198 protein-coding genes, 1 tRNA gene, 3 pseudogenes and 1 riboswitch (2 of these 203 only partly in view) are annotated in these 228,204 nt (G+C 72.1%); of the genes and pseudogenes, 72 read left to right on the forward strand and 130 right to left on the reverse strand.

Annotation, left to right across the window (positions count from 1 at the left end):
- Window positions 1-167, forward strand: partial view of a helix-turn-helix transcriptional regulator gene (locus tag SCK26_RS11595; RefSeq protein WP_318201214.1) — the 3' portion only. The gene continues 655 nt to the left of window position 1, outside the view; only the last 167 of its 822 coding nucleotides appear in the window; its start codon lies off the left edge, out of view; the stop codon is at window positions 165-167.
- Window positions 164-403: a DUF397 domain-containing protein gene (locus SCK26_RS11600; protein WP_318201215.1), complete on the forward strand. Its 240-nt coding sequence runs from the start codon at window positions 164-166 to the stop codon at window positions 401-403. The genes SCK26_RS11595 and SCK26_RS11600 overlap by 4 nt, the downstream gene beginning before the upstream one ends.
- 3 nt (window positions 404-406) lie before the next feature.
- Here SCK26_RS11600 and SCK26_RS11605 read toward each other — a convergent pair whose 3' ends face one another.
- On the reverse strand, window positions 407-1,777 hold the full coding sequence (locus SCK26_RS11605; protein ID WP_318201216.1) for a hypothetical protein: 1,371 nt from the start codon (window positions 1,775-1,777) through the stop codon (window positions 407-409).
- Between the two features lie 44 nt (window positions 1,778-1,821).
- Window positions 1,822-4,839 (reverse strand): glycoside hydrolase family 3 protein, encoded by a 3,018-nt coding sequence (locus tag SCK26_RS11610; RefSeq protein ID WP_318201217.1) that lies wholly within the window; start codon window positions 4,837-4,839, stop codon window positions 1,822-1,824.
- A 144-nt stretch (window positions 4,840-4,983) separates the two neighbouring features.
- Between SCK26_RS11610 and SCK26_RS11615 the strand changes: the two genes are divergently transcribed.
- Genes SCK26_RS11615 through SCK26_RS11625 form a run of 3 tightly spaced genes read left to right on the forward strand, consistent with a single transcriptional unit; the run spans window position 4,984 to window position 8,010 of the window.
- Entirely contained in the window at window positions 4,984-6,849 is a 1,866-nt protein-coding gene (locus SCK26_RS11615; RefSeq protein WP_318201218.1) for a ricin-type beta-trefoil lectin domain protein, read from the forward strand.
- Between the two features lie 26 nt (window positions 6,850-6,875).
- A complete protein-coding gene (locus tag SCK26_RS11620; RefSeq protein ID WP_318201219.1) occupies window positions 6,876-7,346 on the forward strand; it encodes a hypothetical protein in 471 nt (156 codons plus the stop codon).
- Window positions 7,347-7,401: 55 nt separating this feature from the next.
- Window positions 7,402-8,010, forward strand: a complete 609-nt coding sequence (locus SCK26_RS11625; protein WP_318201220.1) for a GOLPH3/VPS74 family protein — start codon at window positions 7,402-7,404, stop codon at window positions 8,008-8,010.
- Window positions 8,011-8,023: 13 nt separating this feature from the next.
- On the opposite strand, the gene cimA is transcribed toward SCK26_RS11625, so the two are convergent.
- The 12 genes from cimA to SCK26_RS11685 form a co-directional block, all read right to left on the reverse strand.
- Complete coding sequence (gene cimA / locus SCK26_RS11630; RefSeq protein WP_318201221.1) at window positions 8,024-9,634, reverse strand: citramalate synthase; 1,611 nt, start codon at window positions 9,632-9,634, stop codon at window positions 8,024-8,026.
- 285 nt (window positions 9,635-9,919) lie between these two features.
- Entirely contained in the window at window positions 9,920-11,242 is a 1,323-nt protein-coding gene (locus tag SCK26_RS11635) for an MFS transporter (protein WP_318201222.1), read from the reverse strand.
- A 121-nt stretch (window positions 11,243-11,363) separates the two neighbouring features.
- Window positions 11,364-11,969 (reverse strand): TetR/AcrR family transcriptional regulator, encoded by a 606-nt coding sequence (locus SCK26_RS11640; protein WP_318201223.1) that lies wholly within the window; start codon window positions 11,967-11,969, stop codon window positions 11,364-11,366.
- Window positions 11,970-11,987: 18 nt separating this feature from the next.
- A complete protein-coding gene (locus tag SCK26_RS11645; RefSeq protein WP_318201224.1) occupies window positions 11,988-13,028 on the reverse strand; it encodes an agmatine deiminase family protein in 1,041 nt (346 codons plus the stop codon).
- Between the two features lie 11 nt (window positions 13,029-13,039).
- On the reverse strand, window positions 13,040-14,764 hold the full coding sequence (locus SCK26_RS11650; protein ID WP_318201225.1) for an urease subunit alpha: 1,725 nt from the start codon (window positions 14,762-14,764) through the stop codon (window positions 13,040-13,042).
- Window positions 14,761-15,459 (reverse strand): urease subunit gamma, encoded by a 699-nt coding sequence (ureA, locus tag SCK26_RS11655; protein ID WP_318201226.1) that lies wholly within the window; start codon window positions 15,457-15,459, stop codon window positions 14,761-14,763. The genes SCK26_RS11650 and ureA overlap by 4 nt, the downstream gene beginning before the upstream one ends.
- Window positions 15,460-15,691: 232 nt before the next feature.
- Window positions 15,692-16,780, reverse strand: a complete 1,089-nt coding sequence (locus SCK26_RS11660) for a branched-chain amino acid aminotransferase (protein WP_318201227.1) — start codon at window positions 16,778-16,780, stop codon at window positions 15,692-15,694.
- A gap of 241 nt (window positions 16,781-17,021) precedes the next feature.
- Entirely contained in the window at window positions 17,022-18,065 is a 1,044-nt protein-coding gene (locus SCK26_RS11665; RefSeq protein ID WP_318201228.1) for a 3-isopropylmalate dehydrogenase, read from the reverse strand.
- 93 nt (window positions 18,066-18,158) lie between these two features.
- On the reverse strand, window positions 18,159-18,290 hold the full coding sequence (locus SCK26_RS11670; protein ID WP_086025501.1) for a hypothetical protein: 132 nt from the start codon (window positions 18,288-18,290) through the stop codon (window positions 18,159-18,161).
- Between the two features lie 258 nt (window positions 18,291-18,548).
- Complete coding sequence (locus SCK26_RS11675) at window positions 18,549-19,088, reverse strand: GNAT family N-acetyltransferase (protein ID WP_318201229.1); 540 nt, start codon at window positions 19,086-19,088, stop codon at window positions 18,549-18,551.
- Between the two features lie 87 nt (window positions 19,089-19,175).
- On the reverse strand, window positions 19,176-20,807 hold the full coding sequence (gene pruA / locus SCK26_RS11680) for an L-glutamate gamma-semialdehyde dehydrogenase (protein ID WP_318201230.1): 1,632 nt from the start codon (window positions 20,805-20,807) through the stop codon (window positions 19,176-19,178).
- A gap of 39 nt (window positions 20,808-20,846) precedes the next feature.
- Window positions 20,847-21,773, reverse strand: coding sequence for a proline dehydrogenase family protein (locus tag SCK26_RS11685; RefSeq protein WP_318201231.1), 927 nt, complete (start codon window positions 21,771-21,773; stop codon window positions 20,847-20,849).
- A gap of 164 nt (window positions 21,774-21,937) precedes the next feature.
- On the opposite strand from SCK26_RS11685, the pseudogene SCK26_RS11690 reads away from it, so the two are divergent.
- Window positions 21,938-23,223 (forward strand): annotated as a pseudogene (locus SCK26_RS11690) (PucR family transcriptional regulator).
- Window positions 23,224-23,627: 404 nt separating this feature from the next.
- On the opposite strand, the gene SCK26_RS11695 reads toward SCK26_RS11690, so the two are convergent.
- A complete protein-coding gene (locus SCK26_RS11695; protein ID WP_318201232.1) occupies window positions 23,628-24,212 on the reverse strand; it encodes a TetR/AcrR family transcriptional regulator in 585 nt (194 codons plus the stop codon).
- A 96-nt stretch (window positions 24,213-24,308) separates the two neighbouring features.
- On the opposite strand from SCK26_RS11695, the gene SCK26_RS11700 reads away from it, so the two are divergent.
- Window positions 24,309-25,838, forward strand: coding sequence for an MFS transporter (locus SCK26_RS11700; RefSeq protein WP_318201233.1), 1,530 nt, complete (start codon window positions 24,309-24,311; stop codon window positions 25,836-25,838).
- Window positions 25,839-25,902: 64 nt separating this feature from the next.
- Here the strand turns inward: SCK26_RS11700 and serA are convergent, their stop codons facing one another.
- The 6 genes from serA to SCK26_RS11730 all read right to left on the reverse strand — a co-directional run bounded on the left by serA (window position 25,903) and on the right by SCK26_RS11730 (window position 35,937).
- The gene (serA, locus tag SCK26_RS11705; protein ID WP_318201234.1) at window positions 25,903-27,492 is read right to left on the reverse strand and encodes a phosphoglycerate dehydrogenase; all 1,590 of its coding nucleotides are present in this window, start codon (window positions 27,490-27,492) and stop codon (window positions 25,903-25,905) included.
- A 250-nt stretch (window positions 27,493-27,742) separates the two neighbouring features.
- Window positions 27,743-28,741 (reverse strand): ketol-acid reductoisomerase, encoded by a 999-nt coding sequence (ilvC, locus tag SCK26_RS11710; protein WP_318201235.1) that lies wholly within the window; start codon window positions 28,739-28,741, stop codon window positions 27,743-27,745.
- Between the two features lie 116 nt (window positions 28,742-28,857).
- Complete coding sequence (gene ilvN, locus SCK26_RS11715) at window positions 28,858-29,382, reverse strand: acetolactate synthase small subunit (RefSeq protein ID WP_318201236.1); 525 nt, start codon at window positions 29,380-29,382, stop codon at window positions 28,858-28,860.
- A gap of 29 nt (window positions 29,383-29,411) precedes the next feature.
- Window positions 29,412-31,262, reverse strand: coding sequence for an acetolactate synthase large subunit (locus SCK26_RS11720; RefSeq protein ID WP_318201237.1), 1,851 nt, complete (start codon window positions 31,260-31,262; stop codon window positions 29,412-29,414).
- A gap of 244 nt (window positions 31,263-31,506) precedes the next feature.
- A complete protein-coding gene (locus SCK26_RS11725; protein ID WP_318201238.1) occupies window positions 31,507-34,575 on the reverse strand; it encodes a putative bifunctional diguanylate cyclase/phosphodiesterase in 3,069 nt (1,022 codons plus the stop codon).
- Window positions 34,576-34,959: 384 nt separating this feature from the next.
- The gene (locus tag SCK26_RS11730) at window positions 34,960-35,937 is read right to left on the reverse strand and encodes a 2-hydroxyacid dehydrogenase (protein WP_318201239.1); all 978 of its coding nucleotides are present in this window, start codon (window positions 35,935-35,937) and stop codon (window positions 34,960-34,962) included.
- Between the two features lie 75 nt (window positions 35,938-36,012).
- On the opposite strand from SCK26_RS11730, the gene SCK26_RS11735 reads away from it, so the two are divergent.
- Both SCK26_RS11735 and SCK26_RS11740 read left to right on the forward strand, forming a co-directional pair.
- The gene (locus tag SCK26_RS11735) at window positions 36,013-37,011 is read left to right on the forward strand and encodes an aldo/keto reductase (RefSeq protein ID WP_318205982.1); all 999 of its coding nucleotides are present in this window, start codon (window positions 36,013-36,015) and stop codon (window positions 37,009-37,011) included.
- A 288-nt stretch (window positions 37,012-37,299) separates the two neighbouring features.
- Window positions 37,300-38,403 carry a PQQ-dependent sugar dehydrogenase gene (locus SCK26_RS11740; RefSeq protein ID WP_318205983.1) on the forward strand — a complete coding sequence of 368 codons (1,104 nt, stop codon included), beginning with the start codon at window positions 37,300-37,302 and terminating at the stop codon, window positions 38,401-38,403.
- A gap of 81 nt (window positions 38,404-38,484) precedes the next feature.
- Here SCK26_RS11740 and SCK26_RS11745 read toward each other — a convergent pair whose 3' ends face one another.
- The 6 genes from SCK26_RS11745 to SCK26_RS11770 all read right to left on the reverse strand — a co-directional run bounded on the left by SCK26_RS11745 (window position 38,485) and on the right by SCK26_RS11770 (window position 43,956).
- Window positions 38,485-38,685, reverse strand: a complete 201-nt coding sequence (locus SCK26_RS11745) for a DUF6191 domain-containing protein (RefSeq protein WP_318201240.1) — start codon at window positions 38,683-38,685, stop codon at window positions 38,485-38,487.
- 38 nt (window positions 38,686-38,723) lie between these two features.
- Window positions 38,724-41,765, reverse strand: coding sequence for a helix-turn-helix transcriptional regulator (locus SCK26_RS11750; protein ID WP_318201241.1), 3,042 nt, complete (start codon window positions 41,763-41,765; stop codon window positions 38,724-38,726).
- Window positions 41,766-41,920: 155 nt separating this feature from the next.
- Window positions 41,921-42,109, reverse strand: a complete 189-nt coding sequence (locus SCK26_RS11755; RefSeq protein ID WP_318201242.1) for a hypothetical protein — start codon at window positions 42,107-42,109, stop codon at window positions 41,921-41,923.
- Between the two features lie 197 nt (window positions 42,110-42,306).
- Complete coding sequence (locus SCK26_RS11760) at window positions 42,307-42,900, reverse strand: hypothetical protein (RefSeq protein WP_318201243.1); 594 nt, start codon at window positions 42,898-42,900, stop codon at window positions 42,307-42,309.
- 55 nt (window positions 42,901-42,955) lie between these two features.
- Entirely contained in the window at window positions 42,956-43,531 is a 576-nt protein-coding gene (locus tag SCK26_RS11765) for a GNAT family protein (RefSeq protein WP_318201244.1), read from the reverse strand.
- A gap of 59 nt (window positions 43,532-43,590) precedes the next feature.
- Complete coding sequence (locus SCK26_RS11770; protein ID WP_318201245.1) at window positions 43,591-43,956, reverse strand: hypothetical protein; 366 nt, start codon at window positions 43,954-43,956, stop codon at window positions 43,591-43,593.
- Window positions 43,957-44,031: 75 nt separating this feature from the next.
- Between SCK26_RS11770 and SCK26_RS11775 the strand changes: the two genes are divergently transcribed.
- A complete protein-coding gene (locus SCK26_RS11775) occupies window positions 44,032-44,826 on the forward strand; it encodes an SAM-dependent methyltransferase (RefSeq protein ID WP_318201246.1) in 795 nt (264 codons plus the stop codon).
- A 143-nt stretch (window positions 44,827-44,969) separates the two neighbouring features.
- Here the strand turns inward: SCK26_RS11775 and gatB are convergent, their stop codons facing one another.
- The 10 genes from gatB to SCK26_RS11825 form a co-directional block, all read right to left on the reverse strand.
- The gene (gatB, locus tag SCK26_RS11780; RefSeq protein WP_318201247.1) at window positions 44,970-46,484 is read right to left on the reverse strand and encodes an Asp-tRNA(Asn)/Glu-tRNA(Gln) amidotransferase subunit GatB; all 1,515 of its coding nucleotides are present in this window, start codon (window positions 46,482-46,484) and stop codon (window positions 44,970-44,972) included.
- Between the two features lie 15 nt (window positions 46,485-46,499).
- Window positions 46,500-46,739: a hypothetical protein gene (locus SCK26_RS11785; RefSeq protein WP_318201248.1), complete on the reverse strand. Its 240-nt coding sequence runs from the start codon at window positions 46,737-46,739 to the stop codon at window positions 46,500-46,502.
- Window positions 46,736-48,235 carry an Asp-tRNA(Asn)/Glu-tRNA(Gln) amidotransferase subunit GatA gene (gene gatA / locus SCK26_RS11790; RefSeq protein WP_318201249.1) on the reverse strand — a complete coding sequence of 500 codons (1,500 nt, stop codon included), beginning with the start codon at window positions 48,233-48,235 and terminating at the stop codon, window positions 46,736-46,738. Before gatA ends, SCK26_RS11785 begins: the two co-directional genes overlap by 4 nt.
- A 5-nt stretch (window positions 48,236-48,240) precedes the next feature.
- Complete coding sequence (gatC, locus tag SCK26_RS11795; RefSeq protein WP_004925108.1) at window positions 48,241-48,537, reverse strand: Asp-tRNA(Asn)/Glu-tRNA(Gln) amidotransferase subunit GatC; 297 nt, start codon at window positions 48,535-48,537, stop codon at window positions 48,241-48,243.
- Window positions 48,538-48,629: 92 nt separating this feature from the next.
- Window positions 48,630-49,124, reverse strand: coding sequence for a cupin domain-containing protein (locus SCK26_RS11800; RefSeq protein ID WP_318201250.1), 495 nt, complete (start codon window positions 49,122-49,124; stop codon window positions 48,630-48,632).
- A gap of 250 nt (window positions 49,125-49,374) precedes the next feature.
- The gene (locus SCK26_RS11805; RefSeq protein WP_318201251.1) at window positions 49,375-51,651 is read right to left on the reverse strand and encodes a bifunctional diguanylate cyclase/phosphodiesterase; all 2,277 of its coding nucleotides are present in this window, start codon (window positions 51,649-51,651) and stop codon (window positions 49,375-49,377) included.
- 259 nt (window positions 51,652-51,910) lie between these two features.
- Window positions 51,911-54,106: an NAD-dependent DNA ligase LigA gene (gene ligA, locus SCK26_RS11810; RefSeq protein ID WP_318201252.1), complete on the reverse strand. Its 2,196-nt coding sequence runs from the start codon at window positions 54,104-54,106 to the stop codon at window positions 51,911-51,913.
- Window positions 54,107-54,120: 14 nt separating this feature from the next.
- Window positions 54,121-55,128, reverse strand: a complete 1,008-nt coding sequence (locus tag SCK26_RS11815; RefSeq protein ID WP_318201253.1) for a methionine synthase — start codon at window positions 55,126-55,128, stop codon at window positions 54,121-54,123.
- A gap of 31 nt (window positions 55,129-55,159) precedes the next feature.
- Entirely contained in the window at window positions 55,160-55,849 is a 690-nt protein-coding gene (locus SCK26_RS11820) for an SDR family oxidoreductase (RefSeq protein ID WP_318201254.1), read from the reverse strand.
- Between the two features lie 15 nt (window positions 55,850-55,864).
- On the reverse strand, window positions 55,865-56,404 hold the full coding sequence (locus SCK26_RS11825; RefSeq protein ID WP_318201255.1) for a TIGR00730 family Rossman fold protein: 540 nt from the start codon (window positions 56,402-56,404) through the stop codon (window positions 55,865-55,867).
- Between the two features lie 65 nt (window positions 56,405-56,469).
- Here SCK26_RS11825 and SCK26_RS11830 point away from each other — a divergent pair, with 65 nt between their 5' ends.
- Window positions 56,470-56,793 carry a DUF427 domain-containing protein gene (locus tag SCK26_RS11830; protein WP_318201256.1) on the forward strand — a complete coding sequence of 108 codons (324 nt, stop codon included), beginning with the start codon at window positions 56,470-56,472 and terminating at the stop codon, window positions 56,791-56,793.
- 63 nt (window positions 56,794-56,856) lie between these two features.
- The gene (locus SCK26_RS11835; RefSeq protein ID WP_318201257.1) at window positions 56,857-57,636 is read left to right on the forward strand and encodes an alpha/beta hydrolase; all 780 of its coding nucleotides are present in this window, start codon (window positions 56,857-56,859) and stop codon (window positions 57,634-57,636) included.
- Between the two features lie 12 nt (window positions 57,637-57,648).
- Here SCK26_RS11835 and mnmA read toward each other — a convergent pair whose 3' ends face one another.
- On the reverse strand, window positions 57,649-58,776 hold the full coding sequence (gene mnmA, locus SCK26_RS11840) for a tRNA 2-thiouridine(34) synthase MnmA (protein ID WP_318201258.1): 1,128 nt from the start codon (window positions 58,774-58,776) through the stop codon (window positions 57,649-57,651).
- Window positions 58,777-58,836: 60 nt separating this feature from the next.
- Between mnmA and SCK26_RS11845 the strand changes: the two genes are divergently transcribed.
- Complete coding sequence (locus SCK26_RS11845) at window positions 58,837-59,541, forward strand: N-acetylmuramoyl-L-alanine amidase (protein WP_318201259.1); 705 nt, start codon at window positions 58,837-58,839, stop codon at window positions 59,539-59,541.
- On the opposite strand, the gene SCK26_RS11850 is transcribed toward SCK26_RS11845, so the two are convergent.
- The 3 genes from SCK26_RS11850 to SCK26_RS11860 form a co-directional block, all read right to left on the reverse strand.
- Window positions 59,534-60,703 (reverse strand): cysteine desulfurase family protein, encoded by a 1,170-nt coding sequence (locus SCK26_RS11850; RefSeq protein ID WP_318201260.1) that lies wholly within the window; start codon window positions 60,701-60,703, stop codon window positions 59,534-59,536. The two genes, SCK26_RS11845 and SCK26_RS11850, sit on opposite strands and share 8 nt — an antisense overlap.
- A gap of 139 nt (window positions 60,704-60,842) precedes the next feature.
- Window positions 60,843-61,124, reverse strand: coding sequence for a DUF4190 domain-containing protein (locus SCK26_RS11855; protein WP_318201261.1), 282 nt, complete (start codon window positions 61,122-61,124; stop codon window positions 60,843-60,845).
- Between the two features lie 37 nt (window positions 61,125-61,161).
- Entirely contained in the window at window positions 61,162-61,326 is a 165-nt protein-coding gene (locus SCK26_RS11860) for a hypothetical protein (RefSeq protein ID WP_318201262.1), read from the reverse strand.
- Window positions 61,327-61,471: 145 nt separating this feature from the next.
- Between SCK26_RS11860 and SCK26_RS11865 the strand changes: the two genes are divergently transcribed.
- On the forward strand, window positions 61,472-62,098 hold the full coding sequence (locus SCK26_RS11865) for a TetR family transcriptional regulator (protein ID WP_318201263.1): 627 nt from the start codon (window positions 61,472-61,474) through the stop codon (window positions 62,096-62,098).
- 340 nt (window positions 62,099-62,438) lie between these two features.
- Here the strand turns inward: SCK26_RS11865 and SCK26_RS11870 are convergent, their stop codons facing one another.
- A complete protein-coding gene (locus SCK26_RS11870; RefSeq protein WP_318201264.1) occupies window positions 62,439-63,299 on the reverse strand; it encodes a thioesterase family protein in 861 nt (286 codons plus the stop codon).
- Window positions 63,300-63,454: 155 nt separating this feature from the next.
- Between SCK26_RS11870 and SCK26_RS11875 the strand changes: the two genes are divergently transcribed.
- On the forward strand, window positions 63,455-64,705 hold the full coding sequence (locus SCK26_RS11875; protein WP_318201265.1) for an alpha/beta hydrolase: 1,251 nt from the start codon (window positions 63,455-63,457) through the stop codon (window positions 64,703-64,705).
- On the opposite strand, the gene SCK26_RS11880 is transcribed toward SCK26_RS11875, so the two are convergent.
- The 10 genes from SCK26_RS11880 to SCK26_RS11925 form a co-directional block, all read right to left on the reverse strand.
- The gene (locus tag SCK26_RS11880) at window positions 64,614-65,273 is read right to left on the reverse strand and encodes a trimeric intracellular cation channel family protein (protein ID WP_318201266.1); all 660 of its coding nucleotides are present in this window, start codon (window positions 65,271-65,273) and stop codon (window positions 64,614-64,616) included. The genes SCK26_RS11875 and SCK26_RS11880 overlap by 92 nt on opposite strands.
- A gap of 46 nt (window positions 65,274-65,319) precedes the next feature.
- Complete coding sequence (locus tag SCK26_RS11885; protein ID WP_318201267.1) at window positions 65,320-66,711, reverse strand: M1 family metallopeptidase; 1,392 nt, start codon at window positions 66,709-66,711, stop codon at window positions 65,320-65,322.
- A gap of 98 nt (window positions 66,712-66,809) precedes the next feature.
- Window positions 66,810-68,414 carry a dipeptide ABC transporter ATP-binding protein gene (locus SCK26_RS11890; protein ID WP_318201268.1) on the reverse strand — a complete coding sequence of 535 codons (1,605 nt, stop codon included), beginning with the start codon at window positions 68,412-68,414 and terminating at the stop codon, window positions 66,810-66,812.
- Window positions 68,411-69,502 carry an ABC transporter ATP-binding protein gene (locus SCK26_RS11895; RefSeq protein WP_318201269.1) on the reverse strand — a complete coding sequence of 364 codons (1,092 nt, stop codon included), beginning with the start codon at window positions 69,500-69,502 and terminating at the stop codon, window positions 68,411-68,413. Before SCK26_RS11895 ends, SCK26_RS11890 begins: the two co-directional genes overlap by 4 nt.
- Window positions 69,499-70,506: an ABC transporter permease gene (locus SCK26_RS11900; protein WP_318201270.1), complete on the reverse strand. Its 1,008-nt coding sequence runs from the start codon at window positions 70,504-70,506 to the stop codon at window positions 69,499-69,501. The genes SCK26_RS11895 and SCK26_RS11900 overlap by 4 nt, the downstream gene beginning before the upstream one ends.
- 72 nt (window positions 70,507-70,578) lie before the next feature.
- Entirely contained in the window at window positions 70,579-72,351 is a 1,773-nt protein-coding gene (locus SCK26_RS11905; protein WP_318201271.1) for an ABC transporter substrate-binding protein, read from the reverse strand.
- 34 nt (window positions 72,352-72,385) lie between these two features.
- On the reverse strand, window positions 72,386-73,384 hold the full coding sequence (locus SCK26_RS11910) for an ABC transporter permease (protein ID WP_318201272.1): 999 nt from the start codon (window positions 73,382-73,384) through the stop codon (window positions 72,386-72,388).
- 351 nt (window positions 73,385-73,735) lie between these two features.
- Complete coding sequence (locus SCK26_RS11915) at window positions 73,736-74,524, reverse strand: enhanced serine sensitivity protein SseB C-terminal domain-containing protein (RefSeq protein WP_412080846.1); 789 nt, start codon at window positions 74,522-74,524, stop codon at window positions 73,736-73,738.
- A gap of 196 nt (window positions 74,525-74,720) precedes the next feature.
- Entirely contained in the window at window positions 74,721-75,500 is a 780-nt protein-coding gene (locus SCK26_RS11920) for an enhanced serine sensitivity protein SseB (RefSeq protein WP_318201274.1), read from the reverse strand.
- Between the two features lie 66 nt (window positions 75,501-75,566).
- Window positions 75,567-76,235, reverse strand: a complete 669-nt coding sequence (locus SCK26_RS11925) for an AAA family ATPase (protein ID WP_318201275.1) — start codon at window positions 76,233-76,235, stop codon at window positions 75,567-75,569.
- A 178-nt stretch (window positions 76,236-76,413) separates the two neighbouring features.
- Window positions 76,414-76,518, forward strand: a riboswitch (glycine riboswitch).
- 157 nt (window positions 76,519-76,675) lie between these two features.
- Here SCK26_RS11925 and gcvT point away from each other — a divergent pair.
- From gcvT to SCK26_RS11965, 8 genes are all read left to right on the forward strand, one after another.
- Window positions 76,676-77,794: a glycine cleavage system aminomethyltransferase GcvT gene (gcvT, locus tag SCK26_RS11930; protein ID WP_318201276.1), complete on the forward strand. Its 1,119-nt coding sequence runs from the start codon at window positions 76,676-76,678 to the stop codon at window positions 77,792-77,794.
- Window positions 77,795-77,931: 137 nt separating this feature from the next.
- On the forward strand, window positions 77,932-78,309 hold the full coding sequence (gcvH, locus tag SCK26_RS11935) for a glycine cleavage system protein GcvH (protein ID WP_318201277.1): 378 nt from the start codon (window positions 77,932-77,934) through the stop codon (window positions 78,307-78,309).
- Window positions 78,310-78,323: 14 nt separating this feature from the next.
- Window positions 78,324-79,589 carry a serine hydroxymethyltransferase gene (gene glyA / locus SCK26_RS11940; protein WP_318201278.1) on the forward strand — a complete coding sequence of 422 codons (1,266 nt, stop codon included), beginning with the start codon at window positions 78,324-78,326 and terminating at the stop codon, window positions 79,587-79,589.
- 104 nt (window positions 79,590-79,693) lie between these two features.
- A complete protein-coding gene (locus tag SCK26_RS11945) occupies window positions 79,694-81,061 on the forward strand; it encodes an L-serine ammonia-lyase (RefSeq protein ID WP_318201279.1) in 1,368 nt (455 codons plus the stop codon).
- 70 nt (window positions 81,062-81,131) lie between these two features.
- Window positions 81,132-81,539, forward strand: coding sequence for a hypothetical protein (locus tag SCK26_RS11950; protein ID WP_318201280.1), 408 nt, complete (start codon window positions 81,132-81,134; stop codon window positions 81,537-81,539).
- Complete coding sequence (locus SCK26_RS11955) at window positions 81,526-82,677, forward strand: hypothetical protein (RefSeq protein WP_318201281.1); 1,152 nt, start codon at window positions 81,526-81,528, stop codon at window positions 82,675-82,677. The genes SCK26_RS11950 and SCK26_RS11955 overlap by 14 nt, the downstream gene beginning before the upstream one ends.
- Before the next feature lie 53 nt (window positions 82,678-82,730).
- A complete protein-coding gene (locus SCK26_RS11960) occupies window positions 82,731-83,762 on the forward strand; it encodes a phosphatidylinositol-specific phospholipase C domain-containing protein (RefSeq protein WP_318201282.1) in 1,032 nt (343 codons plus the stop codon).
- A gap of 37 nt (window positions 83,763-83,799) precedes the next feature.
- The gene (locus SCK26_RS11965) at window positions 83,800-84,354 is read left to right on the forward strand and encodes a glycoside hydrolase family 25 protein (RefSeq protein ID WP_318201283.1); all 555 of its coding nucleotides are present in this window, start codon (window positions 83,800-83,802) and stop codon (window positions 84,352-84,354) included.
- Window positions 84,355-84,374: 20 nt separating this feature from the next.
- Here SCK26_RS11965 and SCK26_RS11970 read toward each other — a convergent pair whose 3' ends face one another.
- A complete protein-coding gene (locus SCK26_RS11970; RefSeq protein ID WP_318201284.1) occupies window positions 84,375-85,070 on the reverse strand; it encodes an NADPH-dependent F420 reductase in 696 nt (231 codons plus the stop codon).
- 95 nt (window positions 85,071-85,165) lie between these two features.
- Window positions 85,166-86,158 (reverse strand): zinc-dependent alcohol dehydrogenase family protein, encoded by a 993-nt coding sequence (locus tag SCK26_RS11975; protein WP_318201285.1) that lies wholly within the window; start codon window positions 86,156-86,158, stop codon window positions 85,166-85,168.
- 104 nt (window positions 86,159-86,262) lie between these two features.
- Here SCK26_RS11975 and SCK26_RS11980 point away from each other — a divergent pair, with 104 nt between their 5' ends.
- On the forward strand, window positions 86,263-87,183 hold the full coding sequence (locus SCK26_RS11980; RefSeq protein ID WP_318201286.1) for an AraC family transcriptional regulator: 921 nt from the start codon (window positions 86,263-86,265) through the stop codon (window positions 87,181-87,183).
- A 19-nt stretch (window positions 87,184-87,202) separates the two neighbouring features.
- Here SCK26_RS11980 and SCK26_RS11985 read toward each other — a convergent pair whose 3' ends face one another.
- Complete coding sequence (locus SCK26_RS11985; protein ID WP_318201287.1) at window positions 87,203-87,907, reverse strand: FadR/GntR family transcriptional regulator; 705 nt, start codon at window positions 87,905-87,907, stop codon at window positions 87,203-87,205.
- A 206-nt stretch (window positions 87,908-88,113) separates the two neighbouring features.
- On the opposite strand from SCK26_RS11985, the gene SCK26_RS11990 reads away from it, so the two are divergent.
- Complete coding sequence (locus SCK26_RS11990) at window positions 88,114-89,799, forward strand: 2-isopropylmalate synthase (protein ID WP_318201288.1); 1,686 nt, start codon at window positions 88,114-88,116, stop codon at window positions 89,797-89,799.
- Window positions 89,796-90,584, forward strand: coding sequence for an ABC transporter ATP-binding protein (locus SCK26_RS11995; RefSeq protein ID WP_318201289.1), 789 nt, complete (start codon window positions 89,796-89,798; stop codon window positions 90,582-90,584). The genes SCK26_RS11990 and SCK26_RS11995 overlap by 4 nt, the downstream gene beginning before the upstream one ends.
- A gap of 60 nt (window positions 90,585-90,644) precedes the next feature.
- Here SCK26_RS11995 and SCK26_RS12000 read toward each other — a convergent pair whose 3' ends face one another.
- On the reverse strand, window positions 90,645-90,857 hold the full coding sequence (locus SCK26_RS12000; RefSeq protein ID WP_318205984.1) for an EF-hand domain-containing protein: 213 nt from the start codon (window positions 90,855-90,857) through the stop codon (window positions 90,645-90,647).
- Window positions 90,858-91,090: 233 nt separating this feature from the next.
- On the opposite strand from SCK26_RS12000, the gene SCK26_RS12005 reads away from it, so the two are divergent.
- Window positions 91,091-91,744 (forward strand): GNAT family N-acetyltransferase, encoded by a 654-nt coding sequence (locus SCK26_RS12005; protein WP_318201290.1) that lies wholly within the window; start codon window positions 91,091-91,093, stop codon window positions 91,742-91,744.
- Here SCK26_RS12005 and SCK26_RS12010 read toward each other — a convergent pair.
- From SCK26_RS12010 to SCK26_RS12035, 6 genes are all read right to left on the reverse strand, one after another.
- Window positions 91,711-92,898, reverse strand: a complete 1,188-nt coding sequence (locus tag SCK26_RS12010) for a YncE family protein (RefSeq protein WP_318201291.1) — start codon at window positions 92,896-92,898, stop codon at window positions 91,711-91,713. The two genes, SCK26_RS12005 and SCK26_RS12010, sit on opposite strands and share 34 nt — an antisense overlap.
- A complete protein-coding gene (locus SCK26_RS12015; RefSeq protein WP_318201292.1) occupies window positions 92,898-93,689 on the reverse strand; it encodes a polysaccharide deacetylase family protein in 792 nt (263 codons plus the stop codon). The genes SCK26_RS12010 and SCK26_RS12015 overlap by 1 nt, the downstream gene beginning before the upstream one ends.
- Window positions 93,690-93,767: 78 nt before the next feature.
- Window positions 93,768-94,271, reverse strand: coding sequence for an ATP-binding protein (locus tag SCK26_RS12020; protein ID WP_318201293.1), 504 nt, complete (start codon window positions 94,269-94,271; stop codon window positions 93,768-93,770).
- Between the two features lie 320 nt (window positions 94,272-94,591).
- Window positions 94,592-95,359, reverse strand: a complete 768-nt coding sequence (locus SCK26_RS12025) for an enoyl-CoA hydratase/isomerase family protein (protein WP_318201294.1) — start codon at window positions 95,357-95,359, stop codon at window positions 94,592-94,594.
- Between the two features lie 80 nt (window positions 95,360-95,439).
- Entirely contained in the window at window positions 95,440-96,669 is a 1,230-nt protein-coding gene (locus tag SCK26_RS12030; RefSeq protein ID WP_412080733.1) for a L,D-transpeptidase, read from the reverse strand.
- A gap of 184 nt (window positions 96,670-96,853) precedes the next feature.
- Window positions 96,854-98,077, reverse strand: a complete 1,224-nt coding sequence (locus SCK26_RS12035) for a L,D-transpeptidase (RefSeq protein ID WP_318201295.1) — start codon at window positions 98,075-98,077, stop codon at window positions 96,854-96,856.
- A 236-nt stretch (window positions 98,078-98,313) separates the two neighbouring features.
- Here SCK26_RS12035 and glgX point away from each other — a divergent pair, with 236 nt between their 5' ends.
- From glgX to SCK26_RS12080, 9 genes and pseudogenes are all read left to right on the forward strand, one after another.
- A complete protein-coding gene (glgX, locus tag SCK26_RS12040) occupies window positions 98,314-100,557 on the forward strand; it encodes a glycogen debranching protein GlgX (protein WP_318201296.1) in 2,244 nt (747 codons plus the stop codon).
- Window positions 100,558-100,886: 329 nt separating this feature from the next.
- A complete protein-coding gene (locus tag SCK26_RS12045) occupies window positions 100,887-101,393 on the forward strand; it encodes a SigE family RNA polymerase sigma factor (protein ID WP_318201297.1) in 507 nt (168 codons plus the stop codon).
- A 9-nt stretch (window positions 101,394-101,402) separates the two neighbouring features.
- Window positions 101,403-101,858 carry a hypothetical protein gene (locus SCK26_RS12050; RefSeq protein ID WP_318201298.1) on the forward strand — a complete coding sequence of 152 codons (456 nt, stop codon included), beginning with the start codon at window positions 101,403-101,405 and terminating at the stop codon, window positions 101,856-101,858.
- 125 nt (window positions 101,859-101,983) lie between these two features.
- Window positions 101,984-102,730, forward strand: a pseudogene (locus tag SCK26_RS12055) (dolichyl-phosphate beta-glucosyltransferase); the annotation flags it as partial.
- 20 nt (window positions 102,731-102,750) lie between these two features.
- Window positions 102,751-103,989, forward strand: coding sequence for a glycosyltransferase family 39 protein (locus tag SCK26_RS12060; protein WP_318201299.1), 1,239 nt, complete (start codon window positions 102,751-102,753; stop codon window positions 103,987-103,989).
- A gap of 60 nt (window positions 103,990-104,049) precedes the next feature.
- Window positions 104,050-104,145: a putative leader peptide gene (locus tag SCK26_RS12065; RefSeq protein ID WP_318201300.1), complete on the forward strand. Its 96-nt coding sequence runs from the start codon at window positions 104,050-104,052 to the stop codon at window positions 104,143-104,145.
- 82 nt (window positions 104,146-104,227) lie between these two features.
- The gene (locus tag SCK26_RS12070; RefSeq protein ID WP_318201301.1) at window positions 104,228-105,640 is read left to right on the forward strand and encodes a sulfatase; all 1,413 of its coding nucleotides are present in this window, start codon (window positions 104,228-104,230) and stop codon (window positions 105,638-105,640) included.
- 88 nt (window positions 105,641-105,728) lie between these two features.
- The gene (locus tag SCK26_RS12075; RefSeq protein WP_318201302.1) at window positions 105,729-107,105 is read left to right on the forward strand and encodes a JmjC domain-containing protein; all 1,377 of its coding nucleotides are present in this window, start codon (window positions 105,729-105,731) and stop codon (window positions 107,103-107,105) included.
- Between the two features lie 4 nt (window positions 107,106-107,109).
- Complete coding sequence (locus tag SCK26_RS12080; protein ID WP_318201303.1) at window positions 107,110-107,670, forward strand: GNAT family protein; 561 nt, start codon at window positions 107,110-107,112, stop codon at window positions 107,668-107,670.
- On the opposite strand, the gene SCK26_RS12085 is transcribed toward SCK26_RS12080, so the two are convergent.
- The 9 genes from SCK26_RS12085 to SCK26_RS12125 form a co-directional block, all read right to left on the reverse strand.
- Window positions 107,603-108,907 (reverse strand): MFS transporter, encoded by a 1,305-nt coding sequence (locus SCK26_RS12085; protein ID WP_318201304.1) that lies wholly within the window; start codon window positions 108,905-108,907, stop codon window positions 107,603-107,605. The genes SCK26_RS12080 and SCK26_RS12085 overlap by 68 nt on opposite strands.
- A 57-nt stretch (window positions 108,908-108,964) precedes the next feature.
- The gene (locus SCK26_RS12090; protein WP_318201305.1) at window positions 108,965-109,747 is read right to left on the reverse strand and encodes a TfuA-like protein; all 783 of its coding nucleotides are present in this window, start codon (window positions 109,745-109,747) and stop codon (window positions 108,965-108,967) included.
- Window positions 109,719-110,975, reverse strand: a complete 1,257-nt coding sequence (locus SCK26_RS12095; protein WP_318201306.1) for a YcaO-like family protein — start codon at window positions 110,973-110,975, stop codon at window positions 109,719-109,721. Before SCK26_RS12095 ends, SCK26_RS12090 begins: the two co-directional genes overlap by 29 nt.
- On the reverse strand, window positions 110,968-114,111 hold the full coding sequence (locus SCK26_RS12100; RefSeq protein ID WP_318201307.1) for a carbamoyltransferase C-terminal domain-containing protein: 3,144 nt from the start codon (window positions 114,109-114,111) through the stop codon (window positions 110,968-110,970). Before SCK26_RS12100 ends, SCK26_RS12095 begins: the two co-directional genes overlap by 8 nt.
- Window positions 114,108-115,007, reverse strand: a complete 900-nt coding sequence (locus SCK26_RS12105) for a DUF692 family multinuclear iron-containing protein (protein ID WP_318201308.1) — start codon at window positions 115,005-115,007, stop codon at window positions 114,108-114,110. Before SCK26_RS12105 ends, SCK26_RS12100 begins: the two co-directional genes overlap by 4 nt.
- Window positions 115,008-115,018: 11 nt before the next feature.
- Window positions 115,019-115,768 carry a hypothetical protein gene (locus tag SCK26_RS12110; RefSeq protein ID WP_318201309.1) on the reverse strand — a complete coding sequence of 250 codons (750 nt, stop codon included), beginning with the start codon at window positions 115,766-115,768 and terminating at the stop codon, window positions 115,019-115,021.
- A 78-nt stretch (window positions 115,769-115,846) separates the two neighbouring features.
- Window positions 115,847-116,032: a hypothetical protein gene (locus SCK26_RS12115; RefSeq protein ID WP_030791666.1), complete on the reverse strand. Its 186-nt coding sequence runs from the start codon at window positions 116,030-116,032 to the stop codon at window positions 115,847-115,849.
- A gap of 333 nt (window positions 116,033-116,365) precedes the next feature.
- Window positions 116,366-118,321: an ABC transporter ATP-binding protein gene (locus tag SCK26_RS12120; protein ID WP_318201310.1), complete on the reverse strand. Its 1,956-nt coding sequence runs from the start codon at window positions 118,319-118,321 to the stop codon at window positions 116,366-116,368.
- A complete protein-coding gene (locus SCK26_RS12125) occupies window positions 118,318-120,252 on the reverse strand; it encodes an ABC transporter ATP-binding protein (RefSeq protein ID WP_318201311.1) in 1,935 nt (644 codons plus the stop codon). Before SCK26_RS12125 ends, SCK26_RS12120 begins: the two co-directional genes overlap by 4 nt.
- Window positions 120,253-120,623: 371 nt before the next feature.
- On the opposite strand from SCK26_RS12125, the gene SCK26_RS12130 reads away from it, so the two are divergent.
- From SCK26_RS12130 to SCK26_RS12140, 3 genes are all read left to right on the forward strand, one after another.
- Window positions 120,624-122,678 carry a M4 family metallopeptidase gene (locus tag SCK26_RS12130; protein ID WP_318201312.1) on the forward strand — a complete coding sequence of 685 codons (2,055 nt, stop codon included), beginning with the start codon at window positions 120,624-120,626 and terminating at the stop codon, window positions 122,676-122,678.
- A 250-nt stretch (window positions 122,679-122,928) separates the two neighbouring features.
- Window positions 122,929-124,581, forward strand: a complete 1,653-nt coding sequence (locus tag SCK26_RS12135; protein WP_318201313.1) for a M4 family metallopeptidase — start codon at window positions 122,929-122,931, stop codon at window positions 124,579-124,581.
- A gap of 75 nt (window positions 124,582-124,656) precedes the next feature.
- On the forward strand, window positions 124,657-125,178 hold the full coding sequence (locus tag SCK26_RS12140; protein ID WP_318201314.1) for a DUF1990 domain-containing protein: 522 nt from the start codon (window positions 124,657-124,659) through the stop codon (window positions 125,176-125,178).
- Between the two features lie 123 nt (window positions 125,179-125,301).
- Here the strand turns inward: SCK26_RS12140 and SCK26_RS12145 are convergent, their stop codons facing one another.
- Complete coding sequence (locus SCK26_RS12145; RefSeq protein ID WP_318201315.1) at window positions 125,302-127,920, reverse strand: glycosyltransferase family 1 protein; 2,619 nt, start codon at window positions 127,918-127,920, stop codon at window positions 125,302-125,304.
- Window positions 127,921-128,254: 334 nt separating this feature from the next.
- On the opposite strand from SCK26_RS12145, the gene SCK26_RS12150 reads away from it, so the two are divergent.
- The 4 genes from SCK26_RS12150 (at window position 128,255) to glgB (ending at window position 135,956) form a co-directional block, all read left to right on the forward strand.
- Window positions 128,255-130,396: an alpha-1,4-glucan--maltose-1-phosphate maltosyltransferase gene (locus SCK26_RS12150; protein ID WP_318201316.1), complete on the forward strand. Its 2,142-nt coding sequence runs from the start codon at window positions 128,255-128,257 to the stop codon at window positions 130,394-130,396.
- Window positions 130,393-132,093, forward strand: coding sequence for a maltose alpha-D-glucosyltransferase (gene treS / locus SCK26_RS12155; protein WP_318201317.1), 1,701 nt, complete (start codon window positions 130,393-130,395; stop codon window positions 132,091-132,093). Before SCK26_RS12150 ends, treS begins: the two co-directional genes overlap by 4 nt.
- A 90-nt stretch (window positions 132,094-132,183) precedes the next feature.
- Window positions 132,184-133,569 carry a maltokinase N-terminal cap-like domain-containing protein gene (locus tag SCK26_RS12160; protein WP_318201318.1) on the forward strand — a complete coding sequence of 462 codons (1,386 nt, stop codon included), beginning with the start codon at window positions 132,184-132,186 and terminating at the stop codon, window positions 133,567-133,569.
- Window positions 133,570-133,709: 140 nt separating this feature from the next.
- The gene (gene glgB / locus SCK26_RS12165; RefSeq protein ID WP_412080847.1) at window positions 133,710-135,956 is read left to right on the forward strand and encodes a 1,4-alpha-glucan branching enzyme; all 2,247 of its coding nucleotides are present in this window, start codon (window positions 133,710-133,712) and stop codon (window positions 135,954-135,956) included.
- Here the strand turns inward: glgB and SCK26_RS12170 are convergent.
- From SCK26_RS12170 to SCK26_RS12185, 4 genes are all read right to left on the reverse strand, one after another.
- Window positions 135,931-138,234: an AAA family ATPase gene (locus SCK26_RS12170; RefSeq protein ID WP_318201320.1), complete on the reverse strand. Its 2,304-nt coding sequence runs from the start codon at window positions 138,232-138,234 to the stop codon at window positions 135,931-135,933. The two genes, glgB and SCK26_RS12170, sit on opposite strands and share 26 nt — an antisense overlap.
- Window positions 138,235-138,355: 121 nt before the next feature.
- Window positions 138,356-138,688 (reverse strand): thioredoxin, encoded by a 333-nt coding sequence (trxA, locus tag SCK26_RS12175; RefSeq protein ID WP_318201321.1) that lies wholly within the window; start codon window positions 138,686-138,688, stop codon window positions 138,356-138,358.
- Complete coding sequence (locus SCK26_RS12180; RefSeq protein ID WP_318201322.1) at window positions 138,685-139,113, reverse strand: MerR family transcriptional regulator; 429 nt, start codon at window positions 139,111-139,113, stop codon at window positions 138,685-138,687. The genes trxA and SCK26_RS12180 overlap by 4 nt, the downstream gene beginning before the upstream one ends.
- 91 nt (window positions 139,114-139,204) lie before the next feature.
- Window positions 139,205-140,878 (reverse strand): MFS transporter, encoded by a 1,674-nt coding sequence (locus SCK26_RS12185; protein WP_318201323.1) that lies wholly within the window; start codon window positions 140,876-140,878, stop codon window positions 139,205-139,207.
- Window positions 140,879-141,005: 127 nt separating this feature from the next.
- On the opposite strand from SCK26_RS12185, the gene SCK26_RS12190 reads away from it, so the two are divergent.
- Window positions 141,006-141,620 carry a TetR/AcrR family transcriptional regulator gene (locus SCK26_RS12190; RefSeq protein ID WP_318201324.1) on the forward strand — a complete coding sequence of 205 codons (615 nt, stop codon included), beginning with the start codon at window positions 141,006-141,008 and terminating at the stop codon, window positions 141,618-141,620.
- A gap of 91 nt (window positions 141,621-141,711) precedes the next feature.
- Here the strand turns inward: SCK26_RS12190 and SCK26_RS12195 are convergent, their stop codons facing one another.
- A complete protein-coding gene (locus SCK26_RS12195; RefSeq protein ID WP_318201325.1) occupies window positions 141,712-143,091 on the reverse strand; it encodes a cation:dicarboxylate symporter family transporter in 1,380 nt (459 codons plus the stop codon).
- Window positions 143,092-143,244: 153 nt separating this feature from the next.
- On the opposite strand from SCK26_RS12195, the gene SCK26_RS12200 reads away from it, so the two are divergent.
- The 6 genes from SCK26_RS12200 to SCK26_RS12225 all read left to right on the forward strand — a co-directional run bounded on the left by SCK26_RS12200 (window position 143,245) and on the right by SCK26_RS12225 (window position 149,579).
- Window positions 143,245-144,879, forward strand: coding sequence for a sensor histidine kinase (locus SCK26_RS12200; protein WP_318201326.1), 1,635 nt, complete (start codon window positions 143,245-143,247; stop codon window positions 144,877-144,879).
- On the forward strand, window positions 144,876-145,568 hold the full coding sequence (locus SCK26_RS12205; protein WP_318201327.1) for a response regulator: 693 nt from the start codon (window positions 144,876-144,878) through the stop codon (window positions 145,566-145,568). Before SCK26_RS12200 ends, SCK26_RS12205 begins: the two co-directional genes overlap by 4 nt.
- A 117-nt stretch (window positions 145,569-145,685) precedes the next feature.
- Window positions 145,686-147,059, forward strand: a complete 1,374-nt coding sequence (locus tag SCK26_RS12210; RefSeq protein ID WP_318201328.1) for an extracellular solute-binding protein — start codon at window positions 145,686-145,688, stop codon at window positions 147,057-147,059.
- Window positions 147,056-147,919 carry a sugar ABC transporter permease gene (locus tag SCK26_RS12215; protein WP_318201329.1) on the forward strand — a complete coding sequence of 288 codons (864 nt, stop codon included), beginning with the start codon at window positions 147,056-147,058 and terminating at the stop codon, window positions 147,917-147,919. The genes SCK26_RS12210 and SCK26_RS12215 overlap by 4 nt, the downstream gene beginning before the upstream one ends.
- On the forward strand, window positions 147,919-148,746 hold the full coding sequence (locus tag SCK26_RS12220; protein ID WP_318201330.1) for a carbohydrate ABC transporter permease: 828 nt from the start codon (window positions 147,919-147,921) through the stop codon (window positions 148,744-148,746). Before SCK26_RS12215 ends, SCK26_RS12220 begins: the two co-directional genes overlap by 1 nt.
- Before the next feature lie 125 nt (window positions 148,747-148,871).
- A complete protein-coding gene (locus tag SCK26_RS12225; RefSeq protein ID WP_318201331.1) occupies window positions 148,872-149,579 on the forward strand; it encodes a helix-turn-helix transcriptional regulator in 708 nt (235 codons plus the stop codon).
- Window positions 149,580-149,601: 22 nt separating this feature from the next.
- On the opposite strand, the gene SCK26_RS12230 is transcribed toward SCK26_RS12225, so the two are convergent.
- A complete protein-coding gene (locus SCK26_RS12230) occupies window positions 149,602-150,627 on the reverse strand; it encodes an ATP-dependent 6-phosphofructokinase (protein WP_318201332.1) in 1,026 nt (341 codons plus the stop codon).
- A 193-nt stretch (window positions 150,628-150,820) separates the two neighbouring features.
- Here SCK26_RS12230 and pta point away from each other — a divergent pair, with 193 nt between their 5' ends.
- The 3 genes from pta to pyk all read left to right on the forward strand — a co-directional run bounded on the left by pta (window position 150,821) and on the right by pyk (window position 155,643).
- A complete protein-coding gene (pta, locus tag SCK26_RS12235) occupies window positions 150,821-152,923 on the forward strand; it encodes a phosphate acetyltransferase (protein WP_318201333.1) in 2,103 nt (700 codons plus the stop codon).
- Window positions 152,920-154,131 (forward strand): acetate kinase, encoded by a 1,212-nt coding sequence (locus SCK26_RS12240; RefSeq protein WP_318201334.1) that lies wholly within the window; start codon window positions 152,920-152,922, stop codon window positions 154,129-154,131. Before pta ends, SCK26_RS12240 begins: the two co-directional genes overlap by 4 nt.
- Before the next feature lie 84 nt (window positions 154,132-154,215).
- The gene (gene pyk / locus SCK26_RS12245) at window positions 154,216-155,643 is read left to right on the forward strand and encodes a pyruvate kinase (RefSeq protein WP_318201335.1); all 1,428 of its coding nucleotides are present in this window, start codon (window positions 154,216-154,218) and stop codon (window positions 155,641-155,643) included.
- Between the two features lie 90 nt (window positions 155,644-155,733).
- On the opposite strand, the gene SCK26_RS12250 is transcribed toward pyk, so the two are convergent.
- The 4 genes from SCK26_RS12250 to SCK26_RS12265 form a co-directional block, all read right to left on the reverse strand.
- Window positions 155,734-157,242, reverse strand: coding sequence for a hypothetical protein (locus SCK26_RS12250; protein WP_412080734.1), 1,509 nt, complete (start codon window positions 157,240-157,242; stop codon window positions 155,734-155,736).
- Window positions 157,232-157,786 carry a DUF6114 domain-containing protein gene (locus SCK26_RS12255; protein WP_318201337.1) on the reverse strand — a complete coding sequence of 185 codons (555 nt, stop codon included), beginning with the start codon at window positions 157,784-157,786 and terminating at the stop codon, window positions 157,232-157,234. The genes SCK26_RS12250 and SCK26_RS12255 overlap by 11 nt, the downstream gene beginning before the upstream one ends.
- Window positions 157,787-157,902: 116 nt before the next feature.
- The gene (locus SCK26_RS12260) at window positions 157,903-158,562 is read right to left on the reverse strand and encodes a DUF6230 family protein (RefSeq protein WP_318201338.1); all 660 of its coding nucleotides are present in this window, start codon (window positions 158,560-158,562) and stop codon (window positions 157,903-157,905) included.
- A gap of 625 nt (window positions 158,563-159,187) precedes the next feature.
- The gene (locus SCK26_RS12265; protein WP_318201339.1) at window positions 159,188-160,159 is read right to left on the reverse strand and encodes a tetratricopeptide repeat protein; all 972 of its coding nucleotides are present in this window, start codon (window positions 160,157-160,159) and stop codon (window positions 159,188-159,190) included.
- Between the two features lie 208 nt (window positions 160,160-160,367).
- On the opposite strand from SCK26_RS12265, the gene SCK26_RS12270 reads away from it, so the two are divergent.
- A complete protein-coding gene (locus SCK26_RS12270; protein WP_318201340.1) occupies window positions 160,368-160,994 on the forward strand; it encodes a TetR/AcrR family transcriptional regulator in 627 nt (208 codons plus the stop codon).
- 70 nt (window positions 160,995-161,064) lie between these two features.
- On the opposite strand, the gene SCK26_RS12275 is transcribed toward SCK26_RS12270, so the two are convergent.
- The 8 genes from SCK26_RS12275 to SCK26_RS12310 form a co-directional block, all read right to left on the reverse strand.
- On the reverse strand, window positions 161,065-162,765 hold the full coding sequence (locus SCK26_RS12275) for a methylmalonyl-CoA mutase (protein ID WP_318201341.1): 1,701 nt from the start codon (window positions 162,763-162,765) through the stop codon (window positions 161,065-161,067).
- Window positions 162,766-162,839: 74 nt separating this feature from the next.
- Window positions 162,840-163,178, reverse strand: a complete 339-nt coding sequence (locus tag SCK26_RS12280) for a DUF3817 domain-containing protein (RefSeq protein WP_318201342.1) — start codon at window positions 163,176-163,178, stop codon at window positions 162,840-162,842.
- A gap of 43 nt (window positions 163,179-163,221) precedes the next feature.
- A complete protein-coding gene (locus SCK26_RS12285) occupies window positions 163,222-163,731 on the reverse strand; it encodes a MarR family transcriptional regulator (RefSeq protein ID WP_318201343.1) in 510 nt (169 codons plus the stop codon).
- Between the two features lie 659 nt (window positions 163,732-164,390).
- A complete protein-coding gene (locus SCK26_RS12290) occupies window positions 164,391-165,038 on the reverse strand; it encodes a TetR/AcrR family transcriptional regulator (protein WP_318201344.1) in 648 nt (215 codons plus the stop codon).
- Window positions 165,035-165,715 (reverse strand): DUF4166 domain-containing protein, encoded by a 681-nt coding sequence (locus SCK26_RS12295; protein WP_318201345.1) that lies wholly within the window; start codon window positions 165,713-165,715, stop codon window positions 165,035-165,037. Before SCK26_RS12295 ends, SCK26_RS12290 begins: the two co-directional genes overlap by 4 nt.
- A gap of 43 nt (window positions 165,716-165,758) precedes the next feature.
- Complete coding sequence (locus tag SCK26_RS12300; protein ID WP_318205986.1) at window positions 165,759-166,511, reverse strand: hypothetical protein; 753 nt, start codon at window positions 166,509-166,511, stop codon at window positions 165,759-165,761.
- A 143-nt stretch (window positions 166,512-166,654) separates the two neighbouring features.
- Window positions 166,655-166,948, reverse strand: a complete 294-nt coding sequence (locus SCK26_RS12305) for an MTH1187 family thiamine-binding protein (RefSeq protein ID WP_318201346.1) — start codon at window positions 166,946-166,948, stop codon at window positions 166,655-166,657.
- Window positions 166,945-167,289 carry a DUF3817 domain-containing protein gene (locus SCK26_RS12310; protein WP_318201347.1) on the reverse strand — a complete coding sequence of 115 codons (345 nt, stop codon included), beginning with the start codon at window positions 167,287-167,289 and terminating at the stop codon, window positions 166,945-166,947. Before SCK26_RS12310 ends, SCK26_RS12305 begins: the two co-directional genes overlap by 4 nt.
- 228 nt (window positions 167,290-167,517) lie before the next feature.
- On the opposite strand from SCK26_RS12310, the gene SCK26_RS12315 reads away from it, so the two are divergent.
- From SCK26_RS12315 to SCK26_RS12330, 4 genes are all read left to right on the forward strand, one after another.
- Window positions 167,518-168,150: an AIM24 family protein gene (locus SCK26_RS12315; RefSeq protein WP_318205987.1), complete on the forward strand. Its 633-nt coding sequence runs from the start codon at window positions 167,518-167,520 to the stop codon at window positions 168,148-168,150.
- The gene (locus SCK26_RS12320; RefSeq protein WP_318201348.1) at window positions 168,150-168,800 is read left to right on the forward strand and encodes an AIM24 family protein; all 651 of its coding nucleotides are present in this window, start codon (window positions 168,150-168,152) and stop codon (window positions 168,798-168,800) included. Before SCK26_RS12315 ends, SCK26_RS12320 begins: the two co-directional genes overlap by 1 nt.
- Window positions 168,797-169,606: an AIM24 family protein gene (locus tag SCK26_RS12325; RefSeq protein ID WP_318201349.1), complete on the forward strand. Its 810-nt coding sequence runs from the start codon at window positions 168,797-168,799 to the stop codon at window positions 169,604-169,606. Before SCK26_RS12320 ends, SCK26_RS12325 begins: the two co-directional genes overlap by 4 nt.
- A gap of 92 nt (window positions 169,607-169,698) precedes the next feature.
- Window positions 169,699-170,175 carry a MarR family winged helix-turn-helix transcriptional regulator gene (locus SCK26_RS12330; RefSeq protein WP_318201350.1) on the forward strand — a complete coding sequence of 159 codons (477 nt, stop codon included), beginning with the start codon at window positions 169,699-169,701 and terminating at the stop codon, window positions 170,173-170,175.
- Window positions 170,176-170,450: 275 nt separating this feature from the next.
- Here SCK26_RS12330 and SCK26_RS12335 read toward each other — a convergent pair whose 3' ends face one another.
- The 3 genes from SCK26_RS12335 to SCK26_RS12345 form a co-directional block, all read right to left on the reverse strand.
- Entirely contained in the window at window positions 170,451-171,680 is a 1,230-nt protein-coding gene (locus tag SCK26_RS12335; protein WP_318201351.1) for an MFS transporter, read from the reverse strand.
- A 146-nt stretch (window positions 171,681-171,826) separates the two neighbouring features.
- The gene (meaB, locus tag SCK26_RS12340; protein ID WP_318201352.1) at window positions 171,827-172,783 is read right to left on the reverse strand and encodes a methylmalonyl Co-A mutase-associated GTPase MeaB; all 957 of its coding nucleotides are present in this window, start codon (window positions 172,781-172,783) and stop codon (window positions 171,827-171,829) included.
- Window positions 172,784-172,832: 49 nt separating this feature from the next.
- Window positions 172,833-174,032, reverse strand: a complete 1,200-nt coding sequence (locus SCK26_RS12345) for an acetyl-CoA C-acetyltransferase (protein ID WP_318201353.1) — start codon at window positions 174,030-174,032, stop codon at window positions 172,833-172,835.
- Window positions 174,033-174,181: 149 nt separating this feature from the next.
- Here SCK26_RS12345 and mce point away from each other — a divergent pair, with 149 nt between their 5' ends.
- The 5 genes from mce to SCK26_RS12370 all read left to right on the forward strand — a co-directional run bounded on the left by mce (window position 174,182) and on the right by SCK26_RS12370 (window position 182,782).
- A complete protein-coding gene (mce, locus tag SCK26_RS12350) occupies window positions 174,182-174,622 on the forward strand; it encodes a methylmalonyl-CoA epimerase (protein ID WP_030790098.1) in 441 nt (146 codons plus the stop codon).
- A 227-nt stretch (window positions 174,623-174,849) separates the two neighbouring features.
- On the forward strand, window positions 174,850-179,037 hold the full coding sequence (gene scy, locus SCK26_RS12355) for a polarized growth protein Scy (RefSeq protein ID WP_318201354.1): 4,188 nt from the start codon (window positions 174,850-174,852) through the stop codon (window positions 179,035-179,037).
- 187 nt (window positions 179,038-179,224) lie between these two features.
- The gene (locus SCK26_RS12360; RefSeq protein WP_318201355.1) at window positions 179,225-180,160 is read left to right on the forward strand and encodes a cellulose-binding protein; all 936 of its coding nucleotides are present in this window, start codon (window positions 179,225-179,227) and stop codon (window positions 180,158-180,160) included.
- A gap of 215 nt (window positions 180,161-180,375) precedes the next feature.
- The gene (locus tag SCK26_RS12365) at window positions 180,376-181,713 is read left to right on the forward strand and encodes an ABC transporter ATP-binding protein (protein WP_318201356.1); all 1,338 of its coding nucleotides are present in this window, start codon (window positions 180,376-180,378) and stop codon (window positions 181,711-181,713) included.
- Between the two features lie 181 nt (window positions 181,714-181,894).
- Complete coding sequence (locus SCK26_RS12370; protein WP_318201357.1) at window positions 181,895-182,782, forward strand: ABC transporter permease; 888 nt, start codon at window positions 181,895-181,897, stop codon at window positions 182,780-182,782.
- Window positions 182,783-182,791: 9 nt separating this feature from the next.
- On the opposite strand, the gene SCK26_RS12375 is transcribed toward SCK26_RS12370, so the two are convergent.
- Window positions 182,792-183,124, reverse strand: coding sequence for an ATP/GTP-binding protein (locus tag SCK26_RS12375; protein WP_318201358.1), 333 nt, complete (start codon window positions 183,122-183,124; stop codon window positions 182,792-182,794).
- A gap of 222 nt (window positions 183,125-183,346) precedes the next feature.
- On the opposite strand from SCK26_RS12375, the gene SCK26_RS12380 reads away from it, so the two are divergent.
- Window positions 183,347-184,375 carry an LLM class flavin-dependent oxidoreductase gene (locus SCK26_RS12380; RefSeq protein WP_318201359.1) on the forward strand — a complete coding sequence of 343 codons (1,029 nt, stop codon included), beginning with the start codon at window positions 183,347-183,349 and terminating at the stop codon, window positions 184,373-184,375.
- Window positions 184,376-184,508: 133 nt separating this feature from the next.
- Here the strand turns inward: SCK26_RS12380 and SCK26_RS12385 are convergent, their stop codons facing one another.
- Complete coding sequence (locus tag SCK26_RS12385; protein ID WP_189891712.1) at window positions 184,509-184,901, reverse strand: SCO5389 family protein; 393 nt, start codon at window positions 184,899-184,901, stop codon at window positions 184,509-184,511.
- 276 nt (window positions 184,902-185,177) lie between these two features.
- Between SCK26_RS12385 and nucS the strand changes: the two genes are divergently transcribed.
- On the forward strand, window positions 185,178-185,849 hold the full coding sequence (gene nucS / locus SCK26_RS12390; protein WP_318201360.1) for an endonuclease NucS: 672 nt from the start codon (window positions 185,178-185,180) through the stop codon (window positions 185,847-185,849).
- A 124-nt stretch (window positions 185,850-185,973) separates the two neighbouring features.
- On the opposite strand, the gene SCK26_RS12395 is transcribed toward nucS, so the two are convergent.
- The 4 genes from SCK26_RS12395 to SCK26_RS12410 form a co-directional block, all read right to left on the reverse strand.
- A complete protein-coding gene (locus tag SCK26_RS12395; protein WP_318201361.1) occupies window positions 185,974-188,637 on the reverse strand; it encodes an ATP-binding protein in 2,664 nt (887 codons plus the stop codon).
- Between the two features lie 299 nt (window positions 188,638-188,936).
- Window positions 188,937-189,260 carry an STAS domain-containing protein gene (locus SCK26_RS12400; RefSeq protein WP_318201362.1) on the reverse strand — a complete coding sequence of 108 codons (324 nt, stop codon included), beginning with the start codon at window positions 189,258-189,260 and terminating at the stop codon, window positions 188,937-188,939.
- A gap of 157 nt (window positions 189,261-189,417) precedes the next feature.
- Window positions 189,418-190,266 carry a 3-hydroxyacyl-CoA dehydrogenase family protein gene (locus SCK26_RS12405; RefSeq protein ID WP_318201363.1) on the reverse strand — a complete coding sequence of 283 codons (849 nt, stop codon included), beginning with the start codon at window positions 190,264-190,266 and terminating at the stop codon, window positions 189,418-189,420.
- Window positions 190,267-190,389: 123 nt separating this feature from the next.
- On the reverse strand, window positions 190,390-191,031 hold the full coding sequence (locus SCK26_RS12410; RefSeq protein WP_318201364.1) for a helix-turn-helix domain-containing protein: 642 nt from the start codon (window positions 191,029-191,031) through the stop codon (window positions 190,390-190,392).
- An 80-nt stretch (window positions 191,032-191,111) separates the two neighbouring features.
- On the opposite strand from SCK26_RS12410, the gene SCK26_RS12415 reads away from it, so the two are divergent.
- From SCK26_RS12415 to SCK26_RS12425, 3 genes are read left to right on the forward strand one after another with little or no spacing between them, the layout of a single operon-like run.
- On the forward strand, window positions 191,112-191,897 hold the full coding sequence (locus SCK26_RS12415) for an ABC transporter ATP-binding protein (RefSeq protein WP_318201365.1): 786 nt from the start codon (window positions 191,112-191,114) through the stop codon (window positions 191,895-191,897).
- Window positions 191,898-191,911: 14 nt separating this feature from the next.
- Window positions 191,912-192,661 (forward strand): ABC transporter permease, encoded by a 750-nt coding sequence (locus SCK26_RS12420; RefSeq protein ID WP_318201366.1) that lies wholly within the window; start codon window positions 191,912-191,914, stop codon window positions 192,659-192,661.
- Between the two features lie 13 nt (window positions 192,662-192,674).
- Window positions 192,675-193,247: a cob(I)yrinic acid a,c-diamide adenosyltransferase gene (locus SCK26_RS12425; protein ID WP_318201367.1), complete on the forward strand. Its 573-nt coding sequence runs from the start codon at window positions 192,675-192,677 to the stop codon at window positions 193,245-193,247.
- Here SCK26_RS12425 and SCK26_RS12430 read toward each other — a convergent pair.
- Window positions 193,244-193,789 carry a hypothetical protein gene (locus SCK26_RS12430; protein ID WP_318201368.1) on the reverse strand — a complete coding sequence of 182 codons (546 nt, stop codon included), beginning with the start codon at window positions 193,787-193,789 and terminating at the stop codon, window positions 193,244-193,246. The genes SCK26_RS12425 and SCK26_RS12430 overlap by 4 nt on opposite strands.
- 151 nt (window positions 193,790-193,940) lie before the next feature.
- Here SCK26_RS12430 and SCK26_RS12435 point away from each other — a divergent pair, with 151 nt between their 5' ends.
- The 3 genes from SCK26_RS12435 to SCK26_RS12445 all read left to right on the forward strand — a co-directional run bounded on the left by SCK26_RS12435 (window position 193,941) and on the right by SCK26_RS12445 (window position 197,715).
- Window positions 193,941-195,113, forward strand: a complete 1,173-nt coding sequence (locus SCK26_RS12435) for a sensor histidine kinase (RefSeq protein WP_318201369.1) — start codon at window positions 193,941-193,943, stop codon at window positions 195,111-195,113.
- Window positions 195,110-195,757: a response regulator transcription factor gene (locus tag SCK26_RS12440; RefSeq protein WP_318201370.1), complete on the forward strand. Its 648-nt coding sequence runs from the start codon at window positions 195,110-195,112 to the stop codon at window positions 195,755-195,757. The genes SCK26_RS12435 and SCK26_RS12440 overlap by 4 nt, the downstream gene beginning before the upstream one ends.
- A gap of 137 nt (window positions 195,758-195,894) precedes the next feature.
- Window positions 195,895-197,715 carry a glycoside hydrolase family 18 chitinase gene (locus SCK26_RS12445; RefSeq protein WP_318201371.1) on the forward strand — a complete coding sequence of 607 codons (1,821 nt, stop codon included), beginning with the start codon at window positions 195,895-195,897 and terminating at the stop codon, window positions 197,713-197,715.
- A 21-nt stretch (window positions 197,716-197,736) separates the two neighbouring features.
- On the opposite strand, the gene SCK26_RS12450 is transcribed toward SCK26_RS12445, so the two are convergent.
- The 25 genes and pseudogenes from SCK26_RS12450 to SCK26_RS12570 all read right to left on the reverse strand — a co-directional run.
- The gene (locus SCK26_RS12450; protein WP_318201372.1) at window positions 197,737-198,183 is read right to left on the reverse strand and encodes a DUF2550 domain-containing protein; all 447 of its coding nucleotides are present in this window, start codon (window positions 198,181-198,183) and stop codon (window positions 197,737-197,739) included.
- A 154-nt stretch (window positions 198,184-198,337) separates the two neighbouring features.
- The gene (locus SCK26_RS12455) at window positions 198,338-198,712 is read right to left on the reverse strand and encodes a F0F1 ATP synthase subunit epsilon (RefSeq protein ID WP_030610105.1); all 375 of its coding nucleotides are present in this window, start codon (window positions 198,710-198,712) and stop codon (window positions 198,338-198,340) included.
- 110 nt (window positions 198,713-198,822) lie between these two features.
- Entirely contained in the window at window positions 198,823-200,259 is a 1,437-nt protein-coding gene (gene atpD / locus SCK26_RS12460) for a F0F1 ATP synthase subunit beta (RefSeq protein ID WP_318201373.1), read from the reverse strand.
- A complete protein-coding gene (locus tag SCK26_RS12465) occupies window positions 200,259-201,176 on the reverse strand; it encodes a F0F1 ATP synthase subunit gamma (RefSeq protein WP_318201374.1) in 918 nt (305 codons plus the stop codon). The genes atpD and SCK26_RS12465 overlap by 1 nt, the downstream gene beginning before the upstream one ends.
- A 21-nt stretch (window positions 201,177-201,197) precedes the next feature.
- Window positions 201,198-202,787 carry a F0F1 ATP synthase subunit alpha gene (gene atpA, locus SCK26_RS12470; RefSeq protein WP_318201375.1) on the reverse strand — a complete coding sequence of 530 codons (1,590 nt, stop codon included), beginning with the start codon at window positions 202,785-202,787 and terminating at the stop codon, window positions 201,198-201,200.
- Between the two features lie 150 nt (window positions 202,788-202,937).
- Window positions 202,938-203,753 (reverse strand): F0F1 ATP synthase subunit delta, encoded by an 816-nt coding sequence (locus SCK26_RS12475; protein ID WP_318201376.1) that lies wholly within the window; start codon window positions 203,751-203,753, stop codon window positions 202,938-202,940.
- Window positions 203,750-204,298, reverse strand: a complete 549-nt coding sequence (locus SCK26_RS12480) for a F0F1 ATP synthase subunit B (RefSeq protein WP_318201377.1) — start codon at window positions 204,296-204,298, stop codon at window positions 203,750-203,752. Before SCK26_RS12480 ends, SCK26_RS12475 begins: the two co-directional genes overlap by 4 nt.
- Before the next feature lie 41 nt (window positions 204,299-204,339).
- Window positions 204,340-204,582, reverse strand: a complete 243-nt coding sequence (locus tag SCK26_RS12485; RefSeq protein WP_086697884.1) for a F0F1 ATP synthase subunit C — start codon at window positions 204,580-204,582, stop codon at window positions 204,340-204,342.
- Between the two features lie 80 nt (window positions 204,583-204,662).
- On the reverse strand, window positions 204,663-205,433 hold the full coding sequence (gene atpB / locus SCK26_RS12490; protein WP_318205988.1) for a F0F1 ATP synthase subunit A: 771 nt from the start codon (window positions 205,431-205,433) through the stop codon (window positions 204,663-204,665).
- Between the two features lie 273 nt (window positions 205,434-205,706).
- Window positions 205,707-206,144, reverse strand: coding sequence for a hypothetical protein (locus tag SCK26_RS12495; RefSeq protein WP_318201378.1), 438 nt, complete (start codon window positions 206,142-206,144; stop codon window positions 205,707-205,709).
- A gap of 303 nt (window positions 206,145-206,447) precedes the next feature.
- The gene (locus SCK26_RS12500; RefSeq protein WP_318201379.1) at window positions 206,448-207,797 is read right to left on the reverse strand and encodes an MraY family glycosyltransferase; all 1,350 of its coding nucleotides are present in this window, start codon (window positions 207,795-207,797) and stop codon (window positions 206,448-206,450) included.
- Window positions 207,798-207,958: 161 nt separating this feature from the next.
- The gene (glyA, locus tag SCK26_RS12505; protein ID WP_318201380.1) at window positions 207,959-209,197 is read right to left on the reverse strand and encodes a serine hydroxymethyltransferase; all 1,239 of its coding nucleotides are present in this window, start codon (window positions 209,195-209,197) and stop codon (window positions 207,959-207,961) included.
- Between the two features lie 73 nt (window positions 209,198-209,270).
- A complete protein-coding gene (locus tag SCK26_RS12510) occupies window positions 209,271-209,948 on the reverse strand; it encodes a protein-tyrosine-phosphatase (protein ID WP_318201381.1) in 678 nt (225 codons plus the stop codon).
- Window positions 209,945-210,592, reverse strand: coding sequence for an L-threonylcarbamoyladenylate synthase (locus tag SCK26_RS12515; protein WP_318201382.1), 648 nt, complete (start codon window positions 210,590-210,592; stop codon window positions 209,945-209,947). The genes SCK26_RS12510 and SCK26_RS12515 overlap by 4 nt, the downstream gene beginning before the upstream one ends.
- Before the next feature lie 52 nt (window positions 210,593-210,644).
- A complete protein-coding gene (gene prmC, locus SCK26_RS12520; RefSeq protein ID WP_318201383.1) occupies window positions 210,645-211,490 on the reverse strand; it encodes a peptide chain release factor N(5)-glutamine methyltransferase in 846 nt (281 codons plus the stop codon).
- A 35-nt stretch (window positions 211,491-211,525) separates the two neighbouring features.
- Entirely contained in the window at window positions 211,526-212,593 is a 1,068-nt protein-coding gene (gene prfA / locus SCK26_RS12525) for a peptide chain release factor 1 (RefSeq protein ID WP_318201384.1), read from the reverse strand.
- A gap of 109 nt (window positions 212,594-212,702) precedes the next feature.
- Window positions 212,703-212,924: a 50S ribosomal protein L31 gene (gene rpmE, locus SCK26_RS12530; RefSeq protein WP_196459309.1), complete on the reverse strand. Its 222-nt coding sequence runs from the start codon at window positions 212,922-212,924 to the stop codon at window positions 212,703-212,705.
- A 148-nt stretch (window positions 212,925-213,072) separates the two neighbouring features.
- The gene (locus SCK26_RS12535; protein WP_318201385.1) at window positions 213,073-214,203 is read right to left on the reverse strand and encodes an LCP family protein; all 1,131 of its coding nucleotides are present in this window, start codon (window positions 214,201-214,203) and stop codon (window positions 213,073-213,075) included.
- Window positions 214,204-214,562: 359 nt separating this feature from the next.
- Window positions 214,563-216,569 (reverse strand): transcription termination factor Rho, encoded by a 2,007-nt coding sequence (gene rho / locus SCK26_RS12540; RefSeq protein WP_318201386.1) that lies wholly within the window; start codon window positions 216,567-216,569, stop codon window positions 214,563-214,565.
- A 417-nt stretch (window positions 216,570-216,986) separates the two neighbouring features.
- The gene (gene thrB, locus SCK26_RS12545; RefSeq protein WP_318201387.1) at window positions 216,987-217,904 is read right to left on the reverse strand and encodes a homoserine kinase; all 918 of its coding nucleotides are present in this window, start codon (window positions 217,902-217,904) and stop codon (window positions 216,987-216,989) included.
- Between the two features lie 274 nt (window positions 217,905-218,178).
- The gene (gene thrC, locus SCK26_RS12550) at window positions 218,179-219,237 is read right to left on the reverse strand and encodes a threonine synthase (RefSeq protein ID WP_318201388.1); all 1,059 of its coding nucleotides are present in this window, start codon (window positions 219,235-219,237) and stop codon (window positions 218,179-218,181) included.
- Window positions 219,238-219,243: 6 nt separating this feature from the next.
- On the reverse strand, window positions 219,244-220,536 hold the full coding sequence (locus tag SCK26_RS12555) for a homoserine dehydrogenase (RefSeq protein ID WP_318201389.1): 1,293 nt from the start codon (window positions 220,534-220,536) through the stop codon (window positions 219,244-219,246).
- A gap of 153 nt (window positions 220,537-220,689) precedes the next feature.
- Window positions 220,690-222,081, reverse strand: coding sequence for a diaminopimelate decarboxylase (gene lysA, locus SCK26_RS12560; RefSeq protein WP_318201390.1), 1,392 nt, complete (start codon window positions 222,079-222,081; stop codon window positions 220,690-220,692).
- Between the two features lie 53 nt (window positions 222,082-222,134).
- Complete coding sequence (gene nrtL, locus SCK26_RS12565) at window positions 222,135-223,115, reverse strand: ArgS-related anticodon-binding protein NrtL (protein WP_318201391.1); 981 nt, start codon at window positions 223,113-223,115, stop codon at window positions 222,135-222,137.
- Window positions 223,116-223,777: 662 nt separating this feature from the next.
- Window positions 223,778-224,242: pseudogene (locus SCK26_RS12570) on the reverse strand (response regulator); the annotation flags it as partial.
- 165 nt (window positions 224,243-224,407) lie between these two features.
- Between SCK26_RS12570 and SCK26_RS12575 the strand changes: the two are divergent.
- Window positions 224,408-224,479: transfer RNA gene (locus tag SCK26_RS12575), tRNA-Arg, on the forward strand.
- A gap of 211 nt (window positions 224,480-224,690) precedes the next feature.
- Here SCK26_RS12575 and SCK26_RS12580 read toward each other — a convergent pair.
- The 5 genes from SCK26_RS12580 to SCK26_RS12600 all read right to left on the reverse strand — a co-directional run.
- The gene (locus SCK26_RS12580) at window positions 224,691-225,035 is read right to left on the reverse strand and encodes a hypothetical protein (protein WP_318201392.1); all 345 of its coding nucleotides are present in this window, start codon (window positions 225,033-225,035) and stop codon (window positions 224,691-224,693) included.
- Window positions 225,036-225,066: 31 nt separating this feature from the next.
- Window positions 225,067-226,440 (reverse strand): tyrosine-type recombinase/integrase, encoded by a 1,374-nt coding sequence (locus SCK26_RS12585; protein ID WP_318201393.1) that lies wholly within the window; start codon window positions 226,438-226,440, stop codon window positions 225,067-225,069.
- Entirely contained in the window at window positions 226,437-226,607 is a 171-nt protein-coding gene (locus SCK26_RS12590; protein ID WP_030939262.1) for a helix-turn-helix transcriptional regulator, read from the reverse strand. The genes SCK26_RS12585 and SCK26_RS12590 overlap by 4 nt, the downstream gene beginning before the upstream one ends.
- A complete protein-coding gene (locus SCK26_RS12595) occupies window positions 226,607-227,980 on the reverse strand; it encodes a replication initiator (RefSeq protein WP_318201394.1) in 1,374 nt (457 codons plus the stop codon). Before SCK26_RS12595 ends, SCK26_RS12590 begins: the two co-directional genes overlap by 1 nt.
- A 91-nt stretch (window positions 227,981-228,071) precedes the next feature.
- Window positions 228,072-228,204, reverse strand: the 3' portion of a protein-coding gene (locus SCK26_RS12600; protein WP_318201395.1) for a SpdD-like protein. 164 nt of this gene lie beyond the right edge of the window; the window shows 133 of its 297 coding nt (coding positions 165-297); its start codon lies off the right edge, out of view; its stop codon occupies window positions 228,072-228,074.

The following is a 228,204-nucleotide window of genomic DNA, read 5'->3' on the forward strand; positions in this document are numbered from 1 at the left end:
CCGAGTACGAGCGCCTGGTCTACCTGGAGGTTCAGCGCGCCAGTTTTCTCGTTGATGATCCCAACGAGGTCAGCGATTACCACCTCCAGTATGGAATGCTGCGGTCCCAGGCCCTCCCACCCGACAAGAGCGTGGGCCTGCTGAAAGGACTGCTAGGAGAGTCATGAACACCGCAGCGGCACTCGCATGGTTCAAGTCCAGCTACAGCGGCAGTCAGGGCGGCGACTGCGTCGAACTTGCCTACACCTGGCGCAAGTCCAGCTACAGCAGCAACGAAGGCGGCAACTGCGTAGAGGTGGCCTCCCACCCCGCCGCCATCCACATCCGCGACTCCAAGGCCCCCACCGGCCCCACGCTCACCCTCTCCCCCGCCACCTGGAGCGACTTCCTCAAGGGCGTCTAGCCCTCAGAAGTTGCCTCCGCCGCCGAAGTCCCCGCCGCCTCCACCGAAGTCCCCACCGCCTCCGTCGAAGCCGCCCCCGTCGCCGAAGCCACCGCCGAAGTCGCCGGGATCGAAGTCCGTGCCGGAGACGTCCCCGCCCTCGTAGCCGCCCGCGCCGAAGTCGCCGTACCCGGCTCCGTAGTCCGCGGCGTAGGAGGGTGTCGCCATCATGCCGCCCAGCATGGTGCCGACGAGGAGGCCGGGCAGCAGGCCGCCGCCGAAGTAGCCGCCCGCCCAGGGACCGTAGGCGGGGCCCGCGTCCCAGTACGGGCGGCGGCCGTAGTCGGTGTCGACCTCGCGGATCACCGGGTCGCGGCCGTCGGCCAGACGGGTGGCGTCGGCCGCGCAGACCGGGACCTGGCGCGGGGCGCCGCCGGGCGGGGTCCAGGTGGCGTCGGTGGTGGACGGGCCGTGGCGGGGGTCGAAGAAGCACGGCGGGCGGCGCTCCGGGAGCGGGCGGCCCTCGCGGCGGGCGGCGAGGGTGGCCAGGGAGAAGCGGCCGTTCTCCAGCGCCTCGGTGACCCCGCGCACGTCCTCCGGGCGCTCCGCCATGGCCATGCGCTGTTTCGCGGTGTCGTAGGCGTCGAGCGCGTGCTCGTAGTCCGCGCGCATGGCGTCGTCGGCGCCGGGTGCCGCGGGCTGGAAGTCCAGGCGGTCCAGTTCCTCGCCGAACGCGGTGATGTCCTCGTCCACGACCACCCGCAGCCGGTCCAGCGCGGCCCGCTGCTCGTCCTCGCGGCGCCGCCGGTTGCGCCGGACCAGTGTGTACGCGCCCGCGCCGGCGGCCACCAGGACGGCGGCCGTCGCGATCAGGGCCGTACCGGACACGGCGCCGTCGGCCGTGCCGCCCCAGCTCCTGGGAGCGTGGCCGCCCATGTTGATCAGGGCGCGGTCGGTGAAGTCGGCCAGCTGGGTCCTCGCGTCCTCGCCCTGGACGCTGCGGACGAGGTTCTGCCGGGCCGTGGGCGACATGACGGAGGAGTCGGCGCGGGCGTCGAAGCGGTCGCCGAGGCGGACGCCGTACAGGCCGGTGATCCCGGTCGCCGCGCGCAGGTCGGCGAAGAGGCCCGCGGTGGGGTAGCCGGCCGGGAGGACCGCGATGAACAGGGGCCGGTCCGCGCGTTTGATCCGGGCGGCGAGTGCCTCGGCGGTCTGGGCGGAGAGCTGGTCCCGGGCGGCCGGGTCGACGTAGACCGGACTCGCGCGCAGGGCCCGGGCGATCTCGGAGACGCCGGTGTCCGCTCTGGCCCCGGGTGCGAACGTGGTCGTCAGCACCAGGACCAGCACGGCCAGCAGCAGTGCGGGGAGGCTTCGGTTCCGCGGCACGGCTTTCATACCTCGAAACTACCCGAAGCCTCCCCAATCAGGGCATCCGGTGGTCAGGCCGCCCGGTAGGCCTGCGCGAGCTTCTCCACCGCCTTTCCGTACCGGCCGGTCAGCAGCAGGTGGTCCGCGTCGGCGAAGGGCTTGGAGACCGCCTGGGTGAGGCGGCCGGCCGCCTTCTGCTGGACCAGGAGGCGGGCCCGGGTCACCAGCGCGCGTCCGGCCTTGTCGTCTCCGTGCCGCTCGGCCGCCGCGGCCCTGGTGGCGAGGGCGCGCAAGGTGGACGTGCCGCCCTGCGGGGCCTCGGCGAGCGTGGTCAGGCCCCAGCCGTACGGGAACTGCGGGTCGTAGGCCGAGTCGCCCACGTTGATCGGGAGCTGGGCCTCGGACTTCGGCCAGCTGACCGGGAGCTGTCCGGTGAAGGGGCGCTTGCCGTAGAGCACGTCGGCGACGCCGTCGCCCTCGGTGCCGGGCAGCCAGGAGGCCACCAGGGCGTCGATCTCGCCGAGCTGGTCGTCGATGAGCTGAGGCCGGCCGGAGACGATCAGCACCGCGCACTTCATGGCCGCGCAGACCTTGTCCACGGCGGCCCGGTCGGCGGCCGACAGCCTGAGGTCGTGGCCGTTGTTGCCGACGTCGCCGACGCCCTCGGCGTACGGGGTCTCGCCGACGACGACCACGCCGACGTCGTGGCCGGCCAGCGGCGCGGACGCGTCCTTGGAGTAGGTGACCCGGCCGCCCGCCTTCCGCAGGCCCTCCAGGACGGTCGTGCCGGGCACGATGTCGCCGGAGGCGCCCTGCCAGGTGACGGTCCAGCCGCCGGTCTGGTTGCCGATGTCGTCGGCGTTGGACCCGGCGACGTACACCTTCTCGCTCTTCTTCAGCGGCAGCAGCCCGCCCGTGTTCTTCAGCAGCACCTGCGACTCGGCGGCGGCCCGGCGGGCGACCTTCCGGTGTTCCGCGGAGCCGATGGCGGCGGCCCCGGAGGTGTCGGCGTAGGGATGCTCGAACAGGCCGAGCTTGAACTTCTCGGTGAGGATGCGGGAGACGGCGTCGTCGATCCGCTTGCCGGTGACCCGGCCCGCCCTGGCCTCGTCGACGAGCGTGGTGCTGAACTCCTTGTAGGAGTACGGCACCATCATCATGTCGACGCCCGCGTTCACCGCCGTGCGCACCCGGGTGGGCTGGTCGCCGGGGAGCTGGTCGACGGCGTTGTAGTCGCTGATCACGAAGCCGTCGAAGCCCATCCGGTCCTTGAGCACGCCGTTGATCATGTCGCCGCGGGCGTGCATCTTCACCGCGCCCTTGCCGTCGCCGGTGATGTCCAGCGAGGAGTACGACGGCATGACCGTGCCGACGCCCCGGTCGACGGCCTCCTGGTACGGCGCCAGGTGGATGTCCTCGAGCTGCTCGCGGGTGACCGTGGTGACGCCCTGGTCGATGGTGTACGAGCCGGTGGCCGAGGAGCCGTAGGCGGTGCCGCCGTCGGCGGCGAAGTGCTTGGCCGAGGCGAGCACCTTGTCGGCGCGCCTCAGGTCCCGGCCGTCGGCGCGGCCCTGGAGGCCCTGGATCACCGTCTCCATGGACTCGACCAGGGCCGGGTCCTCGCCGTAGGACTCGTAGGCGCGGCCCCAGCGTTCGTCGCGGCTCACGCACAGGCAGGGCGCGAAGTCCCAGGGGACGCCGGTCGCGCGGACCTCGGCGGCGGTCACCGCGCCGGTCTGCCGGGCGAGCCGCGGATCGCGGGAGGCGCCGATGCCGATGTTGTGCGGCAGGATCGTGGCGCCGACGAGGTTGTTGTGGCCGTGGACCGCGTCGACGCCGTAGACCAGCGGGATCTGGAGGCGGGTGGCCCGGGTCCGCAGCTGGAAGGCGTCGATCATCTTCGCCCATGCCTCGGGCGTGTTGGGCGTGGGCGTGGAGCCGCCGCCGGACAGCAGCGAGCCGAGGGCGTAGGCGGTGATGTCGGCGCCCTGGCCCACGCCGCCGCGCTCGGCCTGGGTCATCTGGCCGGCCTTCTCCGCCAGCGACATCCGGCCGAGCAGGTCGGCGACCCGCTCGCGGATCGGCAGCCTGGCGTTCAGGTACGGCAGCCCGTGCGCGTCGACCACGACCTGAGGATTCTCGGCGGGCGCCTTGGCGCCGGTGACCGTGAGCTTGAGCGGGATGGTCTCAGCGGGTTCGGCCGCGCGGTCGCGACGGGTGGGCACCTCGATGGTCCGGGTGGCGCCGGAGGCGGTGCCGGCGGGGAAGGTGAGGGTGCCGGAGACGGGCGTGTAGTCGGCGCCGGAGGTCGCGGTGCCGCCGGCCGTGGTGTAGGCGACGGTGACGGGGTCGGCGAGAGGTGCCTCGCCGGTGGTGGCGACGGTGACCTTCACCTTCGCCGTGCCGCCCTCCTTGACGGGGTGGACCGGCGCGTCGGTGGTGACGGTGGCGCGCAGGGCCGGGTCCGCGGTGCCGTACAGCTCCACGCCGTCCATGGCGAAGTCGCCCTTGGCGCCCGGCGGAAGAGTGACGGAGTAGCCCCACATGTCCTTCAGGCCGAGGACGTGGTCGATGCCGCCGACGGGCTGGTAGTCGGTGCGGTAGACGAAGTCGGTGAAGGGGAGTTCGACCTGCTTCCAGCCGGTGAAGTCGTCGGTGAAGGAGGCCGTCCAGAGTTCGGAGGCCTCGCCGTGGGCGCCGCCGTCCTTGATCTCCAGGGTGATCTTCCGGCCGTTGTTCCGGCCGTCCCACCAGAAGCGGATGCCCCGGTGCGCGGACCAGTCGTGGGCGGGAGCGGTGGCGGCGTAGTCGTGGGTGAAGCCGCCGTAGCCGCTGATGTCGTAGGTGCCGGTCAGGACCTTGGCGCCTTCCGGGGCGTCGGCGCGGTCGGCCAGGCGCAGGGCGGGCGGGTCGTCGCCGTCGCCGCCCCAGGTGAAGAGGCCCTCGGCGGGTTGGGCGGCGAAGGGCACCTCGCCCTCGAAGCGGTCGACGGTGGTGGGGGCCGGCCCGTCGGCGGCCCGGGCGGTGGCCGCCCAGGGCAGCAGACCGGCCAGGAGCGTGGCGGAGGCGAGCAGGGCGGTTCTACGCATGGACCTTCCCTTGACTCTCACGGTGCACTCGTGGACTCTCTTGGTTCACTCAGGGCTTAGCTCACGCCGTGAGTTAACTAGGGCCTCACATCCCCGTCAAGACGACCCGTCATCCGTCGAACCCTGAAGGAAGGGCGACGCACCATGAGGAGAACCCCCCGCGCGGTCCGGCTGCTGCTGGCCGGACTGCTCTCCGCCGCCGGATACGGCGTGGCCGCGGTCCCCGCGCACGCGGCCGGCGAGCAGGTCACCGCCTGGCTCACCACCACCGACGACGCCGCCGGCCGGCACGTCGTACGCGGCCTGGCGCCGCAGACCCCGTTCGCCTTCCAGTCCGGCACGGGCGGGAGCGGTGAGAACATCACCGTGGACGAGAACACCCGCTACCAGACCTTCACCGGCGGCGGCGCGTCCTTCACCGACACCGCCGCCTGGCTGATGAACGGCAGCGGGGCGCTGTCGCAGACGGCCAGGGACGCGGCCATGCGCAAGCTGTTCTCGCCGACCGACGGCATCGGCCTGTCCTTCCTGCGCAACCCGATGGGCGCCTCGGACCTGGCCCGCTACGGCTACACCTACGACGACGTGCCCGCCGGGCAGAGCGACCCGTCGCTGGCGAAGTTCTCCATAGCGCACGACCTGGCGGACGTGGTCCCGCTGACGAAGCAGGCACTCCAGCTGAACCCGTCCCTGACCGTGATGGCCTCGCCGTGGACGGCACCGGCGTGGATGAAGGACAGCGGCTCGCTCAACGGCGGCTGGCTGAAGGCCGAGGACTACGGCGCGTACGCCTCGTACTTCGTGAAGTACCTCCAGGCGTACCAGGCGCAGGGCGTCGACGTGCGGTACGTCACCGCGCAGAACGAACCGACCTGCTGTTCCGGCTATCCGTCGATGAGCTGGAACGCGAGCGGCCTCGCCTACTTCACGAAGAACGAGCTGCTGCCCAGGCTCCAGGCGGCGGGCCTGACCACCAAGGTGCTGGCGCACGACTGGAACTGGGACGTCTACGACTCCTACGCGGCCCAGACCGTGGACGACCCGGCCGTCCGCAGCCACCCCAACTTCGGCGGGATCGCCTGGCACGGCTACGGCGGTGACATCGCCAAGCAGACCGCCGTGCACGACCGGTACCCGGCGCTGGACGCCTTCGGCACCGAGCACTCCGGAGGCACCTGGATCGCGAACCAGCAGCGCGAGGACATGTCCGACATCATCGGCTACACGCGCAACTGGGCGAAGTCGGTGACCAAGTGGTCGCTGGCCGTGGACCAGAACATGGGCCCGCACAACGGCGGTTGCGGCACCTGCACCGGGCTGGTCACCGTGCACAACGGCGACGGCGCGAGCGGCACCGTGGACTACACCGTCGAGTACTACGACATGGGCCACCTGACCAAGTTCGTCCGCCCCGGCGCCCAGCGCATCGCCTCCACCGCGTCCACCGCCGTGCCGAACGTGGCCTGGCGCAACCCGGACGGCAGCAAGGCGCTGATCGCGTACAACGACTCCTCGTCGGCGAAGACGCTCACCGTCAACTGGGGCTCACAGCACGCCACGTACACGCTGCCGGGAAAGACCTCGGCGACCTTCACCTGGTCCGGCACCCAGTCCGGGGGCGGCGACCGGACCGGTGCCTTCGTGGGCCTGGCCGGCAAGTGCCTGGACGTGGCGGGCGGTTCGAGCGCCGACGGCACGGCGGTGCAGCTCTACGACTGCAACGGCAGCACCGCCCAGCAGTGGACCGTGCGGGCCGACGGGTCGGTCCGGGCGCTCGGCAAGTGTCTGGACGTGACCTCGGGTTCCACCGCGGACGGGGCCAAGGTCCAGTTGTACGACTGCAACGGAACCGGTGCCCAACGGTGGTCGTACGACGCGGCCACGGGTGATGTGGTGAACACGGCGGCCGGCAAGTGCCTCGACGTCACCGACAACTCGCCGGCGAACGGGGCCCGGGCCCAGATCTGGTCGTGCACCGGGGCCGCCAACCAGAAGTGGGCACTGCGTTAGGCGGGACATTGCGACACACGGGGGCCGTGGCGGCCGGGATCGCCGGCGGGATGCTGCTGCTGAGCGGCTGCGGGGCCGTCGACCTGCCGCTCGCTGGAGTGCGGGCCGCGCCGGACGGGACGCCGTACGCGGTGTTCCGTCCGTGCGGTGACGACGGCTACCGGAGCCCGTACCTGGACGGACGGCCGCACGGCGGCGCGGAGGGTCCCGTCACCACCGGCTGGGACGCCGGGACGGAGGGGCTGCGCGGCACCGCCGACTTCCCGCTCTTCGCCCCGCCCGCCGGCTGGGCCGCCCGGCACCGGGGCCCGCGGCGGCTGCTGCCGCGGCACCACTACGTCCTCGGGTTCGGGCAGTACACCGGCGGCGACTCCTACAACGGCACGGTGGAGTTCACCACCGAACAGCTCGCCCGGCTGAGGCCGGGGCAGGTGTGGGCGGACGGGCGGGTGCTGAGCGGGCAGGAGTTCGAGCGGCTCGCGGCGGACTCGTGCTGAGCGGTGCCGGTGTGCCGCGCTGCGGATCGGGCAGGAGCGGACCATGGTGGAGGACATGACCACACCGCAGGATCTTTTCCTCGTCAGCCTGGACGTCCCCGGAGAGCACCCGGTCGAGCAGGGCGATCTGTCGCTGGCGCTCGCCGGGGCCGAGCTGATCGACCTGCTCGGCGCGCGGGCGCTCACCCTGGAAGGCGAGCGCGTCGTTCCCGGGCCGGTGCTGACCACGGGTGACCGGATGCTGGACGAGGCAGGGGCCCGGCTCCGGCGCGAGGAGCCGTACGAGACGGTCGCGGACTGGCTGTGGCGGCGCGGCGAGGGGCTGGCCGTGGCCTACTACGACGTCCTGGAGTCGGCGGGACAGCTCGCCGGGGAGCGGCGCCACCACTGGCTGCCCCGGCGGAGCGGCAAGGCCGCGCCCCAGGCCGACACCGCCGCCCGGCGCCACGCCACCGACCGCTGGGAGTCCCGCGACCCGGTGCTCACCGGGCTCGCGGCCACCCTCGGCATCGGCGCCGACCGCCCGGCCGGGGACGGGCCCGAGGACGAGGCGGTCGTCACCGTGCTGATCGCGGTCGGCGACGCGGTCACCGAACTGGGGGCGGTGCGCGAACGCCGCCGCATCGAGACGGTGGCGTTCGACAACATCTGGCGCGCGCCGTGAGCGACCGGCGGGACTACTCCGCCGGTTCCACGCCCGCGCGGAGCAGGCCGTAGGTGTAGGCGTCCTCCAGGGCCTGCCAGGACGCGGCGATGACGTTCTCCGCCACGCCGACCGTGGCCCACTCGCCGGAGCCGTCGGAGGTGGAGATCAGCACGCGGGTGGTGGAGGAGGTGCCGTGCTTGCCCTCCAGGATGCGCACCTTGTAGTCGACCAGCTCCAGCTTGGCGAGCTGCGGGTAGATCCGCTCCAGCGCCACCCGCAGGGCCCGGTCCAGGGCGTTGACCGGGCCGTTGCCCTCGGCGGTGGCGACGATCCGCTCGCTCTTGGCCCACAGCTTGACCGTGGCCTCGTTGGCGTGGGTGCCGTCGGGGCGGTCCTCCACGATGGCCCGCCAGGACTCCACGTCGAAGTACTTCAGCGGCCGGCCCTGGACCTCGGCGCGCAGCAGCAGTTCGAAGGAGGCGTCGGCGGCCTCGTAGGTGTAGCCCTCGAGTTCGCGTTCCTTGACGCGCTCGACCACGCGGCCGACCAGCTCCCGGTCGCCGCCGAGGTCGATGCCGAGTTCCTTGCCCTTCAGCTCGATGGAGGCGCGGCCCGCCATGTCGGAGACCAGCATGCGCATGGTGTTGCCGACCAGCTCGGGGTCGATGTGCTGGTACAGGTCGGGGTCGACCTTGATGGCGGAGGCGTGCAGACCGGCCTTGTGCGCGAAGGCGGAGACGCCCACGTACGGCTGGTGCGTGGACGGGGTGAGGTTGACGACCTCGGCGATGGCGTGCGAGATGCGGGTAGTCTCGCGCAGCCTGCCCTCCGGCAGCACCTTCTTGCCGTACTTCAGCTCCAGGGCCGCGACCACCGGGAACAGGTTGGCGTTGCCGACGCGTTCGCCGTAGCCGTTGGCCGTGCACTGCACGTGCGTGGCGCCCCCGTCCACGGCGGCCAGGGTGTTGGCGACCGCGCAGCCGGTGTCGTCCTGGGCGTGGATGCCGAGCCGGGCGCCGGTGTCGGCGAGGACGGTGGAGACGACCGCGTGCACCTGGGCGGGCAGCATGCCGCCGTTGGTGTCGCACAGGACGACGACGTCGGCGCCGGCCTCGGCGGCGGTGCGGACGACGGCCTTGGCGTAGTCCGGGTTGGCGCGGTAGCCGTCGAAGAAGTGCTCGCAGTCCACGAAGACCCGGCGGCCCCGGCCCACCAGATACGACACGGTGTCGCGGACCATCTCCAGGTTCTCGTCCAGGGTGGTGCGCAGCGCGAGTTCCACGTGCCGGTCGTGTGACTTGGCGACCAGCGTGATCACCGGGGCGCCGGACTCCAGCAGCGCGTTCACCTGCGGGTCCTCGGCGGCCGTGGTGCCGGCGCGGCGGGTGGCGCCGAAGGCGACCAGCCGGGCGTGGCGGAAGTCGATCTCCTGGCGGGCACGCGCGAAGAACTCGGTGTCCCGCGGGTTCGCGCCGGGCCAGCCGCCCTCGATGAAGCCGACGCCGAAGTCGTCCAGGTGCCGGGCGATGGCCAGCTTGTCCGCGACGGTGAGGTTGATGCCCTCGCGCTGCGCCCCGTCGCGCAGCGTGGTGTCGAAGACGTGGAACGAGTCGTCGAGCTGGCTGGTTGCCGTCTCGGTCATGGTCTCAGGACTCCTGTTGTGGATCTTCGGTCTTACCGGAATGACCGGCTCCACCATCCCCCCAATCCTCCCGCGCGCTCCGCTCCCGGCTGAAGGTGGGCCGGAAAACGAAAAAACCCCTCGCGGGTGCGAGAGGTCTGCGCGCGGGTCGAGGACGACGGTGGCCACCCGCACCTGGTCGTACGAGGTGGTCACTGCGGACCGGCGCGCCTGCTGCCAATAATCGTGGCGAACGAGAGCACGGGGGCAGTCTGGCACAGCCCCGCCCCCGGCTCACCGCCCGTCTCAGGATGCGGTCGTCAGGCTGGACTCCCCCTCGCCCGCCCCGGTTCCCTCGCCGGCCTTCACCCGGGCCAGGTCCAGGTCCTTCGTCTCGCGCATGGTGACGTAGACGATCAGGGAGACGGCGGCGCAGGCGGCCACGTACCAGTAGAAGCCCGACTCGATGCCGCCCTTCTTGAACCACAGGGCGACGTACTCGGCGGTGCCGCCGAAGAGGGCGTTGGCGATGGCGTACGGCAGGGCCACGCCGAGCGCGCGGATGCCGGTCGGGAACAGCTCGGCCTTCACACAGGCGTTGATCGAGGTGTAGCCGGTGATCACGACCAGCGCGAGCAGGGCGAGGCCGAGGGCGGGCCAGTAGCCGTCCACGTGCCTGAGCAGCGTCATGATCGGCACGGTGAGGAAGGTGGAGCCGACGGCGAAGGTGATCAGCAGCGGGCGGCGGCCGATGCGGTCGGACAGGGCGCCGGCGAGCGGCTGGAGGCAGGCGAAGACGATCAGCGCGGTGAAGGAGACCAGGGTCGCCGTCTGCTTGGACAGGCCCGCCGAGTTGGACAGGTACTTGGTCAGATAGGTGGTGTACGTGTAGTAGGCCACCGTGCCGCCCATGGTGAGGGCGATGACGAGGAACGCCTCCCGCTTGTGCCGCCACAGGGCGCGCAGGGTGCCGCGCTCGGCGCTGTGCGAGGTGTCCTCCGCGTACACCTCGGTCTCCAGCATGCTGCGGCGCAGGTAGAAGATGACGGCCGCGCCGAGCGCGCCCACGACGAACGGGATGCGCCAGCCGTAGCTGTGCAGGGCGTCGTCGGACATGGTCCGCTGCAGGATGATCTGGAGGCCGAGGCCCACGATCTGGCCGGCGGTCATGGAGACGTACTGGAAGCTGGAGGCGAAGCCGCGCCGGGCCGGGTCCGAGGCCTCCGTGAGATAGGTGGCGCTGGCCGCGTACTCGCCGCCCACGGACAGGCCCTGGAGCAGCCGGGCGACGAGCAGGACGAGCGCGCCGCCGTAGCCGGCGACGCCGTAGGTGGGGGCCACGGCGATGAGGACCGCCGAGGCCGACATGAGCGTGACGGTCAGCGTGAGCGCCGCCTTGCGGCCCTTGCGGTCGCCGACCCTGCCGAGCAGCCAGCCGCCCACCGGGCGCATGAAGAAGCCGACGGCGAAGATGCCGGCGGTGTTCATCAGCTGCGCGGTGGGGTTGCCGCTCGGGAAGAACGCGCCGGCGAAATAGGTGGCGAAGCTCGCGTACACGAACCAGTCGAACCACTCGACCATGTTCCCCGCCGAGCCGACCCAGATCTTCTTCCAGTGTTGACGTTCCATGGGCCGGTACATGCCCGGTGCGGGAGTGAACGATTCCTGTGCAGCGCCCCCGTAGGGGCGCGGGGCCGTATCGATATGCGGCTCCGCCGCGTGGGCGCGACCAGCCACGACGGACCCGCGGCTATACGACGAGCAACGCATCCTCGAAGAACTCCCGCACGTGCCGGAGCACTTGCGAGCGATCGGTCCCCCGCAGCCCGATGGCCACATGAATCGAGAACCCGTCGAGCAGCGCACGCGTCCTCGTGGCGAAGCGGTCCGCGTCCACCCCCCGGAACTCCCCGCGCGAGGCGCCCTCGGCGATCAGCGCGACCAGGTCGCGGTGCCAGGCGCCCTCGATCGCGGCCTGCCGCTCGCGCGCGCCCTCGTCGGCGTTCTGCGAGCGGTTCCAGACCTCCAGCCAGAGCGTCCAGTGCGGGTCCCGGTGGCCTTCGGGGACGTACAGGTCGACGTACGCCTCCAGCCGCTCCCGGGCGGTTCCGGGACCGGTGAGCAGCCGGGCCCGCTGAGCGCCGAGCCGGCCCTCGCTCCACTCCAGGGTCTGGAGCAGCAGCTCGTCCTTGGAGCGGAAGTAGTACAGCAGATGCCCGCTGCTCATGCCGACCTCGCGGCCGAGCCCCGCCATGGTGAGCTTCTCCAGACCGCGCTCGGCGATCATGCCCATGGCGGCGGCGAGAACCTCCTCGCGCGGCGGCGCGTTCCTGCGCGCCCGGCCCGCACCGGCCATCTGCTGCTCCTGTGTGTGTCAGACCTTCGGCTGCTGCTGGGTGATGCAGTGGATGCCACCGCCACCGGAGAAGATCGTACGGGCGTCCACCAGGGTCACCGTCCGCTCCGGGAACAGGCGGCGGAAGATCCCGGCGGCGATCTCGTCGCGCGGGTCGTCGAAGCCGCACAGGACCAGGCCGCCGTTGCAGAGGTAGTGGTTGATGTAGGAGTAGTCGGCCCAGTGGCCGTCGGCCTCCAGCACGGTCGGCGCGGGCACCTCGACGACCTCCAGGGCGCGGCCCCGGGCGTCGGTCGCCGACCTCAGCAGGCCGATGACCTCCTTGGTGACCTCGTGGTCGGGGTGGGCGGGGTCGGGCTGGTGGTGGGCGACGACGACACCGGGGCGGGCGAAGGCGGCGACGATGTCGACGTGGCCGAGGGTGCCGAAGCCGTGCGGCGGATAGTCGCCGGTCAGGCCACGCGGCAGCCAGATCGCCTTGCTCGTGCCGAGGTGGGCGTGGATCTCCGCCTCGACCTCCGCCTTGGACCAGTGCGGGTTGCGCTCGGGGCCGAGCTGCACGGTCTCGGTGAGCAGGACGGTGCCCTCGCCGTCGACGTGGATCGCGCCGCCCTCGTTGACCAGCTCCGAGGCGTACGTCCTCGCGTCCGTGAGGCCGGCGACGTACGCGCCGATCTTGGAGTCGTGCTCCCAGCGGGCCCAGTGCTGGGCGCCCCAGCCGTTGAAGGTCCAGTCGACGGCGGCCAGCCGGCCCTTGCCGTCGGTGAGGAAGGTGGGGCCGATGTCCCGCATCCAGGCGTCGTCCAGCTCCCGTTCGACGGTGTCGATGCCGGGGCCGAGCAGTTCGCGGGCCTCGGCGGACTGGCCGGGGCCGCAGACGACCGTCACCGGTTCGAAGCGGCGGATCGCGCGGGCGACGGACGCCCAGGCGGTGCGGGCGGCGGCGAGGTCGGCCGGGTCGTCGAAGGTGGGGTTGGGGCCGGGCCACGCCATCCAGGTGCGCTCGTGCGGGGCCCACTCGGCGGGCATGCGGAAGCCGTCGGCGGCGGGGGTGGTCATGCGCGGAGTCCTTAGAGGAAGTAGAGGCGGTTGAGGGAGACGGAGTCGGCCGGTGCCGAGCGCAGCGGGTCGCCGTCGAGGGTGACCAGGCCGGTGCGCCGGTCGACGTCGACGTCGCCGATCCGGGCGTTCAGGCGCAGGTCGGCGGGGCCGATGCCGCGGGTGCCGCGCACGGCGACCCGGCGCCGCCGGGTGGGCAGCGTGTCGCCTCCCTGGTCGGCGGCGGCCCGCGCGACGAACGCCACGGAGAGGTCCGCGGCCGTGGCGCCGTACGCTCCGAACTGCGGTCCGAGGACGAGCGGTTCGCAGGTGTCGGTGGCCGCGTTGGGGTCGCCGACCACGCCGTACGCCGGGAAGCCGGCCTTCAGCACGAGCTGCGGCTTGGCGCCGAAGTACTCCGGGCGCCACAGCACGATGTCGGCGAGCTTGCCGGTCTCGATCGAGCCGACCTCGTGCGACAGTCCGTGCGCGATGGCCGGGTTGATGGTCAGCTTGGCCATGTAGCGCAGCACGCGGGCGTTGTCGTCGCCGTCGCCGTCGCCCTCCAGCGGGCCCAGCTCGGCCTTCATCTTGCCGGCCATGGCGAAGGTGCGGCGGACGGTCTCCCCGGCCCGGCCCATGCCCTGGGCGTCGGAGGAGGTGATGCCGATCGCACCCAGGTCGTGCAGCACGTCCTCGGCGCCCATGGTGCCGGCCCGGATGCGGTCGCGGGCCATCGCCGCGTCGCCGGGCAGGTCGGGCTTGAGGTCGTGGACGGAGACGATCATGCCGTAGTGCTCGGCGACCGCGTCCCGGCCGAAAGGCAGGGTGGGGTTGGTGGAGGAGCCGATGACGTTCGGCACACCGGCCATCTTCAGGACGTTGGGCACGTGTCCGCCGCCGCAGCCCTCGATGTGGAAGGCGTGGATCGTACGGCCCTCCAGCACCTTCAGGGTGTCCTCGACCGACAGGCACTCGTTCAGGCCGTCGCTGTGCAGGGCCACCTGGACGTCGTGCTCCTCGGCGACCCGCAGCGCGGTGTCCAGCGCGCGGGTGTGGGCGCCCATGTCCTCGTGCACCTTGAACCCGCTCGCCCCGCCCTCGGCCAGGGCCTCGATCAGCGGCGCCGGACGGGAGGACGAACCCCGGCCCAGGAAGCCGATGTTGACCGGCCAGGCGTCGAAGGCGTTGAAGGCGTGGCGCAGCGCCCACGGCGAGTTGACGCCGACGCCCCAGACCGGGCCGAACTCCTGCCCGATGATCGTGGTCACGCCGGAGGCGAGGGACGCCTCCATGATGCGCGGCGACAGCAGGTGCACATGGGTGTCGACGGCGCCGGCGGTGGCGATCAGGCCCTCGCCGGAGACGATGGAGGTACCGGTGCCGACGACGACGTCCACGCCGTCCAGGGTGTCCGGGTTGCCGGCCCGCCCGATGGCCGCGATGCGTCCCTCGCGGATGCCGATGGACACCTTGCGGATGCCCTGCACCGCGTCGATCACCACGACGTTGCTGATCACGACGTCACAGGTGTCGCGGACGGCGGCGGCCTTCAGGTGCAGTCCGTCGCGGGCGGTCTTGCCGAAACCGGCCAGGAACTCGTCGCCGTACCGCTGGGAGTCGGACTCGACGCGGATCGTCAGCCCGGAGTCGCCGAGGCGGACGCGGTCGCCGGCGCGCGGGCCGTGGGTGGCGGCGTAGGCGTGCGGGTCGATGTGGATCGACCGGCTCACCTCTCGTCCCTTCGAGCGGCTCATCGCTCCTCGTCTCCTTCCGGGGTCGCTCCCAGGTAGCCGCAGGCGGCGGCCCTGCGCAGGGCCTCTTCCCGCGCGCCGGGCGCGTCCAGCGGCCCGTCGACCAGGCCGGCGAAGCCGATCGCGATCCGCTCGCCGCCGATCGGCACGAGCGCGACCTCCTCGCTCTCGCCGGGCCCGAAGCGGACCGAGGAGCCGGCGGGCACGGCGAGCCGCATGCCGTAGGCGGCGCGGCGGTCGAAGTCGAGGCGCGGGTTGGCCTCGAAGAAGTGGAAGTGGGAGGTGACGGAGACCGGCACGCCGGCGGTGTTGGTGACGCGCAGCCGGACGGCGGGCTCGGGGTCGGCGTGCTCGGGGCCGGGCAGCAGCGCGCCCGGGGCGTCCTCGCCCAGGCCTGCGCCGATGGGGTCGGAGACGACCGCGAGCCGGGAGCCGTCGTCGAAGACGGCCTCGACCATCACCTCGGTGACGACGTCGGCGACGCCCGGCAGCACGTCCCCGGGGCCGAGCACCGAGCGGGCGGCCTCGATGGCCTCGGCGAGCCGTCTGCCGTCGCGGGCCGCCTCGCAGACGGTGTCCGCGATCAGCGCGGTGGCCTCCGGCACGTTCAGCTTCAGGCCGCGCGCCCGGCGGGCCCGGGCCAGCTCCGCGGCACCGAAGAGCAGCAGCCGGTCACGTTCGGTCGGGGTCAGTCGCACGACGCGGCACCTCCTTGTCCTCCACGTCTTCCAGTTGTTAGAGCATCACTCTAAACAGAGAATTCTTGGAGGGACAGCATTGACCGGCAGCAGGACTCATGTCACATCGAACGCTGCTCTAATCCGGTCGCACGTCCGCGGCGCACAGCGAAGGGGCGCGGGGAGCCGCGTGATCGTTCCCGACGATCACGCGGCCGCCCCGCGCCCCTGTGCGGCCGTGTGAGCCGCGCGCTTAACCGACCTGGTGACGCCATCCGTGCTTGTCCTCCATGAGACCGCGCTGGATGCCCAGCAGAGCGTCCCGCAGCCGCATGGTGACCGGCCCGGGCGTACCGTCGCCGTGGGACCACGCGTCCGTCTTGGTCTTGACGTGGCCGATGGGCGTGACCACCGCGGCGGTGCCGCAGGCGAAGACCTCGGTCAGCGCGCCGGACGCCGCGTCCGCGCGCCACTGCTCCAGCGTGATCGTGCCCTCCTCGGCGGTGTAGCCGAGGTCGCGGGCGACCTGGAGGAGGGAGTCGCGGGTGATGCCCTCCAGGATGGAGCCGGTGAGCGAGGGAGTGACGATCCGGTCGCCGTAGACGAACGCGACGTTCATGCTGCCGGACTCCTCGACCTTGGTGCGGGTCACCGCGTCGAGGTAGACGACCTGGTCGCAGCCGTGCGCGGCGGCCTCGGCCTGCGGCAGCAGGGACGCGGCGTAGTTGCCGCCGGTCTTGGCGTCGCCCGTGCCGCCCGGCACCGCGCGGACGTGGTCCTCGGCGACCCAGATGGTGACCGGCTTCACGCCGCCGGCGAAGTAGGCGCCGGACGGGGAGGCGATCAGCATGAACAGGTATTCGTTGGCCGGGTGGACGCCGAGCGCGGCCTCCGTGGCGAACATGAACGGCCGCAGGTAGAGGGAGGCCTCGCCGCCGTGCGGCGGAACCCAGTCGGCGTCCTGGGTGAGCAGCGCGTCCAGCGCGCCGATGAACAGCTCCTCGGGCAGCTCGGCCATGGCCATGCGGCGGGCGGAGTTGCGGAACCGGCGGGCGCTGGCCTCGGGGCGGAACACCGCGACCGAACCGTCGGGCTGGCGGAACGCCTTCAGGCCCTCGAAGATCTCCTGGCCGTAGTGCAGGACGTGCGTGGAGGGGTCGATGGAGATCGGGCCGTAAGGAACGAGCTGGGCGTCGTGCCAGCCGCGGCCCTCGGTCCACTTGATCGTCACCATGTGGTCGGTGAAGTGGCGGCCGAAGCCGGGGTTGGCCAGAATCGCCTCGCGCTCCGCGGCGGCGAGTGGGCTGGCGGACGGCTTGAGCTCGATCGTGGGCGTCGTCATCAGTGGTTGTCCTTCACCGGTTGTAGTGACGGGCCGCGTACACGCCTGCACTCCCGGTCGTCGGTGCTAGGACGTCCGAGCAATCCCTCATATCGCGGCTCCGCGTTCGATTATCGCGCGGGGCCCGCGGCAGACGGAATCGGGGTGAGGCGGCCCTGGGGTTGAGGATGACACCCGGCGGGACACGTCAGAAGCCGCCGGGTGCGGTGGCGACCCGGCGGCTTGGGTGTAGCGCGGCGGGTCAGCCGGCTACGCGTACGGCGAGCGCGTCGCCGATCTTGGAGGTGGGGCGGGCCGGCCGGCCGGCGCGCTCGGTGAGGTCGGCGGCGACCGCGGTGTCGATGCGGTCGGCCTCCGACTCGTAGCCCAGGTGGCGCAGCAGGAGGGCGACGGACAGGACGGTGGCCGTGGGGTCGGCCTTGCCCTGGCCGGCGATGTCCGGGGCCGAGCCGTGGACCGGCTCGAACATGGACGGGAACTCGCGGCTGGGGTTGATGTTGCCGGAGGCGGCCACGCCGATGCCGCCGGAGACGGCCGCGGCGAGGTCGGTGATGATGTCGCCGAAGAGGTTGTCGGTGACGATGACGTCGAAGCGGCCGGGGTCGGTGACGAGGTAGATCGTCGCCGCGTCGACGTGGATGTAGTCGGTGGTGACCTCGGGGTACTCCGCGGCCACCTGGTGGAAGATGTTCGTCCACAGGTGCCCGGCGAAGGTCAGCACGTTGTTCTTGTGGACCAGCGTCAGCTTCTTGCGCGGGCGGGCCTGGGCGCGCTCGAAGGCGTCGCGGACGACGCGCTCGACGCCGTAGGCCGTGTTGACGGACACCTCGGTGGCGACCTCGTGCGCGGTGCCCTTGCGGATGGTGCCGCCGTTGCCCGTGTACGGGCCCTCGGTGCCCTCGCGGACGACGACGAAGTCGATCTCCGGCTGGCCGGCCAGCGGGGTGGCGACACCGGGGAGCAGCTTGGACGGGCGCAGGTTGACGTGGTGGTCGAAGGCGAAGCGGAGCTTCAGCAGGAAGCCGCGCTCCAGGACGCCGGACGGCACGGACGGGTCGCCGATCGCGCCGAGCAGGATGGCGTCGTGGCCCTTGAGCTGCTCCAGGTCGCCGTCGGTGAGGGTCTCACCGGTGGCGTGGTAGCGCTTGGCGCCGAAGTCGTACTCCTTGGTCTCCAGCTTCACATCCTGCGGCAGGACGGCGGAGAGGACCTTCAGACCCTCGGCCACGACCTCCTGGCCGATGCCGTCACCGGGGATCACTGCGAGATTGATGCTGCGAGACATGTCGGGCACCCTACTCCTCGTCCCAGGTGATGACACACCATGTCCGCCATACGGACAGCCGGGCGGGTGGCGGGGTGCCCGCGCGGCCGTGGTTCAGTGGCCGGTCTGGCCGCCGTTGTCCCGGCGGTCCAGGGCCCGCTGGAGGGCGGCGGCGGCGTTCTTGCGGTCGGACTCGCTCGTACGGGACACGTGGCGGACTCGGCGGCGGACGGTCGTCTCGGCCATGGCAATCGACTCCTTCGGCATACGTGGAGCACGGCTGTGGGGGGATACGAGCTGCCGGAAGGGGCGGGGAGCGCTTGGCCGCAGGGGTTGCCTGCGCGGGCCGGCTCACGACCGCCGTTCGCTGGATGGAGCGAGGCGTTCGGCTCCTTTCACGTTAAGCGAGCGGCCCGCGCCTGTCTGCACAATTACTCGGACTTCCTACTATCTGAGACGGAGAAGCCGCTGAGCTGGGCTTTTCCCTCGCCGTCCGACGCGCCGTCAGGTGATGTCGCCGTCCCGCCAGTCGAAGACCAGTTCCCCGGACGGGTCGGGCGGGCCGGCCAGAGGGGGCCACAGGTACACGCCGCCCTCCTCGTCCGGCAGCCGGACGACGCCGTCGGGCGAGAGGGCGTGCACCTGTCCGGGCCAGCACTGCCAGCCCCGGGCGGCGTACAGCAGGGCGCCCTCGTCGCTCGCCGACAGCGCGCCGAGGTCGTAGGCCCGGTCGAGCACCCGCTCCAGCCCGGCCATCACCCGTCCGCCGAGCCCGGTCCGCCGCACGTCGGCCCGTACGGCGACGGCTTCGACGTATCCGGTGCGCAGCCACCGTCCCCGGTGCCGCAGCCGGCGCATCACGAGGGCCCCGTGGGCGGCGAGGCCGTCGTCGTCCCGGATCAGCACGTGCACTCCGCCGAGCCCGTGGTCCCAGTCCTCGTCGGAGAAGTCCCCGTCGAAGGCGTGGTCCAACAGGGCGCGTACGTCCCTGAGTTCGGCGGGGTCGAGATCGGCGGTGTGGACGAGGCGCTGTCTATGGGTCATGACGGCAGTATCACCCGCCGGACATGGCGACGGCCCGGGAGGCCCGCTGCGGTGAGCGGGCGTCCCGGGCCGGGATCGCGGGGGCGGTCAGCCCATGTGCGGGTAGGTGTAGTCGGTCGGCGGGACCAGGGTCTCCTTGATGGCGCGGGTCAGGGTCCAGCGCAGGAGGTTCTGGGGGGCGCCGGCCTTGTCGTTGGTGCCGGAGGCGCGGCCGCCGCCGAAGGGCTGCTGGCCGACGACGGCGCCGGTCGACTTGTCGTTGATGTAGAAGTTGCCCGCGGCGAAGCGGAGCTTCTCCATCGTGTACGCCGCCGCCGCGCGGTCGTTGGCGATGACCGAGCCGGTGAGGGCGTAGTCCGACACCGACTCCATCTGGGTCAGCATCTCGTCGTACTTGTCGTCCTCGTAGACGTACACCGCGAGGATCGGGCCGAAGTACTCGGTGGTGAAGACCTCGTTCTCCGGGTCGGTGCACTCGATGACGGTCGGGCGGACGAAGTAGCCCACCGAGTCGTCGTAGGAGCCGCCGGCCACGATCGTGCAGGCGGGGTCGGACTTGGCGCGGTCGATGGCGGCCTTGTTCTTGGCGAACGAGCGGTCGTCGATGACGGCGCCGAGGAAGTTCGACAGGTCGGTGACGTCACCCATGGTGAGGTAGTCGACCTCGGCCGCGAACTCCTCCTTGAAGCCCGAGTTCCAGATGGAGGCCGGGATGTAGGCGCGGGAGGTGGCGCTGCACTTCTGGCCCTGGTACTCGAAGGCACCGCGGGTCAGGGCCGTCTTCAGGATCGCGCGGTCGGCCGACGGGTGGGCGACCAGGAAGTCCTTGCCGCCGGTCTCGCCGACCAGACGCGGGTAGGAGCGGTACTTCTCGATGTTGTTGCCGACTGTCTTCCACAGGTACTGGAAGGTCTTGGTCGAGCCGGTGAAGTGGATGCCCGCGAGGTCCCGGTGCTCCAGGGCGACCTCGGAGACCGCGATGCCGTCGCCGGTGACGAGGTTGATGACGCCCTTGGGCAGGCCCGCCTCCTCCAGCAGCTCCATCAGGAGGACGGCGGCGTGGGTCTGCGTCGGGGACGGCTTCCAGACCACCACGTTGCCCATCAGGGCCGGAGCGGTGGGCAGGTTCGCCGCGATCGCCGAGAAGTTGAACGGCGTGATCGCGTAGACGAAGCCCTCCAGCGGGCGGTGGTCCAGGCGGTTCCACACGCCCGGGGAGTTCGCCGGGGGCTGCTCGGCCAGGATCTGGCGGGCGTAGTGGACGTTGAAGCGCCAGAAGTCGACCAGCTCGCAGGGGCTGTCGATCTCGGCCTGCTGGGCGGTCTTGGACTGGCCCAGCATGGTGGACGCGGCGATCGTCTCGCGCCACGGGCCGGCCAGCAGCTCGGCGGCGCGCAGGATGATCGCGGCGCGGTCGTCGAAGGACATCGCGCGCCAGGCCGGGGCGGCGGCCAGGGCCGCGTCGATGGCGTCCTGCGCGTCCTGCTGCGTGGCGTGCCGGCCGGTGCCGAGGACGGCCTTGTGGTTGTGCGGCTGCACGACCTCGAACGGCTCGCCGCCGCCCAGCCGCTTCTCGCCGCCGATGGTCATCGGCAGGTCGATCGGGTTCTCGGCCAGCTCCTTGAGCTTGGCCTCCAGCCGGGCGCGCTCGGGCGAACCGGGGGCGTAGCCGTGCACCGGCTCGTTGACGGGGGTGGGGACCTGGGTCACAGCGTCCATGAGATCCGTAACTCCTTGTACGTGAGCGGGTGGTGTGGCTCAGCCCTTGCTGACCATGGAACGGAGGAAGAACCGCAGGTTGGCGGGCTTCTCCGCCAGGCGGCGCATGAAATAGCCGTACCAGTCGGTGCCGTAGGCGGTGTAGACGCGCATGCGGTGCCCCTCGGCGGCCAGCCGCAGGTGCTCCTCGCCCCGGATGCCGTACAGCATCTGGAACTCGTACTCGTCGAGCTTACGGCCGGCCCTGTGGGCCAGTTCCTGGGCGATGGCGATCAGGCGGGGGTCGTGGGACCCGATCATCGGGTAGCCCTCGCCCTCCATCAGGATCCGCAGGACGCGCACGTAGGCCTTGTCGATCTCGTGCTTCTGCTGGTAGGCGACCTCGGCGGGCTCCTTGTAGGCGCCCTTGACCAGGCGCACCCGGCTGCCGGACTCGGCGAGGCGGCGGGCGTCGGCCTCGGTGCGGAAGAGGTAGGCCTGGATGACGCAGCCCGTCTGCGGGAAGTCCTTCCGCAGCTCCTCGTGGATGGCGAACATCGAGTCGAGGGTGGTGTGGTCCTCGGCGTCCAGGGTGACCGTCGTGCCGATGGCGGCGGCGGCCTCGACGACCGGACGGACGTTGGCGAGGGCCAGCTCGTGGCCGCCGTCCAGCGCTTGGCCGAACATGGAGAGCTTGACCGACATCTCGACCTTCTCGCCCAGTTCCAGGCCCTTGAGGTGGTCGATCAGCGCCAGGTAGGCGTCCCGGGCGGCGGTGGCCTGCTCGGGCGTGGTGATGTCCTCGCCGACGACGTCCATCGTCAGCTCCAGGCCCTTGGCCGTCAGGTCCTCGATGATCGGGACGATGTCGGCCACGGTTTCGCCGGGTATGAAGCGGTCGACGACCTGCTTGGTCACCGGGGCCGCCGAGATCAGGCGTCGCATCCGGTCGCTGCGCGACGCGGCGAGAATCACGGGACCCAGCACGGGGCACCTCCACAGACAAGCACCGAAGGGGCCGTCACCCGACGATTCGGGAACGGCACGGAGAACCACCGTGAAACCTAAGGATCTCTCCGATCCTGGGCCATCGACAGCTGTCACGCATCCGTGCCCGGGATCTCAGACAGATGTATGAAGGTGGCCGCGAAATGCGGGAGAATGCCCGGGTGGCGGCTGAATTCAAGGCGGATTACCAGGAGCTGGTGGACGAGATCTCCGAGCTGCTGGGGGTGCCCGCGACCCTGGAGAACCGCGACTTCGAGCTGATCGCCTTCGGGGCCTACGACAGCGAGGACGAGCTGGACCCGTCCGCGCTGGATCCGGTGCGCACCCGCTCGATCCTGACCCGGCGCTCCACGGCCGCCGTCCGGGCCTGGTTCGAGGGCTTCGGCATCACCCGGGCGACCGCGCCGGTGCGCATCCCGCCCAGCACCGGGGCCGGTGTCTACCGGGGCCGGATCTGCCTGCCCGTGCGCCACCGGGGCGTCGTCCTCGGCTACGTCTGGCTGCTGGACGGCGACCCGGGGCCGACGGACGCCCAGCTGACCGCGGCCATGGGAGTGGCGGACCGGATCGGCGCGCTGCTCGCGGACGAGGCGGAGGCCGGGGCCGGGCTGAGCCGGGAGCTACGGGCGGTGCTCACCGCGGACCGGGGCTGGCAGCGGGACATGGCGGTGGCCGAGCTGCGCACCGCGCTCGGCCCGCGCGCCGACGGCCCGCACACCCTGGTCTGCGTCGCGCCCTGGCCGTCGGCCGACCCGGACGACGTCCCCGCACCGCGCACGGTCCCGCACGCCACGGCCCTGTGCACGCTGCCGTGGGGGGCGGCCGGTCTGAGCCTGGCGGTCCTGGTGCGACTGCGCAGCCCGGACACGACGGCCCCCGCGACGGCCGCGGCCACACGGCTGCTGAAGGAGGCCGAGGAGTCCCGTGGGGCGCGGACGCGCGGGCCGGCGCGCGGACGGCGGCGGCCGTGGCGGCGCGGCCCGGCGCGGCGGCCGGACCGGCCGTCCGGGCCACCGGGTGCGCCGCCGCCGGCATCGGCGAGCCGGGCGCGGGCCTCGCCGAGCTGGGCACCAGCTGGCAGCAGGCCTTCGACGCCGCGCGCGCCGCACTGGCCGAGCCGCGGCTCGGGCCGGTGGCCCAGTGGGCGCGGATCGGGGCGTACCGGCTGCTGACCGCGCTGCCGCCGGAGACCGCGCACGACCGGGTGGTCGGCGCGCTGCTCTCCCCCGCCCACGCGGAACTGGCCCGCACGGCGGAGGTGTACCTCGACTGCGCGGGCCAGGCCGGGCGTACGGCGTCCGAGCTGGGCATCCACCGCCAGACGCTGTACTACCGGCTGTCCCGGGTGGAGCAGCTGACCGGCCTGGACCTGGACGACGGCGAGGACCGGCTGCTGCTGCACATGGCGCTGAAACGGGCCCGGCTGTGAGCTTCGCCCGGCGCCTTCTCACGCGGCCGGTGCCGTGCCGGTGATCGCGGCGAGGTCCCGGTGGAGGGTGCCGGTGTCCGCCGGGCGGCGCGCGGCCGGGGCCGCTCAGGGTGTCCCGGAAGCGGAGCCGGCCGTACGCCGGCGGGAAGGCACCGGCGGCGACCCGGCCGGCCGGTCCGGGCCCGCGCAAGGTCTCCGTCGCACGGACGCCGGCTGACCGCGGGAGAACGGCGACGGCTCCCACCGGGCCGGCGGCGCCCGCGCGGCGAGCCCGGCCGCCCCGGCGCCGGCGATCGGTACCGCCGGCTCCGCGTCCGCCACGGGGTCCGGACGCCGTTCCGCGCGGCGGGTCCGTCGCACCGGTTCGTCCTGACGCGGCCGCCGGCCGCCCGTGACCGGCCGGATCAGCGCTCTTCGGCCGCGCCGATCACCCGCCGCAGTCCTTGCGTGAGCTGCTCGGCGGTGGTCGCCGTATCCGGGTCGAAGAGCCACTGGACCATGAGGCCGTTGAGCAGGGTCTGGTAGAGCCGGCCCTCGGTCTCGCCGCGCTCCGGGGCCAGGTCGGCTTCCGGAACACCGCTGAACAGGGCGACGAGGCCGGTACGACCCTCCTCCTGCGCCTCGGCCAGGAGTTTGCGCACCTCGGCGAGCCGCTCGTCCTGGAACATCAGCTCGAAGCTGAGCAGCCAGATCGGCCGGGCCTCGGGAACGGTGCGGATGACGGCGGCCCACACCTCCTGGAAGCGTTCCAGCGAGCCGGGCGGCTGGGTCATCTCCTCGGCCTGCGCGGGGGCGAAGCGCTCGCCCACGCCCTCGATGAGAGCGACGTACGCCTGCGCCAGCAGCTCGTCCTTCGAGCCGTAGTGGTAGCCGATCGACGCCAGATTGGTGCCCGACTCCTTGACGATGTCCCGCGCGGTCGTGCGCAGGAAGCCCTTCCGCAGCAGGCAGCGCTGGGCGCCTTCGAGCAGATCCTCACGGTGTCCCATGCCGACACCCTACGCCGCATCCATACAACCGTCCTAGACGTTCGACTTATACAACTGTCCTAGACAAGCGTTTAAGACGTCCGTACAGTCCTCGCCATGACAAACTCGACGAGCACCCTCCCCGTCGGCGCCCCGGGCGCCCCCGTCCGCGCCGGGCGCCGCGAGTGGACCGCGCTCGGTGTGCTGATGCTGCCGCTGCTGCTGGTCTCGATGGACGTCTCGGTGCTCTACTTCGCGACCCCCGCGATCAACGCCGACCTGCGGCCGACCGGCACCCAGCAACTGTGGATCTTCGACATCTACGGCTTCGTCCTGGCCGGCCTGCTGATGACGATGGGCTCGCTCGGCGACCGCCTCGGCAGCCGCCGGCTGCTGCTGTGCGGTGCCGCCGCCTTCGGCGCCGCCTCGCTCCTCGCGGCCTACGCGAACAGCGCCGAGACCCTGATCGCGGCCCGCGCGGTCCTCGGCGTCGGCGGCGCGACCCTGATGCCGTCCACGATGGCCCTGCTGCGCACGATGTTCACCGACCCGGCCCAGCGCACCAAGGCGATCGGACTGTGGTCCGGCGTGATGACCGCAGGCGTCGCGCTCGGCTCGGTGCTGAGCGGCATCCTGGTCGAGCACTTCTGGTGGGGCTCGGTCTTCCTGGTCAACCTGCCCGCCATGGCGCTGCTGCTCGTCCTCGGCCCGGTGCTGCTGCCCGAGTCGAGGAACCCCGGGCCCGGCCGCTTCGACTGGCCGAGCGTCCCGCTGTCGCTGGCCGCCGTGCTCCCCGTGGTCTACGGCCTGAAGGAGATCCCGTCCGAGGGCTGGCACCTCCGGTACGTCGCCTCGCTCGTCGTCGGCCTGCTCTTCGCGGCCCTGTTCGTCCGGCGTCAGCGCGCCGGCGCCGCCCCGCTGATCCCGCCGGCCCTGTTCCGGGGCCCCGGCTTCACCCCGTCGCTGCTGCTGACCCTGGTCTCCGCGTTCGGCATGATGGGCTCGGCCGTCTTCACCACCCAGTACCTGCAATCCGTCCTCGGCAAGAGCCCGCTGGCGGCGGCGCTGTGGAGCCTGCTGCCGTCGGTGCTGATCGGGGTCGCCGGACCGCTCACCGCGCGGCTCGTCCAGCGGGGTGTCCACCGCGGGCACGTGGTCGCCGCCGGATTCGCGGTCGGCGCCGCCGGTTTCGCCCTGCTCGCCCTCGCCGGCACCGACTCCCTGTGGCTGGTGCTGGCCGCGGCCGGCGTCCTGGCCTCCGGGGTGGTCATGGTGATGTCCCAGCTGACCGACCTCGCGATGAGCGGCGTGCCGGCGGAGCGGGCGGGCACGGCCTCCGCCCTGCTGGAGACCGGCACCGAGTTCGGCGGCGCGCTCGGCATGGCGGTCCTCGGCACCATCGGTACGGCCCTCTACCGCCACGAGATACCGGCCGCGGCCCCGGCGGAGGCCCGCGAGACGCTGGGCGGGGCGCTGGCCGAAGCGCCGCGTCTGCCCGGCCGGGCGGGAGAGTCCCTGCTGACGACGGCGCGGGAGGCGTTCACCGGCGGGATGCACGCGGCGGCGGTCGCGGGGGCGGTGACGCTGGCGCTGGCGGCCGTGATGGCGGCGGCGACGCTGCGGAGGAGCCAGGTCGGGGACAGCTGAGGGAAGACGGCAAAACGCCGGACGGGCTGAGGTTCCTCAGCCCGTCCGGCGTTTGACGCGTTGCTCAGACCAGGTTGACCGACCGGGCCGACGTGGCCCCGATCTCCGCGGCGACCTCGGCCAGCACGGCGGCGCCCACCGTGTCGTCGACGGTCAGCACGGCCAGCGCCTCGCCGCCCACCGCCGCGCGGGCGACCTGCATGCCGGCGATGTTGATGCCCGCCTCGCCGAGGATGCGGCCCACGGTGCCGACGACGCCCGGACGGTCCTCGTAGCGCAGCACCGCCATGTGGTCGGCGAGCGCGAGGTCGACGTCGAACTCGCCGACCGCGACGATCTTCTGGACGTGCTTCGGGCCGGCCAGCGTGCCGGAGACCGACACCTCCTCGCCGGTGCCCAGCGTGCCGCGCACGGTCACCACGTTGCGGTGTTCGGCCGACTCCGAGCTGGTGGTCAGGCGCACCTCGACGCCGCGCTCCTGCGCGAACAGCGGCGCGTTGACGTAGGACACGGTCTCGTCCACCACGTCCTCGAAGACGCCCTTGAGCGCGGACAGCTCCAGCACCTTCACATCGTGCTGGGTGATCTCGCCGTAGACCTCGACGTCGAGGCGGACCGCGACCTCGCCGGCCAGCGCGGTGAAGATCCGGCCGAGGCGCTCGGCCAGCGGCAGGCCCGGCTTGACGTCCTCGGCGATGACACCGCCCTGGACGTTGACCGCGTCCGGCACCAGCTCGCCGGCCAGCGCGAGGCGGACGGACCTGGCGACGGCGATGCCGGCCTTCTCCTGCGCCTCGTCGGTGGACGCGCCGAGGTGCGGGGTGCAGACGACCTGGTCCAGCTCGAACAGCGGGGAGTCGGTGCACGGCTCCTTGGCGTACACGTCCAGGCCGGCGCCGGCGACCCGGCCCTCCTTCAGGGCCGCGTACAGCGCCGCTTCGTCCACGATGCCGCCGCGCGCGGCGTTGACGATGCGCACGCTCGGCTTGACCTTGCGCAGCGCCTCGTCGCCGATCAGGCCGAGGGTCTCGGGGGTCTTGGGCAGGTGGACGGTGATGAAGTCGGAGACCTCCAGCAGCTCGTCCAGCGACAGCACCTTGACGCCCATCTGCGCGGCCCGCGCGGGCTGCACGTAGGGGTCGTAGGCGACGACCTTCATGCCGAACGCGGACATGCGCTGCGCGACGAGGGCACCGATGCGGCCCAGGCCCACGACGCCCAGCGTCTTCTCGGCCAGCTCCACGCCCGTGTACTTGCTGCGCTTCCACTCGCCGTTCTTCAGCGCGGCGTTGGCCTGCGGGATGTTGCGGGCGGTGGACAGGAGGAGACCGCAGGCCAGCTCGGCGGCGGTCACGATGTTGGAGGTGGGGGCGTTGACGACCATCACGCCGGCCTTGGTGGCGGCGGCGACGTCGACGTTGTCCAGGCCGACGCCGGCTCGCGCGACGACCTTGAGCTTCTTCGCGGCGGCGATGGCCTCGGCGTCGACCTTGGTGGCCGAGCGGATCAGGATCGCGTCCACGTCGGCGATGGCCGGCAGCAGCTCGGAGCGGTCCGCTCCGTTGCAGTGCCGGATCTCGAAGTCCGGACCGAGTGCGTCGACGGTGGCGGGCGACAGCTCTTCAGCGATGAGTACGACAGGTTTCGAGCTCACGTGAGTCCTCACATGTGCGATGCGGACGGCCGTCCCGACGGCCGCAGGCGGTGGAGGGGGGCTAGCCGCGGAAGACGCACGACGCTGTGGGCCTGACGCGTGTTGTGCAGAAGTGTAGTGGCGCGGCGCGTTCTGTATTACGCCTCCGCGGAAGGATCACCCGGATGAGAGGCTCCACTTTGTACGGAGCCCGGGCCGGAAGCCGCGTGGCGGTGCCCCCGGACCGGGGACACCGCCACGCGAGGCGAGGTCAGGCCTCCTCGTCGACCCACGACATCAGCTTGCGCAGCTGCTTGCCGGTGGTCTCCAGCAGGTGCTCGGAGTCCTGCTTCTTGTACTCGTCGTACTTCTTCAGGCCACCGTGGTACTCGTCCATCCAGTTCCGGGCGAAGGTGCCGTCCTGGATCTCGGCGAGGACCTTCTTCATCTCGGCCTTGGTGGCGTCGGTGATGATGCGCGGGCCGGTGACGTAGTCGCCCCACTCGGCGGTCTCGGAGACGGACCAGCGCATCTTCTCCAGGCCGCCCTCGTACATGAGGTCGACGATCAGCTTCAGCTCGTGCAGGCACTCGAAGTAGGCGATCTCCGGCTGGTAGCCGGCCTCGACCAGGGTCTCGAAGCCCGCCTTGACCAAGGCCGAGGTGCCACCGCACAGCACGGCCTGCTCGCCGAAGAGGTCGGTCTCGGTCTCCTCGGTGAAGGTGGTCTTGATGACGCCGGCGCGGGTGCCGCCGATGCCCTTGGCGTACGACAGGGCCAGCGCGAAGGCGTTGCCGGAGGCGTCCTGCTCCACGGCGGCGATGCACGGAACGCCGCGGCCCTCCTCGTACTGGCGGCGGACCAGGTGGCCCGGGCCCTTCGGGGCGACCATGCAGACGTCCACGCCGGCCGGGGGCTTGATGAAGCCGAAGCGGATGTTGAAGCCATGACCGAAGAACAGCGCGTCGCCGTCCTTGAGGTTGTCCTTGATCGACTCCTCGTAGACCTGGCCCTGGATCGGGTCCGGGACCAGGATCATGATGACGTCGGCCTCGGCGGCGGCCTCGGCCGGGGTCACCACGCGCAGGCCCTGCTCCTCGGCCTTGGCCTTGGACTTCGAGCCCTCGTGCAGACCGACACGCACGTCGACACCGGAGTCGCGCAGCGACAGCGCGTGGGCGTGGCCCTGGCTGCCGTAGCCGATGACCGCGACCTTGCGGCCCTGGATGATGGACAGGTCGGCGTCAGCGTCGTAGAACAGCTCGGCCACTTTGGGTTCTCCTTGTGTGCTGGTGGTGCGTCCCACCGTATGACGGCGGGCGGGAGGGAAGTTCGGGGGTCTCGGGATACGGGCGGCCGTTGATCGCCGGACGCCCGTACCGGGTCTTACGCCGTCCGGTCGAGAGCGCGCAGCGAGCGGTCCGTGATCGAACGGGCGCCGCGGCCGATCGCGATCGTGCCGGACTGGACCAGCTCCTTGATGCCGTACGGCTCCAGCATCTTGAGCATGGCGGTCAGCTTGTCGTTGGAACCGGTGGCCTCGATGGTCACGGCCTCCGGGGAGACGTCCACGGTCTTGGCGCGGAACAGCTGGACGATCTCCACGATCTGGGAGCGGGTCTCGTTGTCGGCGCGGACCTTCACGAGGACGAGTTCGCGCTGCACGGCCTGGCCCGGCTCCAGCTCGACGATCTTCAGCACGTTGACGAGCTTGTTGAGCTGCTTGGTCACCTGCTCCAGCGGCAGGTCCTCGACGGTCACCACGATGGTGATGCGGGAGATGTCGGGGTGCTCGGTGACGCCGACCGCGAGCGAGTCGATGTTGAAGCCTCGCCGGGAGAACAGGGCGGCGATCCGGGCGAGGATGCCCGGCGTGTTCTCCACCAGGACGGAGAGCGTGTGCTTGGACATGGTGGTTGCTCTTCCTTGCCTGTTGACGGTCAGTCGTCTTCGTTGTCGCCGAAGTCGGGGCGGACGTCCCGGGCGGCCATGATCTCGTCGTTGGAGGTGCCGGCGGCGACCATCGGCCAGACCATCGCGTCCTGGTGGACGATGAAGTCGACGACGACCGGACGGTCGTTGATGGAGTTGGCCTCCTCGATGACCTTGTCCAGGTCCTCGGGGCGCTCGCAGCGCAGGGCCACGCAGCCCATCGCCTCCGCCAGCTTCACGAAGTCCGGCACCCGGGTGCCCCGGGCGGCCGGGTCGACGTCGTCCGGGCCGCTGTGCAGCACGGTGTTGGAGTAGCGCTGGTTGTAGAACAGGGTCTGCCACTGGCGGACCATCCCGAGGGCGCCGTTGTTGATGACGGCGACCTTGATCGGGATGTTGTTCAGCGCGCAGGTGGTCAGTTCCTGATTGGTCATCTGGAAGCAGCCGTCGCCGTCGATCGCCCACACGGTCTGCTCCGGCCGGCCGGCCTTGGCGCCCATGGCGGCGGGAACCGCGTACCCCATCGTCCCGGCGCCGCCGGAGTTCAGCCAGGTGGCGGGCCGGTCGTACTGGATGAAGTGCGCGGCCCACATCTGGTGCTGGCCGACGCCCGCGGCGAAGATCGTGCCCTCGGGGGCGAGCCGGCCGACGCGCTCGATGACCGCCTGCGGGGAGAGCGAGCCGTCCTCGGGCAGGTCGTAGCCGAGCGGGTAGGTCTCGCGCCACCGGTTCAGGTCGCTCCACCAGGCGGTGTAGTCGCCCTTGTGGCCCTCGCTGTGCTCCTTCTGCACCGCCTGCACCAGGTCGGCGATGACCTCGCGGGCGTCGCCGACGATCGGCACGTCCGCCGCGCGGTTCTTGCCGATCTCGGCCGGGTCGATGTCCGCGTGGACGATCTTGGCGTAGGGCGCGAAGCTGTCCAGCTTGCCGGTGACGCGGTCGTCGAAGCGGGCGCCGAGGGCCACGATCAGGTCGGCCTTCTGCAGCGCGGTGACCGCGGCGACGCTGCCGTGCATGCCGGGCATGCCGAGGTGCAGCGGGTGGCTGTCGGGGAACGCGCCGAGCGCCATCAGGGTGGTGGTGACGGGCGCGCCGGTCAGCTCGGCGAGGACCTTCAGCTCGGCCGTGGCCTGCGCCTTGAGGACGCCGCCGCCGACGTACAGCACCGGCTTGCGGGCGGCGGTGATGAGCTTGGCGGCCTCGCGGATCTGCTTGGCGTGCGGCTTGGTCACCGGGCGGTAGCCGGGCAGGTCCATGACGGGCGGCCAGGAGAAGGTGGTCTTCGCCTGGAGGGCGTCCTTGGCGATGTCGACCAGGACCGGGCCCGGGCGGCCGGTGGAGGCGACGTGGAACGCCTGCGCGATCACCCGGGGGATGTCCTCGGCCTTGGTGACCAGCCAGTTGTGCTTGGTGATCGGCATGGTGATGCCGACGATGTCCGCCTCCTGGAAGGCGTCCGTGCCGATCGACTTGGAGGCCACCTGGCCGGTGATCGCGACCAGCGGCACGGAGTCCATGTGCGCGTCCGCGATCGGCGTGACCAGGTTGGTGGCGCCCGGACCGGACGTCGCCATGCAGACGCCGACCTTGCCGGTGGCCTGCGCGTAGCCGGTGGCCGCGTGGCCCGCGCCCTGCTCGTGCCGGACCAGCACGTGCCGCACCCGGGTGGAGTCCATCAGCGGGTCGTACGCCGGGAGGATCGCGCCGCCGGGAATGCCGAATACCGTGTCCGCGCCGACCTCCTCGAGGGAGCGGATGAGGGACTGCGCACCCGTGACGTGCTCGACGGGGGCGGACTGCTGTCCTCCGGAACGGGGCCGCGGCTGCGGATGGTGGGCCCCGGTGGCCTGCTCGGTCATCGGCATTCTCTTCTCGATGCTGAGGGTTTTTGCGAGGTTCGGGCGGATCTGGGGCGCTGCACGAACGGCACTCGTGCAACAAAAAACCCCTCGTGCCACAGGGGCAAGCGAGGGGAGCGCGCCGGTGAGGTCGCTGGGGATTCCGGATCGTCCTCCGGTGGGTCCCAGCTCAGCCGACGCGCTGTCCAAGTACGAGAATTCGGGTGCGCATGGAACTGACCCTCCCCCCGGCACGCACCACGTGTCAAGTGGGTGGGACGGGCGTCTCAGAATGTGAACGAAGGGCGCTGCCGCCTCCGAAAACGGCGGTGACACCCCCGCTGTACATCCCGTTCGGCTCCCTCGCACTGCCCGCGAACGCGGGTTCGGCCGGAGCGTGCGGCACCGGGTAGTGGCCGGAACCGAGCGCCCGGCGCAGCCGGTACTCGTCCAGCGGACCGGCGAACGCCATGCCCTGGCCGTGGGTGCAGCCCATGGCGCGCAGCGCGGCCACCTGCTCGGGCAGGTCGACGCCCTCGGCCACCGACTGCAGGCCCAGATCCCCGGCGATCCGCAGCAGACCGCTGGTGATCTTGTGCAGCCGCGCGGACTCCGCCACGCCCTCGACCAGGCCGCGGTCGAGCTTGAGGATGTCCACGGGCAGCCGCCGCAGGGCCGTGATGGCCGCGTAGCCGCTGCCGAAGCCGTCCAGCGCGATCCGCACACCGAGCCGGCTGAGCGCGGTCAGCCGCCGCTCCAGCTCGTCCAGCGAGACCCGCGGGTCGGTGTCGGACAGCTCCACCACCAGCGCGCCGGGCGGCAGCCCGTGCCGGCTCAGCAGCGCCTCCACCGAGCCCAGCGGCGACGAGCGGTCCACCAGCCGGCGGGCGCTGATCCGCACCGTCACCGGTACGGCGACCCCGGCGGCGGCCCGCTCGGCCGCCTGCTGAACGGCCTCCTGGAGGATCCAGCGGTCCAGCTCGGAGGTCTTGTCGGCGTCGTCGGCGACCCGCAGGAACTCCGCCGGGGTGAACAGCACTCCTTGGGAGGAGCGCCAGCGGGCCTGCGCGGAGACGGTCGTGATCCGGCCGCTCTCCAGGCACACCACCGGCTGGTGCAGCAGCGTGAACTCGCCGTCGTGCAGCGCGGCGCGCAGGCGCGTGGCCAGCTCCGCCTTGCGGACGACGTCCTGCTGCATCTGCGGCTTGTACAGCTCGACCCGGCCCTTTCCGGCCGACTTCGCGCGGTACATCGCCAGGTCGGCGTTTCTCAGCAGCTCGCCCGCGCCGAGGCCCGGCTCGGCGAAGGCGACGCCGATGGAGGCGGCGACCCGGACGTCGTTGCCGTCGATGACGTACGGCTGGGAGAGGGTCACCCGCAGGCGGTCGGCCAGCTCCATGATGTTCCGCTCACGGGCGGCCCGGTCCCGGGTGCCATCGCCGACGATCAGGGCCGCGAACTCGTCGCCGCCCAGCCGGGAGGCGGTGTCGCCCTGCCGGACCGCCTCCTGGAGTCTGCGGGCGGCCTGGATGAGCAGCTCGTCGCCGGCCTGGTGCCCGATCGTGTCGTTGACCGCCTTGAACCCGTCCAGGTCGATGAAGAGCACCGCCGTACCGCGCAGGGCCGCGCCCCGGTCGGTGGCCCGGCGGCCGGACAGGGCCTGCTGCACGCGCCGGGTGAACAGCGCGCGGTTGGGCAGGTCGGTCAGCGGGTCGTGCTCAGCGTTGTGCTGCAACTGCGCCTGGAGGCGGACCCGCTCGGTCACGTCCCGGCTGTTGAAGATCAGCCCGCCGTGGTGGCGGTTGACGGTCGACTCGACGTTGAGCCAGCCGCCGTCGCCGGAGCGGAACCGGCACTCGATGCGCGTGGTGGGCTCCTGCACCGGGTTCGCGGCGAGGAAGCGGCGCACCTCGTGCACCACGCAGCCGAGGTCCTCCGGGTGGATGAGGGCGGCCAGCTCGGTGCCCACCAGCTCCTCGGCGGGCCGGCCGTACACCCCGGCGGCGGCCGGCGAGACGTAGCGCAGGACGCCGTTGGGCGCGGCGATCATGATGACGTCGCTGGAGCCCTGCACCAGGGAGCGGAAGTGGTTCTCCTTCTGCGCCAGTTCCTGGGTGAGGGTGATGTTGTCCAGCAGCATGATGCCCTGCCGGATGACGAGGGCCAGGACCACGGCGCCCGCCGTGATCAGGACGACGTGGTCGGGCCTGCGGCCGTTGAGGACGTTGTACAGGATGCCCAGGGTGCACACGGCCGCGGCGAGGTACGGCGTGAGCGCGGCGAGGGAGCCGGTGAGCGGCCGGCCGGACGGATACCGCGGGTGCTCGGCGCCCGGCACCGGCAGCGCCGGCGTGTGCTGGTGCCCCGCGCTCCACTGGCCGGTGCTCCATTGTCCCGCGCTCCACTGGCCGGTGCCGCGCTGGCCCGGCACGTGCTCGTGGACGACGCGCGTGTGCCCGGCGGACGCGCGCGCCTCCTGCCCGACGTGCCGCCGGGGCGCGGCCCAGGGGGCGTAGGCGAGCAGCAGCGAACCGGCGAACCAGCCCGCGTCCAGCAGCCGTCCGGAGCGGTAGCTGCTGTGCAGCAGCGGCGAGGTGAACAGCGCGTCGCACATCACGGTCAGCGCGAGCGCGCCGATCGCGGTGTTCACCGCCGTGCGGTTGCCCGGCGCCCGGCGGAAGTGCAGGGCGAGCACCATGCTGACCAGGGCGATGTCGAGCAGCGGGTACGCCAGCGACAGTGCCGCGTGCGCCACGCTCGACCCGTCGATCCGGGCCGCCTGGGCGAGCGCGAGGCTCCACGAGAGGGTGAGCAGCGAGCCGCCGATCAGCCAGGCGTCCAGCCCCAGACAGATCCAGCCCGCCCGGGACGCCGGCCGCTTGGCGAGCACCAGCAGGCCCACGATGGCGGGCGGCGCGAAGCACAGGAAGAACAGGTCGGCGTAGCTGGGGCTGGGCACCTCGGCGTCCAGGGCGACCTCGTACCAGCCCCAGACCGCGTTGCCCAGCGAGGTCATCGTCGCCGAGAGGGCGAACAGCAGCCAGGCGGACCGGAAGCGGACGCGCGGACCGCGGGCGTACAGGAAGCAGGAGACGGCGGCGGCGGCGGCCGCCGCGCTCAGCCCGAAGTCGCCCATCACGGCCGCCACCCGGTCGGAGCCCCAGCCGAAGGCGGCTCCGCCGGCGTAGGTCGCGCAGACCAGGGCGAGGACCAGTTGCTCCACCAGGCGGCGGTTCTCGCCGAGGGCCGGCCGGCGGGGCGGCGGCGCCTCGTGCGGATGCGGTGCGCGCACCGCGCCGCCGAGGGGGGTCGTCAAGGAGGTCGGGGCACTCACCGGGGCCTCCCGGTCCGTGCCGTTCCCCGGTCCTGACGGTCCCGGTGCGCCGCGTACACGGGCCGGCGACGGCCGCTGTACCTGCGCTGGTGGTGGCTGTGATGACTGGTGTGGTGGCCGCGCCTGCGCGTGGCCGTGCGCCAGGGTCGCCGTCGGCGGCTCCACCGCGTCGGATCGTTCGTCCATAGGCCGTGCATCGCCCGTCGCCCCCCTCACAAATCTGAAATGTCCATCCCCGGCGCCGACGTCAGCGGCGCAGCCCCTGCCCGGGACGATACACCAGGATCGTCACTCAGGGACATAGCTTCTCTACGCTCCGTAACGATCAGCGCGCATGCCGGTACGGGGCGCGTCCGAAAGATTGCGGAGGGTGCCGGAAGGCGCCTACCGCCCGGTTGCTCCCGCCGTTCCGGGACCGGTCGTAAGGATCACGTTCCGCAGGGGTTCGTGGTTCACGAACCGGGTCAGCTGGTCGACGAGGAGCCGCTTGGCGCGCGGCAGGAAGGCCGAGGAAGGGCCGCCGACATGCGGGCTGATCAGCACGCCCGGCGCCTGCCACAGGGGGTGGCCGGCGGGCAGCGGCTCGGGGTCGGTCACGTCCAGGGCCGCCGTGATCCGGCCCCGTTCCAGTTCGGCGAGGAGCGCCTTGGTGTCCACGACGGGACCGCGCGCGACGTTGACGAGCAGCGCGCCGTCCTTCATGCGGGCCAGGAAGCCGGCGTCCACGAGCCCACGGGTGTCTTCCGTGAGGGGGGTGCACAGGATCACGACGTCCGCGTGCGGAAGCAGAGAGGGCACATCGGCGATCGGATGCACGGGACCGCGCGCCACCGTGCGACCGGAGCGTGCGACCCGTGCGACCCGCGCGACCTCGAAAGGTACGAGCCGGTCCTCGATGGCGGCGCCGATGGCCCCGTATCCGACGATCAGGACGTTCTTGTCGGCGAGGGAGGGGTGGAAGCCGCTCAGCCAGCGCTCCTGTCGCTGGGCGCGGACGAATTCCGGTATGCCGCGCAGCGCGGCGAGGGTCAGGGTGAGCGCCAGCTCGGCGGTGCTGGTCTCGTGCACCCCGCGCGCATTGCACAGGCGTACGCCCGGCGCGATGTCCGAAAGCCGCGCGGTGATGTCGTCGACGCCGGCGGTGAGCGTCTGGATGACCCGGACGTTGGTCAGCCGCGCCAGCGGGGCCACCCGGACCGACAGCCGCTTCATGTACGGCACCACGTACACCGCGCACTCCGCCGGGTCGCCGGGAAACGGCTGGTCACCGTCCGCACCCCCGTCCCAGAACAGATAGCGGGGCCCGGCGGGCAGCCCCTCGATCTCCTCGGGCGGAATGGGAAGCCACACCTGTGCAGTCATGCCAGGAGGCTATGTCAGGCGCGTCCGGGTGCAGAGGTTAGGTTGGTGGCCGGGCAGAGGGAGGTTCACGAGCAGGTGGAGCGCAGGACGATCGGCGCGGGGGGACTCGCGGTGGGGGCCGTCGGACTCGGATGCATGCCGATGAGCTGGGCGTACACCGCATCCCGGCAGCGGGGTGAGGAGTCGGTCAGAGCCGTGCACCGGGCGCTGGACCTGGGTTCGGACCTCCTGGACACCGCGGACATGTACGGACCGTTCACCAACGAGCTGCTGCTCGGCCGGGTGCTCAGGGAGCGGCGCGCGGACGCCTTCGTGGCCACGAAGGTGGGGCTGCTGGTGGGCGAGCAGCACATCGTGGCCAACGGCCGCCCCGGCTATGTGCGGCGGGCCTGCGACGCCTCGCTGCGCCGGCTCCAGACGGACGTGATCGACCTGTACCAGCTGCACCGCCCCGACCCCGAGGTGCCCGTCGAGGAGACGTGGGGCGCGATGGCGGACCTGGTGCGGGCCGGGAAGGTGCGGGCGCTGGGGCTGTGCGCGCTGGGGGCGCGCGGCGGGCGCCGCTCGGGCGCGGGGCGGTACGACGGGACGCTGCGCCGGTTGCAGCGGGTCCAGCAGGTGTTCCCGGTCAGCGCGGTGCAGGCGGAGCTGTCGGTGTGGTCGCCGGAGGCGCTCCGGACGCTGGTGCCGTGGTGCGAGGCGCGCGGGGTCGGTTTCCTCGCGGCGATGCCGCTGGGCAACGGCTTCCTGACCGGCACGCTGACGCCGGGCGAGGGGTTCGAGCCGGACGACGTGCGGGCCCGGCATCCCCGCTTCACGGCCGAGATGATGGCGGCCAACCAGCCGATCGTGGCCGGGCTGCGGCGCATCGCCCGGCGGCACGGCGAGGAGGTCACCCCGGCGCAGGTGGCGCTGGCCTGGGTGCTGGCGCAGGGCCGCCATGTGATCGCGGTGCCGGGCACCAAGCGGGAGCGCTGGGCCGCCCAGAACGCGGCGGCGGCCGACCTGCGGCTGACCGCGCAGGACCTGGCGGAGGTGTCCCGCCTCCCGCCGGCGCAGGGGTCCTGGGACTGAGGTTTCCGGCCACGGGAATCCGGAGGCTGTGGTTCGGCGATCCGGGGGCCGGGATGCGGCAACGGACTGCGGCGATGTCCGACGGCTGTCCGGGACGCACAACGGCCGCCGGTGGCACGCCCGCCGGCCGTCCCTGACCCGCACCGGCCGCCGGTGGCACGGCAACGGCCGGCGGGCGTGCGGGAGTAGCGTGCGGGGTGGGCCGTTGGGGTGTCCGCCGTCTCGAAGGGAACCGTGATCGTGCGACGTCGAGCTGTACCGGCCGTGCTGGCCGCGACCGCCCTGCTGATGGCGGCCGGCTGCTCCTCCGGTGGCGGGAAGTCGTTGCTCCCGACGCCGACCGCCGCCGCGTCCGGCGGGGCCACCGCCTCGCGGAGCGCCGAGTCGGCCGCTCCCGCCAAGGGGTCGGTGCAGGTGCTGCGCACGGTGGCCGAGGGGCTGAAGTCGCCGTGGGGGCTGGCCGCGCTGCCCGGCGGTGATCTGCTGGTCTCCTCCCGGGACGAGGCCACGATCAGCCGGATCGACGCGAAGACCGGCCGGACGACGGTGCTGGGCACGGTCTCCGGGGTCTCGCCGGCCGGCGAGGGCGGGCTGCTGGGCATCGCGCTGTCCCCCGGCTACGCCTCGGACCACATGATCTACGCCTACTTCACCTCGGCCTCCGACAACCGCGTCGTCCGCGTCCGCTACGACGAGCGGAAACCGGCCGGTGAGCGACTCGGCGCTCCCGACACGGTGTTCAAGGGCATCCCCAAGGGCACCATCCACAACGGCGGCCGGATCGCGTTCGGACCGGACGGCATGCTCTACGCGGGCACCGGCGAGAGCGGCAAGCGGGGCCTGGCGCAGGACCGGTCCTCGCTCGGCGGGAAGATCCTGCGGATGACCCCGGACGGCGAACCGGCGCCCGGCAACCCCTTTCCCGGCTCCGTCGTGTACTCCTACGGCCACCGCAACGTCCAGGGCCTTGCCTGGGACCGCCACCAGCGGCTGTTCGCCTCGGAGTTCGGCCAGGACACCTGGGACGAGCTGAACGCGATCACACCGGGCGGGAACTACGGCTGGCCGAAGGCGGAGGGCCGGTCCTCCGACGCCGGCTTGCGGAACCCGGTGGCCCAGTGGCACACCGACGAGGCCTCTCCCAGTGGCATCGCCTGCGTGGACGGCGTGATCTGGATGGCGGGACTGCGCGGCAAGCGCCTGTGGCGCGTCCCGCTGGACGGTGTCGCGGCCTCCGCCGCACCGCAGGCGTTCCTCACCGGCGCCTACGGCCGGCTGCGCACGGTGGCCCCGGCGGGCGCCGGCCGGCTCTGGCTGGTGACCAGCGACACGGACGGCCGGGGCGATCCGAAGAAGGGCGACGACCGGGTGCTGGAGCTGCGGGTGCGCTAGGGCCTGTCTGACCATTCGCGTCGTCGCCCGGAGGGCGGCAGACGGGAATGGTCAGGCAGGCCCCGGGCCCGGCGGCCGGGGTCAGTCGGTGCCGGGCGCGGGCTCCGCGTCGGGCGGCGCGGGCGGGGACAGGCGTATCACCGCCTTGCCGGAGGTCAGGTCTATGGGACCGTGACCGGGGTCGTTGTCGCCGACGTCCTCCCGGGACAGCTCCAGCCGGTTCTGTTCGTCCCGGGTGTGTTTGCGGCCGGGTGCGAACAGGTCCTCGAAGGCGTTGAACACGGCTCCCCCCTCACTGCCGGTTTTCTCCAGCGTAGGTCTCACCCGGACGATTCGGCAGCGAGCGTCCCGGCCATGACCAGGCCGAGCCGGTGCGCCACCGCCGCCGCCTCGCCCCGGCCCGCGACCCCGAGCTTGCCCAGGATGTTGGACACGTGGACGCTCGCGGTCTTCGGCGAGATGAACAGCTCCTCTGCTATCTGGCGGTTGGTGCGGCCGGCCGCGACCAGCCCGAGGACGTCCCGCTCTCGGCTGGTGAGGCCGAACGCGGCGGCCGGGTCGGCGGCCGGCTCCTGCCGCCTGCCGCCGCCGAGGCTGAGCCGGGCGCGCTGGGCGAGCCGGGCGACGGCGTCGGCGAGCGGGCGGGCCCGGAGGTGGGCGGCGACCGCCGCGGCCAGCCGGAGCAGTTCCACGGCGCGGTCGCGCTCGCCGTCGCCGCCCTCGGCCAGCAGCGCCCCGGCCAGGCGGTGCCGGACCCGGGCGAGGTCGTAGGGGCGGTCCAGGCATTCGAAGGCGGTGACGACCGGGGACCAGGTCTCGGCGGTGTCCCGGCCCTCGGCGCGCAGCAGTTCCGCTTGGGCCCAGCGGCCGTAGGCCTGCCACAACGGGACTCCGGTGGCCAGCGTCCGTACGGCCGTGGAGAGGCGGTCGAGGATCTCGGTGCGGCCGGGCCGGGCGGCGGACAGGGTGCGGGCGTCGGCCTCGGCGGTGGCGGCGGCCAGCAGCAGCGGCCAGCCGTGCCGGTGGGTGCCGGGCGGGAACCCGGCGTCCAGCGCGGGGAGCAGGATCGCGCGGGCGTCCTCGATCCTGCCCTCGGCGGCGGCGATGCCGAGGGCGGTGCGGGCCAGCGGCAGGGACTGCTGGGGCCGGGGGTCGTGGGTGCCGTACCAGGAGCGGGCGGTGGCGAGCTGCCGAGCGGCCTCGGCGAGGTCGCCGCGGGCCAGGGCGAGGTGGGCCAGGCGCAGGGCGCCACCGGCCCGGGGTTTGGCGCTGTGGCCGACCCGGGTGGCGTGCGCGGCGGCCTCGGCGGCCTCGTCCCACCGGCCGAGCGCGTAGAGCGCCTCGGAGAGGTTGCCCCAGACCCAGGCTTCGGAGTCCAGCAGTCCGTACCGGCGGCAGAACTCGATGCCCTCGCGCAGCAGCGGGTCGGCCTCCCGGTCCCGGCCGACGCTGCGCAGCGCGGACGGCAGGTTGACGTAGGCGCGGCCGGCGACCGGGTGCACGCCCTCCGCCAGGGTGTCCCGCAGCACCTGCCGCATCTGCGCGAGGCCCGCCTCCGGGTCGCCGGACTCGACCGTCAGGCCGCCGAGGGTGAGCAGGGCGTGCAGTTCGGTCTCGCGGGCGCCCACCATGCGCGCGTACTCCACGGCCCGTTCGGCGGCGGCCAGGGCCTCGGGGCCGGGCCGGTGCTGCATGGACCAGTTGGCGACGACCGCCAGCACCTCGGCGTGCACCTCGGACGGCGGCAGGCCGCGCACCAGCTCCTGAGCGGTGGCCAGTTCCTGCCAGCCGTCGCCGCGGGCCTGGGCCTGGACCAGCCGGGAGCGCTGCACCCAGAACCAGGCGGCGCGCAGCGGGTCCGGGTCCTCCTCCAGCAGGCGCAGGGCCCGCTTGGTGATCTTCAGGGCGCGCTCCCGTTCGCCGCCGAAGCGGCCCGCCACCGCGGCCTCGGCCATCAGGTCGAGGTAGCGCAGCGGGGTGGTGGCCGGGTCGCAGCCGCACGGAGGGTAGACCTCCGCGTAGTCCACCGGACGCAGGGCGGCGCGCACGTCCGCGGGGGCGCCGTCCCACAGTTCCATCGCCCGTTCCAGCAGGCCGAGTTGTTCGGTGTAGGCGTGCCGGCGGCGGGCGACGACGGCGGCGGCCAGGACGGCGGGCAGGGCCTTGGCGGCGTCGTGCGCGTGGTACCAGTAGCTGGCCAGGCGCATCACGCGGGCGTCGGCCGGGACGAGCGTGGGGTCGGCTTCCAGGGCCTCGGCGTAGCGGCGGCTGAGGCGGGAGCGTTCGCCGGGCAGCAGGTCGTCGGCGACGGCCTCGCGGACCAGGGAGTGGCGGAAGCGGTAGCCGTCGCCGGCCGGGGTGACGGTGAGGATGTTGGCGCCGACGGCGGCCCGCAGCGCCTCGATGAGGTCGTCCTCGGCCAGCCGGGCCACGGCGGCGATCAGCCGGTACTCCACCGTGGAGCCGCCCTCGGCGACGATCCGGGCGACCCGCTGGGCGGTCTCGGGCAGTGCCTCGACCCGGACGAGGAGCACATCGCGCAGGGAGTCGGTGAGACCGGTGCAGTTGCCCTGGCAGTCGGCGACGGCGAGTTCCTCGATGAAGAAGGCGTTGCCGTCGGAGCGGGCGTAGATCTCGTCGACCCGGGCGGGGTCGGGCTCGGTGGCGAGGATGCCGGCGATCTGGCGGCCGGCCTCCTCGCGGGTGAAGCGGGCGAGTTCGATCCGCAGGACGGTGCGCAGCCGGTCGAGTTCGGCGAGCAGGGGGCGCAGCGGGTGGCGGCGGTGGATGTCGTCGCTGCGGTAGCTCGCCAGGACGAGGAGGCGGCCGGCGCGCAGGGTGCGCAGCAGGTAGGCCAGCAGGTGGCGGGTGGAGGCGTCGGCCCAGTGCAGGTCCTCCAGGACCAGGACGACGGGGTGGGCGGCGGCGACCCGCTCCAGCAGCCGGGCGGTCAGTTCGAACAGGCGGGCCATGCCCTGTTCGTCGTGGCGGCCGGCGCCGGCCTCGCCGAGGTCGGGCAGCAGCCGGGCGAGTTCCTCCTCCTGGCCGGCCGCGGCGGCGGCGAACTCCTCGGGCAGCGCGTCGCGCAGGGCCCGCAACGCGGCGGAGAAGGGGGCGAACGGCAGCCCGTCGGCGCCGATCTCCACGCAGCCGCCGACGGCGACGACGGCGCCGCGGCCGGCGGCGGCCGCGGCGAACTCCTCCACGAGGCGGGTCTTGCCCACGCCTGCCTCGCCGCCGAGCAGCAGCGCCTGCGGCTCGGCGGCGGCGGCGCGGGCGAGCGCGTCGTTCAGCGTGGCCAACTCGGCGGTGCGGCCGACGAAAACGGGACTGACGGACCTGGTCTCCACGGGCCCGAGCATCGCACGAGGCCGCGACGACAGGGCAGTGGTTTTCCACAGGTCCCGTGTGATGGTCGTACCGACAGCCGGAAGGGCCGTACGGCTTCGCCGGGAAGCCGTACGACCCTGGTACCGCCGGCGGCCGACCCCCGTCCGGCCGCCGTCCGCCCGCGTCGTCACGCGGTGCGCGGCAGCCCGTGGCGGCGCGAGCCGTCGGTATGCGACTCGGCGGCCGGGGCCCCGTCGCCGGGCCGCGCGCGGCGGGCGGCGCGGCGGGAGCGTACGGCCTCGCGGGCCAGGCGCTCCTCCCGGGCCGTGCGGCGCAGCTCGGCGGAGCGCAGGCGGTGCAGTTCGAGCTCGTACATGGCGGGTCCCTCCCAGGGAGTCCGTGGTGTGTGCCGCGTTCCGCGACACACACCACTGTCGTTCCGCGCCCGGGTCCGTCGCATCGGGAGAGTTCCGCATCTTGGGGCGGCCTGCGGGCCGCGTGCGCGCGTAAGGGGCCTTAGGACGGCCCGCGCGGTGCGCGCGGCGCCCTAAGGCCCCTCGGGCTCGCGGCCGGTCAGCCGGCGGAGGGCAGGGCCAGCAGGGCGTCGGAGTACTTGAGGACGGCCAGCAGCAGGCCGATGACGCCGAGCGAGAGGCCCGCCCAGGCCACCGACCTGATCCAGGCGGCCTGCGGCCGGCCGGGGGTGCCGAAGGCGGGCCGGACCAGCACGACCACGGCGGTGAGCAGCGCGGCCAGCGCGAACAGGCCGGCCCACAGCGCGGTGGTGTGCCAGGCGTCGCCGTAGACCTCCTTGAGCTGGGTGCCGACGCCCGCGCTGGTGGACGTGCGCAGCTGGCCGATGAGCTGCTCCCGGGCGGCGGCTACGGTGCCGGTCCAGCCGCCGGTGAGCGAGACCAGGCCCAGCGCCGCGGAGACGACGGCCCCGGCGCCCTGGCCGACCCCGGAGGGCGTCCTGCCGGCCTGTCCTTCCCCGGCGTCCGAGGCTTCCCCGGCTTCCTCGCCCGCCGTGCCGGGCCCGGCCTCCCCGGTCTCCCCGGCCTCCTCCACGGCTCCGGTGCCGGCCGTGGTCGTCTCGTCGTCCTTGTGCGCCTCGGTACCGGAGCCGGTGCCGGCGGTCTCAGCGCCTTCCGCTGTCTTCGTTGCCATGCCCGGCACCGTACGGACGCTGTCTGAGAGGTCTCTTAATGATCGTCGAGGTCTGTTAATGATCGTTTCGCGTGGTACGCGCGCGTGCCGCACGCCACTCGGGTGCCAGCACCGCCCAGATCTCGGTACTGGTGCGCACGCCCCGGTGCGGGTAGTTCTCGCGGAGCACGCCCTCGCGGGTCATGCCGAGCCGCCGGGCCACGCCGATGCTCGGCTCGTTGGCCGAGGACACCTGCCACTCCACCCGGTGCATGCCGCGCTCCTCGAAGGCCCAGTCGAGCAGGATCCGCATGCCGCGCGTGACCAGCCCGCGACCGGCCGCGGCCGGCTCCAGCCAGCAGCCCGCCTCGCAGACCCCGCTTGGCGTGTCCCAGACGCGGAACAGCAGCCCTCCGACGAGCTTGCCGTCCAGCCAGATCCCGTGCAGGCTGCCGGCGTCGGCGGCGCGCTTGTCGGCGTAGGACTTCAGCCAGGCGCGGGCCCCGTCGAGATCGGACACCGCGTCCGCGAGCGCGACGTGCCGGCCGATGAACTCCCGTCCCCGGTCGATGTTCTCCAGCAGCTCCCCGGCGTGCCACACCTCCAGGGGCCGTAGTTCGGCGCCGTCGTCACCGAGCGATGTCGCGTACATCCGCCGCTGTTCCTTCCGCAGTCGGTCCCGCCGGAATCCGGCGGTACGGCAAAAATACGTCAGTCGAACTGGTCTCCGAGCGCCATGATCATCGTGCCCGCGATCAGCAGCCACAGGGCCCTGCGGGTGCGGCCCCGGCCGCCGAGCGCCGCCGCGAGTACGCACACGGCGGCGCCGAGGGCGTAGGCGGCGGGCACGAGCGCCGGGGCGGTGCCGGCGGACCTCAGCAGCGCGGCGGCCAGTCCCGCGCAGGCCAGCAGCGCCCCGGTGCCGACGGCCAGCCAGCGGGCCCGCCGGGCGTCCCCGGCGAACTCCTCGGCATCCTCCGCGTACTCCCCCGCCCCTCCGGTGTCCCCGGCGCCCTCCGGCTCTTCCACGGCCCGCGTCGTCACGGGCTCGACATCGGCATCGGTGCTTCCCCTCATGGCGGGCGAGCGTACCTCCCGCCGTGGCGAAAACCCGGTGCGGGGCGGTCGTCCCGGCTGCTAGGCAGGTCTTTTGTGAACACACCGACCGCACCGGACGCGCTCACCCGCCGTCTCACCCATCCGCGCTACCCCCGCAGCAGCGGCTACGACGCCCGCTGGACCGTCGAGAACCAGATGGGCCCGCACGCCCTGTGGCTGCTGGAGTGGCTGGCGCCCGCGCTGGGGCTCGACACGCTGCCGCCGGGCGCGCGCGTGCTCGACCTCGGCTGCGGGCGGGCGATGACCTCCGTCTTCCTCGCCCGCGAGTACGGCCTCCAGGTCACCGCCGCCGACCTGTGGGTGAAGCCCGGCGACAACGCCGTACGGATCGCCGAGGCGGGCGTCGCCGACCGGGTGCTGCCCGTGCACGCCGAGGCGCACGACCTGCCGTTCGCCGAGGGGACCTTCGACGCGATCGTCTCCGTCGACGCCTACCAGTACTTCGGCACCGACGACCTCTACCTGCCCACGCTGACCCGGCTGCTGAAACCCGGCGGGCGGATCGGGGTCGTCGTGCCGGCGCTGCGCGAGGAGCCGGCGGGCACCGAGCCGCCGGAGCATCTGAAGCCCTGGTGGGAGCCCGCGTTCTGGTGCTTCCACACCGCCGGCTGGTGGCGGCGCCACTGGACCCGCAGCGGTGCCGTGGAGGTCGAGGCGGCCGACTGGCTGGAGGACGGCTGGCGCGACTGGCTGCTGTGGTGCGACGTGGTCGCCGAGGAGAGCACGGACGACTTCCACGTCCGCATGGCGGGCCGGTCCGCGCAGATGCTCCGCGCGGACGAGGGGCGCGCACTGGGATTCGCCCGGGTCGTGGGACGCCTCCGGTAAGCGGTACGGGCCGGGGGACGCCGCGCAGGACATCCGTACGGCCGGGCCGCCATCCCGTAGGGCGTCGTACGGCCCGAAAGGCGCCCCGGAGAACGCGGTACGGCCCCGGAGGGTGTGCCTCCGGGGCCGTACGCGGGTGTTGCTCAGCCCTCGCTGACGCCCAGCTTGTCCAGGATCAGCTCCTTGACGCGGGCCGCGTCGGCCTGGCCGCGGGTGGCCTTCATGACCGCGCCGACCAGGGCGCCGGCCGCGGCCACCTTGCCGCCGCGGATCTTGTCCGCGATGGCCGGGTTGCCGGCGATGGCCTCCTCGACGGCGGCGGTCAGCGCGCCCTCGTCGGAGACGACCTTCAGGCCGCGCGCCTCGACCACCTCGTCCGGAGTGCCCTCGCCCGCGAGGACGCCCTCGATGACCTGGCGGGCCAGCTTGTCGTTCAGATCGCCCTTCGCGACCAGCTCGGTGACCCGGGCCACCTGCTGCGGGGTGATCGCCAGCTCGTCCAGCGCCGTGCCGGACTCGTTGGCGCTGCGGGCCAGTTCGCCCATCCACCACTTGCGGGCGGCGGCCGCGTCGGCACCGGCGCCGATCGTGGCCACGATCAGGTCCAGCGCGCCGGCGTTCAGGATCGCCTGCATGTCGGTGGCGGAGATGCCCCACTCCGCCAGCAGGCGGGTGCGGCGGGCCAGCGGCGGTTCGGGCAGCGCCGCGCGGATCTGCTCGACCCACTCGCGCGAGGGCGCGACCGGGACCAGGTCGGGCTCCGGGAAGTACCGGTAGTCCTCGGCCTCCTCCTTCACGCGGCCCGAGGTCGTGGACCCGGTGTCCTCGTGGAAGTGGCGGGTCTCCTGGACGATCGTGCCGCCGCCGGAGAGCACGGCCGCGTGGCGCATGATCTCGTAGCGGGCCGCACGCTCCACCGAGCGCAGGGAGTTGACGTTCTTCGTCTCCGAGCGCGTGCCGAACTTGTCGGCGCCCTTGGGCATCAGCGACAGGTTCACGTCGCAGCGCATCTGGCCCATCTCCATGCGGGCCTCGGACACGCCGAGGGCACGGATGACCTCGCGCAGCTCGCGGACGTACGCCTTCGCCACCTCGGGGGCGCGCTCGCCGGCGCCCACGATCGGCTTGGTGACGATCTCGATCAGCGGGATGCCGGCCCGGTTGTAGTCGAGCAGGGAGTGGGACGCGCCGTGGATACGGCCGGTGGCGCCGCCGACGTGCGTCGACTTGCCGGTGTCCTCCTCCATGTGGGCGCGCTCGATCTCCACGCGGAAGACCTCGCCGTCCTCCAGCTGCACGTCGAGGTAGCCGTCGAAGGCGATCGGCTCGTCGTACTGGGAGGTCTGGAAGTTCTTCGGCATGTCCGGATAGAAGTAGTTCTTCCGGGCGAAGCGGCACCATTCGGCGATCTCGCAGTTGAGCGCGAGACCGATCTTGATGGCGGACTCGACGCCGGTCGCGTTGACGACCGGGAGCGCGCCGGGCAGGCCGAGGCAGACCGGGCAGGTCTGGGTGTTCGGGTCGGCGCCGAGCGAGGTCGAGCAGCCGCAGAACATCTTGGTCCTGGTGCCGAGTTCGACATGGACCTCGAGGCCCATGACGGGGTCGTACGCGGTCAGCGCGTCCTCGTACGACACCAGGTCGGTCGTGGTGGTCACGGTGAAACTTCCCTCTCAGCCCAGCAGGACGTCGTCGTCGCCCAGCCGCTTCAGCTCGCGGTAGAGGATGGCGAGGCCGGTGACGATGCCCGCGGCGGTGACGACGGCGTCGACGAGCCTCAGCGTGTCGTTCTCGGCGCGGGCCTTCTTGATCTGCTTAGCGGCGCCGACCGCGCCGAACGCGGTGGCGGCCATGGACAGGTACGTACCGGACTTGGACTTCTTGAAGCCCTTGGCCTTGGACAGTGCGTTCACAGCGACGGTGCCTCCTCCAGCAGCGGGTGACCCCACTTTTCCACGAAGGCGGCCTCCACGGCGGCGCCCACCTTGTACAGCCGGTCGTCCTTCAGCGCCGGAGCGATGATCTGCAGGCCCACCGGGAGGTTGTCCTCCGGGGCGAGACCGCAGGGCAGGGACATGGCTGCGTTGCCCGCCAGGTTGGTCGGGATGGTGCACAGGTCCGCGAGGTACATCGCCATCGGGTCGTCGGCGCGCTCGCCGATCGGGAAGGCGGTGGTCGGGGTCGTCGGGGAGACGATCACGTCGACCTGCTCGAAGGCCTTCTCGAAGTCCCGCGTGATGAGCGTGCGGACCTTCTGCGCGGAGCCGTAGTACGCGTCGTAGTAGCCGCTAGACAGGGCGTACGTGCCGAGCATGATCCGGCGCTTGACCTCGGGGCCGAAGCCGGCCTCGCGGGTCAGGGAGGTGACCTCCTCGGCGGAGTGCGTGCCGTCGTCGCCGGTCCGCAGGCCGTAGCGCAGGCCGTCGAAGCGGGCGAGGTTGGAGGAACACTCGGACGGGGCGATCAGGTAGTACGCCGACAGGGCGAGGTCGAAGGACGGGCAGTCCAGCTCGACGATCTCGGCGCCCAGCTCCTTGAGCAGCTCCACCGACTCGTCGAAGCGCTGGATGACGCCGGCCTGGTAGCCCTCGCCGCGGAACTGCTTGACCACGCCGACGCGCATGCCCCGGACGCTGCCGTTGCGGGCGGCCTCGACCACCGGCGGGACGGGAGCGTCGATGGACGTGGAGTCCAGCGGGTCGTGGCCGGCGATCACCTCGTGCAGCAGGGCCGCGTCCAGGACCGTACGGGCGCAGGGGCCGCCCTGGTCGAGGGAGGAGGAGAAGGCGACCATGCCGTAGCGGGACACCGCGCCGTACGTCGGCTTCACGCCGACGGTGCCGGTGACGGCGGCCGGCTGGCGGATGGAACCGCCGGTGTCGGTGCCGATGGCGAGCGGGGCCTCGTAGGCGGCGAGCGCGGCGGAGGAACCGCCGCCGGAGCCGCCGGGGATCCGGGTGAGGTCCCAGGGGTTGCCGGTCGGGCCGTAGGCGCTGTTCTCGGTGGAGGACCCCATGGCGAACTCGTCCATGTTGGTCTTGCCGAGGATGACGATGTCGGCGGCCTTCAGCCGCTTGGTGAGCGTCGCGTCGTACGGCGGGATCCAGCCCTCGAGGATCTTCGAGCCGACGGTCGTGGGCACGCCCTCGGTGGTGAAGATGTCCTTGAGCGCGAGCGGGACGCCGGCCAGCGGGCCGAGCTTCTCGCCGCGGGCCCGCTTCTCGTCCACGGCACGGGCCTGGGCGAGAGCGCCCTCGCGGTCGACGTGCAGGAAGGCGTGGACCTTCTCGTCCACGGCCTCGATCCGGGCGAGGTGGGCCTCGGTGACCTGGACGGCCGTCAGCTCGCCGGAGGCGATCTTCTCGGCGGTCTGCGCGGCCGTGAGCTTGATGATGTTGCTGTCCGTCATGGTGGTCACTCCTCCCCCAGGATCTGCGGCACCTTGAAACGCTGCTGCTCCTGTGCCGGGGCGCCGGAGAGCGCCTGCTCGGGGGTGAGCGAAGGACGGACCTCGTCCGGCCGCATGACGTTCGTCAGCGGGAGCGGGTGCGAGGTCGGCGGTACGTCTTGGTCGGCGACCTCGCTGACGCGGGCGACCGCGCCGATGATGTCGTCGAGCTGTCCCGCGAAGTGGTCGAGTTCTTCGGGCTTCAGCTCCAGACGCGCCAGCCGGGCGAGGTGGGCGACCTCCTCGCGCGTGATGCCAGGCATGCAGCGATCCTCTGGGGTGAGTGTGTGTGGTTTGGGCCCAATCCTATGGGGCGGCGCCCCGTGCCCGTGAAACGGTTTCCCCGAGGGCCGCCTCAGCGGCGCCGGCCGTCCCAGGCCGCGCTCCTCAGGAAGTGGTTGTCGTACAGCTCCTGGACCTCCAGCAGGCTCTCCGGCGTGGCCTCGCCCAGGCGGATGCGCTGGAGGTGGCGGAAGTATTCGAAGCGCTCGACGCCGGGCGCGATGACGACGAGCAGGTCGGCGGTGGCGCCGGGCGCGGCGGCGAAGGCGTGCGGCCGGTCCGGCGGGACGATGATCAGGTCGCCGCGTCCGGCGGTCACGACGTCGTCGCCGGACAGCACCTCCGCCTCGCCGTCGAGCAGGTAGAACATCTCCGCCGAGTGGTGGTGGACATGCGGCCGGGCGCCGTCGGCTCCCTCGGCGAGGGTGACCCGCACGGTGGACAGCGCACCGCCGCTCGCGCTGCTGTCGGCCAGCAGCCGTACGGCCACGGGGGTGTCCCCGACCACCTCGGCCTCGGCGTCCCGGACCACCACGGTGTCGTCGAATGCGGGCACGAACAGCGACATGTCGCCTCTCCCTCGTCGCGGCGCCCGTCGGTGGGCGCCCGGTGGCACGGCGCCTCGCGGTGGCGCCTCGTCGTGGTGTGGCGCTCGTAGCGCGAAAGCGGACCGGCGCCGAACAGTACAACGATCTCGTGGGCGGAGCCCGTTCCGGACGCGGCGGCTTTCGTACCGCGGTGCCGCGGACCTCGCCGGCCGGCCGGTGCGCGAGCGGCTGGGCGGCCGCCCGGGCGGTGGCGGCAGGCGGACCGGGCGACTACTCGGCCGCGGGCAGCGCGGCGGGAGCGGCGGGAGCGGCGGGAGTGCGCTGCCAGCCACGGGACCCCCGGGCCAGCAGCCAGGTGGTGGCCTCCTCCGGCGGCATCGCCGCGGCGACCAGCCAGCCCTGCACCGCGTCGCAGCCCAGGTCCCGCAGCCGCTCCCAGGTCTCGTCGTCCTCCACGCCCTCGGCGACGACCAGCAGGCCCAGCGAGTGGGCCAGGTCCACCGTGCAGCGGACGATCTCCGCGTCCTCGGCGTCCACGGCGAGCCGGGCCACGAAGGAGCGGTCGATCTTCAGCTCGCTGACCGGCAGCCGCCGCAGGTGCACCAGGGACGAGTAGCCGGTGCCGAAGTCGTCCAGGGACATCTTCACGCCGTGCCCGGTGAGCCCGGCGAGGGTGTCGGCGGCGCGCTGCGGGTCCTCCAGCAGCACGTGTTCCGTGATCTCCAGCTGGAGCGCCCCGGCGGGCACGCCGTGCCGGGCCAGCCGGGCGGCGACGGAGCCGGCGAAGCCGGGGGTGTGGACGTCGCGCGGGGAGACGTTGACGGCGACCGGGACCCGCAGGCCCTGCGCGCGCCAGCGGGCGACCTGGCCGAGCGCGCTCTCCAGGACGTACTCGGTGAGGTGGGGCATCAGCCCGGAGGACTCGGCTATCGCTATGAACTCGTCCGGCGGCACCTTGCCGCGCTCGGGGTGCACCCAGCGCACCAGCGCCTCCAGGCCGGCGACCTGTCCGTCGAAGCGGACCTTGGGCTGGTAGTGGAGGTGGACCTCGTGGGCGTCGAGGGCCCGGCGCAGATCGCCGAGCAGGCCGAGGCGGTCGGGGGTGTTGGAGTCCCGCTTGGACTCGTAGACCTCGACGCCGGTGCGGTCCCGCTTCGCCTGGTACATCGCGACGTCGGCGCGGCGCAGCATGCCCTCGGCGTCGAGCGCGTGGTCGGGGAAGACGGCGACGCCGGCACTGGCCTCCAGGACCAGGGTGAGGCCGTCCAGGTCGAGCGGGGAGCTGAGGGCGGTGACGAGACCGCGGGCGACGCGCGTCGCCGACGTGGTGGAGTCGGCGACGGGGAGTAAGACGGCGAACTCGTCACCGCCGAGCCGGGCCGCCTCGGCGCCGCGCGGCAGGGCGAGCCGCAGCCGGTCGGCGATCTGGAGCAGCAGCCGGTCTCCGGCCAGATGGCCGAGCGTGTCGTTCACCGAGCGGAACCGGTCGAGATCGATCAGCATGAGCGCGGCGCGCGCCCCGATGCGGTCGGCGTCGTCCAGCGCGGTCCAGATGCGCTCCAGCAGCCACTGCCGGTTGGGCAGCCCGGTCAGCGGGTCGCGCAGCTGCTCCTCGGCGCGGGCGCGGGCCATCCACAGCGTGGAGTCCAGGGCGATGAGCGGGATGGCGAAGAGCGGGAGCAGGACCGGCTCGGCGTCGGCGACGACGCACAGCAGCGGGGCGATGCCGAGCAGCGCGACGGCGACCAGTCCCTGCCTGACCAGGGCGGTGCGGGCGACGGTGGGCACCCCGCCCGCGCGCGGCGCGTGCAGGTACCACAGCAGACCGCGGCCGACGGCGAGGTAGGCGACCGCGACCAGGACGACCTGGGGGGCGGTGGCGATGGTCCAGCTGTCGGACCGCCAGGGCGTCTCGACGCTCGGGACCCGGCCGAACGCGCCGAGCAGCAGGGCGCCGGCGCCGATGGCGAGGATGTCCACCGCGCCGTGAAGCACGCCCTGGCGCCAGCGGTGCCGGCGGGCGATGCCGACCAGGACGACGACGGTGAGGCTGACCAGTCCGGCGGGCACCCAGCCGTACAGCAGCAGGACGGCGAGGGTGAGGGCGGCGCCCGAGCCGGTGCCGCCCCACCAGCGGGCGCGGCCCAGCATGACGAGGTGGCCGACGATGACGCCGGTGAGCAGGGCCAGCGCCCAGCCGACCGTGCCGCGCGGGAAGAGCGCGTGGTGGTCGGTGTAGGCGCGGTAGAAGCCGGCGCCCAGGGCGAAGCCCGCGGCGGCGACGACGGCCGCGGGCAGCGCGGGCCGGGACAGCAGGTGCCGTTCGGTGTCGGCGCCGGTCAGGCCGGGGGCGGGGGCGACGGCCGGTGACAGGGGGGCGGCGGGATCGGTGGCCGCGCACGGGCCGGCGATGCGCGGGCCGGCGGGGCGCGGCCGCACGCCCGTACGGCCCGCGGCCCGGCCGGTCCACCGGTTCCGGCGCCAGGTGCCCGCCCGGCTGCGCGGACGCAGCCGGGCGTTTGGGGCGACGCTCTCGGTCGGTTCCATTCCCGTCCCTCTCACAGCCGGCGGTGCCCACGCCACGCGGCCCGGCGCCCGACAACCCTCAGCGGCTCCGCGTCGAAGAAACCCTCCCCGGGCCTGTCGAGGGCACGGAGGTGCCCCAGCCGCAGCTGGGCACGGCAGGCGCACGCCTCAACAGTAGGCCGCGGAAGGCTTCCACGGGCAGCGGTCTCCGACGGTTGCCCGAATGCGCCCGGGCCACCCGTATGCATCTGATATGCGCCGATCGGGCGGCCTTCAACCGCTACTCCTCGGTCGGAAGCGCGACGCCGGCCGCCGCATCGGGGCCCTGCTCCAACAGGACGCCGAAACCATCCTCGTTCAGAACAGGAACCTTCATTTGCATGGCCTTGTCGTACTTCGATCCAGGGTTGTCACCTACGACAACGAATGAGGTCTTTTTCGAAACAGAACCGGTCACTTTCGCTCCTCGGCTCTGTAGTGCCTCCTTGGCGCCGTCCCGGGTGAAGTTCTCCAGCGTGCCGGTGACGACGACCGTGAGCCCCTCCAGCGGACGCGGTCCCTCGTCCTCGCCGGACGCCTCGTCCTCCAGCGGGACCCCGGCGGCCTTCCACTTGCGGACGATCTCGCGGTGCCAGTCCTCGGCGAACCACTCCTTGAGCGCGGCGGCGATGATCGGTCCGACGCCGTCGGTGGCCGCCAGCTCCTCCTCGGTCGCCTGCTCGATGCGGTCGACGGAGCGGAACTCGCGCGCGAGGGCCTGCGCGGCGACCGGGCCCACGTGCCGGATGGACAGCCCGTTCAGGAACCGGGCCAGCGGGCGGGACTTGGCCGCCTCGATGTTCGCCAGCAGCGCCAGGGTGTTCTTCTTCGGCTCGCCCTTCTGGTTGGCGAAGACCGTGACGACCTTCTCCTCACCGGTCTTGGGGTCGCGCTTGGGCAGCCCGCTGTCCGGGTCCAGGACGTAGGCCTTGATGGGCAGCAGCTTCTCCACCGTCAGGTCGAACAAGTCGCCCTCGTCCACCAGCGGCGGGTCGGCCGGCTCCAGCGGCCGGGTCAGCGCGGCGGCGGCCACCTGGCCGAAGTGCTCGATGTCCAGGCACTCGCGGCCCGCCAGATACGACACCCGCTCGCGCAACTGGGCCGGGCAGGTACGGGCGTTCGGGCAGCGCAGGTCGACGTCGCCCTCCTTCATCGGCCGCAGCGGCGTGCCGCACTCCGGGCACTCGCCCGGCATCACGAACTCCCGCTCCGTGCCGTCCCGCAGGTCGACCACCGGGCCGAGGATCTCGGGGATGACGTCACCGGCCTTGCGCAGCACGACGGTGTCGCCGATGAGGATGCCCTTGGCCTTGACGACCTCCTGGTTGTGCAGGGTGGCGAACTCCACCTCGCTGCCCGCCACCGTGACCGGCTCCACCTGGGCGTACGGCGTGACCCGGCCGGTGCGGCCGACGCCGACCTTGATGTCGACCAGTCTGGTGTTGACCTCCTCCGGCGCGTACTTGTAGGCGATCGCCCAGCGCGGCGCCCGCGCGGTGGAGCCGAGCCGTCCCTGGAGGCGGATCTCGTCCAGCTTGACCACGACACCGTCGATCTCGTGCTCGACGGAGTGCCGGTTCTCGCCGTAGTGCGCGATGAACCGCCGTACGCCGTCCAGGCCGTCGACGACGCGGTTGTGCGGGGAGGTGGGCAGGCCCCAGGTCTTCAGCAGGTCGTACGCCTGGGAGAGCCGGGTCAGGCCGGTGAAGCCCTCCAGGGCGCCGATGCCGTGGACCACCATGTGCAGCGGACGGGTCGCGGTGACCCTCGGGTCCTTCTGGCGCAGCGAACCGGCGGCGGCGTTGCGGGGGTTGGCGAACGGCTTCTCGCCGGCCGCGACCAGGCGTTCGTTCAGTTCGAGGAACTTCTCCATCGGGAAGTAGACCTCGCCGCGGATCTCCACCAGGTCGGGCACCTCCTCGCCGCCGAGGCGGTCCGGGATCTCCGCGATGGTGCGGACGTTCGGCGTGATGTCCTCGCCGGTGCGGCCGTCGCCGCGGGTGGCCGCGCGCGTGAGACGGCCCTTCTCGTACGTGAGGTTGACCGCGAGGCCGTCCACCTTCAGCTCGCACAGGAAGTGGTAGGCCTGCTCGCCCAGTTCCTTCGCGACACGGTCGGCCCAGGCGGCCAGCTCGTCGTCGTTGAACGTGTTGTCCAGCGACAGCATCCGCTGGCGGTGCTCGACGGCGGTGAACTCCGTCTCGTAGGACCCCGCGACCTTCTGGGTGGGCGAGTCCGGGGTGCGCAGCTCCGGATACCGCTCCTCCAGGGCCTCCAGGGACTTCAGGAGCTGGTCGAACTCCGCGTCGCTGACGACGGGAGCGTCCTTCACGTAGTACCGGAAGCGGTGCTCCTCGATCTGTTCCGCCAGCCGCGCGTGGGTCTCGCGGGCCTCGGCGGGCACCGCTGTCGTCTCCGCTTGCTTGTCGCCGGCCACCGTGTTGTCCTCCGTTACTCAGGGTTGTCCGCGAGGGATCTCGCCGCCTTGACGCAGTGGGCGAGCACCTGCCGCGCGTAGGCGAGGGAAGCGCCCGCCAGACCGCATGCCGGGGTCACCGTGACCGCCTCCGCGAGCAGCCCCGGACGCAGCCCCAGCCTGCGCCACAGCGTCCTGACACCCATGACGCTACCGGCAGGGTCTGACAACGGGCCGTCCGTGCCCGGCACGACACCGGCGAACAGCCGGGTGCCGCTCTCGACGGCCTCACCGATCGTGTCGTCGTCACGCTCGGTGAGCAACGCGAGGTCGAAGGAGACGGCCGCCGCGCCGGCCCGACGCAGCAGCGCGAACGGCACGTCCGGGGCGCAGGAGTGCACGACCACGGGCCCGCCGTCGTGCGCTGCGACGACGTCCCGGAGCGTGGCCTCCACGATCTGCCGGTCCACGGCGCGGTGGGTGCGGTAGCCGCTGGCCGTGCGGACCTGTCCGCGCAGCACGGCGGTCAGGGAGGGCTCGTCGAGCTGGAGGACGAGCCGGGCGCCCGGGACGCGCCGCCGGGCCTCGGCCAGGTGCAGCCGCAGCCCCTCGGCGAGCGAGGCGGCGAGGTCCCGGCAGGCGCCGGGGTCGGACAGGGCGGCTTCGCCGTTCCTCAGCTCCAGCGCGGCGGCCAGCGTCCACGGCCCGACGGCCTGCACCTTCAGATCGCCCTCGTAGCCCTGGGTGAACTCCTCCAGGGCGTCCAGGTCCTGCCGCAGCCAGGACCGCGCCCGCCGGGTGTCCCGGCCCGGCCGGTCACCGAGCCGCCAGCCGCTGGGCTCCACGCGCGCGTACAGCTCGACCAGCATCCCGGCGGTCCGGCCGATCATGTCGGCGCCGGGCCCGCGCGCGGGCAGTTCCGCGAGGAACGGGAAGTTTTCGAAGGCTCCGGTGGCGGTCTTGGCGGCCTCACGGGCGTCGGTGCCGGGCAGGGAGCCGACACCGGTGGCTCCCGGGAACCTGAACTGGCTGTTTTCGCTCACCAGGGCAGCCTACGCAGCCCAGGGACCCCGGTCAGCGCCCCGGGCGCACCGACAGGTCGTTGACCTCCGCGTCCCTCGGCAGGTCCAGGGCCATCAGCAGGGCCGTGGCGACCGACTCGGGGTCGATCCACCTGCCCGGGTCGTACTCCTTGCCCTCCTGCTGGTGCACCTTGGCCTGCATGGGGCTGGCGGTGCGGCCGGGATAGACGGTGGTGACGCGGACGCCGTTCGCGTGCTCCTCCTGGCGCAGCGCGTCGGCGAGGGCCTTCAGGCCGTGCTTGGAGGCGGCGTATCCGGACCAGCCGGCGGAGGCGCTCAGGCCGGCACCGGAGTTGACGAAGATCACATGGCCGCCGGCGGCCCGCAGCTGCGGCAGGAAGTGCCGGGTCAGCTCGGCGGGCGCGACCAGGTTGACGTTCAGCTGGTGGTGCCAGGACTTCGGGGTGAGGTCGCCGACCGTGCCCAGCTCGACGACCCCGGCGATGTGCAGCAGGGAGTCCACCCGGTCCGGGAGCGTCTGGTGGGAGAACGCCCAGGAGAGCTTGTCCGGGTCCGCGAGGTCGCCGACCAGGGTGCGCGCGCCGGGGAACCGGGCCGCCAGCTCCTTGGCGCGGCCCGCGTCGCGCGCGTGCAGCACGAGATCGTCCCCGCGCGCGTGCAGCCGGCGGGCCACGGCCGCGCCGATGCCGGAACCGGCCCCGGTGATCACATGAGTAGCCATGGGGCCATGCTCGCATCAGTGCCCGGCGAGCTGCTCCTCCAGGTAGGCCAGGGCGCCGGCGGGCTCTTCGGCGAAGAAGACCAGCTCGGCCAGCGGGCGCGGCAGGAAGCCCTCGGCCTCCATGCGGCGGAACTGCTCGCGCAGGCCGTCGTAGAAGCCCGCGGTGTTCAGCAGCACGACCGGCTTCCCGGTGCGGCCGTGCTTCTTCAGCTCCAGGATCTCGGTGGCCTCGTCGAGGGTGCCGGTGCCGCCCACCATGATCACCACGGCGTCGGCCTTCTCCAGCAGCAGCCTCTTGCGTTCGGCGAGGTCGGCCGCGATCACCATCTCGTCGGCGCCGGGCCGCGCCTTGTTCGCCAGGAACTCCACGGAGACGCCCAGCAGCCGGCCGCCGCTCTCCTGCACCCCGTCGGCGACCACCTTCATCAGACCGCTGTCGGAACCGCCCCAGACCAGCGTGTGACCGGCCTTGCCGATCAGTTCCGCGAACTCGCGCGCGGGGCGGGTGTAACGCTCGTCGAGGTCGGCGGCGGACAGGAAGACGCAGATGTTCATGGCTCATACCGTACGGCGCCCGGGCCGGCCGGGAAGAAGCGCGGCCCGTCCGGTGCTGTTCCGGTATGAGCGATGGACACACGATCACGATCGAAAAGAGCGAGCGGCACGTGCGCGTCGTGCACGGCGGCCAGGTGCTCGCGGAGTCCGACCGTCCGCTGGAGCTGCGCGAGACGGGCTGTCCGGTGCGGTACTACATCCCCGCCGAGGACGTACGCCTCGATCTGCTGACTCCCTCCGACACGCACACGGTCTGCCCCTACAAGGGCACGGCCTCCTACTGGTCGCTGCCGGACGCGGCCGACCTCGTCTGGGCGTACCCCGAGCCCAAGGACGACATGGCGGAACTCAAGGACCACTACTGCTTCTACGACACCGAGGTGGCATGACCGACCCCGGCACCGCCGTGTCGTGACCGATGAGGGAGCGGCCGTGCGGCAGTCTGCACGGGCATGGACAAGAAGACGACTTCCCGCGACGGCACCTCCCTCGCGTACCACGTGACCGGCCAGGGGCCCACGGTGATCCTGGTGAGCGGCGCGATGTCCACCGGCGGCACCGTGCTGCCCCTGGCGGAGCGTCTCGCGGCCCGCTGCACGGCCGTCGTCTACGACCGCCGAGGCCGCGGCGAGAGCGGCGACACGGCGCCGTACGCGGTCGACCGCGAGATCGAGGACCTGGCCGCGCTGATCGAGGCCGTGGGCGACGCGGCGCTGTTCGGGGTCTCCTCGGGCGGCGCGCTGGCGCTGCGCGCGGCGGCGGGCGGGCTGCCGGTGCGCCGGGCGGCGGTGTACGAGGTGCCGTACGCCGACCACCTGGCGGACGGCGCCGCGCGCGAGGCGGCCTACAAGGAGAAGCTGACCGGGGCGCTGGCCGAGGGCCGGCGCGGGGACGCGGTGGAGCTGTTCCTGCGCCAGACCGGCCTCGGCGAGGAGATGATCGAGCGCGCCCGCCAGTCCCCGATGTGGGCCGGCATGGAGAGCCTGGCGCCCAGCCTCGCCCACGACGACACGGTCATGGCCGACGGCCTGCTCCCCCGCGACCTGCTCGCCCGGATCTCCGTCCCCGTGCTCTCGGTCGCGGGCGGCGCGAGCCCGGAGTGGATGCACCGGGCGGGCCAGGCGGTCGCGGAGGCCGTGCCGCGGGGCACGTACCGCGTCCTGCCCGGCCAGACCCACATGGTGGAACCGGACGTGCTGGGGCCGGTGCTGGCGGAGTTCTTCGCCGGATAGGCCCCGCGCGCCTCAGACCGACGCCGTCGCGCGCGTGGTGGACGCGATCGTCGCCGAACCGACCACGCGCGTGCCGTCGTAGAGCACGATCGCCTGGCCGGGGGCGACGCCGCGGACCGGCTCGGCGAAGGTCACGCGCAGCTCGCCGTCCACGAGTTCGGCGCTCACCTCGGTCTCGCCGCCGTGTGCGCGCAGCTGGGCGGTGTAGGTGCCGGGGCCGGCGGGTGCGGCGCCGCACCAGCGGGGCCTGATCGCGGTGAGCGCGGTGACGTCCAGGGCCTCGGCCGGGCCGACGGTGACCGTGTTGGTGACCGGCGAGATGTCCAGGACGTAGCGCGGCTTGCCGTCCGGGGCCGGGGTGCCGATCCTGAGGCCCTTGCGCTGGCCGATGGTGAAGCCGTACGCGCCCTCGTGGCTGCCCAGCCTGGCCCCGGACTCGTCCACGATGTCGCCCTCGGCCCTGCCGAGGCGGCGGGCCAGGAAGCCCTGGGTGTCGCCGTCGGCGATGAAGCAGATGTCGTGCGAGTCGGGCTTCTTCGCCACGGCCAGGCCCCGGCGCTCGGCCTCCGCGCGGATCTCCTCCTTGGTGGTGACCGTGTCGCCGAGCGGGAACATCGCGTGCGCGAGCTGCCTGTCGTCCAGCACGCCGAGGACGTACGACTGGTCCTTGGCCATGTCGGAGGCGCGGTGCAGCTCGCGGGAGCCGTCCTCGTTCACGATCACCTTGGCGTAGTGGCCGGTGCAGACGGCGTCGAAGCCGAGGGCCAGCGCCTTGTCCAGCAGCGCCGCGAACTTGATCTTCTCGTTGCAGCGCAGGCACGGGTTCGGGGTGCGGCCGGCCTCGTACTCGGCGACGAAGTCCTCGACGACGTCCTCGCGGAAGCGGTCGGCGAGGTCCCAGACGTAGAACGGGATGCCGATGACGTCGGCCGCGCGGCGGGCGTCGCGCGAGTCCTCGATGGTGCAACAGCCCCGCGCGCCGGTTCGGAACGACTGCGGGTTCGCGGAGAGTGCGAGGTGGACGCCGGTGACGTCGTGGCCGGCCTCCGCGGCACGCGCGGCGGCGACGGCGGAGTCCACTCCGCCGGACATGGCGGCGAGGACGCGGAGGGGGCGGGTGCGCAGCGGGGTGTCAGTCATAACCCTTCCAGGGTACGGGGGCGCGGGAACCTGGTTGGCCGGTCGTCCGTTGAGGCTCACATGGGGGCGACGACAGGGCCGGCGGCGGGGGCGGGCGCGGGGCCGCCCGGAGGCGACGGGGACCGGCGGCTGGGGCGGCGGGCGCTGCTGGTGGGCGGGGTCGCGGCGGCCGTGGGCACGGCGCTGCTGGCCCGCGAGGAGCTGTCCCGGTCGTGGTGGCGGCTGCCCGGGGTGGACAAGCCGCGGGCGGCGGGCGCGGTGGACTTCCGGGGCGCGCGCTGGGTGGCGGCCTCGGCGGCGAACTACCGGCGGGCGGACCGGCCGGCCGACTATCCGGTGGACCGGGTCGTCGTCCACGTCACCCAGGGCGGGTACGCGTCGGCGGTGCGGGCCTTCCAGGATCCCGGCCACGGTGCGGCGGCGCACTACATCGTGCGCGCGGACGGACGGATCACCCAGCTGATCCGCGAGCTGGACGTCGCCTTCCACGCGGGCAACCGGCAGTACAACGAACGCAGTGTCGGCATCGAGCACGAGGGCTTCGTGGAGGACGCCGGGTCCTTCACCGACGCCATGTACGCGGCCTCGGCCCGGCTGACGGCCGCGATATGCGGGCGCTACGGCATCCCCGCGGACCGGGAGCACGTCATCGGGCACGCCCAGGTGCCGGGCACGGACCACACGGACCCGGGGCCGTTCTGGGACTGGGAGCGGTATCTGCGCCTGGTCGGCGCCGAGCGCGCCGAGGCCCCGCCGGCTAGGTGAGGCCGGCCGCGCGGGCGCGTTCCACCGCCGGGCCGATCGCCTTGGCCACGGCCTCCACGTCCGCCTCGGTGGAGGTGTGGCCGAGGGAGAAGCGCAGGGTGCCGCGGGCCAGGTCCGGGTCGGTGCCGGTGGCCAGGAGGACGTGGCTGGGCTGGGCGACGCCCGCGGTGCAGGCGGAGCCGGTGGAGCACTCGATGCCCTGGGCGTCCAGCAGGAGCAGCAGGGAGTCGCCCTCGCAGCCGGGGAAGGTGAAGTGCGCGTTGGCCGGCAGCCGGCCACCGGGCGCCGGGTCGCCGCCGAGGATCGCGTCCGGTACGGCGTCGCGCACGGCGTCGACCAGCCGGTCGCGCAGGCCGCCGATCTCCCGCGCGAACCGCTCGCGCCGCTCGGCGGCGAGCCGGCCGGCCACGGCGAAGGAGGCGACGGCGGGCACGTCGAGCGTGCCGGAGCGGACGTGCCGCTCCTGGCCGCCGCCGTGCAGGACGGGCACGGGGCTGTACTCGCGGCCGAGGAGCAGGGCGCCGATGCCGTACGGGCCGCCGATCTTGTGGCCGGAGACGGTCATCGCGGCGAGGCCGGAGGCGGCGAAGTCGACGGGGACCTGACCGAACGCCTGGACCGCGTCGGCGTGCAGGGGGACGCCGAACTCGGCGGCTACGTCGGCCAGTTCGCGGACCGGCATGATCGTGCCGATCTCGTTGTTGGCCCACATCACGGTGGCCAGGGCGACGTCGTCGGGGTCGCGGGCGATGGCCTCGCGCAGCGCGTCGGGGTGGACGCGGCCGTGGGTGTCGACGGGGAGGTACTCGACGGTGGCGCCCTCGTGTTCGCCGAGCCAGTGCACGGCGTCGAGGACGGCGTGGTGCTCGACGGGACTGGCGAGGACGCGGGTGCGGGCGGGGTCGGCGGCGGCGCGGGACCAGTACAGGCCCTTGACGGCGAGGTTGTCGGCCTCGGTGCCGCCCGAGGTGAACACGACCTCGCTGGGGCGGGCGCCGAGGGCTTCCGCGAGGGTTTCGCGGGCTTCCTCGACCGTGCGGCGGGCCTGCCGGCCGGACGCGTGGAGGGAGGAGGCGTTGCCCGTGATGCTCAGCCGGGCGGTGAGCGCCTCTGCCGCCTCCGGGAGCATCGGGGTGGTCGCGGCGTGGTCGAGGTAAGCCATGGTGAGGCCGATTCTACGGCTCCCCCGCCGGCGGCCCGGGCCGCGAGGTGCGCAAGGGGCCGGAGAGTGCCTTGCGCCGGCCGCGACCGGCGCCGAACTCCAGGCGTCACGGCGTCACGGCGTCACGGCGTCACGGCGTTCACAGGCTCCAGGACACCGACCCGGTCATCTCCATCGCCGTCACCAGGACCACCAGGTCGGCGACGCCCAGGCCGAGGCCCAGGTAGGCGCGGCCCCGGCGGGCCGTGCCGCGCCAGAGGGCGGCTGCGGCGAGGACGATGGCGATCGGGCCGAGGAAGAGGTTGAGGACGAGCAGGCCGAGGAGGCCGAGGATGAAGGACGCCACGGCCATGCCGTCGGCGTCCCGGGTGCGCGGACGGGTGTCGGTGCGGCCGCTGGTGGCCGGTGCGGTGAGGTGCATGATGCTCAGCTCCCGAAAATCCTGTGTGGCCGGACCGTCAGTCGGACGACGTGTGCCGGCGGCTGTGGCGTTCGCGGAGTGCGAAGACGCCGAGCCAGACGGCGATGACGGCGGCCAGGGCGACGCTGACGGTGAGCGGCGCGTGGGCCACGGTGCCCAGCATCACTCCGAGCAGCATGAGCGCGGCGACGAGGAACAGCATGGGATCGAATCCCCCCTCCGGGATGCCTCGTGTTCGGCCGGTGTGAAGTTTGGGTGAACAGTTGTAGTAACACTTGTCCACTGACTTCGAGTCTAACGCCTCCCGCGGCTTTCCAATTCCGGAGAACAGTTGTTAACTGGATGACATGAGTCACACCCTCGGTATCCGGCAGGCCCAGAAGCAGAAGACCCGGCAGGCGTTCCTCGACGCGGCGCTCGCCCTGCTGGAGGAGCAGAGCCTGAGCAGTCTGGGCCTGCGCGAGGTCACCCGGGCCGTCGGTGTCGCCCCGACCGCCTTCTACCGGCACTTCCGCTCGACCGCCGACCTCGGGGTGGCCCTGGTCGACGAGGCGCTGGGCAGCCTGCATCCGATGGTGCGGACGACGGTGTCCACCACGGGCGACAGCGAGGAACGGATCGCGCGCGCCGTCCAGTTGATCGCCCGTCATGTCGCCGAGTACCCCGCACACGTCAGATTCATCGCCCGCGAACGGCACGGCGGTGTGCAGCCCGTGCGCGAGGCCATCCGGGCCCAGCTGCACCGGTTCGCCGAGGAGGTCCGGGCGGAACTGGCGCGGGACCGGGAGGCGGAGGGCTGGAGCGACGACGACCTGCTGATGCTCGCGCACCTCTACGTCGACCAGATGCTCATCACCGCCTCGCTGTTCCTGGAGGCGCTGGAGGCACCCGAGGAGGAGCGGGAGCGGGTGACCCGGCTCGCCACCCGTCAGCTGCGGCTCATCACCCTCGGCCGCACCCACTGGCTGGACTGACCCGTCCCGCCCGGAGAACGCGAGGAGTTGGCCCACCACGCGGCGACCCGCGCACCCGCGCCGTCATCGCCGTCGCCGACGAGGCCCGCGCCGAGGCCCGGGAGCGGGTCCTGAAGGCATGGCGCGGCGACGAGCGGACGGTGTCGTCGGCGATCGTCCCACCGGGACGGGATCTCCGGGCGGACCGCACCGCCGGCGTACGCCCGGGGCCCGTCCGAGGCGGTCGGCCGGGCCCTGCCCCGAAAGCCGCGGGAGGGACGCCCCTTCGACGCGCCGGCGCCGGCCCCCGAGGGAGCCGGCGCCTACGACAGGCCGGCGGCCCGGCCGGAGCGCGAGCCGCTCAGCCGAGCCTGACCCGGGCCAGCTGGCGGGACTGCGCGACCAGCCGGTCCGCGCTGTCCCAGACCTCGGCGTCCTCCTCCAGGAAGCCGCCGGCCAGGTTGCGGGTGGTGATCGACACCCGCAGCGGTCCCGGGGCCGGGCGCCGGCGCACGTGGACGGTGAGTTCCACGGTCGGCACCCAGCCCTTGAGGCCCATCTCGAAGGCGGTGGGCGGCAGGGCGTCGACGGCGAGGAGCAGCGAGAGCGGGTCGGCGTCGCGGCCGTCGGCGAGGCCGAACCAGGCGCGCATCTCGCCCTTGCCGGAGGGACTGCCGAGGGCCCAGCCGGTGGTGGCCGGGTCCAGCTTGATCATCAGCCGGCCGGCGATGGCGTTGCTGCCGTCGATCGGGGCCGGGCCGTCCTCGGGGCCGAAGCACCGCTCCAGCGGGGGGATCGCGGGCGGGGCGGCCGTCGTACGGACGTCGTCGGGGAGGGCGGCGAGGTCGCCGTAGGAGGCGAGGACGCGGATGCGCTCGACCTCGTTGCCCTCGTCGTCGTACTGGAAGAGCGAGGCCTGGCCGGTGGAGAGGGTGCGGCCGGTGCGGACCGTCCCGGTGCGGACGACCGCCGGGCCGGGCCGGGAGGCGGTGAGGTAGTGGGCGGTGATGGAGAAGGGGTCCGGGTGCGGGAGGGTGTCCGCGAGGGCCCGGCCGAGCACGGCCAGCAGATAGCCGCCGTTGACGGCGCTGATGATGGTCCAGCCGGCCGAGAGGTCGATGTCGTAGACGCCGGGCTCGCGCCGGGTGACCGCGGTGTCGCGGTCGAACTCGCTGTCGCCGATCGCGGCTCGCGGGGAGGGGGCGGTAGCTGCTTCTGCCATGCGCGAAACGCTACAACATGAAACTACTAAGCGGTAGCTTTCCCTGTTTCCGTACAGTCGATATGATCTTCACTCAGGGTGAGGATCCGGCAATTTCTCGGTAAGTGTCCGGACACGTCCACAACCCCTGTGCCCGGATTCCCCTCTAGGGGGACATGAGCCTCACCGGGACTCCGTTCCTCTACACCACCATCGCGCTGTCCGTGGTCGCCCTGATTCTGCCGCTCGTGCTCTGGTCACGGATGGGCGGCCCCAGACCGCTGCGGGCCGCGGCCCGCGTCCTGATGCTGCTGTTCGCCCAGGGCACGGCCGTCACGCTGGTGTTCGTCCTGGTCAACAACCAGAACAACCTGTATGACGACTGGGCCGACCTGCTCGGCACCGGCGACCACGTCCAGCAGGCCGCCGACCTGGGCCGGGACGGCACCGGCGGCATCTCGGTGGAACGGCTGCCCCGGGTCCGGCAGTCCTTCAGGCCCGTCGGCGGGCCCGGCACGCGCGCGGCCGGCACCGTGCGCGTCACCCAGCTTCAGGGCCGGGTCTCCGGGGTGAACGCCGAGGTCTACGTCTGGCTGCCGCCGCAGTACGACGACCCGGCCTACCGGCACCACAGGTTCCCGGTGGTGGAGCTGCTGCCCGGCTATCCCGGTTCGGCGAAGGCCTGGTTCGGCGCGCTGCGCGCCCCCGAGCAGCTGCTGCCGCTGATGCGCGACGGCCGGGTGGCGCCGTTCATCCTGGTCGCCCCGCGCACCAACCTGCTGGCCGGCGTGGACACCGGCTGCGCCAACATCCCCGGTCAGGTCAACGCCGACAGCTGGCTCAGCATCGACGTGCCGAAGATGGTCAAGGACAACTTCCGCACCGAGCCGGCCCCGCGCGGCTGGGCGGTGGCCGGCTACTCGGCGGGCGCGCACTGCGCGGTGAAGCTGGCCGTGGCGCACCCCGACCGGTACCGGGCCGCGGTGAGCATGTCCGGCTACAACGACCCGATCGCCGAACGCGACTCCCTCGCCGCCCAGAGCCCCGCCCTGCGCGCCGCGAACAACCCCTACGCACTGCTGCGGAAGGCGGCCACGCCGCCGCCGGTCGCGCTGTACCTCTCCGGCCAGCCCGGCGACGGCTACCAGGCGGGCATGGCGCTGCGGTCCGCCGCCAAGGCGCCCACCACCGTGAGCGTGGTCTTCCTGCCGCGCAGTGCGGGCGGTCACACCCTGGCGCTGTGGCGCCCGCAGATACCCGCCGTCTTCCGCTGGCTGACCCTCCAGATGGGGCAGAGCCACGCCAAGGGGCGGGACACCTCCGTCGCCGGGGCCGCTACTCCTCCGTCACCGTCGAGCGCCGGTTCCACGCACGAGGCGCTCGCCAGTGGAACCGCATCGCGAGCAGGCGCAGCACGAACGCCGTGAGGGCCGCGAATCCGCTGGTGAGCGGGGAGAGCGCGTCGTAGCGGATGCACAGCACCACCATCGCGGAGCCCACGATCGCCGGGACCGCGTACAGGTCGCGGTCCCAGCGCAGCAGCGAGGGCACCTCGTTGGCCAGCACGTCCCGCAGCACACCGCCGCCCACGGCGGTGGCCAGGCCCAGCGTCGCCGACGCGGTCAGGCCGAGCCCGTGGCTGTACGCCTTCGTGGTGCCGCTGACGCAGAACAGGCCGAGGCCGGCCGCGTCGAAGACGAGCACCGCCGACTGGATGCGCTCCACGTGCGGGTGCAGGAAGAAGACGACGAGCGCGGCGAGCAGCGGCGTGACGAAGTAGCCGAGGTCCGTGAAGGCCGCCGGGGGCACGGCCCCGATGACCAGGTCGCGGAACAGCCCGCCGCCCAGCGCGGTGACCTCGGCGAGCACGGCGATGCCGAACACGTCGAAGTTCTTCCGGACGGCCAGCAGGGCGCCGGAGATCGCGAACACGAAGATCCCGATCACGTCGAGCGTGTGCTGGACGGAGGGGCTGAAGAGTTGCTGGAGCTGCACCCTGACATTCTCGCCTGCCGGAGTGCCTGAACCTTACAAAGTTAGGCTAGAGGGCAGGTTTCCCTGTCGTGAACAGCCAGGTGTCGAAGAGGTCGTCCAGCTGCCGTCCGCTGACGCGCTCGGCGAGCCGGATGAAGTCGGCGGTGCCGGCGTTGCCGTACCGGTGGAGCGAGGTCCACGCGGGCAGCAGCCGGAAGAAGGCCGGGTCGCCGATCCGCTCGCGCAGCATCTGGAGGGTCATCGCGCCGCGCTGGTAGACGGCGGAGGCGAACATGGTGTCCCGCTCCGGGGCACCGGGCCTGACCTGCCAGAAGTCGGAGTCGGCGGGCCGGGAGCCGTATCCGGCGAGGAAGGAGTCGTGGGCGGAGCGGGTGCCCTTGTGCTCGGCCCACAGCCACTGGGCGTAGGTGGCGAAGCCCTCGTTGAGCCAGATGTCGTTCCAGCGCGCCACGCTCACCGAGTCGCCGAACCACTGGTGGGCCAGCTCGTGCACGATGGTCGTCTCGCTGCGCACCGCCGAGTAGGCGGGCTTGCTCTGCACCTCCAGCGAGAACCCGGCCTCCGGCATGTCGTCGACGATGGCGCCGGTCTCCTCGAAGGGGTACGGCCCGAAGAGCCGCGACCAGTAGTCGGTGACGGCGGAGGTGACGCCGTAGACGTCGACGGTGTTGGCGTCCTTCAGCACCGGGTCGATCGCCACGTAGACCGGGATGCCGCCGGGGGTCCGGCCGGTCCGCACGTCGAACTTCCCGATGGTGGCGGTGGCCAGGTAGGTGGCCATCGGCCTGGACTCCCGCCAGTGGGTGTACGTCGAGCCGTCCTTGTCGTACGCCGACACCAGCCGGCCGTTGGAGACGGCGGTCAGGCCCTGCGGCGCCTTGATCCGGATGTCGTAGGTGGCCTTGTCGGCGGGGTGGTCGCTGGACGGGAACCAGGTCGAGGCGGCGTTGGGCTCGCAGGCGACGAAGACGCCGTCGGCGGTCTTCATCCAGCCGTAGTCGGAGCCGAAGACGATGGGGCCGCCGAGGGCCTCGGGGACGCCGTCGTAGGTGACGGAGACGGTGAAGTCGCGGCCCTCGGCCAGCGGCCGGCGCGGGGTGACGGTGACCTCGTCGCCGCCCCGGGTGAACGCCGCCCGTCTGCCGTCCACCTCGACCCGCGATATCCGCAGCTTCTGGAGGTCGAGATCGAAGGAGGACAGGGTCTGGGTGGCGCGCGCGGTGAGGGTGGTACGGCCGTCCAGGCGGCCGGTGCCGGGCGCGTAGGCCACGTCCAGGTCGTAATGGCGGGCGTCGTAGCCGCCGTTGCCGAGGTGCGGGAAGTAGGGGTCGCCGATGCCGGGGGCGCCCTGGGTGGGGGGCGCGGAGGCGGCGATGGCGAGGAGGGAGGCCGCCGCGGTGGCGAGGACCCCCAGACGTGCCGAACGGGAGAGTGCCATGAGTCGTCCCTTTCGAGCGTGCCGATCAGTGGTCGGACACGGACGACTCTGCACTCTCCCGTTCAGGCATGTTCATGACTTTGCCCAGTCGTCACGCGCTACGTGCCGGACGGCTCCTCGGAGCCGGTCCCGGCGGAGGGCTTGCCGGGCGTCTTCTTCGCCGCCTTCCGGGTCGTCCTCGGCGTGGACTTCGCGCCGGGACCGGTCTTCTCCCCGGACGCCTCCGTCGCCGCGGCGGCCGCGGCGGCCTCGGGAGCCGGCGCGGTGTCGGCGGCCTCGGCGACGGCCTCGGCGGACGCGGCGGCCTTGTCCGGCTCGGAGTCGGCGGCCTGGGAGGCCTCTTCGGCGGCGGTCTCCCCAGACGCCTCTTCGGAGACGGCCGCCTCGGAAGCCTTCTCGGAAGCGGTCGCCTCGGAAGCCTTCTCGGAGTCCGTGTCCTGCGCGGCCGGCTTCTTCTCGGCCGCCGGCTCCTTCTCGGCCGCCGGCTTCTCCGCCGCCGACTCCTTGGTGGCCGCCGGCTTCTCCGCCGCCGGCTCCTTGGTGGCCGCCGGTTCCTTCTCGGCCGAACCGTCGGAGACGACCGCGTCCGGGACCAGTTCCGACGCCTTCTTCGCCGCCGACAGCAGCACCGTGTCCTGCGGGGCCTGGTCGGCGAAGTTCTCCGGGTGGTGGCAGGCCACCCGCTGGCCCGGCCTCAGCTCGATCAGCTGCGGCTCGGTCGTCCGGCAGATCTCCGTCGCCTTCCAGCAGCGGGTGTGGAACCGGCAGCCGGGGGGCGGGGCGATCGGGGACGGAACGTCACCGCGCAGCAGGATGCGCTCGTTCTTCCGCCCCCGGCGCTTGGTGTCCGGCACCGGCACCGCCGACATCAGTGCCTTGGTGTACGGGTGCATCGGCGCCTCGTACAGCGAGGTGCGGTCGGCCAGCTCCACGATCTTGCCGAGGTACATCACCGCGATCCGGTCCGACACGTGCCGGACCACCGACAGGTCGTGGGCGATGATCACATAGGTCAGGCCCAGCTCCTGCTGGAGGTCGTCCATGAGGTTGACGACCTGCGCCTGGATCGACACGTCCAGCGCGGAGACCGGCTCGTCCGCCACCACCAGCTTCGGCTTCAGCGCGAGCGCGCGGGCGATGCCGATGCGCTGGCGCTGGCCGCCGGAGAACTCGTGCGGGTAGCGGTTGTAGTGCTCGGGGCTGAGGCCGACCAGGGAGAGGAGCCGCTGGACCTCCTTCTTGACCCCGCCCTCCGGCTCCACGCCCTGGAGCCGGAAGGGCGCCGAGACGATCGAGCCGATGGTGTGGCGGGGGTTCAGGGAACCGTACGGGTCCTGGAAGATCATCTGGATGTCGCGGCGCAGCGGACGCATCTGCCCGGTGCTCAGCCGCGTGATGTCCCGGCCCTCGAAGGTGATCTTCCCGCCGGTCGGGTCCTGGAGACGGGTGATGACCCGGCCCATGGTCGACTTGCCGCAGCCGGACTCGCCGACCACGCCCAGGGTCTCGCCCTTGCGCACCTCGAAGTCGATCCCGTCGACGGCCTTCACGGCGCCGACCTGGCGCTGCAGGATCCCCTTCTTGATCGGGAAGTGCTTGGTCAGGCCCTCGACCCTGAGCAGCACCTCGCGGTCCGCCGAGCCCTCGGAGGCCGGCGCCTGCGGAGGGATCGCGGCCTCGTCCGTCTTCTTGGTCTCACTCACAGCTTCGGCGCAATCTCTTCGGTCCAGATCCGCTGGCGGTCCTCGGTCGGGAGGTGACAGGCGGACCAGTGCCCGGTGCTCACCTGCTCCAGCTCGGGGCGCACCGTGCGGGTGACGTTCCCCTTGGGGATGTCCGCGTACGGGCAGCGCGGGTGGAAGGCGCAGCCCGAGGGGACGTTGATGAGGCTCGGCGGCTGGCCCTTGACCGGGATGAGCCGTTCGGAGGTCTCGCGGTCGATGCGGGGCATCGAGCCGAGCAGGCCCCAGGTGTAGGGGTGCTGCGGCTGCTCGAAGACCTCATCGGCCGGACCGCGCTCCACGCATCGGCCGCCGTACATCACCAGGACCTCGTCGGCGATCTCGGCGACCACGCCGAGGTCGTGGGTGATCATGACGACCGCGGAGCCGAACTCCTTCTGCAGGTCCCGGATCAGGTCGAGGATCTGCGCCTGGACGGTCACGTCGAGGGCGGTGGTCGGCTCGTCCGCGATGAGCAGCTCGGGGTTGTTGACCAGGGCCATGGCGATCATGGCGCGCTGGCGCATACCGCCGGAGAACTCGTGCGGGTAGCCGTCGACGCGCTTGGCGGGCTCGGGGATGCCGACCCGGTCGAGCATCTCGATGGCCCGGGTGCGGGCCACCTTCTTGCTGACGTCGTGGTGCACCCGGTACGCCTCGACGATCTGGTCGCCGACCTTGTAGTAGGGGTGCATCGCGGACAGCGGGTCCTGGAAGATCATCGCCATCTCCCGGCCGCGCAGCTTGCGCACCTCGTCCGGGGAGGAGGAGATCAGTTCCTTGCCGTTCAGCCAGATCTCGCCGGACATCCGCACGTTCTTGCCGCGCGCGCCGAGCCGGTGCAGGCCCATGATGGCCAGCGAGGTCACCGACTTGCCGGAGCCGGACTCGCCCACGATGGCGAGGGTCTTGCCCTTCTCCAGCGAGAAGCTGACCCCGTCGACGGACTTGACCAGGCCGTCGTCGGTCGGGAAGTGCACCTTGAGGTCGCGGACCTCCAGGAAGGCTTCGGGGGCCTTGGCGGGGGCGGGCTCGCCCACCGCGGCACCGGTCTTGGAGAGTTCGGTCACGAGAGCCTCACCCGCGGGTCGGCGGCGGCGTAGAGCACGTCCACCACAAGATTTGCGATCACGACGAAGAAGGCGGCGAGCAGGGTCACGCCGAGGATCTTGGGCAGGTCGTTGTCGGTGATGCCCTGCACCGCGTACTCGCCGATGCCGTGCAGCGAGAACACCGACTCGGTGATCACGGCGCCGCCGAGCAGCAGACCGAGGTCCATGCCGAAGACGGTGATGATCGGGGTGAGCGCGGAGCGCAGCCCGTGCTTGACCACCACCCGGCGCTCGACCAGGCCCTTGGACCGGGCCGTGCGGATGAAGTCCTCGTTCATCGTCTCCAGCATCCCCGAGCGGGTCAGCCGGGCGTAGATGGCGGAGTACAGCAGGGCCAGCGAACACCAGGCCAGGAAGAGGGTGTTGGCCCACTGCGCCGGGTTCTCCGTGAGCGGGACGTAGGTGCGTCCGAAGATCGGGATCTGGACGGTGAAGAGCAGCTGCGCCAGCTTGCCCGTGAAGAACATGGGCAGCGAGACACCGGCGAGCGCGACGCCCATGAAGGCGCGGTCGAAGAACGAGCGCGGCTTCAGCGCGGAGATCACGCCGACCACCACACCGGAGACGAGCCACAGCACGGCGGCCCCCGCGGCCAGCGAGGCCGTGACCGGGATGCGGGAGGTCAGCTCCGGCCAGACCGCCTGGTGGTTCTTGAAGGAGTAGCCGAAGCACGGCGCGTCGCAGTGCACCGTGGTCGGGCCGAGGTCGTACGTGGCGCCGGCCACGATCCCCTTGATGAAGTGCCAGTACTGGACGTAGACGGGCTGGTCCAGACCGAGGTTGTGCTTGACCGCGGCGATGTCCGCCTTCGACGGGCTCTTGCCGATGTACTGCTGTGCCAGCTGGTCCGCCGTCTGGCCGGCGAGTCGCGGCAGCAGGAAGAAGATGGCGAAGGTGACCGCGGAGACGACCAGCAGCAGGATCACTGCCGCGAACGTCCGGCGGAGGATGTACGAGATCACGGGGGCCGGCGCTGGTGCCCGCGGGCCGGGGGGCCCACGGGCACCAATGCCTTCACCTGCCTTCCGGGGCTGCTACTTCGACGCGACGCCGATGTTGAGGTAGTCGTACTGACCGCTGAAGGCCGCCGTGGAAACCAGGTTGGTGTAGTTCTGCGGACGGCCCAGCAGGACCTTGAAGTAGGTCAGCGGGACGAGGACGGCGTCGTCCATGGTCTTCTTGTCGATCTGGGTGTAGAGGCCGTTGCGCTCGCCGGTGTCCTGGGTGGCGATCGCCTTGCCCAGCAGCTCGTTGACGTCCTTGTTGTCGTACTGCGACAGGTTGGTGCTGCCGGACTGGCTGATCGCCTTGCCGTTCAGGATCTGCTGCAGGAAGCCGTAGCCGGAGGGCCAGTCGGCACCCCACTGCATCATCATCAGGCCGATGTTCTGCTTCTGGGTGAACTTCGGCACGCCGGCGTAGTCCGTGAAGTACTTGCCGGACGGGTACTGCTTGAGGCTGGCGTTGATGCCGACCTTCTTCAGCGAGTTGATGATCGCCGTGGCGGCGTCGATCTCCTGCGGACGGTCCGACCGGGCCGTGATGTTGGTGGAGATCGAGGTCTTGCCGCAGGCCTTCAGCTGGTCCTTGGCCTTGGCGACGTCGCCCTTGCTGTCCTTGGTGGCGTAGGCGTCGGCCTTCGCGTAGCCCGGGATGTCCGGGGGCAGGACGGTGGAGGCGATCTCACCGCGGACCGGGCCGCCCTCGGCGGTCTGCACCGAGACCTTGTCGATGGCGTACTGCACGGCCTTGCGGCACTCGGGCTTGTCGAACGGCTTCAGCTTGCTGTTGATCGCCAGGTAGACGAGCCGGCCGCCGTAGGTGTTGTCCGTGTTGGCCTTCTTGGCCTCGTCGGTGAGCACCTCGGCCTGGGTGGAGGCCTGGACACCGGTGCCGACCAGGTCGATGGCGTTGCCCGCCATGACGTCCTGGTCGATGGTCTCCGGGTTGACCTTCAGCTTGACGACGATCCTGTCCGGCAGCTGCTTGCGCAGCGGGTCGCTCTTCGCGTCCCAGTTCTCGTTGCGCACGAGCACGGCCTGCTTGCCGTCCTCGTAGCTCTGGAACTTGTAGGAGCCGGAGGACAGGATGTGCTTGACGTAGTCGACGCCGGTGTCCTTCGACTGCGGCACCGGAGCCGTCTGCGGCGTGGCGACCAGGTAGTCGAACTCCTGGAAGGCCTGCTTCAGGTGGAAGACGATCGTGGTGTCGTCCGGCGTCTCGATGGAGGACAGGCCCTTGGGGTTCTTGTCCTTGTACGGGCCCTTGTACTTGTCGCCGCCGGCCATGAACTGCTGGAAGTAGTTCGGGCCGAGGGAGAGCACGTCACGCGCGAAGTTGGAGCGCTCGACGGCGTACTTGACGTCCTTCGAGGTGATCGGCGTGCCGTCCTCGTACTTCAGGCCCGCACGCAGCTTGTACGTCCAGGTCTTGCCGCCCTCGCTCGGCTGGCCCTTGCTCGCCGCGAGGTCCGGGACCAGGGTGTTGCCCTCGTCGCCGGGGCCGGGCTTGAAGGTCATCAGCGGACGGGCGTACAGCCGGCTGAGGTTGTACATGTACGCGTAGTACGTGTTGCCCGGGTCGAAGGAGTCCGGGACGTCGGACATCTCGTAGGTGACCGTGCCACCCTTCTTGTCCGACGCGTTCACGACGCCCTTGGTCGCGGCGTTGGCCCCGGCCGACTTGGTGCCGTTCTCGTTCGTGTTGTCATCGGCCTTGCTGCAACCCGCAAGAAGCAGGCTGGCGGAGCCGATGGCCGCGATAGCGGCCAGCGCTGACCTTCGCATGATGGGCGCTTTCCCCTCCATTGATTGAAAACTTGTCGGGCTCTCGCGGCAGGCGTCAGCGGCTGCGCGGGTCGAGAGCGTCGCGTAGACCGTCACCGAGCAGGTTGAACGCCAGGACGGTGACGAAGATGGCGAGGCCGGGGACGATCATGTACTGGGGGTCGACCTGGTAGTAGGTGACCGCCTCGCGGAGCATGCCGCCCCAGGACGCCTGCGGGGGCTGGATGCCGACGCCGAGGAAGCTCAGCGACGCCTCGAAGATGATGTTGGTCGGGATCAGCAGCGTCGAGTAGACGATGATCGGGCCGACCAGGTTCGGCATCAGTTCCCGGAAGAGGATGTACGGGGCCTTGGCGCCCATGCCCCGGGCCGCGTCGACGAACTCGCGCTCGCGCAGGGCGAGGGTCTGGCCGCGCACGATCCGGCCGAGATAGGGCCAGTTGAAGAAGCCGATGACGAAGATGAGCACGCTCAGGTGCAGCGGCAGTCCGTTGAGGCCGAAGGCGCCGCCCTGGAGGGTGGCGGAGATGGCGATCGCGAAGAGCAGGAGGGGGAAGGCGAGGAAGGTGTCCATCAGCCGGCTGATGATCGAGTCCACCCGCCCGCCGTAGTAGCCCGCGATGACACCCATGATCGCGCCGATGACGTTGGACAGGACGGTGGCGCCGAAGGCGACCACCAGCGACACCCAGGAGCCCTCGAGGATGCGGGTGGCGATGTCCCGGCCGAACTTCGGGTCCACGCCGAGCGGATGGTCCGCGCTCATGCCGCCCCAGCTGCCCGTGGGCAGCGAGGTGTCCGGGGTGATCAGGTCCTGGTGGAAAGCGTTGGGGTCGAGGCCGAACAGGGCCTGGATGGGGCGGGAGAGGATGGCGAGGAGGATCAGCAGGATCACGATGACGCCGCCGGCGACGGCGGCCTTGTCCTTCTTGAACCGGGTCCAGGCGATCTGGCCCAGGGAACGACCCTCGATCTGCCCCTTACCGGCACCCTCCAGCACAGCCTCCGGCTGCGCCTCGGCTGCCGCCCCGGTGGTCTCGATCGGTGCGGTCACGGTGAGCGACCCCTCTCGCCGGTGGTGACCGGCCTGCGCCTGCCGCGGATTGCGGCTTTGTCGACTTGCCATCGATCACGAGGCCCTCGGCCTCGCGTCTGAGTCGCGAGTCTTCAGCGTCGTTGTGATCACCCGCCAGAGCTGACGGCGAAAGTATGCGCAACCGTGATGCAGTGCGGGGGATTCCGTTATCCGAACAGTGGGTAACGGCCCTCGGACGTAGGCCAGTTGGGACAGAACGGTGGATGTTACGCGGTTCGGGAGGTTCGACCGATGTCTACGCGCGAAGAAGCGTCGCGGGCCGATGGATTCCGCGTGCGCGTCAACAAGACCGGCTCGCGCCGGATTTGCTCAGTAGCCGCCGTGCGCCGGCGGATAGCCGTACCCGCCGGCCGGGGTCTGCGGCGGTGCCGGCACCTGGAGCGGCGACTGCGGCGGCACCGGGGCGTGCGCCTCGCGGTCGTAGAACGGGCGCGCGTTGGCGCGCAGCCACATCACCACCGGGTCGTAGTCGTCGGTCATGGCGACCGTCGAGACCGGCAGGCCCTCCGGGACCGCGCCGATGGACTGCTGCATCATGGCCCGCACCGAGTCGACCGCGGCGGGCGAGGTGTCGTACACGTCCAGGCCGATGGCGAGGTACGGCGCCCCGAGCGCGGGCTGCACCCAGGCGCGGCGCAGCGAGCGCAGCGCGGGAGTGCGGTGGGCGTTCTGCGCGAGCAGGGCGTAGAACTGCGGGATCTCGATGCCGGGCTCGGACAGCCGCAGCGGGCCGGCGGGCTGGCGGTCCAGACCGGTGGCGATACGGCGCAGGTCCAGCCAGGGGATGCCGACGCCGCCGCCGGGGGCGTGCGGATTGAGCCAGAGGCCGTAGTGGTCGGGGTAGAGGGTGCGCGCCACGTCCAGGCCGTCGGCCACCTCGTAGGAACGGTTCCAGCCGCTGGCCGACAGTTCCTGGGCGGAGGTCACACAGGGGGCGTAGTGGAAGCCGTCCACCTCCATGTTCCCGTACTGGGCGTCCGGGGCGCCGGCCTGGCCGTGCCACAGGAGCATGAAGACCTGGCCGGAGGAGGGAGTGGCGAGGGCGCGCAGCAAAGCCTCGTAGGCGTCGTAGCGTCCGGGCGTGACCTGGCGCAGCATGTGCTCGACGCCGCCGCTGTGGCTCGCGCTCACCTGGTGTGCCCCTTCTTTTCTGTGACCCGGCGTTGGGGAACAGCTTATGCGCCTACCAGCTCGGGGCCTTTTGTTCGATCGCGTGTGCGGGTCAGTGGAGGGTTGCCCGCGCTCCTGCGGCAGAGCCGCGTGTCGCACGCGGGCCCGCGCCTCGCAGGCGCCTTCAGTGGCCGTGTTGGTAGAAGGGGCGGACGTTCGCCTTCAGCCACGTCGCCACCGGGTCGTCCGTGACGTCCAGGAGGACCAGGTTCACCGGCCACTTGACCGGGTGCTCGGCCAGGGCCTTGCCGAGGGCCTGGAGAGGAAGGGCGCGGAGGTCGCCTTCCCACTGGGAGAGTTCGACGCCGACGAACAGCGCCGGGTCGGCCGTCTCGACGGCGGCCAGGCAGCGGCGGGCGGTGAGGACCACGCCGGTCCCGGTGAACTCGGCGGAGGCGGCGGCGAGGAAGTCGACCGGGTCGTCCTGCCAGTCGGGCTCGAAGAGGCGGACCCGGCCGCCGGTGCCCGGGCCGTCGAGCGGGGTGCGGCCCACCCGGCACAGCTCGGCCACCGCCTCGGGCGGCAGCGGTATGCCGACCACGCCCTCGGGGTTGACGGCGATGCCGACCTGCGGGGGCAGACCGCGGGCGAACTCCACCGCCGGGGCGATGGTGTACGCCATGTGGGAGCCGGCCACCTGGCGCAGTTGTTCCTCGGAGCTGAACACCGGGACGTAGGTCTGGCCGCCGATGTCCAGCGTCGGCAGGTCCAGCGGGCCGCTGTCCGGGCCTCCGCCGTTGGGCAGCGGGATCCACAGCAGGCTGCGGCCGACGACCTCGACGATCCGGCCGCCCGCCGCGGGGATGCCGAGGGAGGCCGACAACACCTCCTCCAGCTCGTTGCCGGGCCAACCGCCGTGCGGGTGCGGGTGCGCCTGTGCCGGGAAGTCCGCCGGGAAGTCCATGTGCCTACCGCCTGCTGGGAACCACTGCTGTGACCATGAAGGCTAGCGGGTGGCGCCGACAGTCCCTCACCGCGTGAAGCCGACGCGGGCGAGGACGTCCGCCGCGTCCCGGTCCAGCAGCACCGCCGCGCCGCAGCCGGCGGGCAGCTCCCCCTTCTCCACCGCGCGCAGCAGCCGGGCGGTGGTGCGGCGGTGGCGGCTGAAGGCGTAGCGGGAGACGCCCCGGCCGCGCTCGTGCTGGCCCCGGCGGGCCGTCTCGGGGCTGACGTCGAGCAGGAGCAGGTGCAGGGTGCCGCCCCGGCGCCGGGCCTCGCGGGCCAGCCAGGCGCGCACCCACGGCTGGGTGCCGCAGTCGTGCACGACCAGTCCCTCGCCGGTGCGCAGCGCCCGGCGCAGCCCGGCGTAGTGCGCGAGGCGGACCAGCGGGCGGTAGAGCGCGTACGGCAGGAAGCGGGGGACGCGGGCCTGGAAGCGGTCGCGGGTGTCCTGGGAGTCGACGCGGCGGCCGGTGACCGCGCGGTGCATCAGGGTGGACTTGCCGCTGCCCGGCAGCCCGGTGATCACCACCAGGTCGCGGGGGCCGAAGAGCAGGGCGTGCGGGCTGCGGCCGGCCCGGTCGCGCAGATCGCGGACGACCGGCGCGGGGCGCCGCGCGCCGCGTTCCCGGGCCGCCGCGGGGGGCTGCGCCGGCACCGCGAGACCGGCGTGGGCGGCGTAGGCCGATGTCCTGTTCACCGTGATCGTCCTCCCCAGGGGCTCGGTCAATCCCATGCCCGTTCTCTGTAAAGAGAAGGTAATGGGCAACGGTCGGCGGTGCGTGCGCTTACGGCCACAGGTCGGTCACAAGCGGCGCGCTCTGGATGGCCGGGGTGCGGCGTGCAATGATGAGGCCGCCAACTGCATACCGGCCGTTTGAATCCGCGCGGGAGAGTCCCCGGGCCCCCTCGGGGCCGCCTGGGGCGCCGAAGGAGCAAGTCCCTCCCTTGAATCTCTCAGGCCCCGTTACCGCGCGGGCGAGGCACATCTGAAAAGCGGGCCGCCGTCGCCGGCGGCCCCACCCAAGGTGCAAGCCGTGATCGTCCCCGTGGCGGTGGCGGCGAACCTCTCAGGTTCCGATGACAGATGGGGAGGAACGTTCCTCGCCCCGTCCTTGTGCCCTGGGAGACGACCGACCGATGAGCAGTACCGAACTCCGCCATACCGCGCTCGACGCCGTGCACCGCTCGCTGGGCGCCACGATGACCGACTTCGCCGGCTGGGACATGCCCCTGCGCTACGGCTCCGAGCGCGACGAGCACACCGCCGTGCGCACCCGGGCCGGCCTGTTCGACCTCTCCCACATGGGCGAGATCACCGTGACCGGCACCGGGGCCGCCGCCTTCCTGAACCACGCGCTGGTCGGCAACATCGCCTCCGTCGGCGTCGGACGCGCCCGCTACACCATGATCTGCCAGGCCGACGGCGGCATCCTGGACGACCTGATCGTCTACCGGCTGGCGGAGACCGAGTACATGGTCGTGGCCAACGCCTCCAACGCCCAGGTGGTGCTCGACGCGCTCACCGAGCGGTCGGCCGGGTTCGCCGCCGAGGTCCGCGACGACCGGGACGCCTACGCGCTGATCGCGGTGCAGGGCCCCGAGTCCCCCGGCATCCTGAAGTCCCTCACCGACGCCGACCTGGACGGCCTGAAGTACTACGCCGGGCTGCCCGGCACGGTCGCCGGCGTCCCGGCGCTGATCGCCCGCACCGGCTACACCGGCGAGGACGGCTTCGAGCTGTTCGTGAAGCCGGAGCACGCCGTCGCGCTGTGGCAGGCGCTGACCGAGGCCGGCGAGGGTGTCGGTCTGGTGCCGTGCGGGCTGTCCTGCCGGGACACGCTGCGCCTGGAGGCGGGCATGCCGCTGTACGGGCACGAGCTGACCACCTCCCTGACCCCCTTCGACGCCGGGCTGGGCCGCGTGGTCAAGTTCGACAAGGAGGGCGACTTCGTGGGCCGCGAGGCGCTGTCCGAGGCCGCCGCCCGGGCCGCGCAGAACCCGCCCCGGGTGCTGGTCGGGCTGATCGCCGAGGGCCGCCGGGTGCCGCGCGCCGGGTACGCCGTGGTGGCGGGCGGCGAGGTGATCGGCGAGGTCACCTCCGGCGCCCCCTCCCCCACCCTGGGCAGGCCGATCGCCATGGCCTACGTCGACGCGGCGCACGCGGCGCCGGGCACGCCGGGCGTCGGCGTGGACATCCGGGGCACCCACGAGCCGTACGAGGTCGTGGCGCTGCCGTTCTACAAGCGGCAGAAGTAGCCCGCCGGGCGCGCTCGCGCCCGCCCGGGCCCCGGCCCCGCGGCGGCGCGTGACCCTGCGCACATTCGCCCGCTCACCAGCGGTTTCCCAAGTCACCCCGTCACCATCACTCCCGCGCGTACAGGAGAATTCAGGCCATGAGCAACCCCCAGCAGCTGCGCTACAGCAAGGAGCACGAGTGGCTGTCGGACGCCGAGGACGGCGTTTCGACGGTCGGCATCACGGAGCACGCGGCCAACGCGCTCGGCGATGTCGTCTTCGTCCAGCTCCCCGAGGCCGGCTCCACGGTGTCCGCGGGCGAGTCCTGCGGCGAGCTGGAGTCGACGAAGTCGGTCTCCGACCTGTACTCGCCGGTCACCGGTGAGGTCACCGAGGTCAACGAGGACGTCGTCAACGACCCGTCGCTGGTGAACTCGGCCCCCTTCGAGGGCGGCTGGCTGTTCAAGGTACGCGTCACGGAGGAGCCGGCCGAGCTGCTCTCCGCGGACGAGTACACCGCCTTCACCGCCGGCTGAGGAGTCGTAGCCCCATGACTGTCCTGAACACGCCCCTGCACGAGCTGGACCCGGAGATCGCCGCCGCGGTCGACGCCGAGCTGAACCGCCAGCAGTCGACGCTGGAGATGATCGCCTCCGAGAACTTCGCGCCGCTCGCGGTCATGGAGGCGCAGGGCTCGGTCCTCACCAACAAGTACGCCGAGGGCTATCCGGGCCGCCGCTACTACGGCGGCTGCGAGCACGTCGACGTGGCCGAGCAGATCGCCATCGACCGGGTCAAGGAGCTGTTCGGCGCCGAGTACGCCAATGTGCAGCCCCACTCCGGCGCCTCCGCGAACCAGGCGGCCCTGTTCGCGCTGGCCCAGCCCGGGGACACCATCCTCGGCCTGGACCTGGCACACGGCGGCCACCTGACCCACGGCATGCGGCTGAACTTCTCCGGCAAGCAGTTCAACGTGGTCGCCTACCACGTGGACGCCGAGACCGGCCTGGTCGACATGGCCGAGGTCGAGCGGCTCGCCAAGGAGCACCGCCCCAAGGTGATCATCGCGGGCTGGTCGGCGTACCCGCGGCAGCTGGACTTCGCCGCGTTCCGCGAGATCGCCGACGAGACCGGCGCGTACCTGTGGGTCGACATGGCGCACTTCGCCGGCCTGGTCGCCGCGGGCCTGCACCCGAACCCGGTGGAGTACGCCGACGTCGTCACCTCCACGACCCACAAGACGCTCGGCGGGCCGCGCGGCGGCATCATCCTCGCCAGGAAGGACTTCGCGAAGAAGCTGAACTCCTCCGTCTTCCCGGGCTTCCAGGGCGGTCCGCTGGAGCACGTGATCGCGGCCAAGGCGGTGTCCTTCAAGGTCGCGGCGGGCGAGGACTTCAAGGAGCGCCAGCGCCGTACGGTGGAGGGCGCCCGCATCCTCGCCGAGCGGCTGACCGCCGCCGACGCGCGGGAGGCCGGGGTGAACGTGCTGTCCGGCGGCACGGACGTGCACCTGATCCTGGTGGACCTGCGCGCGAGCGAGCTGGACGGGCAGCAGGCCGAGGACCGGCTGCACGAGGTCGGCATCACGGTCAACCGCAACGCCGTCCCGAACGACCCGCGCCCGCCGATGGTCACCTCGGGTCTGCGCATCGGCACCCCGGCGCTGGCCACCCGCGGCTTCACGGCCGAGGACTTCGCCGAGGTCGCCGACGTGATCGCCGAGACGCTGAAGCCGTCCTACGACGCCGAGGCGCTCAAGGCGCGCGTCAAGGCACTCGCCGACAAGCACCCGCTGTACCCGGGTCTGAACAAGTAAGTCACCTTTCGCGGGGCACCGCGCACACTGGGAGTACCGGCGTGCGCGGTGCCCGCGCCCCTGTACCGCCCCTTTTGCACCACCCCGTATTGAGGAGTCCCCCCGTGGCCATCTCGGTCTTCGACCTGTTCTCGATCGGCATCGGCCCGTCCAGCTCCCACACGGTCGGCCCGATGCGCGCGGCGCGCATGTTCGCCCGCCGGCTGCGCAACGAGGGCCTGCTCGGCTCCGTCGCCTCCCTGCGCTGCGAGCTGTACGGCTCGCTGGGCGCGACCGGCCACGGCCACGGCACCCCGAAGGCGGTGCTGCTCGGCCTGGAGGGCGCCTCGCCGCGCACGGTGGACGTGGAGACGGCCGACGAGCGGGTGGAGCGGATCCGGCAGGCGGGCCGCATCGCGCTGCTCGGCGAGCACGAGATCCCCTTCTCCTGCGACGACGACCTGGTCCTGCACCGCCGCAAGGCACTGCCGTACCACGCCAACGGCATGACCCTGTGGGCGTACGACGCCTCGGGCGCCGAGGTGCTGTCGAAGACGTACTACTCCGTCGGCGGCGGCTTCGTGGTGGACGAGGACGCGGTGGGCGCGGACCGGATCGTGCTGGACGACACGGTCCTGAAGTACCCGTTCCGCACCGGCGACGAGCTGCTGCGCCTGACGAAGGAAACGGGCCTGTCGATCTCCTCGCTGATGCTGGAGAACGAGCGGGCCTGGCGCACCGAGGAGGAGATCCGCGCGGGCCTGCTGGAGATCTGGCGGGTGATGCGCGAGTGCGTGCAGCGGGGCATGTCCCGGGAGGGCATCCTGCCCGGCGGGCTGAAGGTGCGCCGCCGCGCGGCGGTCTCGGCCCGCCAGCTGCGCGCCGAGGGCGACCCGCTCGCGCACGCCATGGAGTGGATCACGCTCTACGCCATGGCGGTGAACGAGGAGAACGCGGCCGGCGGCCGGGTGGTGACCGCGCCCACGAACGGCGCGGCCGGCATCATCCCGGCGGTCCTGCACTACTACATCAACTTCGTGCCGGGCGCGGACGAGGACGGCGTGGTCCGCTTCCTCCTCGCCGCCGGCGCGATCGGCATGCTGTTCAAGGAGAACGCCTCCATCTCCGGCGCCGAGGTCGGCTGCCAGGGCGAGGTGGGCTCCGCCTGCTCCATGGCCGCGGGCGCGCTCGCCGAGGTGCTCGGCGGCTCCCCCGAGCAGGTGGAGAACGCGGCCGAGATCGGCATGGAGCACAACCTCGGCCTGACCTGCGACCCGGTCGGCGGCCTGGTGCAGATCCCGTGCATCGAGCGCAACGGCATGGCCGCGGTGAAGGCGGTCACGGCCGCGAAGATGGCGATGCGCGGCGACGGCTCCCACAAGGTCTCCCTCGACAAGGTCATCAAGACCATGAAGGACACCGGCGCGGACATGAGCGTCAAGTACAAGGAGACGGCGCGGGGCGGGCTGGCGGTGAACATCATCGAGTGCTGAACCGGTACGATTTCCGGCCGCACCGTCACAAATAGCTTTTTTCGTATCACCGAGAGCTAGCATCGGTGGCGTGATCGACCTGTACCCCGCGCTGTGGGGGCTGCTCGGCAGCAGTGTGGCCGAGGCGCTCAACCTCTCGGCGCTGATGCGTCCGACGGGTCCGCGCAGCCGCTGGCGCTGGCCCTGGCGCAGTCGTGCCGACCGGCCGGTGATGCTGGTGGCCATCGGGCTGCGGCTGTTCGCCGGGTTCGGGCTCACCGCGGCGCTGGGCAATTCCGGCCAGCTGCCGAACGCGACCGCCGCGTTCGCCGTGGGCGTGACCACGCCGCTGGTCGTCGCGAAGTTCTTCCAGGCGATCCCGATCACCGGCGCGGGCCCGGGTCAGCAGCCCGAACCCCCGCTGCCCACCGCCCGGCAGGCCGGCGCGGACGCCGAAGAGGCGCTGTCGCAGCCAAGGGGGTCCAGTGCTGCGAGCTGACAGCGCGCTCGGCCGTCTGGTGCTGGCGCTGGCCGCCCGCCCTGCCGACCCGCCGCCGGCCGCGCCCGCGCGCCCCGGCACCCGGCTGATCACCGCCCTGGGTGCGGGCCGGGCACCGGTGGCCGCGGCTCCCGCGCGGGCGCGGTACCGGCCGGCGTCCCGGGGGCGGCGGCTGCCGGGGCTGCTCACCACCTGGCTGGTCGCCCTGGCCTGCCTCACGGCCGCGGCGGTGCAGGAGGTGCTGCCGGGTCCCTGGGACGGGATGCTGCCGGGGCAGGTCCGGGCGCCGTCCCCGGAACACTGGCGTCTGACCGCCGCCGGACGGCTCGGGCCGCGCGGGCGGGCCGAGGCGCTGGCGTTCACTCCGGACGGCCGGCTGCTGGTGACGGTCACCCGGTCCGCGGCCAGCACCTGGGACCTGGCGGATCCCGGACACCCCGAGCGGGTTCCCGTTCCCGAGGGCGTGCGCCGGGTGACGGCCGTGACGACGAGTCCGGACGGCCGCACGCTGGTGGCGGCCGGAGGGCCGGACGTACGCGCGCTCGCCGTCGGCTCCGGGATCGCCCGGTGGACCGTGGACGGCGCCCCGATGGAGGTGAAGGCGGTGGCGGCGGACCGGGACCGGGTCGTCTTCGCCGACTCGGGCACGACCGGCTCCCCGCGCCTGGCCGAACTGCGCCTGGACCGGGGGCGGCCGCTGCGGCTGACCACCCTGAGCAGGTTCCGGCAGGCGGTCGCCGCCGCCCAGTTCTCCTGTGACGGCCGGACCCTCGCCGTCGCCGGCACCGAGGGGTCGGTGCGGCTGTGGGACGTGTCGGATCCCCGGCGTCCCGAGGCCACGGGGCCCGCCTTCGGCGGTCCCGGGCAGCGGACGACCGCGCTCGCCTTCAGTCCCGACGCCCGGCTGCTGGCCACCGTGGACGCCACGCGGACCGTGCGGCTGTGGGACGTCACCGACCGGGCCCGGCCGCGCCCGCTGGGCCGCCCGTTCGGCGATGCCGGCGAGCGTGTCACCGCGCTCGCCTTCAGCCCGGACGCCCGGCTGGTGGCCACCGTGGGGGCCGACGGGACGGCGAGTCTGTGGTGGCGTTCGTCCGGCACGGGGGCTGATGTTCCTCCAGGGGCTACCGCGCGGTAATCGATCAGCCCTACGCTGCGGCCAACTCGGCAGCAGCGAAAGGGAGTTCGAACATGCGCGGATTGAGACGGCTGGCGGCGCTCGCGGGAGCCGCCGCGGTGCTGGCGGTGGCACCGGTGGACGCCCACGCGGCGTCGCCGAAGTTCTCCGAGACGACGGCCATCGGCACGCACAACGCGTACGAGAAGGACAAGTACCCGTACTTCGCGCAGGCGCTGGACTCCGGCGCCTCGCTGCTGGAGCTGGACGTCTACGTCGACACCCTCAGCCACCGCTGGCGGGTCAGCCACAGCAATCCGCTGGGCAACGACAACAACTGCGAGGCCGCCAAGACGCCGAGCGAGCTGTACGGCAAGAGCCGTAACCAGGACCTCGGCAGCTGTCTGGACAACATGGCCGCCTGGAACCAACTCCACCCCGACCATCCGCCGATCGTCGTCAAGATGGAGATGAAGGTCGGCTTCAACGACAACGCGGGCATGGGGCCGGACGAGTTCGACACGCTCGTCGCACAGAAGCTGGGCGGCGCCGTCTACAAGCCGGCCGATCTGCTCGGCGGCACCTACGGCACGCTGGACGCGGCGGCGAAGGCCAACGCCTGGCCGGCCCGGGACTCCCTGCGGGGCAAGTTCCTCTTCGACCTGATCCCCGGCACGGTGGAGCAGTCCAACCCGTTCGACAGCTACTGGACGGACGAGGAGTACGGCGACCATCTGCGCGACCTGAAGGCGGCCGGGAACATCTCCGCTGCCCAGGCCTTCCCCGCCGTGCTCGGCGCGGCGAACGGCGACCCGCGCACCAGCCGCTACGACGCCTCGATCCGCCCCTGGTTCGTGTTCTTCGACGGTGACGCGGCCACCTACGTCAACAACGGCTACGACACCTCGTTCTACGCCGCGAACCACTACGTCCTGATCGCCACCGACGCCCACAACGTGTCCCCGGCGATCTCCTCCACCACCCCCACGGACGCCGAAGTCGCGGCCCGGCTCGCACTGTTGGCCAAGGCTCATGCGAGCCTCATCACCTCCGACTGGTCGGCGAAGTCCGCGGCCGTCCTCGGTTCGGTGACGACCCGGGGCTGAAGGTTCCGGCCACGGACGCACAGGGCACAACCCCTGCATGCTCCATGGCATCGACGTCAGCGCCTTCCAGTCCTCCTCCTACGCCACGGACGGCCTCTCCTTCGTCTTCGTCAAGGCGACGGAGGGCCGTTCGTACGTCAACCCCAGACTCGCGGCCCAGACCAAGCGCGGGCGCGACGCGGGCCTGGTCGTCGGTTTCTACCACTTCCTGTGGCCGGGCCATCTCGGCGCCCAGGCCGATTACTTCCTGCGCCACACCCCGGACCGGCCCGGCGACGTCCTCGCCGTCGACTGGGAGAACACCGGCGAGGGGACGCACGCGAGCAACGCGGAGAAGGACCGCTTCATCCGCAGGCTCAAGGAGATGCGGCCGGACAACCGGGTCGTGCTCTACTGCAACCGCCACTTCTGGCTCGACATCGACACCACGTCCTATGCCGGGGACGGGCTGTGGATCGCCGACTACGTCGGCGCGGGCAAGCCGCGGATCAAGGCCAAGTGGCGGTTCCACCAGTACACCAGCGAGCCCCACGACAAGAACGTGGCCCATTTCGCGGAGAAGGACGACCTGCGCGACTGGGCCACGCCCTGAGGGCCGGGCGGCGGGCTCCCTCAGTACCGGAAGTCCGCCGGGCGCTGCGCGGACGCCTCCGACAGGGCCGCCCGTACCGCGTCCGTGCCGGCCCGCAGGCCGTAGACCGGGGTGTCGGGCTGCTGGCGCCAGGAGTCGTCGATGCCGCCGGTGTCGACCGTGTCGAAGCCGAGTTCGTCGATCAGCGCGCGCACCTTCGCCTTGGCCGCCTCGTCGTCCCCGGCGACGGGCAGCGCCATCCGGTCGGGGTGGCCGGCGGGCAGCGGGCGGTCCAGGATGTCCTGGGCGTAGGTGCCGTTGAACGCCTTGATCACGGGGTGGCCGAGGTGCCGCTCGACCCAGCGGCTCTCGGTCAGGCCCTCGTCCTCGATGGCGTCGATCCGGCCGTCGCGCTGCTTGGGGTAGTAGTTGTTGGTGTCGATCACCGCGGCCCCTTCGGCCGCCCCGTCCAGCAGGCCGGCGGGGAGGTCCGGGACCGCCTTGAGGGGGACGGTGACGATGACGACCTCGGCGCCCTCGGCCGCCTCCTCGGCGCGCACCGGGGTGGCGCCGGTCTCCGCCGCCAGGTCCTTCAGTGTCTCCGGGCCGCGGGAGTTGGCGACGGAGACGTCGTGACCGAGGGCGGTGAGCCGCCGGGTGAGGTTGCCGCCGATGTTTCCCGCGCCGATGATGCCGATCTTCATGGCCGACCTTCCGGGTAATTCATGCGCGTGCATGCTTCTGCCGTCCGGGTCAACCGCGCGGGCCGCCGCCCTATTCCGGTCCCGCGCCGATCGGGTGACCGGGCCCGTGCGCCGGGCGCCGGGTGCCCTCAGACCCGTACGACGATCTTGCCCGTGTGCGTGTTGGACTCCATCAGCCGGTGGGCGTCCACGATCCGGTCCAGGCCGTCGAAGACCTCGCCGACCACCGGACGCAGCGTGCCGTCGGCCAGACCCGCGGCGAGATAGTGGGAGGCGCGGCGGCGGCCCTCCGGGCTGCCGGTGAGAGTGAGGTTGTTGTAGCCGTGGACGGTCAGCGGCCACTGCGTCGGCAGCTCCGCGGGACGCTCGGACAGCCAGCCGTAGCTGATCAGCAGGGCGTCCTCGGCCGCCGCCGCGCCCAGTTCCCGCAGGTACGGCCCGCCGATCGCGTCCAGGACGATGTCGGCGCCCCGGCCGCCGGTCAGCCGCCGGGTCTCCTTGACCGCGTCCTCGCGCTCGGTGACGACGACGTGCTCCGCGCCGAGGTCGAGCAGCGCCTGCCGCTTGGCCTCGGTGCGGGTGGTGGCGATCGGCACCGCGCCGGCCCGCCGGGCCACCTGGATCGCGGCGGTGCCGACCCCGCTGGACGCGCCGGTGATCAGCACATGGTGCCCGGCCGCCAGCCGGCCCCGCTCGACCAGGGCGCCGTAGGCCGTGGTGTAGGTGAGCCAGACGGCGGCGGCGGTGACCGCGTCCGCGCCGGCCGGGCGCGGCACCAGCGCGGTCTGCGGCAGCAGCACGTGGTCGCCGTACACCCCTCGCGCGCTGAGGTCGAAGTTGGCGGCCGACAGCACGAGGTCGCCCGGCGCGAAGGCGGTGACCTCGGCGCCGACCGCCGCGACCTCGCCGGCCGCCTCGTAGCCGTTGCGGGAGCCGGGCAGGGCCGGCTGGTAGAAGTAGGTGCCGGAACGGAGCATGGCCTCGGCGCGGTTGAGGCCCAGCGCCTCGACCCGCACCAGGACCTCGTCCGGGCCGGGCGCGGGCAGCTCGACCTCCTCGACCGTGAGGACGTCCGGGCCGCCGATCTCGTGAAAGAGCACTGTGCGTGCGGTGGTTGACATGCCGTCGACGCTACGGCCGGTCCAGGAGACGTTCCATGTCCCTAGGTCTCGGTTTCCTGTCCGATCGTCTTTCCCGTGCGGATACCTCCGGTTAGGGTCGCCGCATGGACGTGCTGAGCGATGTCGTCGCCGCGATGCGCACGGGCCGGCCGCACTCCGCGCGCCGCTACAAGTACGCGCCCTGGGGCCTGAGATGGGGCGACTCCGACGAGGCCGGGTTCCATGTGATCCTGCGCGGCACGGCCTGGCTGATCCTCCGGGACGCCGAACCGGTGGCGCTGGCACCGGGCGATGTCGTCTTCCTCGCGCACGGACAGGGACACGGGCTGGCCAGCGGCCCCGACGTGCCGCTGCGGGACGCGCGGCTGCTGCCCGACGGCACCTGGGACGGCCCGCCCGAGGTGACGCGCGAGGGCTGCCCGGACACCATCACCCTGTGCGGGACGTACCGGCTGGACCGGGACCGGTCGCACCGGCTGCTGGCGGAGCTGCCCGAGGTGGTGCACCTGCCCGCCCGGGTGGGCGGGCACCGCTCGCTGCGGGCGGCGGTGGAGCTGCTCGGGATGGAGCTGGAGGAGCAGCGGCCGGGCACCGACGCGATCGTCACCTCGCTGCTGGACACCCTGCTGCTGTACATCCTGCGGGCCTGGTGGGAGAGCGAGCACGCGGCGGGCCGGGCCCGGGGCTGGGCGGCGGCGCTGGCCGACCCGGCGGTGGCGGCGGCGCTGCGCGCGATCCACGCCGAGCCGGCCCGGGCCTGGACGGTGGCCCGGCTGGGCCTGGTGGGCGGGCTGTCCCGGGCCGCGTTCGCCCGCCGCTTCACGGAGCTGGTGGGCGAGCCGCCGCTGACGTATCTGACCTGGTGGCGGATGACCACGGCGGACCGGCTGCTCCGCCACGACGACCTCTCCCTCCGCGAGATCGCCGAACGCACCGGCTACACCTCGGAATTCGCCTTCGCCAAGGCGTTCAAACGCGAGTTCGGCGTGCCTCCGGGCCGGTACCGCAGGACGGCGGCGGGATGAGCCGGGGCTGCCGTGCGCCCTACGACTCTCCCTCGCTCCCCGCCCGCAACAGCCCCAGCGTCGACTCCAGTTCGGCGCGCAGCGTGGCCGCCGCCGTGTCCGGGTCGGCGGCGATGACGGCTTCGATCAGGCCCGTGTGGGTGTGGTCCCCGGTGCCGGGGTCGGCCGCGCGGATCCGGGTGAGGTCCAGGAGGCCGATCAGGCCCTCGCGCAGGACCGGGACGAACTCGGTGAACAGGTCGGCCAGGACCGGGTTGTGGGCGGCGGTGACCACGGCCGCGTGCAGCGCGATGTCGGCCTCCACGAAGGCCGCGTCGTCGGCGGCGACGGCCGCGCGGCGGCCCTCCAGCGCGGCCCGCAGCGCCGTGATGTCCTCGGGGGTGCGGCGGAGCGCGGCGAGCCGGGCGGCCTGGACCTCGACGCCCATGCGGACCTCGTAGACATCGGTGACCGCGGCCCGGCGCAGCCGTGCGGGCCAGTCGGCGACGGGCTCGGTGGCGGTGACGAAGACCCCGGCGCCGTGCCGGGGCCGGACCAGCCCGGCGCCGGCGAGGGCGCGCAGGGCCTCGCGGACCGTGGAGCGGCCCACCCCCAGCTCCCTGGCCAGCGTGGTCTCGCCGGGCAGCTTGCCGCCGACCGGCCAGTGTCCGGCCGCGATCTGTTCGCGCAGGCGCTGCGCGGCCTGTTCGACCAGCGGGCTGGGGCGGAGGGAACCGAGCGGCATCGAGGTCACCAACTTGTCCGGGGGGTACGGGGCTTGCGCAGCGATTCTCACTTGTCTGAGGAGCTGAGGAGTCGCTAGCGTACCCCGCATGATCCGCGGTCTGCTTCTTCTCGGCTGCCGCGGCGGGGTCTGACGCGACCGGCGCCCCGCCGCGGGGCTCCGTGCTGCCGGTCACCGTCCGACCGAGCCGAAGGCCACAGCCGACGATGACCACCGCCCCGCCCGTCTGGAACCCGCAGCGGCCCAGCCGCATGCCGTACCACCGCTACCGCCCCTACCAGGACCGCGTGCGCGTCCCGGCCGACGACCGCCGCTGGCCCTCCGCCCGGATCGAGCGCGCCCCGCTGTGGGTCCCCGTCGACCTGCGCGACGGCAACCAGGCGCTCGCCGAGCCGATGGACACCCCCCGCAAGCGCCGCTTCTTCGATCTGCTGGTGACGGCCGGCTTCAAGGAGATCGAGGTCGGCTATCCCTCCGCGAGCCGCACGGACTTCGACTTCGTCCGGCACCTCGTGCGCGACGGCGCCGTGCCGGACGACGTGACGCCCGTGGTGTTCACACCCGCCCGCGCCGACCTGATCGACCGGACCTTCGACGCGATCGCCGGCCTGCCCCGGGCCGTCGTCCACCTGTACATCGCGACCTCGCCGGTGTGGCGGGAGGTGGTGCTCGGCCGGAGCCGGGCCGAGGTGTGGCGGACCGTGCGCAAGGCGGCCGAGCACATGGCCCGGCGGGCCGGCGACACGCCCGGCATCCGCTTCCAGTTCTCCCCCGAGACCTTCAACCTCACCGAGCCCGACTTCGTGCTGGAGCTGTGCGACGGACTCACCGGGCTGTGGGACGCGAGCCCCGACCGGCCGGTGACCCACAACCTGCCCGCCACGGTAGAGATCTCCACCCCGAACGTCTACGCCGACCAGATCGAGTACATCCACCGCAACCTGTCCCGGCGGCAGTCCGTCGTCCTCTCCGTCCACCCGCACAACGACCGCGGCACGGGCGTGGCCTGCGCCGAACTCGCCGTGCTGGCCGGTGCGCAGCGGGTGGAGGGCTGCCTCTTCGGCAACGGCGAGCGCACCGGCAACGTGGACCTGGTGACCCTGGCCCTCAACCTCTTCGCCCAGGGCGTCGACCCGATGGTGGACTTCGGCGACATCGACGCCGTACGGGAGACGGTGGAGCGGTGCAACCGGCTGCCCGTGCACCCGCGGCACCCGTACGCCGGAGAACTGGTCCACACCGCGTTCTCCGGCACCCATCAGGACGCGATCAGCAAGGGCCTGGCGCACCACGCCCGGCGGGCGGCCGAGGCGGGGCTGAGCGAGCGGGAGGCGCCGTGGGAGGTGCCGTACCTGCCGGTCGACCCGGCCGACCTCGGGCGGTCCTACGAGGCGGTGATCCGCGTCAACTCCCAGTCCGGCAAGGGCGGTGTGGCGTACCTGCTGAACCGGCACGCGGGGATCGACCTGCCGCCGGAGATGCGGCCGGAGTTCGCGCGGATCGTGCAGGAGGCGACGGACGGCAGCGGACGGGAGGCCACGCCGAAGGAGCTGCATGAGCTGTTCCTGGCGGCCTATGCGGCCGAGGGCGCGGTACGGCTGCACGCCTGGACCGCGCACGAGGAGTCACCCGGCGTCCACCGCTTCGTGTGCACGCTGGAGGCCGGCGACCGCGTCGGCGACCACGAGGGCACGGGCGCCGGTGTGGTGACCGCGTTCGCCGACGCGCTGGCCGGCGCCGGTCTCGCGGTGGAGATCCTGGACTTCGCGCAGGACGCGACGGCGGCCTTCGCCAAGTGCCGGGTCGCCGGGGTGACGGCCTGGGGCGCGGGCACGGGCCCGTCGGCCGGAGTGCGGGCGGTGCTGTCCGCGGTGAACCGGGCGGTGCGGTGAGGGAGGTACTGCGCGCCGAGGACGTCCATGTCGTCCGCGACGGGCGGCCCCTGCTCCAGGAGGTGTCGCTGACCGTGCGGGCCGGTGAGCACTGGGCGCTGCTCGGCGCCAACGGCGCGGGCAAGTCCACGCTGCTCGGGCTGCTCGGCGCGGTGGTGCATCCGACCCGCGGCACGGTGGAGGTGCTCGGGCACCGGCTGGGCCGGGTGGACCTGCGTCAGCTGCGGACGCTGGTCGGGCATGTCGACCCGCGCCATCCGCTGACCTCGCCGCTGCGGGTGCGGGACGTGGTGCTCACCGGGGCGACGAACTCCGTCGAGCCGGTCCCCCGCTGGCGGCCCGCCCCGGAGCAGCTGGAGCGGGCCGAGGCGCTGCTGGCCACGCTGGGGCTGGGCGCGCTGCGGGAGGCGCGGTGGCCGACGCTGTCGCAGGGGCAGCGCGGCCGGACGCTGATCGCGCGGGCGCTGATGCCCGAGCCGCGGCTGCTGCTCCTGGACGAGCCGGCGACCGGCCTGGACCTGCCCGGCCGGGAACGGCTGATCGAGGCGCTGGAGAAGTTGCGGGCGGAGCGTCCGGAGCTGGCGACGGTGCTGGTCACGCACCATCTGGAGGAGTTGCCGGCGGGGACCACGCACGCCGTGCTGCTGCGCGCGGGACGGGTGCTGGCCTCGGGTCCGGTCGACGCGGTGCTCACCGGCGACCGGGTCGGCGCGTGCTTCGGTCTGCCGCTGGCGCTCCGGCGGCACGAGGGCCGCTGGAGCGTGCGGATCCGGCGCGTGCGGTGACGGTGTGACGAAGGGGGTGCCCGGTCCGCCCGGGGCGGGGCACCCCCTGCCGTCCTGGGGTCACTTGTTCAGGTAGGCCCAGAACTCGTCGAACGACAGGACCTTGTCACCGTTGAGGTCGCGGGACTTGATGATGGCCTCCGCGACCGTGTCGGTGACGTTCCAGTCACCCTGCTGTGCCAGGGCGGACTTGAACTCCGCGGCGGTGATGAACCCGTCACCGTCCGCGTCCATCCGCTGGAACTGCTTGCGTGCTTCCTCGATGTCCGCCACCGATCCGCCCCTTTTGCTCGTGTTTCTCATGCCGTACTAACGTACTGACGCTGGTCAGATTAACGGCCCGCGCGAGCGCGGAGTGCGGCGACCACCCAGGCGAGGTCCTCGGCGTGCGGCGTGCGGACGTCCTCCGGGCCGGGCCGTCGATGGTGAACGGCCCGGTGCCGTCGTCGTCCGAGTCTGGGAGTCTTGGCCTGCCGGTGGATGGAGACTCGGGAGGGGGCGGGGCCTTGAAGACCTTGCGGGAGATTCTCGACGCGGCGGCGGCCGGCGTCTTCCCGCCGGCCGACGGCGGTACGACGGTCGTGGCGCAGCCCTCGCCCCGGGACGCCGGTGTGCTGTCCTTCACCGCGCACACGGTGGTGTTCACCGACGAGGACCCCGGCTGGGTGGCCAAGGCGCTGCGCGCCGCGGACTGCGATCCGCTGGCCGCGTCGCTGCATCCCCGCTTCCTGACGGCCCTGCTGGACCGGACCGGGCGCACGGCCGAGACGATCGACGCGGTGCTGGTGGGCGAGCCGCTGCCGGGCGGGCCGGCGTGCGCGCTGCGGGAGATCGAGGACCCCGGGCATCCCCGGATCGCCTATGCCCGCCGGCGCCGGGACGAGGTGCGGGCCTGGTCCGCCGACGGCGGGGTGCTGGTGATGGGGCGCGGGGTCGCCGGGCGGCTGGAGGTGTCGGTCGAGGTGGACGCCGGCGCCCGGCACCGGGGGCTCGGGCGGCTGCTGGTGCGTGCCGCCCGGCAGCTGGCCGGGGAGCCGCTGTGGGCGCAGGTCGCGCCGGGGAACGCCCGCAGCCTGCGGGCGTTCCAGGCGGCCGGGTACCGGCCGGTGGGCGCGGAGCTGCTGCTTCAGCGGAAGACGCCGGTGTGGCCGAGCGAGTAGCGGCCCGGCTGCGGATAGACGGCGAGGCCGTGCGGGCCGCTGCCGACCTTGATCCGGGCCAGCTCGGCGCCGGTGCGGGTGTCGATGGCGTACACCTCGGAGTCGTAGCGGCCGGAGAGCCACAGCACCCTGCCGTCGGCGGAGACGCCGCCCATGTCCGGGCTGCCGCCGCCCGGCAGGTGCCATTTCCCGGTGAGCCGGTCGCGGGTGAAGTCGAAGACGGAGACGGTTCCTTCGCCCCGGTTGGAGATGTACATCTCCCGTGAGTCACGACTGACGTAGAGACCGTGGGCGCCCTTGCCGGTGGCCAGGAGCCGGGGCCGGGTGAACCTCTCGCCGTCGAGGATCCACACCCCGTGGGCCATCATGTCGGCGATGTAGAACAGCTTGCCGTCCGGGGAGACCTTGACGTCCTGCGGCATCGCTCCGCGCAGCGGCAGCCGTTCCTGCTCGACGACCTCCATCCGCGCGGTGTCGACCTTGAGGATCTCGCCGCTGAACTCGCAGGAGACGATGAAGTAGCGGCCGTCGCGGGAGAAGTCGGCGTGGTTGACGCCGTAGCAGCTGACCGGGACGGACTTCACGACCCGCATGGTGTGGGCGTCGCGGAAGACCAGCCGGCGGTCCATGGAGGCCATGACGACGGCGTACTTCCCGTCGGGCGTGAAGTACAGGTTGTACGGGTCGTGCACGTCGACCGGCCGGCCGGCCCGGCCGGTGCGCGGGTCGATCGGGGTGAGGGTGTTGCCCAGGTCGTTGTTGACCCAGAGGGTCCTCAGGTCCCAGGAGGGCACGACGTGCTGGGGCTGGTGGCCGACCGGGATGGTGTCGACCACCCGGAAGGTCGCGGGATCGATGACGGTGACCGTGTCGGAGCCGGTGTTGGGCACGTACACCCGGGAGGGGAAGTCGCGGACCACGGGGGACAGCCGGTTCGGCCGGTCGGCGGCGTACAGGTCGGCCGGGTCCTCGACCGGCGGCATCCCGGGCAGCACGGCCACCCGGGGTCGGGCCGGGCGCGGCACGGCCGGGGTCTTGCCGCCGGGGGCCGCGCGCGGCTGGTCCCCGGCCGCGCCGCCGCACGCGGCGAGCAGCGTCAGGGCGGTGACGGCGGCACCGGCGGCCAGCAGGCGGGCGGCTTTCGTGGTTCGCATCAGCTCAGCAGCTCCGTGGTGGTGACCGCGCGCAGCCCGCGGCGGCCGAGTTCGGTGAGGACGTCGGGGAGGGCGGCGACCGTGTCCGGGTATCCGAAGTGCAGGCTCACCACCGATCCGGCGCGCGCGCCGGCGAGCACCTCGCGGGTGACGGCGGCGGCGCCGGGGCGGGTGTAGTCCAGCGAGTCGACGTCGTACGACAGCACGTGCGGGTAGCCGGCGGCGCGGGCCAGGCGGGCGACGAGCGGGGAGGCGGCCGAGGCGCGGGAGGGGCGGAACCAGGTGCCGACGGAGCCGGTGAGCCGCGCCAGCCGCGCGGCGCAGTCGGTGATCTCCCGGCGGGCGTCCGGCTCGGCGAGCGCGTTGATGTCCACGTGGTGCTGGGTGTGGTTGCCGAGGTCGTGGCCGCCGTCGAGGACGCGGCGGGCGAGGTCCGGGTGCTCGTCCAGCCAGCTGCCGACGGCGAGCACCGTGAGCCGGGCGCCGTGCCGTTCGGCGGTGGCGAGCAGGGCGTGGGCGAGGGCGGGGTCGCCTTGGCCGTGGAAGGTGAGGGCCACCTGGGGGCGGGAGCGCGGACCGTGGGTGATCTGCGCGGGACGGCCGGGGTAGGCGCGGGGGGCGGGGGCCGGCGGCGCGGACACGGCGTGCGGGGCGGGGGCCGCCGACGGGGGCGCGGAAGGGGAGGCGGAGGGCGGGGCGGTCCGTCCGGCGCCGCATCCGGCGGCGAGCGCGCCGCCGACGGCGAGCCCGGCGCCGGCCCGCAGCGCACCGCGTCGGTTGGTGGGGGTCACCGCACCATTTAAGGGTGATACGGGGGGAAACGGGGTGATTAGCCTGATGACGCACCGGTCTGTCCGGACCGGTGCCGCCTACCGGTCGGCGACCCGCATCTCGAACCACGTGGTCTTGCCGCGCGGCAGCAGGTCCACGCCCCACCGGTCGGAGAGCTTGTCCACGAGGAACAGTCCGCGTCCGCTGACGTCCGTCTCCTGCACCGGCATCAGGCAGGGCAGGCCGCGCGAGGGGTCACGGACCTCCACCCGGATCCAGCCGGGGCGGCGGCGCATGCGCAGGCCGAAGACGCGGGCTCCGGTGTGCCGTACGGCGTTGCCGACGAGTTCCGACACCAGCAGTACGGTGTCCTCGGTCAGTTGCGGGCTGAGCCGCCAGCCGCGCAGGACCACGACCTGGACGAGCCGGCGGGCGGTGGCCGCGGATTCCGGGCGGGACGGCAGCGGGACCTCCGCCTCCGCCGGGTCGCCGAACAGTTCGAGCGCTTCGAGCGCTTGTTCGTCCTCGACCGCGGGCGACCAGCGTGCCGCGGCTGCACGGCCGTGTCCCCGCGGCTGTTCGTTGCCCTCCAGCCCCGCCATGCCCCCATGATGGCCGTCCGGAGCCGTCTTGGGGGGCGTTCCGGAGGAATACCCCGGCGGGGCATTCCTCTTCCGGCCTTGTCCGCCGACATATGCCACCGGCATGACGGTGTCCGACGGACCCCCTCTGACCTGCGAAGACGGCTCACTTTCCGGCAAGCGTCGGGCTCCCTCGGCGGCGCGGTTCCACGACTGCCCCAAGGCAACCACAAACCGCCCCAACGGGGGACCCGGGAACAGGACAACGCGTCGATGCCCCATCGAACGCGACCGGCCGGCGGGGCGCACGCGCCGCTCCGCCGGCCGGATTCACCCGGCCGTCAGACGAACTTCGCCTTGCCCGGCCCTTCCTCCACGAAGCTGCGCATGCCGCGCTCGCGGTCCTCGGTGGCGAACAGGCCCGCGAACCAGTTCCGTTCCACGGCGAGCCCGGTGTCGAGGTCGGTCTCCAGACCGGTGTCGACGGCCTCCTTGGCCGCGCGCAGCGCGATCGCCGGGCCCTTGGCGAGCCGCGCGGCCCAGGCGTGCGCCTGCTCGTACACCTCGGCGGCCGGGACGACCCGGTCCACCAGGCCGATCGCCAGCGCCTCGTCGGCCTTGACCTGACGGCCCGTGAAGATGAGGTCCTTGGCCCGGGAGGGGCCGATCAGCCGGGGCAGCCGCTGGGTGCCGCCGGCGCCCGGGATCAGCCCGAGCAGGATCTCCGGCTGGCCGAGCCTGGCGTTGTCGGCGGCGATGCGGTAGTCCGCGCACAGGGCCAGTTCGCAGCCGCCGCCGAGCGCGTAGCCGGTGACGGCGGCGACGACGGGCTTGGGGATGCGGGCCACGGCGGTGAAGGCGTCCTGCAGGCCACGGGCGCGCCGGATCATCCCGGCGTGGTCCATGTTCTGCATCTCCTTGATGTCCGCGCCCGCGGCGAACACCCGCTCGCCGCCGTAGACGACCACGGCGCGTACCTCGTCCCGGCGGCCGGCCTCCTCGGCCAGCTCTTTCAGCCGGTCCTGGGTGGCGATGTCCAGCGCGTTCATCGGCGGCCGGTCCAGCCGCAGCGTGCCGACGCCTTCGCTGACTTCGAGAGTGACGGTCATGGGGTCAGGTTAACGGCGACTAACGCGGACGGGCCCGGTGCCGTAGGTCACAGCACCGGGCCCGTCGCGTCAGCGCAGGCTCACTTCTTCCACTGCGCCCAGGACATGTTCCAGCCGTTGAGGCCGTTGTCCGGGGCCACCGTGGCGTCGTGGCTGTTCTTGACGACCACCACGTCGCCGATCATCGAGTGGTTGAAGAACCAGGCCGCCGGGACGGAGCCGTCGTAGCCGCCGCGCACGTCGCGCAGGCCCACGCAGCCGTGGCTGGCGTTGTAGTTGCCGAAGGCACCGCCGCCCCAGTAGTTGCCGTGGATGAAGGTGCCGGAGGTGGTCAGGCGGATGGCGTGCGGCACGTCCTTGATGTCGTACTCGCCGCCGTAGCCGACGGTCTCGCCGTTCATGCGGGTGACGGCGAGCTTCTCGCTCATGACCATCTGGCCGTTCCAGGTCTCGTAGCCGGGCTTGCCGGTGGTGACCGGGAGGGTTTTGACGACCTTGCCGTCCTGGGTGACCTTCATCGTGTGCTTCTTGGCGTCCACGACGGAGACCTGGTTGCGGCCGATGGTGAACTTCACGGTCTTGCGCTGCTTGCCGTAGACGCCGTCGCGTCCCTCGACGCCGTCCAGGTCGAGGTCGACGGTGACCTTGGTGCCGGCCTTCCAGTACTTCTCGGGACGGAAGTCCAGGCGGTCGTTGCCGAACCAGTGGCCCTGGACGTCCACGGCGGGCTCGGTCTTGATGCGGACGGCCTTCTCGACGTCCTCGGGGTGGGTGATGCCCCGGGTGAAGCGTATGGAGAACGGCATACCGACGCCGACGGTGGCGCCGTCCTCGGGGGTGAAGTAGCCCACGAAGGTGTTCTTCGGCGTCAGCGTGGTGAAGCTGGAGTCCTCGGCGGCCTCGCGGCCCTCGGAGTCCTTGGCGACCGCGTGCACCGTGTACTTGGTGCCGGCCGCCAGATGGGTCGACGGCGCCCAGGCCGTGCCGCCACCGGTGACCGCACCCTCGACCTCGGTGCCCTTCTCGTCCTTGACGGTGACCTCGGTCAGCTTGCCCTTCGCGACGCCGACCTTGAGGGCGCCGCTGGTGTCCACGCCGGTGGCACCGGGCCCGGGCGCGATGCTGACCGCCGCCGTGGACTGCCCGTCCCCCGTTCCCCCCTTGCCCTTCCCGTCGCCGGAACCGGCCCCGGATCCGCCGCCTCCGCCGCACGCGGCGAGCGACAGCACCAGGGCCCCGGCTATGACCGCCAGTCCCCCACGGCCCCGCCGTCCCCCAGCCGACGCCCCCGGTATAGGCCGCACGTTCAAGTTGTTCTCCCCTCGCCGGACCAGGCATGACCCGGCCCGCTCCCCACCACTTATGTGCGCGCATATTAACTGCCCGGATACGCGCCAGGCGCGGGCCGAACGTCACCGTTCCGTCGCAAGTTCCCCCCGCGACCCGCCCGCGCCCCGCCCGCTCGCGCCGCTCCCGGCGTCCCCTCACCCGCCGTCACTTCACCGCGCTGCCCGCCGTCCAGTCCTTCCAGGCCATGTTCCAGCCGCCGAGGCCGTTGTCCGGGGCCACCGTCTTGTCCTTGCTGTGCACGATCTCGACGACGTCGCCGACGAGGCTGCGGTCGAAGAACCAGCCCGCCGGCGTGTCCGAACCGCCGCCCTTGACGTCCCTGAGGCCGACGCAGCCGTGGCTGACGTTGACCTGCCCGGGGGCGTCCGGGGCCCAGTAGTTGCCGTGCAGGAAGGTGCCGGAGTCGGTGAGCTTCATGGCGTGCGGGACGTCGGGGATGTCGTACTCGCCGCCGAAGCCGACCGTGCGGCTGTTCATGCGGGTCACCTCCAGCATGTCCATCACCACCATCTTGCCGTTGTAGCTGGGGTGTTTGGGGGCGCCCGCGGTGACGGGAACGGTGGCCAGCAGCTCCCCGTCGCGCCGCACCTCCATCATGTGCCGGGCCGCGTCGACCAGCGAGACCTGGCTGCGGCCGACGGTGAAGGAGACCGTCTTCTGCTGGAGGCCGTAGACGCCCCGGGCGCCCTCGACGTCCCGCAGGTCCAGGCCGACGGTGACCTCGGTGCCGGGCTTCCAGTACCGCTCGGGCCGGAAGTCCAGCCGGTCCTTGCCGAACCAGTGCGGGCGGATCTCGACGGGCGGCCGGGCGGTGATCCGGACGGCGCGTTCGACGGCGGCGCGGTCGGTGATCTCCCGGCTGAAGGAGAGCGAGACGATCATTCCGGTGCCTACGGTGGAGCGGTTCTCCGGAGTGACGTAGGCGATGAACCGTTCGTCGGGGACGTAGGTGGTGAAGGTGGTGTGCCGGGCCGAACGGCGGCCCCGGCCGTCCCGCGCGACCACGTCCACGGTGTACCGGGCGGCGAGCGCCAGCCGTTCCTCCTCGGGCTGCCAGGTCAGCCCGTCGGCGCTGATCCGCCCGGGGACCGGCGCCGCCCGCGCGTCCTGCTCCCGGACCACCGTCACCTTCTCCAGCCGCCCGCCGGGCAGCCGGATCCGCAGCCGCTCGTCCGGGCGTACGGCCCTGCTCCCGTCGTCGGGGGTCACCCGGATGACGTCCTCGGGGGCCGGGGAGTCCGCCCGAGTCCCTCCCATGCCCAGCGGTCCCGGGCCGTTCGCGGAGCAGCCCGCGAGCAGCCCCGCCCATGTCAGTACGGCGGCCAGCGCGGCCCCCGCGCGCCGTGCGCGTCCAGTTGCGTGCCTCACACGGGACTCAACGACCGGGCACGCTCCGGGGAAACGTGAGTGCGAGCCACCCGCTGGGCAGAACAGAGGGAAGGACGACACGGCCGGGGGGCCGCCACCGCGGAAGGAGGCACCCCGGCGCCCGTGTCGGAGCCGTCGGGGCGCAGTCGTGCCGGACGGCCGGAGGTGCCGCGGCGCCTCCGGCCGTCCGGTCCGGCCGCGCCCCTCGGGCGAGCCGCCGAGCAGAGGGGCCGACAGTGACGAGCGCAGCCGAGCAGCGGGCACCGGCCGGGGAGCCGGCCGCCGGGAGCGGGCAACCGGCGGCGGTGAACGGCGCCCGGCGGCCCGTACCGCCCGCCCCGGTGGTGTGGCCGGGCGCGCCGACCCCGCTGGGGGCCCGGTTCCGGACCGGACCGGACGGGGTCGCGGGCACCAACTTCGCGCTGTGGGCGGCCGGCGCGGAGGCGGTCCGGCTGTGCCTGTTCGACGAGGCCGGCCGGGAGACCCGGGTCCCGCTGACCGAGCTGACGCACGAGATATGGCACGGCTTCGTGCCGGGCGTGCTGCCCGGGCAGCGCTACGGCTACCGGGTCGACGGCCGCTGGGACCCGTGGACCGGCGCCCGCTGGAACCCGGCCAAGCTGCTGCTCGACCCGTACGCGCGGGCGGTGGACGGCGAGTTCGCGCTGCCGCCGCAGGTGTACGGGCATGTGCGGGACTGGCCGGAGCAGTCGGTGGCCGACACCGTGCGCGACGAGCGGGACTCGGCGCCGTACGTCCCGAAGGGGGTCGTCGTGCACGATGACGACGACTGGTCCGACGACCGCCGCCCCAAGACGCCGTGGGCCGACTCGGTGATCTACGAACTGCACGTGCGCGGCTTCACCAAGCTCCACCCGGGCATCCCCGGGGAACTGCGCGGCACCTACGCCGGGCTCGCGCACCCGGCCGCGATCGAGCACCTGGTGGGGCTGGGCGTGACGGCCGTGGAGCTGCTGCCCGTGCACCAGTTCGCGCACGAGGACCACCTGCTGCGCCGGGGCCTCGCCAACTACTGGGGCTACAACTCCATCGGCTACTTCGCCCCGCACGCCGGCTACGCCGCCTCCGGCACGGCCGGCGGGCAGGTCGGCGAGTTCAAGCGGATGGTGCGCGCGCTGCACGCGGCCGGCATCGAGGTCATCCTCGACGTGGTCTACAACCACACCGCCGAGGCGGGCGAGCTGGGCCCGACGCTGTCCCTGAAGGGCATCGACAACCGCGGTTACTACCGGCTCCAGGACGACGCCCGCCGCTACGCCGACTACACCGGCTGCGGCAACACCCTGCACGTCGTCCAGCCCCAGGTGCTGCGGCTGATCACCGACTCGCTGCGCTACTGGGTGACCGAGATGGGCGTGGACGGCTTCCGGTTCGACCTGGCGGCGGCGCTGGCCCGCTCGATGCACGACGTCGACATGCTCTCGCCGTTCCTCGCGGTGATCGCCCAGGACCCGGTGCTGCGCCGGGTGAAGCTGATCGCCGAGCCGTGGGACATCGGCTCCGGCGGCTACCAGGTGGGCGCCTTCCCGCCGCTGTGGACCGAGTGGAACGACCGCTACCGCGATACCGTGCGGGACTTCTGGCGGGGCGCGCTGCCCGACGTACGCGAGATGGGCTACCGCCTCTCCGGCTCCAGCGACCTGTACGCCTGGGGCGGCCGGCGCCCCTACGCCTCGGTCAATTTCGTCACCGCGCACGACGGCTTCACCCTGCGCGACCTGGTGTCGTACGGGACCAAGCACAACGAGGCCAACGGCGAGGACAACCGGGACGGCACCGACGACAACCGCTCGTGGAACTGCGGGACGGAGGGCGAGACCGACGACGAGGGCGTACGGGCGCTGCGCCGGCGGCAGCTGCGCAACCTGCTCACCACCCTGCTGCTGTCCACCGGCGTGCCCATGCTGGTCGCGGGCGACGAGTTCGGCCGCACCCAGCACGGCAACAACAACGCCTACTGCCAGGACAACGAGATCGGCTGGGTGGACTGGTCGCTGCGTTCGGAGCCGGGCTGGCGGGCGCTGTCGGACCTGACGGCGCGGCTGATCGCGCTGCGCCACCGGCATCCGGTGCTGCGCCGGCGGGCCTTCTTCTCCGGCCGCGCGCAGACCGCGGACGGACTGCGGGACCTGGCCTGGTTCACCGCGCGGGGCGCGGAGATGACCGAGGACGACTGGTACGCGCCCGCCGCCACGCTCGGCATGTACCTGTCCGGGCGGGACATACCGGGCCGGGACGAGCGGGGCGCGCCGGTGGTCGACGACAGCTTCCTCGCAGTACTGCACGCGGGCGAGCGGCCGACCGGCTTCGTGCTGCCGGGACCGCCGTGGGCCGAGCGGTACGAACTGCTCGTGGACACCTCCGCCGAGGAACAGACCACGGCACCGGGCACGCTCCACCGGGCGGGCACCCGGATCACGGTACCGGCACGAACGGTCCTGCTGCTGCGGGTCGCCTGAGCCGGGACGGACGGGGCGGGCGCGAGTCGTCTGGGCCGGGGCGGATCGGGCTGGCGCCTCCGGTCGCGGGGCGTCGTGGGTCGAGCGGTACGTGCTGGTCGTGGGCGTCCGCGCCGAGGAGCGGGCCGCGGCGCCGGGCACGCGGATCACGGTGGTGGGACGGACGGGGCGGGTGCGGGCCTCTGGGCCGGCAGAGGCGCGTGTGACACTGCGCGGGGCCCGCCGGACGGACGTGCGTGACGCGGATCACGTGTGCCGGGTGCAGCGCGGGCCGGGGTCCAGGGCCTTTCTCCTGGTGAAGACAGCCGGCGAGAACGGGGACCGTGAGGATGGAGCAGGCCAGGGCCGGTGAGTACGACGCGTTCGTGGCGGCCCGCTGGTCGGTGTTGTTCCATCTGGCCCGTCTGCTCACCGGGGGCGACCGGCACCGCGCCGAGGACCTGTTGCAGGAGTCCCTGGTCAAGCTGTGGTTCGTCTGGCCGAAGGTCGCCGACGAGGCGCCGGAGGCCTATGTGCGCAAGGTGCTGGCGCGGGCCGCGGCCCGCTCGGCCCGCCGCCGCTGGTGGGGTGAGCGGCCCGTGGAGGAGCTGCCGGAGACGGCGGCGGCCGGCGACCTGTCGGCGACCGTCGCCGAGCGGTCCCGGCTGGAGGCGGCGCTCGCCCGGCTGACCCCGCGCCAGCGGGCCGCCGTGGTGCTGCGCTACTACCAGGATCTGCCCGACCGGCAGGTCGCCGAGGCCCTGGGCTGCCCCGTGGGCACGGCCCGGTCCCATGCCGCGCGCGGGGTGGCCCGGCTGCGCCGGCTGCTGGCCGACGTCATCGAGCCGGTGGGGTGAGGAAGAGGCATGGATCACTTCGAGCGGCGGTTGGCCGGGCTGCTGCGGCAGGACCCGCAGCCGGCGCCTTTCGAGGCCCGGCACCGGGAGGCGCTGCGCGCCGGGGTGCGCGCCCGGCGCCGGGTGCGCGCGGCGCGCCGGGCCGCCGGCTGCGTCCTGGCGGGGGCCGGGCTCGCTCTGGTGCTGGTGCTGTGGCCGCACGGCCCCACCGACGACCGGCCCGCCGCCCCGCCGCGGCCGGCCTCCAGCCCGGGCCCGACACCGAGCGCCTCACCGTCCGAGCCGCCGTCCCGGCCGCCGGCCACGTCGGCCACGCCGTCCGCGACACCGACGGCCACGAACACCGCGACGCCGGGTGACACCTGGAGCGTCTCCGCCCCGCCCACGGCCACCGGCACCACGCCCCCGGCCACGACACCCGTGAGCACACCGCCGGACGGCCCGTCGCCGACGGCCACCGGCTAGCCCCCTCCCGTCCCTCCGCCCGCCCCCGGCACACCCGCCCGACCAGACCCAACGGGGTTCATGTGACGCACATCCGACCGAACCGGCCCGGCCGGCCGTCCTCCGGCGCGCCGGCCCCCCGGCGCATACCCCGGCCCGTCCCGCTGCGGGCGGTCCACGAGGCGGCCGATCCCGTCCTGGACGTGGCCGTGCCGGTGTTCAACGAGGAGAAGGACCTGGAGCCCAACGTCCGGCGGCTGCACACACATCTGCGGGACACCTTCCCCTACTCCTTCCGGATCACCATCGCCGACAACGCGAGCACCGACCGCACCCCGGCCATCGCCGCCCGGCTGGCCGGCGAGCTGGCCGAGGTCACCTCGCTGCGGCTGCCGGAGAAGGGCCGGGGCCGGGCGCTCAGGGCCGCCTGGTCCGGTTCCCGGGCGCCCGTGCTGGCGTATCTCGACGTGGACCTGTCCACCGGGCTCGCCGCGCTGCTGCCGCTGGTCGCGCCGCTGATCTCGGGCCACTCCGACCTGGCGATCGGCACCCGGCTGGCGCCGGGGTCGCGGGTGGTGCGCGGGACCAAGCGCGAGGTCATCTCCCGCTGCTACAACGTCCTGCTGCGCCGCACGCTCGCCGTGGGCTTCTCCGACGCGCAGTGCGGCTTCAAGGCGGTCCGGCGCGAGACGGCCGAGCGGCTGCTGCCGCTGGTGCGGGACGGGGAGTGGTTCTTCGACACCGAGCTGCTGGTGCTCGCCGAGCGGGCGGGCCTGAGGATCCACGAGGTGCCGGTGGACTGGGTCGACGACCCGGACAGCAGCGTGGACCTGTTCGCCACCGCGCTGGCGGACCTGCGCGGGATCGTGCGGATGCGGCGCACCCTGGCCCGCCGTCCGGGGCCGGTGGTCCGGTGACCGCGACCCTGCCCGGCATACGCACGCCGGACACCGGGGCCGTACCGGACTCCCGGGTGCGGGCCGCCGCCCGCCGCCACGGACCGGTCCTCGCCCTGTTCGGCACGCTGAAGCTGGCCGGTTTCTGCTCGTTCATGTACCTGCTGTCCTCGTCCGGGGACTACCGCGGCAAGCACCCCCGGTTCGGCGGCGGCGCGCACGCCTGGGACGTGCTGGCCACCTGGGACGGCTGGTGGTACCAGCAGATCGCGCTGCACGGCTACGACCCGAAGCTCGTCCCGGTCCCGGGCGCCACGGGCCTGATCACGCTGGAGGGCAACTCGGCGGCGTTCTTCCCGCTCTACCCGGCGCTGATGCGGCTGACCTCGGCGGTCACCGGCCTCGGCCCGTACGGCGCCGGAATGCTGGTCTCCGTCGTCGCCTCCTTCGCCGCGGCGCTCGGCATCTACGCCGTCGCGGAGCGGTTCGGCGGCCGGCGGGCCGGGCTGGCGGCGGCCGGACTGTGGGCGGTGTGGCCCGGCTCGGGCGTGGAGTGGGCGGTCTACTCCGACTCCCTCTACGTGGCCCTGGCCGCCTGGGCCTGCCACGCGGTGCTCACGCGCCGCTGGCTCACGGCGGGCGTGCTCACCTTCGCGGCCGGGCTGAACCGGCCCACGGCCGGCGCGCTGATCGCCGCGCTCGCCGTGGCCGCGCTGCTCAGCCTGCGCCGCGAGGAGGACGGGGTGCTGCGCCCGGTGCTGGCCATGGCCCTGGCCCCGCTCGGACTCTTCGGCTATCTGCTGTGGGTCGGCAACCGCATGGGCGACCTGGGCGGCTACTTCAAGCTCCAGTCGGGCGCCTGGGCGCACAGCTTCGACTACGGCAAGCAGACCCTGGACGTGCTGACGTCCGTGCCCGTGGGCAAGTTCGACTACCTCTTCGCCTACCCGTTCGCGGACGTCATCTCGGTCGGCGTCATCCTGCTGGCCTGCGCGCTGCTGCCGCTGCTGCTGCGGCTGCGCCCGCCGGCGGTGCTGGTGCTGTACACCGTCCTCACGCTGGCGCTGGTCCTGGGCAGTCAGCAGATAGTCGCCAACATCTCCCGCTATCTGCTGCCCTGCTTCCCGCTGTTCCTGCCGCTCGCGGTCGCGCTGCGCCGGCTGAGCCTGCCGGTGCTGTGCGCGCTGCTCGGCATCGCGGCGCTGGCCTCCGGCTCGTACGCCGGTTACGCCCTGTTCGAGCTGGGCGTGCCGTGATCCCGCCTGGCGGACGGTGTCTTGACGACGCGTGCGGCTTGCTGGCACCGTCCTGTGATCATGAGGCCTGCCACGGAACACACACGCGCGCGCGTCGCGCTCGTGGCGCGGCGGCACGTGGACCTGTGCCGGCAGTCCAGCGCCCTGTGTCGCTGACCCGCACCCTCGTCCCCCTTCTTCTTCCCTCCTTCACCTCGCCGTGCCCCGTGACGGGACACGGCCGTTTCGAGGATCCCGCATGTCCGACATATCCCGCCGTGTCTTCGGCGGTCTGCTCGGCGGCGGCGCGGTCTCCACCGTCGCCGGCGCCGCGACCCCCGCCCAGGCCGCCCCCGCCGAGCGCCCCTTCCGCGCCCGTCCCGCCGCCGCCTCCGGGCCGCGCCCCAACATCCTGGTCATCCTCGGTGACGACCTCGGCTGGGCCGACCTCTCCGCGTACGGCGCCCCGCACATCAAGACCCCGAACCTGGACCGGCTGGCCCGCCAGGGCGTGCGGTTCACCGACGCCTACTCCGGCTCGGCGACCTGCTCGCCGACCCGCTTCAGCCTCTACACCGGCCGCTATCCGGGCCGTACCAAGGGCGGCCTGGCCGAACCGGTGGCCGACCGGTCCCAGGGCCTGGACCCGAGCCACCCCACGCTCGCCTCCCTGCTGAAGGAGGCCGGCTACGACACGGCCCTCATCGGCAAGTGGCACTGCGGCTGGCTGCCCGACCACAGCCCCACCAAGTCCGGCTGGGACGAGTTCTTCGGCAACTTCGGCGGGGTCCTGGAGTACTTCTCCAAGCTGGGCCAGCTCGGCTCCTACGACCTGTACGAGGGCGACGCCGAGTACCGCGACCTGCGCTACTACACCACCGTGCTGACCGAGCGGGCCGTCGAGTACGTCGGCCGCCGGCACCGCCGGCCCTGGCTGCTGAACCTGAACTTCACCACTCCGCACTGGCCGTGGCTGGCCGAGGGCGACGCCGAGACCGGTGCCGAGATCGCCGCGCGGGTCCGGGCCGCGAAGACCCCGGCGCAGGTCACCGCGGCCCTCAACCACCACGACGGCGGCTCGGTCGCCAAGTACACCGAGATGGTGCAGAGCCTGGACGCGGCCGTCGGCGAGGTGCTGGCCGCGCTGCGCCGCTCCGGGCAGGAGGAGAACACGCTGGTGCTGTTCGCCAGCGACAACGGCGGTGAGCGCTGGTCGTACCAGTGGCCGCTGAGCGGCGGGAAGTCCACGCTCCAGGAGGGCGGCATCCGGGTGCCGGCCATCGTGCGCTGGCCCGCCCGCATCGACGGCCACCAGGTCAGCCACGAGCCGAACTACTCCCCCGACTGGACCGCGACCCTGCTGGAACTCGGCGGCGCCCGCCCCGACCCCGCCTATCCGCTGGACGGCACCAGCCTCGCGGGCTACCTGCTGCGCGGCGAGCACCTTCCCGAACGCGACCTGTTCTGGCGGGTCCGCGGCAACCGGGCGCTGCGCCGGGGCGACTGGAAGTACTACCAGGACGCCGACGGCACCGACCACCTCTACCACCTCGCCGCCGACCTCCGCGAACAGGCCGACCTGGCACCCGACCGTCCGCGGCTGCTGGCCGATCTGAAGGAGGCGTGGGAGGACATCGACCGGGAATTGCTGCCGTATCCCGGCAGGTCCTGATCGGTCACCTTCACCAACCCGTAAAGGGCGACGGCGAATTCCGCGGCCGGGGCTGGAAAGCGATACGGCGCCGAGGTACGGTTACCGCGTGATCACCAGCGACCGAACCACGCCGAGGATCCAGATCATCAACACCGCGGCACTGCGCCGGCAGAAGGAGCCCTTGGTCCCGATTTCCGGGGACGCGGGAGCGGTTGACGAGATCGCCCGAATGCTGCCGGTCGACACGGTGGAACTCCGCCGCTGCACCGGTGATGAGAAATCCTTCATGACCGAGGTCTGGGGAAAGCGGGTCCGTCTCACGACCGGCGGTATACCGGCCGACGATCTCATCAGCGTGCGTGACATCGACCGGCTGCTCACCAGCCAGCCGCTGCTGCGTTCCGACATGATCCGCCTTGTGCGGCAGGGGGAAATCCTGCCGCGCAGCGCGTATCTCCGGTCGATGCGGGAGATTTATCCGCGCCCCGTCGACCATGAGATGACGGAGAACGAGCATCTCTTCGAGATGCTGACGCGGGGCGTCGCGAGCGCGGCGGAGGTCACGGCCGCCGTCCGCGCGGGCGCGACCCTGATTCTCCAGTCGGCGCACTGGTATCACCCGCCGCTGACCGAGTTCTGCCGCTCCCTCGAACTGGCCCTGGGGCGCCGGTGCCGGGCGAACATCTATCTCACACCGGTCTCGTCGCAAGGGTTCGACCTGCACTCCGATCCGCACGATGTCTTCGTGCTCCAGGCGTTCGGCGAGAAGCAGTGGCACGTCGGGGCGACGCCGTGGGAACGCCGGCACGGCAGCGCGGACGCCGGCACCGACGAGACGAGGGAACTGCTGCTGCGCCCCGGTGACGTGCTGTATCTCCCGAAGGGCACGCCACACCGGGCGCACACGCTGAGCGCCCGGTCGGGACACGTCACCATCAGCGTCGAGTCGAATTCCTGGCGCGAAGTCCTGCGGACCACGCTGACCCAGCTCGTCGAGGACAGCCTCCCCGCCGAGCTGCTGGACGCCGAGCTGCCCGCCGGCTGGCCGCACGACGGCGGCGCGCTCGACGAGGCGGCGGGGCGGTTCCTGGCGGACGTCCGGGCGGCACTCGCGGAGCAGGAGCCCGAGCAGGTGCGCTCCACTCATCTGCGCACCTTCCTTTCGCAGCTCACGGACAGGATTCCCGGCGCCTTCGAGACGGACTCCGCTCTCGGCGTTCTCGGCGTGCTGGACACGACACCGCTGCGGCGGCGGAAGACGGTACCGTGCGCGCTCTTCTCGCAGCCCGCGACCCAGCGCCTGTACGCGGTTCTCGGCCGCCGCTGTGTCGGTATGCCCGAGACCTACGAGAAATCCATGCGGTTTATCGCGGGGCGTACGGAGTTCACGCCCGAGGAACTCTCCGCCGAGCTGGACGAGCGCGAGCGGCTGGAACTCTGCCAGGCCCTCGTGGATGCGCACCTGTTGTACACGCTAGAGTGATCGGATGATCATTCCTCACGAAGTGCTGCCGGACGGGACCCGGTTGCGGCTCGTTTCCACCGACGACGCGGAGGCACTGCATTTCGCGTATGCCGCGAACCGGGACCATCTGGCTCCCTGGGAACCCCGCCGTCCTGACAGCTTCTTCACTGTCGAAGGTCAGGCCGAACGCATCGGTGAGCAATTGAGGCAGTTCACGGAACGGCGCGCCGTGCCCTGGGTGTTCGAAAGCGACGGCGCCATTATCGGCACGATCACTCTCTCGGGAATGGCGTTCGGGCCCTTTTGCAGCGCCTATCTGGGGTATTGGGTGGCCGCCGACCGGCAGAACCGGGGACTGGCCGGTGCGGGAGTGGCGAGCGTCTGCCGCGCGGCCCGCGACATCATCGGTCTGCACCGCATCGAGGCCACCACGCTCCTCGACAACGCTCCGTCACAACGCGTGCTGGAGAAGAACGGTTTCGAGCCGATCGGCATGGCCCCGCGGTATCTGCACATCAATGGGGAATGGCGAGATCACCGTCTTTTCCAGAGGATTCTGCACGACGGTCCGCCGACGGGCTGACCTCCGCCGAGGCGGTCGCCGAAGGTCCCGGCACGGCCCGCCGGGCCACGGCGTGCGCGCCCAGCCCGGCGACCAGGAAGAGCAGCCCCAGGGCCGTCCAGCCGGCCGGGCCCGCGGCCACCACCGCGCCGGCGATCAGGGACGGCCCGACCATCCCTTCCGCGGTCGGACCGAGGCTGTACGCGGCGGCGTAGTTGCCGCGCTCGGCCTCGGGCGACAGCGCGAACTGCAGTCCCCAGCCGCCCGAGGCGTGCCAGATCTCGCCCAGTGTGTGCAGCACGACGGACGCCACCATGAGCGCCGCGGCGGGGGCGGACGGTGTCCAGGACGCCACGATCAGCGTTCCGCACATCAGGGCGAACGACAGCCCGGCCCGGCGCATATGGCGGCCGGCGCCCGGCACCGTCTCGGCCCCTCGGCTCAGCGGGACCTGGAGCGAGATCGCGATCACGGTGTTGACCGCGATCAGCAGCGGAGCCACCGCCTCGGGCGCCTCGGTGGCCCGGGTCACCCACAGCGGCATGCCGATCACCAGCACCGAGAGGTTCAGCTGGAGCACACCGTTGCAGCAGGTCAGTGCGAGGAACCTGATGTTCTTCAAGGGCGCGAGGGGCGAGTGCCGCTCGCCCCTCCGCCGCCCGCCGCCCACGTTGCGCACGGTCGTCATCAGCACGGCGGCGACGAAGAACGACAGTCCGTCGCCCAGCAGCAGCATCCGGTAGCCCGTGTCCGTTCCGCTGCCCACGGCCACCGCCGCCAGCAGGGCACCCACCAGGAAGCCGGTGTTCTTCAGCACCTGCACCCGGGCCATGACGCCGACGCGCTCGGCGTCGCCGAACGCGGACCCGACGTACGCCTGGAGGGCCGGCATTCCGGCGTGCTCCGCCAGTCCCAGCAGCGTCAGCACGGCGAGGAACTGCCAGAAGGAGTGGACGAAGGCCAGCGCACAGCACCACACCCCGCGCCACAGGTGCAGCACGATCAGGGCGTGCCGCGGGCCGATCCGGTCGACCAGGAGACCGTTGGGAAGGGTCGCGGCCAGCGCGACGATGCCCAGCACGGAGAGGCCGATGCCGATCTGCCCGGCGGACAGCCCGGCCACACGCGCGTAGAAGAGCGTCGCACCGGCCAGGAACAGGCCGCCGCCGGTCGCGTCGATCGCGACGGTGGTCAGCAGCCTCCGCTCGGCCGGCCCGGTGGTGCGGATTCCGAGCCGGCGCGCCATGGTCGTCAGCATCCCTGGTGGTTCCCTTCGTGGCCTTCGAGCCGGACCCGCCGCGGGGCGGGCCCGGCCTCACAGGCAGGTTTCGTGCGCCTCGGAGACGCAGGTGGGGCAGAACAGCACGCCCGCGGCGAGGGGTTCCTGACAGGCCGGACAGCGGTGGCCCCGCGTGATCTCGTCGCCGAGCCAGTCACGCGCCAGCACCGCGCGCAGGGCGGCGTCGGCGTCGCGCACCTTGGGATGCAGCCGGGGCTCCCGGCCGAGCCGCAGGAGGGCGGAGAGCACCGTGGGCGCGATGCCCAGGTCGCTCCACGCCGCCCGGCAGGCCGCCCAGGACCGCTCGGTCCAGTGGATGTCCTCGGCGGCACGGGCGAGTCCGGTCCGCCGGGCGGGGGCGAGCAGGCCCGTCTCGACGGCCGCCGTGAGCACGGCCCGTACGTGCACCGTGGACACGGTCAGTTCGCGGTGGCCGTCGTCGGGGTCCAGGGCGACGGCGACGTCGGCGTCGGACGTCAGGGTGCCCAGCCGGTACAGGGTGAAGATGTCGCCGATGCCGATCGCGCCGAGCGGCCACAGGTCCGCCGCCCGCAGGGCTCCCATGCTGGAGCAGCCCACCAGGGTCCAGCCGGCGTCCATCAGCTGACGGCACTCGGTCGGCGTCACGGCCATCGTCCCGCCGAACAGGCCGTCGACGAGGACCACGGTGCCGGGCTTCTCGTCGAGCAGCGGCAGCAGGTCTCCGCGGCGGACGGGGGGCCGCAGGTCGACCGCTGCCAGCAGGGCCGGATCCAGCGAACGCACCGATGCCGCGCCGAAGACGACGGGCCTAGGCCTGGACGGGCTGATGGGCCACACGATGGCTCCTGAGAGGTTCTACGACGGAGTCGACCATGCCCGGCACCATCACGTGGGCGACGGGCAGGCCGAGTTCCGGGACGGTCAGGTCGGTGTGCACGACCCGGTCGTAGCCGCCGGCCTCCAGCGCGGCGGCCACGTGCCGCAGCGTGGCGCGCGTCGAGCGCGGCGGCGGGTCGGGCAGCGTGCGGAAGTCCGTGACGCCCTCCGCCCTGGCGCGCAGGGAACGGTGCAGGAACGCCGTCCGCTGGGCGGCGGGGTCCGCGCGGTAGACGTCGGCGACGCGGTCGAGGTCCTCCCGGCTGCCCTGGATCGCGGTGGCGCGGGCCTGGGCGGCCTCGGTCAGGGCGCGGCGCAGGGCGACGCCCGCGTTGGGGTGCGTGCCGAATCCGGAGACCGCCAGGTGCGCCTGGTGGGCGCCCGGGTCGGAGAGGAACACCGCGAAGGTGGGCAGCACGGTGGTGTGGGTGAGGTCGATGACGACGGTGTCGATCTCGGCCTTGGCGTACTTGACCAGCAGCTCCGACTCGGCGGGCCCGGTGATCGTGTCGAGCGGGACCAGGCGGCCCGGTCCGCCGTGGAGGTAGCGGGAGGTGGCGTCCCGTTCCACGACTTCGTAGAGGGCGTGCAGCACCGCCTCGCTCAGGGTGGCGCCGGAGGCCAGGCCCGTGGTGCTCGGACGGACCGGCCGCAGGCAGCCGGGCGGTGCGGTGTACGGGAAGATCACCTCGGCGGCGGGCAGCAGCACCGGGCTGCCGTCCCTGCTGTCCCGGCCCCGGATCCACTCCAGCGGCCGGTCGTCGGGCAACTCGGCGAGGCCCAGGTCGGATGCGCCCAGATGGGCCTGGCCCTCGGCCCGCAGCCGGGCCGGTGCGGCCGTCAGGGCGGGGCGGGCGAGGGAGCCGCAGTGCCGTTCCAGCGCCTCGAACAGCGCCGAGGCCAGTGCCTCCGCGGGCGCGTTGCCCTTGCCCTGGCAGAGGGTGATCTGGCCGGTGCGGGCGCTGGGCCGGGTGACGCTGAAGACGGGGATGCCGACGACGTCGAGCGGCGTGAGGTCCGCGACCCGGCTGATGCCGAGCCGGTGGCGCAGCGGCCAGACGCGGGCGATGGCCTCGGCGGCCGGCACCGACCGGTGCGAGGTGCCGCACGGCAGCATGGCCGGGTCGTCGGTCGTGGCCTCCAGCCACGCCAGGGCGTGCGCGGGCGGGCTGTTGTCCAGGTCAGTCATCTGCGGTCTCCCGGGTGACCACCAGCAGGCAGCGGGCGCGGAGCGCGGTCAGGAACGCCAGCGCCGTCTCGGTGCCGGTCTGCGTGCCGTCGAGGCAGTGCGGCAGGTAGGCGCCGAGGGGACGGCCGGGGTCGGCCTGGGACAAGGCGGTGAACGCCCACCCCGGCAGTTCGAGGCCGGCCGGTTCGGCCCCGCCGGTGATCCGCAGCCGGCTGCCCTCGGCGTCCTGCTCCCATCGCAGCCGTACACCGGGAGCGAGGACGATCCGGGAGCGCAGCGAGAGCGGCGCCTCGTGCTCGGGGGTACGGCGGACCAGCCGGTCGCCGAGCACCATGGCGCTCAGCCGGGTGCCCAGCAGCATGTCGAGGGCCTGGCCGGGGGTCTCGATCATGGGCTCGCCGCGGCGGTTCAGCGAGGTGTTCACCAGGACGGGGAAACCGGTGCGTTCGCCGACGAGGTGCAGCAGCTCGTGGACGCGCGGGTTGGCCGCCCGCGAGACCGTCTGCACGCGGGCCGTGCCGTCGACGTGGGTGACGGCCGCGAGCTGCTCGCGGTACTTCTCGCGGACCGGGACCACGCGCAGCATGTGCGGTGACGGCTCGTCGAGGTCGAAGTACTCGGCGGCGACCTCCTCGGGCACGATGGGCGCCAGCGGGCGGAAGTCCTCCCGGAACTTGATGTGGGCGTTGATGAAGTCCCAGGTGTCGCGGCTCCTGGCGTCGGCGAGGACCGACCGGTGCCCCAGCGCGCGCGGTCCGAACTCCGAGCCGCCCTGGAACCAGCCGATGACCTCGCCCGCGGCGATCCGGTCCGCGACGGCCTCCGGTGACAGCGGTTCGACGACCACCCGGTCACCGACCAGCCGGATGGCCGCGTCATGGTCGTCCTGGGTGTACGGATGGCCCAAGTAGTCGTTGAACTCGCCTCGTTCGCGACGGGTGGAGCCGGTGAGCCGGAAGTGCGCGGCGGCCGCGGCGCCCAGCGAGACCCCGGCGTCGCTCGCCGCCGGGAACACGAAGAGGTGGTCGGCTCCGCTCTCGCGGGCGATGCGGTCGTTGGCCACGGAGTTGAGCGCGATGCCTCCCGCGTAGGCGAGGTTGCCGCAGCCGGGCACCAGCGACATGGCGTACCGCATACGGGCCACCAGTGCCTCTTCGAGGTCGGCCTGGATCCGGGCCGCGAGGTCGGCGTGGTCCAGCGGGCGGCCGGAGCCGGGGTCGCGGTAGGCGTCCTTCCAGTCGCTGCGGAAGCGCGGCAGGCCGTCCGGCCCCGTCTCCAGGAAGCTCGGTCCCGCGTTGCCGGGCTTGCCCCAGGGCGCGAGGCCCATCAGCTTGCCGCTGCCCTCCTGCCAGTCGCCGAAGACGTACTGGCTCACGGCCGCGTAGGTCTCGCCGATCGAGGAGGAGCCGACGCGGACGTTGAAGGAGTCGGCGTACTCGCGGAACAGCAGCCGGTAGCCGTCGCGGTCGAAGTGGTAGACGGAGAAGACGTGGACGCGGGGCAGCCGGTCCTCGGTCGTCCGGGCCAGGTACTCCCGCAGCCCGGGGCCGTCGACCAGGAGGTCGTCCGCGCCGAGCACGGAGCCCCCGGAGCCGTCGCAGACGACGACCACCGCCTCCTCGAACGGCGAGCCCCAGAACGCGGAGAAGGCGTGGGCGAGGTGGTGCGAGACGTAGACGGCGCGTTCGTCGAACGGGTCGAAGAGGTCGAACGTCCGCGCGGCGGACGGTACCGACAGTCCCACGTAACCCGGCAGCAGCGGCTGCGCGTTGAAGGCGAACACGTCCACGTCGTCGGCGCGCAGGCCGGCCGAGGTGAGGCAGTAGTCGGCCGCCGCCCGGGAGGAGAGGTGGCCGGCTCCATCGTGTTTGCGGCGGGTGACCCGCTCCTGCTGCACGGCGACCTGCGGGGTGCCGTCGCGCAGGAGGCAGGCGGAGGCGTCGTGGCTGGCCGACAGGCCGAGGATGACGGGACGGTCCGTGCCGGTCCGCTCGGCGCGCCGGGCCGCCGGTGCGTTCCCGGCGGGCTCGCCGGCACGCTCCTCGATCTCCTCGACGGTGTCGGCACCGCCGACGGACACGAAGGCGGTGACCGGTTCGGGGCATTCGACGGTGATCACCATCTCGCCGTCGGCGCCGGGCGGGACGTCGAGCACCAGCCATCCGGGGCCGGTGGCCCGCCGGCTGGTGCCGGCGCCCGCAACGGACACCGACAGTCCGGCGGCACGCGGCAGCCACAGCGGCGCGCCGTCGCCGCTGACGGCCTCCTCCGCTCCCTCGGTGACCACCGCGACGCGCACGGCGGCGTGCCCGGTCCGGGCGCGCAGCCGCAGCCGCGTGGCCGCGCGCGGCAGGCGGAAGCAGGACGGTCCGGGTCCGTCGGCGCTCAGCTGCCGCGTCAGCGGCGCGTCCGCCAGCACTCCGCCCGGCCCGGCCGAGGCCAGCAGCGCGGCGCGCAGCGACGCCGAGGGCACACGGCGCCCGTCACGGCCCAGCAGGCCGGACAGCCCGGCGGCGAGACCGGCGACGACGCCGACGGCGGCCGAGGTGCCGCGCATCGGGTCGGGTCCGGCCGAGGAGCGGGTGGCGTACAGGGTGTCCGGGACCAGCAGCTGCGGCTTGCGGCCCGTGCCGTCGGTGCCGCAGTACGCCGCCGGTTCGCCGTTGTCGGAAGCGACACCGACGGCCAGCACCGAGGGGCAGGAGGCCGGGAACCTGAGCCGTCCCGGTCCGTCGTGTCCGGCGGCCGCGATGAACAGCGGCATGGCCGGGTCCCGGGCCACCTCCTCGAAGGCCCGCCGGACCCCGAGCCGTTCGGCGTCGGGTTCCGGCGACGACCACGGCATGGCCACGATGTCCCAGCCGCCGTCCGCCGTGACCATGGCGCGCAGGTCGGCGGCGAGGGTGCGGGACTTCAGGTGCGCGGCCGAGGCGTAGCCGAGTTCCGCCCGGCCGGCCAGCTGCCGGCACAGCTCGGCGACCCGTTCCGTGTGCGGGTCGGCGGCGGCGTCGCCGGGCGCGGGGGTGCCGTCGGAGACGACCAGGACCCGTACGCCCGTCCCGAGGCCGGCGGTGCGGTCCGGTTGCGGGGTCAGCGCGTTCCAGGGCGGCGTCGCGGGGCGGCTTGCGTCCGTCATGCGGTACCTGCCCGGACCAGATCGGACGGGCGGGTGATGGTCGGCGTCCAGTCGATCTCGGCCAGCAGGTTCTCGATGCGCTCGAAGTCGCTGTCGAGTTCCTCGGCGCCGAGGCCCACCCCGATCTCGTAGGTGACGGCGCGCAGCCGGGGCGCGTTCGCGACCGCCTCCTGGAGCAGGTCGATGACGGCGGGCGTCACGGCGTGGCTGTGGGTGTCCAGGTACCGGTTGTCGAAGGTCGGGTCGATGTAACCGCCCGCCACGTGGATCTCCACCACCCGGTCCAGCGGCAGCGACCGCAGGACGTCCGCGTAGGGCCGCCGCACGGCGACGGCGTACGAGAAGACGTGGGCGACGTCCAGCAGCAGGTCGCAGTCGGCGCCGTCGGTGACGCGGTGGAAGAACTCGCCGAGGCTCAGCCGGCCGGCCGCGAGGGTGCAGGACGGGATCTCCGGTACGAACGGGTAGCGGCTCACCTCGCGCATGCGGCGTATGCCGTCGACGACGTGGTCGGCGACCTCGCGCTCGAAGAGCGGAGGGGTGAAGTACGGCAGCGGGTACGGGCCGATCGACCACAGGCCGATGTCCTCGCACGTCCAGGCGGCGCCCAGGACGTCGCTCACCGCTTCGAGGCGGGTGAACAGCTCCAGGTTGGGGCCGCCGGGGGCGGCCGGGGCCACGCCCGGGAGGTGGTGCACCACGGGCAGGTTCCCGGCGCACTCGTCCATGAAGATCTGCGCGTCGGCGGCGCTGGGCAGGGAGACGCAGGACAGATGGCTGAGCCGGCCGGCGTACTTGGCGCACAGGTCCGGCATCTTCTGCGGGTAGTTGTCCCGGTACTGCCAGTCGAGTCCGAAGCCGAGCCTACCGACGGAGTCCGTCTTCTCGTTCGTCATGCGCACCTGCTTCAGAGCGGAAGGGCCGCGGCGGAAACCTTGCGGCCGGGAAAGGCGGCGACCACGATCTGGTACTCACCGGGTTCGCCGAGGGCGTCGGGTTCCAGGGAGCGCGGCAGCCGCCCGCGGTCGTCCACCAGGCGCCACGCCGAGGGGAACGACTCGGCCTGGAGGGCGCCCGGGACCTCCGGAGGGGCCAGGCCGCCGTCGTCCCAGGGAGAGAAGGCGGCCTTCGTCAGGTCCATGCCTTCTCCCGGGATGCCGGTGGTGCAGGCGCAGACGTCCTCGGGCGGCGCGATCAGCTCGGGAGCGGAGAAGCGGCTCACGAGGCCGAACAGATGGAAGACGTCGGCAAGCAGCCGGGACCGCTCCGCCACCTCTTCGTGGGCGAACAGACAGAAGTTCTCGAAAAGGGTGCGGCCGGCACTCTGCCAGAAGGCGTCGGAATCCGCGTAGGCATCGACGAGCGGAGTGATGGTCTCCTTGCCGAGGCACTCCCACAGAGGTGGACAGGTGCGTTGCAAATGGCGGTTCAAATTACGCAGACGGGCCGCTCGCTCCACCGTGAGGGCATGGAAATCCACGGTCATGAGAACGGACAGCGTCGTTTCGCACACTTTCCCGGAAGGGTCCTTCAGTGCGTCGGCGACCAAGTCCGCGGAGCTTTTGGAGTACAGCAGGCGGAGCAGCAACTCTGTGCGGGCTTCTCTGTCGTCGCGCAACAGGAGTTTCTGCGTCACGCCAGGGGAAAGGGTGCGCAAGAACCTACCGCCGTTCGGTCGAGGGTGTCCTACGGAACAGCCGGCCGGATCCCTGTCGAGACCCGGCCGGACCAGGTGTTACTCCTGCCACTCCTTGTTGGAGTTGACCGACGCCAGGGCGATGTCGTCGTTGCCGCGGAACTCGGCGCGCAGCGGGCTGACGAATTCGTTGGCGTGGGTCGTGGCGAGGTGCCGGATGACAGCCGAGCGCAGGGCCTTGTCGCTGTCGATGGCGGACAGAACCGCAGCGGTGTTGTCGGACATGAGCCTCTCCCTTTCGCAGAAATGACCGACGGCATTTCCGCCGGTCGACCAGCTCTGGGACGGCTAACTGCAAGTGACCGGGAATCGGCACTCCGTCAGCACAGCATTAGGCGACCACAGGAAGAAGTGGATCTTCAAGATCGGTGCACGTAGAAAGTATGTGACGTATCTCACTCCGCGGGACCACTCGGCGACCGAATGACCACTGTGCCCGTTTTGCCATTCCTGTAGCGCATGGGGAAGCTCAATGCTTCTGCGCTTCGATTGCTTTGGTCCATACATTTGAAGCGGGCCTTTGCCGGCCGAAGGCGCGCTTCCTCAGGTGCCGGCCGGTCATGCCAGGCTGTCCCGCCAGGCCCGGTGGAGGTCGGCGAAGCGGCCGGTGGCGGTGACGAGGTCGGCCGGACGGCCGTCCTCGACGACGCGGCCGTGTTCCATCACCAGGACCCGGTCCGCGATCTCCACCGTGGACAGCCGGTGGGCGATCACCACGGCGGTGCGGCCCCGCAGCACCGTCGACATCGCCCGCTGCACCGCCCGCTCCCCCGGCACGTCCAGCGAGCTGGTCGCCTCGTCCAGGATCAGCACCGCCGGGTCGGCGAGCAGCGCCCGGGCGAAGGCGACCAGCTGCCGCTGGCCGGCGGAGATACGGCCGCCCCGCTTGCGGACATCGGTGTCGTAGCCGTCGGGCAGCGCGCTGATGAACTCGTGCGCGCCGATCGCCTTCGCCGCGCGCTCGATCTCCTCGCGCGTGGCGTCGGGCCGGCCGACGGCGATGTTGTCGGCGACCGTGCCGGAGAACAAGAACGCCTCCTGCGTCACCATGACCACCCCGCGCCGCAGTTCCGCCGTCGGCAGCTCGCGCAGGTCGACACCGTCCAGCAGCACGCGGCCGGCGGAGGGGTCGTAGAACCGGGCGAGCAGCTTGGCCAGCGTCGACTTGCCCGCGCCGGTGGAGCCGACGACCGCGACCGTCTGGCCGGCGGACAGGGTGAGATCGAAGCGGGGCAGCACCTCGGCGCCGGTGCGGTAGGCGAACCGGACCCCGTCGAAGACCACCTCGCGGCCGGGTATGCCGCCGTGGAGCGGCGGGAGGCGGCGCGGGACGGCCGGCTCGGGCACGGTCGGCCTCTGGGCCAGCAGCCCGGCGATCTTCTCCAGGGAGGCGGCGGCCGACTGGTAGGAGTTCAGGAACATGCCGAGCCGGTCGATCGGGTCGTACAGCCGGCGCAGATACAGCACGGCCGCCGCCAGCACGCCCAGCTCCAGCGAGCCGGACGCCACCCGGTGGGCGCCCCACAGCACGATCGCCGCGACCGCCACGTTGGCCACCAGCCGGGAGCCGACCACATAGCGGGCCATCTCCAGCAGCGCGTCCCCGTTCCTGCGCTCGTGGCGGGCGTTCAGTTCCGCGAACTCGGCGTCGTTGGCGGCCTCCCGGCGGAAGGCGCGCACCGGGCGGATGCCGTTCATCGTCTCCACGAACTTCACGATCACCGCCGCGATCGCCGTGGACCGCGCGCCGAACACCCGTCCCGCGCGCCGCCGGTACAGCCGGACGAGCAGATACAGCGGCACGAAGGACGCCACCGCGACCCCGCCGAGGCCGGGGTCCAGCCAGAGCAGCACGGCCGAGATGTAGACGAAGGACAGCAGGACGGTGACCAGCTCGTGGAGGCCCTCGTCGAGGAGTTCGCGCAGCGACTCCACGTCCGTGGTGGACCGGGAGATCAGCCGGCCCGAGGTGTACCGCTCGTGGAAGTCGACGCTCAGCGCCTGCGCGTGCCGGAAGATCCGGCCCCTGAGGTCCAGCAGCACGTCCTGGCTGACCCGCGCGGAGGTCGCCACGAACGCGAACTGCAAAGCGCCGGAGGCGAGGGCGCACAGCAGATAGCCCGCGGCGACCGCGATCAGCGGGCCGTTCCGGTCGTGCCTGAAGGCCGGTACGGCGGTGTCGATGGCGTACGCCACCAGCAGCGGGCCCGTCTGCACCGCCGCCTGCTGGAGCAGCAGCAGGAGCGTGGTGAGCGCGACCCGGGACCGCATCGGCGCGAGCAGCGAGCGCAGCAGGGCGGTCGTGGCACCGGGCGGGGCGGGCAGGATGTCCCGGTCGAAGGAGTCGCCTCCGTCGCTCCCGTCGCCCTTGTGATCCTTGCGGCTCTTGCGGTCCTTGCGGTCCTTGCGGCTCTTGCGGCTCTTGCCGTCTCGGCCGTCGGTGCCGTTCGGGGGCTGCGGGCGGGCGGGGTCGTCGTCGGTGACGCCGGGGCCGGAGGGGCTCGTGGTGGTCAACGGGAGTCCTCCTCTTGCCCGGACATCAGACGGGCGTACTCGGCGTTGTCGCGCAGGAGTTCCTGGTGGGTGCCGACGGCCGTGATCCGGCCGCCCGAGAGCAGCGCGACCCGGTCGGCGAGCAGCACCGTGGACGGGCGGTGGGCGACGATCAGCGCGGTGGTGTCGACGAGGACCTGGCGCAGCGCGGCCTCCACGGCGGCCTCGGTGTGCACGTCCAGGGCGGACAGCGGGTCGTCCAGCACGAGGAACTCGGGCCGGGCGACCACCGCGCGGGCCAGCGCGAGGCGCTGGCGCTGGCCGCCGGACAGGCTGAGGCCCTGCTCGCCGACACGGGTGTCCGTGCCTTGCGGCAGCGCGTGCGCGAAGTCGGCGCGGGCGATGGCGAGGGCCCGGTCGAGTTCGGTCTTCCCGGCCGCGTCCGGGGCACCCATCAGCACGTTCTCGCCGACGCTCGCCGAGAAGAGGGTGGGTTCCTCGAAGGCCACGGCGACCCGGGAGCGCAGTTCCTCGCGGGACATGGCGGTGATGTCCACGCCGTTCAGCGTGATCCGGCCCGCCGTGACCTCGTACAGCCGGGGGACGAGCGCCGTGAGCGTGGTCTTCCCGCTCCCGGTGGCCCCGACGAGGGCCATGGACTCGCCGGGACGTATGTGCAGGTCGATACGGTCCAGAAGGGGCGGTGACCCGGGCGGCGCGTCGGGATACCGGAACCGGACCCCCTCGAAACGCAGCCCGGCCGCGCGCCCGGAACGCCTCTTGCCCCGGACGGCGTACGACCCGGGACGACCCTCCCCACCATCGGCCCCGGCCCGGACACCGTCCTTCTCCCCGGACCTCACTACGGCCCCACCCCCGACACCGGCTCCCGCCACGGCCACGCCCCTGCCCCCGTCCTCCGCATCGCCTACGGCCCTCTCCCCGCCCGGCTCCCGCTCCTCCTCCGGCACCTCGGCCATCACCTCGAAGTACCGATCCGTCGCCGTCGCCGCCTCCTGGCTCATCGCCAGCAGGAAGCCGATGGAGTCGACGGGCCAGCGCAGCGCGAGCGCCGTGCTGAGGAAGGCGACCAGCGTGCCCGCGGAAAGTTCGCCGTCGGCGACGCGGACGGCGCCGAGGACCAGTGCCGCCCCGATGGCCACCTCGGGCAGCGTCACGATGACCCCCCAGATGGTGGCCAGCAGCCGCGCCTTGCGCAGTTCCGTGCCCCGCAGCCGGCCGGCGAGTTCGCGGAACGCGCGCGCCTGGCTGCGGTGGCGGCCGAAGCCCTTGACGACGCGGATGCCGAGCACGCTCTCCTCGACCACCGTCGTCAGGTCCCCGACCTGGTCCTGGGCGCGCCGGGCCACCTGCGCGTACCGCCGTTCGAAGACCGCGCAGGTCCACATCACGGGGACGGCGGGACCGAGGATGACCAGACCCAGCATCCAGTCCTGCATCAGCATGACGACCAGGCCGACCAGGATCGTCACGCCGTTGACCAGCAGGAAGGTCAGCGGAAAGGCGAGGAACATGCGCAGCAGCATCAGGTCGGTCGTGGCACGCGAGAGCAGCTGGCCGGACGCCCACCGGTCGTGGAAGGCCACGGGCAGGCGTTGCAGCCGCCGGTACAGCGCCGCCCGCATCTCCGCCTCGACGTGCGACAGCGGCCGGGCCACGAGCCAGCGCCGGATGCCGAACAGGACCGCTTCGGCGAAGCCGAGCAGCAGCAGGTACAGCGCGCCGAGCCGGATGCCCGCCGGGTCGCGGTCGGCGACCGGCCCGTCCACCAGCCACTTCAGGACGAGCGGGATCACCAGGCCGGTACAGGAGGCGACCACCGCGACGGCCGCGGCGGCGAACAGCCGGGCGCGGACCGGGCGGACGTAGGGCCACAGCCGCAACAGGGTGCGGACGGCGGAGCGTTCGGCGGGGGCGGGTGTCGTGGGCATCAACCGCGAGCGTACGGACCGCCCTCGGCGACGCCCACCGACTTTTGGCCGGACCGCACCGCGCCGCCGGCCCCGCGGACCGGGCTCGCACGGCAGGTACACCCCGCGCCAACAGTTCGCATACCGAACATGAACTCCCGGTCAACGGACCATTTCCGGCCAAGTTTCCGACGCGCTCCTGACAGGCGGTGAGATCTCCTGCCACTCTTCCCAGGCCGACTCACAGCGACCCCACAGCTCACCGCACGCCCGCGTGGGCCGGCGAGCACCCGCACCTGGTTCCGCGTACCGCCCTGTTCTGCCCGGACGCCCGAACCCATCGTCCGGTCTCCCCGGCCGCGCGACCCGCGGTCCCGCAGAAGGAGTCAGTGTTGAGAAGCAATTCCTCTCGCGGACGCACCTCCCACAGAGCCCAGCACCCCACGGCGCACCGCCGCACCGCCACCGTCGCCCTCGCCGGTGTCGCCGCCCTGATCGCCGCCGCCGTCCAGGCCGGCGCCGCCACCGCCGCGCCGGCGACCCCGGCGGCCGGCAGGGCGAACCCGGCGCACACGGCGCTGAAGCTGACCCCCTCGCAGCGCGCCGAGCTGATCCGTCACGCCGACGCCGGCCGGTCCGCCACCGCGCGGCAACTCGGCCTCGGCGAGCAGGAGAAGCTGGTCGTCAAGGACGTCGTGAAGGACGCCGACGGCACCCTGCACACCCGGTACGAGCGGACGTACGCGGGCCTGCCGGTGCTCGGCGGCGACCTGGTCGTGACCACCACCTCCGCCGGCAAGACCATGGAGGTGGTACGGGCCACCAACGCCACGCTGAAGGTCGCCGGTCTCACCCCGGCGGTGACGAGGACGGCCGCCGAGCAGCAGGCGGTACGGCGGGCGAAGGCGCTCGGCGGGAGCCGGCCGGCCGCGGACAGCGTCCGCAAGGTGATCTGGGCGGCGACCGGCAAGCCCGTGCTGGCCTACGAGACGGTCGTCGGCGGGCTCCAGGAGGACGGCACCCCGAGCCGGCTGCACGTCGTCACCGACGCGGCCACCGGCAAGAAGCTGTTCGAGTACCAGGGCGTCAAGAACGGTGTCGGCAACACCCAGTACAGCGGCCAGGTCACGCTGACCACGACGCAGTCGGGCTCGGCGTACACGCTCACCGACGGAGCGCGCGGGGGCCACAAGACCTACAACCTCAACCGCGGCACCTCGGGCACCGGCACGCTGTTCTCGCAGTCCTCCGACACCTGGGGCAACGGGACCTCCTCCAACGCGGCCACCGCGGGCGCGGACGCCCACTACGGCGCGGCGCTCACCTGGGACTTCTACAAGAGCGCCTTCGGCCGCAACGGCATCAAGAACAACGGCGCCGGCGCCTACTCCCGCGTCCACTACGGCAACGCGTACGTCAACGCGTTCTGGGACGACAGCTGCTTCTGCATGACCTACGGCGACGGCTCCGGCAACGCCAAGCCGCTGACCTCGATCGACGTCGCCGGTCACGAGATGAGCCACGGCGTCACCTCGGCCACCGCGAACCTCAACTACAGCGGGGAGTCCGGCGGCCTGAACGAGGCGACCAGCGACATCATGGCCGCGGGCGTGGAGTTCTACGCGAACAACTCCGCCGACCCCGGTGACTACCTGGTCGGCGAGAAGATCGACATCAACGGCAACGGCACCCCGCTGCGCTACATGGACAAGCCCAGCAAGGACGGTGCGTCCAAGGACAACTGGTACTCGGGCATCGGCGGCGTGGACGTGCACTACTCGTCCGGCCCGGCCAACCACTTCTTCTACCTGCTGAGCGAGGGCAGCGGCGCCAAGGTCGTGGGCGGCGTCAGCTACAACTCGCCCACCGCGGACGGCCTTCCGGTCACCGGCATCGGCCGGGACAAGGCGCTGCAGATCTGGTACCGGGCGCTGACCACCAAGTGGACGTCCACCACCAACTACGCGAGCGCCCGCACCGGCACCCTCGCGGCGGCCGGCGAGCTGTACGGCACCACCAGCGCCGAGTACAAGGCGGTGCAGGACGCCTGGGCGGGCGTCGGGGTCGGTGCCCGCTCCGGCGGCGGGGGCGGCGGCGGCACGTCGTACGAGAGCACCACGCCGGTCTCCATCCCGGACAACGGACCGGCCGTCACCTCGGCCATCACCGTCTCCGGGCGCACCGGGAACGCGCCGAGCGCCCTCCAGGTGGCCGTGGACATCTCGCACACCTGGCGAGGCGACCTGGTGATCGACCTCGTCGGCCCGTCGGGCACCGCCTACCGGCTGAAGAACTACAGCTCCTCCGACTCCGGGGACGGCGTCAACGAGACCTACACGGTCAACGCCTCGGCGGAATCGGCCAACGGAACCTGGACGCTGCGGGTACAGGATCAAGCCACCTACGACACGGGAACGATCAACGGCTGGAAGCTGACCTTCCCGTAAACAGCAGGGCGCTAGACCCGAGTTGACGGCGTTGCCCGGGGGTCGGACTCCCTCGGGCGGCGCCGGTTAATCTTCCCGAAATGTTTGCCGGATGGTCGATTTTCGGCCAACATCACTTCAGGGTCCTGACATGTACGCGCCCTTGATGTCACTCTCTCTCCACCCGCCGCAGCAGCACAGCAACTTCACACCGCCACACACTCCGGCCAGTAACCCCACGCTGTCCGGACTCCCCCACGAAGGAGCTTGCGTGAGCCCCCTCTACGCGCGTCACAAGCGCACCACTCTGGCCATCGCCACCGCTGTCGCCGCCGGAGCTCTGCTCTCCACTGGTCTGACCACCAGTGCCAGCGCGCAGACCCCGACCGGTGCCGCCGCCAAGCCCCTGGCCGCCGCGCCGGCCGCGCTGTCCACCGCGGCCCGCGCCTCCCTGATACAGAAGGCCCAGTCCGGCGCCGCCGAGACCGCGCACCGGATCGGCCTCGGCACCCAGGAGAAGCTGGTCGCCAAGGACGTCGTCAAGGACGCCGACGGCACCCTGCACACCCGCTACGAGCGCACCTACGCGGGCCTGCCGGTGCTCGGTGGCGACCTGATCGTCCACACGTCCGAGTCCGGCAAGACCGAGGGCGTCACCAAGGCGACCTCCGCGTCGCTCAAGCCGGCCTCGCTCAAGCCGCAGATCACCGCCGCCAAGGCCGAGAAGCAGGCGGTCTCCGCCGCCAAGGCGCTCGGCTCCGCCAAGACCGCCGCGGACGGCGCCCGCAAGGTCATCTGGGCCGGCTCCGGCAAGCCCGTCCTCGCCTACGAGACGGTCGTCGGCGGTCTCCAGGACGACGGCACCCCGAACCAGCTGCACGTCATCACCGACGCGGCCACCGGCAAGAAGCTCTACGAGTACCAGGGCATCGAGAACGCGACCGGCAAGACGCTGTACTCGGGCACGGTCACTCTCAACTCCGTGCAGTCGGGCTCGACGTACCAGCTCACCGACAGCGCCCGGGGCAACCACAAGACCTACAACCTGGCCCGCAAGACGTCCGGCACGGGCACCCTGGTGGCCAGCTCGACCAACGTCTTCGGCACCGGCACCGCCTCCACCTCCTCGTCCGACCAGACGGCGGCCGCCGACGCCGCCTACGGCGCGGGCGTGACGTGGGACTTCTACAAGAGCACGTTCGGCCGCAACGGCATCAAGAACAACGGTGTCGGCGCCTACTCCCGCGTGCACTACGGCAACGCGTACGTCAACGCGTTCTGGGACGACAGCTGCTTCTGCATGACCTACGGCGACGGCTCCGGCAACGCCGACCCGCTGACCTCGCTGGACGTGGCCGGCCACGAGATGAGCCACGGCGTCACCTCGAACACCGCGGGCCTCAACTACTCCGGTGAGTCCGGCGGCCTGAACGAGGCCACCAGCGACATCTTCGGCACGGGCGTGGAGTTCTTCGCCAACAACGCGTCCGACCCCGGTGACTACCTCATCGGCGAGAAGATCGACATCAACGGCGACGGCACCCCGCTGCGCTACATGGACAAGCCCAGCAAGGACGGCGGCTCGGCGGACTACTGGTCCTCCACGGTCGGCAACAAGGACGTCCACTACTCGTCCGGTGTCGCGAACCACTTCTTCTACCTGCTGTCCGAGGGCAGCGGCTCGAAGACGATCAACGGCGTGACCTACAACTCGCCGACGTACAACGGCGCCGCGGTCACCGGCATCGGCCGCGCCAAGGCGCTGCAGATCTGGTACAAGGCGCTGACCACGTACATGACGTCGACGACCAACTACAAGGCCGCCCGCACGGCGACCCTGAACGCGGCGTCCGCGCTGTACGGCTCCACCAGCACCGAGTACAAGGCGGTCGCGGCGGCCTGGACCGCCGTCAACGTCAGCTAGTACCCGCCGGCACCGGCACGAGGGGCGGCACCCGGGAGCAGCAGGTCCCGGGTGCCGCCCCTACCCTTGTGACCCATGTCCTCGGTGCCCTTCACCTACGAGCCGGTCGGTGCGACCCGCGACGACCTGTCGTCCTGCCCGCCCGGCTTCCATCCGATGCTCGTGCGCACCCGCCTCGGCGAGGGCCACGCGGTGTTCCGGCGGGCCGCCGAGGCGGTCCTGAGCTGGGAGATGCACCGCGCGCTGGGCGTCGGCATCGACGCCACCGCCGACCGCGCGGCCCCCGGCGTCGACGTCACGGTCACCCTGGCCGGCGTCGTCAAGGCACCCTGCCGCATCATCTGGACCGCAGAGGAACCCCGCCGCGCCGGCTGGGCCTACGGCACCCTCCAAGGCCACCCCGAGTGCGGCGAGGAGGCCTTCGTGGTCGAGCGCACCGGCGACGGCACGGTCTGGCTCACCGTCTCCGCCTTCAGCAGGCCGGCCAAGTGGTACGCGAAGGCGGGCGGCCCCGCGACGAGAGGCCTCCAACACGCCTACGCACGCCGCTGCGGAACGGTGCTGAAGCGACTGTGCGCAGACGTGGCGGAGTCATGACCTGATCAGCGCGGGGCAGCGCGGCGACGGATGGCCCAGACGGCTGTCACGCGGAGCGGGACGCCCTTGGGGCCCCGCGCCACCGGTTGCGGAGTCCATGGCGGTCGTCGAACCCCGCGCACCTCACCGCAGCACCATCCCCGCTCCTTCCACCACCTCCTGTGACGGCAGTGTCATCAGGCCCGTCTCCGCGGGCGAGGCGAGCAGGGGGTGGACGGGGAGGATGCGGATCGTGTAGCCGTAGGGGCCGGTGCGGTCCAGGGAGAGCGGGCCCTCGTAGAGCAGGCGGCCCTCCAGGTCCGAGGCGCCGGCCGGTTTCAGCGGGACGACCGTGGCGTCGGTGATGCGGTCCTGCTCGTCCACCCGGCCGGACACCGCCTGCACCTCCACGTCGTCCGGGCTCAGCTCGCCGAGGGCCACCCGGACCCGCAGGCCCACCGTCGCCCCCAGTTCCGCCGTCGGCGTGGTCGCCGTCGTCTCGACGTGGTCCACGCTCACTCCCGGCCAGGCCGCCCGCACCCGGGCCTTCCATCCGGCCAGGTCCCGGGCGGTGTCCGGGGTCAGTGCGCGGTGCGCGCGGGCCGCGGGGGCGTACAGGCGGTCGACGTACTCGCGGACCATGCGGCCCGCCAGCACCTTCGGGCCGAGGAGGGAGAGGGTCTGGCGGACCATCTGGATCCAGCGGTCGGGCAGCCCGGCCCGGCCGCGCTCGTAGAAGCGCGGCGCGATCCGCTGTTCCAGCAGGTCGTACAGGGCCGCCGCCTCGATGTCGTCGCGGTGGTCGGGGTCCGTGCCGGCGCCGTCCGCCGTCGGGATGGCCCAGCCGAAGTCCGGCCGGAACCACTCGTCCCACCAGCCGTCCAGCACCGAGAGGTTCAGGCAGCCGTTCAGGGCCGCCTTCATGCCGCTGGTGCCGCAGGCCTCCAGCGGGCGCAGCGGGTTGTTCAGCCAGACGTCACAGCCGGGGTAGAGCTTCTGCGCCATCGCCATGCCGTAGTCGGGGAGGAAGACGACGCGGTGGCGGACCCGTGGGTCGTCGGCGAAGCGGACCAGTTCCTGCACCAGGCGCTTGCCGCCGTCGTCCGCCGGGTGCGCCTTGCCCGCGACCACGATCTGGACCGGGCGGTCGGGATGCAGGAGCAGCTCCGTGAGGCGGTCGCGGTCGCGGAGCATCAGCGTCAGGCGTTTGTACGACGGGACGCGGCGCGCGAACCCCATCGTCAGGACGTCCGGGTCCAGGACGCCGTCGATCCAGCCCAACTCGGCGTCCCCGGCGCCGCGTTGCCGCCAGGACGCGCGCAGCCGCTCCCGTACCTCCAGCACCAGCCGCTCGCGCAGGGTGCGGCGCAGCTCCCAGATCTCCTGGTCCGGGATGTCCGCGACCGAGTCCCAGCGCTCGGAGCCGCCGACGCTCAGCGCGTCCTCGGCCCGCTGGGCGCCGACCTGCCGGGCGGCCAGCCGCAGCACCTCCGGCGCCACCCAGGTCGGCGCGTGCACCCCGTTGGTCACCGAGGTGATCGGCACCTCCTCCGCGTCGAATCCCGGCCACAGTCCGGCGAACATCTCCCGGCTCACCTGGCCGTGCAGCAGCGAGACCCCGTTGGCCCGCTGGGCCAGACGCAGCCCCATCACCGCCATGTTGAAGAGGTTCTGCTCGCCGCCCGGATAGCTCTCCCGGCCCAGCTCCAGCACGCGCCGCACGTCGATGCCGGGCAGTTCGGCGTCCGGGCCGAAGTGCCGGCCGATCAGTTCCCGGTCGAAGCGGTCGATGCCGGCCGGGACCGGGGTGTGCGTGGTGAACACCGTGCCGGCCCGCACCGCCTCCAGGGCCGCGTCGAAATCCAGCCCTTCCGCGCAGAGTTCGGCGATCCGCTCCAGGCCGAGGAACCCGGCGTGTCCCTCGTTGGTGTGGAACACCTCGGGCACCGGGTGCCCGGTGAGCCGGCAGTACGTCCGCACCGCCCGCACCCCTCCTATGCCGAGCAGCATCTCCTGGAGCAGCCGGTGTTCGCTGCCGCCGCCGTAGAGCCGGTCGGTCACCCCGCGTTCGCCGAGGTCGTTCTCCTCCACGTCCGAGTCGAGCAGCAGCAGCGGCACCCGGCCGACCCGGGCCAGCCAGATCCGCGCGCGCAGCGCCTTGCCGCCGGGCAGGGCGAGGGAGACCTGCGCGGGGGTGGAGTCGGACTCCTTCAGCTGGGTGAGGGGCAGTTCGTTGGGGTCGAGCACCGGATAGTGCTCCTGCTGCCAGCCGTCCCGGGAGAGGGTCTGCCGGAAGTAGCCGTGCCGGTAGAGCAGACCGACGCCGATGAGGGGTACGCCGAGGTCGCTGGCCGCCTTGAGGTGGTCGCCGGCCAGGATGCCGAGGCCGCCGGAGTACTGCGGGAGCGCGGCCGTGATGCCGAACTCCGGGGAGAAGTAGGCGACGGCGGCGGGCAGGCCGTCCGACCGGGACTGGTACCAGCGGGCACCGGTCAGATAGTCGTCGAGGTCGTCGGCCACGGCGGTCAGCCGGCGCAGGAACCGCCGGTCACCGGCCAGTTCGGCCAGCCGGGCCGGCCGCACCCGGCCGAGCAGCCGTACCGGGTCGCCGCCGGCCGCGGCCCACGCCTCGGGGTCGACGGACTGGAACAGGTCGCGCGTCTCCGCATGCCAGGACCAGCGCAGATTGCGCGCCAGGTCACTCAGCGGCCGGAGGGGGTCGGGGAGAACGGGACGGACGGTGAACCGACGGATCGCCTTCACATTCCACCTCGGGACGCGTCGCGGGGTGAGCCGCACGAAGCCGTGCGTCTCGTCGTCGTCTTCGACGGTAGTGGTTACCGCGCGGTCGGTGGGGACGTACCGGCCTGGGGTGTCGGGGTGCGTCAGGAGCCGGTCACCGGGCACTCGGAAAGGGAGGGAACCGGTCTTGTGTGCGGACGTACGCATGAGTAGTTAACACAGTGCCGGATTGCCCACCCGAACCCAGGGGGAAGGCTTTCCGGTATCCACCTCACAGGCGTACCACAGCACACCGCAGGACCCACCTCCCCACATCCATCCGCCCATACCCACGTTGCAGCGGACAGGAGCGGTCATGCCCGCCAGGCACCACTCGTCACCACCACCGACAAGCAGCAAGGCCAAGGCAGCAGGAAGGAAGACGACGGGCGGGAAAGGGCCGGCACCGGCCCCCGCGCCCGGGCCCGGCGAGCGGCCCGCCACGGCACCCGCCTTCGGTGAACGGCCCGTCGGGACCACCGCGCTGGGCCGCATCCCCGTCCTCGACGTGCGCCCCGTGGTCCAGCACGGCCGCAGGCCCGCCAAGGCGGTGACCGGGGAGTCGTTCGAGGTCACGGCCACCGTGTTCCGGGAGGGCCACGACGCCGTCGCGGCGAACGTGGTGCTGCGGGACCCGGCGGGCCGGCCCGGGCCCTGGACGCCGATGCGTGAACTGGCGCCGGGCACCGACCGCTGGGGCGCCACCGTCACCGCGGGCGAACCGGGGCGCTGGACCTACACGGTGGAGGCATGGTCGGACCCGCTCACCACCTGGCGGCAGCACGCCCGGATCAAGATCCCCGCGGGCATCGACACCGAACTGGTGCTGGCGGAGGGCGCGGAGCTGTACGAGCGGGCCGCCGCCGGGATGCCCGAGGAGCGGCGCCCTCCGGTGCTGGAGGCGGTGGCGGCCCTGCGGGACGCCGACCGCCCGGCCGCCTGGCGCCTCGCGTCGGCCCTCGCCCCGGAGGTGGAGGAGGTGCTCGCCCGGTATCCGCTGCGGGAGCTGGTCACCGCCTCCGACGCGATGCCGCTGCTGGTGGAGCGCGAACGCGCGCTGTACGGCTCCTGGTACGAGTTCTTCCCGCGCTCCGAGGGCACCGCCGAACGCCCGCACGGCACCTTCCGCACCGCCGCCCGCCGGCTGGGCCCGATCGCCCGGATGGGCTTCGACGTCGTCTACCTCCCGCCCGTCCACCCCATCGGCACCACCCACCGCAAAGGCCCCAACAACTCCCTGACCGCCGGCCCCGACGACGTCGGCGTGCCCTGGGCGATCGGCTCCCCCGAGGGCGGCCACGACGCCGTCCACCCGGACCTGGGCACCCTGGAGGACTTCGACTTCTTCGTCGCCGAGGCCGGCAGGCTCGGCCTGGAAGTGGCCCTGGACTTCGCGCTCCAGTGCTCACCGGACCACCCGTGGGTGGAGAAGCACCCCGACTGGTTCCACCACCGGCCCGACGGCTCGATCGCCTACGCCGAGAACCCGCCGAAGAAGTACCAGGACATCTACCCCCTGGCCTTCGACGCCGACATGGACGGCCTGGTCGCCGAGAGCGTGCGGATCCTGCGGCACTGGATGGACCACGGCGTGCGCATCTTCCGCGTCGACAACCCGCACACCAAACCGGTCGTCTTCTGGGAGCGGGTCATCGCCGAGATCAACCGCCGCGACCCGGACGTGATCTTCCTGGCGGAGGCCTTCACCCGCCCGGCGATGATGCACACCCTGGCCCAGATCGGCTTCCAGCAGTCGTACACGTACTTCACCTGGCGCAACAGCAAGCAGGAGCTGACGGAGTACCTGACCGAGCTGTCGGGCGAGGCGGCGGCCTACATGCGGCCGAACCTCTTCCCCAACACCCCCGACATCCTGCACGCCTACCTCCAGCACGGCGGGCGGCCCGCGTTCGAGGTCCGGGCCGTGCTCGCCGCGACCCTCTCCCCCGCCTGGGGCATCTACTCCGGCTACGAACTGTGCGAGAACACTCCGCTGCGCGAGGGCGGCGAGGAGTACCTGGACTCGGAGAAGTACCAGCTCAGGTCCCGTGACTGGGAAGCCGCCGAACGCGAGGGCCGCAGCATCGCGCCGCTCGTCACCCGTCTCAACACCATCCGCCGCCGCCACCCGGCACTCCGGTACCTGCGCAACCTCCACTTCCACCACGCGGACCAGGACGCGGTGCTCGTCTACTCGAAGCGCACCGGGACGGACACGGTCGTCGTGGTCGTCAACCTCGACCCGCACCACACCCAGGAGGCCACGGTCTCGTTGGACATGCCGCAGCTCGGCCTGGACCCGCACGAGTCCGTGCCGGTGCGCGACGAGCTGACCGGCGAGACGTACCACTGGGGCAGGGCCAACTATGTGCGCCTGGAACCGGGACACAGGCCCGCGCATGTCTTCACCGTCCTGCGACCGTCCCACCCGCAGATCGGAGGGTCACCCACGATATGACCGTCAACGAGCCCGTTCCGGACACCTTCGAGGACACTCCCGCCAAGGACCGGGACCCCGAGTGGTTCAAACGCGCCGTCTTCTACGAGGTCCTGGTCCGCTCCTTCCAGGACAGCAACGGCGACGGCGTCGGCGACCTGAAGGGCCTGACCGCCAAGCTGGACTACCTGCAATGGCTCGGCGTGGACTGCCTGTGGCTGCCGCCGTTCTTCAAGTCACCGCTGCGCGACGGCGGTTACGACGTCTCCGACTACACCGCCGTCCTGCCGGAGTTCGGCGACCTCGCCGACTTCGTGGAGTTCGTGGACGCCGCCCACCAGCGCGGCATGCGCGTGATCATCGACTTCGTCATGAACCACACCAGCGACCAGCACCCGTGGTTCCAGGAGTCGCGACGGGACCCGCACGGGCCGTACGGGGAGTACTACGTCTGGGCCGACGACGACAAGCAGTACCAGGACGCCCGGATCATCTTCGTCGACACCGAGGCCTCCAACTGGACGTACGACCCGTTACGCAAGCAGTACTACTGGCACCGCTTCTTCTCGCACCAGCCGGACCTGAACTACGAGAACCCGGCCGTCCAGGAGGAGATCCTCTCCGCGCTCAGGTTCTGGCTGGATCTCGGCATCGACGGGTTCCGGCTGGACGCGGTGCCGTACCTGTACCAGCAGGAGGGCACCAACTGCGAGAACCTGCCCGCCACCCACGAGTTCCTGAAGCGGGTGCGCAAGGAGATCGACGCCCAGTACCCCGACAAGGTCCTGCTGGCGGAGGCCAACCAGTGGCCGGAGGACGTGGTCGACTACTTCGGCGACTACTCCGCCGGCGGCGACGAGTGCCACATGGCCTTCCACTTCCCCGTCATGCCCCGCATCTTCATGGCCGTACGCCGCGAATCGCGCTACCCGGTCTCCGAGATCCTCGCCAAGACCCCCGCGATCCCCTCCACCTGCCAGTGGGGCATCTTCCTGCGCAACCACGACGAGCTGACCCTGGAAATGGTCACCGACGAGGAACGCGACTACATGTGGGCCGAGTACGCCAAAGACCCCCGCATGCGCGCCAACATCGGCATCCGCCGCCGCCTGGCCCCGCTCCTCGACAACGACCGCAACCAGATCGAGCTGTTCACCGCCCTGCTGCTGTCCCTGCCCGGCTCGCCGATCCTCTACTACGGCGACGAGATCGGCATGGGCGACAACATCTGGCTCGGCGACCGCGACGCCGTCCGCACCCCGATGCAGTGGACCCCGGACCGCAACGCCGGCTTCTCCTCCTGCGACCCGGGACGCCTGTTCCTGCCGACGATCATGGACCCGGTCTACGGCTACCAGGTCACCAACGTGGAAGCCTCCATGTCCTCCCCGTCCAGCCTGCTGCACTGGACCCACCGCATGATCGAGATCCGCAAGCAGAACCCCGCCTTCGGACTCGGCTCCTACACCGAACTGCCGTCCTCCAACCCGGCGGTGCTCGCGTTCCTGCGCGAGTACGAGGACGACCTCGTGCTGTGCGTGCACAACTTCTCCCGCTTCGCCCAGCCCACGGAGCTGGACCTCAGCCGGTTCGGCGGGCGGCACCCCGTGGAGCTGTTCGGCGGGGTGCGGTTCCCGGCCATCGGCGAACTGCCGTACCTGCTCACCCTCGCGGGGCACGGCTTCTACTGGTTCCGGCTGCGCGGCGAACCCGCGTAACCCGCCGCCCCGTGGGGCGGTTTCCGCCGTCCCACCCGGGGCACCCCTCAGTGACACCCCGACGACTCCCCGGGGAAAGGACGTGACGCCATGGCGGCAACGGTCACCCCCTCCGGCACCACAGGTTCACTCCTCGCCTCGCTCGATCCCCTGCTGCGCACCTGGCTGCCCCGGCAGCGCTGGTTCGCGGGCAAGGGACGCCCGGTCACCGGCTTCAGCCCGGTGGCCGTCACCGAATTGCTGCCGCCCGGCGGCCGGCTGGGCCTGTACCACCTGCTGCTGCGGGTCCACCAGCCGTCCGCGCCGGGCGCGGAGACGCACCCCGGCGACTGCTACCAGCTCCTCGTCGGCGTGCGCGAGGCGCTGCCGCCCCGGCTGGCACCCGCGCTGATCGGACACGTCACCGAGGGTCCGCTCGCCGGGTCCACGGTGTACGACGCGCTCTACGACCCGCGGCCCGCCGAACTGCTGCTGGAGGCCCTGAGCGGCCGGACCCGGGTCGGCGTGCTGCGCTTCGACCGCGACGCGCGCCAGGAGATACGGCCGGGCCTGGTGGCCCGGCTGATGACCGCCGAGCAGTCCAACTCCTCGGTCGTCTACGGAGATACGTTCATTCTCAAGGTGCTGCGCCGGGTGGTGCCCGGCGTCAACCCCGACCTGGAACTGCCGCTCGCCCTGGCCCGCGAGGGCTGCTCCCGGGTGCCCGCGCCGACGGGCTGGCTGCGGGCCGAGCCGGGCGGGGAGCCGTATGTGCTCGCCGTGCTCCAGCCCTATGTCAGCGGGGCGGGCGACGGCTGGGAGCTGGCGCTGCGCGAGCTGGCCAAGGGCGAGGACTTCACGGCGGAGGCGCACGCGCTGGGCCGGGCCACCGCCGAGGTGCACACCGCGCTCGCCCGGGCCCTGCCCACCGTCACCCTCGGCCGCAGCCGGCTGGAGCTGCTGGTGGACGGCATGACCGAGCGGCTGGCGGCGGCCGTGCGGGCGGTGCCGGCCCTGACGCCGTACGAGCCCGGCCTGCGCTCGGCCTACACGGCGCTGGCCGACCTCGCCGTCGAGGGCCGCACCTGGACCGCCCAGCGGGTGCACGGCGACCTGCACCTGGGGCAGTGCCTGCGGGCGCCGAACGGCGACTGGTCGCTGATCGACTTCGAGGGCGAGCCGGCCCGGCCGCTGGCGGAGCGGCGCATGCCGCAGCCGCCGGTGCGGGACGTCGCGGGGATGCTCCGCTCCTTCGACTACGCGGCCCACTCCGTCCGTCCGCCCGCCCGGGACTGGGCGCACGCCTGCCGGGCGGCCTACTGCTCCGGGTACGCGGAGGCCTCCGGCCGCGATCCGCGCACCGATCCGGTGCTGCTGCGGGCCTACGAGACCGACAAGGCGGTCTACGAGGTCGTCTACGAGGCCCGGCACCGGCCCGACTGGCTGCCCGTACCGATGTCGGCGATCCGCCGCCTCGCCGTGTCCGACCCGACCTGACCGATTCTCGTCCGGGAGACTCACTCGTGACGTCCAAGAAGCCGGCCGCCGGGAACACCCCCGGCAGGACCGGAAACCAGACAGCCGGGAACAGCACGTCCGGGGGAAAGGCCCGGGCCGCACGGGCGCGCGCCCCGCAGGTGCCCGCGCAGTCGCCGCCACCCGGGCCGAAGGAAAACCCCGCCCCCGTCGTCTCCGCCGCCTCCGCCGCCGTCGACGCCGGTGACCGCGAGCGGCTGCTGCACGGCACCCACCACGATCCGCACACCGTCCTCGGCGCCCACCGCGTGCCCGGCGGGGTCGCCTTCCGCGTCTTCCGCCCGCACGCCGAGGCCGTCACCGTGGACTGCGGGGAACTGCGCGCGCGCCTGCACGACGACGGCGGCGGCTTCTTCTCCGGTCTGCTCCCGCTCGCCGAGGTCCCCGACTACCGGCTGCTCGTCACCTACGACGGCACGGTCTCGCGGACCGAGGACCCCTACCGCTTCCTGCCCGCCCTCGGCGAGCTGGACCTGCATCTGATCGGCGAGGGCCGGCACGAGCAGCTGTGGCTCGCGCTCGGCGCGCGCGTCCTCACCCACCAGGGCGTCACCGGCACCCGGTTCGCGGTGTGGGCGCCGAACGCGCGCGGCGTCCGGGTCACCGGCGGCTTCAACTTCTGGGACGGCACCGGCTTCCCGATGCGGTCGCTGGGCGGCACCGGGGTCTGGGAGCTGTTCGTGCCGGGGATCGGGGAAGGGGAGCTGTACAAGTTCGAGATCACCCGTCCGGACGGCTCGCGCACCCAGCGCGCCGACCCGCTGGCCCGGCGCACCGAGGTGCCGCCCGCGACCTCCTCCGTGGTGGACGTTTCGCACCACGAGTGGGGTGACGCGGAGTGGCTGGCGCACCGCGCGGACACCCCGGTGCACGAGGCCCCCTTCTCCGTCTACGAGGTCCACCTGCCCTCCTGGCGGCCCGGGCTGACGTACCGCGAGCTGGCCGGGGAACTGACGGCGTACGTCCGCGAGATGGGCTTCACGCACGTGGAGCTGATGCCGGTCGCCGAGCATCCCTTCGGCGGCTCGTGGGGCTACCAGGTCACCGGGTTCTACGCCCCGACGGCCCGCCTGGGCACCCCCGACGACTTCAAGTACCTGGTGGACCGGCTGCACCAGGCCGGCATCGGGGTGCTGATGGACTGGGTGCCGGCGCACTTCCCGCGCGACGACTGGGCGCTGGCCGCCTTCGACGGGCACCCGCTGTACGAACCGCAGGACCCGGCGCGGGCCGCCCATCCGGACTGGGGCACGCTGGAGTTCGACCTCGGCCGGCGCGAGGTGCGCAACTTCCTGGTCGCCAACGCCGTGTACTGGTGCGAGGAGTTCCACATCGACGGGCTGCGCGTGGACGCGGTCGCCTCGATGCTCTACCTGGACTACTCGCGCGACTCCGGGCAGTGGACGCCCAACGAGCACGGCGGCCGGGAGAACCTGGACGCGGTCGCCTTCCTCCAGGAGATGAACGCCACCGTCTACCGGCGCTGCCCGGGCGTGGTCACCATCGCCGAGGAGTCCACCGCCTGGGACGGAGTCACCCGCCCCACCCACCACCGGGGACCGAGCGGCTTCGGCGGGCTCGGCTTCGGCCTGAAGTGGAACATGGGCTGGATGCACGACTCGCTCCAGTACATGAGCCACGACCCCGTGCACCGCGGGTACCACCACCACGAGATGACGTTCTCGATGGTGTATGCCTACAGCGAGAACTACGTCCTGCCGATCTCCCACGACGAGGTGGTGCACGGCAAGGGGTCCCTGGTGTCGAAGATGCCGGGCGACTGGTGGCAGCAACGCGCCAACCACCGCGCCTACCTGGGCTTCATGTGGGCCCATCCCGGCAAGCAACTGCTGTTCATGGGACAGGAGTTCGCGCAGGGAGCGGAGTGGTCCGAGGCGCGCGGCCCGGACTGGTGGCTGCTGGACCCCAAGTACGGCGCGGCGGCGGACCACCGGGGCGTCCAGGACCTCGTCCGGGACCTGAACGCGGTGTACCGGGCCGCCCCGGCGCTGTGGCAGCGGGACACCGACCCGGCGGGCTTCGAGTGGATCGCCGGGGACGCGGCGGAGGACAACGTGTTCGCGTTCCTGCGCCGCGCCGCCGACGGCACCCCGCTGCTCGCGGTCTCCCACCTGGCGCCGGTGGTCCGCTCCGACTACCTCGTCGGGGTGCCGGAGGACGTCCCGGCCTGGGTGGAGGTGCTGAACACCGACGCGACACGGTACGGCGGCAGCGGCGTGACCCACCCGGACCCGCTCAAGCCGGAACCACAGGGCGCCCACGGCCGCCCCGCAAGCCTCCGACTGACCCTGCCCCCACTGGCTACCGTGTGGCTGCGGCCGGCGTGAGCCCGGCCGGGAGCGGCCCGGTGTGCAGGACTCCCAGGCGCTGGGTGGCGCGGGTCAGGGCCACGTACAGGTCGCTCGTGCCGTAGGCGGCCGGTTCCACCACCAGGACGGAGTCGAACTCCAGGCCCTTGGCCTGGCGGGGGTCGAGGAGCACCACCGTCCGGGTCAGGTCGGGTTCCTCGCCCGCCGTGACGCCGTCCAGGCGCGCGGCCAGGGAGCGGTGCAGCGCGCGCGGCGCGATGACGGCCAGCCGGCCCTCCTCGGGGGCGAGTTCGGCGACCGCCTCGGCGACCGCGCCGGGCAGGTCGCCGGCGGCCTGCCGCACCCAGGGCCGGACGCCGGTGGAGCGGACGGAGCCGGGCGGCTCGAAGTCCGGGTGCGCGGCGCGGACCACGGCCGCCGCCAGGTCCATGATCTCGGCCGGGGTGCGGTAGTTGACGGCCAGCCGGGTGTGTTCCCAGCGGTCCTCGACATAGGGCGCGAGGATGTCCGCCCAAGAGCCGACGCCGGCCGCCTCCGCGGTCTGGGCCGGGTCGCCGACCAGGGTCATCGAGCGGGTCGGGCTGCGCCGCATCAGCAGCCGCCAGGCCATCGGCGACAGCTCCTGCGCCTCGTCCACGATGATGTGCCCGAACGCCCAGGTGCGGTCGGCGGCGGCCCGCTCGGCGGCGCTGCGGTGGTCGGCCTCCTCCTGGCGTTCGGCGAACCGCTCGGCGTCGATGATGTCGTGCGCGGACAGGACCTCGCTGGCGTCCGGGTCGCTGTCCTCCTTGTCCTCGAACTCGTAGGTCCGCGAGGCGTAGGAGACGTCGAGCACGCCCTGCGCGTAGGCGACCTGGGTCTCGCGTTCGCGTTCGGCGCGGGCGCGGGCCGGCCGGTCGTCCTCGCCGAGGAGTTCGGCCGCCTCGTCCAGCAGCGGGACGTCGGCGACGGTCCAGGCGCGGGTCACCGGGCGGCGGATCGCGTCGGCGTCCTCCTTCGGCAGGTAGCCGTCGGGCTCGGCGAGGAAGTCGGCGACCAGCCGCTGCGGGGTGATCCGGGGCCACAACCGGTCTACGGCCTCCCAGACCTCGGGATTCTCGGCGATCTCGTCGCGGATCTGGGTGATGTCGGAGGCGTCGAGCAGGCTGCTGCCGTCGTAGGGGTCGGTGCCCACGCGCTCGGCGTACAGCTCGGTGAGCGTGTTGAGGATGTAACCCTCGAAGTGTTCGCGGGCCGCGTTGTGCGGCAGCTTGGCGGCGCGGGTGCGTTCGCGGGCGACGTTCACCAGGCCGTCGTCCAGCATCAGCACCTCCCGGTCGTGCTCGATCGTGATCACCGGGTCCGGCAGGGCCTGCCGGTCGCGGACGACGGCGGCCAGCACCTCGGCCATCTCGGCGCGGCCCTTGACGGCGGCGGCCTCGGGCGTGTCGGCCGCGGTCGCCTTCACCCCGGGGAACAGCTCGCCGACGGTGGCCAGCAGCACGCCGGTCTCGCCGAGGGAGGGCAGCACCTCGCCGATGTAGCCGAGGAAGGCGGGGTTGGGGCCGACGATGAGGACGGCGCGGCGGGCCAGCAGCTCCCGGTACTCGTAGAGCAGGTACGCCGCGCGGTGCAGGGCCACCGCGGTCTTGCCGGTACCGGGTCCGCCCTCCACCACCAGCACCCCGCGGTGCGGCGCCCGGATGATCCGGTCCTGTTCGGCCTGGATGGTCTGCACGATGTCGCTCATCCGGCCGGTACGCGCCGAGTTCAGCGCGGCCAGCAGCACGGCGTCGCCGTTGTGGTCCTCGTGGCCGGTGCGGGTGGCGTCGCCGAGGTCGAGGATCTCGTCGTGCAGGGAGGTGACGGTCCGGCCCTCGGTGGTGATGTGCCGGCGGCGGCGCAGGCCCATCGGGGTGTGGCCGGTGGCCAGGTAGAAGGGACGGGCGACGTCGGCCCGCCAGTCGATCAGTACAGGAGTGCGCTCGGCGTCGTCCTCGCGCAGCCCGATCCGGCCGATGTGGCGCCTGGTGCCGTCGGCCAGGTCGATCCGGCCGAAGCAGAGGGAGCCGTCCACGGCGTTCAGCGCGGCGAGCAGCCCCGAGCGCTCGGCGACCAGGATGTCCCGCTCCAGCCGGGCCTGCATGGGCTTGTCGCCCTGGGCGAGCGCGTCCGCGACGGAGGTCTCGGTCTCGCCGCGCAGGACGTCCACGCGCGCGTACAGTCCGTCGATGAATTCCTGCTCGCCGCGCAATTCATCGTCGGGAAATTCGCTGTTCGACAGATCCGCGTTTGACAATTCCGCTCCCGCCCGCATATACTGTGGTCACTGAACTTCTTCGCGACCTCCCAAGCGGAAGTCGCGAACCACTGAATATACGCAGAGAAATCCCCCGAGCGCAATTGCCCGGGGGATTTTTTCGTGGCCGGCCGCCGCTTTACAGCACGTCGGCCAGCTCCTCCAGCAGCCGGCGCCGGGGACGGGCGCCGACCATCGCCTTCACCGGCTCACCGTCCCGGAACACCATGAACGTCGGCATCGACAGCACCTTGTAGGCGTTCGTGGTGTCCGGGTTGTGGTCCACGTCCAGCTGGACGACCTTGAGCCGCTCGCCCTCCTCGGCCGCGAGGCTGCTGAGCACCGGCGCCATCTGCCGGCACGGCGGACACCAGTCGGCCGTGAACTCCACCAGCACCGGCAGTTCCGATTCCAGTACCTCCGCCGCGAAATCCGCGTCTCCCACTTCCGCCACACCCACCGCTCTGCTCACCGCTGCCGCCCTTCCAGTTCGCACACGGGCTCCGGACCTCCCGGAACCAGCGCCTCGGCGGCCAGCTCGTCGCGTGCCCGTTCGGCCCGCGCCAGCTGCCCCGCGACCGTCTCCCGTACGGCGGTCAGCTGCCCGATGAGCGCGTCCAGCTCGGCCAGCTTGTGCCGGTAGACCACCAGCGAGGCCGGGCAGGAGTCGCCCTCCGGATGCCCGGCCCGCAGGCACTCCACGAACGGCCGGGTCTCCTCCAGGTCGAAGCCGAAGTCCCGCAGGGTGCGGATCTGGGCCAGCAGCCGCAGATCGCCCTCGTCGTACGTCCGGTGCCCGTGGACGTCGCGCCGGGCCGGCAGCAGCCCCCGGGACTCGTAGTAGCGCAGGGCGCGGGTCGTGGTTCCGGCCCGTGCGGCCAGCTCGCCGATTCGCATGCCGTCGACGGTACGGGTTGACGTCGGCGTCAACGCAAGACCGGCCGGGACGGCGGTCCCGGCCGGTCGTGCGTTCCCCCTCGCCGCGGGATCAGGCGGTCTTGCTGTCCGCCAGCTCCTTCTCGGCGTCCCCCGTCCCGGGTCCGGCGGCCTCCCGGCGCGGCAGCAGGACGGCCACCAGGACCGTGCCGACGCCGAGGACCACCGCGCCGACCAGGCTGGTGTGGGCGACCGCGTCGGAGAAGGCGGAGCCGACCGCGTCGGCCATCTGCCGGGCGCCGGAGGCCAGCTCGCCGGCCTGCTGCTTGAGCTGCGCGGCCTGCTGCGGGTCGGTCGCCTGCTGGGCCTGCGCGGCGGCCTGGTGCGCCTTGTCGCCGATGCCCTGCGCGACGGCGTACCCGGCGCCGACCGAGTCCTGCGCGGTGTCCAGGGCGTTCGCCGGGAGCTTGCTGCCCTTGGTGGCGTCGGCCAGGTGGTCGCTGTAGGAGGTGGCCAGCAGCGAGCCCAGGATGGCGATGCCGAGCGAGCCGCCCAGCTCCAGCGAGGTGTCGTTGACGGCGCCGCCGACGCCCAGCTCCGACTCCGGGAACGCGCCCATGATGGCGTCGGTGCAGGGCGAGAGCGCCAGGCCTATCGCGAGGCCCAGGATGATCAGGGGCGCCACGAAGTCGCCGTAGGTGGAGCCCGCGTCCACCCGGGTGAGCAGGGCGAGGGCGATCGTGCCGCCGGCCATGCCCGCGCCGACGGTCCACTTCATGCCGACGCGCGGGGTGAGCCAGGCGGTCAGGGCCGAGCCGACGAACACCGCGCCGGCCAGCGGCAGCATGCGCACACCGGTCTGCAGGGCGTCGTAGCCGAGGACGAACTGCAGGTGCTGGGTCAGGTAGTAGAAGGCGCCGAAGACGGCCAGGAAGAACAGGGCCACGGCGAGGTTGGAGCCCGCGAACCGGCGGGCGGTGAAGCGGCGCACGTCCAGGATCGGGCGCGGGTGGCGCAGCTCCCACAGCACGAAGGCGACCAGGCCCACGCCGGCGACGACGGCCGCGCCGACGGCCTTGGCGCCCCAGCCGAAGTGCGGACCCTCGATGATCATGTAGACGAGCGCGCCGGTCCAGATCACCGACAGCACGCCGCCGACGTAGTCGATGCGGTCGTGGTGGCCCGCCTTGGACGGCGGGACCAGGACGAAGGCGGCGACCAGGGCGACGGCCGCGACCGGCACGTTGATCAGGAAGGTCGAGGACCAGCCGTGGTCGCGCAGCAGGGCGCCGGCCACCACGGGTCCGGCGGCGATGGCGAGTCCGGCGGTGGCGGTCCACAGGGTGATGGCCTTGGCCCGCTCGGCGCGCGGGAAGGTCGCGGCGAGCAGGGAGAGCGTGGCCGGCATGATCAGCGCGGCGCCGACGCCCATCACGGCGCGGGCGGCGATGACGGTCGCCGAGCTGTCGGCGAGGTAGCCGAACACGGCCCCGCCGCCGAACACCACCAGGCCGAGGACGAGCGCCCCGCGCCGGCTGTACTTGTCGCCGATCGCGCCGAGCAGCAGCATCAGCGCCGCGTACGGCACGGTGTAGCCGTCGATCACCCACTGGAGGTCGGCGCTGGAGAGCCCGAGGTCCTTCGTCATGTCGGGCGCGGCGACCGTGAGGGCGGTGTTCGCCATCACGATGATCAGCAGGCTGAGGCAGAGCACCAGCAGCGCCCACCATCGCCGGGCGTAGGGGCGCTCCATCCTCTCGACCGGTTCGGTCATGACGAGTCGCATGGCAGGGATCGCCTTCCTCGGGTACGCGACGGACTTGCACAGTACCGTGCAATTGCACAACTATGTGCAATGTACGGCGTTGCACAAGGCTGTGCAAGTCCGGTCGTACAGCGTGCGGGAAGGCACAATGACCGCCATGACCACGGGTAACACCAGCCGCGCCGACGCAAACCGGCGCCGCATCCTCGACGTCGCCCTCGCGGAGCTGCTGCGCGACCCCGACGCGTCCATGGACCAGATCGCCCGCGCGGCAGGCGTCGTACGGCGGACGGTGTACGGCCACTTCCCGAGCCGCGAGGCGCTGATCAGCACGCTCGTCGACGAGGCGGTGCAGGCGCTGGTGGACGCGGACGCGGTGGGCCGGGCGGGAGTGGCGGACCCGGCGGAGGCGGTGGCCCGGTCGGTGCTCGCGATCTGGCAGACCGCCGACCGCTACCGGCTGCTGATCGCGCTGGCCCAGCGGACGGTCACGGTCCAGGGCATCCGCGACCGCCTCGCGCCCTTGCGCGAGGCGAAGGTACGGCTGCTCCAGCGCGGGCTGGACACCGGCGTCTTCCACTCGCCGCTGCCCGCGCCGGCGCTGGCCTACGTCCACGAGCAGATGTTGTTCGCGCTGATGGAGGCGGTGAACGACGGCCTCCTGGCAGCGGCGGAGGCGGGCCGCTCGGCCACGGTCGCCGTGCTGACCGCGGCGGGCGTACCCGCCTCCCGGGCCGTGGAACTGGTGGCCGAGGTGTCGTAGAAGTGCCGTGGTCCGACGCGGAACCGGCCGCCCGGCCCCGGTTCAGGCGGGGCCGGACGGCCGGAGTCTCCTCCGCGGCCGGATCGGACGCTCAGGCCTTGACCAGCCTCTCCTCCCGGACCTCCGCAACCTCGCTCACCGGGGACCGTCCCTCGTCCAGCAGCGTGGTCTCGTCGAACGGCACCTCCCCGGCCAGCACCCGGCGCACCCGGTCCTTGTCGATCTCCTTGGTCCACGTCCCGACCAGCACCGTCGCCACCGCGTTGCCCGCGAAGTTCGTCAGGGCCCGCGCCTCGCTCATGAACCGGTCGATGCCGACGATCAGCCCGACGCCGTCGACCAGGGCCGGCTTGTGCGACTGGAGGCCGCCGGCCAGCGTGGCGAGTCCCGCGCCGCTGACACCGGCCGCGCCCTTCGACGCCAGCAGCAGGAACAGCAGCAGCGGGATCTGCTCGCCGACCGACATCGGCGTGCCCAGCGCGTCCGCGATGTACAGCGACGCCATGGTCATGTAGATCATCGTGCCGTCGAGATTGAAGGAGTAGCCCGTCGGCACGGTGATGCCGACCACCGGCCGGCTGACGCCCAGGTGTTCCATCTTCGCGATCAGCCGGGGCAGCGCGGACTCCGACGAGGAGGTGGACAGGATCAGCAGGAATTCCCGGGCGAGGTATTTGAACAGGGAGAAGACGTTCAGTCCCGCGATGATCCGCAGCAGCGCGCCGAGCACCACGAAGACGAACAGGAAGCAGGTGACGTAGAAGCCGAGCATCAGCACGGCGAGGCTCTTGAGCGCGTCGACGCCGGCGGAGCCGACCACGGCCGCGATCGCGCCGAACGCGCCGACCGGCGCGGCCCACATCACCATCGACAGGATGCGGAAGACCAGCCGCTGGAGGTGCTCGATGCCGCGCAGCACCGGCTGCCCGGCCGAGCCCATCGCCTGGAGCGCGAACCCGGCGAGCAGCGCCACCAGCAGCGTCTGGAGCACCTGACCCTGGGTGAACGCGGACACGAACGTGTTCGGGATGATCGACAGCACGAAGTCCACCGGCGGCAGCGCGTCGCTCTCCACCTGGGCGTGCCCGCTCTTGCGGAGCGCGTCGGTCAGGTGCAGCCCGTCGCCGGGATGCAGCACATTGCCGACCAGGAGACCGATGGCGAGCGCGACCAGCGACATCACCAGGAAGTAGCCGAGGGCGATACCGCCGACGGCCCCCACCTTGGCCGCCTTCCGTACCGAACCGATACCGAGCACGATCGTGCAGAAGATGATCGGCGAGATCATCATCTTGATCAGGTTCACAAAGCCGGTGCCCAGCGGTTTCAGCTCGACCGCCGCGTCGGGCCAGATCAGGCCCACGGCGATGCCGAGCGCGACCGCCGCGATGACGGCGATGTACAGGTAATGGGTCCGGTCCCGCTGGGCGCGGGGTGCGGCAGGTGCCGTATCGGCGGGGCTGGCGGCCACGACTGCCCTCCTTGACGTCTTCGTCGGTGCGCAACCGGCGTGCGGCTCACGTCCGGGCGTTGCTGGGAATGCCGTGACTATCTCCCGGCCTGTGAGGGCGGTCACCCTTCCGTTCATTTAGTTCACGATCGGACGGAGAGGCACACTGCTGGCATGCGCGTCCCCGTCCTCCCCCGACCCCGCAGCCTGGCCGGCCAGCTGTTCGCCATGCAGGCCGTGCTCATCGCGGTGGTCGTGGCCGGGTACGCGCTGTTCACCTACGTCAGCGACCGGCGGCAGGCCGAGGAGGCCGCCGCCCGGCAGGCCACGGCGGTGGCCCGGTCGGTCGCCGACGCCCCCTCGGTCCGCGCCGCCATCCGCGCCCCGGACCCCACGGCCCGGCTGGAGCCGTACGCCCTCCAGGTCACCCGGGACGCCAACGTCGACTTCGTGACGATCATGGACCCGGCCGGCATCCGCTGGACCCATCCGGACCGCGCGCAGATCGGCAGGCGCTTCCTCGGCACCATCGGCCCGGCCCGGCGCGGCCGCACCTTCACCGAGACCTACACCGGCACGCTCGGCCCGTCCGTCCGCGCCGTGACCCCGGTCAGGGACGGCGGCCGGATCGTCGGGCTGGTGAGCGCCGGCATCAAGGTGGAGACGATCAGCGCCCGGCTCCGGGACCAGGTCACGGCCCTGCTCGGAGTGGCCGGCGGGGCGCTGGTGCTGGGCGCGGTCGGCACGTACGTGATCAACGCCCGGCTGCGCCGCCACACCCACGGCATGAACGCCACCGAGCTGAGCCGGATGCACGACTACCACCAGGCGGCGCTGCACGCGGTCCGGGAGGGACTGCTGATGCTGGACGGCCGGTACCGGGTGGCGCTGGTCAACGACGGCGGCCGGGAGCTGCTGGGCCTCGGCGGCACGCCGGACGCGGACCTGGTCGGCCGCTCGGTGGCCGGCCTCGGCCTGCCGGCCCCGCTGACCGGCGCCCTGCTGTCCTCCGAGCCCCGGGTGGACGAGGTGCACCTGACGGCGTCCCGGGTGCTGGTGGTGAACACCTCGCCGGTGTCCGGGGGCGAGCGCCGGGGCACGGTCGTGACGCTCCGGGACGTGACCGAGCTGCAGTCGCTGATGGGTGAGCTGGACTCGGAGCGCGGCTTCACGCAGGCGCTGCGCTCGCAGGCGCACGAGGCCGCGAACCGGCTGCACACGGTCGTCTCGCTGATCGAGCTGGGCCGGGCCGGGGAGGCGGTGGAGTTCGCCACGGCCGAGCTGGAGCTGGCCCAGGCCCTCACCGACCAGGTGGTGGCGGCGGTGAGCGAGCCGGTGCTGGCCGCGCTGCTGCTGGGCAAGACCGCGCAGGCGCACGAGCGGGGCGTGGAGCTGGTGGTCTCGCCGGACAGCCGCCTGGACGACGGCCTGCTGCCGGCCGAGCTGCCCGCCCGGGACCTGGTCACGATCCTCGGCAACCTGATCGACAACGCGGTGGACGCGGCGCAGGGCAGCGCCCGGGCGCGGGTCACCGTGACGGCGTACGCCTCGGCGGCCGGACTGGTGCTCCGGGTGGCGGACACCGGCCCCGGCGTCGACCCCGCCCTGGCCGGTCTGGTATTCCAGCGGGGGTTCTCCACCAAGCCGGCCGGGCCCGGCGGGCGGGGGCTCGGGCTGGCCCTGGTCCGGCAGGCGGTGACCCGCCACGAGGGCACGCTGACGGTGACGGAGTCCGGCGAGGACGGCGAGGGCGGAGCGGTGTTCGAGGTGCGGTTGCCGTTGCGCGGGGTGCCGGGCGGTGGCGGATGACGGACGAACGGCAGCCCCTGCGCGTCCTCGTCGTCGAGGACGACCCGGTGGCCGCGGACGCGCATGTGATGTACGTCGCCCGGGTGCCGGGATTCGTCGCGGTCGGGAAGGCGCACACGGGCGCGGAGGCCCGGCGGATCCTGGACCGCACCCCGGTGGACCTGCTCCTGCTGGACCTGCACCTGCCGGACGTGCACGGCCTGCAACTGGCCCGGTCCCTGCGGGCGAGCGGGCACCACGCCGACGTGATAGCGGTGACCTCGGCGCGCGACCTGGCGGTGGTGCGGGAGGGCGTCTCGCTGGGCGTCGTGCAGTACGTCCTGAAGCCGTTCACGTTCGCGACGCTCCGGGACCGGCTGGTGCGCTACGCCGAGTTCCGCGCGGCGGTGGGCGAGGCGAGCGGGCAGGACGAGGTGGACCGGGCCCTGGCGACCCTCCGCGCCCCCACCCCGGCGGCCCTGCCGAAGGGCCTGAGCGCACCGACGCTGGAGCGGGTGACGTCTGCTCTGCGGGAGGCGGAGGAAGGGCTCACGGCGGCCGGGGTCGCCGAGGCGGTGGGCATCTCGCGCATCACCGCACGGCGGTATCTGGAGCATCTGGTGGTCGCGGGAAGGGCGGGACGCAGTCCGTTGTACGGGCAGGTGGGGCGGCCGGAGCTGGTGTACCGGTGGGTGCCGCAGGCGCGGTGAGGCGCGGGCGGCGCCGACGCGCTATCACCCCGCAGACGCATTGACCTGACCGGACCAGCGCTCTTACCTTCACACGGCAGTCATCTCCGCGCCACCCCCACGTGCGCTCAGGAGGTCATGCCCGTGCGCCCCACCGCCGCCCTCTCCGCCCTCCTCGCCACCGCCCTCTGTGCCGCCGCCCTCACCGCCTGCGGCAGCGGCTCCGGCCGCGGGCCGGACACGATCAAGGTGTCGTACAAGCAGTCCACCGACAACTCCGTCAAGGTGATGGACACCTACCTCGACGGCGTCAGGAAGCAGTTCGAGCGCGAACACCCCGGCAAGAAGGTGGAGTTCGTACCGATCAAGGCGCCCGACGCGGAGTACTACACCAAGCTCCAGCAGATGCTGCGCTCGCCGCGCACCGCACCGGACCTGGTCTACGAGGACACCTTCCTCATCAACTCCGACATCACCAGCGGGTACTTGAGGCCGCTCGACGCCTACCTCGCCAAGTGGCCGGACTGGAAGCAGTTCATCGGCACCGCGAAGGCGGCGGCCAGGGGACGGGACGGGAGGACGTACGGCGTGCCGGACGGCACCGACACCCGCGGACTCTGGTTCGACAGGCGGGTGTTCGCCAAGGCGGGCCTGCCGCCGCACTGGCAGCCGAAGACCTGGGACGACGTCCTGTCCGCCGCCCGCACCATCAAGCGCGAGGTCCCCGGCGTCGTCCCGCTCAACGTCTACACCGGCAAACCGGCGGGCGAACGGTCCACGATGCAGACCTTCGAAATGCTCCTGTACGGCACGGGCGACGGCTCCGCCGATCCGCTGTACGACGACCGCACCGGGAAGTGGGTCGTCGGATCGCGGGCCTTCAAGGACGCGCTGGCGTTCGTGGAGACCGTCTACCGGGAGAAGCTCGGCCCCGACGTCTCCGACGCCCTCGACCCCAACTTCTCCACCACCGTCGCCGGCGAGCTGCTCCCCCGGGGCGGACTGGGCATCGCCCTCGACGGCTCCTGGCTGCCGCTGACCTGGCAGCCGGGCAGCGGGCACCCCTGGCCCGACTGGTCCCGGCGGCTGGGTCTCGCCGCCATGCCCACCCGGCACGGCCAGGCGCCCGGCAAGGTGAGCATGTCCGGCGGCTGGACCTGGGCCGTCCCGGCCAAGGCGGCCAACCCCGACCTCGCCTTCTCCTTCGTCAGGACGCTCCAGACGAAGGACAACGCCCGCAAGTGGTACATCGCCAACGCCGGGATCGCCGTACGCGAGGACGTCGCCGCCGACCCCGCGTACACCACCGCCCAGCCCGGCCTGGCCTTCTTCACCGGTCTGGTGGCCCACACGCACTACCGTCCCGCGTACCCGGCGTACCCGAAGGTGTCGACGGCCGTCCAGGAGGCCATGGAGGGCGTCACGACCGGTGACCTGTCCGTGGCGAAGGCGGCGAGCGGCTACGACGCCACGGTCGAGGACGTCACCGGCGGCCGAGTGGTCCGCAGGTGAGGCGCGGGCACCCGGCCGTCCGGGCCCTCCCGCTCGCGCCCGCGCTGGTCCTGCTGCTGCTCTTCCTCGCCGGGCCGATCGCCTACTGCGTCTGGATCGCCTTCACCGACCTCCAGCTGACCGGCCAGGCCCACTCCTCCTTCACCGGCCTCGCCAACTTCCGCCGGGCCTTGCGGGACGACGCCTTCCTGAACGCCGTCCGGCTGACCCTGGTGTTCACCGTGCTGTCCGCGCTCGTCGGGCAGAACACCCTCGGGCTCGCGCTGGCCGCGCTGATGAGACGCGCCTCGAAACCCGTCCGCACGCTCACCGGCGGGGTGGTGATCACCGCGTGGGTGCTGCCGGAGGTCGTGGCCGGGTTCCTGCTGTACGCGTTCTTCCGCCGCGAGGGCACGCTGAACGCCGTCCTGGACTGGCTGCACCTGCCCCGGCAGAACTGGCTGTTCACGCTGCCCGTCCTCGCCGTGTCCTTCGCCAACGTCTGGCGCGGGACGGCGTTCTCGATGCTCGTGTACTCGGCCGCGCTGGACGAGATCCCCGCCGAGATCACCGAGGCCGCCGAGGTGGACGGGGCCGGCGGATGGCGGCGGCTGTGGCACATCACGCTGCCGATGATCCGCCGCTCCATCGGCACCAACCTGATGCTCAACACCCTCCAGACGCTCTCCGTCTTCGGGCTGATCTGGGTGATGACGCGGGGCGGGCCCGGCAGCCGCAGCCAGACGCTGCCGCTGTTCATGTACGAGCAGGCGTTCCAGAACAGCATGATCGGGTACGGCACGGCGGTCGCGCTGCTCCTGCTGCTGGTCGGGTCCCTGTTCTCCGTGGTCTATCTGCGGCTGCTGCGGACGGAGGTCTGATGCCCCGCACCCGTCCCTCTCGGCGGCTCGCCGCCGATCTCGCGCTGCTCGCCGTGGCCGCCGCCTTCGCGCTGCCGCTGGCCTGGGTGGTGCTGTCGGCCGTGGACCCGGGCGCCGGACTGCGGGTGAAGATCCCGGACGGGATCGGCCTGGACAACTTCCGCGCCGTCCTCACCCCGGACATCACCTACACCCCGCTGCTCAACAGCCTGCTGCTGTGCGGCGGCGGCACGGCGCTGACCGTCGGCTGCGCCGCCCTCGCCGCGTATCCGCTGTCCCGGTACCCCTCGCGGCTGAACCGCCCGTTCCTGCTGACCGTCCTGTTCGCGACGAGCCTGCCCGTCACGGCGGTCATGGTCCCGGTGTACGCCCTGTTCGTCCGGGTGAACCTGATCGACACCCTCCAGGGCACCGTCTTCTTCTTCGCCGCCTCCCAGCTGCCCTTCGCCATCTGGCTGATGAAGAACTTCATGGACGGCGTGCCGAAGGAACTGGAGGAGGCGGCCTGGACGGACGGGGCCTCGGCCGCGCAGTCGCTGGTGCGGATCGTGCTGCCGCTGATGGGACCGGGACTGGGCGTGGTGACCGTGTTCTCGTTCGTGATGATGTGGGGGAACTTCTTCGTCCCGTTCATGCTGCTGCTCAGCCCGGACCGGATGCCCGCCTCGGTGAGCGTCAACGACTTCTTCGGCAACCGGGGCATGGTGGCCTACGGCCAGCTCGCCGCGTTCTCCGTGCTCTACTCGACGCCCGTCATCCTGCTCTACGTCCTGGTGGCACGGCGGCTGGGCGGCGGGTTCGCGCTGGGCGGGGCGGTGAAGGGGTGACGCGGGGCGGTGGTGGCACCGGGTGCCTGGGCACTCCGGGCGCTCCTCCCGTACGTTCCTACGACGCGTGATCTCGGCGGAACCGACCGTGGTCAGGGCTCCTCCGCGCCCCTACGTTGTGCCGGGTGCGCCCACCCTCGGACCAACCGAACCCGCCGGCCCTCCCGTTCGACGCCCCGGCCGCCCGCAGGCTCCGCGCCGCGCTCGGCATGGGGCCCGAGCACGTCGCCCACGGGATGCGTGTCTCGTACGGGCTGCCGTACGTCACCCCCGAACTCGTGACCGCCTGGGAGCGCGGCACGGCCGCCCCCGGCAGCGCCGAACTCACCGCGCTCGCGGGCGTGCTGTGGTGTTCGCCGGGTGAGCTGATCGGCCGGCCGCGGACCCTGCGCGAGCACCGCATCGCGCGGTCCGTGGCGCCCGAGGACGTCGCCCGTGCCGTCGGCATGGAACCGCGCGCGTATCTGCGGGTGGAGGACGGCGGGGTGTGGCGGGGCGACGAGCGCCGGTCGGCCGCGCTCGCGCGGGTCCTGGACCTGGCCCTGCCCGACTTCGTCGCCGTCACCGGCCGGGAGGCGAAACTCGCCGGCCTGCTGCGCGGCGCGGTGACGACCCGCTGGCAGGCGTATGTGCGGCCCGTGCTGAAGCTCGTCCCCCTGGACAAGGAGGTACTGGAGCCGGTCCTGCTGCAGCTGCACCGGGACTATCAGGGGCACATGGCCGCCACCCTCGGCTGGGGCGGCGGCAGCCGGGGCGCCGGCGAGCCGGGGCAGCGCTTCCTGGACGCCGTCGTGGAGACCTTCTGGCGGTCCGTGACGGACCGGACCGCCTGACCGGCGAAACGGGCGGGTCGGCCTAGAAGACCGACTCGGCCTCGTCCATGCGGTCCTTCGGCACCGTCTTCAGCTCGGTGACCGCCTCGGCGAGCGGCACCATCACGATGTCGGTGCCGCGCAGCGCGGTCATCTTGCCGAACTCGCCCGCGTGCGCGGCCTCCACGGCGTGCCAGCCGAAACGGGTGGCGAGGACACGGTCGTAGGCGGTGGGGACGCCGCCGCGCTGGACGTGGCCGAGGATGACCGGCTTGGCCTCCTTGCCGAGGCGCCGCTCCAGTTCGTAGGCGAGCGCGGTGCCGATGCCCTGGAAGCGCTCGTGGCCGTACTGGTCGATCGCGCCCTTGCCGTAGTCCATGGTGCCCTCGGCGGGGTGGGCGCCCTCGGCGACGCAGATGACCGCGAACTTCTTGCCGCGGGCGAACCGCTCCTCGACCATCTTGACCAGGTCGGCGGGGTCGAAGGGCCGCTCGGGCAGGCAGATGCCGTGGGCGCCGGCGGCCATGCCGGACTCCAGGGCGATCCAGCCGGCGTGCCGGCCCATGACCTCCACGACCATCACCCGCTGGTGGGACTCGGCGGTGGTCTTCAGGCGGTCCATCGCCTCGGTGGCCACGCCGACGGCCGTGTCGAAGCCGAAGGTGCGGTCGGTGGAGGAGATGTCGTTGTCGATGGTCTTGGGCACGCCGACGACCGGCAGACCCGCGTCGGAGAGCATGCGGGCCGCGGTCAGCGTGCCCTCTCCGCCGATCGGGATCAGGGCGTCGATGCCGAACTCCTCGACCATGTCGGCGGCGCCCTCGCAGGCCTCGCGCAGCCGGTCGCGCTCCAGCCGGGAGGAGCCGAGGATGGTGCCGCCGCGGGCCAGGATGCCGCTGACCGCGTCCAGGTCGAGGGTGCGGTAGTGGCGGTCCAGCAGGCCGCGGTAACCGTCCTCGAAACCGATGACCTCGTCGCCGTACTGTGCGACCGCCCGGTGCACGACCGACCGGATCACGGCGTTCAGGCCGGGGCAGTCGCCGCCTGCGGTGAGAACTCCGATGCGCATCGTGCTGTGTCTCCTGCTCGCTGTCGTGTGCCGGTGAGCCAGTGACGATTCTTTCACGTCCGCCGGGGCGGTGAAGTCCTGACGGGCGCCTTATCCGGCGACAGGGGTATTGTCAAGAGGGTTCGGCTCACCTCGGTGGGCGATTTTTATGCCGTAGAGATGACAGAAGCGACATGAGGAACGGAGTGGACACGTGACGCGCAGCGTGTACGTGACCGGGATCGACCGCGGTGACGGCCGCCAGGTCGTGGAGCTGGGGGTCATGGAACTCCTCACCCGGCAGGTCGACCGGGTGGGCGTGTTCCGTCCGCTCGTCCACGACGGACCCGATCGGCTGTTCGAGCTGCTGCGGGCCCGGTACCGCCTCGCGCAGGACCCGGCGACCGTCTACGGCATGGACTACCACCGGGCGTCCGCGCTCCAGGCCGAGCGGGGCACGGACGAGCTGGTCTCCGCCCTCGTCGACCGCTTCCACCTGGTCGCCCGCGACTACGACGTGGTCCTGGTCCTCGGCACCGACTTCGCCGGCACCCAGCTGCCCGACGAGCTGTCCCTCAACGCCCGGCTCGCCAACGAGTTCGGCGCCTCGGTGATCCCGGTGGTGGGCGGCCGGAAGCAGACCGCCGAGTCGGTGCTGGCCGAGACCCGCAACGCCTACCGCGCCTACGACGGACTCGGCTGCGACGTGCTGGCCATGGTCGCCAACCGGGTGGCCCGCGAGGACCGCGACGAGATCGCCGAGCGGCTGGTGGACCGGCTGCCGGTGCCCTGTTACGTGGTGCCGGACGAGCCCGCGCTCTCCGCGCCGACGGTCGCGCAGATAGCCCAGACCCTGGACGCCAAGGTGCTGCTCGGCGACGACTCCGGCCTCGCCCGGGACGCCATGGACTTCGTCTTCGGCGGCGCCATGCTGCCCAACCTGCTGGGCGCCCTGACCCCGGGCTGCCTGGTGGTGACCCCGGGCGACCGGGCCGACCTGGTCATCGGCTCGCTGGCCGCGCACAGCGCCGGCACCCCGCCGATCGCCGGTGTGCTGCTGACGCTCAACGAGGTGCCGCGCGACGAGATCCTCACCCTGGCCGCCCGGCTCGCCCCCGGCACCCCGGTGCTGTCGGTGTCCGGCAACAGCTTCCCCACCGCCGAGCAGTTGTTCTCGCTGGAGGGCAAGCTGAACGCCGCCACCCCGCGCAAGGCGGAGACCGCGCTCGGCCTGTTCGAGCGGTACGCCGACACCGCCGAGCTGGCCCGCCGGGTCTCGGCGCCGAGCGGCGACCGGGTCACTCCGATGATGTTCGAGCACAAGCTGCTGGAGCAGGCCCGCTCCGACAAGCGGCGCGTCGTGCTCCCGGAGGGCACCGAGGAGCGGGTGCTGCGCGCGGCCGAGGTGCTGCTGCGCCGGGGCGTGTGCGAGCTGACCCTGCTCGGCCCCGAGGACCTGATCCGCAAGAAGGCCGCCGATCTCGGCATCGACCTCGGCGACACCCGGCTGATCGACCCGGCCGCCTCCGAGCTGCGCGACGCCTTCGCCGAGAAGTACACGGCCCTGCGCGCCCACAAGGGCGTCACGGCCGAGCTGGCCTACGACGTCGTCTCCGACGTGAACTACTTCGGCACCCTGATGGTCCAGGAGGGCCTGGCCGACGGCATGGTCTCCGGCTCGGTGCACTCCACGGCCGCCACCATCCGGCCCGCCTTCGAGATCATCAAGACCCGGCCGGACGCCTCGATCGTCTCGTCGGTGTTCTTCATGTGCCTGGCCGACAAGGTGCTGGTCTACGGCGACTGCGCGGTCAACCCCGATCCCGGCGCCGAGCAGCTCGCCGACATCGCCATCCAGTCGGCGGCCACCGCGGCCCGGTTCGGCGTGGAGCCGCGGATCGCGATGCTGTCGTACTCCACCGGCACCTCCGGCTCGGGCGCCGACGTGGACAAGGTGCGCGAGGCCACCGAGCTGGTCCGCGCGCGCCGGCCGGACCTGAGGATCGAGGGCCCGATCCAGTACGACGCGGCCGTGGAGCCGTCCGTCGCCGCGACCAAGCTGCCCGGCTCCGAGGTCGCCGGGCAGGCGACGGTCCTGGTCTTCCCGGACCTCAATACAGGCAACAACACCTACAAGGCCGTGCAGCGCTCGGCCGGCGCGATCGCCGTCGGCCCGGTCCTCCAGGGCCTGCGCAAGCCGGTCAACGACCTGTCCCGCGGCGCCCTCGTCCAGGACATCGTCAACACGGTCGCCATCACGGCGATCCAGGCCCAGACCCCCGCCCAGACCCCCAGCGAGAAGGCGTCCCAGCAGTGACCTCCCCCACCCGTGTCCTCGTCCTCAACTCCGGCTCCTCCTCGCTGAAGTACCAGCTGCTGGACATGCGGGACAGCAGCCGGCTCGCGGTGGGCCTGGTCGAGCGCATCGGCGAGCAGACCTCCCGGATCGAGCACTCCTGCCTCACCAGTGGCGACACCCGCGAGCACACCGGCCCCATCGCCGACCACGAGGCCGCCCTGAAGGCGGTCGGCGAGGAGCTGAGCCGCGACGGCCTCGGCCTGGACTCCCCCGAGCTGGCCGCCATCGGGCACCGGGTGGTGCACGGCGGGATGTTCTTCACCGAGCCCACCGTCGTCGACGACGAGGTGCTCACCGAGGTCGAGCGGCTGATCCCGGTCGCCCCGCTGCACAACCCGGCCAACCTCACCGGCATCCGCACCGCCCGGGCGCTGCGCCCGGACCTGCCGCAGGTCGCCGTCTTCGACACCGCCTTCCACACGACGATGCCGGAGTCCGCGGCGCGCTACGCCATCGACCCGAAGATCGCCGACCGCCACCGGATCCGCCGCTACGGCTTCCACGGCACCTCGCACGCCTACGTCTCCCGGGAGACCGCGCGGCTGCTGGGCAAGGACCCGTCCGAGGTCAACGTGATCGTGCTGCACCTGGGCAACGGCGCCTCCGCCTCCGCGGTGGAGAAGGGCCGCTGCGTGGACACCTCGATGGGGCTGACGCCCCTGGAGGGCCTGGTGATGGGTACGCGGTCCGGTGATCTGGATCCGGCCGTCATCTTCCATTTGGCCCGGGTTGGGGATATGTCCATGGACGAGATCGACACTCTTCTGAACAAGAGGAGCGGTCTGTTCGGTCTGTGCGGGGACAACGACATGCGGGAGATCCGCCGCCGGATCGACGAGGGCGACGAAGAGGCGGCGCTCGCCTTCGACATTTACATTCACCGGATCAAGAAGTACATCGGCGCCTATTACGCCGTGCTCGGCACCGTGGACGCGGTGGCCTTCACCGCCGGGGTCGGCGAGAACGCGGCACCGGTGCGGGAGGCGGCGGTCGCGGGCCTGGAGGGCCTGGGACTGGCGGTCGACCCGGAGCGCAACGCCGTGCGCGGCGGCGGGGCGCGGCTGATTTCGCCGGAGTCCGCCCGGGTGGCGGTCGCCGTGGTGCCGACGGATGAAGAACTGGAGATCGCGACGCAGACCTACGCACTGGTCGGAAAGAACAACTGAATAGCACCTGAGCGGTGCGGCACTCATTTGTATCTTCCGCCAGACGGAATATTCCGTAGCGAAACAAACCGATAGGATCGCTCCATGCGCCGTTCGAAAATCGTCTGTACTCTCGGCCCCGCGGTCGACTCCCACGAGATGCTCGTCGCCATGATCGAGGCGGGCATGAACGTAGCCCGCTTCAACTTCAGCCACGGCACCCACGCCGAGCACCAGGCGCGGTACGACCGCGTCCGGGCCGCCTCCAAGGAGACCGGCCGCCCCATCGGCGTCCTCGCCGACCTCCAGGGCCCGAAGATCCGTCTGGAGACCTTCGCCGAGGGTCCGGTCGAGCTGCAGCGCGGTGACGAGTTCGTCATCACGACCGAGGACGTGCCGGGCGACAAGCACATCTGCGGCACGACCTACAAGGGCCTGCCGGGCGACGTCTCGCGCGGCGACCAGATCCTGATCAACGACGGCAACGTCGAGCTGAAGGTCGTGGACGTCGAGGGCCCGCGGGTGCGGACGATCGTCATCGAGGGCGGCGTCGTCTCCGACCACAAGGGCATCAACCTGCCCGGCGCGGCCGTGAACGTGCCCGCGCTGAGCGAGAAGGACGTCGAGGACCTGCGCTTCGCCCTCCGCATGGGCTGCGACATGGTCGCGCTGTCCTTCGTCCGGGACGCCAAGGACGTGCAGGACGTCCACCGCGTGATGGACGAGGAGGGCCGCCGGGTCCCCGTCATCGCCAAGGTGGAGAAGCCGCAGGCGGTCGACAACATGGAGGACGTCGTCGCGGCGTTCGACGCCGTGATGGTCGCCCGCGGTGACCTCGCCGTCGAGTACCCGCTGGAGAAGGTCCCCATGGTGCAGAAGCGCCTGGTGGAGATGTGCCGGCGCAACGCCAAGCCGGTGATCGTCGCGACCCAGATGATGGAGTCGATGATCACCAACTCCCGGCCGACCCGCGCCGAGGCCTCGGACGTGGCCAACGCGATCCTGGACGGCGCCGACGCGGTCATGCTGTCGGCCGAGTCCTCGGTGGGCGCCTACCCGGTCGAGACCGTCAAGACCATGTCGAAGATCGTCGCCGCGGCCGAGCAGGAGCTGCTCGCCAAGGGCCTGCAGCCGCTGGTTCCGGGCAAGAAGCCGCGCACGCAGGGCGGTTCGGTGGCCCGTGCGGCCTGCGAGATCGCCGACTTCCTCGGCGGCAAGGGCCTCGTCGCCTTCACCAAGTCCGGTGACACCGCGCGCCGGCTGTCCCGCTACCGGGCGTCCCAGCCGATCATCGCCTTCACCACGGACGAGTCGACCCGCAACCAGCTCACCCTGAGCTGGGGCGTGGAGTCGCACGTCGTGCCGTTCGTGAACACCACCGACGAGATGGTCGACCTGGTGGACCAGGAGGTCGCCAAGCTCGGCCGCTTCGACGCGGGCGACACCGTCATCATCACCGCCGGTTCGCCTCCCGGCGTCCCCGGCACCACCAACATGATCCGCGTCCACCACCTGGGCAACCAGAGCGGCTGATCCGCCGGGTCCGCGACACACCGAGGGCGCCCCCTGCGACAGGGGGCGCCCTCGGCCTTGTGCGGCTCCCGAACCGGCTTGTGCGACCGCTCAGTCGGTCGTGTACACGTGCATGCCCGGCACATGCAGATTGCCGCCGAACTGGGCGGCCTGCACCACCTTGGCATGGGTGAAGTAGATCAGCGGGATGTTCAGCGGGGGCGGGCTGTCGGGGCTGAACGTCACCGGGATCAGCCCGAACAGGTTGCCGGAGATGCTCTCGGTGTACATCACCGTGTCGCCGCCGGTGATGGTGGACTTCGAGCCCTTGGCCGCCTGGACGTGGTAGGTCTTGTTCGCCTGCTTGTCCTTGACCGTCTGGTGCAGGTCGCCGATCTCGGTGCCGTCGGAGATGACGTACTTCAGCACCTTCTTCGTGGTGCCGTTCGCCCGCCTCACCTCCACCACGCCCTGGTAGTCGGCGCCCTTCAGCAGCAGGGAGCTGGCGTCCAGGTACCACGGGTCGTCCGCCACCGCCACGGCGTTGTCGACGCCGCCGACGTGCTCCGTGGCCGCCGGGCAGTCCTCGGCGGAGGCGGAGTCGCTCGCGGACGGGCTCGGCGTGTCCGAGGGGGTGGACGACGGGTCGGACGACGGGGTCGCGTCGTCCCCGGCTGGCTCGGCGGTGTCGTCGCCGGTGGTGTCCCCGGCCTTCTCCTCCGCGTCCCCGGCCTTCTTTTCCGTGTCCCCGGCCTTCTTCGCCGTGTCCCCGGCCTTCTCCTCCGTGTCCCCGGCCTTCTCCTCCGTGTCCCCGGCGGTGCCGTCGGAGGCGGTGCCGCCCGGGTCCTTGCCGGAGTCCGGCGACCGGGAGGCCGACGGGGCCGGGTCCGGGCTCTGCGCGGACGTGTCCGTGCCGGTGCCCGCGTCCTCGTCGTGGCCGCCGGTGAGCAGGTCACCGAGCGTGTCACCGATGGTGCCGAGGATGGTCCCGTCGCCACTCCGGGGCTTCGCCGGCGCGTCCGTGTCGCCGCCGGCGTCCGCGTCGGGGCCGGCGGCACCGGAGTCCGTGCCCGAGGAGCCGGAGTCCGTGCCCGAGGAGCCGGAGGTGTCCGCCTGCGGCCCGGCGGGGCCGGAGTGCGAGTCCGAGGTCGCGGTCGGGTCGGGCGTGGCCTCGTCGTCGGAACCTGAATCCGGCGAAGAGGTGCCGCTCTTCTCCCGCGTCTTCTCGCTCTCTTTCCCGCTGTCGCCGGTCTTCGACGCCGACGGCGCGTCCGACGCGTCCTCGGAGGCGGACGGCGACGGCGCGTCCGAAGGCTCCTTGTCGTCGTCCAGCGCCTTGACGCAGGCCTCGTACTCCTCGCGCGTCAGGTCCTTGGCCGACGTGGACGCCGGCGCGGACGGCGACGAAGAGGGGCTGCCGTTGTTGTCGGCGAGGGCCAGCGTGGATGTGAAGCCCATGCCCATCAGCACGGCCGTGGGCATCGCCACCGAGGCGATGGCCTTGCCGGCCGGCATGTGGAACCTGGTGAACAGCGGCTTTCTGGGGGCCGCGTGGCGGGGCCCGGTTCTCGCACGGGGCCCGTCCATATCGGTCCCGCGGGTCACCTCGTCAGCCGGCACTGTGCCTCCCGTTCGCCCCGTTGGCCGGGTTCGTTCCTGACAGGTCGTTCGGCTCGTCCATCCCGTACACGCGCTGCTCCGGAAGGGGCGCGGCGGCGGGGGAACCTCCCTGGCCCGCTGCCGCCTCGGTCGTCGGCCGCTGCTGCGGTGCGCCCGGCGCCCAGGACACGGCCATCGCCCCGCCGGTCAGCGCGCACAGGAATCCGACGATGAAGCCACCGATGTTCGACAGCGGGATGGACACCAGCGCCAGCAGGATCGCCGCGACACCTCCGAAGACCCGGATGTGCTGCTGGAACCAGAGGATGAGCCCGAGGGCGATGAGCAGTCCACCGATGATCAGGGAACTGGAGCCGCCGGGCGTTCCGACCGTCATGCTGAGGTGGCCGAGCTGCAGGTGGGCGTACGGGAAGTACAGGATCAGAAAGCCGCCGAGCATGACGAGCAGACCGGCCCAGAACGGACGCGTGCCCCGCCAGGCGCGGAACTGCAGCCTCCGGCGGGTGAACTGACCGGGTGCGGCGGCAGGAGTCTCGGCGCTCATGGAAAACAGCTCCCTGGTGCGGCGTTGCTGTGGTGGTGATGTGGTCCGGTCGTGAAGACGCGGCCGGAGTGTGGACGGGCGGGGGCGCCACAGCTCCCCCGCCCGTCAGAACGTGCTCAGTAGCACTCGATGCCCTTGCCGCTGCCGTTGTGCAGCGACATGTGCAGACCGCTGAGCGTGAAGGTTCCGGCGGTGGTCGCCCACGCCGTCTGCTTCACGCCGGTCAGGTCCACCGAGTCCGCCTGCTGGGCGAAGCCGAACGGGTTGGCCTGCTTGTTCTGGATCTCGGCGTCCTTCATGCGGGCGCCCTTGAGATCCCGCCCGGCGACGCCGATGTCGAGGCCGTTGAAGGTGGCGTCCGCCTGCAGGTCCTCGACGTCGATGTACAGGTTCTTCGCGTGAACCTGCTTGTTCTCGTCCGAGCTGTCACCCGCCTCCAGCCGCAGCGTGATATCGCCGAGGATGGGGATGTCGGGGGTGACGACCGACTGGCACATCTTCTCGATCCGGGCCTTGGTGAAGGCCGAGACCGCGACCGGGTGAGCCGCCTTGCCACCGGTGAGGGTGTACCCCTGGTCGATCGCGCCGTACTGCGAGAAACCCTCGCCGTGCAGCGTCTTCGCCGTCACCTTGAACGACTGGCCCGACACACTGAACGACGCGGCGAGGGCGCCCTGCGCGAGGGCGACGCCTATCGCGGCCGTAGCGGCCACGCTGGGCACCATGACCACGGCGAACCGCTTCCATCTGGTCCCGCCACGCACCTGGGACTCCATATTTCCTCCTTCTCGGACGTACATCTCCTGGCCCGGACTCGCCCTCGGTCGGCGGCTCAGCCGGGCAGGGATGGGAGAAGTGCTACGTCCTCGGAAAGGAGAGCGCCCGCACTCGGCGGCGCACTACGCGCCCGAATCACCGGCGATCACCCCCGAGCGACAACCACTGGGTCGCGCCTGACACGCATCACGCACAACCTTGCTGGACAGGCTTCGCCGGGATGGCGAAGACCCCCCTGCCCTGGACCCGGCGCCACTGCCGCCGGCCCCGCTCGGTGGGGACCCAGAATCTCCCGCGACCCGGCCGGCTGCCGGGGTGCGGGAATGGACCGAGCGTCGCCGATCGTGGTGCATTCTCGGCCTGGACACAAGGGGGTTCGTTACTGGCTAGTAACGGCGGGATAACCGGAGGAAGACCGACCGGTCTCGGAGCGCGACGTACGGTGGCAGCGCAGGGCAGAACAAAGCCGTTGATCCTTGGACGAATCCAGACAGACCAACGGCTTCGATTTACTCGCAGTAACAGCGGCCGCGTTTGCCAAGATTTGGTAAAGCGCGGCCGCCGTGACGCCTCGGCGTCGAATCTTTCGCCACGGCATCACGAGCCGTGGCCGGGTTCAGCCCCTCAGAAAAGTGCGCGTGCGAGGGCCCTGCGCGCACCCACGACCCGCGGGTCCTCCGGGCCCACGACCTCGAACAGCTCCAGCAGCCGGCGCCGTACGGCGTCCCGGTCGTCGCCCGCCGTGCGCTGCACGGTGTCGATCAGCCGGCCGAACGCGTCCTCGACATGGCCGCCCACCAGGTCCAGATCGGCGGCGGCGATCTGCGCCTCGGCGTCCTTGGGCTTGTCGGCGGCCTCCTGACGCACCTTCTGCGGGTCCATGTCCTGCACCCGCTGGAGCAGCTCGGCCTGTGCCAGGCCGAGCTTGGCCTCCGGGTGGCCCGGATCGTCGGCCAGCACGTTCCGGTACGCCCGGACGGCCCCGGCGAGGTCGCCCGCGTCCATCGCCTGCGCGGCGGCGTTCAGCGCCGCGTCGTACGGGCCCTCCGCCGGCGCGGCCACCGCCGCGCCGCCCGGTTCGGCCTCCGGGTCGACGGTCAGACCGGTCAGGCCGAAGCGCTGCTCGGCCACCGCGACCAGCTGGTCCAGGGTCTGCCGGATCTGGTCCTCGCCGGCCACGCCCTGGAACAGCGGGAGCGCCTGGCCCGCGACGACGGCGAAGACGGCCGGGATGCCCTGGATCCCGAACTGCTGCATCAGCATCTGGTTGGCGTCGACGTCGATCTTGGCGAGGAGGAAGCGCCCGTTGTACTCGACGGCCAGCCGCTCCAGGACCGGGCTCAGCTGCTTGCAGGGCTGACACCACTCGGCCCAGAAGTCGATGACGACGGGCACTTCGGCGGAGCGCTGCAGGACCTCCTGCTCGAACCCCGCCTCATCGACGTCAATGACGAGATCGGCCGGGGAGACGGCTCCCGTCCCGCCCTGTCGGGCGGCTTCGGCGCGCGTCTGCTCGGCCTTGGCCTTGGCCTCCTGGGCCGCCTTCACCGCGGCGAGGTCGACGACACCGCTCATGGACATGTTCCGTGGCTGCATGCGTCTATCCTCCCCCGAGCGGGCGCCTGAGCGAAAAAGCGATATGCGGCGCCGGGTCCCCACCCGCGCCTTGTGGTCGTCCGCCCGTGTACGTCCCTCACGAGCTTTCGCTACGAGTCGTAGCGTAATGCCACGAGGGCGCCGCGCGACACCGCAGCCCGGTGATCTCCCTCACGGCACCACAGGACCCGCCGGTTATGGTCAAGGGATGCAGAGCCGCACCCCCGTCAGCCGTACCGGACGCCCGCGCAGCGCCGCCGCGGACACCGCGATCCTGGCCGCGACCCGGGAGGCTCTGGTGGAACTGGGCTGGTCCAAGCTCACCCTGTCGGACGTCGCCGTCCGGGCCGGGGTCGCCAAGACGACCCTGTACCGCCGCTGGGCCGGCAAGAACGAGCTGGTCGTGGACGCCGTCGCGGAACTCTTCGACGAACTGGAGGTCCCCGACCTCGGCAGCCTCGCCGCCGACATCGAAGGCGTCGTCCTCCAGTTCGCGGCCATCCTCGCCCGTCCCGAGGCCCGCAGCGGCCTGATGGCGGTGGTCGCCGAGTCCACCCGCGACGACGCGCTGCGCGAACGCATCCGCGCCTCGATCGTGGACCGCCAGATGCGCCTGGTCCTCCAGGGCCGCGCCCGCGCCCAGCACCGCGGCGAACTCCCGGCCGAGCCGGACCCCGAGGAGTCCGCCCGCACGGTCGACCTGATCTTCGACATGGTCGCGGGCGCGGTGGTCCACCGCACCCTGGTCAGCGGCAAACCCGCCAACGAGGAATGGGTCCGCAGCTTCACCCGCATCCTCCTGCTGGGCCTGGCGGGAGCGGCCCGGACCCCTTGAGGACACCGCTTGGCGCACGAACGCGCCGCCCCCGGGACACTCCCCGGCGGGCGGCGCGTCGGCGACGCGGTCAGAAACCGGCCGGCTCCGTGTACACCCCCCACTCGTCCCGCAGCACCCCGCAGATCTCGCCCAGGGTGGCCTCGGCGCGCACGGCGTCCAGCATCGGCTCGATCATGTTGGCCCCGGACCGGGCCGCCGCCAGCATGGCGTCGAGCGCGGCGCGCACGGCCGGCTCGTCGCGGGCGGCCTTGCGCTCGGCGAGGACGCGGACCTGCTCGCGCTCCACCTCGTGGCTGACCCGCAGGATCTCCAGGTCGCCGGTCACCGACCCGGTGTGGACGTTCACGCCCACGACCCTCTTGTCGCCCTTCTCCAGCGCCTGCTGGTAGCGGAAGGCGGATTCGGCGATCTCGCCGGTGAACCAGCCGTCCTCTATGCCGCGCAGGATGCCGGAGGTGATCGGCCCGATCGGATGACGCCCGTCCGGGTGAGCCCGCAGGCCCCGCTCCTTGATCTGCTCGAATATCTTCTCCGCGTCCGCCTCGATCCGGTCCGTCAGCTGCTCGACGTACCAGGCGCCGCCCAGCGGGTCGGCCACATTGGCGACCCCGGTCTCCTCCATCAGCACCTGCTGGGTGCGCAGCGCGATCTCCGCGGCCTGCTCGCTGGGCAGCGCCAGGGTCTCGTCCAGGGCGTTGGTGTGCAGCGAGTTCGTCCCGCCGAGCACGGCGGCCAGCGCCTCCACGGCCGTGCGCACCACGTTGTTGTACGGCTGCTGCGCGGTCAGCGACACACCGGCCGTCTGGGTGTGGAAGCGGAGCCACTGCGCCTTGTCGCTCTTCGCGCCGTACACCTCCCGCATCCACCGCGCCCAGATGCGCCGGGCCGCGCGGAACTTGGCGATCTCCTCGAAGAAGTCCACGTGCGCGTCGAAGAAGAAGGACAGCCCCGGCGCGAAGACGTCCACGTCCAGCCCGCGGCTGAGCCCCAGCTCGACGTACCCGAACCCGTCGGCCAGGGTGTACGCCAGCTCCTGCGCGGCCGTGGCCCCGGCCTCCCGGATGTGGTAGCCGGAGACGGACAGCGGCTTGTACGCGGGGATGCCCGCCGCGCAGTACTCCATCAGGTCGCCGATCAGCCGCAGATGGGGCTCCGGCTGGAACAGCCACTCCTTCTGCGCGATGTACTCCTTGAAGATGTCGGTCTGGAGCGTGCCGTTGAGCACCCGCGGATCGACACCCTGGCGTTCGGCGGCGACCAGGTACATGCAGAAGACAGGCACGGCCGGGCCGCTGATGGTCATGGAGGTCGTCACATCCCCCAGCGGGATGTCCTTGAACAGCACCTCCATGTCGGCGGCCGAGTCGATGGCGACGCCGCAGTGCCCGACCTCGCCGAGCGAGCGCGGATCGTCGGAGTCGCGTCCCATGAGCGTCGGCATGTCGAAGGCGACGGACAGCCCTCCGCCGCCCGCCGCGAGGATCATCTTGTACCGCTCGTTGGTCTGCTCGGCGTTGCCGAAGCCGGCGAACTGGCGGATCGTCCAGGTGCGGCCGCGGTAGCCGGTCGGGTGGAGCCCGCGCGTGAAGGGATACTCCCCGGGCCAGCCGATCCGCTCGAATCCCTCGTACGTGTCACCCGGCCGGGGCCCGTACACCGGTTCCACGGGGTCACCGGAGAGCGTGGTGAAGTCCGCGTCTCGCTTGCGTGCGGCGTCGTAACGGGCCTGCCAGCGACGGCGGCCCTCCTCGATGGCGTGAGCGTCCATACCCTCGAATTTACTTGGACGTCCAAGTAAATGTCGATGGCAGACCGCCGTACGGCATCCGTACGGCGGTGTCGCTACGCCTTGGCGGCGGCCGGCGCCCGGTCGGCGGCCTCGGCGTCCAGCTCGCGGCTGATCCTGCGCTCGACGAAGAAGGCGGCCGTGGGGATCGTGCCCGCGAGCAGCACCCACAGCTGCTTGCCGACCGGCCACTTCGCCTTGGAGCCCAGGTCGAAGGCGAAGACCAGATAGACGACGTACAGCCAGCCGTGGGCGATGGCGACGACCCGCGTGAAGTCGGCGGCGCCGTCCATGTCCAGCCCGTACTTCGCGATCATGCTCAGGCACAGCAGCACCAGCAGGACGCCCGTGGTGTAGGCGAGGACGCGGTAGCGGGTCAGCACGCTTCGTTTCATGGAGTCGAGCGTAACCACCCGTTCCGGGAGATCTTGCCCCGGGTCACTCCTCCGTGAAGTCGTGTGCCGCGATCCGCAGCGGGCGGAACATCGCGAAGATCTCGCGGCACTCCTCCGCGTCGTACGCCCCGAGACCGAAGTCCATGGCCATCAGGTCGCGGGTGGCCGCGTCGACCACCTCGCGGCCCTTGTCGGTGATGACGGCGAGGGTGCCCCGGCCGTCGTTGGGGTTGGGGCGCTTGGCCACCAGGCCGGACCTCACCAGCCGGTCCACGGTGTTCGTCACCGACGTGGGATGCACCATCAGCCGCTGGCCGATCTTGGACATCGGCAGCTCGCCGGCCTTGGAGAAGGTGAGCAGCACCAGCGCCTCATAGCGGGCGAACGTCAGTCCGTACGGCTTGACCACCGCGTCGACCTCCGCGAGCAGGATCTGCTGGGCCCGCATGATGGAGGTGATCGCGGCCATGGAGGGCACGTTTCCCCAGCGCTGCTTCCACAGCTCGTCGGCGCGGGCGATGGGGTCGAACGGAAGACTGAGAGGCTTGGGCACGTCATCAGACCCTACCGGCCGGTCATATGCCGGTCAGCCCTGTCTCGGCTTTCGGTCACCGGCCGTTCCCGCGCGCCCGGCCGGCGGAGCCGGAGCGGAGGGTGCGGGAGCCGGCGGGCGCTCCGGGGCGGGCGCGGCGGACGCCGAGCCGGGCCGGCCGCGGATGCGGGCCCGGCCGGAGGCGGACGCGGCCTTCCGCGCGAGGCGGCCGGCTGCTGCCGGAGCCGCCGTCCCGGAACGGCCGTACGCCGAGGCCCGCACCGCACGTCTTGTACGTCCGCGACCTCGGCGGGCGGCGGAACCCGGTGCCGATGCCGAGCGCCTGCTCCCGGCCGGACGCGGTGACGGGTTCCGGTGCCCCGGGGCAGCCCGCGCCGCTCCGGCCGGCCCGCGCTCCGGCGGCCCCGCGGTCCGGACTCCGCCGCCCGGGCCCGCGAGGCGCCGGTACGGCTGCCGGGCCGCCGACGCGCCGCCGTCCCGGCGGCCCCGGCCGACCGCCCGGCGACGACCCGCGCCCCTCGCCCACCGGCCGGGCCTCGTCCCGTCCTCGGCGGCGGGTCGCGTCTCGTCCTCGGTGGCGGGTCGCGCGGGCGGGGAGCCGCGTGACGGGCCGTGTCACGTCGTCGTCCGCGTCCGCCGGCCGGCGCCCGGCACGCCGGCTACTGGGCCCGCCGCCGCAGCTGGTGCCGTACGGCGCGCTGGGCGACCGGGCCCAGGGACTCCACCGCGGCCACCAGGGCCCCCAGCTGCTCCAGCGCGGCCAGCGCCGCCCCCGCCCCGGCCTCGTCCACGCCCTCGTACAGCTCGATCCCGACGAACGACGCGGCGACCGCGCGCGCCAGTCCCGCCGGGTCGGTGAACTCGCCGAACGGTGTCGCCGCCAGGACGCGGCGCAGCACCTGCTCGATCTCGGTGATCCACAGGTCGAGCCCGGCGGCCGTGGCCGGTCCCAGGCCGGGATGGGTCGCGGCGCCGGCCAGCAGCTGGCCGAGCAGGGCGACATGGCCCCCGGCCCGCTCGCGCTCGTGGATCTCTCGGCCGACGGTCAGCAGCTCGGACAGCGAGCCGATCTCGGCGAGGCGTTCGCGGTAGCGGGCCACCGCCTGCTCCGCCCCGTACCGGCAGGCCGCGGCGAGCAGTTCGTCCACGGATCCGAAGTGGTAGAAGACGAGGGCCTGGTTGACACCGGCCGCCGCGGCCACGGTGCGGGCCGAGGTCTTGGCGATGCCCTGCTCGGTGAGGGTGCGCAGGGCGCCCTCCAGCAGTCTGGCCTTGGTCTCCTGGGACTTCGCGGTCTCCGGGCTCATGCGCGTGCCTCCTCCCGCACCGGGCGCAGTCCGGGCCGTACGCTGCGGGCGTGGATGTCGGTGTAGGAGGCGGTGAAGGAGCCCTCGTAGCCGAAGAGCGGCCCGAAGTACCGGTTCACCACGCGGACCCGGATGCGGAAGCGGCCGGTCGTGTCGTCGTAGGACTCGCGCACCTCGGCGGTGGCGCCGACGAGCCCGGGGACGCGGACGTCCACGGGGCCCTCCCGGAACCGGTGGGTGCCGGAGCGGATGAGCAGGGAGCCGTCGGGCTCGGCGTGGAAGTGCAGATCGCTGGCGAGGTGCTGGTGGGTGCCGAGGTAGTCCAGGACGCGGTCGCCGCGGGGGCCGAGCACCATCTGCGCGTCGAAGCGGCGGGCGCGGCCGGGCAGGTCGAAGGTGCGCACGAAGCTCACCGTCTCACGGCCGAAGCCGTCGGTGTACGGCACGTTCTCGATCGTGAAGGGGATGTTCCGGCCGGCCCGCGGGACGAGGATGTTGCGGGTGCCGCCGACGGCGAGGAACGGCTTCACGAACGCCCGTCCGTGCCAGATCCGGTCCATCACACCCCGGCCGGTGCACGCCTCGCCGCGGGCCAGGCCGACGGAGAAGCGGCGGCGCAGGGCGGGGTGGAGGCGGTCGAAGGCGGGGCCCATCGCGGTGCGGAAGATCGAGGTCATCGGTGCTCCTCCAGGGAGGTCGTCCGTGGTGTCGGCGCGGGCGTCATCCGCGCTTCTGCAGCGTGTCCAGCAGGCGGGGCGCGCGGGTCGCGCCGGTGGGGGCGCGCAGGCAGCGGCGGGCGGCCGGGGTGCCGGCGAGGGGTGCCTTGAACAGGGCGAGGAAGACGCCGAGCACGAGCAGCAGCGGGCACAGGAAGGCCATCGCGTCGGCGAAGGGGCCGGGCAGGCCGGGCAGCGAGCCGCGGCCGAGCACGGTCAGGCAGAGGACGAGGACGAGGGCCCGGACGGTGAGTTCGGCGAGCCAGTTGCAGCGGGCCCGTTCAGGCGTGATGCCCTCCTCCAGCCAGAGCCGGAGCCGGTCGAAGGACCAGGCGGTCGCCCAGCCCATGAGCGGGCGGAACAGCAGGCGGTCGGCGAGGGCGCCGGGGGCGCCCCAGCGCGGGCGGTAGTCGTAGCCGGTGAGGAAGCGGACGCCCTGGGCGTCGGGCACGTAGCGCCAGTAGCCGCTGCCCTCGGCGATCAGGGAGAGGGGGTGCGGGGAGGCGAAGCGCAGGGCGGAGGTGCGGGTGCCGTCGGCGCGTTCCTTCTCGCCGGCGGCGACACCGGTGCCGGAGACGGTGAGGAACGGCAGGACACGCGTGGCGTACCGGAAGCGCTGTGGTTCGCCCTCCGCGCGCGGGAGGTGGTCGATCTCGGTGAAGCGCAGGTCCCAGCGCTGGTGCCGGGCGGGGTCCTGGGTGCGCGCCCACAGCTCGTCGAGGCCGGCCCGGATGTGCGTCTCTATATAGAGACCCATGTGTTCCCCCACGTGAGCACGGAGTTTGAGCGACCGCTCAAAATCATCTGGCGCCGAACGTACACCTGTTTGAGCGATCGCTCAAACATGGGGACCGCAAAAACCCCGGCCCTCGGGACCGGGGTTTCGCGACGCGGGACGCGCTAGGAGGCGAGGTGGCGTTCGACGGTCTCCACCTTGCTGGTGAGGCCGTCGGTCACGCCGGGGCGGATGTCGGCCTTGAGGACGAGCGACACACGCGGGGCGCGGGCCTCGACGGCGGCGACGGCGCGCTTGACGACGTCCATGACCTCGTCCCACTCGCCCTCGATCGAGGTGAACATGGCGTCGGTGCGGTGGGGCAGGCCCGAGGCGCGGACCACGCGGACGGCGTCGGCGACGTACTCCCCCACGTCCTCACCGACGCCGAGGGGCGTCACGGAGAAGGCGACGATCATGCGTTCAGGGCTCCTTCCTGGCGGGCGCGGGCGGCGATGACGGCGTCCTCGGCCTCGCGGCGCAGCCGGCGCTCGGCGAAGAAGCCGCCGGTGGGCAGGACCGACAGGACGAAGTAGAGGGCCGCGGTCTTCAGGGGCCACTTGGCGCGGTTCCAGGCGTCCGCCCAGAAGATCACATACAGGACGAAGAGGACGCCGTGGATCGCTCCCATCACGGGGACCGCGTCGAAGTCCGTGGTCCGCTTCAGCACCGAGCAGACGAGCAGGATCAGGAAGGACACGGCCTCCGGGGCCGAGACCAGGCGGAGGCGGCGGAGGGCGGTGGCGGTCTTGATGTCCACGGGTCACCTTCGGTGGGAGGGTCGACGACGGTCTGCCGGTTACGGACTGCCGGTTGGTGCGCGCCCGTGCGTGCGGGAGTGCGCCGGTGGTGGAACCGGTTTGTGAACGCACGCACAAGCGTTCCACCATTGTGGCAAACCTCGCCCCTAGGGGTCCGCTCAGGGTGGGTTTCCACCCGTGGGCCCTGTTCCGCCCACCCGCGCCGCCGCTACGTTCGCTGCGTGGCGATGTTCCGACTCCAGGGCAGCAAGGTGCTCGCCGTCGACATGACCGGAGACGCCGTGAAGGCGAAGAACGGCTCCATGGTCGCGTACGACGGGCAGATGGCCTTCAAGAAGCTGAGCGGTGGCGGCGAGGGGCTGCGCGGGATGGTGACCCGGCGGCTCACCGGCGAGCAGATGACGGTGATGGAGGTGAAAGGGCATGGGACGTGCTGGTTCGCGGACCGGGCGTCCGAGATCAACCTGGTCACCCTTCAGGGGGACAAGCTCTACGTCGAGGCGGGCAATCTGCTGGCGACGGACGCGGCGCTGCGCACGGGGACGACGTTCACCGGGGTGCGCGGGGCCTCCCAGGGCAACGGCCTGTTCACGACGACCGTGGAGGGCCACGGGCAGGCGGCGATCCTCTCCGACGGCCCGGCGATCGTCCTGCGGGTCAGCCCGCAGTACCCGCTGACCGTGGACCCGGGCGCCTATGTCGCCCATCAGGGCGATGTCCGGCAGTCCTTCCAGTCCGGTGTGACGTTCCGCACGTTCCTCGGCGAGGGCGGCGGCGAGGCCTTCCAGATCCGCTTCGAGGGCGACGGACTGGTGTACGTGCAGCCGAGCGAGCGGACCACGATCGCGGGAGACGTGTGATGGCCTTCCGGGAGATCAACACCAAGATGGTGGAGGCGACCGTGGCGCCGGGTCAGCGGCTGTTCAGCCAGCGCGGCGCGATGCTCGCCTACCGCGGGGACGTGTCCTTCACGCCCAATGTCCAGGGCGGCCAGGGCGGGCTGATGTCCATGATCGGGCGCCGGGTGGCCGGCGAGGCGACCCCGCTGATGACCGTCGAGGGCAGCGGCACGGTCTTCTTCGGGCACGGCGGCCACCACGTCCATGTGATCACCCTCTCCGGTGACACGCTCCATGTGGAGGCCGACCGGCTGCTCGCCTTCGAGGGCACGCTGCGTCAGGGCACGATGTTCCTGGGCGCGCAGGGCGGGGTGATGGGCCTGGTGCGCGGCCAGGTCACCGGGCAGGGGCTGTTCACGACGACGCTCCAGGGACACGGCTCGGCGGCGGTGATGGCGCACGGCGGCGTCTTCGAGATCCCGGTCACCCCGCAGCGCCCCGTCCACGTCGACCCGCAGGCGTACGTCGCCCACCACGGCGAGCTTGGCAACAGGCTGTCCACCGCGCTCGGCTGGCGCGAGATGGTGGGCCGCGGCTCCGGCGAGGCCTTCCAGCTGGAGCTGAGCGGCAACGGCACGGTGTTCGTCCAGGCGTCGGAGGAGAAGTTGTGAGCACCTACGGAACCCCGGGCGCCGGACCGGTCGCGTACGACCCGCTGTCGCTGCCCGCGGACGACAACGTCAACGCGTACACCTTCTGCGTGGAACTCAAGGGCGGGCAGTGGTTCCTGCAGAAGGGAAAGATGATCGCCTACTACGGGACGATCGGGTTCAACGGCATCGGGCACGGGCGACTCGACCGGCTTGTCCGTACGTCGTTTCATTCGCCACTGCACGCGAGCGACTGGGTCGTGGCGGAGGGCTCCGGGAAGATGCTGCTGGCCGACCGGGCGTTCGACGTCAACTCCTACGACCTGGACGACGGGAACTTGACCATTCGCGCGGGCAATCTGCTCGCTTTTCAGCCAAGTCTGGCGCTCAAACAGTCGATCGTCCCGGGTTTTCTCACCCTTATCGGAACCGGAAAGTTTGTAGCGGCATCAAACGGTCCGGTGGTGTTCCTGGAACCTCCGATCCGGGTCGACCCTCAGGCGCTCGTCGGGTGGGCCGACTGCCCGTCCCCGTGCCATCACTACGACCATGGGTACCTGACGGGTGTACTAGGCGGTCTACGTGCGATGACGGGCTTCGGCGGGGTTTCCGGGGAGGAGCACCAGTTCGAGTTCGTCGGCGCGGGGACGGTCCTGCTGCAGTCGACCGAGACCCTCATGGCCGAGGCGGCGACGGGGGCGGTTCCGTCCGAACCGGGGGTGCCCGGAGGTGGCGGAATGGCACCGGGCGGACACGGTCCGCAATCCTCGGGTGCACCGCGCCTTCCCGGACAGCTGGGAGACCTCCAGCGTCGCTTCGGGCTGTGAGCGGTAGTCTGCGGAGTGTGACGTCGAACGCGTGCGCACAGTCACACCACCCGAAGTAGTTCGCCATTCAACTTCTTAGGTAGACTTCATTCATGGAGACCGAGACGGCCACGCGCTGGCTGACCGATGCGGAGCAGTGCGCCTGGCGCACCCACCTGGAGGTCAACAGGCTGTTGACGTACCAGCTCGAAAAGGATCTGCAGCCGTTCGGCCTGACAATGAACGACTACGAGATCCTGGTGAACCTGTCCGAGTCGGAAGACGTACGGATGCGGATGAGCGACCTGGCCTCAGCGACCCTTCAGTCCAAGAGCCGGCTCTCGCACCAGATCACGCGCATGGAGAACGCCAACCTGGTTCGCCGCGAGAACTGTGACACGGACCGGCGGGGGCTGTACGCCGTGCTCACGGACCACGGCATGGAGATGATGCGGAAGGTCGCCCCGCATCACGTGGCATCGGTGCGGCGCCACTTCATCGATCTGCTGTCGCCGGACGCGCTGATGGAACTGGAGAAGGCGCTCAAGCCGGTCGCCGAACACCTGAGAGGACAGCGGGGGCGTCCCTGAGCCTCCGTGCGCGCGGGCGGCGGTGAGACCGCTCACCACCGCCCGCGCGAGCCCGTCACCGCCGGCCACCGTCTCCGCCCGTCCGTCACGGCCGAGGCCGCCGCCGGGGCACAGCCCGACGGCAGTCACGGCCCCGGGCGGAGCACGGCACGGCGGCGACCGAGGCCGGGCGGGATCGCAGCGCTCGGCGCCTGTCGCGCGCGTCCACACGACCACCGGCCGTTACGACCGGGGCCAAGGCCGTGGGCGGGTGGCCGGGGGTGGTGGGGGCTCGGTCAGCCGCGGTCGGTGGCGGCCGGCGTGGTTGTCCGCGCCGTGCGGCCGGCCGCGGTCACGCGGACGGTGGCGGCCGCGGCCGTTGCCAGTGCGCTGCCGCCCGCCAGGGCGAAGCACAGCGGCAGCGGCAGGCGGTCGATCAGCAGTCCGGCCGCCAGTGCCCCGGCCGAACTCCCGGCGTTCACCCCGGTGTTCACCCAGGCCCCGGCCCGGATGCGGGTGTCCTCCGTGGCCGTCTCGTCGGCCAGCAGATACGCGGTCGTCAGCGCGGGAGCGATGAAGGCGCCCGCGAGGGCCAGCACCGCGGACAGGGTCCACAGCCCGGGGGCCGCTCCCGCCGCCGCCAGCACCAGCCCGAAGGGCGCGGCGAAGCGGCACAGCCGGGTCCGGGCGGGCGCACGCCAGCGCACCGCGCCGACCGCGAGCCCGCCGAGCGCGCTGCCCACCGAGAGGGCGCCCAGCGCCCAGGGGACCAGCGCGGTGTCGTAGGAGTGTGCCGCGGCGAAGGCCAGTACCAGCAGTTCCACGGCGCTGATGGCCAGCCCGAGGCCCAGCGCGACCACGACCGCCGGCAGCAGGCCCCGCACCGGGACGGGCCGTCCGCGGCGGGCGGCGGAGCGCGGCCCGGGCAGCGCCGGAGACGTGACGAAGGCGCAGGTGCCGGCCACGTTCAGGGCCGCGCTCAGCAGGATTCCGGCGGCCGCCGGGGCGACGCCGAGGAGCACGCCGACCAGCGCCGGGCCGGAGACGTACAGCAGTTCTTCGGCGACGGCGTCGAGGCTGTAGGCGCGCCGCGCCATGCCCTCGTCCGGCATCAGTCGCGACCACAGGGCGCGCATGGCCGGGCCCAGCGGCGGCGCGCAGCAGCCCGCGAGCGCGGCCGTGCCGGCGACGGCCGCCGCCGGGGCGCCCGGGTGCCAGGTCAGCGCGGCCAGGAGGGCCAGCAGGACGCCGTACAGCACCGACATGGGCAGCAGGGCCCGGCGCGGGCCGTGGCGGTCGACGAGGGCGGCGCGCAGCGGCATCAGGAGGACCGTGGCGGCGCCGAACAGGGACAGTACGACGCCGGAGACGGCCCAGGAGCCGGTGGCGGCGGTGACGGCCAGCGGCACCGCCAGGCCGACGGTGGCGTAGGACAGACGGGCCGTCAGGGCGGCGGTGAAGGTGCGGCGGGCCTGGGGCACGCGCAGGACAGCGGCGTACGAGGGCCGCGACAGGGGCGTGGACACGCGGATGTTCCTCTGCAAGAGGCGGAAGAAGGGGACACCTGAGGGCGCGGTGGCCGTCTGCGCGGCCCCGCGTTGCGGGTGTGCCCTATGCCATGAGGAGGAACATGCCGGTCACGCTAGCAGGGTGCTCACCGGACCGGCCAGGCTCAGCCCTGGGTCAGGCCGGCGACCAGTTCGTCCGCGGCGCGGTAGGGGTCCAGCTCGCCGGCGACGATGCGTTCGGCGAGGGCGCTGAGCCGGCGGTCGCCGTGCAGGTCGCCGATGCGTTCGCGCAGCGCGGTGACGGCGATGGTCTCCACCTCGCGGGCCGCGCGGGCCTTGCGGCGCTCGGCGAGGATGCCCCGCTCCTCCATCCAGGCCCGGTGCTTCTCCAGGGCCTCCACGACCTCGTCGACGCCCTCCGCGCGGGCCGCGACGGTCCTGACGATGGGCGGGCGCCAGTCGCCGGGGCCGCGGGCCTCGCCCAGGCCCAGCATGTGGTTCAGCTCGCGGGCGGTGGCGTCGGCGCCGTCCCGGTCGGCCTTGTTGACCACGTAGACGTCGCCGATCTCCAGGATGCCGGCCTTCGCCGCCTGGATGCCGTCGCCCATGCCCGGGGCGAGCAGCACCACGCTGGTGTCGGCCTGCGAGGCGATCTCGACCTCGGACTGGCCGACGCCGACCGTCTCGACCAGGATCACGTCGCAGCCCGCCGCGTCCAGCACCCGGATGGCCTGCGGTGCGGCCCAGGCCAGCCCGCCGAGGTGGCCCCGGGTGGCCATGGAGCGGATGTAGACGCCGGGGTCGGAGGCGTGGTCGGACATCCGGACCCGGTCGCCGAGCAGGGCGCCGCCGGAGAACGGCGAGGACGGGTCGACGGCCAGGACGCCGACCCTCCTGCCCTGCTTGCGGTAGGCGGTGACCAGCGCGGAGGTGGAGGTCGACTTGCCGACGCCGGGCGAGCCGGTCAGGCCCACCACATAGGCGTTGCCGGTCAGCGGCGCCAGCGCCGCCATGACCTCCCTGAGCTGCGGTGACGCCCCCTCCACCAGGGAGATCAGCCGGGCCACGGCCCGCGGCCGGCCTTCCCTGGCCTGGGCCACCAGAGAGGAGACGTCCTGCATCACAGCTCCGTTCACTTCACCGACGTACCGGAATCGGACCTACGGGGTGTCAGGCCTTGGGCACCCGCACGATCAGCGCGTCGCCCTGGCCGCCGCCGCCGCACAGCGCGGCGGCGCCGACCCCGCCGCCCCGGCGCTTGAGCTCCAGCGCCAGGTGCAGCACGAGCCGGGCGCCGGACATGCCGATCGGGTGACCCAGCGCGATGGCGCCGCCGTTGACGTTCACCTTTTCCGTGGAAACGCCGAGGTCCTTCATTGACTGCACGGCGACCGCGGCGAAGGCCTCGTTGATCTCGATGAGGTCCAGGTCGGAGACGTCCAGGCCCTCCTTCTTCAGCGCGTGCCGGATGGCGTTGGACGGCTGCGACTGCAGGGAGTTGTCGGGACCGGCCACATTGCCGTGCGCGCCGATCTCGGCGAGCCACTGAAGGCCCAGCTCCTCGGCCTTGGCCTTGCTCATCACGACCACGGCGGCGGCGCCGTCGGAGATCTGCGAGGAGGTGCCGGCGGTGATGGTGCCGTCCTTGGCGAAGGCCGGGCGCAGCTTCGCCAGGGACTCGGCGGTGGTGTCGGCGCGGATGCCCTCGTCCTTGCTGAACAGCACCGGGTCGCCCTTGCGCTGCGGGATCTCCACCGGGGTGATCTCGGCCTCGAACAGGCCGTTCTTCTGGGCGGCGGCGGCGCGCTGGTGGGACAGGGCGGCGATCTCGTCCTGCTCGGGGCGCTGGATGCCGAGGCGGGTGTTGTGCTTCTCGGTGGACTCGCCCATGGGGATGTTCTCCCATGGGTCGGTCAGGCCGTCGTAGGCCATCGCGTCGAGCATCTGGACCGCGCCGTACTTGTAGCCCTCGCGGGACTTGGGCAGCAGGTGCGGGGCGTTGCTCATGGACTCCTGGCCGCCCGCCACGACGATGTCGAACTCGCCGGCGCGGATCAGCTGGTCCGCGAGGGCGATGGCGTCGAGGCCGGAGAGACACACCTTGTTGACGGTGAGCGCCGGGACGTTCATCGGGATGCCGGCCTTGACGGCGGCCTGGCGGGCCGGGATCTGGCCCGCGCCGGCCTGGAGCACCTGGCCCATGATCACGTACTGCACCTGGTCGCCGCCGATCCCCGCACGGTCGAGGGCGGCCTTGATCGCGAAGGCTCCGAGGTCGGCTCCGGAGAAGGACTTCAGGGAGCCCAGCAGCCGCCCCATGGGCGTCCGGGCGCCCGCGACGATCACCGAGCTGGTCGTTCCAGAAGACATGAGGTGCGATCCCCTTCCAGCTGCGTACAGCCGAGGAGTGAACGAGGGTTTACTTCGAATGTACTGAGCGGTTGGACACGGCGTCATCGGCCTGTCGGTGTGATCGCGCGCACGTTGCGTAACCACCCCGGGAGCGCTGCACTGAATCCATGCTGACGCGAATCGACCACATCGGGATCGCCTGCCACGACCTCGACGCGACCGTCGAGTTCTACCGGGCCACGTACGGCTTCGAGGTGTTCCACACCGAGGTCAACGAGGAGCAGGGCGTGCGCGAGGCCATGCTCCGGATCAACGGCACGTCGGACGGCGGCGCCTCCTACCTCCAGCTGCTGGAACCGGTCCGCGAGGACTCCACGGTCGCCAAGTGGCTGGCGAAGAACGGGGAGGGCGTCCACCACATCGCCTTCGGCACCGCGGACGTGGACGCCGACTCCGAGGAGATCCGCGGCAAGGGCGTGCGGGTGCTCTACGACGAGCCCCGGCGCGGCTCCATGGGCTCGCGGATCACCTTCCTGCACCCCAAGGACTGCCATGGCGTCCTCACAGAACTGGTCACTTCGGCGCCTGTTGAGACGCCCGAGCACTGACCCCCGTACATAAGGGCCGGTAGGGTTGGGGGCGGTCGTCCCTCCACCGGGGCGACCGGGTCCTGCCGTTGTCGGCGGGACCGAGCCGGGGTCCGGGTTTCGGGGGACGAGCGTCGGGGCAGCAGCCCGTGCTCCGCCGTCTGTCTGACACCATTCCCCGGGGGCCCCGTTCGCGAACGGACGGAGCTCGTTGGAGAAGCTGACCAGGGGACGGATGGGACCGCGCAGTGCGGGGCTACGAGAGCCAGGAGCGAGAGCCGGCGGCTGACGTCGACCACCTCTCTCGGTTCGAGGCCGAGATGAAGCGGCTGAGGACCGAGCGGGAGAAGGCGATCCAGCACGCCGAGGACCTCGGCTACCAGGTCGAGGTGCTGCGCGCCAAGCTGCACGAGGCGCGCCGTACCCTCATGACCCGGCCCGCCTACGACGGCGGTGACATCGGCTACCAGGCCGAGCAGCTGCTCCGCAACGCCCAGATGCAGGCCGAGCAGCTGCGCCAGGACGCCGAACGGGAGCTGAGCCAGGCCCGCGCGCAGACCCAGCGCATCCTCCAGGAGCACGCCGAGCAGGCCGCCCGGCTCCAGGCGGAGCTGCACCAGGAGGCGGTGACCCGGCGCCAGCAGCTCGACCAGGAGCTGGCCGAGCGCCGCGCCACCGTCGAGTCGCACGTCAACGAGAACGTGGCGTGGGCGGAGCAGTTGCGCGCCCGCACCGAGCAGCAGGCCCGCCGGCTGCTGGACGAGTCCCGCGCGGAGGCCGAGCAGGCGATGGCCGCCGCCCGCGCGGAGGCCGAGCGGCTGACCCGGGAGGCCCGGGAGCGGCTGCGGAGCGAGGCCGAGTCCGCCCGCGCCGAGGCCGACCAGATCCTGCGCCGGGCCCGCGCGGACGCCGAGCGGCTGCTGAACGCGGCCTCCACGCAGGCGCAGGAGGCCACCGAGCACGCCGAGCAGCTGCGGACGGCCACGGTCACCGAGTCGGACGCGGCCCGCCGGCAGGCCGCCGAGCTGAGCCGGGCCGCCGAGGAGCGGATGACGGCGGCCGAGGAGGCGCTGCGCAAGGCGCAGGCCGAGGCCGAGAAGGTGGTCACCGAGGCGAAGGAGGCCGCCGCCAAGGCGCTGGCCACGGCCGAGGCCGCCAACGAGACGCGGACGCGCACCGCCAAGGAACAGGTCGCCCGGCTGGTCGAGGAGGCCACCAAGGAGGCCGAGCACACCAGGTCCGAGGCCGAGCAGCTGGTCGCGGACGCCCGCGCCGAGGCCGAGAAGGTCGTCGCCGAGGCCGCCGAGAAGGCCCGCACGATCACCGCCGAGGAGACGGCCACCCAGCTGTCCAAGGCGGCGAAGACCGCCGAGGACGTGCTCGACAAGGCGTCGGAGGACGCCCGCAGGACCACCCGGGCCGCCGCCGAGGAGGCCGAGCGGATCCGCTCGGAGGCCGAGGCCGAGGCGGACCGGCTGCGCGCCGAGGCGCACGACATCGCCGAGCAGCTCAAGGGCGCGGCCAAGGACGACACCAAGGAGTACCGGGCCAAGACGGTCGCGCTCCAGGAGGAGGCCCGCCGGCTGCGCGGCGAGGCCGAGCAGCTGCGCGCCGACGCGGTCTCCGAGGGCGAGTCGATCCGTGCCGAGGCCCGCCGCGAGGCCGTCGCCAAGATCGAGGAGGCGGCCAGGTCCGCCGAGGAGCTGCTGGCCAAGGCCAAGGCGGACGCCGAGGAGCTGCGGCAGACCGCGACGGCCGACAGCGAGAAGGTCCGCACCGAGGCCGTCGAGCGCGCCACCTCCCTGCGCCGGCAGGCCGAGGAGTCCCTGGAGCGCGCCCGCGAGGAGGCCGAGCGGCTGCGCGCCGAGGCCGCCGAGCAGGCGGAGACGGCCCGGGCGGACGCCGAGAAGGCCGCGCGGGAGCTGCGCGAGGAGACCGAGAAGGCCGTCGAGACCCGCCGTGCCGAGGCCGCCGAGGAGCTGACCCGGCTTCAGTCCGAGGCGCAGGAGCGGCTGGCGTCGGCCGAACGGGCGCTGAGCGAGGCCCGCGAGGAGGCCGCCCGGGTCCGCCGGGAGACCGCCGAGGAGACCGAGCGGCTGCGCGCGGAGTCCGCCGAGCGGATCCGTACGCTCCAGCAGCAGGCCGAGGCCGAGGCCGAGCGGCTGCGCACCGAGGCCGCCTCCGACGCGTCCGCCTCCCGCGCCGAGGGCGAGGCCATCGCCGTACGGCTGCGGTCCGAGGCCGCCGCCGAGGCCGAGCGGCTGAAGACGGAGGCCCAGGACACCGCCGACCGGATGCGCGCGGAGGCGCAGGCCGCCGCCGAGCGGCTGGGCGCCGAGGCGTCCGAGACGCTCGCCGCCGCGCAGGAGGAGGCCGCCCGGCGCCGCCGCGAGGCCGAGGAGCTGCTCGGTGCCGCCCGCGAGGAGGCCGACCAGGAGCGGCAGCGGGCCCGGGAGCAGAGCGAGGAGCTGCTGGCCGCCGCCCGCAAGCGGGTCGAGGAGGCGCAGGCCGAGGCCACCCGGCTGGTGGAGGAGGCCGACCGGCGCGCCGGCGAGATGGTCGCCGCCGCCGAGCAGCACGCCCAGCAGGTCCGGGACTCCGTCGCCGGGCTGCACGAGCAGGCGCAGGAGGAGATCGCCGGGCTGCGCTCGGCCGCCGAGCACGCGGCGGACCGTACCCGGCGGGAGGCCGAGGAGGAGGCGGACCGGGTCCGCGCCGACGCCTACGCCGAGCGGGAGCGGGCCGGCGAGGACGCCGCCCGGGTCCGGCGCGAGGCGCACGAGGAGACGGAGGCCGCGAAGGCGCTGGCCGAGCGGACGACGGCGGAGGCGATCGCCGAGGCCGAGCGGCTGCGCGCGGACGCGGGCGAGTACGCGCAGCGGGTGCGCACCGAGGCGTCGGACGCGCTGGCCGAGGCGGACCAGGCGGCGGCCCGTACCCGGGCGGACGCCCGCGAGGACGCCAACCGCATCCGCTCCGACGCCGCCACCCAGGCCGACACCCTCATCACCGAGGCCCGCAGCGAGGCCGAACGGCTCCAGACCGAGACCGCCGCCGAGGCCGAGCGCGTGCGCACCGAGGCGGTCACGGAGGCGGAGCGGCTGCGGACGGAGACGGCCGCCGAGGCCGAGCGGATCCGGACGAAGGCCTCGCAGACGCTGACCGAGGCCGACGAGGCGGCGGCGCGTACCCGGGCGGACGCCCGCGAGGACGCCAACCGCATCCGCTCCGACGCCGCCACCCAGGCCGACACCCTCATCACCGAGGCCCGCAGCGAAGCCGAACGGCTCCAGACCGAGACCGCCGCCGAGGCCGAGCGCGTGCGCACCGAGGCGGTCACGGAGGCGGAGCGGCTGCGCACGGAGGCCGTCGCGAACGCCGAGCAGCTGATCGGTGACGCCACGGGCGACGCCGAGCGGCTGCGGGCGGAGGCCGCCGAGCAGGTCGGCTCCGCGCAGGTGCACGCCAAGCGGGTGCGGGCGGAGGCCGAGCGGGCGAAGGCGGACGCGGAGGCCGAGGCCGAACGGCTCGTCAACTCCGCGCGCCAGAAGGCCGAGCGGACCCTGGACGAGGCCCGCGAGGACGCCAACAAGCGGCGTTCGGAGGCGGCCGAGCAGGTCGACAAGCTCATCACGGAGACCACGGCCGAGGCCGACAAGCTGCTCGCCGAGGCGCAGGCGCAGGCCCTGAAGGCCACGGCGGACGCCGAGTCGCAGGCCGACACGATGGTGGGCGCGGCCCGCAGCGAGGCCGAGCGGATCGTCGCCGAGGCGACCATCGAGGGCAACTCGCTGGTGGAGAAGGCCCGTACGGACGCGGACGAGCTGCTGGTCGGCGCGCGCCGGGACGCCACCGCGATAAGGGAGCGCGCGGAGGAGCTGCGCAGCCGGGTCACCACGGAGATCGAGGAGCTGCACGAGCGGGCCCGCCGGGAGGCCGCCGAGACGATGAAGTCCACCGGCGACCGCTGCGACGCGCTCATCAAGGCCGCCGAGGAGCAGCTCGCGAAGGCCGAGGCGAAGGCCAAGGAGCTGGTCTCGGAGGCCGATTCCGAGGCGGGCAAGGTGCGGATCGCCGCGGTGAAGAAGGCCGAGGGGCTGCTCAAGGAGGCCGAGCAGAAGAAGGCGCGCCTGGTCAAGGAGGCCGAGGAGCTGAAGGCCCAGGCGGTCGGCGACGCCCGGCGTACCGTGGAGGAGGCCGAGGAGCTGAAGGCGGAGGCGATCCGCGAGGCCCGTCGCACGGTCGAGGAGGGCAAGCGGGAGCTGGAGATCCTGATGCGCCGGCGCGAGGACATCAACGCCGAGATCTCCCGGGTGCAGGATGTCCTGGAGGCGCTGGAGTCCTTCGAGGCGCCCGCGTCCGGCAAGGACGGCGGAGTCAAGACGGGCGCCACGGTGGGCGCCCCCCGATCGGGTGGCAAGGCGTCGGAGAGCTAGCGTTCGGGGAGGGTTGAGGTGTCTTCTGGTGACTTTGCCCGACTCCTTGGCAAGCCGTCCCACGGCCGGCCACCCGAAAGAGGTGCCATTCTCCAGATCAAAACCGTATCCGCTCGATGACACACCGCTGCGGCCCCTAGGATTCCTTTTATCACCTCACTCACCGGTCTCATTCGACAGGAACCCCATGAGCGACACTTCCCCCTACGGCTTCGAGCTTGTGCGGCGTGGATACGACCGCGCTCAGGTGGACGAACGTATCTCCAAGCTCGTCTCCGACCGTGACAGCGCTCTCGCCCGGATCACCGCCCTGGAGAAGCGCATCGAGGAGTTGCACCTCGAAACGCAGAACGCCCAGGCCCAGATCACGGACGCCGAGCCGTCGTACGCGGGTCTCGGCGCGCGGGTCGAGAAGATCCTGCGGCTGGCCGAGGAAGAGGCCAAGGAGCTGCGTGAGGAGGCCCGGCGGGCGGCCGAGCAGCACCGCGACCTCGCCGAGTCCGCGGCCCAGCAGGTCCGCAACGACGCCGAGACGTACGCGGCCGAGCGCAAGGCCAAGGCCGAGGACGAGGGCGTCCGGATCGTCGAGAAGGCCAAGTCGGACGCGGCCCAGCTGCGCTCCGAGGCGCAGAAGGACGCGCAGTCCAAGCGCGAGGAGGCGGACGCCCTCTTCGAGGAGACCCGCGCCAAGGCCGCGCAGGCCGCCGCCGACTTCGAGACCAACCTGGCCAAGCGGCGCGAGCAGTCCGAGCGCGACCTGGCCTCGCGTCAGCAGAAGGCCGAGAAGCGGCTCGCCGAGATCGAGCACCGGGCGGAGCAGCTGCGGCTGGAGGCGGAGAAGCTGCGCACCGACGCCGAGCGCCGGGCCCGCCAGACGGTGGAGACCGCCCAGCGGCAGGCCGAGGACATCGTGGCCGACGCCAACGCCAAGGCGGACCGGATCCGTTCGGAGTCCGAGCGGGAGCTGGCGGCGCTCACCAACCGCCGCGACAGCATCAACGCCCAGCTGACGAACGTCCGCGAGATGCTCGCCACGCTGACCGGCGCCGCGGTGGCCGCGGCCGGCACGTCCAGCGACGACGAGCCGGTCTCCCGGAGCGTTCCGGCGCAGCAGTCCCGGTAGTCGTACGCGCGACGGTGACACCGTGAGGGGCGGCGGGGCCCGGTCCCGCCGCTCCTTCACCGTTTCCCGGCGCAAACCGCGGGCCCCGGTGATCAAGAACGCCCGCGCTCCGGCTTTACTCTCTCTTGGGCGGAACCGTCAGCGCCTGGATATCCTCCTAACCCTTACGGGGGCGTGTGCCCCGCCTTCCTGAACCTTTTCGATGGGTGCGGAGCATGATCGAGGCTGTCGGCCTGACCAAGCGCTACGGCGACAAGACCGCCGTGTACAACCTTTCCTTCCGGGTGCGGCCAGGTGCCGTGACCGGCTTCCTCGGGCCCAACGGCTCGGGCAAGTCCACGACGATGCGGATGATCCTCGGGCTGGACAACCCCACGTCCGGGTCGGTCACCATCGGCGGCTACCCGTACCGCAAACTGCCCAACGCACCCCGTCAGGTCGGCGCGCTGCTCGACGCCAAGGCCGTGCACGGCGGCCGGTCCGCCCGCAACCACCTGTTGAGCCTCGCCCAGCTGTCGGGCATCCCGGCCCGCCGCGTGGACGAGGTGCTCGGCGTCGTCGGCCTCCAGGACGTGGCCAGGAAGCGTTCCAAGGGTTTCTCGCTGGGCATGGGCCAGCGCCTCGGCATCGCCGCCGCGCTGCTCGGCGACCCGCAGGTGCTGCTCTTCGACGAGCCGGTCAACGGCCTCGACCCCGAGGGCATCCTCTGGGTCCGCAACCTGATGAGGGCGCTGGCGGCGGAGGGCCGTACGGTCTTCGTCTCCTCCCACCTGATGAGCGAGATGGCGCTGACCGCCGACCACCTCATCGTGATCGGGCGCGGGCAGCTGCTCGCCGACATGAGCGTGACGGACTTCATCTCGGCGAACTCCGCCGACTTCGCGCGCGTCCGCACCCCCGACACCGAGCCGCAGCTGCGCGAGAAGCTGTCCTCCGCGCTCGCCGAGGCGGGCGGGCACGTACTGCCCGAGCAGGACGGCGCGCTGCGGGTGACCGGGCTGCCGCTGCCGCGCATCAGCGACCTCGCGCACGAGGCGGGCGTCCGGCTGTGGGAGCTGTCCCCGCACCAGGCCTCGCTGGAAGAGGCGTACATGCGGATGACCCAGGCCGCGGTGGACTACCGCTCGACCGTCGACCAGAAGGCGGGCCTCCGGCAGCCGCTGCCGCCCGGCGCCCAGCCGCCCGCGCCGGTCCCCGGCCAGGGCCAGCCCGGCTGGTACGCCCCGCCCCCGCCCCAGCAGGGCGGAGCGCCGTTCACGATGCCGGCGGGCGGCCCGTACGGCGGCGCCCCGGCGAACGGCCAGGGCGCGAACGGCTACGGCGCCCCGGCCGCCGGACAGGGCACCCCGGCGCCCGGGTACGGCGCTCCGGGCGCGGGCACGGCTCCGGGAACGCCCAACCCGTACGCCCAGCCGGCGGCCCCGGCCCGGCCCGCGCCCCCGGCGCCTTCGTCGGCGCCTTCGGACGCGCCGGACCAGCGGCCGGTCAGGCACCGCGGCCCGCGCCGGCCCCCGCGGCCGCACCGTCGTCCCAGGACCGGCCGACGCTGCTGACCAAGCAGGCGCCGGCCGCCCCGCAGGCCCCCGCCGCGCCGCCCGCGCCGCAGCAGGCGCCCGCCGCCGCCCCGCAGGCCCCCGCCGCGAGCCCGGCCCCCGCCGCCGACGCGGCCCCGGCTCCCGGTCCGGCCGCCGCCTCCGTCTCCGCCGCCCCGACGACCCAGCCCGAGGACGCCCGATGAGCACCCCCCAGCCCCCGATGCCGCAGGCCCCCGCCGCCGCGCCCGACTGGCACACGGCGGCACCCGGCGGGTCGTACCCCGGCTACACCTCGCCCATCCCGGTCGTGCGCACCCACCTCGGACACGCGCTGGCCTCCGAGTGGACGAAGATCCGGTCGGTGCGCTCCACGATGTGGACGCTCGGCGTGTTCGTGCTGCTCGTCGTCGGCATCGGCCTCGCCGCCGGCGCGCTGGTCGAGGCCAACTCCGACCCCTCGACCCTGGACGGCGAGAACCCGTTGTCGTTCGGCTTCTTCGGCCTGCTCCTCGGCTCCATCTGCATCATCACGCTCGGCGTGCTGACCACGGCCTCGGAGTACGGCACGGGCATGATCCGTACGACGATGACCGCGTGCCCGAGCCGGGCCCGGGTGCTCGCCGCGAAGTCGATCGTGTTCTTCGCCGTCGCCTTCGTGTTCACCCTGGTCACGTCCGCCTTCGTGGCGATGGTCCAGGTGTCCATGCTGGAGGGCGCGGGCGCCGGCTCTCCGAGCGGCTCGGAGTGGTTCAAGGCCACCGTCGGCATCAGCCTGTACATCGCGCTGCTCGGACTGCTCTCGCTGCTCATCGGCTCGGTCATCCGGCACTCCGCGGGCGCCATCACGATCATGATCGGCGTGGTACTGGCCCCGCTCGTGATCGCGATGTTCATGGTCGCGCAGTCGATGGAGAAGCTGCGCGACTGGCTGTTCGAGTACTCGATCCCGAACCAGCTGAGCGTCTTCTACGCCAACTCCCTGACCGAGTCCGGCCCGTCCGGCTGGGACCCGCTGTGGATCATGCTGGGTGTGACGGCGGCGGTGTACGCGGGCACGTACGCGCTGCTGCGAAGCCGGGACGTGTAGCCGTACGGCTCAGAACCTCGGCGCGTTACGGGACCGCCGCACCGGCGTGGTGCGGCGGTCCTTCGCGTTCCAGCAGGCCTTGTGCCAGTGCCGGCGGTCGTCGACGCCCGCGTACTCCGGCCAGGCCACCACGTGCGGGACGGCGGAGGGGATCAGCTGGTCGCAGCCCGGGCAGCGGTAGGTCTTGCCCTCCGCGCTGGCCCCGGCGACATGCCGTACGCTCCACTCCTCGCCACGCCAGCTCTCCGTGGACTGCCAGCCGCCGTACCGGCCGGCGCGGTCGTCCTCGGCACTCCGGCCCGACGATCCGGCTGCCTTCGGTCGGTTGCGACGCGGGGACACGGGACACCTCTCGGGGCTGTACGGGGAGCACGGGCGCCATCCAGCCTACGCGGCGCCGAGCGGGGTACGGGTACGGAACCAACCCCCACAAGTGCCCCTTCCGTGCGACCCATTCCGCAGACAATCGGCAAATCTCCCTGCGGGACCGTGTCCTTGGCACGTGTCCGACGGTTATGCCCGGTGGGGGAGCTCCGGGTCGGAGCCAAGGAAGCAGGAAATGCGATGCGCGTAGGAACTTTTGTGCTGGCCGCCCAGTTCCCGGGCCAGGGTCCCGGAGAGGCCCTGCACCGGGCGGTCCGCTCGGCCGAGGTCGCCGAGGAGGCCGGGCTGGACGCCGTATGGCTGGCCGAACACCACTTCGTGCCCTACGGCACATGCCCCTCGGCGGTCACCCTGGCCGCGCTGCTGCTGGGCCGCACCCGCCGCATCCGGGTCGGCACGGCGGTCAGCGTCCTGCCCACCGCCCACCCGGTCGCCCTCGGCGAGCAGGCCGCGCTGCTCCACGTGGCCAGCGGCGGACGGTTCACGCTGGGCGTGGGACGCGGCGGCCCGTGGGTGGACCTGGAGGTGTTCGGCGCGGGACTCCAGGCGTACGAACACGGGTTTCCCGAGTCGCTCGATCTGCTGCTGCGGTGGCTGGACGAACCGTCGGTGGCGGCCTCCGGGGAGCGCTATTCCTTCCGGGAGGTGCCGGTGGTGCCCCGCCCGTCGGACGCCCTGACGGACACCCCCGGCCCCGAGGTCGTCCTGGCCTGCACCTCGCCGGCGAGCGTGCGGCTGGCCGCCGAGCGCGGGCTGCCGATGCTGCTCGGCATGCACGTCGGCGACGAGGAGAAGGCCGAGATGATCGCCCTGTGGCGGGACCGCGCCCGCGCGGCGGGCCGGCCGGCCGAGGAGATCGCGGGCGCCGCTCATGTCTCGGCCGGGGTCTGCCAGCTCGCCGACCGGCGCACGGACGCGGCCGAAACCCTGCTGAAGGCGATGCCGGGCTGGCTGCGGCAGGGGCTGTCGGCCCATATGACGGTGGACGGACGGCAGCGTGTGATGCGCGATCCGTACGCCTACACCGAACTGCTCTGCGGGCTGCATCCGGTCGGCACGCCGCGGCTCGCCGCCGACCGGCTCGCGGCCACCTCGGAGCGCACCGGGATCAGCCGCTTCGCCCTCATGGTCGAGGGCTCGGGCCAGCTCGCGGCCACCGAGGAGAACCTGCGGCGGCTCGGCACCGAGGTACTGCCGCAACTGCGCTGACCGCCCGGCGCCGGGGCCGGGCGGGACCGCCTGGGGGCTTGCCGCCCCGGCGACGCGTGCACCTCCCGCGGGGCGGAGCGGCAAGCCGACGGCTGTCCGACTCGGTCTCGGCCGTGCCGCGGCCGCGGCCGCGTCAGCAGTCCCGGAGCTCCGGCGACTGGTTCAGCAGCTGGTTGCGCGCCGACGTGAAGCGGGCCAGCGTCTCGTCCACCGAGGCGTCCAGCGGGAACACCGCCACACGGTGGCAGTTCTGGAAGGCCAGCCGCACACCGAAGTGCCGCTGCAGCGCGCCGCGTATGGCGTCACTCGCGAGCGCACGCAGCAGCTGACCGCGCGCCTGCTCGTCCGGCGGAGGCGTCTGGTTGTCGGCGAAGGGTCCGCCGTCCACCTTCAGCTGGGCCACCAGGGAGCTGATCATCTCCCATGCGTAGGGCAGGGAGGTCCGGACGCAGTCGACGAATGCTGCTTCGTCGACCTCGCCTCGCTCGGCCTGTTCGAGTAGGGCCGGTGAGACGTCGAGCGACATGGGTTCTCCTCTCGCACCCCCGAAGCGCAGGGGTTGGCGGACAGATGGGGGAGTTCGCGGTTTCGAACACGCTCGGTACAGGGGCCGCAACCTCCCGTTCCCTACGGTAGGCAACGGTCGGTGACCACACCAGCAGAATGCGTATATGGAACGGTCGGCTCATGCTCACTATCGGCCAGGGAGGAACAAGAGTTTCCAGGGACAATTGGGGCGATCCACAGGGAGCGGGATGGGCGGATCGCGTGGACCGGCGCGCGTCGAGTAGCGTTGCCGACCATGCGTCTCGTCATTGCCCGATGCTCGGTCGACTACGCCGGCCGGCTCACCGCCCACCTTCCCTCGGCGCCGCGCCTGATCCTGGTCAAGGCGGACGGCAGCGTCTCCATCCACGCCGACGACCGGGCCTACAAGCCGCTCAACTGGATGTCGCCGCCCTGCACGCTGAAGGAGGGGATGGGCGAGGACGCGGGTGTGTGGACCGTCGTCAACAAGGCGGGCGAGAAACTGATCATCACGATGGAGGAGATCCTGCACGACTCCTCGCACGAACTCGGCGTGGATCCGGGCCTGATCAAGGACGGCGTGGAAGCGCACCTCCAGGAACTGCTGGCCGACCGCATCGAGACCCTGGGCGAGGGGTACAGCCTCATCCGCCGCGAGTACATGACCGCGATCGGGCCGGTGGACATCCTGTGCCGGGACGCCGACGGGCAGACGGTCGCGGTGGAGATCAAGCGGCGGGGCGAGATCGACGGCGTGGAACAGCTCACCCGTTACCTGGAACTGCTGAACCGCGATCCCCATCTGGCGCCGGTCCGCGGCATCTTCGCCGCGCAGGAGATCAAGCCCCAGGCCCGTGTCCTCGCCACCGACCGCGGCATCGGCTGCCACATCCTGGACTACAACGCGCTGCGCGGCATCGAGGACGACAAGCTCCGCCTGTTCTGACCGCTCCCGGCCCCGGTCTCCCCCGCCGCGACGGCGTACCGCCGACGCGGCGGGAAAAGGCCGCCGATGCCTTGAGGCACCCGCGTCCGCTGTCTCCCGCCGTGGCGTGAGCCGGCGGCCGGTGTCAGATCACCGAGTTCGTCGTGGACGGGACCGGATGGGTCGCCGAGGCCGTGGTGCCCTCGGTGGAGCCGGAGGTCGTCGTGCCGGAGGTGTCGCCGGTGGTCGTGCCGCCGGTGTCGGTGCCGCCGTCCGTCGTACCGCCCGTGGACGCGCCGTCCGTGGAGCCGCCGGCCGTCTCGCCCGTCGTACCGGTCGAGCCGGTCGAGCCGCCGGTGCCGGTGCCGCCGTCCGTCGTACCGCCCGTGGACGTGCCGTCCGTGGAGCCGCCGGTCGTCGAACCGCCGCCCCCGGTGCCCGTACCACCGGACGAACCGGTGGAGCCCGTGCCGCCGCCCCCGGTCGAGCCGCCGGACGTGCCGCCCGTCGAACCGCCGGTGGAGGAGCCGCCCGATCCGCCGGGCTTCGGCGACGTCGACGGCGAGCCGGAGGACGTGCCGGGACGGGACGGCTCGACGCTCTCCGACGGACGCGCCGTGGCACCCGGCGGGACGGGGTCGTCCGCCGTGCCATACGTGCCGTCGGGCCCCGGCGACGCGGGCCGGCCGCCGCCGGCCGCGCCGGTGTCCCCGGTGTCCGTCGGGCCCACGCCCGACTCCCCGTCGCCCAGCCCCTGGCTCGCCGACGGGTTGGCGTCGACCTCCCCCGCCGGGTCCCGGTCGCTGCTGCCGGAGGACGTCATGCCGAGCGTGACGACCGTGCCGAGCACGGCCGCGAGCAGCGCACCCGCCCCGGCCGCCACCAGGTTGCGCCGGGCCAGCCGCCGCAGGCCGCCGCCCCGCGTCCCGGGCTCCGGCGCGGCGGGCGGCACCGGCTGCGGCACGCTCCGCGGCACCGGCTGCGTCAGCTGCCGGGTGGCCAGGGTCTCGCCCGAGGGACCGTAGGGCACCGGCGCCGGTCCGTCCTGCCGTACCTCCGCCGGTTCTTCCTCCGCCGGCGCCGAAGCCGGCGGCACCGACGCCCCCGGCACCTCGCCGGCGAGGTCGGCGAGCAGCGCCAGCGCCCGGCGGCCCGCCACCGCGCCCCGCTTGTCGGCGAGAGCGCCGCGCAGCCCGCTGGACGCCTCCAGCTCGGCACGGGCCCGGCCGAACTGCCCGGAGCACAACGCGAGGATGCCCAACTCGTGGTGGAAATAGGCTTGATCGGCCACCTCGCCGGTCAGCCGGGCGGCCTCCGCACCGGACCGCAGGGCCCGTTCCCAGGCGCTCCAGTGCAGCCCCGCGGCGAAGGCGGGCGCCGCCGTGCGCGCCAGCCGCACCGCCCCGCTCTCCTCGCCCTCCGCAGCCGGCGCCGTACGCGGGACGACGGCGGCCAGCGCGGCCAGCACCGCGTCGGCCTCCGCGCACACGCGGTCCGGTCCGACCGAGGGGTGGCCGGCCCACCAGGCGTAGTGCCGGGCCGCGGTGAGGGCGTGCTCGGCGGCGCCGTCGGCGTATCCGGCGGCCTCCAGCTGGGCCCGCACACCGGCCGCCAGCCGGTAGCGGGAGCCGACCGGTGCGACCAGTCCGCACTCCACCAGCTCGGCGAGGGCCGCGTCGGCGTGGGTGTCGCCGACCAGGGCGGGCAGATGCGCCTGGTGCGGCAGCTCACCGCCGAGGGCCACCGCGAAGCGCAGGGCGGCACGGGCGGAGGAGGTGAGCCGGGAGGCGAGCAGCGGGGCGGGCGCGGCGGCCTCGCCCAGGGAGGGCAGCGGGACCTCCTCCGCCGGCTCGACCGGCAGGTCGAGGGCGTTGCGCACGTCCTCGAAGACGCCGTACTCGTCCACCGCGCCGGCGCTGGCCCGCAGCTGGTCGCGCTGCCGCAGCAGGGCGCCGGCCTGGACGAACCGCAGCGGCAGCCCCTCGGACTCGAACCACAGGTCGCCGGCCCAGTTGACCTCCTCCTCGGTCAGCGCCCGGCCGGCGGTCCGTTCCAGGACCTGCAGCCCGGCGGCCCGGTCGAGGCCGCCGAGGAAGACCTCCTCCACGTCCGCCTCGGCGGACGGCGCGGGCACGTCGGGCGCGGCGCCGAACAGGAACGCGCACTCGGGGGTGGCGTCGAGCAGTTCGTCCAGGGCGGTCGCGCCGAACTCCAGGTCGTCCACGACGACGACCGCGCCGATCTCCCGGACGAACTCGAGAAGTTCGTCCGGATCGGGGCGGTAGCCGGGGGCGCGGTGGACGGCGTGGAACAGCTCGTGCAGCAGATCGCCGGGCGTCCGGCGGAAGCCGCCCAGGCGGACCACGCCGTCGGGGGCGAGGTCGCGGCAGTCCTCGGCGAGGAGGTCGAGCAGGGCGGTGCGGCCGGAGCCGGCCGGGCCGGTGAGGCGGACCGAGCGGCCCCGGGCCAGCAGCCGGGCCAGGCGCTCGCGCTCCTCCTGACGCTCCGGCACGGCGGGCGCGGCCGGGACGGAGCCGGCCGGCGCGGGCGGACGGGCCGCGAGGCCGGCCTCGGCGCGCTCGGCGGCGGTGCGCTTGGCGGGCCTGCCGGGGCGCTCGGCCGGCGGGCAGGGTTCGATCTCGCTGCCGTCGACCGGATTGACGGTCAGCTGGAGGCCGCCGCAGACCAGCCGGTCCATGCGGGCGGGCGTGGGCGTGCCCGGGGCGAGGTCGGAGGCGAGGGGGTCCCGGGGCGGGCGGCGGCTGTGCGCCTGGCCGTGGTCCTCGGGTCCCGGGTTGATCGGGTCCATGGGTTCAAGCTCCCAAAAGCGTCGTGTGCCCGTGTTGTGGCCCTCCCGGCCTTGTCGCACACCGCGCTGTCGCTTCTGGTCCGGGCCCGCTCGGCCGAGGGTCGCGAGACGGCGGGCGACCGCACACTAAACCGTCACGGGGTGTCTCCGACAGGGCGGGGTGCCATGCCGTCCGAGACGTCACGGTCTTGGGAGGATTTTCCCCGACTTGCGCGCCGGCGGATGCGCCAGGGGTGGCCGCTGCGCGCCGCTTCACCCGTATGCGCCGCACAGCCCGGATGTCCCGGCCGTCGCGCGCCTCACACCCGGGGCAGCGACTCCACTCCGATGCCGCCCTCGATGGCCAGGATGCGGTGCAGCCGGGTGGCCACCAGCAGGCGCTGCATCTGCGCGGGCACGCCCCGCAGCACCAGCCGGCGCCCGCAGCGGCCGGCCCGCCGGTGGGCGCCCATGATCACACCGAGTCCGGTGGCGTCCCACGAATCCAGTTCGGACAGGTCGAGCACCAGGTCGCCGACTCCGGTGTCGACGGCCGAGTGCAGGGCCGTACGGGCGTCCGCCGCGCTGCGGACGTCGAGGCGGCCCCCGACGACCAGCTCGACGTGGTCGCCCCTGATGTACATATGCGCTCCCCGTTGAGTGCGGTTGGCGTCTCGGTGACGGATGCTGTGCCCCGTCTGACTGTGCGGGTGGCGGTGTGGTTGCTGTTTGTAAGCGAACCGATACCGAATTCACCCCCGGGAGTGATACTCCCGGGGCGTTTGTGACGACGTGGGGGATTTAGTACGTGTAGAAGCCCTGCCCGCTCTTGCGGCCGATGTCACCGGCGTCCACCATCCGGCGCATCAGCTCCGGCGGGGCGAACTTCTCGTCCTGGGACTCGGTGTAGATGTTGCTCGTGGCGTGCAGGAGGATGTCCACACCGGTGAGGTCGGCGGTGGCGAGCGGCCCCATGGCGTGGCCGAAGCCCAGCTTGCAGGCGAGGTCGATGTCCTCGGCGGTGGCGACGCCGGACTCGTAGAGCTTGGTCGCCTCCACCACGAGGGCGGAGATGAGCCGGGTGGTGACGAAGCCGGCCACGTCGCGGTTGACGACGATGCAGGTCTTGCCGACGGACTCGGCGAACTCCCGGGCGGTGGCGAGGGTCTCGTCGCTGGTCTTGTAGCCGCGGACCAGCTCGACGAGCTTCATCATCGGCACCGGCGAGAAGAAGTGGACGCCGACGACGCGCTCGGGGTGCTCGGTGGCCGCCGCGATCTTGGTGATCGGGATGGCGGAGGTGTTGGAGGCGAGCACGGCGTCCTCGCGCACCAGCTTGTCGAGCGCGCGGAAGATCTCGTGCTTGACCTCCAGCTTCTCGAAGACGGCCTCCACGACGACGTCCGCGTCGGCGGCGGCGTCCAGGTCGGTGGTCGGGGTGATGCGGGCGAGGGCGGCCTCGGCGTCCTCGGCCGCCAGCCTGCCCTTGCCGACGAACTTGTCGTACGAGGCCTTGATGCCGTCGGTGCCGCGCCGGAGCGCCTCGTCGGTGACGTCCCGCAGCACGACGTCCCAGCCGGCCTGCGCGGCGACCTGAGCGATACCGGATCCCATGAGCCCGGCCCCGATGACGGCAAGCTTCCGTGCCACTCCGACTCCCTTGAACGCGCTGAACGTCTGCCTCTCCGGCGGACCATAGCGCTCCGGCGCCGCCGTGTGACCGGTAAGTAACGCGCGTCACGTCCCAATTGACGGACATCACACCGGCCCGGGTCAGACCGCGCCTCGGACGGCGTAGTTGAGGACCTTTTCGCTCAACAGGTCCTCGATGTCGTCCAGGAGGACGAGTACCTCTCGTGACACTTCGGCCGGTTTGCGGCCGGACACCATCTCGCGGCCGATGGCGGCGAAGACGGCCTGCTGGACCCAGCAGATCTGGCCGGCCATCAGATCCGGCAGCGGATCGTCGGCGGCGGCGCCGGTCTCCTCGCGCAGGGCCGCCTCCAGGATGTCGTGGGTCTCCTGTTGCAGGCTCCACAGCCGCGAACGCAGCACCGGCGCCTCGCGGATGACCCGCATGAAGCGGTCGTAGCCCGCCATCAGGCCGACCCGGGGCGAGACGGCCTCGACCTCCGAGCGCAGTTCGCGCAGGACGGCGCGCGCGGCGGACTCCCCCACGTCCCGGCCGCGGACCCAGCGGGCGAGCCGGTCGGCCATACCGGCCGAGCGGTCGAAGAAGAGGTCCTCCTTGGCCGGGAAGTAGTTGTAGACGGTGTTGACGGAGACGTTCGCCGCCTCGGCGATCTCCGCGACGGTCACCGCCTCGAAGCCGCGCTCCAGAAACAGCCCCGTGGCGACATCCGAGATGTACTGCCGGGTCTGCCTCTTCTTCCGCTCCCTGAGCCCTTCAGCCATACCCGCATCCTAACTTCGCTGGGCAGTCTGAAATTTTGGAGTCATTGCAAAATTTCAGAGACTCTGTTTTTCTGTGGGGCATGACAGCAGTCATCAGCACGGCGGGCCTGGCCCGCACCTTCCGGACGAAAGCCGGCCCCGTCGAAGCCGTCCGCGGCATCGACCTCACCGTCCACGAAGGCGAGATCCTCGGCTTCCTCGGACCCAACGGCGCCGGGAAGACGACCACCCTGCGCATGCTCACCACCCTGCTGAAACCGACCGGCGGCACGGCCACCGTGGCCGGCCGCGACCTCGTGGCCGATCCGGTCGGGGTGCGCCGGGCCAGCGGCTACGTCGCGCAGTCCGGCGGGGTGGACCCGCAGATCACCGTGCGGGAGGAACTGGTCACCCAGGGCCGGATGTACCGGTTGCCGAAGGACCGGGCCGTCGCCCGCGCCGCCGAACTGGCCGCGGAACTGGGCCTCACCGAACTCCTGGACCGCAGGACCGGCGCGCTCTCCGGCGGCCAGCGGCGCCGGCTGGACATCGCGATGGCGCTCACCCACCGCCCGAAGGTGCTGTTCCTGGACGAGCCGACCACCGGCCTGGACCCCGGCAGCCGCGCCGACCTGTGGGCGCTGGTCCGCCGGCTGCGCGACGAGCACGGGACGACCGTCTTCCTGACCACCCACTACCTGGACGAGGCCGACGCCCTGGCCGACCGCCTGGTGATCGTCGACCGGGGCGCGGTCGCCGCCGAGGGCACCCCGGGCGCGCTCAAGCTCCGCTACGGCGGCTCGCTCGACGCCACCCTCCAGGACACCTTCCTCGCCGTCACCGGCCGCGGGCCCGCCGCGGCCGACACCGCGCCCGTGGCCGTATAGGAGAGACAGGAACGATGCTGCTTCACGACACGGCCCTGGTCTACGGCCGCTACCTCCGCCAGTCCCTGCGCTCCCGCTTCGCCCTGCTCTTCGGCGTGCTGACGCCCCTGCTGTACCTGCTCTTCTTCGGCCCGCTGCTCACCGACCTGCCGCTGGGCGGGCGAGGCAACTCCTGGCAGGTGCTGGTGCCCGGGCTGCTGCTCCAGCTCGGCCTGTTCGGCGCCCTGTTCGCCGGGTTCACGGTGATCGTCGAGAACGGGCAGGGGGTGGTGGAGCGGATGCGGGTGACCCCGGTCGGCCGGCTCGCCCTGCTGCTCGGCCGGGTGCTGCGGGACGCCACCGTGTTCGTCTTCCAGGCGGTGCTGCTGGTGCTGGCGGCGCTGGTGATGGGCTTGCGGGCGCCGCTGGCCGGCATCCTGATCGGCTTCGCCTTCGTGGCCCTGCTCACCGTGTCGCTGGCCTCGCTGTCGTACGCCCTCGGCCTGAAGGTGCGCAGTCCGCAGGAGTTCGGCCCGCTGATCAACGCGGTGTCGATGCCGTCGATGCTGCTGTCCGGGCTGATGCTCCCGATGAGCCTCGCGCCCGCGTGGCTGGACGTGCTGTCGCACCTAGTGCCGTTCCGCTATCTGGTGGACGCGGTCCGGGACGCGTACGTCGGCGAGTACACGAGCGCGCACATGCTCTACGGCGTCCTGGTCGCCGTGGGGTTCGCGGCGCTGGCCATGACGGCGGGCACTCGGGTGTTCCGGACGGCCGGGGCGTAACTACGCTGGCCGTATGGTCAATCTGACACGTATCTACACCAGGACCGGCGACCAGGGCACCACCAGCCTCGGTGACATGAGCCGGGTGCCCAAGACGGACCTCAGGATCGCCGCGTACGCGGACGCCAACGAGGCGAACGCGGTGATCGGCACCGCACTCGCGCTGGGCGGGCTGGCGGAGGAGATCGCCGCGGTCCTCACCCGCGTGCAGAACGACCTGTTCGACGTGGGCGCGGACCTGTCGACGCCGGTCGTGGAGAATCCCGGGTTCCCGCCGCTCAGGGTGGAGCAGTTCTACATCGACCGGCTGGAGGCGGACTGCGACCGGTTCAACGAGCGGCTGGAGAAGCTGCGCTCCTTCATCCTGCCGGGCGGCACCCCGGGCGCGGCCCTGCTGCACCAGGCGTGCACGGTCGTCCGCCGGGCCGAGCGCTCCACCTGGGCGGCCCTTGAGGCGCACGGCGAGACGATGAACCCGCTCACCGCGACCTACCTCAACCGCCTCTCCGACCTGCTGTTCATCCTGGCCCGCAGCGCCAACGGCGAGGCCGGCGACGTGCTGTGGGTGCCGGGCGGGGAGCGTTAGCCCCGTCCGGCCGGCTCCCGCTTCGGGAACAGTGTGTAGCTCCCGGCGATGAGCACGTTGATGCCGATCAGCCAGAGCATGGTCTGCTGCCAGCTCCGCAGCGCGCCGGTGTCGCCGTCGTCGCCGACGTACCAGACGGCGGCCTGGAGCAGGGCGAGCGCGACGGCCCCGGCGAGGATCCAGCGGCCGGCGGTCTTCCACTCGTGGACCGCGCGGGCCGTGCCGTACCGGGGCGGTTTCACCGGCGGCGGGCCGCCGGCGAAGCGGTGGGCCACCCGGGCGTCCACCCACGTGATGGTGGAGTGGCCGAGACCGACGGTGAAGCCGATGTAGACCGCGGCGAGCCCGTGCCGCCAGTCCGGTGCGGCGCCGTTGTCGAGGTCGATCGCCGTGGCGACGAAGAGCACGACCTCCAGCAGCGGCTCGCACAGCAGCAGCGCCAGTCCGGTGCGCGGCATCCGCAGCGCGTACCGGAAGACCAGTCCGGCCGCCAGCAGCACCCAGAACGCCACCTCGCAGGCGATGACCAGGCCGACGATCACGATTCGCTCCCCTCGTCCACCTCTCCAGGGTCCCGGCCGCCGAGGCCGGTTTCGTCGTCGGCGCTGAGGAGAGCGCCGTAAGCGAAAGTCGCAGTCCCGCACCCTTCGCGGGGAGCAGGCGGGGCGTGCGGCGGCCGTGTTGGATGGGGGCATGGCCCGCACGCTCGCCCGCCCGCACCGAGACGACTGGTGGATCGCCGTGGCCGGGCTGCTCGGCGGAGTACTGCTGTGGGCGTTCGGCATCCACCCCCGCACCCCCTCGGACAGCCTGGTGCTGTGGCACGCGCCGTGGGCGGCCCTGGTCCCGCTGGCGCTTACCGCCGCCGCCGAGCCGCTGCGCCGCGTCCGGCCGCGCACCGGGCTGCTGACCGGCACCGCCGCGCTGGTCCTGGACACGGTGACCCTCGGCAGTGTGATCACGGTCGTGCTGTACACCGACCTGGTGTACGCGGCCGTCCTGTACGGCACGCCGGCCTCGGCCCGCCGCATCCCGTGGATCACCGGGATGCTGACGGTCCTCGGCGGAGTGGTGCCGGCGGCGCTGTGGCGCGATCCGCAGGGGCTGCTGATCGGGCTGGGCGTCGGAGTGGTGGCGCTGGCCCCCGCCGCGACCGGTTCCCTGGTGCGCGGACACCGCGACGCCGCCGAGGCGGCCCGGCTGCGGGCCGAACAGACCGCGCTGCTGGCCGAGATGGACCGGGCCCAGGCGGTGACCGCGGAACGCGCCCGGGTGGCCCGCGAGTTGCACGACATGGTCGCCAACCATCTGTCGGCCATCGCCATCCACTCCACGGCGGCGCTCTCCCTCGACGACGCGAGGACCTCCCGGGACGCGCTGGCCGTCGTCCGGGAGAACAGCGTGGCGGGGCTGGCCGAGATGCGCCGGCTGATCGGGATCCTGCGGGACCGCTCGGGCGACCGGGAGCCCGCCGCCTCGCCCACGCTGGCGGGCCTCGGCGCGCTGGTCGGCACCGCCCGGGCCAACGGCCTGGACGTGCGCCTGGACGCCGGGCACGGGGACGTGCCGGCGCCCGTGGAGCTGGCCGCCTACCGGATCGTGCAGGAGTCGCTGACCAACGCCCTGAAGCACGCGGCCGAGGGATGCGTGCACGTCGTGCTGCGGCAGCGGGACGGCGCGCTGGACATCCGCGTGACCAGTCCCTACCGGCCGGGCGACGACCCCCGCGCGCCGGGTTCCGGTTCCGGTCTGACCGGGATGCGGGAGCGGGCGGCGCTGCTCGGCGGCACGTTCGAGGCCGGGCCCCGGGACGGTCTGTGGGCCGTACGGGCCGCTCTTCCGCTCACCGAAGGAGATCCCGCATGATCCGTGTCCTGGTCGCCGAGGACCAGTCCGCCGTCCGCGCCGGGCTGGTGCTCATCCTGGGCAGCGCGCCCGACATCGAGGTGGCCGGGGAGGCCGCGGACGGGGAGCGGGCGGTGGAGCTGGCCCGAAAGCTGCGGCCGGACGTGGTGCTGATGGATGTGCAGATGCCGGTGCTGGACGGAGTGTCGGCGACCCGGCGGATCGTGGCCGAGGCCCTGGCGGACGTGCTGGTGCTGACCACGTTCGACCTGGACGAGTACGTGTTCGGGGCGCTACGGGCCGGAGCGGCGGGGTTCCTGCTGAAGAACGCGGAGGCGCGGGAGCTGCTGGAGGCGGTGCGGACGGTGGCGCGCGGGGAGGGGATCGTGGCTCCGGCCGTGACCCGGCGGCTGATCGCCGAGTTCGCCGCGGGCGCGGGCCCGGACCGGGGTACGGCGGCCGATCCGGCGGTGCTTCAGGATCTGACCCGGCGGGAGCGGGAGGTGCTCGGGCGTATCGGCGAGGGGCTGTCGAACGCGGAGATCGCCGGCCGGCTGGACATGGCGGAGGGCACGGTGAAGACGCACGTCAGCCGGTTGCTGGCCAAGCTGGGGCTACGCAGCCGGGTGCAAGCGGCCGTGCTGGCCAGGGAGTTGGGGCTCTAGCGGGACACCCGCCGGAATGGCTCCCAGAATGGTCCAGACCTATTGACCTGTGGTCCAGACCTTTCTACCCTCGCAGCACCGTGGGACATGAAGGCTCAGTCATGCCCCTGACACCTCTACGACGAGGGAGGCGCAGCATGCGCTTCAGACACAGAGCCGCGGCAGGGTTCGCGTCCCTGTTGCTCCCCCTGGCCGGCGCCGTCGGTCTCGCCAGCCCCGCCCAGGCCGCGGGCAACGCGACCGCGACCTTCGCCAAGACCAGCGACTGGGGCACCGGCTTCGGCGGCCAGTGGACCATCAAGAACACCGGCACCAGCAGCATCAGCTCCTGGACCGTCGAATGGGACTTCCCCTCCGGGACCTCCGTCACCTCCGCGTGGGACGCGGACGTGACCAACTCCGGCACCCACTGGACGGCGAAGAACAAGTCCTACAACGGCACCATCGCCCCCGGCGCCTCGTTCTCCTTCGGCTTCAACGGCTCGGGCCCCGGCTCGCCGTCCAACTGCAAGCTGAACGGCGACAGCTGTGACGGCGCCACGGTCCCGGGCGACGCCGCCCCCTCCGCCCCCGGCACCCCGACCGCCTCCTCCGTCACCGACACCTCGGTGAAGCTCGGCTGGAGCGCGGCCACCGACGACAAGGGCATCAAGAACTACGACGTCCTGCGCGACGGCAAGAAGGTCGCCACGGTCACCACCACGTCGTACAGCGACACCGGTCTGACCGCCGGCACCGACTACTCCTACACCGTGCAGGCCCGCGACACGGCCGACCAGACCGGTCCGGTCAGCGGCGCGGTGAAGGTGCACACCACCGGCGGCGGCACCACTCCCCCGCCCACCGGTGACAAGGTGAAGATGGGCTACTTCACCGAGTGGGGCATCTACGGCCGCAACTACAACGTCAAGAACCTGGTGACGTCCGGCTCCGCGGCCAAGATCACGCACATCAACTACGCCTTCGGCAACGTCACCGGCGGCAAGTGCGCGATCGGCGACTCCTACGCCGACTACGACAAGGCGTTCACCGCCGACCAGTCGGTCAGCGGCGTCGCCGACACCTGGGACCAGCCGCTGCGCGGCAACTTCAACCAGCTGCGCCAGCTGAAGGCCAAGTACCCGCACATCAAGATCCTGTGGTCCTTCGGCGGCTGGACCTGGTCCGGCGGCTTCGCGGACGCGGCCAAGAACCCGGCGGCCTTCGCGCAGTCCTGCTACGACCTGGTCGAGGACCCGCGCTGGGCCGATGTCTTCGACGGCATCGACATCGACTGGGAGTACCCGAACGCCTGCGGTCTCACCTGTGACACCAGCGGCGCCGCGGCGTACAAGAACCTGATGGCCGGCCTGCGCGCCAAGTTCGGTCCCAACTACCTGATCACGGCCGCGACCACCGCCGACGGCTCGGCCGGCGGCAAGATCGAGGCCGCGGACTACGCGGGCGCCGCGCAGTACATCGACTGGTACAACGTGATGACGTACGACTTCTTCGGTGCCTGGGACGCCAAGGGCCCGACCGCCCCGCACTCCCCGCTCACCTCCTACAGCGGCATCCCCAAGGAGGGCTTCACCACCGCCGACGCCCTCGCCAAGTTCAAGGCGATCGGCGTGCCGGCCAAGAAGCTGCTCATCGGCATCGGCTTCTACGGCCGCGGCTGGACCGGCGTCACCCAGGACGCCCCGGGCGGCACGGCCACCGGCCCGGCGGCCGGCACCTACGAGCAGGGCATCGAGGACTACAAGGTCCTGAAGACGTCCTGCCCGGCCACCGGCACCGTCGCGGGCACGGCGTACGCGCACTGCGGCAGCAACTGGTGGTCGTACGACACTCCCGCCACCATCAAGTCGAAGATGGCCTGGGCCAACACCCAGGGCCTCGGCGGCGCGTTCTTCTGGGAGTTCAGCGGCGACACCGGCAACGGTGAACTCGTGAGCGCCATCAGCGACAACCTGTAAGAACGCCTGTGGGCAAGGCGCCTAAGCGACATTGACGCGCTGACCGGGCGGGGCTGCTTCCAGCCACGCGAGAAATCCGGTCAGCGCGTCTTCGCTCATGGCGAGTTCGAGGCGCGTGCCCCGATGCGTACAGGCCAGCACCACCGCGTCGGACAGCAGCGCCAGTTCCTCCTCGCCCTCGGGCAGCCGGCGGCCGGCCACCTCGATCTGCGCCCGCTCCAGGACCCGGCGGGGACGGACGGCGTAGGAGAAGACCCGGTACCACTCGATGCGGTCGCCGTTGTAGCGGGCGACGCCGTAGGACCAGCCCTTGCCGCCCGCGTCCGGTTTCGCGGACACGTCCCAGCGCAGCGAGCAGTCGAAGGTGCCGCCGGAGCGCTGGATGAGCCGGCGCCGCAGCCCGAACAGGAACAGTCCCACCACCACGAGCGCGACCACGATTCCGCACACAGTCAGAGCGAGGACCATCGGCACCGACCTCCTCGTCTCCTAGTTGGGGGAACTGCTTCTGTACTTGAGTAATGAAACGGAAAAAACACCCACATCTGCCTCAGCCGCGACCGGCACCGGATTACTCCGGGCCGGCCGCGGCTGAGTGACGTCAACGTACCGCGCGGCTGGATCAGCGCGCCGTCGCAGCACGCAGTCGGACGTCCGCGCGGCGCTCGGCGGCGGCGTCGCCCTCCGCCTTCGCCCGCTCCAGCTCCCGCTCCGTGCGCTGGACGTCGATCTCGTCCGACAGCTCGGCGATCTCGGCCAGCAGGGACAGCTTGTTGTCCGCGAACGAGATGAAACCGCCGTGCACCGCGGCGACGACCGTTCCACCTTCACTCGTACGGATGGTCACCGGGCCCGACTCCAGCACACCGAGCAGCGGCTGGTGACCGGGCATGACGCCGATGTCGCCGGACGTGGTGCGCGCGACGACCAGGGTGGCCTCGCCGGACCAGACCTGGCGGTCGGCGGCGACCAGCTCGACGTGCAGCTCAGCAGCCAAGAGTGGCTCCTCGGGTCACCACCCGGCAGGGGCGCCGGGTGTTGGGGTCAATTCTAGTGGGCGTGGGTGAGGGGGCGGGACGCGCCCGCCCCCTCGGGTGAGCACGGGGCTCAGGAGACGCCCAGCTCCTTCGCGTTCTTCTTGAGGTCGTCGAGACCACCGCACATGAAGAAGGCCTGCTCGGGGAAGTGGTCGTACTCGCCGTCGCAGATCGCGTTGAACGCGGCGATCGACTCGTCGAGCGGCACGTCCGAGCCGTCCACGCCGGTGAACTGCTTGGCGACGTGGGTGTTCTGCGAGAGGAAGCGCTCCACACGACGGGCCCGGTGGACGACGAGCTTGTCCTCTTCGCCCAGCTCGTCGATACCGAGGATCGCGATGATGTCCTGGAGGTCCTTGTACTTCTGCAGGATCGTCTTCACGCGCATGGCCGCGTTGTAGTGGTCCTGCGTGATGTAGCGCGGGTCCAGGATCCGGGACGTGGAGTCCAGCGGGTCCACGGCCGGGTAGATGCCCTTCTCGGAGATCGGACGGGACAGAACCGTCGTCGCGTCGAGGTGGGCGAAGGTGGTGGCCGGGGCCGGGTCGGTCAGGTCGTCGGCGGGGACGTAGATCGCCTGCATCGAGGTGATCGAGTGACCGCGGGTCGAGGTGATGCGCTCCTGGAGGAGACCCATCTCGTCGGCCAGGTTCGGCTGGTAACCCACCGCGGACGGCATGCGGCCGAGCAGCGTGGAGACCTCGGAACCGGCCTGCGTGAAGCGGAAGATGTTGTCGATGAAGAACAGCACGTCCTGCTTCTGGACGTCACGGAAGTACTCGGCCATGGTCAGGCCGGCCAGCGCGACGCGCAGACGGGTGCCCGGGGGCTCGTCCATCTGGCCGAAGACCAGCGCGGTCTTGTCGATGACGCCCGAGTCGGACATCTCCTCGATCAGGTCGTTGCCCTCACGGGTGCGCTCACCGACACCGGCGAACACGGAGACACCGTCGTGGTTGTTGGCGACACGGTAGATCATCTCCTGGATGAGCACCGTCTTGCCGACGCCGGCACCGCCGAACAGACCGATCTTGCCGCCCTTGACGTACGGGGTCAGCAGGTCGATGACCTTGACGCCGGTCTCGAACATCTCGGTCTTCGACTCGAGCTCGTCGAAGTTCGGCGCCTTGCGGTGGATCGGCCAGCGCTCGCCGTCGTAGGACTCGTCGACGTTCAGCACCTCACCGAGGGTGTTGAACACCTTGCCCTTGGTGAAGTCGCCGACCGGGACGGAGATGGCGGAGCCGGTGTCCGTCACCGGGGCCTGGCGGACCAGGCCGTCGGTGGGCTGCATGGAGATGGTGCGGACCAGGCCGTCACCCAGGTGCTGGGCGACCTCCAGGGTCAGGATCTTCTTCGCGCCCTCGTTCGCCGGGTCGGCGACCTCGACGTGCAGGGCGTTGTAGATCTCCGGCATCGCGTCGACGGGGAACTCCACGTCGACGACCGGGCCGATGACCCGGGCGACGCGGCCCGTAGCCGTCGCGGTCTCAACAGTGGTGGTCATTATCGGTCACTCCCCGCGGTCGCGTCGGCCAAGGCGCTCGCGCCACCGACGATCTCGCTGATTTCCTGGGTGATTTCGGCCTGGCGGGCCGCGTTGGCAAGACGGGAGAGCGTGTTGATCAGCTCACCCGCGTTGTCGGTGGCCGACTTCATCGCGCGCCGCGTGGCGGCGTGCTTCGAAGCGGCCGACTGGAGCAGCGCGTTGTAGATGCGGCTCTCCACGTAGCGCGGCAGCAGGGCGTCGAGGACGTCCTCCGCCGAGGGCTCGAAGTCGTACAGCGGGAGGATCTCGCCCTGGGGGGCGGCCTCCTTGGCGACCTCGTCGAGGCGCAGCGGCAGCAGCCGGGCGTCGAGCGCCGTCTGCGTCATCATCGAGACGAACTCGGTGAAGACGATGTGGAGCTCGTCCACACCACCCTCGGCCGTGTCCTTCTGGATGGCCTCGATCAGCGGCGCCGCCACCTTCTTGGCGTCCGCGTACGTCGGCTCGTCGGTGAAGCCCGTCCACGACTCCGCGACCTTGCGCTCACGGAAGTTGTAGTGGGCGACACCGCGCCGGCCGACGATGTACGTGTCGACCTGCTTGCCCTCGCGCTCCAAGCGCTCGGTCAGCTGCTCCGCCGCCTTGATGGCGTTGGAGTTGAAGGCGCCGGCCAGGCCGCGGTCGCTCGTGAGGAGCAGGACCGCGGCGCGGGTCGGGTTGTCCGCCTCGGTGGTGAGCGGGTGCTTGGTGTTCGAACCCGTACCGACCGCCGTGACCGCGCGCGTCAGCTCGGTCGCGTAGGGAGTGGAGGCCGCCACCTTGCGCTGCGCCTTGACGACGCGCGAGGCGGCGATCATCTCCATCGCCTTCGTGATCTTCTTGGTCGCGGTGACGGATCGGATGCGACGCTTATAGACCCGGAGCTGGGCTCCCATGAGTCAGGTCCCTTCCTTACGTCACTTGGCGGCGGACGGGGCGTCCTCGCCGAGCAGCTTGCCGTCCGAGGTCTCGAACTGCTTCTTGAAGTCCGCGATCGCGTCGGCGACGGCCGTGAGGGTGTCGTCGGACATCTTGCCGCCCTCGCGGATGGAGGTCATGAGGCCCTGCTCCTGGCGGTGCAGGTACTCCAGCAGCTCCTTCTCGAAGCGGCGGATGTCGGCGACCGGGACCTCGTCCATCTTGCCGGTGGTGCCGGCCCAGACGGAGACGACCTGGTCCTCGGTGGACATCGGCTGGTACTGGTCCTGCTTCAGCAGCTCGACCATGCGCTGACCGCGCTCCAGCTGGGCCTTGGAGGCGGCGTCCAGGTCGGAACCGAAGGCGGCGAACGCCTCCAGCTCACGGAACTGGGCGAGGTCGACGCGGAGGCGGCCGGAGACCTGCTTCATCGCCTTGTGCTGGGCGGAACCACCGACTCGGGAGACGGAGATACCGACGTTCAGCGCGGGGCGCTGACCGGCGTTGAAGAGGTCCGACTCCAGGAAGCACTGGCCGTCGGTGATGGAGATGACGTTGGTCGGGATGAACGCCGAGACGTCGTTGGCCTTGGTCTCGACGATCGGCAGACCGGTCATCGAACCCGCGCCCATCTCGTCGGAGAGCTTGGCGCAGCGCTCCAGCAGACGGGAGTGCAGGTAGAAGACGTCACCCGGGTAGGCCTCACGGCCCGGCGGGCGGCGCAGCAGCAGCGACACGGCGCGGTAGGCGTCGGCCTGCTTCGACAGGTCGTCGAAGATGATCAGGACGTGCTTGCCCTGGTACATCCAGTGCTGGCCGATGGCCGAACCGGTGTACGGCGCCAGGTACTTGAAGCCGGCCGGGTCGGACGCCGGGGCGGCGACGATGGTCGTGTACTCCAGCGCGCCGTTCTCCTCCAGCGCGCGGCGGACCGACGCGATGGTGGAGCCCTTCTGGCCGATGGCGACGTAGATGCAGCGGACCTGCTTCTTGGGGTCGCCCGAGCGCCAGTTGTCGCGCTGGTTGATGATCGTGTCGACGGCCAGGGCGGTCTTGCCGGTCTGGCGGTCGCCGATGATCAGCTGACGCTGGCCACGGCCGATCGGGGTCATCGCGTCGACGGCCTTGTAGCCCGTCTCCATCGGCTCGTGCACCGACTTGCGCTGCATGACCGTGGGGGCCTGCAGCTCGAGGGCGCGGCGGCCGTCGGTCTCGATCTCGCCGAGGCCGTCGATCGGGTTGCCGAGCGGGTCGACGACACGGCCGAGGTAGCCCTCGCCGACCGCGACGGAGAGGACCTCACCGGTGCGCGTGACCGGCTGACCCTCCTCGATGCCGCTGAACTCGCCGAGGACGACCGCACCGATCTCGCGCTCTTCCAGGTTCAGCGCGAGACCGAGGGATCCGTCCTCGAACTTCAGCAGTTCGTTCGCCATGGCCGAGGGCAGACCCTCGATCTTGGCGATACCGTCGCCGGCGACGGTGACCGTACCGACCTCCTCGCGCGAGGCCGCGTCCGGCTTGTACGACTGGACGAAGTTCTCCAGCGCGTCCCGGATCTCCTCCGGCCGGATCGTGAGCTCCGCCATCTGGGTTCCCTGCTCTCCTTGTTGGGCCCGAAGTTTCACTTTGGGGGTCTGGGGGCGACCCCCAGGAATCCTCTGCACGGCCCAACCAGGGCCGTAAGTACGTACTGCGTCTCTCGGTATGCGCCGAGGGACCGATATATCGAGTTGCTGCTAGCTCGCCATGCGGCGGGCGGCCTCGTCGAGCCGGTCCGCGAGGGAGCCGTTGATGACCTCGTCACCGACCTGCACCCGGATGCCGCCGATGACCTCGGGGTCGACGTCGAGGTTGAGGTGCATCCGACGGCCGTAGAGCTTGGTCAGGGCGGCGCCGAGGCGCTCCCTCTGGCCGTCGCTCAGCGGCACCGCCGACGTGACGACGGCGACCATGCGGTTGCGGCGGTCGGCGGCGAGCTTGGACAGGGACTCCAGTCCCGCTTCCAGGCTACGTCCACGCGGCGCGGTGGTGAGGCGTGTCACCAGTCGCTCGGTGGCCGGCTTGGCCCGCCCGCCCAGCAGCCGGTGCAGCAGCTCGACCTTGGCCGAGGCGCCGGCGGCGCGGTGGGTGAGCGCGGCGCGCAGCTCGGTGCTGGAGGAGACGATCCGGCCGAACCGGAAGAGCTCGTCCTCGACGTCGTCGAGCGTGCCCGTCTTCTCCGCGGCCGTGAGGTCGGCGATGTCCGCCAGCTCCTCCAGCGCGTCCACCAGGTCGCGCGACTGCGACCAGCGGGACCGTGCCAGTCCGGACAGCAGGTCGGCGGTGGAACCGCTGACCTGGCCGCCGATCAGACGCTGGACCAGCTGGGCCTTCGCCTCTCCGGGCTGCGCCGGGTCGGTGAGGACCCGGCGCAGGCCGGCCTCGCGGTCGAGCAGCGCGGTGACGGCCGCCAGCTCGTCGGCGAGCTGCGCGGCGTCCACCGACGTGGAGTCCGTCAGCGCGTCGAGACGCTCCCGGGCGGCTGTCAGTGCCTCGCGGCTCGCTCCGTTCATCGCGTGGCCTCGGCCTTCTCCTCGAGCTCGTCGAGGAAGCGGTCGATCACACGGCTCTGGCGGGCGTGGTCCTCGAGGGACTCGCCGACGAGCTTGCCGGCCAGTTCGGTGGCGAGCCGGCCGACGTCCTGACGCAGCGCGGACGCGGCGGCCTTGCGGTCGGCCTCGATCTGCGCGTGACCGGCGGCGACGATCTCCTCGCGCTGGCGCTGGCCTTCGGCCCGCATCTCGGCGATGAGCGCGGCACCCTGCTCCTGCGCCTCCTGGCGCAGGCGCGCGGCCTCGTGCCGGGCCTCGGCGAGCTGGGCCTTGTACTGCTCAAGGACGCTCTGGGCCTCGACCTTCATGGCGTCGGCCTCTTCGATGCCGCCTTCGATCGCCGCGCGACGCTCCTCCAGAACCTTGTTGATGTTCGGAAGCAGCTTCTTCCAGAAGAAGAAGAACACGATGGCGAAGGCGATGGTGCCGACGAGCAGCTCGGGGCCCGCAGGGATGAGCGGATTCTGCTCTTCCTCGGCCGCCAGCTGCACCAGGTTGGCGATCACATCAGTGCCTTTCGTCGATGCGTGTCAGTAAGAAAGGGTGATCACTTACCGAACACGAACGGCATAACGATGCCGATGAGGGCGAGCGCCTCACAGAAGGCGAAGCCAAGGATCTGGTTGGCGCGGATCAGACCGGCCGCCTCGGGCTGGCGGGCGAGGGCCTGCGTGCCGTTACCGAAGATGATGCCGACGCCGACACCGGGGCCGATCGCGGCGAGGCCGTAGCCGATGGAACCGAGGGAGCCGGTGACACCGTCGGCAGCAAGGGTCTGGAGAGCGGACATGCCGGTTCTTCCTTCTCTTTCATGGACCGGTGGGGGTTGGCCACCGGACGTCTGGGGGTTTGCAGGGCGGGTGGTTCGGCTCAGTGGTGCTCGGCGAGAGCGCCCTGAATGTAGGAGCAGGCGAGGAGTACGAAGACGTACGCCTGGACAGCCTGCACGAAAAGCTCGAAGAGGATCATGACCATGGTCATGATGAAGGACACGCCCGCGGCCGGGACCATCCAGCTGTTCAGCAGGTACCAGGAGGCGACGGTGAACATCACCAGCATCAGGTGACCCGCGAACATGTTGGCGAAGAGTCGCACCGCGTGGGTGAACGGGCGGACGATCAGGTTCGAGAGGAACTCGATGACCATGACCAGCGGCAGGACCGCGCCCAGCGACTTGTCGTAGCCCGTGACGTTCTTGAAGAAGCCGACGAAGCCGTGGCGCTTGAACGTCAGTCCGACCCAGAGGATCCAGACGAGCGCGGCCAGGACGACCGGGAAGGCGAAGACGGAGGAGACCGGGAACTGGGCCAGCGGGATCACGGACCAGATGTTCATGATCCAGATGAAGAAGAAGAGGGAGACCATGAGCGGTACCCACTTCTCGCCCTCGCGCTTGCCGAGGGTCTCGTACACGATGCCGCGGCGCACGAAGTCGTAGCCGGCCTCGCCGATCATCTGGATCTTGCCCGGGACGACCTTGGCCTTGCCGAAGGCCGCCCAGAAGAACGCGACGACGAGCACGGTGGTGATGAGCGCGAGCAGCATCACCTTGTTGAACTCGTAGCCCCCGACGGTGCCGATCGGCTTGAACAGGAACGAGTGCAGGCCCGGAGCCGGGAAGCCGCACCCGTTGTCGGACATGATCCGACAACTCCAGTCAAAGGCGAGCTGGGTCTGGTCAGCACTCACCGCGGGCTCCTTCGGCGTGACGCATGGGTACGGCAACCTCGTTGTGTCGGCGCGGCGCACGGCCGCGGATCGGCACCGGACTGGTGTTACGGATGTGGGGGCGGCTGAGGGGCATCGAGCCTCGCGATCGAGCAGGCGTCAGCTCAGATGCCCGCGCCCGCGATGCCGCAGTTGGCACCGGACGATAGCAGGAGATCTCACAAGCCTTTATCCCGCCCCTACTCCTCACGACTTCGGCCCTGTGTTCGCGGGCTTCTCACTCTTCGCGGAGTCCGGGTCGATGTAGAAGATCTTGGCCTTCATGTGCGCGCGTGCCTGCGCGGCCATCCACACGACGGTCGCGACAACGAGCGACACGGCGAACGTCTTCGCGTTGAAGAGGGAGGTGTCCTTGAAGACAGCGACGAAGATCAGCAGGAGCAGCAGCTGAGCGACGTAGAGCAGGAGCCCCATCGCCTGGAACAGCTGCGGGAGCGTTTTTGCCGTCCACTGGAGCACATAGAGGCCGATTCCCATGAACAGGACGGCTAGCACCGTGCCGACGGCCGCACCGAGCGCACCCTTGCCTCCCGCGACCGCGGCGCTCACGGCGACGACGATCGCGCCCGCAGCCGCTGTGGGCACAGCGATCTGCAAGAGGTTCCGGGCGTCATTGGACGGCATGGCGGCAACTCCGCTTTCACAAGGGGGCAGGGTGTCGTCATGGACGAGCGTAGTCCCGGACCGAGTGATCGAGATCTCACACCTACGGACCGCTGCACTCAGGCTCTTCGGTCCTATCCGGGGTTCTCGTGAACCGTATCACAAACTATTTGATGAGGTCTTTACCTGTTGGGTGTGCTGACTGTCACACATGAGAGTGAACGTGCCCGTCTGTGCAAAAACCGCGCCCAGTTGTCTGGTATTAGGGCGCTTTGCTCCCCCACGAGTTGGCAATGCTCTAGTCAGATTCTTACCTTGGCCGTATCAGCGGCGGTCGAGGAAACGCGATCGAGCGCCGATCGCGGTCGCTCCGTTGACGCCCGAGATCCCGGCCGTGACCGGGGGCCGCTCCTCGCTCCCACCGGTCTCGCCGGTCTCACCGGTGGCCTCCTCGGTCTCACCGGTCTCCTCGGCGGCGGCGCCGGCTTCGGTTCCGGGCGCGGGGCTGCGCCTGCGGTAGCGGGGCGGGACGAAGCGCTGGGCCCACAGCGGGACGCGCGGGGTGAAGCGCGGGAGCAGCAGCAGGACCAGCCCCACCGCGCTGAGGAAGACCACGCCCAGCACGATCCACATCGACGCCGAGTTGACCGAGTACGCCAGCGCCCCGAAGCCGATCAGCGCCGACCAGAAGTACATGATCAGCACGGCCCGGCTGTGCGAGTGGCCGATCTCCAGCAGCCGGTGGTGCAGATGGCCGCGGTCGGCGGCGAACGGGGACTGGCCGCGCCAGGTGCGGCGGACGATCGCGAGCACCAGGTCGGCCGCCGGCACGGCGATGATGGTCAGCGGGAGCAGCAGCGGGATGTAGACCGGCACCGTCTGGTGGACGGCCGCCTTCTCCGAACCGGTGAACAGCGCGAGGGCGTCCGGGTCCACCTGGCCGGTGATCGAGATCGCGCCCGCCGACAGCACCAGGCCGATCAGCATCGAGCCGGAGTCGCCCATGAAGATCCGCGCCGGGTGCATGTTGTGCGGCAGGAAGCCCAGGCACATGCCCATCAGGATGGCCGCGAACAGGGTGCCGGGGGCGGCGGCCTCGATGCCGTACGAGTACCAGATCCGGTAGGCGTACAGGAAGAACGAGCCGGCCGCGATGCACACCATGCCGGCCGCCAGCCCGTCCAGGCCGTCCACGAAGTTCACCGCGTTGATCGTGATGACCACCAGGGCCACCGTCAGCAGCGTGCCCTGCCACTGGGTCAGCGCGACGTTGCCGACGCCCGGGATGGGCAGCCACAGGATCGTCAGGCCCTGCATGACCATCACGCCCGCGGCGATCATCTGGCCGCCCAGCTTGATCAGCGCGTCGATCTCGAACTTGTCGTCCAGGACGCCGATCAGCCAGATCAGCGCGGCCCCGGAGAGCAGCGCCCGCGGCTCGTTCGACTTGGCGAAGACCTCGCTGAGGTTCGTCAGGTGGTCCGCGACCAGCAGGCCCGCGCACAGGCCGAAGAACATCGCGATACCGCCGAGGCGCGGAGTGGGCTCCCGGTGCACGTCACGGGCCCGGATCTCCGGCATCGCCCCGGCCACGATCGCGAACTTCCGTACCGGCCCCGTCAGCAGATACGTCACCGCGGCCGTGATGCAGAGCGTCAGCAGGTATTCACGCACGGGCTTCCCCACAGGTCTCGCTGGCCATCACAGCCTCACACCCTAGCGACGGATGCATATGGATGAGGACGGCCGGGTAGCGACGGAGGTTGCACCCGGAGTCGTACGCCACGTCCCGGACCGGTCCACACCGGGAGGTACGGGACCACTTCTGCCCCCGTTCAGCCCGGATACGGCGGGAAGCGGCCGGTGAGCGCGCGGACCTCCTCCCGCGCCCGGGCCGGTTCCGTCTCCCCGCGCAGCACGGCCGCGAGCAGCGCCGCGATCCGCACCATCTCCGGCTCGCCCATGCCCTGGGTGGTCACCGCCGCCGTACCCAGGCGCAGGCCGCGGCCGTCGCCGTGCGGCAGCACACAGCAGTCCAGCACCAGTCCGGCCGCCAGCAGCCGACCGCGCGCGGTGCGGCCGTCCACGCCGAGCGGAGCCGGGTCCGCGGTGATCAGGTGGGTGTCCGTGCCGCCGGTGGTGACGGCCAGTCCCTCCGCGGCCAGATGCCCGGCCAGCACCCGCGCGTTGTCCACCACCCGATGGGCGTACACACCGAACGCCGGTGCCGCCGCCTCGCCGAACGCGACGGCCTTGGCGGCGATGGTGTGCATCTGGGCGCCGCCCTGGGTGAACGGGAAGACGGCCCGGTCCACGCGCTGGGCCAGCCCGGCCCCGCACAGGATCATCCCGCCGCGCGGACCGCGCAGCACCTTGTGGGTGGTCGCGCAGACGATGTCCGCGTACGGCACCGGGTTCGGCGCCGCTCCCCCGGCGACCAGCCCGATGGGATGGCCGGCGTCCACGATCAGATAGGCCCCGACCTCGTCGGCGACCTCCCGGAAGAACGCGTAGTCCGGGTGGCGGGGATAGGCGATGGAGCCGCACACGAGGGCCTTGGGCCGGTGGTTGCGGGCCAGGTGGCGCACCTGGTCGTGGTCGATCAGCCCGGTCTCGGCGTCGACGCCGTAGCCGACGAAGTCGAACCAGCGGCCGGAGAAGTTCGCCGGCGAGCCATGGGTGAGGTGGCCGCCGTAGGGCAGGCCGAGGGCGAGGACGGTGTCGCCGGGGCGCAGCAGGGCCGCGTAGGCGGCCAGCACGGCCGAGGAGCCGGAGTGCGGCTGGACGTTGGCGTGCTCGGCGCCGAACAGGTCCTTGGCCCGGTCGACCGCGGCGCGTTCGGCGACGTCGGCGATCTCGCAGCCGCCGTGGTGGCGGGCGCCGGGGTAGCCCTCGGCGTACTTGTTGGCGAGCGCGGAGCCGAGGGCGGCGAGGACGGCCGGGGAGCAGAAGTTCTCGGCCGCGATCAGCTGGAGGGTGGTCGACTGCCGCGTCAGCTCCGCGAGCAGCAGTTCGGCCATCGCCGGGTCCTGCCGGCGCAGCACGTCGGTCTCGAGGGTAGGGGTGACCGACATGGCGGGCTCCCGGGCGGTCGGCGGTGACGTAGCTCCAATGTAGGCCGGAGAACGCGTCCGGGCTCGGCGGGCGCTACGTCCGTGCCGGGACGCCCGTCAGCGCCGTCACCACGGGGTCCAGGGCGTCCCTTATCTCGTCGCCGATGGACCGGAAGAACGTCAGCGGCGCGCCGTACGGGTCGTACACCTCGTCCGCCTCGGCGGTCGGGGCGAGCAGCCAGCCGCGCAGCGCCGCCGCCGCGCGCACCAGCGCCCGGGCCCGCATGACCACGCCGTCCTCCAGGGGCGGCAGGGTGGCCGGATCTATCGCCCGGACCAGCCGGGTGAACTCCTTCAGGGTGAAGGTGCGCAGGCCCGCCGAGTGGCCCATGGAGATGACCTGGGCGCGGTGGTCGCGGGTGGCGGTCAGCACCAGGTCGGCCTTGATCACGTGCTCGTCCAGCAGTTCCCGGCCGACGAAGCCGGAGGCGTCCGCGCCGAACTCGGCGAGCACGGTCTCCGCGTGGGACTCCATGGGCGCGCCCTCGTGTCCCCAGGTGCCCGCGCTCTCCACGATCAGCCCGCCGCCGAGCACACCGAGCCGCTCCGCGACGAAGTGGCGGGTCAGCCGCTCGGTGATGGGCGAGCGGCACACGTTGCCGGTGCTGACGTGGAGGATGCGGAAGGTGTCACGGGGGAACCCGAACGTCGTCGTCTCCTCCGCGCTCCAGCTCCCGCCGCCTATGCCGCGCCCCGTCCCAGGGGCCGTCAATTCGCCACCTCGAGGTCGGGTACCACCTTGCGCAGCTCCTCCGCGGAGAGCGCGCCCTCGCGCAGCAGCAGCGGCACCGCGCGGGTGACGTCCACGATGGACGACGGCACGTTGCCCGGGGTGGGGCCGCCGTCGAGGTAGACGGAGACGGAGTCGCCGAGCATGTCCTGGGCGGCGTCGCAGTCCTCCGGCGCCGGGTGGCCGGTGAGGTTCGCCGAGGAGACGGCCATCGGGCCGACCTCGGTGAGCAGCTCGATGGCGACCGGGTGCAGCGGCATGCGCACGGCGACCGTGCCCCGGGTGTCGCCGAGGTCCCACTGGAGGGACGGCTGGTGCTTGGCGACGATCGTCAGGGCGCCCGGCCAGAACGCGTCGACCAGTTCCCAGGCCAGCTCGGAGAAGTCGGTGACCAGGCCGTGCAGGGTGTTCGGGGAGCCGATGAGGACGGGAGTGGGCATGTTGCGGCCCCGGCCCTTGGCGGCGAGCAGGTCGGCGACCGCCTCCGAGGTGAACGCGTCGGCGCCGATGCCGTACACCGTGTCGGTCGGCAGGACCACCAGTTCGCCCCGGCGGACGGCGGACGCGGCCTCGCGCAGACCCGTCACGCGGTCGGTCGCGTCGTTGGTGTCGTATCGCCGTGCCATAACTAGCGGGCCTCCTCGTACAGGTACTGCGGGATGGAAGTCGTCGGGACGGTCACGGCAGCGCCTTGCGGGCGGTGGCGAAGCGCGGCCGGTTGTTGAGGTCGGGATGGTCGGCCGCGTCGGCCCAGCCCCGCTCCTCGGTGAAGATCCACGGCACCTGTCCGCCCTGGGTGTCGGCGTGCTCGATCACGACGACCCCGCCGGGGCGCAGCAGCCGGTGCGCGGTGCGTTCGATGCCCCGGATGAGGTCGAGACCGTCCTCACCGGAGAACAACGCCATCTCCGGGTCGTAGTCGCGGGCCTCCGGGGCGACGTACTCCCATTCGGTGAGCGGGATGTACGGCGGGTTGGACACGACCAGGTCGACCTGGCCGTCGAGGTCCGGGAAGGCGGTCAGCGCGTCACCCTGGCGCAGGTCGACACGGGAGCCGGCCACGTTCTTCCGGGTCCACACCAGGGCGTCCTCGGACAGCTCCACGGCGTGCACGCGCGAGCGCGGCACCTCCTGGGCGAGGGCGAGCGCGATGGCGCCGGAGCCGGTGCACAGGTCGACGATGCACGGCTCGACGACGTCCATCGCGCGTACCGCGTCTATCGCCCAGCCGACCACGGACTCGGTCTCCGGCCGGGGCACGAACACGCCGGGCCCGACCTGGAGCTCCAGGTAGCGGAAGTAGGCCCGCCCGGTGATGTGCTGCAGCGGCTCGCGCTGCTCGCGCCGGGCGATGACCTCCCAGTAGCGGGCGTCGAAGTCGGCGTCCTTCACGGAGTGCAGTTGACCGCGCTTCACGCCGTGCACGAACGCGGCCAGCTCCTCCGCGTCGTTGCGCGGCGAGGGCACACCGGCGTCGGCCAGCCGCTGGGTGGCCTGGGCCACCTCGGCGAGCAGCAGGTTCACGCGTCTCCTCCGTGTCGTACTCGTGCGTACGGGTGTTACGCGGCGGCGAGCTTCGCCGCCGAGTCGGCGTCGACGCAGGCCTGGATGACCGCGTCGAGGTCGCCGTCCAGGACCTGGTCCAGGTTGTACGCCTTGAAGCCGACGCGGTGGTCCGAGATGCGGTTCTCCGGGAAGTTGTAGGTGCGGATCTTCTCGGAGCGGTCCACGGTGCGGACCTGGCTGCGGCGGGCGTCGGCGGCCTCGCGCTCCGCCTCCTCCTGCGCCATGGCGAGCAGCCTGGAACGCAGGATACGCATCGCCTGCTCCTTGTTCTGCAGCTGGCTCTTCTCGTTCTGGCAGGAGGCGACGACGCCGGTCGGGATGTGCGTGATGCGCACGGCGGAGTCGGTGGTGTTCACGGACTGGCCGCCGGGGCCGGAGGACCGGTAGACGTCGATGCGGAGGTCGTTGGGGTTGATCTCCACGTCCACCTCCTCGGCCTCGGGGGTGACGAGCACACCGGCCGCGGAGGTGTGGATGCGGCCCTGGGACTCGGTCGCCGGGACGCGCTGCACGCGGTGCACGCCGCCCTCGTACTTCAGCCGGGCCCAGACGCCCTGGCCGGGCTCGGTCTGCCCGCGGGTCTTCACCGCGACCTGGACGTCCTTGTAGCCGCCCAGCTCGGATTCGGTGGCGTCGATGATCTCGGTCTTCCAGCCGACGCGCTCGGCGTAGCGCAGGTACATCCGCAGCAGGTCGCCGGCGAAGAGGGCCGACTCGTCGCCGCCCGCGCCCGCCTTGATCTCCAGGATGACGTCCTTGTCGTCGCTGGGGTCGCGCGGGACGAGCAGCAGGCGCAGCTTCTCGGTCAGTTCCTCGCGCTGCTTCTCCAGCTCCTTGACCTCGGCCGCGAAGTCCGGGTCGACGGCGGACAGCTCGCGGGCGGTCTCGATGTCGTCGCCGGTCGACTTCCAGGAGCGGTACGTGGCGACGATCGGGGTCAGCTCGGCGTAGCGCTTGTTCAGCTTGCGCGCGTTCGCCTGATCGGCGTGGACCGACGGGTCGGCGAGCTTCTTCTCCAGATCGGCGTGCTCGGCGACGAGTTCCTCGACGGCCTCGAACATCTTGGGCTCCTGTACTGCGGTGAAAGGGAAGGGCGGCGACCAAAAACGCCGGTCCCGGGCACACCCGCCCGTGAGCGGGTGTGGCCGTGGACCGGCGAAATGGGGCTCGCTACTTCTTGGAGCCGGCGGCCTTGCCGAAGCGGGCCTCGAAGCGGGCCACACGGCCACCGGTGTCGAGGATCTTCTGCTTGCCCGTGTAGAACGGGTGGCACTCGGAGCAGACCTCGGCCCGGATGGCGCCGGACTCGATGGTGCTGCGGGTGGTGAACGACGCGCCGCAGGTGCAGCTGACCTGCGTCTCGACGTACGCGGGGTGGATGTCGCGCTTCAAGGTGTCTCCTAGGTTTCGGGAGGGCGCCGGGTCGCCGCAGCGGGATGCGGAGGCGTGAACCGGAGCCGACGTACCAGTCTGCCAGGACTGGTGCCATCCACCCAAACCGGGGGTGCGGCTGTTCTATTCCAGGGGTGCGCGGAGCGTGCTACGGGGCGCTGACGACGCCCTTGGCCTCGCCGGTCGCCGTGCCGCTCGTCGCCGCCTTCGGGATCTGCCGGTCGTCCCGCAGGGCGTTCCACACCAGCTGGGCCTTGGTGGTGTCCAGCAGGACGCGGTTGGGGTTGGCCGGGTCGTACTGGACCGGCATCGTGACCATCTTCATGTGGGAGGAGCTGATGCCCTTCAGGCTTCCCGCGAAGTCGATCAGCGCGTTGACCGAGCCGAGGTCGGAGTCGGTCGTGACGGCCTTGGTGGCGGTGTCGGCGAGGTCGTAGAGCTTCTTGGGGCTGGTGAAGACGCCGACGTGCTTGACCTGGTCGATGAGGGCCTTGATGAAGGCCTGCTGGAGCTGGATGCGGCCGAGGTCGGAGCCGTCGCCCACGCCGTGCCGGGTGCGGACCAGACCGAGGGCCTGCTCGCCGTTCAGGGTGTGCGGGCCGGCCTCGAGGTCGAGGTGGCTCTGCCGGTCGTGGATGTCCTTGGTGGTGGTGATCCGGACGCCGCCGAGGTCGTCGATGAGCTGCTGGAAGCCCTCGAAGTCGACCTCCAGGTAGTGGTCCATGCGGATGCCGCTGATCGACTCGACGGTCTTGACCGCGCAGGCCGCGCCCCCGGTGGAGTACGCCTCGTTGAACATGACACCGGTGGCGGCCGGATGAGCGGTGCCCTTGGTGTCGGTGCACCCGGGGCGGTCGACGAGGGTGTCCCGGGGGATGGAGACCACGCTGGCCTGCTTGTGGCCCTCGTACACATGGACGATCATCGCCGTGTCGGAGCGGGCGCTGCCGTCGTCCGTGCCGCCGCCGAGCTTCTTGTTCGTGCCGGCGCGGGTGTCCGAGCCGAGGACCAGGATGTTCTCGGAGCCGTTGTCGATCTTCGCGGGCCGGTCGGTACCGAGGGCCTGGTTGAGGTCGACGCTGCGGAGATTGCCGTTGAGCTTGAAGTAGACGAACCCGGCTCCGGCGCCGCCCAGCACCACGACGCCCGCGGCCGTCCAGGCGGTCACGCGCAGGGCCTTGCGGCCGGTGCTCGGGGCCTTGCGGCGGCGCCCCTTGCCCCGGCGGCGGGGTCCGGTCGTGCCCGGCTCGGTTATCGCGGGCATGCTCTCGGCGGCCACATCGCTCCTAGGTCTCGGCGGTCGGGTACCCCCTGCGGCCAGGGTCGGGCGCGGTCGTCACCGCTCCATCGTCGCTCCGCCAGGTCAGACGGAGAAACTCGGGACAGGGTTGCACAACGCACAGTGGCCGACCTGTACGGAAATCGGCACGGTGGGTAGTCGGACGCGGCGGGCGTACGGCGCTCACCTGCGGCTTCGGGGCCGTCGGTGGTGCGCCGGGCGACCGGCGGGCGCCGGGGAGGCTGTGGCAAAGATCTCGCCACAGCCGGTGCGAAGAGGGGCATGCGCAGTGCCCGGAGACGCGGAAGAGGCCGCCTCCCCGGAGGGAACGCGGCCTCTTCTCAGCGGTACCCGGACGCTCAGTCGCCGTTGCCGGGCGTCGGCGTCGTCTTCTGGATCTGCATCAGGAACTCGACGTTCGACTTGGTCTGCTTCATCTTGTCGAGCAGCAGCTCGATCGCCTGCTGCTGGTCCAGCGCGTGCAGCACCCGGCGGAGCTTCCAGACGACCGCCAGCTCCTCGGCACCGAGCAGGATCTCCTCCTTGCGGGTGCCGGACGCGTCCACGTCCACCGCCGGGAAGATGCGCTTGTCCGCGAGCTTCCGGTCGAGCTTCAGCTCCATGTTGCCGGTGCCCTTGAACTCCTCGAAGATCACCTCGTCCATGCGGGACCCGGTGTCCACCAGGGCGGTGGCGAGGATGGTCAGCGAGCCGCCGTCCTCGATGTTGCGCGCCGCGCCGAAGAACCGCTTCGGCGGGTAGAGCGCGGTGGAGTCGACACCACCGGACAGGATGCGGCCGGAGGCCGGCGCCGCCAGGTTGTAGGCACGGCCCAGACGGGTGATCGAGTCCAGCAGCACGACCACGTCGTGGCCCAGCTCGACCAGGCGCTTGGCGCGCTCGATGGCCAGCTCGGCGACCGTGGTGTGGTCCTCGGCCGGACGGTCGAAGGTCGAGGAGATGACCTCGCCCTTGACCGACCGCTGCATGTCGGTGACCTCTTCCGGACGCTCGTCGACCAGGACGACCATCAGGTGGCACTCGGGGTTGTTGTGCGTGATCGCGTTGGCGACCGCCTGCATGATCATGGTCTTGCCGGTCTTCGGCGGGGCCACGATCAGACCGCGCTGGCCCTTGCCGATCGGCGAGACCAGGTCGATGATCCGGGTGGTCAGCACGCCCGGGTCGGTCTCCAGGCGGAGCCGGTCCTGCGGGTAGAGCGGGGTCAGCTTGTTGAACTCCGGGCGGCCGCGGCCGTGTTCGGGGGCCATGCCGTTGACGGAGTCCAGGCGGACCAGCGCGTTGAACTTCTCGCGGCGCTCGCCCTCCTTCGGCTGCCGGACCGCGCCGGTGACGTGGTCGCCCTTGCGCAGGCCGTTCTTGCGGACCTGGGCGAGGGAGACGTAGACGTCGTTCGGGCCCGGCAGGTAGCCGGAGGTCCGGATGAAGGCGTAGTTGTCGAGGATGTCCAGGATGCCCGCGACGGGGATCAGGACGTCGTCCTCGGCGAGCTGCGGCTCGGCGATCTCGTCGCGGCCACGACGGCCACGGCGGTCGCGGTAACGGCCGCGGCGGCCGCGGCGGCCACCCTCGAAGTCGTCGTCGTCCTGCTGCCGGCTGTCCTGACGGCCGCCCTGCTGCTGGCCCTGCTGCTGACGCTGCTGGCCGCCCTGCTGCTCGTCGCCCTTGTTGCGGCGGTCCCGGTCACGGTCCCGGCCGCGCTCGCGGCGGTCGCGGCGGCCACGGCCCTCGCCGTCACCGGCGTCACCCTTGGCCTCGCCCTGCTGGGACTGGGCCGGCGTCTCGGCCTTCGGCTCGGTCCGGGCCTCGGCGGCGACGGTCTCGGCGCCGTTCTGCGCCGGGCTGCCCGCGTCGGCCGTGGCGCGGCGGCGACGGCGCTCGGCCGGGGCGTCGTCCGCCCCGCGCTCGGCCGCGCCCGCACGGGCCGTGTCCCCGGCCGGCTGGCCCGGGATCTCGATCTGCTGCTGGGCCGCGGCCTTCTCGGCGGGGGCCTCGGCGGCCTTGTCCGCCTTCTTCCCGGCGGTCTCCTCGCCGGTGCGCGTCCGGGAGGTGGCCCGGCGCTTCGGCTTGGTCTCGGTGGCGGCGGCCTCGGCCTTGGGGGCGGCGCCCCCGGCGGCCTGCGCCTCCTTGATGACCTCGATCAGTTGGCTCTTGCGCATCCGCGCGGTGCCCCTGATGCCGAGGCCCGAGGCGACCTGCTGCAGCTCGGCCAGCACCATGCCCTCGAGGCCGGTACCGCGGCGCCGCCGGGACCCGGCACCGGTGGCAGGCGCGGAGGCGTCCGTGGCGGGCGCGGCAGCGGTCTCCTCGACACGTGCGCCCATCAGATCGGTGGTGTCGCTCACGAAGGGTCCTTCCCTGGAGCGGACGTCGGCCTGTCTGGCTCGGCGACCGGTTGTGCTGTCCGGCTACGGTCCTGTCTTGTGAACCGTGCCGGGGCGGTGGTCCGCCAAAGCGGCGGAAGATAATGTGCGGTGACGGCGCTTCCGCGAGCCGTGGCACCCAGTGTCACGTGGCGTGGTAGCACCTGCTCCGGTCCCCCAGCGGGGGTGCCCCCACCAGCGGCCCGCTCAGTGTTCGCATACGTCGTACTGCCCAGGTACGGCGCAAGGGACACGGAGTGGCCCGGGAGGCTCCCGGAAGAATGTCTGTCCCGGACGGGGACACGAGGCACCTCGCCATGGTGAGGTCGGGTGCAGACTTGAGATTAACACTACCGGATCCAACAAACATTCCCCCTCTCCAAATCCGGCAACCGTGTGTCACGTCGCGAGCGGCAGGACGCTCGCTCCCCGGGAATCCAGGTCCAGCCGGTTGGCGGCCCAGCCCTCACCCGCGAGGTGGGAGACCTTGTCGGCGCTGTCGGCGTCGGCCAGGGCCATCACGGTGGGTCCGGCGCCGGAGATGACGGCCGGGATGCCGTCGGCGCGCAGCCGCTCCACCAGTGCGGCGCTGTCGGGCATGGCCGGGGCGCGGTACTCCTGGTGGAGGCGGTCCTCGGTGGCGGGCAGCAGCAGCTCGGGACGCCTGGTCAGGGCCTCGACCAGCAGGGCGGCGCGGCCCGCGTTCGCGGCGGCGTCCACGTGCGGAACGCTGCGCGGGAGCAGTCCGCGCGCCGTCTCGGTCAGTACGGGCTTTCCGGGCACGAAAACCACCGGAACGATGGAATCGTGCGGCTCCATCCTGATGGCGCGGGCGGTGCCGGCCTCCATCCAGGACAGGGTGAAGCCGCCGAGCAGACAGGCGGCCACGTTGTCCGGGTGGCCCTCGATCTCGGTGGCCAGTTCCAGCAGCGCGGCGTCGTCCAGGCGTGCCTCGCCGCCTATGGTCACGGCGCGGGCGGCGACGATGCCGGCGCAGATGGCGGCGGAGGAGGAGCCGAGGCCCCGGCCGTGCGGGATGCGGTTGGCGCAGACGATCTCCAGGCCGCGGGGCTGTCCGCCCAGCAGGTCGAAGGCGGTCCGCAGGGAGCGGACGAGGAGGTGGCTCTCGTCCCGCGGCAGGGTCTCGCCGCCCTCACCCGCGATGTCGATGTGCAGCCCGGAGTCGGCCACCCGGACGACCACGTCGTCGTAGAGCCCCAGCGCGAGGCCCAGGGCGTCGAAACCCGGGCCGAGGTTGGCGCTGGTGGCGGGGACGCGCACCCGGACGGCGGCGGCGCGGAACGCTGGACCGGCCATCGCTCGAAGACTCTCCTTGAGCTGCGTTTACGGTCGAATGACGCTCGATGGATTCGATGGTCATCCGGTGGACTGCCGATGACTGACGTACGAACACCCGTCGGGCCGCGAAGACGGCGCGGCGCCTGCCATGCGCGAGGGCATATGCGGCAGGCGGGTTCGCTACAGCCTATCGAAGGAAGGTTCTGTGGCGACATAGGGCGCACAGGAGGCGCACGATGCGTGTCGTAAGCCCCCTGTGCACCTTGTCAGGGATTTCCCGGTTCGGGAGCGCTCAGGCGAGGCCGAGGCGCTCGGCCGCGGTGGCGGCGTCGACCGGGACGGTGACCGGCTGCGGGGCGCCGGCGACGGCCCAGTCCGGGTCCTTCAGGCCGTTGCCGGTGACCGTGCACACGATGCGCTGGCCCGGGTCGACCTTGCCCTGTTCGGCGGCCTTGAGCAGACCGGCCACCGAGGCGGCGGAGGCGGGCTCCACGAAGACGCCCTCCTGCGCGGCCAACAGACGGTAGGCGCGCAGGATCTCACGGTCCGTCACCTCGTCGATGGCCCCGCCGGACTCGTCGCGCGCGGCCAGGGCGTACTGCCAGGAGGCCGGGTTGCCGATGCGGATGGCGGTGGCGATGGTCGACGGGTCCTTGACGACCTCGCCGCGCACGATGGGGGCGCTGCCGGAGGCCTGGAAGCCCCACATCCGCGGGGTGCGGGTGGAGACGCCGTCGGCGGCGTACTCCTTGTAGCCCTTCCAGTAGGCCGTGATGTTGCCCGCGTTGCCGACCGGGAGGACGTGGATGTCGGGCGCGTCGCCGAGCATGTCCACGATCTCGAAGGCGGCCGTCTTCTGGCCCTCGATCCGCACCGGGTTGACCGAATTCACCAGCGCCACGGGGTAGTTCTCGCTGAGCGCACGGGCGAGGGTGAGGCAGTCGTCGAAGTTGCCGGCGACCTGGAGGATCTTCGCGCCGTGCACGAGGGCCTGGCCCATCTTGCCGAGGGCGATCTTGCCCTGCGGCACCAGGACGGCCGAGACCATGCCGGCCCGCACCGCGTACGCGGCGGCGGAGGCGGAGGTGTTGCCGGTGGAGGCGCAGATGACGGCCTTCGCCCCCTCCTCCTTGGCCTTGCTGATCGCCATGGTCATGCCGCGGTCCTTGAAGGACCCGGTGGGGTTGGCTCCCTCCACCTTCAGGTGGACCTCGCAGCCCGTGCGCTCGGAGAGCACCTGCGCGGGCACGAGGGGCGTGCCGCCCTCGCGGAGCGTCACGACCGGCGTGGTGTCGGAGACGGGCAGCCGGTCCCGGTACTCCTCGATGATTCCGCGCCACTGGTGGGTCATTGCTGGTTACTCTCCTTCAACCCGCATGATGCTGGCGACACCCCGCACGGTGTCCAGCTTGCGCAACGCCTCGACGGTCCCGGACAGGGAGGCGTCGAAGGCCCGGTGGGTGACGACGACGAGAGAGGCCTCGCCGTCCTTGCCCTGCTGCCGAACCGTGTCGATGGACACGCCGTGCTCGGCGAAAACGGTGGCGACCTGGGCGAGCACGCCCGGTTTGTCGGCCACGTCGAGGCTGATGTGGTACCGGGTGACGACGTCGCCCATCGGGGAGACGGTCAGGTCGGCGTAGGCCGACTCGCCGGGCCCGGTGGCGCCGTTGAGCCGGTTGCGGCAGACGGCCACCAGGTCGCCGAGGACGGCGGAGGCGGTGGGCGAGCCGCCGGCGCCGGGGCCGTAGAACATCAGCTGCCCGGCGGCGTCGCTCTCCACGAAGACGGCGTTGTACGCGCCGCGCACGGAGGCGAGCGGGTGGCTGAGCGGGATCATCGCGGGGTGCACCCGCGCGGTGACCGACGTGCCGTCCTTGGAGCGCTCGCAGATGGCGAGCAGCTTGATGGTGCAGCCCATCTCCTTGGCGGAGCGGAAGTCGGCGGCGGTGACCTCGGCCATGCCCTCGCGGTGGACGTCGTCCAGGCGGACGCGCGTGTGGAAGGCGATGCCGGCGAGGATGGCGGCCTTGGCTGCGGCGTCGAAGCCCTCGACGTCGGCGGTCGGGTCGGCTTCCGCGTACCCGAGGGCGGTGGCCTCGTCCAGGGCCTCCTGGTAGCCGGCGCCGGTGGAGTCCATCTTGTCGAGGATGAAGTTGGTCGTGCCGTTGACGATGCCGAGGACCCTGTTGACCTTGTCGCCGGCGAGCGACTCGCGCAGCGGCCGGATCAGCGGGATGGCGCCGGCGACGGCGGCCTCGTAGTAGAGGTCCTTGCCGTTCGCCTCCGCCGCCGCGTGCAGGGCGGCGCCGTCCTGGGCGAGCAGCGCCTTGTTCGCGGAGACGACGGAAGCGCCGTGCTCGAAGGCGGTGGTGATGAGCGTCCGGGCGGGCTCGATGCCGCCGATGACCTCGACCACGACGTCGATGTCCCCGCGTTTGACCAGGGCGGTGGCGTCGGTGGTGACGAGCGCGGGGTCGATGCCCTCACGCGCCTTGCCGGTACGCCGGACGGCCACGCCGGCGAGTTCGACCGGGGCACCGATGCGGGCGGCGAGGTCGGCGGCGTGCGTCGTCATGATGCGCGCCACCTCTGAGCCGACCACTCCACAGCCCAGCAGCGCCACCTTCAGCGGACGCGTACGCATCATCCGACCTCGTTTCCTCATACCGTCTACGGTTGGTCCAGTCTCACTCACCGGACGGGAGTTTCTACCCTTCGTCCGGATCGTGAGACATCTATTTCATTTGTACGGGGGCCGAAGACCGCAGATCTTCCGCCCCCGTCGTTCTCGGAGGGCGCGTCACCCGACGTCGAGACGCAGGAGGTCCTCCTCCGTCTCGCGCCGGACGATCACCCGGGCCTCGCCGTCCCGTACGGCGACGACGGGCGGCCGCAGGACGTGGTTGTAGTTGCTGGCCATGGACCGGCAGTACGCGCCGGTGGCCGGCACGGCGACGAGGTCGCCCGGTGCCAGGTCGCTCGGCAGGAACGCGTCCTTGACCACGATGTCCCCGCTCTCGCAGTGCTTGCCGACGACCCGGGAGAGCACCGGCTCGGCGTCGGAGGCGCGGGAGACGAGCGCGACGCTGTACTCGGCGTCGTACAGCGCGGTACGGATGTTGTCCGACATGCCGCCGTCGACGGAGACGTACGTCCGCAGCCCGTCGAGCGGCTTGACCGTGCCGACCTCGTACAGGGTGAAGGCGGTGGGTCCGACGATGGCCCGTCCGGGCTCGACGGAGATGCGGGGCGTGCGCAGCCGGGCGGCCTCGCACTCGCGGGTGACGATCTCGGTGAGCGCCTTGGCGATCTCGTGCGGCTCGCGGGGGTCGTCGGCGCTGGTGTAGGCGATGCCGAGCCCGCCGCCGAGGTCGATCTCGGGCAGTTCGACGCCGTGCTCGTCGCGGATGTCCTTCAGCAGGCCGACGACCCGGTGGGCGGCGACCTCGAAGCCGGACATGTCGAAGATCTGCGAGCCGATGTGCGAGTGGATGCCGATCAGCTCCAGCCCGTCGAGCTGGAGCGCCCGCCGCACGGCTTCCGCCGCCTGCCCGCCGGCGAGCGGGATGCCGAACTTCTGGTCCTCGTGGGCGGTGGCGATGAACTCGTGCGTGTGCGCCTCGACGCCCACGGTGATCCGGATCTGGACCTTCTGCCGCCTGCCGAGGGACTGGGCGATGTGGGCGACCCGCACGATCTCCTGGAAGGAGTCGAGCACGATCCGCCCGACGCCGGCCTCCACGGCCCGGCGGATCTCCTCGACGGACTTGTTGTTGCCGTGGAAGGCGATGCGCTCGGCGGGCATCCCCGCGGACAGCGCGGTGGCCAGCTCGCCGCCGGAGCACACGTCCAGATTCAGCCCCTCCTCGTCCAGCCACCGCACGACGGCCCGGGAGAGGAAGGCCTTGCCGGCGTAGAACACGTCCGCGTCCGGACCGAACGCGGTGCGCCAGGCACGCGCGCGGGACCGGAAGTCCTCCTCGTCGAGGATGTAGGCGGGCGTGCCGAACTCCTCGGCGAGCCGGGTGACGGGGATGCCCGCGACACCGACCACACCGTCGTCGCCGCGCGTGACGGTCTGGGCCCACACCTTCCGGTCCAGGGCGTTGAGGTCGGCGGGTGGTGCGGAGTAGTGCCCCTCGGGCAGGACATCGGCGTGGCGGGGCCCGGCGGGATGGGCGGAACGGCTCATGACGTGATTCTCAGGCTCTCTGTCTCTCTCCGGGGCGCATCCGCTCACGCGCCTCAGAGATGTTCGGGTGCGTCGATGCCGAGCAGGGACAGGCCACCGGCCAGCACCGTCCCGGCTGCTTCGGCGAGGGCCAGCCGGGCACGGTGGGCGGCCGAGGGTTTCTCCTCGCCGACGGGAAGCACGGAAGGCAGCAGGGGCAGCACGGCATCGGCGACGGTGACGAGATGCCGGGCGAGCCGGTCCGGGGCACGGTGGGTGGCGGCCGCGGTGAGGATGCGGGGGTGGTCGGCGAGGGGGGTGAGGAGGAGGGCGCCGGCCTCGGTGTGCGGGCGGCCGGGTTCGGCGGCGAAGCCGAGGCGGGCGGCGTTGCGGCCGAGGGAGCGGACGCGGGCGTGGGCGTACCGCACCCGGAACAGCGGGTTGCCCTCGCGCTGCACCAGGTGGTCGGCGGTGATCCGGGGCCGGTCGTGCGGGGCGGGGTGGAGCAGGGCCCACCGGGCGGCGTCGGGGCCGAGCGGCGCGGGGTCCTCCGGGGTGGGCACGGGCCGCAGATTGACGGGCTCGCCGTGCTCCACGGTGGCCCGCCCGCCCTGGGTTCCCACGATGCGTACGACGGCGTCGGCGACGACCTCGGCCCGCACCTCGTACGGCACCCGGAGCGCGACGACCTGTCCGGCGAGGGCGTCACCGTGCCCGTACCGGGCGCCCTTCTCCCGGATCTCCGCGACCAGCGCGGCCACCGGGTCGACCTGCTCGGCGAGCCGGATGTTGAGGAACCCCGGCCCGGTGACGACGACGTCCTCGATCCCTTCGGCCCCGACGAGACGTTCCCGCAGAATCCCGGCGACCCGCAGCGGAGGCTGCCCGGCGGCGCCGGCGAGCCGCAGCGCGACGGCGGTCGCGAAGTCCCCGCACCCACCGGGCCCCGGCTCGGTCACCACGACCCGCTCGGGCACGGCCACGCGCAACTCCCCGTCGTCGACGGCACGACACACCGCGTGCAACACGGTGCGGGAGAGCTCGGCGGGGGTCACGGGACAAGCGTAGGGGAGGAGGGGGGTGGGTGGGCGAGCCGGTTATGCCTTTCTTCCTTTTCCGATGCGGGCATGCCTGTGCGCGCCGGTCGCGTCGGGAGCGGCGGGGCCGGGAACGGCCAGGCGGTCACCGGCGGACGGCCCGGGATGCGTGGCCAGGGCGTATGTGGCTAGGGGTGGATGCCGTCGGGGCTGGGGAGCCCGTCGGGGTTCGGGAGGCCGGAGGCGGGGAGTCCGTCGGGAGTCATGAGGCGGTCTGGACTCGGGAGGCCGCTGGAACTGGCCAGGCCGCCGGGATCGGGTACGCCTTCGTGAGCCGGGAAGCCTTCGTGAGCGGGGAGCAGGTCTTCGTGAGCGCGGGGCAGGGCCTGCTGACCGGGCAGGTGGTCGCGACCGGCCGGACCGTCGTGGTCAGGCGGACCGTCGTGGCCGGGGAGGCTCTCATGGCCGGTCAGGCCTGTCATACCTGTCATACCTGTCAGGCCTTCATAAGGGCGCAGGCCTTCGTGACCGGGGAGGCCTTGCTGGCACGGCAGGGTTTGCCGGCACGGGAGGCGCTCGTGACCGGAGGCACCCTCGTCGGCCTCCTGCCCCTCACCGACGCCCCCAGCGCCCTCCGGTTCACCGTTCTCCTCGCCGCTCCCCTCGACGATCTCCCCGTCACCGCCCCCGCCAGGCGCGCCTCCGCCCTGCCCGGGCTCATGCCCGCCCCCCGCGGCGGATCCGTCTCCCCCGGACGCCGCACGCCCGATCTTCCCCTCGATGAGGTCCTTCACGAGCCGGACCAGCTCGGCGGGTTCGAAGGGCTTGGCGAGGAAGGCGTCGACGCCGAGGTCGAGGCCGGCCTGGACCTCGTACTGGGTGCACGCGCTGATGATGGCGACGGGCAGGTGCTGCGTACGGGGATCGGCGCGGAGCCGGGCGGCGGTGCGGAGCCCGTCCAGCCGGGGCATGACGACGTCGAGCGTCACGACATCGGGGCGCACCTCATGCACCACATCCAGACACTCGGCACCATCGGCCGCGGTCACGACCTCTAGCCCTTCCAGCTCGAGGTTGACCCTGATCAGCTGCCGGATGACCTTGTTGTCGTCCACAACAAGCACCCGACCCGGAGCGCCTGGCACAAGTCGAGAGTAGGTGCGGACCGGCCACCGCGTCCGGGTTTTCCCCACTTCCACCCCCTACAGGGGACCCGCTCCCCCCACCCGAGGAACCGAATTGCTGATCACCCCCGCGGACCTGCTAGTGTTCTACCCGTCGCCGCGAGCGAGAAGCTCAGCGCCCGACACGCCCCCGTAGCTCAGGGGATAGAGCAACGGCCTCCGGAGCCGTGTGCGCAGGTTCGAATCCTGCCGGGGGCACCTTGTAGGAGGTGCCTGAAGACCCCGTCACCAGCGGAAACGCTGAGGCCGGGGTCTTCGCGTATGTGCAGGCGTGTGCCGCTCGTAGCGGCCGTATGCCGGGGTCTGTGGACTATTCGTGGACAGGATCTTGTGACGTTTCCCCAGGTCAAGCCCGGAAAACGCGAAGGCTCCCGGACACGTCCGGGAGCCTCGAGCGAGGTTCGCCGAGTCAGGCTCGGACCTCGCGGACCAGGATGCCGTCCCCGTCATAGAGCTCCAGAGAGCACCTCAGCCCGAAACGGCGGAGGAGGCCGGCGAGGTCATCGAGCCGCCGCGGGTCGACGACTCCGTTGAGTAGGACGTCCGGCCCATCGACGGGGTCGAGCTCCACTTCGCACCAACGGGTTCCCACCTCGTAGCCATTCCAGGAGGACGACCTCGACCTCCAGCCGGCCCGCACGAAGCGCTCGGCTACAGGCGAGGCGTCTCGGCAGCCGTGCAGGATGCCATTCACGTTGTTGCCCACCTCGACCCACCGAGGATCGAGCGCTTCGCCTTCCTCCGACATGTCCACCCTTGGAGTATGGGGTGCCTTGGTCCCGTGATCACTCGTACTCCCGCAGCAACTCCTCGATCTTGCGGTTGGCGATCTCCTGTCGTCCATCGATGCACTTGGCGTAGCGGCTCAGCAGGACCTCCACGCTGTTGCCCGCACGCTCGGCGACTTCAGTCGGATCCACCCCGGAGTTGAGCCAGGTCGACAGTGCCGAGTGCCGGAGATCGTACGGACGCGCGGCGAGCGGGGAGGAGACCGCGGCCGGCGGGAGCGCCAGCGCACGAGCCTCCTGCCAGACGCGGTAGTACGTGGACGAGCCGACCACTCCCCCGCGCTCGTTGGTGAACAGTCGCCCGTCCTCGGCGGTGCCGAAGGTGTCGAGATGCTGCCGGAGGATGGCGACGAGTTGGGGCGGGATTGGTACGAGCCGGACCTCCTCCGCCGGCCGGTTCTTCAGCCCCCGGTCGTCGTGGGTCTCACCGGAGTCCGTCCACTGCTTGCCGACACTCGGGCGCGTCCGGTTCAGCAGTGCTGTCCCCCAACCGACCTGGGGCAGCTTCAGGTCTGCACTGGTGAGGCCAACGGCCTCAGCCGGGCGCAGGCCACCGTAGTACATGCAGGCGAACAGGCCGACGAGTCGGCGACCACGCGCGCGGCCGTACCCGCCGACGTACGAGACCGCAGTCAGCAGGGAACGAGCCTGCTCGGGATTGGCGACGACCCGGGGGTCGACCTCTCCGGCAACCCTTGGCTTCTTCCAACGGATGCCCGTGATCGGGTTCTCTCTAAACTCGCCGAGGTCTATCGCGTAGTGCATCGCGTTGACGAGTGTCCGACGCTTGCGCCGGACGGTCTCCGCGGCCGCCGCCGTCCCGTCGAGCTTCAGCTTGAGTGAGTCCAGGACGGCCCTGCCCATCGCCGCGTCACCGAGGTCCGAGAGTGGGCGCGACGCCTTGGCCACCCAGTGCAAGGTGTCCGCGATCTCAGTCGGCAATTCGCGCTCGTCTGGCCCCGGGAGGACGAAGGCCCAGTTGCGGAGTGCCTTCCTGATCAGTTCCTCGGACGGCTGCCCAGGGCGATCGTCGAGAAGGGCCATTGTCACGGCGGTCAGGGCCTCATTGATCCCATTGCGTGTGTTCGGCGCCGCGTGAGGCCACTTCATGGCCAGGTACTTCAGAGCGAAGGCGTACCAGGTCATCGAGGCCGCTTTCTCAACCATCGAGTCGGGCAGCCCCGTCGCCGTGTCGAATTCTTCGCCATCATGAGTGGCACGGAGCAACTTGGAGCGGTAGTGATCCGCGAGCGCCTTGGTTCGGAACTGTTCGGAGAAGACGTTCCCGGCAACGGTCCATCGGACGTCATAGGACGACTTCTTGGTGTTCCTCTTCCGTACGCCCCACACCTTCACGTCGAGAGACTTCACGCCGCTGCCTCCAACTGCCGCAACCACGTTGTGAAGTCGCTCCGCCACACGCGAAGTTCTCCATTCGGGAGCTTGAATGCCGCGGGCCCTTGACCGAGCTCGCGCCATCGGTAGAAGGTCCGGCGCGAGACACCACCCAGCTCATCGAGCACTTGGCGGACGGTCATCAGCTCGTCGGGAACACGCTGGGCCATGTCGGTTCTCCTTCCGTCTGCGGATCGGTTGAGCGAGGGGCGATGCCGTGAGCGATGAGGTGTTCTGCGTTCGTCCACCCGGTTCCGGCGAAGCGCCAGTGGGAGAGGACGAGGACGGTGTCCGGGTCGGGCAGGGGGTGACCCGCTTCGGGCGCGCGGGCGCGGGCCAGGGCTTCGTTGTGGTCGGCGCGTTCCTGGCGGAGGGCGCCGAGGGTGACGGAGTAGGTGCGGGACTTGGTGGAGAAGTGGCCGCGGAAGCCGAGCATGTGGGCCCACTTGCGCAGGCGCAGCGCTTCGAGTTTGGGGAGCGCGCCGAGGTGCCAGCAGGTGAGGATCATCCGGCGGGCGTGGTCGGTGACACCGGAGCCGATCAGGTCGGTGATGGGGTTGCGGACGGGGTGGTCGAGCGTGCCGGCCGTCTCGGCGCCTTTGGTGGCGTACTTGGCGATGTAGGCGGCCACGGCCCGGCTGGACAGCTCCGAGGTGCCCGCGAAGTCCGCGGAGCGGATGGGGCGGATGTCGAGCTGGTCGCCGAAGCGGAAGGCGTAGGCGCGGCCGTCGATGACCGGGCCGGGTGTCTCGGCGAGGCGGGCGGCCGAGCGGATCGCGTCGGTGAGGAGTTCGGTCGTGGCCCAGGCGGGCGGGTCGTCCTCCGCGCCTCCCGGGCCGTCGAGGCGGATGACGGCGTGGAAGTGGACGGCGCCGCGCCGCTGGTACTCGGCGACCTTGGCGTACGACACACGGAGGCAGTCACGCGTCGCGGAGCGGGTGAGGCCCGCGCGGGTGGCGATCTGCTGGCGCAGGTAGGTGGTGAACCGACCCCAGAGGGCACCGGCATGCGCGTTCCAGAGGACGGCGGCCTGGTAGTCGTAACGCTCAGGGTCGAGCGGCGTACCCAGAGCGGGGTCGTCCTCCGTGTGCGAGCGTCCGCAGCGGCACCGGCCGCCGGTCGGGCGGTTGTGGACCGGGCCGAAGGACGGAGCGGTGAAGGTGGCGAAGACGCGGGGGTGCCGGGCGACCGCCGGGCCGATGCCTTTGCCGCCGTTCAGACCGGCCGTGACAAGGTGGAAGGTGTCCTTGCGGTACGTCTCCGCGCAGGTGGCACACCGGGTGGCGCGACGGTTGTTGCAGCGGATGAGGAGCTGTCCGGCCGGTAGGTCGCGGTCGGTGATCTCCCGGACGATTTCACCGGTGGCCACGTGGACGTCGAGCCGGTGACCCTCCATTCGTACGGGCCGCTCGCAGCCGCCGAGGCGCTGGATCTGCCGGGCGTAGGAGCCGAGGTCGCCGTGCCGGGCGAGGGCGGCCATGTGACGGATGGCTCCAAGGGGAGCCGGTGGACGCATGTGCAGGTTCCTCCTTGTGGTGCGGGTGTTGGGCCCTGTCCTGACTGTCTAGGGGGCTAGACAGTCAGGGCAGGCGAAAGGAGTCGTTGGTTCAGCGGCGGGTGAGGAGAGAGCGGAGAACGACGGCGCACACGGCGACCGATGTGGCGGTCACGGCGACGGCGAGCAGCATGGAGACGAGGACGGCACCCACGACCAAGACCACGGCGGTCCCACCACCGACG

Source organism: Streptomyces sp. SCL15-4 (genome assembly GCF_033366695.1).
Lineage (GTDB): Bacteria > Actinomycetota > Actinomycetes > Streptomycetales > Streptomycetaceae > Streptomyces.

Excerpts from the sequence above, each read along its gene's own strand:
- atpD (WP_318201373.1), bottom strand. The coding sequence starts at position 200,259 with ATGACCACCACTGTTGAGACCGCGACGGCTACGGGCCGCGTCGCCCGG.
- SCK26_RS11990 (WP_318201288.1), top strand. The coding sequence starts at position 88,114 with ATGACCACCGCCCCGCCCGTCTGGAACCCGCAGCGGCCCAGCCGCATG.
- SCK26_RS11920 (WP_318201274.1), bottom strand. The coding sequence starts at position 75,500 with ATGGACTTCCCGGCGGACTTCCCGGCACAGGCGCACCCGCACCCGCAC.
- SCK26_RS12095 (WP_318201306.1), bottom strand. The coding sequence starts at position 110,975 with ATGACTGACCTGGACAACAGCCCGCCCGCGCACGCCCTGGCGTGGCTG.
- SCK26_RS11675 (WP_318201229.1), bottom strand. The coding sequence starts at position 19,088 with ATGACCCATAGACAGCGCCTCGTCCACACCGCCGATCTCGACCCCGCC.
- SCK26_RS11870 (WP_318201264.1), bottom strand. The coding sequence starts at position 63,299 with ATGGCAGAAGCAGCTACCGCCCCCTCCCCGCGAGCCGCGATCGGCGAC.
- lysA (WP_318201390.1), bottom strand. The coding sequence starts at position 222,081 with ATGAGCCGTTCCGCCCATCCCGCCGGGCCCCGCCACGCCGATGTCCTG.
- SCK26_RS12280 (WP_318201342.1), bottom strand. The coding sequence starts at position 163,178 with ATGAAACGAAGCGTGCTGACCCGCTACCGCGTCCTCGCCTACACCACG.
- SCK26_RS12180 (WP_318201322.1), bottom strand. The coding sequence starts at position 139,113 with ATGCGAATCGGCGAGCTGGCCGCACGGGCCGGAACCACGACCCGCGCC.
- SCK26_RS12450 (WP_318201372.1), bottom strand. The coding sequence starts at position 198,183 with ATGGTCCTCGCTCTGACTGTGTGCGGAATCGTGGTCGCGCTCGTGGTG.
- SCK26_RS12070 (WP_318201301.1), top strand. The coding sequence starts at position 104,228 with ATGTCCGACATATCCCGCCGTGTCTTCGGCGGTCTGCTCGGCGGCGGC.
- mnmA (WP_318201258.1), bottom strand. The coding sequence starts at position 58,776 with ATGACTGACACCCCGCTGCGCACCCGCCCCCTCCGCGTCCTCGCCGCC.
- SCK26_RS12220 (WP_318201330.1), top strand. The coding sequence starts at position 147,919 with ATGCCCCGCACCCGTCCCTCTCGGCGGCTCGCCGCCGATCTCGCGCTG.
- SCK26_RS12330 (WP_318201350.1), top strand. The coding sequence starts at position 169,699 with ATGGAGACCGAGACGGCCACGCGCTGGCTGACCGATGCGGAGCAGTGC.
- SCK26_RS11665 (WP_318201228.1), bottom strand. The coding sequence starts at position 18,065 with ATGTCTCGCAGCATCAATCTCGCAGTGATCCCCGGTGACGGCATCGGC.
- thrC (WP_318201388.1), bottom strand. The coding sequence starts at position 219,237 with ATGACCCACCAGTGGCGCGGAATCATCGAGGAGTACCGGGACCGGCTG.
- SCK26_RS12420 (WP_318201366.1), top strand. The coding sequence starts at position 191,912 with ATGCTGCTTCACGACACGGCCCTGGTCTACGGCCGCTACCTCCGCCAG.
- thrB (WP_318201387.1), bottom strand. The coding sequence starts at position 217,904 with ATGGCCGGTCCAGCGTTCCGCGCCGCCGCCGTCCGGGTGCGCGTCCCC.
- ilvN (WP_318201236.1), bottom strand. The coding sequence starts at position 29,382 with ATGTCCAAGCACACGCTCTCCGTCCTGGTGGAGAACACGCCGGGCATC.
- SCK26_RS12415 (WP_318201365.1), top strand. The coding sequence starts at position 191,112 with ATGACAGCAGTCATCAGCACGGCGGGCCTGGCCCGCACCTTCCGGACG.
- SCK26_RS12270 (WP_318201340.1), top strand. The coding sequence starts at position 160,368 with ATGCAGAGCCGCACCCCCGTCAGCCGTACCGGACGCCCGCGCAGCGCC.
- prfA (WP_318201384.1), bottom strand. The coding sequence starts at position 212,593 with ATGTTCGAGGCCGTCGAGGAACTCGTCGCCGAGCACGCCGATCTGGAG.
- SCK26_RS12080 (WP_318201303.1), top strand. The coding sequence starts at position 107,110 with ATGATCATTCCTCACGAAGTGCTGCCGGACGGGACCCGGTTGCGGCTC.
- mce (WP_030790098.1), top strand. The coding sequence starts at position 174,182 with ATGCTGACGCGAATCGACCACATCGGGATCGCCTGCCACGACCTCGAC.
- SCK26_RS11850 (WP_318201260.1), bottom strand. The coding sequence starts at position 60,703 with ATGGCTTACCTCGACCACGCCGCGACCACCCCGATGCTCCCGGAGGCG.
- SCK26_RS11915 (WP_412080846.1), bottom strand. The coding sequence starts at position 74,524 with ATGCTGCGCCAGGTCACGCCCGGACGCTACGACGCCTACGAGGCTTTG.
- SCK26_RS12045 (WP_318201297.1), top strand. The coding sequence starts at position 100,887 with ATGGAGCAGGCCAGGGCCGGTGAGTACGACGCGTTCGTGGCGGCCCGC.
- SCK26_RS12185 (WP_318201323.1), bottom strand. The coding sequence starts at position 140,878 with ATGCGACTCGTCATGACCGAACCGGTCGAGAGGATGGAGCGCCCCTAC.
- SCK26_RS11800 (WP_318201250.1), bottom strand. The coding sequence starts at position 49,124 with ATGTCGCTGTTCGTGCCCGCATTCGACGACACCGTGGTGGTCCGGGAC.
- SCK26_RS12365 (WP_318201356.1), top strand. The coding sequence starts at position 180,376 with ATGATCGAGGCTGTCGGCCTGACCAAGCGCTACGGCGACAAGACCGCC.
- SCK26_RS11660 (WP_318201227.1), bottom strand. The coding sequence starts at position 16,780 with ATGACGACGCCCACGATCGAGCTCAAGCCGTCCGCCAGCCCACTCGCC.
- gatC (WP_004925108.1), bottom strand. The coding sequence starts at position 48,537 with ATGCCTGGCATCACGCGCGAGGAGGTCGCCCACCTCGCCCGGCTGGCG.
- SCK26_RS11605 (WP_318201216.1), bottom strand. The coding sequence starts at position 1,777 with ATGAAAGCCGTGCCGCGGAACCGAAGCCTCCCCGCACTGCTGCTGGCC.
- SCK26_RS11600 (WP_318201215.1), top strand. The coding sequence starts at position 164 with ATGAACACCGCAGCGGCACTCGCATGGTTCAAGTCCAGCTACAGCGGC.
- SCK26_RS12305 (WP_318201346.1), bottom strand. The coding sequence starts at position 166,948 with ATGATCGTCGCCTTCTCCGTGACGCCCCTCGGCGTCGGTGAGGACGTG.
- SCK26_RS11720 (WP_318201237.1), bottom strand. The coding sequence starts at position 31,262 with ATGACCGAGCAGGCCACCGGGGCCCACCATCCGCAGCCGCGGCCCCGT.
- SCK26_RS11985 (WP_318201287.1), bottom strand. The coding sequence starts at position 87,907 with ATGCCGCTCGGTTCCCTCCGCCCCAGCCCGCTGGTCGAACAGGCCGCG.
- SCK26_RS11770 (WP_318201245.1), bottom strand. The coding sequence starts at position 43,956 with ATGAGGGGAAGCACCGATGCCGATGTCGAGCCCGTGACGACGCGGGCC.
- SCK26_RS11645 (WP_318201224.1), bottom strand. The coding sequence starts at position 13,028 with ATGACCACCCCCGCCGCCGACGGCTTCCGCATGCCCGCCGAGTGGGCC.
- SCK26_RS11740 (WP_318205983.1), top strand. The coding sequence starts at position 37,300 with ATGGCGGCCGGCTGCTCCTCCGGTGGCGGGAAGTCGTTGCTCCCGACG.
- SCK26_RS11755 (WP_318201242.1), bottom strand. The coding sequence starts at position 42,109 with ATGTACGAGCTCGAACTGCACCGCCTGCGCTCCGCCGAGCTGCGCCGC.
- SCK26_RS12260 (WP_318201338.1), bottom strand. The coding sequence starts at position 158,562 with ATGGAGTCCCAGGTGCGTGGCGGGACCAGATGGAAGCGGTTCGCCGTG.
- SCK26_RS12425 (WP_318201367.1), top strand. The coding sequence starts at position 192,675 with ATGGTCAATCTGACACGTATCTACACCAGGACCGGCGACCAGGGCACC.
- SCK26_RS11885 (WP_318201267.1), bottom strand. The coding sequence starts at position 66,711 with ATGGCACTCTCCCGTTCGGCACGTCTGGGGGTCCTCGCCACCGCGGCG.
- SCK26_RS11970 (WP_318201284.1), bottom strand. The coding sequence starts at position 85,070 with ATGCACGCGCATGAATTACCCGGAAGGTCGGCCATGAAGATCGGCATC.
- SCK26_RS11670 (WP_086025501.1), bottom strand. The coding sequence starts at position 18,290 with ATGGCCGAGACGACCGTCCGCCGCCGAGTCCGCCACGTGTCCCGTACG.
- SCK26_RS11615 (WP_318201218.1), top strand. The coding sequence starts at position 4,984 with ATGAGGAGAACCCCCCGCGCGGTCCGGCTGCTGCTGGCCGGACTGCTC.
- SCK26_RS12230 (WP_318201332.1), bottom strand. The coding sequence starts at position 150,627 with ATGCGCATCGGAGTTCTCACCGCAGGCGGCGACTGCCCCGGCCTGAAC.
- SCK26_RS11635 (WP_318201222.1), bottom strand. The coding sequence starts at position 11,242 with ATGGAACGTCAACACTGGAAGAAGATCTGGGTCGGCTCGGCGGGGAAC.
- SCK26_RS11650 (WP_318201225.1), bottom strand. The coding sequence starts at position 14,764 with ATGAGCCGCTCGAAGGGACGAGAGGTGAGCCGGTCGATCCACATCGAC.
- SCK26_RS12595 (WP_318201394.1), bottom strand. The coding sequence starts at position 227,980 with ATGCGTCCACCGGCTCCCCTTGGAGCCATCCGTCACATGGCCGCCCTC.
- SCK26_RS12190 (WP_318201324.1), top strand. The coding sequence starts at position 141,006 with ATGACCGCCATGACCACGGGTAACACCAGCCGCGCCGACGCAAACCGG.
- SCK26_RS12150 (WP_318201316.1), top strand. The coding sequence starts at position 128,255 with ATGCCCGCCAGGCACCACTCGTCACCACCACCGACAAGCAGCAAGGCC.
- gcvH (WP_318201277.1), top strand. The coding sequence starts at position 77,932 with ATGAGCAACCCCCAGCAGCTGCGCTACAGCAAGGAGCACGAGTGGCTG.
- meaB (WP_318201352.1), bottom strand. The coding sequence starts at position 172,783 with ATGCAGGACGTCTCCTCTCTGGTGGCCCAGGCCAGGGAAGGCCGGCCG.
- SCK26_RS12590 (WP_030939262.1), bottom strand. The coding sequence starts at position 226,607 with ATGACCGTCCGCCAAGTGCTCGATGAGCTGGGTGGTGTCTCGCGCCGG.
- SCK26_RS11975 (WP_318201285.1), bottom strand. The coding sequence starts at position 86,158 with ATGTCAACCACCGCACGCACAGTGCTCTTTCACGAGATCGGCGGCCCG.
- SCK26_RS11695 (WP_318201232.1), bottom strand. The coding sequence starts at position 24,212 with ATGGGACACCGTGAGGATCTGCTCGAAGGCGCCCAGCGCTGCCTGCTG.
- gatA (WP_318201249.1), bottom strand. The coding sequence starts at position 48,235 with ATGACGGACAGCAACATCATCAAGCTCACGGCCGCGCAGACCGCCGAG.
- SCK26_RS12105 (WP_318201308.1), bottom strand. The coding sequence starts at position 115,007 with ATGACGAACGAGAAGACGGACTCCGTCGGTAGGCTCGGCTTCGGACTC.
- SCK26_RS12410 (WP_318201364.1), bottom strand. The coding sequence starts at position 191,031 with ATGGCTGAAGGGCTCAGGGAGCGGAAGAAGAGGCAGACCCGGCAGTAC.
- SCK26_RS11750 (WP_318201241.1), bottom strand. The coding sequence starts at position 41,765 with ATGCTCGGGCCCGTGGAGACCAGGTCCGTCAGTCCCGTTTTCGTCGGC.
- glyA (WP_318201380.1), bottom strand. The coding sequence starts at position 209,197 with ATGTCGGTCACCCCTACCCTCGAGACCGACGTGCTGCGCCGGCAGGAC.
- SCK26_RS12290 (WP_318201344.1), bottom strand. The coding sequence starts at position 165,038 with ATGAGCCCGGAGACCGCGAAGTCCCAGGAGACCAAGGCCAGACTGCTG.
- SCK26_RS11875 (WP_318201265.1), top strand. The coding sequence starts at position 63,455 with ATGAGCCTCACCGGGACTCCGTTCCTCTACACCACCATCGCGCTGTCC.
- SCK26_RS11980 (WP_318201286.1), top strand. The coding sequence starts at position 86,263 with ATGGACGTGCTGAGCGATGTCGTCGCCGCGATGCGCACGGGCCGGCCG.
- SCK26_RS12370 (WP_318201357.1), top strand. The coding sequence starts at position 181,895 with ATGAGCACCCCCCAGCCCCCGATGCCGCAGGCCCCCGCCGCCGCGCCC.
- SCK26_RS12465 (WP_318201374.1), bottom strand. The coding sequence starts at position 201,176 with ATGGGAGCCCAGCTCCGGGTCTATAAGCGTCGCATCCGATCCGTCACC.
- SCK26_RS12200 (WP_318201326.1), top strand. The coding sequence starts at position 143,245 with ATGCGCGTCCCCGTCCTCCCCCGACCCCGCAGCCTGGCCGGCCAGCTG.
- pyk (WP_318201335.1), top strand. The coding sequence starts at position 154,216 with ATGCGCCGTTCGAAAATCGTCTGTACTCTCGGCCCCGCGGTCGACTCC.
- SCK26_RS12300 (WP_318205986.1), bottom strand. The coding sequence starts at position 166,511 with ATGGGTCTCTATATAGAGACGCACATCCGGGCCGGCCTCGACGAGCTG.
- SCK26_RS11835 (WP_318201257.1), top strand. The coding sequence starts at position 56,857 with ATGGACAAGAAGACGACTTCCCGCGACGGCACCTCCCTCGCGTACCAC.
- SCK26_RS11700 (WP_318201233.1), top strand. The coding sequence starts at position 24,309 with ATGACAAACTCGACGAGCACCCTCCCCGTCGGCGCCCCGGGCGCCCCC.
- SCK26_RS11730 (WP_318201239.1), bottom strand. The coding sequence starts at position 35,937 with ATGACTGCACAGGTGTGGCTTCCCATTCCGCCCGAGGAGATCGAGGGG.
- SCK26_RS12160 (WP_318201318.1), top strand. The coding sequence starts at position 132,184 with ATGGCGGCAACGGTCACCCCCTCCGGCACCACAGGTTCACTCCTCGCC.
- SCK26_RS11865 (WP_318201263.1), top strand. The coding sequence starts at position 61,472 with ATGAGTCACACCCTCGGTATCCGGCAGGCCCAGAAGCAGAAGACCCGG.
- SCK26_RS12295 (WP_318201345.1), bottom strand. The coding sequence starts at position 165,715 with ATGACCTCGATCTTCCGCACCGCGATGGGCCCCGCCTTCGACCGCCTC.
- treS (WP_318201317.1), top strand. The coding sequence starts at position 130,393 with ATGACCGTCAACGAGCCCGTTCCGGACACCTTCGAGGACACTCCCGCC.
- SCK26_RS12255 (WP_318201337.1), bottom strand. The coding sequence starts at position 157,786 with ATGAGCGCCGAGACTCCTGCCGCCGCACCCGGTCAGTTCACCCGCCGG.
- SCK26_RS12125 (WP_318201311.1), bottom strand. The coding sequence starts at position 120,252 with ATGCCCACGACACCCGCCCCCGCCGAACGCTCCGCCGTCCGCACCCTG.
- SCK26_RS12065 (WP_318201300.1), top strand. The coding sequence starts at position 104,050 with ATGAGGCCTGCCACGGAACACACACGCGCGCGCGTCGCGCTCGTGGCG.
- SCK26_RS12010 (WP_318201291.1), bottom strand. The coding sequence starts at position 92,898 with ATGCGAACCACGAAAGCCGCCCGCCTGCTGGCCGCCGGTGCCGCCGTC.
- SCK26_RS11760 (WP_318201243.1), bottom strand. The coding sequence starts at position 42,900 with ATGGCAACGAAGACAGCGGAAGGCGCTGAGACCGCCGGCACCGGCTCC.
- SCK26_RS12345 (WP_318201353.1), bottom strand. The coding sequence starts at position 174,032 with ATGTCTTCTGGAACGACCAGCTCGGTGATCGTCGCGGGCGCCCGGACG.
- SCK26_RS12265 (WP_318201339.1), bottom strand. The coding sequence starts at position 160,159 with ATGCAGCCACGGAACATGTCCATGAGCGGTGTCGTCGACCTCGCCGCG.
- SCK26_RS12400 (WP_318201362.1), bottom strand. The coding sequence starts at position 189,260 with ATGTACATCAGGGGCGACCACGTCGAGCTGGTCGTCGGGGGCCGCCTC.
- SCK26_RS11640 (WP_318201223.1), bottom strand. The coding sequence starts at position 11,969 with ATGGCCGGTGCGGGCCGGGCGCGCAGGAACGCGCCGCCGCGCGAGGAG.
- SCK26_RS12555 (WP_318201389.1), bottom strand. The coding sequence starts at position 220,536 with ATGATGCGTACGCGTCCGCTGAAGGTGGCGCTGCTGGGCTGTGGAGTG.
- SCK26_RS11905 (WP_318201271.1), bottom strand. The coding sequence starts at position 72,351 with ATGGAGGGGAAAGCGCCCATCATGCGAAGGTCAGCGCTGGCCGCTATC.
- SCK26_RS12495 (WP_318201378.1), bottom strand. The coding sequence starts at position 206,144 with ATGCCGTCCAATGACGCCCGGAACCTCTTGCAGATCGCTGTGCCCACA.
- SCK26_RS12395 (WP_318201361.1), bottom strand. The coding sequence starts at position 188,637 with ATGGACCCGATCAACCCGGGACCCGAGGACCACGGCCAGGCGCACAGC.
- atpB (WP_318205988.1), bottom strand. The coding sequence starts at position 205,433 with ATGTCCGACAACGGGTGCGGCTTCCCGGCTCCGGGCCTGCACTCGTTC.
- glyA (WP_318201278.1), top strand. The coding sequence starts at position 78,324 with ATGACTGTCCTGAACACGCCCCTGCACGAGCTGGACCCGGAGATCGCC.
- SCK26_RS12435 (WP_318201369.1), top strand. The coding sequence starts at position 193,941 with ATGGCCCGCACGCTCGCCCGCCCGCACCGAGACGACTGGTGGATCGCC.
- nucS (WP_318201360.1), top strand. The coding sequence starts at position 185,178 with ATGCGTCTCGTCATTGCCCGATGCTCGGTCGACTACGCCGGCCGGCTC.
- SCK26_RS11960 (WP_318201282.1), top strand. The coding sequence starts at position 82,731 with ATGCGCGGATTGAGACGGCTGGCGGCGCTCGCGGGAGCCGCCGCGGTG.
- SCK26_RS12050 (WP_318201298.1), top strand. The coding sequence starts at position 101,403 with ATGGATCACTTCGAGCGGCGGTTGGCCGGGCTGCTGCGGCAGGACCCG.
- SCK26_RS11860 (WP_318201262.1), bottom strand. The coding sequence starts at position 61,326 with ATGCTGTTCCTCGTCGCCGCGCTCATGCTGCTCGGAGTGATGCTGGGC.
- SCK26_RS12210 (WP_318201328.1), top strand. The coding sequence starts at position 145,686 with ATGCCCGTGCGCCCCACCGCCGCCCTCTCCGCCCTCCTCGCCACCGCC.
- SCK26_RS11625 (WP_318201220.1), top strand. The coding sequence starts at position 7,402 with ATGACCACACCGCAGGATCTTTTCCTCGTCAGCCTGGACGTCCCCGGA.
- SCK26_RS12360 (WP_318201355.1), top strand. The coding sequence starts at position 179,225 with ATGAGCGACACTTCCCCCTACGGCTTCGAGCTTGTGCGGCGTGGATAC.
- SCK26_RS11765 (WP_318201244.1), bottom strand. The coding sequence starts at position 43,531 with ATGTACGCGACATCGCTCGGTGACGACGGCGCCGAACTACGGCCCCTG.
- SCK26_RS12170 (WP_318201320.1), bottom strand. The coding sequence starts at position 138,234 with ATGCGGGCGGGAGCGGAATTGTCAAACGCGGATCTGTCGAACAGCGAA.
- SCK26_RS12085 (WP_318201304.1), bottom strand. The coding sequence starts at position 108,907 with ATGCTGACGACCATGGCGCGCCGGCTCGGAATCCGCACCACCGGGCCG.
- SCK26_RS12020 (WP_318201293.1), bottom strand. The coding sequence starts at position 94,271 with ATGGCGGGGCTGGAGGGCAACGAACAGCCGCGGGGACACGGCCGTGCA.
- SCK26_RS12140 (WP_318201314.1), top strand. The coding sequence starts at position 124,657 with ATGTCCTCGGTGCCCTTCACCTACGAGCCGGTCGGTGCGACCCGCGAC.
- SCK26_RS12380 (WP_318201359.1), top strand. The coding sequence starts at position 183,347 with ATGCGCGTAGGAACTTTTGTGCTGGCCGCCCAGTTCCCGGGCCAGGGT.
- SCK26_RS11830 (WP_318201256.1), top strand. The coding sequence starts at position 56,470 with ATGAGCGATGGACACACGATCACGATCGAAAAGAGCGAGCGGCACGTG.
- SCK26_RS12445 (WP_318201371.1), top strand. The coding sequence starts at position 195,895 with ATGCGCTTCAGACACAGAGCCGCGGCAGGGTTCGCGTCCCTGTTGCTC.
- SCK26_RS12275 (WP_318201341.1), bottom strand. The coding sequence starts at position 162,765 with ATGGACGCTCACGCCATCGAGGAGGGCCGCCGTCGCTGGCAGGCCCGT.
- cimA (WP_318201221.1), bottom strand. The coding sequence starts at position 9,634 with ATGACCGAGACGGCAACCAGCCAGCTCGACGACTCGTTCCACGTCTTC.
- SCK26_RS11965 (WP_318201283.1), top strand. The coding sequence starts at position 83,800 with ATGCTCCATGGCATCGACGTCAGCGCCTTCCAGTCCTCCTCCTACGCC.
- SCK26_RS12205 (WP_318201327.1), top strand. The coding sequence starts at position 144,876 with ATGACGGACGAACGGCAGCCCCTGCGCGTCCTCGTCGTCGAGGACGAC.
- SCK26_RS11855 (WP_318201261.1), bottom strand. The coding sequence starts at position 61,124 with ATGCACCTCACCGCACCGGCCACCAGCGGCCGCACCGACACCCGTCCG.
- SCK26_RS12515 (WP_318201382.1), bottom strand. The coding sequence starts at position 210,592 with ATGGCACGGCGATACGACACCAACGACGCGACCGACCGCGTGACGGGT.
- SCK26_RS12100 (WP_318201307.1), bottom strand. The coding sequence starts at position 114,111 with ATGACGGACGCAAGCCGCCCCGCGACGCCGCCCTGGAACGCGCTGACC.
- SCK26_RS12385 (WP_189891712.1), bottom strand. The coding sequence starts at position 184,901 with ATGTCGCTCGACGTCTCACCGGCCCTACTCGAACAGGCCGAGCGAGGC.
- SCK26_RS12315 (WP_318205987.1), top strand. The coding sequence starts at position 167,518 with ATGTTCCGACTCCAGGGCAGCAAGGTGCTCGCCGTCGACATGACCGGA.
- SCK26_RS11610 (WP_318201217.1), bottom strand. The coding sequence starts at position 4,839 with ATGCGTAGAACCGCCCTGCTCGCCTCCGCCACGCTCCTGGCCGGTCTG.
- SCK26_RS12025 (WP_318201294.1), bottom strand. The coding sequence starts at position 95,359 with ATGACCGTCACTCTCGAAGTCAGCGAAGGCGTCGGCACGCTGCGGCTG.
- SCK26_RS11825 (WP_318201255.1), bottom strand. The coding sequence starts at position 56,404 with ATGAACATCTGCGTCTTCCTGTCCGCCGCCGACCTCGACGAGCGTTAC.
- SCK26_RS12475 (WP_318201376.1), bottom strand. The coding sequence starts at position 203,753 with ATGAACGGAGCGAGCCGCGAGGCACTGACAGCCGCCCGGGAGCGTCTC.
- SCK26_RS12440 (WP_318201370.1), top strand. The coding sequence starts at position 195,110 with ATGATCCGTGTCCTGGTCGCCGAGGACCAGTCCGCCGTCCGCGCCGGG.
- gcvT (WP_318201276.1), top strand. The coding sequence starts at position 76,676 with ATGAGCAGTACCGAACTCCGCCATACCGCGCTCGACGCCGTGCACCGC.
- SCK26_RS12485 (WP_086697884.1), bottom strand. The coding sequence starts at position 204,582 with ATGTCCGCTCTCCAGACCCTTGCTGCCGACGGTGTCACCGGCTCCCTC.
- SCK26_RS11845 (WP_318201259.1), top strand. The coding sequence starts at position 58,837 with ATGGGGGCGACGACAGGGCCGGCGGCGGGGGCGGGCGCGGGGCCGCCC.
- SCK26_RS11820 (WP_318201254.1), bottom strand. The coding sequence starts at position 55,849 with ATGGCTACTCATGTGATCACCGGGGCCGGTTCCGGCATCGGCGCGGCC.
- SCK26_RS12320 (WP_318201348.1), top strand. The coding sequence starts at position 168,150 with ATGGCCTTCCGGGAGATCAACACCAAGATGGTGGAGGCGACCGTGGCG.
- pruA (WP_318201230.1), bottom strand. The coding sequence starts at position 20,807 with ATGGACGCTGTGACCCAGGTCCCCACCCCCGTCAACGAGCCGGTGCAC.
- SCK26_RS11805 (WP_318201251.1), bottom strand. The coding sequence starts at position 51,651 with ATGGAACCGACCGAGAGCGTCGCCCCAAACGCCCGGCTGCGTCCGCGC.
- SCK26_RS12115 (WP_030791666.1), bottom strand. The coding sequence starts at position 116,032 with ATGTCCGACAACACCGCTGCGGTTCTGTCCGCCATCGACAGCGACAAG.
- atpA (WP_318201375.1), bottom strand. The coding sequence starts at position 202,787 with ATGGCGGAGCTCACGATCCGGCCGGAGGAGATCCGGGACGCGCTGGAG.